This is a genomic window from Mucilaginibacter lacusdianchii, assembly GCF_009770985.1.
In the GTDB taxonomy this organism is placed as follows: Bacteria; Bacteroidota; Bacteroidia; order Sphingobacteriales; family Sphingobacteriaceae; genus Mucilaginibacter; species Mucilaginibacter lacusdianchii.
This window is the reverse complement of the sequence record NZ_WSRW01000001.1, coordinates 1-230,686: the sequence shown is the minus strand read 5'-3', so window position 1 is coordinate 230,686 and position 230,686 is coordinate 1. Positions and strand designations below refer to the sequence as shown.

Sequence of the window (230,686 nt, the reverse complement as noted above, 5' to 3'; positions counted from 1 at the left end):
GATCGAATTCCGTATTCAAATTCTCGCGGATAGCCGGATCGACCTGTGGTAAATCATCAAACCCCTCACAAATTGCTTTAATGTAAAGGCCCGAACCGCCAGCCATCACTGCTATATCATGAGTAGTGAAAAGTTTCTCCAGTAAATTAATGCCTTGACGTTCAAAGTCGCCAACACTAAATGGCTCGGTTACTGAGTGTGAGTCAATAAAATGATGCTTTACAGTAGCCAGTTCTTCGGGAGATGGTTTGGCAGTACCGATAGACATTTCACGAAAAAACTGCCGTGAATCGGCCGAAATAATTTCGGTTTGATAATGCTGTGCCAACACAATGGCAGCTGCAGTTTTGCCAATGGCGGTAGGGCCGGCTACTACAATTAAATGCTTCATTTTACAAATAAAAAGTGGTTCATGATTTTAGAACGGTTGTATTACCGCCGCTAAAATTCATGAACCACTAAATTTAATTTATAGGTTGATTAATAATCCTCATCACGGCCACCGCTACGGCGACCAGATTCTTCCTCATCAAAACCTTCGTTGTCCGAAAATTCATTGCCAAATTCATCTTCTTCCTCATGGCTTTCCTCATCGTCATGAGCGGCAGCACCCGAGCCGGGTACCTCTTCAAAATCTTCAGTATCTTCCGGTGTATATTCCATTTCGTTCAGGAAGTCAAAATCTTCATTGGTTGGTGGAATTACAGTTGGATTATACACATTACCAAACTGTTTGGGCGCTTCGCCTACGCTTCTTGATGTAGTTGGGTAGGTAACACCTGGCGCATCGTCTAATATCTTCACCAGTTCTACGTGGAAATCAAACGGGCGGTCAAAGTTGGATGTATAGTAAAACTTTTGATGTGGATCATCAATGAAGTTGCTCAGTTTTGAGTTTTCCATCAGGGCCACGCCACGGTCAATTTTACGCTGACTAGGCTTGAACGCTATTTCTTCGCCTTTTATCCATTGATCGGTGCTGATGTAAAAAGATGATGAATAGTCAGGGTTATAGCCTATGGATTGATGAATAGCCTGATGTAAATCCGCGAAGGTTTGAGTTGATTTAATATCAACTTCGCGCATTACATCGTCATAATCCTCAAAAGTAACTCTGAACCTGTAGATTGCCATTTGTATAGGTTGATTTTATAATGTTAAAAATACTGTTTAAAATTTAATTTGTGTTTGCCACAACTTTTAAGCCAATTTCTTGGCCTTTGGCTATAGTGTATTGTAAAGCGGCTTCGTAAGTGTTCGGAATTTCACCTTCCAATATCGCTTCGCGGATCTGGTTCTTGATAATACCTACTTCCCGGCCTTCTTTTAGCCCAAAAAGCTGCATAATATCGTTTCCAGTGATAGGAGGTTGCCAGTTACGCACGCGATCACGCTCTTCAACATCTTTTAATTTTTGCTGAACCAGCTCAAAATTCTGGCGGTATTTTTTAATCTTGTATTCATTTTTGGTGGTGATGTCTGCTTTGCATAACAACATCAGGCTCTCAATATCATCACCTGCCTCAAATAACAGACGGCGCACAGCCGAGTCGGTCACAATCTCTTGCGTTAGCACAATAGGGCGCATGTGCAGAAATACCAGCTTTTGCACAAATTTCATATGCTCATTGAGCGGCAGTTTTAACTGTGCGAAAATTTTAGGCACCATGCGTGCGCCTCGGTCTTCATGGCCATGAAAAGTCCAGCCGTGGCCGGGTTCATAACGCTTGGTAGCCGGTTTGGCAATATCGTGCAATATAGCAGCCCAGCGCAGCCATAAGTCATGGGTTGTAGTGCTAATGTTATCCAGCACCTGCAGGGTATGGTAAAAATTGTCTTTATGTCCACGGCCGTTCACATAGTCTATACCATACAGGGCCGACATTTGTGGAAATATCAATTGCAGCAGACCGGTATCAAACAGGTACTTAAACCCAATGGAGGGTAGGGGCGATAAGATGATTTTGTTCAACTCATCGGCAATCCGCTCCGTAGATACAATGCGGATACGTTCCTTATTGGTTTTGATGGCCTGAATGGCCGCCTCATCAATTACAAAGTTAAGTTGCGATGCAAAACGAATGGCTCGCATCATGCGCAACGGATCGTCCGAAAAAGTTTCTTCAGGGTTCAATGGCGTGCGAATGAGTTTCTGCTCCATATCCTCCATGCCGTTAAACGGATCAATCAGCTGCCCGTATTGGTTGGGATGCAGCGCAATAGCCAACGCGTTAATGGTAAAATCGCGGCGTTTTTGGTCGTCCTCTAAGGTGCCATTTTCAACAATGGGCTTGCGCGATTCAGATCGGTATGATTCTTTTCGGGCACCCACAAACTCAATCTCGGCATCTTTGTAGCGCAGCATGGCGGTACCAAAGTTTTTAAATACCGATACTTTAACTTTAAGCTTTTTAGCAACCGCTTCGGCAAAGTCAATGCCATTGCCTACCACCACAATATCAATATCCTTAGATGGGCGCTTCAAAAAAATATCGCGCACAAAACCGCCTATAGCAAATGCCTGTAAATTTAACTCGGCTGCCAGTTTAGATACAACCGGAAATATGGGGTGTTGCAGGTGGTTTTCCATTGATTATTACTTCAAACTGTAAGCAGGTTGAATTTTTGCGCAAAGGTAGCTATTATGCCATGATTAACGGCGTAGAAATTCAAAACGTCCGTCGGGCTCCAATCGCATAATAGTGGAAGGCTTTTTTACTGATAAATCGTGTTGGTCAATATCCACTACATAATCCACACCATCCATAATTTCGGGTGATATTTGTGAAAAGTTTTGTGGCGATGGCTGTCCGCTGATATTGGCCGAAGTAGATACCAAAGGCTTGCGCAGGCGCTGTACCAGCTGCTGGCAAAAAGGATGTTTGCTTACCCTTATGCCTATGCTGCCATCCGGCCCAATTAAGGCAGATGAAAGGTTTTTAGCTTTGGGCATTACCAGAGTTAATGGATTTTCGGCAAATTCAATTAAATCAAAAGCAATGGCCGGAACGTCTTGCACATAGCTTTCCAGCTTGTTTTCGGTATCCAGCAAAATAATCATGCTTTTGGCTTCGTCGCGTTGTTTAAGCTGATATATCTTTTTGATAGCTTCGGTATTGGTGGCATCGCAACCAATACCCCAAATGGTATCGGTAGGGTACAAAATAATGCCGCCTTCTTGTATTACTTTCAGCGCTTTGTTTACTTCGTCTTTAAGCATTTGTCAATAGGTTTTGATATAGACTGTTGAGTTGGTTAGCCAGCTTTTCATCATCAAAATTATGGCCATATTCGAAGCCGTTGATAATCATTTTTTGTCTGAGCGATGGACTGTTCCAAACCTGATTTATTTTTTGTGCCAGATCCAACTCATTATCCGGCTTAAAATACAAGCTATCGGGCCCGCCGGCCTCTTCCAGGCAAGAACCACTGGCCGCAATTACCGGCACTCCTGATTTAATAGCCTCGAGCACCGGGATGCCAAAGCCTTCATAACTTGATGGATAAACGAATACTGTAGCCAGTTGGTATAATGCTGGTAACTCCTGAAAGCTTACATCGTGTAAAAAAGTAACCCGAGCGCTTAATTGGTTGCCATCTATAAACGCCCGCACCTGGTTAAGATAAGGAGTTGGTTTGCCAACCACAATAAGCGGCATATTCATGCGGGTATGCAGTAAAGCTTTAACCAGCACTAGCAGATTTTTGCGCTCTTCAATAGTACCTACGCACAGCAGGAATTTTTTAGGCAAATCATATTTTTTGGCTACCGCTTTTTTATAATCAGCAGTTAACTGTAAACTGAAAGCCGGATCGCATCCCTGGTAAATAACTTCAATTTTTTGCGGATCAACTTGCAATAGCTCTACCAAATCATCTTTGGTTTTTTGGCTGATAGCAATGATTCGATTGGCGGCTTTACAGGCGTAATTAATCTTGGCTTTATAGATATTCCGGCTTATCCAGCCGTAATATTGGGGGAAGCGCATAAAAATTAAATCGTGTACGGTAAGTACCGATTTAATACCGCTTTGTGCAATGCCCAACGGAAGTTCATGGCTTAAACCGTGGTATAACTCAATGCCGTCGCGCTTTAAATCGGCCACAATGCCTTTGGTGCGCCACCACGAACTAAATAATTTGCCACTTGGCGTAATTGTTTTAAGGTTGGGCAAGCGGGATAGAAAATCTAACCGGTTATTGGGTTTGACTTTAGGCGTGTACAGAAAATAGCTTCCTTGCGGATGATACGTGGCTACCACTTTAATTAACCACCGGCTGTAATTACCCAACCCGGTGTTGTTTAAAAAAGCACGTTTTGCATCGTAGCCTATTTTCATGTTTGGCGATTCCCTACACGTTTAAAATATAAATGTCATTGCGAGGGGTGATAACGACGTGGCAATCTCTTCGTTTACAAAGTATGACGACGGGATTGCCACGCTATCGCTCACAATGACAAATTGAAAATTATTTAATAATCAACTTACACCGCAACGTTATTTTCGCGCAGGGCGTTGTTTAATGAAGTCTTTTTGTCGGTTGATTCTTTACGTTTACCGATAATTAATGCACAAGGAACCTGGTACTCGCCAGCAGGGAACTTTTTAGTGTAAGAACCCGGAATTACTACCGAACGGGCAGGTACGCGGCCTTTGTACTCAACCGGGGTTTCGCCGGTTACGTCTATAATTTTGGTTGATGCTGTTAATACTACGTTGGCACCTAATACGGCTTCCTGCTCAACATGCACACCTTCAACTACAATAGCGCGTGAACCTAAAAAGCAGTTGTCTTCAATAATTACAGGTGCAGCTTGTACGGGTTCCAATACGCCGCCAATACCTACACCGCCGCTTAAGTGGCAATGTTTACCAATTTGTGCGCATGAGCCTACTGTAGCCCAGGTATCTACCATGGTACCTTCGTCTACATAAGCACCAATGTTTACGTATGAAGGCATCATGATTACGCCTTTAGCCAGGTAAGCACCATAACGGGCAATACCGTGAGGTACTACACGAACGCCGGCTTTACGGTAATCGGTTTTCAGCTTCATTTTATCATGAAATACAAACGGACCAACTTTGATCTCTTCCATTTGCATGATAGGGAAGTACAGGATTACTGCTTTTTTAATCCAGTCATTTACGTGCCAGCGGTTAGCAATTATTTCGGCAACACGCATTTCGCCTTTGTCCAGGCGTTCAATTACTGTTTCTATAGCAGTAATGTAATCATTACTGTTTAACAGATCCCGGTCATCCCAGGCATCTTCAATCATTTTTTTTAGAGTAGCGGGCATTAGTTCAAACTTTTCGCAAATTAAGGGATTTTTAAGGAGATTTGCAGAAAGCACTGCGCTAACTAACCAATCCTTTATTTGTTAGTAAAATATTTAAGTGGAATTACAGCGTTATTGAGCTTTATTAAGTTATGCCAGAAAAAGAAAAATTACGAATAGATAAATACTTGTGGGCCATCCGCATTTTTAAAACCCGCACAATGGCGGCCGATGCTTGTAAAGCCGGCCGTGTAAAGCTAAACGGCCAGAATATAAAAGCATCACACGAGGTTAAAATTGGCGAGGTTTATCATGTGTCTAAGGGGTTAGAACGTAAGGTGGTGAAAGTAACCGGCTTGCTAGAGAATAGGGTGGATGCCAAAACCGCCGTAAATTTTTATGAAGACCAAACACCGGTAGAGCAAACCACTTCATTTAAGTCGATGTTTCATGCACCGATATTGCGGCGCGACCGTGGTACGGGACGCCCCACCAAGCGCGACCGCCGCGAGATCGACGATTTGCAGGAAGGATATTTTGTTCCACCAACTAATCAAGAAGAAGACGAATGAAGCCTACCGTCAGTATAGAATATTGCCCCAAGTGTGGCTGGATGCTGCGTGCCGCCTACATGGCACAGGAACTGCTTATCACCTTTACTGATGATGTGCATGGTGTGCTGCTGCAGCCCAGCGAGATAAGCGGCAGCTACATTGTTCGTATTAATGAGCAGGAAATTTTTAATCGTAAAGTGGCAGGGCGCTTTCCGGAAGTTAAGGAGTTGAAACGATTGGTGCGCGATGTGGTAAATCCCGGCAAAAGTTTGGGACACTCAGATAGGTAGCGCGCGAGCAGTACTTATTAAAGCCGTATAAATACTTAATTTGAAACTGCCGGGTGTAACTCTCTCCTTTTAATGCGCTCGGCAGCTCCTTTTACCTCAAACTGTTCAAAACCATCCAATTTACTTATAGCTTTCAATTCATCGCTATAGCCTTGTGAGCGTAATTTGGCTAAAACGGCTTCATCATCCATCTGCATGTCCGCGGGCTCTAACAATCCCTTGCTTAATGCTGTTTTTATTAATTCGGCCATCCGTTGGTTGGCGTATAAATATTCTGGTTTTTTTAAATACGCTTCGTTCAGTTTTTTAAACTGCATGCTTAGCCACCGTGCAGACGCCTCATCTGCCGGGGTTAAACATCCACTGCCAACTGTTAAGTTTAGCATGAAGTGCTGTATTTCGGTAAGGCTTATTAGCCCCGCATGGTAAAGGTCGCGCAGGGTATAATCTATACGGTCGGCACAAAGTTCAGGTAAAGGTCTTTCCAGTAGTGTATATTGGTCAAAATGCTTCAATACTTGGTCGTAACCATATTTAGCTAAAATCATGGGGATTTCTGACCTTTCAATCACGTCTGCAAAAATGTGCTCATGGTAATCTTCATCGGGATGGTTAAATACTTGATCGCCAACGTGTGAAAAAGCAGTATGCGAAACATCATGCAGTAGGGCTGCTATCTGCTCCTCCACACTACCGCCAAAGTGGCGCACCAAGCACAATACACCTATAGAATGTTCATAACGTGTATGTTGCTGCGAAGAATCAACTAAAAAGATTGCGCCGCCCTGATGAATTCCTTTAAGCCTTTGAACAGGGGATGATGAGACGAGTTCTTCTAAAATACCGTCCACCTCAAAGTTGCCGTAAATGTTATCCTCCAATACCAGCATACTCTAATTTGATTAAAAAGACAATTGATGCAAAAGCCGCTTTAAGTCAATTTTTTAAAGCGGCTTTATTGCAATTATTCGTTCAATAATTGTGCCCGGATGGGGCATTGAAATCTAAATTAATAATGAGTTTTTGATGTTGAATCGGTCCATGCTTTAAAGGCGCCTAACGCTTCATTGCGCAGTAACTGTACTACCGGTAGTTTGCGTTCTGCTACAGGCCGGTCCAGTTCTTCGTAAATAAAATGGTCGTCAAAGCCAATAGCGGCGGCATCTACTTTGGTATTGGCATAGTATATTTTATCTATGCGTGCCCAGTAAATAGCGGCCAGGCACATGGGGCAAGGCTCACAACTGGTATAAATCACACAGCCTTCCAAACTAAATGTGTTTAGTTTTTGACAAGCCAAACGAATGGCCGATACCTCGGCATGGGCGGTAGGGTCATTGTTAGGGACTACTTTGTTGCCGCTACCCGCTATTACCTCTCCGTCTTTTACAATCACCGCACCGAAAGGGCCGCCCAAGCCTTGAGCTACATTTTGTTCAGACAGCGCAATGGCCATCCGCATAAATTCATCGTGTTGCGTGTTTTTCATAAATCAAATTCCATAAAAAAACCTCAACTGTTGGGTTGAGGTTTTTGTCCGTTTAACAGTTTGTTATTTTTTATCTTTAGTGTAAGCGTCATTCAAGCGTTTCACTACCTCTCCAGTAACGTCTAATGATGGGTCGCCATACAGCATAGTAGCGTTGCCTTTTTGGTAGGTCAAAATCATTTTATAACCTTTTTCTTTGGCATAGGCTTTCATAAAGTCTGATATCTTTTCGTACAGCTTTACCTGCTCGCTACCTTGTTCGTTTTGTACCTGGGCACCGGCGTTTTGACTGTATTGCTGAAACTCCTGGCTTTTGCGTTGTAAACGTTGCTCGGTAGCGGCGCGCTGATCGGCACTCATGGTATTGGCATTACGCTGATACTCGGCCACCTCGCGCTGAATGGCTTGCTGGCGGGCACCTACATCATTTTGTGCGGCACGGCCTTTGGTTTCCAAACGGGCAGTCATATCTTTTACATACTGATATTGTGATAAAAGAGTATCCTGATTTACGAAAACGATCTCGGCTTTATCGTCAACAGGTGCAGCGGTGCTGGCAGCAGGCGCGGTAGTTTCTTTCTTATCTTCGGTTTTGTTAGAATTACAGGCTGCTAAGGTACCTGCTACTAATAAGCTTAAAGTAATTTTCGTAAAAATCGAAACAGGGGTTTTCATTATGCTAACTTAAAAAAATTTCACAAATATAAAACTTAACTACAAGTATCCTAATGTTTTTAATTACAGTGTAATGGCAGGCATAGTTATCCACAGTAGCGTCAATCTGCTGTAATTTTCGTATATTTGTTAGTTATTTATTCAAATAAATATGAGCGAAGAAAATCAGGACAGATCCAATTATTCAGCAGATAATATACAGGTTTTAGAAGGCCTGGAGGCAGTGCGCAAGCGGCCATCCATGTACATTGGCGATACCGGCGTTAAAGGTTTGCACCACTTGGTATACGAGGTGGTAGATAACTCAATTGACGAGGCGCTGGCTGGTCATTGCGATGATATTAAAGTTTTCATTAAACCTGATAATTCTATTGAAGTGCGGGATAACGGCCGGGGTATTCCTACCGCCATGCACACCAAAGAAAAACGTTCGGCACTAGAAGTTGTAATGACGGTATTACACGCCGGTGGTAAATTTGATAAGGATACTTACAAAGTATCGGGTGGTTTGCACGGTGTGGGGGTAAGTTGTGTTAATGCCTTATCTACCCATTTGCAGGCTATCGTTCGTCGTGAAGGAAAAATATTTACCCAAGAGTATGAAAAGGGTAAACCAATGTATGATGTAAAAGTAATAGGCGAGGCTGATGTTACCGGTACAACAGTAATATTTACACCCGACCCTGAAATCTTTACCGTAACTACCGAGTATAAGTACGATACTTTGGCTGCCCGTTTACGCGAATTAGCATTTTTGAACAAAGGCATCCGCTTATCATTAACAGATGAGCGTGTTACCGAAGACAACGGTGAGCATCCTTACGAAGAATTTTACTCAGAAGGCGGCTTAAAAGAATTTGTGAAGTTTTTAGATGGTACGCGTGTACCTATTATTCCTGAGCCTATATATGTAGAAGGTACCAAACAAGGTATTCCGGTTGAACTGGCTTTGCAGTATAATGATACTTACTCTGAAAATGTGCATTCGTACGTTAACAACATTAATACTGTTGAAGGCGGTACGCACGTGGCCGGTTTCCGTATGGGGTTAACCCGTACGCTAAAAAACTATGCCGATAAAGAAGGGTTGTTAAAAAACCTGAAAGTTGATATTTCGGGTGATGACTTCCGCGAAGGCTTAACCGCTATTATTTCGGTTAAAGTAGCTGAGCCGCAGTTTGAGGGCCAAACTAAAACCAAGTTGGGTAACAACGAGGTAAGCGGTGCTGTGAACGTAGCCGTAGGCGAAATTCTGAGCGTTTACCTGGAAGAAAATCCGAAAGAAGCACGCATGATCATTAATAAGGTGATTTTGGCAGCAACAGCCCGTGCAGCAGCTCGTAAAGCCCGCGAGATGGTACAACGTAAAAGCGTAATGAGCGGCTCGGGTTTGCCTGGTAAACTGGCCGATTGTGCAAACAGTGATCCGGAAAAATGTGAGATATACCTTGTCGAAGGTGACTCGGCAGGTGGTACTGCCAAACAGGGCCGTGCACGCGAGTTTCAGGCCATTTTGCCGTTAAGGGGTAAAATACTGAACGTAGAAAAAGCCATGGAGCACAAAATCTACGAGAACGAGGAGATCAAGAACATGTTTACGGCCCTGGGTGTAAGCATTGGTACTCCCGAAGATAATAAGGCACTGAACATTACCAAACTGCGTTATCATAAGATTATCATCATGACGGATGCTGACGTGGATGGTTCGCACATTACGACTCTGATCCTGACCTTCTTCTACCGTTATATGAAAGAACTGGTAGAAAACGGTTATGTATACATTGCCACACCGCCGCTCTACCTGGTTAAAAAAGGTAAAGAGTTTGAATATTGCTGGAATGATGAACAACGCAACACCGCTATACAGCGCTTAAAAGGTGCCGGTAAAGAGGATAGCGTACACGTACAGCGTTACAAAGGTTTGGGCGAGATGAACGCTGAACAGTTATGGGAAACCACTATGAATCCAGATACCCGTACCTTGCGTCAGGCCAGCATTGAAAACGCTGCCGAATGTGATCATACTTTCTCTATGCTGATGGGTGACGAGGTAGCACCGCGTCGTGAGTTTATCGAGAAAAATGCCAAGTATGCTCGTATTGATGCATAATTGATCAAATATTGTAATTAGTGAAGCCCGGCAATTTGCCGGGCTTTTTTGTTATTCTGGTGCTTCAAACAGTCGTAACTTTACTTGCAATTCAACATTTTTGGTGATGAACCGTTATGATAAGTATGTTTAGAAGTCGCTTTTATAATAACATTTTAACTGTATCTGCTTTTCTGGTATCTGGTTTGGCAGCATGCCAAAGCCCGGAAAGTAAAACATCATCTGCCCTGAATGGGCAAGACAGCACACATGCCGTTGCTGAAAGTTACACGCCTGCCAATGGTAATTATTGCTACCAACTGGCAAGTGGTTCGCAAGGTAAAGACACACTTGATATTACACTCCAAATTAGTGATGGACATGTTTCGGGCGATATGTCTAACCGCATATTTGAAAAAGATGCCAGGAAGGGCGCTTTAGAAGGGAGTATTAAAGGGCAGGATATCTCTGCTATCTGGACTTACTCGCAGGAAGGCACTAAAGACACCATGAAAGTGCTGTTTAAAATCAACAAGGATGACCTTTGGCAGCGCTCCATAAAATACAACGCGCAAACGCAACGCGAACAGACCGATCAGAATGGCGAATGGATAAAAGTTCCGGCAACAAATTGTGAGCTTAACACCACAGGTAAGCGCATTGAAGTTGTAGGCGAGGTGGTGAACACAGAGCCGCAAGAACATGGTTATATCGCCATTGTAAAAGGCAACGATGGTAAAACCTACCGGGCAAACATCAGCAACATTCGGTTGGAAAGAAACTTTAAACGATATAACAAAGGTGATAAGATAAAGGTGGCTGGTGATACGGTGAGCGTTCAAAGGCAGATGCAGGTACAAGTGCAAGAAATTCGTCAGTAGACTTAGCTGTAAAACTTAAATTACAAATCGGTCTTACTCTTTTTTCGTACATGCTCAATTGAGATCAGGAAGGCATTTTTAACCAAAAAAGTATACATAAGTATTTTAGGTATATAGTTTTGTTATATATTTGTCTTCATGAGTACTAACCCTTTATTAAAAGGCACTTTGCAAACCATCATCCTCAAATTACTAGAGGATAATGAAAAGATGTATGGTTACGAAATTACCCAAAAGGTAAAAGAGCTTACCGTGGGCGAATTGAAGCTCACAGAAGGTGCATTGTACCCAGCTCTACACAAATTGGAGGCCGATGGGTTGCTGGAAACATTTACCGATGTAGTAGATAACCGTGTACGTAAGTACTACCGCCTTACTCAACAAGGTAGCCAGGAAGTAACTAATAAGCTGCAAGAAGCGCAAGCATTTATTGAGCATTTGCAACTGCTGTTAAACCTTAAACCTCATACATCATGAACATTACGCCCGCACAGCAGGACAGTATCCGTGAGGTACTTTGGCATAATACCAAATACCGCGAAACCTTTGAGGAAATATATGATCATATCATCACCAGCATTGAACATGAGCCCGAAGGTACGCGTGAACCGCATGAAGTTGCTCAAGATATCATTTCAAACGAATTTGGTGGCTGGGAAAAGTTAAAGGAGCTGGAAAAGCTGCGGCAAACCGAAGTTAGTTCGCATATAAGGGCCAAGCAGTGGCAATACTTTAAAGAGTATTTCAAGGCGCCGCTTATTGTTTTTACATTACTTTCGGCTGCAGTAGTTTACTATATGGCCAGCCACGTAACGCGCAAACCGCTTTTTATAATTATTTATATTATGGCTATGGCGCCCGTTGGTTTGTGGGTAAAAGTAGCGCCATTTAACCCTTTCAGTAAAAAGCATAAACCGTCTGTTAAGCAGGGGATAGCCCAAAGCTTGTGTACCATAGGCATGAGTATATTTAACTGTCTTGTGTTTTTGCCATCGGTAATGATGAATGATGATCAATATAAGTTTTTTAATCAAATGCACATTTCGGTGCTTACCGTTATTGCCGTATTATACATCGTGCTCGGCCTGAGTATCGTCAAGGTGTTCAAAGAAGATTTAAAAATACTCTATACAGCATGACGTTATCCGCATCCGACATCCAACAAATTCGGACCTTTATTTCAAAACGGGGCTTTACTGAGCTAGATCTGCAACTGGAAATTATTGATCATGTGGCCTGCCGGGTAGAAGAGTACATGAACACTCAACCCAATTTGAAGTTACGCGAAGCCATACAGCTTACACATGCCGAATTTGGTGTAATGGGGTTTAGTGTTTTTGAGGATGCCATGCGCAGTACATTGCAACAGCGGTATTTGCAACTGTTTAAAAATACATTTATTTCATGCTTTAATTGGCGGCTGCTGCCGGCCATAGCGGCTTTTGTATATGTATTGGCACTAATTTGCAGTAGTACAACACATGCCGAAATGTTATATAACTATACAGGGGTAGCTTTATTGATTGTTTTGGTTTTAAATGGTTTGGTTAATTATAGCCGTTACAAGGCTTACCGCCACATGCTCACCTTTAAAACCGGAAATGCCTTTTTAATAATCAGTTTAGTGTTGGTTCAGGTATATAATTATGGCTTTATCCAGTTTCGCTTATATCAGTTTCTGACACCAACTGGAGCCGGGTATGTATATGGTATCGTAATATTGCTGCTGATGGTAACACTGTATTCGGTCAACAAAATGCAGCAACACGCTATACAGCATTGTAAAACTTTGCAGGAAAAATATCTTTTGGCAGCAGCTTAATGCAAACGGTTATAGATTTATGATATTGCCAAACATTAAATCTGCATCGGCCCGAAATTTGCATATAATTAGTACTTTGCAATGCCAAACGGAGCTACACTAACCAATTATAGCTTCTCAAAACTGAGTATAATAGTTTATATCCGCCCGGCTGCTGTATTAAATCTATTTTAGCGTGAACGATTACTTGTTGTTTGTAGATACGGAAACCTCGGGGTTGCCCGTAAACTGGACACTGCCATATTCAGCCGAAGGCAACTGGCCATCGGCAGTACAGGTAAGCTGGATTATTTATACAAAAGAAGGTACGGAAGTAAAGCGGGAAGACCACTACATCCGTAACGATGATTTTTTTATCACCCCCAAAGCCATGGAAATACATGGCATTAACCCCGGTTTTTTAGCCATTAAAGGCGAGCAACGGCAAAAAATAATGACCTTGCTGGCAGCTGACTTAAACCAATACAAGCCATTAGTAGTAGGCCATTTTGTACAGCTGGATTACCATGTGCTCAACGCCGATTTTTACCGGGCTGGCATTCAAAGTCCACTGCCGGGTTTGCCCTTGTTTTGCACCATGACCGCTACCACACGTTTGGTATGGAACCCTATGCCCAAAAGTATGCTGCTGGGCGATTTGTATAATTATTTGTTTTACAAGCCGCTTCAAAATCAGCACAATGCTGCCGCTGATGCGCAGGCTACCGCCGAATGTTTTTTTGAACTGTTGAAACGTCAGGAAATCAACCAAAAAAGTATTGACGAGCAGCAGAAGGTTGGTATAAAAGAAAAGAATTCATCGGCACTCAAAATACTTGGGTTTACTATTCCGTTTTTAATTCTGATACTAGTTTTTTTATTGACTTAGCAGGCATGAACGAACGTGTAAACTATTTGCAGCAAGTAACTCCATTTAACTTATTGCCTCTTGATGTGTTGGAAAGTGTGGCCCAGCAGTTACAGGAGGTAAGATATTCGAAAGATAAAATCATCTACCATCAGGAATTAACCAAGCTTAAAGGTGTGGATATTATTGTAAAAGGCGAATACGAGTCGTTTTTTTACGATAGCATGCAAAATAAGCGTTTGTTGGAACTTCATGGTCCGGGGTTTTGCTATGGTGGGGTATCGGTGTTGTTAAATCGCCGTCAGTCATTACGCACAGTGGTAGCTAAAAAGGGTACGGTGGTTTATTTTTTGCACCGCCGGGACTTTAGAGTGTTGTGCAAAGCGTACGAAGATTTCTTTACCTACTTTACGGCCGAGTTTGGCAAACGGATGCAGAACGAAGAGTTTGTGCATTTCTTTAAACAGCCGGCTCCATATGAAGAGAGCTACCTGGCGGCCGATCAGCTATACTCTCGTAAAATAGAAAGTATTGAATACCGGCCCATTGTATCATGCAATGGCAATACGCCCATTTTTGAAGCCGCTCGTATAATGGCCCTCAATAAGGTAAGCTGTTTGTTTGTAAGGGATGATGCCAATAACATTGTTGGTTATGCAACTGATATTACCTTGCGCGATAACGTAATAACCCAGTGCCGCGATGCCCGCGATACTGTACAAACCGTTATGGCTAACCCTATTGTAGCTATTGACCTGGATGCCTATGTGTACGAAGCGGTGCTGATGATGTTCAGTACCAAAACGCGGTATCTGTTGGTAAAAAAAGGGGATGATTATATTGGTTTTCTAAGTCGTAATAAGTTACTGAGCGAGCAGGCGCAATCACCGCTGGTATTTATCCAGTCGGTTAAGTCGGCGGTGTCTGATGATGAATTGAAACGCAAATGGGAATCAGTTCCGCAATTTGTCAACCAATTGCTGGAACGTGGCGTGAATGCCGAGATAGCTAACCAAGTAGTTACAACCATTGCCGATACCATCGCCCAAAAGGTAATTGAAAATGTAATTGACAGCGTAGGGCAACCACCGGCCAAGTTTGTGTTTATGGTACTAGGAAGTGAAGGCCGTAAAGAACAAACCTTCAAAACTGATCAGGATAACGCCATTGTATATGAAGACAAGGCCAATGAACACCGTGAAGAAGTGCGGGCTTACTTTTTAGAACTTGCCCAGCAGGTGTCAGACCGGTTAAACCACATTGGCTTTGTATACTGCACCGGCGGCTACATGGCGCAAAACCCTAAGTGGACACATTCGCTCTCACACTGGAAACGCAATTATACCGCCTGGATGGCTGATGCCTTACCCGAAACAGCCATCAACTTCTCTACCTTTTTTGATTGCCGCCTGGTATATGGCGACGCTGCCATCTTTGACGAGTTGAAAGCCTTTTTGGATGAAGAATTAAAGCAGCCGATGGGGAAATTGTTTTTTAGCATGGCTAAAAATGCTTTACAGTACGAGCCACCACTTACTTTCTTCAACAACATCCGCACGTTTACCAAAGGCACGAGGGAGGTGTTCGACATTAAAAAGGCTATGACGCCTATTGTAGACCTAATGCGCGTATATGCACTTAAGCACCGCGTGTTTGAAGTAAATACAGGTGAGCGTCTTCGAGCCTTACGTAAGCTGGAAGTGTTTTCCGAAACAGAGTTTCATGAACTGTCGCAATCGTATTACTTTTTGATGAGCATGCGTTTGAAAAAGCAAGCCGTGCAAATTATCCGTGATAAAACACAGCCCGATAACTACATTGATATTTCAGGTCTTTCTAAAATTGAGCGAGTTACGTTGAAAGAGATTTTTAAAATCATCGGTAATTTTCAGGCCCGTATACGTATAGAATTCACTAATAACGTGTTGGGATAAGCTTCATTATACCTTAAATGATATTTGTTAAATTATCGTATAACAGTTTAAATTTATTACAATAGGTTAACTTATTTTAGATAAATCACGTAATAGTTTAATATATTGGCTAGCCCTAATATTTAATAAACTATTGCTTGCATGAAAAAAGCTGCTGTATTGCTGCTACTTGTTGCCTTTTTTGCCAGTTGTAAAAAAGACGAATCTACAACACCTTCAACAGATAATACTGATCTGGCTCCCTCAACAGCCGTGCTGCAAACGGTTGCCCAGCAAATGCCATCGGTATTACCTAAACATGTTGCCTTTGGTACCGAAGGTGATATTACTTATGCCAATAATTTCATTAAAGAGTCCGACTATCAATACCAATATTTGGCCGGTGACATTTTTAGCAGTGGCTGGACTACTTGGAATTTGCCTTATGGTTCATTCGTAACCAATTACCTGAACAAGGTAGGTTCTATGGGTAAAATTCCGGTATTTACTTATTACAATATTGTGCCTGCTAAAAACAGGTTTGAAGATCCCGGCTTTACCAACCTGCATGATGCCGAGGTGATGAATGCCTATTTTAACGACTTTAAACTGGTGCTTCAGCTATGCAAAAAATATAACAAACCGGTTATTATCCATTACGAGCCCGATTTAATGGGCTACATGGAAATGTTTAAAAAGGACGCCACAAAAACAGCTGTTAAAGTAAGCGATAGTGGTAACTCCGAGGCACAGGGCTTTAGTAATGATGCCAAAGGGCTGTTTCAAACCATTGTTAACATGCGCAACAAGTATGCACCCAATGTGCTGTTGGGCTGGCATGCTTCGCAATGGGCCACCGGGTATGATGTGATTAAAGACAAGCACAACCCCGAGCAAATTGCTTCCGAAACGGTTACTTATTACAAATCGCTGAATGCCAAGTTCGACCTGATTTTTTCTGAGTTTTCTGACCGTGATGCTTGGTACGATAAATTGGTGCGTGGTAAAGCCAACGCCGAATGGTCAACTCAACCCACAGCCGCCAACGGTAACCTAAGCGATTACGACCGTTTTCAACGCTTTTTGGCAACGCTTAACCGTACCACCGGGCAAAAAATTATATTGTGGCAAATTCCTATAGGCAATCATCAAACTAAAACCTGTAACAATACCCTTGGACATTACCAAGATAATAAAGCCGAATACTTTTTACAGCAAGTGTTGGACAATGGCAGCCAGGAAAAAATTAAACAATACGGCCAAGCGGGTGTAATTGCCTTTTTGTTTGGCAAAGGCCATGCCGATTGTACCAGCTTTATGGATACCCGCAAAGATGGCATAACCGGTGCTAACGAAACTGCCGATGACGATGGTGGCTACCTGCGTAAAGGTATTAAGGCTTATTATCAAAAAGGGGCAGTAGCAGTGCAGTAAAATATTGATAGTTAGTAGTTGCTTAGTGCTTCATATGTTTGTTTGTGCGTTTTGAACTTCCTTCAGTGCTATTAAACTCACTTCGTCTGCTCATTGCCGCAGGGTCTACTTACTCTGTCATAGCCACAAAGTAAGCAAAAGGCCTAGTCCTCTCCAATGCTTCTTTTGCCACATGGCCCAGTGCTGCAAAGCCGGGCTGCACCACGGCTGTTTATCTTTTGCCCTTGTTAGCCGCACATGGACTGCGCTTCAGCAAAAGCTAAAATGCCCGTGCCTTTGCGCACATGCCCAACATGTGCTGCCCTGCTTTCGCCCAGAAGCTAGGAGATGACGAACAGTCAGAGAGAGTAAGAAGCTTTGATCTCATCTTGTCATTGCGAGGAACGAAGCAATCCCGTCAAAGGACAAGCTATAAACTTCACAAAGAACGAGGTGGCCACGCTAGCGCTCGCCATGACAAAGCTGGATAAAAAGTTGAAAGAGAATGAAGTTCTTTCAATTCCTTAATTCTAATAATTCCGGTTCAGACAAAAAGAGCGCAGAGGCCCGCTATCGCGCCCTGGCCCGCGTAGGGTATGTGAGCAGACAGGGGATCGCGAGAGCTAGGCCTTTTTCTTTTGTGGCTATGACAAAAGAAATAGCCTCTGCGGCAATGAGCAGACTGCATAAAGTGAATAATCACTGAAGGAAGTTCAAAATACACTAACTAAACAATAATAGCACAACCCAACGCACTGCAAATAAACCCTATTCATCACTTAGCACCTTAAACTCTGTACGACGGTTTTGACGGCGACCGGCAGGATTATCCGTGCCATCCGGGAAACTGTTAGGTACCCGCGGGCGTGATTCGCCATAACCTTTGGCCGTGATACGGGACGGATCGATGCCTTTAGACAGTATATAATCCACACAAGCCTGAGCCCGTTGTTGCGACAAGCGGTTGTTAGACCAATCAGGACCAAAAGAGTCGGTATGGGAGCTGAGCTCTACTTTGATTTTAGGGTTATCTGTCAGGATAATTACCAGCTCATCCAGTACTGATTTAGCCTGTGGCTTTAGGATAGCTTTGTTGAAATCGTACAAGATATTGTTGATCACTACCGGTTTGTCAATCTCATATTGCTGCTGGCAAATTGCCGGGTTAAATAAGGTGTCTTTTTTTAAGCCGCTGGCTTTAGGTACGGTCAGCACTTTGGTAAAATAGCCTGGCTTCTCTATCCGCAACACGAAAGACTGATCGGCCGGGTAGCTGAATTCGTATTTGCCATTTACCGAAGTATTTACGGCATCAAAAGTTTTTTTGGTTTTGGCGTCTACCAGAACAACAACCGCATTGGGCAGAGGTGTATTGGTGGCGCAATCTAACACCAAGCCTGCCAGTACTATGCCAGGTACGGGTGGTGTATATTTAACCTTAAATAAGCTTAAGCAACATTCCGATTCACGGTCTGAACTGATGTAAACTAGATTTTCCTCTTTATCATCAGGGTAATAATACAAATCGGCTTTGGTAGAATTGTAAGGGAAGCCCAAGTTTTTAGGAGCACTCCACAGGGCACCGGTATTTTCGCTTTCAAACAAATCAAAATCGCCCATACCAACAAAGCCTTTTGAGCTGTAATACAATTTATGTGTACGCTCGTTGTAGTAAGGCGATTGCTCATCCTCAGTCGAATTAACAATATTTCCCAAATTAACAGTGTTGGTCGGGTTGCCTTCAATATCCAAATCACTCATCCATATATCGGTACCGCCATAACTGCCTGGCCTATCAGATACAAAATATAAACGCTTGCCATCGGCTGTAACATGGGGTTGCATAGCGTTATAGCGGTCGGCATTCACAAAGCTGTTCAACTTCTGCGGAATGGTCCAGCGGTTGCTGACAAAGCGGCTCAGATAAATAGCGCTTACAACTTTACCATTTTCCATGTACCAGATTGTGAGGTAAACCCTTTTGCCGGACGCTTCCAGCGATGGTGTGCCGTAGTGATACGCCAATTTATACATCAGCTTTAAGTCAACAGCCGTTGCCGAAGCGGATGCAACACCGGAGCTATCCTTAACGGTGATATAAATATCATTCAATCGCTTTTCATTCCCTTCGCCCGTACGCGACGATGTAAACCAGAATCTGCCATTGTTAATAGTCAGTGCAAAGTCGGCGGCATCTGCGTTTAACGTGCTAGCCATTTTGAGGGCTTTGGCATGAGCCGGTTTTTTCAACTGATCTTTAGCAAACAAACAGTTATTCAGTTCTTTTTTGCCTAAATCAGCATTGATTTTATTATTCTGATTCGCTGTTAAAAACAGTTGTAATTGGTTAATGGCATCATCCAGGTGATTATTAGCCCGCAAGCATACAGCATACCACAGCCGGGCGAGGGGATAAGCAGTGTCGTTTTTATCAACCACCTTACGATAATGGTCCTCAGCTGCAATAAAGTTTTGATACAGGCGGTACGATTCGGCTAGTTTGTAGTCAATTTCTGTAACCAATGTTTGTTTAGGGCGCTTACTGTTGCGTACCGAAAAATAAGGAACCGTACCTTCTTTAGTAGTGGTATTATTTTGCAGTGCTTTTTCGTAATAGTAAGCGGCCGTTACATAATCCTTACTAATAAACGCTTTATCGGCCCGTTCCTTAAAAGCTTTGTTTTGGGCTAAAGCTGCTGTGGCGATGAAAAAAGTAAGAATGCAAAAGAGTTTTTTCATACAATAACATTAAAGCCTGGGGCAAACCGGTTCGCGGCTGGATAAACGATGTTTGAAAATGTAACTCACCGAAAGTTCATACACGCCCTGCTGATTGACAATGGTTTTAAGTGGTGATGTACTGTAATCGTAACTTACACCAATCAAAAAGTTTCTAAGGTGAAAGCCTGCATTGCCTACGGCAGCATCGTTTAAACGATACATGCCACCCAAAATAAGGCTGTATTCCTGTTGTAGCTTAAACTCCAAGTTCATACCTGCAGCACGGATCTGGTTTCGGCTTTGGCGAATATAAACTGCATGTGGCGTAACGTCTAAAAAGTCGGCTGCACGGATACGTAAACCGGCGTGTGCCGTTAGCCTGACAGGGATACGGCTGTTCAAGCCATCTGTAGCGAACGGATCTTTAGCCGGCGCTAAGTGGGCCGCACTGGCACCAGCAAACACGTTTACGGTGTTGGAAGGTGTACCATCGTAATAAAATACACCGGCACTGGCATCAAAAACCGTGGCGCTGGTGCTCGAAAAAGTCTCGAAGCTAGGCATGGTAGGGTCATAGCCCACTCCCGGATTGTATTGATTGTCAAACTGCAACTGGTTGGCACTAAAGCTGCGGTTAATTACACCTGCCTGTAATCCAAAATTTAGCCGGTGATATCCGCTGCTGGATAAAGCGATTTGATAGCCGAATGAACCATAAGCGGCGAAATAATTATAACCTGCTGTGCCGGCTGCCTGGTTAATGGCGTTAAAGCCCAGTGCTAATTTATCGGTAGTCCTAAAATCGCCCGAAACGGCTGCCGTGCGGTATCCTTTGCCCACGCCTGTCCATTGATCTTTAAAGTTTCCGGTTAGTCTAAAATCACCGTCAACAATACCGGTGAGGGCCGGGTTAAGCCATAGCGGATAAGCATAATACTGGGAAAAGTGAGGGTCAATTTGTGCATTTACCCGGCTTACACAAACCAGCATCAGCAATAAAATTTGGATCGATACTAATTTTTTCAACGCAATAAAGTAATGGTTCCTTTTTTGTTCACTTCGTGCCCATTATTCATCACCGCCTTCAAGTAATAAATATATACGCCTACCGGTTCTTTAATACCTTTGTAACTGCCATCCCAACCAGTATTAGGGTTGGTTGAGGTAAACAGTAATTCGCCCCACTGGCTGTATACATAAAAAGTCATGCTTTTAATGCTTGGGCTGTGTACTTGTATAATGTCGTTTTTACCGTCGCCGTTAGGGGTGAAGGCGTTGGCTATATAAATCTCGTCGGTTTGGCTGATGGCTTGTGCAGTTGCCGAACCGCTGTTGCTCTGCTCGCAAGCGGTTGTGCCCAGCGCTCTCACTAATATGGTTGCCGTTTGATTTTCTGTTAAGCCGGTAATGGTATGAGTTAATCCGTTGCTGCCCGAACTAGGGTCTGTATAAGTCTGGCCATTGTTAATACTTACCAGGTAGCCTGTTGCGCCGCTTATAACATCCCATTTAAACGTTATACTATTGCTGGTAGTAGCAGCTACCGATACAAACGGCGTAGCCAGAGGCTGTATTAATTGTACTTGTACGGTTTGCCTTGACGTTGATACGCAACTAGTTGCGTTATTAATCACTTCTATATAATAAATTTTGACAGCATTTAACGCTGATGTGGTAAACGTAGCGCCGGTAGCCAGCGGGCTGCCGCCTGTTGCTGCAGCATACCAGTTGATAGTAGCATTAGGTATATTAGCGGTTGCCTGTAAAGTGGCACTATTACCCGGACAAATTAACGTACCCTGTACGGTAACTTGTGGCAATGGTACCACTGTTACGTTAACAGATGTTCGGGCTGCCGATGTACAGCCGCCGGCATTGGCTGCTTCAACATAGTAGGTAGTATTTGATGTAAGTGCTGGCGTGTTAAAAGTTATGCCGGTTCCTAAGGCAGGGCCTCCGGTGGCGCTTCCATACCAAGTATAAATAAGTCCAGTTTGCGGATTAGATACGGTTAACACAGCGCTGGTTGAACTGCAGGTTGTAGCCTCATTTGTCAACACCGCTGGTGCCGATGGTGGCGGTGTTATATTCACTTGTATAGCGGCGGTAACTGTACTGCTACATGTGCCGTTCGAGCTTTCTACATAAAACACGCGGCTGGCAGTGATAGGTGATGTGACATATGTACTACCGGTGTAAAGCAAAGTGGTGCGTGCTGGCGAGTCGTACCAGTTATAAGTTAAACCTGTTTGTGCCTGAACGGATAGTGTTGCGGCATTGCCCGAGCAAACCGATACCGCAGATTGTGTGGGTACTGGTGTAGCAGTTAAGGCAGATATAGTAATGGTAACCACATTACTCACTAATGGTATGCTGCATTGCCCTGATGTTACCGTGCGGCGGTAGTATGTAGTAACTGCGGCAACTGGTGGGTCATAATCTTTTGCCGTAGCGCTGGCAATATCGGTAAATGTACTATTGTTGGTTGAACGTTGCCACTGGTAAGCATAAGTATTGTTGCCACCTGTTGGCGTGTTACCTATCAAAACGGCGGCATCACCGTTAACGCAAAACGTAGTTGTAGCCGGAGCATTGATGCTGTTATTAGCGATTGTATTTAGCACCGTAAACATTATGGCATTGCTTATCAGTGGTGTAGTGCAACTACCCGACGTTACCATTCGGCGATAGTAAGTGTTGGTGCTGATAACCGGCGGGTCATAGCTTTCGGTGGAAGCTCCTGCAATATTTGTAAAATTCGTATTGTCGGTTGAGATTTGCCATTGATAACTGTAATTGCCACTACCACCAGTAGGGGGACTACCGGTGATAGCGTCCGGATCACCACTTAAGCAAAATGTTGTAATGGCAGGTGCCGTAAGGGTATTGTTGGCTAGTGCTGATTGTATTACAATGGCTACAGCGTTACTGGGTGCCGGCGTTACGCAACTGCCGGCTGTTACCACACGGCGGTAATAGGTTGTAGTACTTAATGCAGGTACAGCAAAATCACGATTAGTAGCACCAGTAATGTTGTTGAACATTGCGTTATCGGTTGAGCTTTGCCATTGATAACTGTAATTACCACTGCCACCGGTTGGCGTGCTGCCCGTAATAGTTGTTGCGGTACCGGTTGAACAAAAGCTGTTTACCGCCGGTGGTGTAAGCACATTGTTAAAAATGGGCGATGATGCTTGTACTGTTACATCATAATACGAGTCATAGCCAGATACAGCCCCATTGGTTATTTTACGACGGATGTTGTAAATAACATCTGTACTGGTGTTATTAATTAACAATGATGGCTGATAATCGGCATTAGTGTTGATACCAGGTGCATTAACCCAGGTGTTGCCTTGCAGCATTTCCCAAGAGTAACTGTCTGGCGGAATGGTTTGCGCGTCACCCTGTATAAGAATTGAAGCACCGGAACAAATTGTAATAGGTTGTGCTGCAATAGATAAACGCGTTGGCGTAGTGAAAAGTAAATTGTTTAGATTACTAAGAAAACTTGGTTTGTAATGAGATAATACTGAGTGTTGTAAAGTGTAATAACCGACACGCTTTCGCTGGACGTTTACCTTAACCGTATTGGATAACGCAGGTAATGGCGAACCCCAATAGGCAAACAAGAGTAAAAGACAAGGTACAAGTTTCTTATACATATTAAAATCGTGACGGCTTGTGGCAGGATAGTAATCAATCAGAATCTTAGCACCATATCATGTACGCAGATACAGACCGAAATCAGAAACCCTGTCAAAACTGAGCTCATGGTTATATGCCGGCGAGCTGCTGTTGAAATTTTTTAAATCACTTTAAAGCCGTTTTACGAAGCTTGTAAACTAATAGTTATACTTAAAATTTGCGCTAGTATGTTTTTTGAAGATTAGATAGAAAAGTTACTCGGCTTTTATAAGTTGTAACTTGCGTTTGCCATAATGAATTATAGCCTCATATTGCATTAAGATATCGCCACCCAAAACGCCCAATACTTGCGGGTGGTTTAATTGAGCATATGCATCATTAATGGTTGATAGATCTAATACGGCAACTTCAAAATGGGGAAGTTTAAGTTTGCCGATTTTTAATTCCGGGATAATAGCCGTATAAGATTGCATGGTAGTGGTACCCAGCCCGGCCGATAATTTTTCGGTAGATTGAATATCGATCTCATCATTAGCCTGTAGCAACATGTGCTGGTCAAATACCGTTTTGGAAGCACCGGTATCTAATACCACTTTGTATGTTTTTTTGCCAACTTTAACATCCACCAAAAGGTGAAAGCCATCGTCGTGCAGATCAATAATTTGTAGTGGTATGTTGATTTTCATGCTATGCCGGTAAAGGTAGCAAAACAGCATCGAATCCTTTAGAAGGAAAAATGATTGTAAACAAAAAGCCCTCTTGATGAAAGAGGGCTTTTTATTAGAAAGGATAACCTATGGCTAAGTTAAACACCATTTTGTCGTAATTGACATTTGAATTGATTGGTTTAAATGGCTTTAGAACAGGGAAACCAAAATCGGTACGTAACACCAGCACACTGGCATCAAAACGTAAACCAAAACCTACGTCGGCCGCCAACTGGCTTAAAAAGTTAGGACCGAAAGTGCCGCCGGGCTGATGACCCTTGGCATTCCAGATGTTACCAGCATCGGCAAACAAAGCACCATATACAATGCTGAACAGGTGCGGACGGTATTCCAAACTGGCTTCCAACTTAATATCACCTGACTGGTCGGCAATAAAACCACCTTCGGTGTTAATGTACTGCGATGGATCTACAACACCCGGACCGATAGACCTTGCTCTGAAACCTCTTAAACTATTTGCACCGCCAATAAAGAATTGCTGGCTATAAGGTAAAATACTGGAGTTACCGTATGGCAAACCTGCGCTGGCAATCAGCTTGGCTGCAATTTGGCTTTTAAGGCCAACTTTATGAAAAAAGCGTATTTCGTTTTCCAGCTTCACATACTGATTAAAATAAGATCCGAACAGCTTTTTAGGATTGCCACCCAAAGTATCGGCACCCATTAATAAACCGGTTAATGTGCCAGATAAACTAACCCGGCCATTGTAATAAAAGGTATTGGTACGATACGTTTCGGTAGTATTGGTATATGTGTAGCCGTAGCTTGGGCCAATGGTAAATTGCGGATCAATTACGTGTTTTAACGTAGGGTTACGGGTTACAATAATGTTGTTGGTGTAAGCAGTGTCTACACTTGCCGGTTTAACATAAGTTACGTTAATCAAGTTCAGCTCGTGCGATTTATGTACGCTTTGTTTCCACTGATAACCGAATGAACCGTTGAATGAATTCAAATTGTACAAACCACTACGGTTTACAATAGAATAGCCAACCGACAGATTAGTGCGCGGAATGTATGCGTTATCAGCCTTAAAGTTGAACGGACTAATAAACCTTGGCCATGACAGCGTGGTTTGAATACCCACTTGCGATAGGGCATGACCGCCACCAAACTGGCCTGATATCTGGCCATCGGTGCTACCAAATAAAGTAATCGTTAACGCCTCGGCACCTTTAAAGGCATTCCGGTTACGCCAGTTTATGTTTAGCTGGGTACCGTTATAATTGGCCGAGGTGGTGCGGGCAAGTACGTCAAATGATAATGATTTGCGTGGATATTGTGTTAAAAAGTAAAAGGCATTTAATTTGGCCGAATCTGTTGTAGATACATCATCAAAACGGTTTCTGACAAACTTAAACGGACCTAATTCAACAAAGCGGTTTAATGAATAGTTATGGTCGGTACGATTATAAACTTCGCCGGGGTGCAACAGTATGGTGTTTTTAAACACAAACGGACGTACTGTGCGGCGCGGGTCAATCACGTTATACCAACGGTAACGTTCAGCAGAATCCAGTTTCAAAGCTGTATCACGCAACGAGTAGCGCGGGTAAACGTAAATTTGATTGATGGTGTAAACACGGCGGGCACGTTCACTCACGTCATCTTTAACTTTTACATAAGCATCTACCTGATGACCAGCAATGGTACTATCTATTCTTACTATAATGTTTTCGGGTGCAAAGTAATAAAACCCTTTTTCCTTTAAGCGGGCATCAATACGGATGCGCTCGTTCTTGATCGCATCTAAATTATACTGATCTCCTTTTTTAAGAATAGACTCCGAGGCTGTTGCGGCAATAGCGGTATCTAGTACCTGCTTATCCGTAGGAAAAATGATATTACGGTATTTATACGAGGGGCCTGTAGTAACGGTATAAACTGCTTTAGCTATCTTTTTTTTACCTACCGTGTCACCCGCCACCTGCGCTTGGAAATAACTGCGGTTTTGCAATCGGTTTTGCAAAATTGTGCTGTTTTGGGTTAGGTCAACAGCACTCACTAATACTGGCGGTTCGCCAAACTTAGTGTTTAGCCAGTGTTTTAATCCTTTGGTTTTGGTGGTCCGTGTTTTTTGATATACCCATAATTTAAATCTGAATGGCCCGATTTTGCCGTTAGGTTCAGGTCTTAATAAAGCCTGCATGTCAGCTTTCAGCAGGCTCTTTTCGCGTTTGGATAGGTCTTTATCAGTAATATTTACTTCTCCACCGGTGTACAACTTTTGCCCTGGTGGCAAATCTTTAGTAGTACTACAAGCAGAAAGCAGGGTAGCAGTAAATAATAAATAAGCTAAATTTTTAGTCATTGGTTTGGTTTGTAGAGGTTGTTTGTTTAGGCTCCTCAGCCGGTTGTTCTTTGTCTTTTTGTTCTTGTTGCTGCTTTTTTTCTTTTTCCTCTTGTTTTCGCTGTCTCAGCAATGCTTTATCCTCTCGGCTGTTTTTCGAGAATATCTCTTTAAAGCGGTTATAATCTACATTCAATGAAAAACCGACGCCGGTTTCAACAACCTGTCCTTGTATTACAATGTATTGGTCACGACGGTAAGCACGCAGCATATAGCGGCCGTCTTTAGTAAGGCGATAGTTTACGTTTACGTTGCCTGCAATTGTGCTTGAGCTTTGTCCCGGTTGCTGTTTGCCTTCTAACTGGAAGTTATTGCCTACGGTAACAGTCAATCGGTCGTTCAGGAAGCGTTTTGACAAACCGACGTTCAAATCAGTTCGGTTTTGCTCGGTACCGGTCGAGTAATCCTGACCCGATTGCAAGTCGAAACTCAAATCAACACCGCCAATAAAGCTGCCTGCAAGCTTATTCAACTGGTCTGACAGTAAACTGCTCACGCTATTACGCACCGCACCTTCTACACCGGCGCTTCCACCCTGGCTTTGTAGTGGGTTATCACCAATAAAGTGGCCCAGTACCAACACGCCCAATACCTGCTTGTTCAACTCGTTAGGGTCTCGTTTAATCTGGTCTAAACGGGTGTTTACATTGTTTACCACATCTTGCGGTACAGTGTAATTGCTATCTGGCAATACAATGTCAAAACTGATTTTTGGTGTTAACAGCTGATCGGTTAAGTTCAGATTGATATTGAATGGTAGCTTTTGTTTATACACCGTGCGCTGTGCATCAGTACCGCCCAACTGATCGTCTACCAAGTCAATAGGAGGTACATTGGCCACATAAATGGCAGTCAGGTTAATATTGGCACTGGTTGGATCACCTGTCCAAACAATAGTACTGCCAGGTTTAAATATAAAGCGGCGATTAACAGGGCCGTATGATAGCTGATAAGAACCTTCGGCTACCGTATAAGTACCGGTAAGCGATATTTTACCGCTTGGATCAATACCTGCGTTCAATTGTGCATCACCTTTAATGTGAACCACGTCGCCGTTGCGTTCGTCAATCACAATATTAAAGTTGGCCGCTTTGCTTACCCGTAAGGTAGCATTCACATCCAAGCCATTGATGTCTGATTTGCGCAGCGAATCCAGTTGCTTGGCCAGCAGTATCGAATCCAGCTTAGGAGCATCGGCATCAATAAATTCAACCACACCTTTCCGGTCTTCCACACTTGGGTCTGTGGTAGGCAACACAAAGGTCATGTCGGTTTTATCGTTTACGGTAAGGGTAGCATCTACTACGGGCTTGTTCATGTCGCCGCGTATCTTAATGCGGCTGTCGATATAAAGCTGACCATAAAACAACTTGTTATCAGCTTGGGTGGAATTCACTGCACGGAAATTATCGGTGCGGATGTCCAATCCAAACTTAAAATCGGTAAAGGTTTTGGTATATACGCCTCCTGTGATGATAGCTTTGTTGCCAGTAGAGTCAACCAAAGTAAAGTCGTTAAATATCACGCCTTCGTTATTAAAAGTAATGCGCTCATCGGGCATGGTAAAGTATGAGTTCAGCATCGATACGTTGAAACCTACTTTGTTGAAGTTAACATCGCCGCGTACCTGTGGTGCAGAGGTAGTGCCGCCAATTTTAATTTGGCCGGTAATGTTACCACTGGCATTACGGATGTTGCCAAAACTGAAACCTTCAATGCTTTTCATGTTTAGGGTAACAATGTCCAGCGTCATATCCATACGGCCAGCTGGCGTACCGGTGTAGTATAAGCCGCCTAAGTTAACTTGGTTACCATAACCTGTAACGCGTACGTCGGCCGCATAGGCGTTAGCAGTTTGGTTATTTACCTTAATGGCAATATTACCTACAGTGTCACCTTTGAAGTTAAAGTCGCCAACATTCATATCGGCCACAAAAACAGGTGAAGTTTGCAGATTGCTTACGTTGGCTCGGCCGTTAATGGTACCACCAACCAATAACGAATCTTGCTGCGCCAGGCGGGTTAAGGTTTCAATATGGAAGTTGTTGAACTGAACAGTTAACGGTGCGTTAGGCTGCAGCGGCGAACTGCTTACGCTTAGCACCTGGTTGTTGTTGGTGATGGCAAAATCGCGCGCCAAAACACCTCGGCTTCCAAATTGCAGGGCATTGTTCGGGTTAACCGTCCAGGCCATATAATCCAGCAACAAGCCGTTTTGTAAAAAGCTGAATTGATAAGCGCCCGGCAATACGTCAAACACACCGGCTATGCGGTAACGTTCTTTGCGTGAGGCATCGCGTATTTGCAGACTCAAATTCAGATGGTCGTTTTGTGCGTTACCTGTAATGCTAGGGTAAAGCAGTTTTAAGCTGCTTCCTGCTTGTATCTGGTCAAAAGTTAAGCCGTAATTGAGGGCATTATTTTGGGTGTTGATATTCAGCTTGCCATTGCTTACCACATTGGTGCCATACACAATGCGTGGCATGGTGCCATTAACCAATAACTCGCCGGTTTGGCTGTTAAAGCGGCCATTAATTAACACAGGGTCCAACTGTTTTAAATCGGGTGCAAACTGGGTAACCAGTGCCGTTTTAACAATGCGTAAGTCAAAGTTAAACTGTTGTGGCGGATAGGTGGTTTTTGCAGTGGTGGTTCGAGCTGTACGTGCAGCAGGGGCACCACTGGCTAAAGCTGTATTGAAATATTTATTGATGTTATCCTGCAAAGCGGTACCAATTTGCGTTAACTGGTATTTACCACCTAAGTGTGCGTTCAGGAAAGGTGTATGCAAACGAAGGCTGCTGCTATCAGCATTGGCAGTAGATACCACGCTTACGGTATCTAATTGTATGCGCTGGCCTTTGTTTACCAAAATCATATCCGTTAGCAGTACACTACCGTTCAAAAAATCAGGGTCGGCAGTTGGTAAATCGGCTACTACTTTGCCATGAAAGCGCATATCATCTTTTACAAAGCCTAGGCGCTGCAGGTTCACGCTATCCACCAAAACATTGGCTTTAACCGACGGGTACTTTTTGTTCATGTTAGCCGTTGCATCCAAACTAAAATTAATGTTTGGATCGCGTATGCGGGCAGTGGCTACATAAGCGCCATTACGGGCAGAACCACGGGCTATTAAATTGCGATAAGTATAACCCTGTACTTGTGCACTGGCTACATCAGCCGCAAATTTCACGTTCAAATGTTTAGGATCGGCACCAGCACCTTGTATGTTAGCAGTTAAAGTTAAGCGGCCAACAGTTTTAGGTTGCTTGGTTAAAGCGCCTACATTCAGGTTATTTGCTTTTGCTTTTACATTATAAGCAATGCGTTTCATATCCATGGCATTGCGCACGTTGGCCGTTACATCGGCCGCGCCATAGCTGGAGCGCAGGTTTAGGCGGGTATCAAAGGTTTGCATGCTACCTTTGAAGTTGCCTTTCAAATCTATGTTCTCTGGAATGCTTACTGTATTAGGTATGGTGCCACGAGGGGCCAAACTATAAATATCACGGCGAGTAGTGCGGAAGTCGGCAATATCTACATCAAAGTAAGCCTTATTCACATCGGGCAAGCCTTTAAGAGTAGCCGATGTTTTAACATAGGTGTTGGATAAACCAATCAGTTCAAAATTATTGATGCGCAGATTGTTTACCTGCCCGTTAACCCGGCCGTTAATGCGTAGTACAGAGTTTGGTGAGCTACGGAACGGCTCCATAGAAGCCATAGTTGGCATCAGCAGCAATACATCACGCAAGCCTAATCGGCTACCGTCTAAATTAGCGTTGATGCTCAGGCTGCCGATGTTTTTACTTAGTGCATCAATAGAAGGGTAGGCTACTTCCAGGTTCCGCTGTATAATGGTTTGTGGGGTAGCTACATATAAATCTTTCAGGTAAGCGCTTTTAGGGCCGTAAAAGAATGCCGTGCGGAACTCTTTAAGGTTAAAACCGCTTTTATCGCTAAAGGCAAACTGGTTTACTTTACCTGATGTGCTATCAGTGCTGTAACGCAAATCCTGAATATCGGCAGTCAGTCCTTTGATGTTCATGTGGCCAAAATCTAAGCCATGGCGTAGCGGTGCCTGTGCGTTGTTGTCAAAGCGGATATCGTTGTTAGCCAGACTAAGCTTGCCTAAGTTAACATACCAGCCCTTTTTATTGCCGGCAGCAGCGGTTACCAAAGTGTCAATTTTCTTAGCTGTTTTTTCTACCGCCTTTTGTACGGTTTCAGGCTTGGCTAAAGTAAGTCCTGCTTTGGTGTCATTTAGCTCAATGCTTTTAATGCCAATGCGCTGATTTTTAAGGTCGATGTTATCCATCTCCACCAAAAACTTACCTAGGTTTACCTTGCTCTGCATTTCGCGGGTGCGGTAATCTACATTGATTTTTGAAACGTCGATGGTACCTAAATCCAAGCTCAAATTCATTGGCTGGGTGGCGGTATCAACAGTAGCAGCCTGGCCTATGGATGAGCCAGCCGGGGTTTGGATAATACGGGCGTTTACATCCGATAAGGTAATTTTAGGGATAGAAAACTTCATCTTATCCATATCAAAATCTTTAATACGGGTATCAAAATGGCCCAGCAAAAATTTAACGTCATTGCCGGTGGTTACATCTTTATAAGAGATATTGATACGGTCCAGATTTATTTTGTCCAGCGAGAACTTCATGGTCGAGGTGGTATCCTCGGGTTTCGGTTCTTTCTTCTGTTCGCCGGCAAAGGCTTTGATAATATAATCGAAGTTAAAAGTGCTATCGGCGCCGCGGTTTATTTTGGCGGTAATGCCTTGCAGGTTTATTTCGTTTACCTCTACTTTATGATCCAGCAGTTTCAGCAGACTGATATCAACTTTTAGTTTGTCGCCGGCAATTAAGGTGTCTCGTTTTTGATCTTCAAAGTAAACGTCTTCCAAAACCAGCAGTTTGGGCAGACCGAGAGTAATGTGGCCAATTTCAACCTTAGTATGAATTTTGCCTTCTAAAAAGTTAACAGCTTTGTTCTTGGCAAACTGTTGCACGGCCGGTACTTGTATCAAAACGAATACAAGAAGCACCAGAAAAATGACACTCGCAACTATCCAAAGAATCGTTTTTAAAGCTATACGTCCAAATTTTTCCAATTTATGTAAGTTTTCGCAGGGTGAAGAAGAATGTGGTTTGACTAGAGCAAACCGTGTGCCTTTTAGCACTATTAGCGCTAAAAAGCGCAATGTTTTAAGGTAAAACTTATAAACACCTAGAAAGTTTTTTATGTGGAAAACCCGTTTAAAAAGGTAGTAATCATCATATAAATTGATAAATGCCTGACTGTAAGCTGACGCCGAATGAAAGCAAGCAAAATGACATAAATAACAGCTCTTAGTTCCTGTTTCTTGTCTCTCGGCTCTTTTCTTTTTCGTAAATTTGTAATTGTTGACCCGGATAAGTTATGCCTGATTTTTCTCACTTACACGTACATACCCAATTCTCTTTACTGGACGGTGCCGCCGATATTTCAAAACTGTATAAAAAGGCAGCTGCGGATGGCATGAAGGCCCTGGCCATCACAGACCATGGTAACATGTTTGGTGTATTTAAATTTGTGGCCGAAGCCGCTAAGCACAATGTAAAGCCCATCGTAGGTTGTGAATTTTACGTAGTAGAAGACCGTCATAAAAAGCAGTTTACCAAAGAGAAAAAAGACGTTCGGCATCACCAGTTGTTTTTAGCCAAAAACGCGGAGGGCTATCGTAACCTCATCAAGCTATGCTCATACGGGTACATGGAGGGTTTATATAGCAAATGGCCTCGTATTGATAAAGAACTTATTTTAAAACACCATAAAGGCTTAATTGCTACCTCGTGCTGTATCGGTGCATCAGTGCCGCAGGCTATCCTGAAAAAGAGTGAAGAAGAGGCCGAACAGGAGTTTAAATGGTGGCTTGATCTATTTGGTGAGGATTACTATATCGAGCTGCAACGCCACGAAATTCCGGAGCAAGAAATTATTAATAATACGCTGCTTAAGTTCTCTAAAAAGCATAACGTTAAAGTTATCTGTTCTAACGACTCGCATTATGTGGATCAGCAGGATGCCAACGCGCACGATATTTTGCTTTGTGTTAACACCGGCGATATGCAGAGCACACCTATAGCAACCGACGAAGAGGGAGGCAAAGGTTATCGTTTTGGTTTTCCGAATGATCAGTTCTATTTTAAAACACAGGCCGAAATGGGCCAGCTGTTTCATGACCTCCCCGAATCATTAGATAACACCAACGAGATTGTAGATAAGGTAGACGTGCTGAAGCTGAAACGCGATATCATGCTGCCTAACTTTCCGATACCTCAGGAATTTAAGATCCACCAAGGCCCGGAATCGGACAACCTGAATCAGTGGGAGTACCTGAAGCACTTAACTTTTACCGGTGCTAAAGAACGGTATAAAGATATTACGCCCGATGTGCAGGAACGCCTCGACTTTGAGTTGTTCACTATCAAAACTATGGGTTTTGCGGGTTACTTCCTTATCGTGTCCGACTTTATTAAGGCCGGGCGAGATATCGGCGTATTCATCGGGCCGGGCCGTGGTTCGGCAGCCGGATCGGCGGTGGCTTACTGCATTGGTATCACCAACATCGATCCTATTAAATATAACCTACTGTTCGAGAGGTTCTTGAACCCCGACCGTAAATCGATGCCCGATATTGATACCGACTTTGATGATGCGGGTAGGCAGCGGGTTATTGATTACGTGGTAGATAAATACGGCAAAAACCAGGTAGCGCAAATTATTACATACGGTTCTATGGCGGCCCGTACCAGTATCCAGGACGTAGGCCGGGTGTTGGATATGCCTTTATCTGAGGTAAACGCCATGAAGAAGCTGGTACCCGATACCTTGGGTATTACCTTAAAGCAGGCTATTGAGCAAGTACCCGAATTACAGGAAATTAAAAAAGGTAGTGATTTACGCGGTACCGTATTGCGTGAGGCCGAAAAGCTAGAAGGCTCAGTACGGAATACAGGTGTACACGCTGCGGGTTTGATTATTGCGCCCGACGACTTAACCAACATTGTACCGGTAGCAACGGCTAAAGACTCCGACCTGCTGGTGACCCAGTACGACGGTAGGGTAATTGAAGATGCCGGTGTAATCAAAATGGACTTTTTGGGTCTGAAAACCTTGACCATCATCAAGGATGCCCTGCGCATGATTAAGCAGAATCACGGCGTTGAAATAGACATAGATTATATACCGCTTACCGATCAAAAAACTTACGAACTATACCAGCGTGGCGATACCAACGGTACATTCCAGTTTGAGAGCGACGGTATGCAAATGTACCTGCGCGAGCTAAAACCCGATAGGTTTGAGGATTTAATTGCCATGAACGCGCTGTACCGCCCAGGGCCAATTGAGTATATACCAAACTTTATTAAACGTAAACATGGTTTAGAACCCGTTACTTTTGACCTTCCGGATATGGAAGAGTACCTAGGCGAAACCTATGGTATTACCGTATACCAGGAACAGGTGATGCTTTTATCACAAAAGCTGGCCGGCTTTAGCAAAGGTGATGCCGACGTATTGCGTAAGGCGATGGGTAAAAAGCAGATTGAGGTACTCAACAAAATGGAGTCTCAGTTTGTGGAGGGAGCTACGGCCAAAGGTCATCCAAAAGATAAGCTAACCAAAATATGGAACGACTGGAAAGCGTTTGCGCAGTACGCGTTCAATAAATCGCACTCTACCTGTTATGCGTTTGTAGCCTATCAAACAGCTTATCTGAAAGCGCATTACCCGTCAGAGTACATGGCTGCGGTTTTAAATAACCAAAACAGTATCGAAAAAATATCTTTCTTTATGGAAGAAACCCGGCGCATGGGCATTAACGTGCTGGGGCCGGATGTGAACGAATCGGATATGGCTTTTGCCGTAAATAAGAAAGGTGATGTTCGTTTTGGCCTAACCGGTGTAAAAGGGGTGGGCGAAAAGGCCATTGAAAGTATTATAGAAGAGCGTAGAGAGCGTGGTCCATACCAATCGGTTTTTGATTTTGCCCAGCGCAGCAATCCACGTAACGTTAATAAAAAAGCTTACGAAAACCTTGTTTACAGTGGTGCATTTGATAGCTACGGCTTAAAGCGTGCACAGTTTTTTGCCAAGACAGAAAACAGTCAGTTCACCGGTATCGAGCGTTTAATAAAGTATTCTAACGACTATCAAAATTCGCAAAATTCATCTCAAGCCTCACTGTTTGGCAGCTCGGGCATGTCGGCGTATATTCCCGAACCGGCTATGCCTGAGGTGGAAGAGTGGCCGCTGATTGAAAAGCTGAAGTACGAGAAAGACGTGATTGGCATCTACCTGACCGGTCACCCACTGGACAACTACAAGCTGGAACTGGAAAAATACTGCCAGTGTAAGGTATCAGACTTGAAAGTGCTGGTGGCTATGCGTAGCGGAGAAGCAAAGGAGGATATGGTGGAGCGTTTTAATCAACTGCGCCGTATGGGTGAATTGAGCATTGGTGGTTTAATGGCCAATGTGCAGCATAAAATGACGAAAACGGGTAAGCCATTTGGTACGTTTATACTGGAAGATTATAACGATTCGTACGAATTTGCGCTGTTTGGCGATGACTACATCAAGTTCCGCAACCTGCTGGGAGATGGATACTTTGTACAGCTTAAAGGAAATGTCGAAGAAAAGTATCGCCAGAAAGATAATTGGGATTTGCGCCTGTCGGCCATCAACCTTTTGTCAGAAATGCGCGATAAGTTTACCAAATCGCTCACGGTATGTTTGCATTTGCACAACCTGAACGAGCAGCTGCTGACCAGTCTGGAGCAAGCGGTAAACAAAAACAACGATAAGTACCAAAACCGTAATTGTGCCTTGCGTTTCATGGTTAAAGACAGTGAAGATACCTTATTTATCGATCTTCCGTCTAAAACCTGCAAGGTAAATCCAAGCGATGATTTGCTGGAGGAAATTCTTAATTTAACGAATGTGCCGCCTATATTAAAGTAATGTGTAATATAGCATCATAATGCAAGTGCTTAGTTGAACATAAGCTGCTTGCATTATGATGTTATGCACTGGATTTATGTAACTCATACTGGTTTTCTACAACGTCATTTATTGGGGTAAACTTCTTAACAGATGATCGCTGTATATCTATCCCAAAAAATGTATTTTTAGACAAAAGAAAGCTGGTTATCAACCAATAAAAAGCCATTACGGGTATATACAAGATAGCGCCATCCGAAAAAGATAAGATCAAGTATAACAACAAACCCTGAAACAAAGCCGTTTTGAATCTTGACTTTTTGTATCTGGTGATACCGAGAATATAAATTATCAGGGGAGCCAACATAGAGAGCAAAAAAAAGATTAGCCCTAAAATACCAAAGCCGTCTAGCACCGAGATGTAAATAATTTCTGCAATCAAAGAAAACTTTTTGCTGGTAATGAACTCAATTTCTTTGAGTTTTTCTAATTGTTTGGCACGACCGCCTAAATTTTTATCAAATAGAAAAGTAAGGTCATAATTCATAAAGCTAAGCATATAGCCTATACTTATACCAATTACCACAAATGAAATGATAACGAATATGATGTTTTTTATCCCGGCCTTTTTATTGAAAATTTTGAATACCTGAAACAGCATAATACCTATCCAAACCGTACGGGATAGTGTTAATACCAGCGAAAGATAAACGGCCAGCTTTTTTAATGAACTTTTTTCAAGCTGGTTATAAAGTGGCAAGAACATCAATACAGATACCCCAAAAATGTTACCGTTATTATAGGTTGATATGAGTTTGAATAACGAACCGCGGTTGATGAACTTATTTTCAAGTTGGCCAAAGTCGTCGGCGTTAACAGTGAGGTAAGGTATTTCTAAAAATTTCTTCGTAACTACTTTGTAGATAAAAAGGGCAATACCATATACTGCAATAAAAAAGATGGCGCGTTTTATTTGTTTAAAAGTATAATGCAGATCTATGCGGTCTATATAGTAGCCCGTTATAATCAAAAAGAAGAACGGAAGAAATATAAAACTAGTGAGCAGTGATATGTAGAAGCCTGTACTGGCCACCCCATTCACTGCAAAAACCATTATACAATATAGTTGAAAAGGTATTGATACCGCAAATGCCAGCAACCGGTTTACGGTTATGCTAAACTGGTTGGTAATAATTATTTTAGCAACAATTAATAAAAAAGTAAAAGCCAGTAACAGGTACCCCCAAGTAATAGGAACATTTCCAACCTTGAATCCACCTTTTGGAAACGCAATTAGAAATAGAACCAGCAAGCTGATATATGCTTTTTTACCAATACTCACAGTTAGACGAATAGGGTTGCTTTATAAAACATTTTCTGTTTATAAGCCAACCAATGTTGCACTGTAAGAATAATTTCTCACAGTCATGAAATTACTTTGCTTTTTAGATAACAACGTTAAATCTTATATTCAGTATATAAGCATTCAAAAATCTAGGTGAATGAAGCTTCAAAAGTATATGGATATAAGTCACCTTACAACGCAACACATCTGTATGTGTTTGAATTGATTAGGTTTTATTTATTCTATGGTTAATAGTGAGAAGCTTTGTGATTTATTATCCTATTTGTTCACAAATCGGTAATTTGACATACTTAATTTATAAGCAGATAGCGTTTCGTTAATAAAGGTGGTAATGATATAATGTTATGTTACAGATATTTTAACCAACTAGGGAGTATGTCATGTATGGGGTTAAAAATCATCTGCCCGTAATAAAATTGTCACAATGTCATACTGGTACTTGTGGCAAGCTATTTGATTATCATATATTTGTTAATACAAATTTAAAACTAAAAAATCATGGCTTTAGAAATTACCGATGCTAACTTTGAAGAGTTGGTATTAAAAGCAGATAAACCCGTATTGGTTGACTTTTGGGCTGAATGGTGCGGTCCGTGTCGTATGGTTGGCCCAGTGGTTGAAGAAATTGCAAAAGACTACGAAGGTCAGGCTTTAGTGGGTAAAGTAAATGTGGATAACAATCCTGGCATTTCAATGAAATTTGGTATCCGCAATATCCCTGCTTTATTGTTCTTTAAAGATGGTCAGATTGTTGACAAACAAATTGGTGCTGTGCCAAAATCAGTGTTAGCTGATAAACTAGCTAAACAATTAGCGTAAGCATCATCCTAAAATATATCGAAAAGCGTTACTCATTACAGTAACGCTTTTTTTGTTTACCTTGTAATCGATGGCTGATTTAAATACCAATCAGGAAATACGGCATCTGGCCAACCTCGAGCTACTGGCCCGGCAGGTGGTGGAAGGCTTTATAACTGGCTTGCACCAAAGTCCGTTTCATGGCTTTTCTGTAGAGTTTGCCGAACACCGGTTGTACAACAGCGGCGAATCAGTAAAAAATATTGATTGGAAACTGTTTGCTAAAACAGATAAACTATTTGTAAAGCAGTTTGAAGAAGAAACCAATCTGCGTTGTTATTTACTGCTGGATACGTCATCTTCCATGAACTATCCGCAAAAGGGTAAAAATAAACTCGAGTTCTCGGTACATGCTGTCGCCTCGTTGATGTACTTGTTCAAGAAGCAGCGTGATGCATTTGGGCTGTGCCTGTTCTCCGATAAAATTGACTGGCTAAGCGCGGCACGTTCAACTACAACGCATCTGTTTTATTTATTTGCTGAGTTGGAAAAGGCGTATAGTCAACCAAGAACCAATACGCAAACTCGCCTTACGGATGTCATCCATCATGTGGCAGAAGAAGTACACCAACGTTCGATGATTATTATTTTTAGCGATATGTTGGAGAACAGCCTAAACGCCGAAAAGACACAAGCCTTATTTTCCGCTCTTCAACATCTGAAGTATAACAAGCACGAGGTAATTATTTTTAATGTGAATGATCGCCGCCACGAACTGGATTTTAATTTTGATAACCGTCCGCACCATTTTGTGGATATAGAAAGCGGCGAGGAAATTAAAGTACATCCCGGCCGTGTACGTGATAGTTATCGTAATGCCATTGAACAATACCGCCATGACCTAGCACTCAAATGCGCCCAGTACGGTGTAGATTTGGTGGATACTAACATTCATGAAGGCTATAACGCTTTGCTGAAGGCTTATTTGGTAAAAAGGAATAAGGTGATATAGTGTTTTATGGTTAATGGTAAGTGCTGTAATTGCAATTGGTCCAAAATGACGTTTTTAATAATCAACTTAAAGTAATAGCAAAGCACTAACTCTGCTATCGTACATAGTAACCAATCGCCTCTAAAATCACCTCACAAGCATCGCGAATTTGCTGCTCGGTAATGATAAGGGGAGGGGCAATGCGCATAGAATTGCTGCAATGTAAAAACCAGTCGGTGATGATGCCGTTTTCAATGCAACGGTCTATAATCTTTTTATTCAGATCAAAGCTTTCCAATTCAACAGCCAGCATCAAACCTTTGCCACGTATTTGTTTAACAGCCGGATGGTTAAGTAGCTGTTTAAAAAGTAGTTCTTTATCGGCAACTTGTTCAATCAGGTTGTTTTGAGTAAGCACTTCCAAAGAAGCCAAGCCTGAAGCACAGCATACCGGATGACCACCAAAGGTTGTGATATGGCCTAAAATAGGGTTGTTCTTTAAAGCACCCATTACATCAGTTGACGCTATAAAAGCGCCTAAAGGCATGCCACCACCCAACGCTTTACCTAGTACTAAAATATCGGGCTCTATGTCAAAATGTTCAAAGGCAAACAACTTGCCGGTACGGCCAAATGCTGTTTGGTTTTCATCCAGTATCAGAAATGTGCCAGTTTCATTGCAACGCTCGCGCAGGGCTTGCATGTAAGCGGCGTTGGGTACACGAATGCCAGCTTCGCCTTGTATAGTTTCCAGTATTACACAGGCTGTTTCCTTAGTAATGAATTGTAGATCGTCTGGGTTGTTAAACTCAATAAATTGTACACCTGGTAGCAACGGACGGTAAGCTTGTTTAAATTCTTCATTGCCCATTACACTTAATGCACCATGTGTACTGCCATGATATGAATTTTTGCAGGCGATTATTTGGTGCCGACCAGTATAACGCTTAGCTAGTTTCAAAGCCCCTTCAATAGCCTCTGCACCTGAATTGGTAAAGTAAACCGACTGCAAACTATCAGGTAAATAGCTTACCAGCTTTTCGGCGAAACGTACCTGCGGAGTTTGCACATATTCACCATACACCATCAGGTGCATATACTTATCCAATTGCTGTTTAATGGCTTCAATCACCTGAGGGTTTCCATGACCAATATTACTTACTCCAATGCCCGAAATTAAATCTAAGCTGGCTTTGCCCTCGGCATCATACATATAAACACCCTCGGCTCGTTCAAATTCCAGCATTAATGGAAAATCAGTGGTTTGGGCATTGTTGGCTAAAAAAAGCTGGCGAAGTGTAAGCATGGTGCAAAAATAAAAAAGGCTTACCATTGTGGGGTAAGCCTTTGCTTATAATATTGTAAAATTACTCGGGCCTGCCGCGGCGTTCGCCCAGTTGTCTGATCAATTCTTTAGTAAACTCGTTTTCGCTTTTAAAGATTTGACTAACCTTTTGGGGTGGCAGAATTTTTAAGAACTCATCCGTATAGCGTCTTTTAATTTCTACCAGCTTTTCATCATAGTACATTTCTTTACGTACCTGATCGCTGCCATTAGGATTAGACATGTTTAAGCGTTTCTGACGTCTAACGTCTACCATTTCATTGTGATACTGCCGGTAAACAGGCCAAAATCTAGACGCCTCATCATCTGTGAGGTCAAGCTTATCTTTAATGTAATTTTCCTTAACCGCATCAATTCTTAATGCCGGTCCGGTGTGGCTATCTCTAAAGGCGGGTGGTTGCCTGAACTGACTAAAGCCCTTGAAACCCGTACAGACACAAGCAATAACTAATATATATTTAACTAACTTATTCATTTTTTAATTACTCCTCATCCAGGTCATCCTGTAGGGCGGCCTTTAAACTGTTAATATCAAGTTGTGTGCTTTCGGTTACAACGGTATGTTCAGAATCTGAGGCGTCGGTTTGTTGTTCTAAATAACTTTCAATAGCACTTGCCGGTATCTCAGAAAGCTCTTTATGCAAAACAGAATTTTTGTGCTGTGCTTCAGGGCTTGCGCCTTGTTTAACATATATAGCTACACCCACTATCAAAGCAAAACAGGCGGCACTGGCATATTTCAATGCGGCAGATGAAACCAGTTTACGGATAATGCTACGCCTTGCAGGCTGCATAATTACCACTTTAGCTTCCTGCTTTTCGCTGGTTTGACTTAAAATGCTCTCGGTGAGTTGGCTAAAATAACCTTCCGGAACGGTAAATGCATTATCAGCGTTTACCGATTCTTCTAATTGAATGCGACCGGTAATTTGCTCGTGCAACTGGTCAAAGTAGCCTTCAGGTATAACGTAGCCTGCTTCATTAGGTTGGCCAGCCATATCTTCAATAGCTATGCGGCTCATCAGGTTGCTGCTTAGTTCGTCAAAATAACCTTGTGGTACTGTAAAGCCATCATCTTCTGCGTTCACCATTTCATCAATGGCAATGCGGCTTTGGATGTTATTACTTAACTCGTCAAAGTAACCTTCGGGCACTTTAAAGCCAGCATCTTCTGCTGATGTTATCTCTTCAATAGCTATGCGGCTTTGTATGTTGCTGCTTAGTTCGTCAAAGTAATTCTCCGGTACAGTTAAACCCAGCGTATCTTTGGGTAAAGCCTCTTCAATAGCTATACGGCTTTGAATCTGGCTGCTTAAATCGTCAAAGTAATTCTCCGGAACGGTAAAGCCATAGGCAGGCTCGTCCTGTTTCAGGTCGTCTAAATGTACATACGATTGTAATCGCTGGCTTAAATCGTCAAAGTAACCGTCAGGCACAGTGAACGGGCTTCCTTTCGGAAACATCCTTAACACCGCATCCTCGTCCGGCCATTGCATATTTTCCATATCGATTTCCATATCCCCTGTTAGATTAAATTACCACCAAAAGGTTTAATCAAAAAAGAAATTAATCTTTTGATGTCAAATAATGTTCTATCTTCTTGACTGCCAGGTGAAAAGATGCCTTTAATGCACCCACGCTGGTACCCAAAACTTCAGAAATTTCTTCATACTTCATGTCATCAAAGTATTTCATATTAAAAACCAGCCGCTGTTTTTCGGGCAGCGTAAGCAGCGCCTGCTGCAATTTCATCTGCACTTTATCACCGTTAAAATAAGTCGAATCGGCTAATGATTCGGCCAGTTCGTACGATACGTCATCCAGCGGTATATTGTTCTTCTGTTTCTTTTTGTTCAGAAAAGTGATACACTCGTTGGTAGCTATGCGGTACATCCAGGTGTACAGCTGTGCGTCGTTACGGAAGCCCGGCAGGTTTTTCCAAACCTTCACAAACACATCCTGCACTAAGTCATCCGCATCGTCATGATTTACTACCATGCGCCTAACGTGCCAGTAAATTTTTTGCTGATACTTTTTCAGCAGCAAGTTAAAAGCTTCGTTCCGTGTCCTTTCGTTCTGGAACTTTTCCAATATTTCGGTATCACTAACCTGTAATGACATTTATGTTTCTTATATATAAGATGAATTTTGAGCTATTAAGTTTAATCGGATAATAACAAAAATGTTACTTACGCCCTAAACTTGGCTAAAATACTGATTATTTTTTAATCTAGTATTCTTAGGCCTGTAGCAGATCTAACACCTGCTGTGATGAATTTTTAGTGTCTACCTTGCTGATGATATTACGTATAATGCCGTCTTCGCCAATAATAAACGTAGTACGGGCCGTACCCATATAGGTTTTACCATACATGTTTTTTTCTACCCAAACGCCGTAGGCATTAACAATTTCTTGTTCCTCATCGGCAATCAGCGTAAAAGGCAGATTATACTTGGTTACAAACTTTTTGTGCGATTTCTCATCGTCTGTACTTACCCCAATCACCTCATAACCTTGTGCGGCTAATGACTGATAATTGTCGCGAAAATCACACGCCTCGGCAGTGCAGCCCGGCGTATCATCTTTTGGATAAAAGTATAGGATGATGGTTTTGCCTAAGTAGTTGCTTAACGAAACTGTATTGCCGTTTTGGTCTTTTGCGGTAAAATCTGGAGCTTTGTCGCCTGCTTTTAAAGTTGCCATGGTGTTATCGGTTAAATTCGGCAGTATACCGGCTCACGTTATCTTTTTGATCGGTTACTACAAATTCGAGCGTGTGCCTGCCGGGTTGTATGGTATTATCAAATATATATTTTAATATGCGAGTTCGGTAATCTTGCTGCAGCAATATCCACTGCCCGTCAATAGTAGCGCGGTAGCTTTTTATGCCCGATAGATTATCGTGAGCTTTAAAACTGATGCTGCTTACACCCGCCAGGTTACTGCCATCACGGATATTTAATGGTGTTATGACCGGCGGTATGGTATCTACCTTAATATAAAAATCACCAAAAGCCGCTGGTTTAGCTTTTACATAACCATCCTGGTAAATGCCACCTACCGAACCGGCAAGCGCATTTACAATAACAGCCTTGTTAGCCAATGCACCAATGTTGGCATCGGGCTTTATCCACAAATCAAAATTTTCGTGAATTGGGGTAAGCCGGCTGTGGATACGATGCGTTGCCGAATAGGCGCCCGGCATTTGCGGCAGCACCGCATAAGTAAAGTCCAGATCATCGTATAAGTTACCGGGTGGTATAGTTACTTTAACCGGACCATTACTGTACTCGTTACGCTGGTTGTATTTAAACAGTGTGCCCGTAACGGTGTTAACGGGACGGTCTTTCGGAATACTGGCCTGTACTTTTAAGTTTAGTGTAGAGGTGTTGCCTGCCACATCTTTTACTACATATTGTACAGTATGCAACAGTGAATCTTTAAAACTGATAATGCCCCGGTTCTCTGACTGCGGATACAGCGTGATCTGACTGCCTGGTAAAATAAAGCACTTTTGTATCCAACGGCGTGAGAGTACAAACTGTGGATAATCGATATACGCATTAATAGCATGCGTTTTGTCGAACGCAAACCGTTCAACAGAAAAAGTGTATACCGTGCGGTCGTCTACCTTTAATTCAAGCGAGTAAATGCCGTTACGATTTACTGAGGTGCTGTTTTGATCGATGGCCGAAATGCCAAAACCGATATCGCCACTTAAAGACAGTGTTTGCGGATTACTAAGATGATAATTGCCGTTAGCGCCTGCTACACCCAGATACTGCCTTGGCGTATGCTCGCTGAACGGGTGCCCATTAAGTTGATAAATAGTAATGCCGCTGATGCTTGGCGGAACACGGTCTGGAATGGATAAGCCAAAGAGCTGCGGGTTGATAGTTTCTTCAGTAGTAGAGTCGCGTATTTCAAAATGCAGGTGCGGCCCGCCCGAAGCGCCCGTATTACCCGACCAGGCAATTACCTGTCCTTTGGTTACCGGGAATTCAAAGGGTTGCAATTTAAAATCAACTTCGAAGCTTTGATGATCCTGCTGGTATTTACGAACAGTAGCGGCCAGTTCGGGCGATAAATGATCGAGGTGAGCGTAAACGGTGGTGTAACCGTTGGGATGCGTAAGATATACCGCGTTGCCAAACCCGCCCAATTGCACCCGCAGGCGCGATACATAACCGTATAAAGCAGCATGCACGGGGTAACCGGTGCGCTGGTTGGTTTTAAAATCTAACCCGGAATGGAAGTGCATGGCCCTAAGCTCGCCAAAAGAGCCAGCTGTACTAGGGGGTAAATCTAGCGGATATCTAAAATCGGTAGTAGGGTAGGATCTGCTTTGTATTCTATCTTGCGCAAGGGTGCTCAGCACAAGGCATACGCATCCCAGCAAAATAGCGCCGGCTTTCTTAATCATGCTATTTTACGTAAAAGTCCAAAAGTTTTTGTCCTTCCAAGTAACCCTCTAAATGGTCTCCGGTTTGCACAGCTGCCACACCTTCGGGTGTTCCAGTAAAAATTAAATCGCCTTTTTTTAAGGTAATGTACTGAGATACAAAGGCTAGAATTCGCTCAAAAGAAAATAATAAATCTTTGGTATTGCCATCCTGGCGGGTTTGTCCGTTTACATCCAGCTTCAAGTTCAGGTTGTACAAATCGGCAAACTGGCTTTTGGGTAAAAAGTTGCTGATAGGGGCTGAGCCGTCAAAGCCTTTAGCCAGTTCCCATGGCAAGCCTTTTTCTTTATGGCGGCTTTGGATGTCGCGGGCGGTAAAATCGATGCCTAATCCAACTTCGTCAAAATAATCGGCAGCAAATTTTTCGCTGATGTGTTTACCTTCTTTCCTGATTTTAAGCACCAGTTCAATCTCGTGGTGAACATCCTGCGAAAAATCGGGATGGTAAAATGGTTTGTTATCTTTTAATAAAGCAGTATCTGGCTTCATAAAAATAACAGGAGTGGTTGGTATCGGATTATTTAATTCTTTGGCGTGCTCGGCGTAATTGCGTCCAATAGCAATAATTTTCATAGCAATAGTTATGGTAAAACACCAAAACTAAAAATATTTTGCCCTATGAAGGCAATGTGCTGGTAAAAATTGAGTTATAAAACGGTTATACGCCTAATAACCGACTCGGTGCCTGCCATTACACGCACAAAATAAAAGCCGCTGGTAAGCCGGTTGCTTATATAATGTGTAAACTTTTGTTCGCCCGGATCAACTCGTTGCGAGAAAGTAGCCACGTTGTTGCCCAGCACATCCATCAGTTTGATGGTAACATTGCTGTTGCGCGATACGGTATAACGTAAATTGATCTGGTCGGTAACTGGATTAGGAAAAACCTGTACGTTGGTTAAAAGCTTGTCATCCAGCTGTTTGTCGACCGCTGGCTTAGCTGTGTAAGATACTGGTTTGAATGTGGGAAGCGTGCCGGTTAGAAAACTGTTCTTGAAATAAGTCTTCTTAACATTTTTGCTGCGGAACAGAAAACTGCTATCAGATTTGGCCAATTTGACCAACTCTCCGGAAAAGGCAAAGTTTATGGATATCGCTATTGCAATTATTGTTATCCATAAATATTTAAAAGTATATCTTTGCCCCATAGTTCCTGATTACCTGCAAAGGTAAAAATAATGCTATTACCCAATGTAGAATTGTTTTTAATTAGAGTTTTTTTAACAATTTTTAACAAAAAAGGATTTAACAGGTTATCCAAATAGCCTGCCGGTTAAAAAGACATTTTACAATCGGCTAGATTGATTATCAAAAAGTTCCAAATTATTGATATTTTTTATTAACTAAAGTGTCATCACATCACAAAGACCTACAAAAACTAACAGCCGCAGGGCTGCTTATTAGTTTAGGAATTATTTACGGCGATATTGGTACGTCGCCCCTGTATGTATTCAAAGCCATTGTTGGTGGCAGCCGTATAAATGAAGCCCTCGTGTTAGGCGGCGTATCGTGTATATTTTGGACGCTTACTTTGCAAACCACCATCAAGTATGTGGTAATTACCCTTCAGGCCGATAACAAAGGCGAGGGTGGGATTTTCTCTTTGTTTTCATTAGTTCGCCGGCGCGCTAAGTGGCTCATTATCCCGGCTGTTTTAGGCGGTTGCGCGCTGCTGGCCGACGGTATTATTACTCCGCCTATCACTATTTCTTCGGCTATTGAAGGATTGCATACCTATTATCCGGGTATGGAAACGCGCACCGTAATGACTATTGTAATTGCCATTATTACCTTCCTGTTTTTTATACAGCAGTTTGGTACATCACTGGTGGGTAAAGCGTTTGGCCCTATAATGTTTATCTGGTTTACCATGATGGGCGTATTGGGCATATCTTATATCATACAAATGCCAACGGTTATTAAGGCTTTAAACCCTTACTATGCTTACCATTTGCTTACTAGCGATATTATGGGCAACCCATCTGCTTTAGGCATTTTGGGTGCGGTATTTTTGTGTACTACCGGTGCCGAAGCTTTGTATTCAGATTTGGGCCACTGCGGCCGGAGCAACATCCGTGTGAGCTGGATTTATGTAAAAACCTGTTTAATTCTTAACTACCTAGGTCAGGCCGTATGGCTGTTGCATCATAATGGTGAGGCGTTAGATTTAAACTTACTTAACCCGTTTTACCAAATTATGCCGCAATGGTTCCTGATATTTGGTATTGGTATTGCAACGGTAGCGGCGGTTATTGCCAGCCAGGCCCTGATTTCCGGCTCTTACACGCTGATTGCCGAAGCGGTACGATTAAACCTGTGGCCTAAAGTAAAAATCAATTATCCGTCTTTACAAAAAGGACAATTATATGTACCCAGCATCAACTGGATTTTGTGTGCAGGTTGTATTGGCGTGGTTTTGTTATTTGAGCGTTCTGAACGGATGGAGGCTGCTTACGGTTTAAGTATCACCATTGCCATGCTCATGACTACCATTTTGGTATCTAAATTCTTAAAACGCCGCAAGGTGCCTGGTTATATCATCAACCTGTTTTTGATTGTGTACTTTTTGGTTGAGGGCATCTTTTTATGGGGTAACCTAGGTAAGTTTGTTGAAGGTGGCTGGTTTACCTTGAGCATCGGCGCCATACTGTTTGGCGTAATGTGGACCTGGCACACGGCCCGCAGAATCCGCAACCGCTATGTGAAATTTGTGGAGATTGAGGATTACTACGATATTCTAAAAGAACTGAGTGATGACGACACCGTACCTAAGTATGCATCGCAGCTGGTTTACTTAACCAGTGCAAACTTTAATTCAGAAGTTGAATCCAAAATTATTTACTCCATATTACAAAAGCAGCCCAAACGTGCCGATGTATACTGGCTGGTGCACGTTGATGTAATGGACGAACCTTATACCCGCGATTATGAGGTTGACGTACTGGTGCCCAATAAACTGATCCGCATTGATTTTAAGCTTGGCTTTAGGGTAGGGCAGCAAATCAATTTGTTGTTTCGAAAAGTGGTGGAAGACCTGGTTAAAAACGGCGAGGTGGATATTACCAGTAAGTACAAATCATTAAACAAGCACAACATTGTGGGTGATTTCCGTTTTGTGGTTATCGAAAAAGTGTTGTCCCGCTCGCATAATCTGTCGTTTTATGAACGCATGGTAATGGCTGGTTATACACAACTTAAAAAGGTAAGTATATCTGAAGAGCGGGGTTTTGGCTTAGACTTAAGCTTTGTAACTATCGAAAAAGTGCCACTGATGCTGGCCGATCCGGAATCGGTACAAATCAGAAGGGTTATTTAATTTCTTCAAATAATTTAACTAATTATGGCATCAAAAAGCTGATTTTTGATGCCATAGTTATTTATAGACATCAATTAATGTTATATGGACACCAACATTTTTCATTATTTTAAAGATATACCGGTTAAAGAAATAGCGCCGGGCTATATGGCCAAAATGATTCATACTGATGTAAATACGCTTAACTTCATCGAGGTGAAAGCGGGTGCAGTATCTGCCATCCATCAGCATATTCATCATCAATGCGCTTTTGTGCTGGAAGGCCAGTTTGAAATGACGGTAAACGGCGAGTCGCAGATATTGGATCAGGGCATGTATGTAATTATTCCACCAAATGTACCACATGGCGGTAAAGCCATTACCGATTGTAAGTTACTTGACGTTTTTAATCCCATACGCGAAGATTATCAAGCATTGTAATTGTTTGATATTCTGATTTTTGCAATATTAAATTTGGTTTGTGTCGAAGTTTGTGAAAATAAGTTTTGTTGGTTAAGTTAACTTTTAGAAAAGAATTTCTTAACTTGAGTTTACCTAATTAATTAAACGAAGATGGAACAAAACAACAGCGGGTTAACTAACCTGGGTTTTTACAGCGCCGACGGATATTTTCAAAACATCACTACCTTAACCACTAATACGCTCGAGTTTGTAAGCAAGTCTCGGCTGGAACTGGAAGCAATGTTGCAGGAAAACGTTGAACTGGAGCGTTATGAAAAGTGCGCTATCATCAGGGATGAACTCATCAAACGCACTGGTAAGAAGTAAATTACCTATAGTGTTAGGTTAAAATTAGACGCTATCACTATTAAGAATCAGCATAAAAGCAGAATTTGTAATTTGTTGAAAACAAATGGCATAGTTGTGGTTTATTAATTTGTAGTTAATAAACTAAAACTTAAAATTATGTCAAGCACACAAAAATATGCGCTGATTACTGGTGCAACATCAGGTATCGGCTTTGAATTGGCCAAAATATTTGCCAAAGAAAAATATAATCTGATTTTGGTAGCACGTAATGAGCAAGAGCTAAACAACTGTTCAAACGAGCTGAAACAAAGCGGAATTGATGTGATAACCATATCAAAAGATTTGTTTAAACGCGAAGAAGCTTTTGCCGTTTACGATGAAGTAAAATCTCGTGGTTTACAAGTGGATGTATTGGTAAATGATGCCGGGCAAGGTTACTATGGTCAGTTTAAAGATACTGATATAGAGCGCGAATTAGATATGGTTCAATTGAACATTGGTTCGTTGATCATATTAACCAAATGCTTTTTGAAAGATATGGTGGCCCGCAACGAGGGTAAAATTTTACAATTGGGTTCCATTGCCAGTCAAACACCAGGTCCATGGCAGTCAGTTTACCACGGTACCAAAGCGTTTGTGTTGTCATTCTCTGAAGCCATCCGCGAAGAGTTGAAAGGTACCAACGTCACCGTTACCGTATTGCAGCCAGGCGCTACTGATACCGACTTCTTTAACAAAGCCGAAATGCAGGATAGCAAAATAGTACAGGATAAAAGTTCTTTGTCTGATGCTGCCGAAGTAGCACAAGACGGTTTTGATGCCCTGATGGCCGGTGATGACAAGGTAATTTCGGGCTTTAAAAATAAAGCCATGATTGCCATGAGTAATGTTACCCCCGAAAGCACCGTTGCACATATGATGAACGAGATGCAAAAACCGGTAGATAAGAAAGACGAATAATCAATATTGATTTTTATTAAAAACATCCTGAATTGGCTTATGCCGGTTCAGGATGTTTTGTTTTCAGCCGCGTTGAAAGCTTATAGGTAACAAGGTTTGTGAATTATTGAAAACTATAGTACGTTTGCACCCCGTTTAAACAAACCGTTATGCCCATAACACGCGCACAAGTTGCAGATGTAACCGAAATAGTAGCCTTGGTAAACAGCGCTTACCGTGGCGAAACCTCTAAACAAGGCTGGACCAGCGAAAGTCATTTGCTGGAAGGTATTCGCATTGATGAAGTCGAATTAACCGGTTATTTTGATAAGCCTGAGGTTGCCATATTGAAGTACACCAATGAGGGTAACGAAATTATTGGCTCTGTATACCTCGAGCAAACGAAAAGTAATAAGCTATACCTGGGTATGCTCACTGTAAAGCCAACCTTGCAGGCCGGAGGCATCGGTAGAAAATTGTTAGCTGCTGCTGATGATTATGCCAGGGAATTGGGAATTACAACCATTAAAATATCTGTGATTACATCCCGACGTGAACTGATTGCTTGGTACGAGCGCCGAGGCTTCGTGGCCACCGGTGAAACTATGCCGTTGGTTACCGCTACCAGTGTTGCTAAAGAGCCGGTAGAGTTGATGATTATGGAGAAGGTGGTTTAGTTAGTTAGTTAGTTAGTTAGTTAGTTAGTTAGTTAGTTAGTTAGTGCTTTGACTTCCATTAGTGTTTCATGAGGATAGGGATGTTCTTATACCACGGCCTGTGGATGTTACTTTTTCTTTTGCCGGAAAAGAAAAGGTAACCAAAAAGAAACCTCTCGGCCAGAGATTTTTACTATTTAAGATAGTGCTTATACTTAGGGCTGTAGCTACCGCAAAAATCTAATGCCGATTCTTTTTGTTGACTCGTTCCGTCGTTGCTTAACGTTGAATGAAAATAGAAAAAGAAAAAAAGCGCAGAGGCCCGCTATCGCGCCCGGGCCAGCGTTGGGCTTGGTGGGCAGACAGGGGATCGCGAGAGCTAGGCCTTTTTGTTTCTTTTGTGGCTATGACAAAAGAAATAGCCCCTGCGGCAATGAGCAGACTGCAAGATGTAAATAACCACTACCGGAAGTTAAACTAACAGCACAAGCACAAGCTAGCAGCAAAACCTAAGGCAATGCAAAAACTTGTAGATTGCTTTGACAGCTGACTTCACAACCTGCCTCTGTTGCACAATGATATATTGTATTTTATAATATTTCCTACACCATTCTTCCCTGCAACGCCTCGTAAATCTCGGCTGTAAGCAAGCCGCTGCCACCGCCATAATGCTGTACGATGATAACACTCGGGCGATGATCGGTAAAGTAAGCACGCAAATTTTGTTCCGACTCGGGTTCTATACCGCTACTGAGCAAAATCAGGTCAAATACTTCGTGGCTAAACAACTGAATGGCGTCTTTATCAGTTAAAGCGCCTACACTATGCCATTCAGGGTTGTTGTTGATAAGCCGCACTACAGTTTGTAAAATTTGTTCGTGCCGGCCTACCACCAATATGTTTACTTTATTCATTATGTTAAAACTTCATCGGAACTTCCATCAGTAAAAACTCGGCATCACTTTCGGCAGTAATGCTTAGTTTATCTGTATCCCAAACACCAAAACCGTCGCGTGTGTTTAACAACTGACCATTTATATTTACTTGGCCATTCAAAATAAACGCGTATACGCCACTGTTAGCGCCGCCTTTTAAGGCATATTCGGTACTAATACCTTTATTAAACTTACCTATATGAAACCACGCTTGTTGATAAATCCAGATGCCGTCGTCATCTTTATTGGGCGATAAAACCTGTTGTAGTTTATTATGGCGGTCATCCATACTTAAAGTCAATTGGTCATACCGTGGGGTTACGTTTTTTTGATCAGGATAAATCCAAATTTGTAAGAATTTAACTTTCTCGTTGGGGTTCTTATTTTTCTCGCTGTGGTAAATGCCAGTGCCGGCACTCATGGCCTGTATATCGCCTTTGCGGATAACGGCGACATTGCCCATGCTGTCTTGATGCTCCAGGTCGCCCTCTAGTGGGATGGAGATAATTTCCATATTATCATGCGGGTGTTTGCCAAAGCCCATGCCGCCGCTTACGGTGTCATCATTCAAAACGCGCAGTGCGCCAAAGTTCATACGGTCGGCATTATAATAACCGGCGAAGCTAAAAGTATGATAACTTTCCAGCCAGCCATGGTTAGCATGACCACGGGTACCGGCTTGGTGTAAAACAGATTGTGCCATAGTAATTGTGTTTTTGTTGATACAAAGTTACAGTACCGGGTCAACCGCAAAGTTAATGTAGGTTAAGAAATGAATTTGGTTAATTAAGTAGTTGATTTCTTTCACTGATTAATCAAAGTTGCTAAATCTGAGCTTAAAACAGCATCGCAAAAGATGTAGCCAGACCTGCTTAATAAACATAATTAGTCGGCCACTGCTTTACCATAAACGGCTAAGCCGCCGTACACGGTTCCTAACCACTTGCGGTCGTCGTTGTCGGTAGCTATACACTGAATGGGAGAATCTGTATCCGGAATGCTTAATAACTTCGAATCTTTATGGCCAAATTCTGATAAATGGATGCCGCCTACCCATATTTTGTTTCCTTCCAGCGCAATAGTTTTCAACCCACGTACATTTTCAGGCTTTGTAATTTCCTTCCAGCTTTGGCCGTCAAAACATATAACCGATTTGGCTACTGTGCCGCCCAGCACTGCATAAATTTGATTAGCCGAGTTTATTACTAATCCGTAAGGAAAGGCAGATGTGTACCCCATTTGATCCAGCCGGTAAGATGTCCACTGACCATTATGATATTTTTTAATGATGCCGATAAAAGCAAAGCTGTTAAACGTTCCTATCCAAAGCGCTCCATCATGGTCAACCGCCATAGATAATATAACATCCGGTCCATCCAGGTGTTCCCACTGGTTGGTGCCAGTCACTTTTACAAAGCCATCGTCTGTGCCTATCCAGGTAATTTGGCGATTAGCATCATGGGCAATGCATTTGATATTGTTGTTGGTAAATACACTATTGGCCGAATTGTAAACCTGCCAATGTGTACCGTCAAATTTCGCAATTCCTTTATCCGTACCTACCCAAAGGCTGCCGTTCGCTTCTGTAGCCAAAGCTTGTATATTGGCAGAAGGTAATTGTGAGTTGGCAGGGGTAAACGTAGTCCATTTGCCACCATTCAAACGGTACAAGCCGTTAGCAGTACCTATCCATTTAACATCATTTTTATCAATAGCTATAGCATTAACCTGATTGCTGTTTAGCGGCGAATTACTGATGTTAAATGTAGTCCAACGGGTGGTTTGTGTATGGGTGGTATCGGATGGTATTTTTACATCTTCGTCCGGAGCGTCAGTGGGCTGGTTCTTTTCCTTGGTACATCCCGCAGCTAACAGGGTGATTAATGTTAATATTAAAAATGGATGTTTCACGTCGTGGTAAGTTTAAGGCTACTGCCATGACGGAAAGTGGATACTAAATGTTACAGATAATGAAAATTATAAGCAATGCTTGTGATGTAACTATGCCTCGCTTTTCATTTCAAAAAACGAGAACGATGAGTGCCCATACCGGCGCTGCTCGGTAAAGTTAGGATGGTTACTAAGGTTTTGTAATGATTGATGCTCGATGATAAGCAAGCCACCCGGTAACAACAGATTTTTGTCAAAAACAATTTTAGGCAATTCCGGAATGCGGCTTAAATCATAAGGCGGATCGGCAAATATTAAATTATACTGCTCGGTTTCCAGTTCCAGGTATTTAAACACATCAGCCTTAAAAGTGGTAATTTGTGTTAAGCCATGCTGGCGGGCTGTATCTTTCAAATAATTTACGCAATGTATGCTTCGGTCAACCGCTGTAACACTTTTGGCAAAGCGCGAGGCAAATTCCAGTGCCAGGTTACCGGTGCCGCTAAAAAGGTCCAGCACTTTAATATCTTCCAGTTCTACCTGGTTTTGCAGGATATTGAACAGTGCTTCCTTAGCTAGGTCAGTAGTGGGCCTAACCGGCAGGTTTTTAGGCGGGTTAAGCCGCAAGCCTTTTAAACGTCCGCCAATGATGCGCATAGGGTCAAAGCACTTAAAGTTAGCAACTCCTGTTTAGGCAAGTGCTCTGGCATATCGAGCAATTGCACAGTGCTGAGGGCTGCCAATTTAAAAAAGTTAGAAAGGCGGTTATGGTAAGCGTTGCCTTCTGAAATAAGTCCGTTTACTATCACATTCGTATCGGCGGGCGTTAGTTTCAACTGCTCTGCCACAAAGAGTGCGTAATATGCTAATTCATCAGCATTAGTGCACTCAAAGGTGTTAAAAAGCAGTAATTTGCCATGCCTGAAATAGACTAAATCGGCCTGATTTTCGTTTATATTTATATATAAATCATATCCAGAAGGCTGGGTATCGGCAATGGCTTTTATCCAGCCCGAAGCTGCAAAAATTGTTTTAGACAGATCAAACCGGGCGGCAGCCAAAGTAGCAGTTTGGTTAAGTTTAAACACAATGCGGTTGTCGGCATCCAGTGGCTGTGCAAACACCGTATCTTGCGATTGTACGTCAAGGTAACGGGCAATGGATGCCACATCGGCTTCCTGATACAGGGCGTCGGGTATGAGGGTGAAATCGGATGAGGTAACGCCCGAAATAATGTTTTGGTAATTGAAGTTCAGTACTTCCTGCACTTCGCCGGGTTGGTTAAGTTCGCTTAATAAGCCGGGTTTACGCCAAACCATTAATTTGTGCTGATGTACTACCGCTAACGAAAATTGAGTAGGGTTAATGAGCACCAGCAAAGTGTAATTGTGCACTTCAAGGTGACTAAAGCCGGGGTCAATGTAATGATATAAGGTATCGTCCATCAGTTGCGAACAAAAGTAAATATTTTTTCATTGTTTTGTTAGCGCCTAAAGGCCAATTTATACATGCCCCAACAAGAACAGATTAGTAAACAATTTAAACACCAGCCAACCGAACAGCAATTACAGCTGTTTGATCGGCTTCACAAATTTTTGCTTAACGATAACGGTTACGACTGCTTTTTGCTGAAAGGTTATGCAGGTACCGGTAAAACCACCGTGGTAAGTGCACTGGTAAAAGCATTGCGGGCTTACGGGTTAAAAGCAGTATTGCTGGCCCCCACAGGCCGTGCAGCTAAAGTAATTACTGCATACTCGGGCCGTAAGGCGTTTACTATACATAAGCGCATCTATCGTAAAAAGTCGGCCATGAATATTGACGAGGCCTTTACGCTGGCCGTAAATACAGCCGAGAATACCATTTTTATTGTGGATGAATCGTCGATGATATCTGACGATGCCGGCGGTAGCAACTATGAAACGCTGCTGAAAGATCTGATAGATTACGTTTACAATTTTAAAAACTGCAAGCTGATGCTGGTGGGTGATACCGCACAGCTGCCACCTGTAGGCTCGGTTTATAGTCCGGCTTTAGACCCCAAAGTGTTGACCGATAACTTCGGATTGGATGTGTCCAGCTATGAAATGACTGAGGTTTTGCGTCAGCAAAAGGACTCTGGCATTTTGTACAACGTAACCGGCGTACGCGATATCATTCGTAAAGAAGAAGAAAACTATCCGCAGATTGTAACTAAGGGCTACAAGGATGTTTATCGCATGACCGGCGAACGCCTGGAAGAGGGCCTTAACTACGCTTATAATAAATATGGCAACGAAAATACCTTAGTGATATGCCGGTCCAACAAAAATGCCAACCTGTATAACCGCCAGATACGTAACCGCATATTAATGCGAGAGGAAGAACTAACCGGTGGCGACCAGATTATGGTGGTGCGCAATAATTACTTTTGGATGCAGGTGCACGAAGAAGACAGCACTGGTTTTATTGCTAACGGCGATATAGCCCGCATTAAGAAAGTGCGCCGGTTTGAAGAAGTGTATGGTTTCCGTTTTGCTGATGTGCAGCTGGAATTTATAGACTATGCCGAAGATCCGGTGATTGAATGTAAGGTACTGTTGGACGCTTTATATTCCGACTCGCCAGCCTTGCAGCCTACCGATCAAAAGCGCTTCTTTTTGGAAGTGATGAAGGATTATGATTACATAGCCAGCAGGCGAGCCAAGTTAAAAGAGCTGAAGCTAAACCCTTACTATAACGCGCTGCAAATTAAGTTTGCCTACGCTGTAACCTGCCATAAAGCTCAGGGGGGCCAGTGGGATGCAGTGTTTGTAGACCAGGGCTATATTACAGACGAAATGGTAAATACTGACTTTTTACGCTGGTTTTACACCGCCTGCACCCGTGCTACCACCGAACTATTTTTGGTAAACTTTAATGAAAAATTTTACAAAGCCGGTAGCGACGAGGCGTTGACATATTAAGTGTTGACTAGTAATACTTTTGCAAACTGATATTAGTTAATGGAATTTTCTTTTGGTCTTTTTATTAGAAGATATAGCGAAGCTGTGAAGGTAATGATATAAACAACGGCTAGCTTGGGCTTTTCAAACTTTAAGTTTTCAAAGTCAAAATGTTTAAATAACGTCACCCCTAAAATGATGACGATAATAAAAAGGATAAAGTTTAGGTTTTTTTTCATCTCCATATAGCGATAGGTTTTACTGCGAAATTAATTGACGTTGTGACGAGTAGGGTTTAAACCCTTTGCTGTGTGTTTTTTGAAGTTTTATCCGGCTAAAAACACATTTTTAATTCCATTTTTTTTCATGGGAATGGTAATTAGGTATTTAAAAAGGAATCGGCTACTAACCCTAAAAGCACAGCTGCTATAATTGTAGAAGTTACCGGTTAATATATTGCTACATGTTCCGCACTGAATTACTGTATCCGTTGCAGGGTATTGAAGAACTGGCTCTTGCATTTGTATAATTAAATCAGCGTTGATACTTGAACCAAAGCTCAGCATTAAATCAATTTTGGTTGCTACACTTGAGTGTAGATTTGTAAATTGGCAGTGCACAAAGCCTATGGATAGTAAAAACTTTTCAAGCCTCCTCACAAAAAATAAGCTGGAACCTACCTTGAATGATCAACGCATTCAACAAGCCAGTTATCTTGATGTGGTCCGATCCTTTTCCAGGCTTACCTATGAAAGTGTATACATCATTGATTATGAAAGGATGGGGTTTGAATATGTGTCCGAAAATCCTTTGTTCTTGTGCGGTTATAGTGTTGAGGAAGTATTGTTAATGGGGTACGATTTCTATTTTAAAAACGTCCCCGAAACTGACCTGCAGCTACTTACCACTATCAATAACGCAGGATTTGATTTTTACGACAAGCTGCCGCCTGCTGACCGGATGCTGTATAGTATTACTTATGATTTTCATTTGAATAGCAAAGACGGCAGGCAATTATTAATTAATCATAAACTGACACCGCTATCTCTCAACGCAAACCACAAGATGCAAAAGGCCATGTGTGTAGTGTCCTTATCCCATCGAAAAAATGCGGGTAATGTTCATATTTATAAGCATGGTAGCGAGGATAGATGGGAACTGGATACAGTAACGAGTGTTTGGCACAAATCACTTAAACCGCAACTTAGCAGCAGAGAACTGGAAATACTGCGTTTTCATGCTCGTGGATTTTCCATAAACGAGATAGCTGAAAAGATCTTTGTTGTTCCGGATACCGTTAAATATTACAGAAGGCGGATTTTTGATAAATTTGATGTGAACAATATGGCCGAGGCCCTGCACTATGCTATCGATAGTAAAATAATCTAAATCGCAACTAATTAATTTACATCGCCTTCCGCATTTTACTAAAAAACTCGGGCGTTACGCCAATGTAGGCGGCAATTTGTTTTTGAGGCAAATGGTAAATTAGAGTAGGGTAGCGTTTACAGAAGCGGGCGTAGCGTTCGGCTGCGGTTAAACTTAAGTTATCAATCAGGCGTTGTTGCGAGGCTACTAAAGCATTCTCAGTAAGGATGCGAAAAAAGCGCTCAAACTTGGGAACCTGCGTGTAAAGTTTTTCCTGACTGGCTTTAGACAGCATCAGCATTTCGGTGTCTTCTAAAGCCTCAATGTTTAAAATGCCTGGCAGTTGGGTAATCAGGCTGTAAATATCAGCCATCCACCAGCCTTGCGGAGCAAAGCTCAGCACGTGTTCAAAGCCATTTACATCCAGTGTATACCCACGCAGGCAGCCCGATGTTACAAAAGCAGAATGTTTACAAACGTCGCCTTCGGCAATTAGATGCTTTTTTCGCTTTATTTGTTTCGGAACCAACAATGAAGTAAATAACTGCTTTTCATCATCGCTAAGATTAATATGCTTACCGATATTATTTAAGATTAGGTCGAACTGCAATTCCATCGCGCTAAAGATAGCAAATAGGAACTTTTGTATGATAAAGCAATCAGTGTGTCTGCATCATGTACAACTTTTCAGCGTAAATGATATTAGCTGGGTTTAAGTAAACTTATACTTATGATAAATTATCTGTAAGTGAACTCTGTAAAATCTAATAGTTGAAAAATTTATAAAAATTAATTCATGGTTAACTCGTGGCACCAACTTTGTAAATGTGGCTTACAGATACATTAGCCATGAAAAGTAAAATACTTGTAGTAGACGACAATAAATTTATCCTCGACCTGATATCATACGTGCTGGATAATGAAGGATATAACGTGGAAGTATCTAATAAAGCCGAAGGTTTATTAAATAAAATTGAGGCGGCACATCCTAGTTTAATTATACTGGACGTTTCACTGCCAGACGGTGACGGCCGCGACCTGTGCCGGCAAATCAAAGAAACGCAAACCTTTAAAAAAATCCCTGTAGTAATGTGCTCAGGCAGGTCTGATATTGGCGACGTAGTTCATCAACAGGGGGCACCCGATGGCGTGTTACGCAAACCTTTTGACATGAACCAACTGCTGCGCATGGTAGAAGACAAACTGTCGCTGGCTGCCTAAATTACCTGAAGGTAGTTATGGTTTGCCAATGTATCCTATATTTGCGTAAACTACCTACCTATGGAATATCTGATTTATATCAGTACAGCCAGCAGAAACATTACGCAAGATGATTTACTGGATATACTGACTGTTAGCCGGAACAACAATACCAAAAATAATTTAACTGGCATGTTGCTTTACGGCGAAGGTGCTTTTATACAAGTATTGGAGGGTGAAACCGAAGCACTTAAGCAAAGTTATCAGGTAATTCAATCTGATCCGCGCCACTACAACCTCATTAAAATGGCCTCTGGCGAATTAGAGCAAAGAAACTTTCCTGAATGGGCAATGGGTTTTAAAGCAGCTAATGCTGATGAATTAGCCGAATTTAATGGTTATATCAATCCGGCTGGTAAGTCTTTTTTGCAAGAAGCCGATGCCAATGCCGTTATTAGCATGTTGCAGGTTTTTGCAGATACCAACCGGATGTAAGCCGGTTCAATTAAGTATTCTGAAATAGCTCTGCGGTTTTTTGCATCACGTAATCAAATCCCGGCTCCTGTAGCCAGTTGATGGTGTAATGACGTTGCTGATTAATGGGTCCCCAACGCTCGGGCTCGCCATCCATGCTAATCACAATACTTGGTGTTTGAAACGCCGACGCAATGTGCGATACACCGGTACAGTTGGATATCAACGCCCGTGCATTCTTTATCAACATGCCAACCGCACCTAAGGTGGTAATACCTGCGGTATCTATAGCCGGATGTTTCATGTGCCCAATTACTTCGTTTATAATAGACGCTTCTTCTTTAGTACCGGTAATTACTACTTTATATCCTTGTTCGGCACAGTAATCGGCTACAGCCGCAAAGTGCTCGGTAGGCCACTGCCGCCATGAACCGCGCGAGCCAGGGTGCACACAAACATAGCGGCCCGGTTCAATCGGTAATTGTAGTTTATCGTAATCGGCCTGATCTTTTTCCGTAATTGGAAATTCCAGTTCGTTGCCATGATCCGGAATGCCCAAATGCTTCATCAGCAAAACATGTCGCTCCGGCTCGGGGCCATAATCGGGGTATTCCACAAAATACTCCAAATTGGCGGCAAAATCACCTCTGGTATAAAAACCGCCAGTGTAGCTGGCGCCAAATAATTCCATCATCGGGTTAATGACGGTGCCATTGCCCTGCATTTGCAACAGCAAATCGAACTTGCCTTGTATGCCAGCTAAGAATTCAACCGTTTCTCTACTGTTAAAAGGTTGCTCCGGCAAGCCGGGAAATCCTGGAAAGTGAATAAACTCGTCAAAATAGCTGCTAAAGCGCTCGGTAAAACTTTTGCCCCAGGGCAGGCCTAATAAAGTAATATGAGCACTGGGATAGGCGTAACGCAAAGCCCGCATGGCGGGGATGATACACAGCATATCGCCCAATTGCAGAGCCCGGAAAATGGCTATCTTCTTAATCTGATGATCAGGTAGTTTCATTTATGATAAAGGAGGTAAAAAGCAACCGCCGAGGGTAAACGGCGGTTGCGCTCAGTTATTCTTTGTTATCTAAACCGCGACCTGTTTTGTGCTGCAGTTCGTCGATGCGTTTAGAGGCGTCGGCTTTGCTTAAGGTTTCATCAAAAGGCTCGCCTGCTTCGTCTGATAAAGTTTTTAGATATGACTGTTGGGCGCCGGTCATGGGTTCATCGCCGGTGGTCCACTCATCAGGGTCTTTTACAGTGTTAGATCCTTTCGATGTATCGTCGTTAGTCGTATTGTTATCGCCACCATCTTCAAACAGGTCGCCGTCTTGCTCTGGGATATTTACGTTTGACATAATTTTGTTTTGATTAGGTTGATGTAACCCGTAGCCAGCCCTATTTGTTTGTATTGTGGAAAAGTAGGGGTGATATTTTAACGTGGTTAAAAATAGAGTCAGGAGCCAAGAAACAAGAGGCAAGGGGAGACCTATATTAGACGGTAGATAAGGATAGAATACATCAAAGGCTGAGCCTGTAGTCGTAAATACTTTCTGTTTGACTCAAAAGCACAGGCCTTGGACTTCATACCTTCATTCATCATTTCATGACATACACATTGTCTTTCTTATTCGCATCGGCATCATAAGTAGTGCCCAACACCAGTTTGGTTACGGGTTTGGCCGAAGTAAATTTAAGAATGCATGTTTTTTGGCCGTTTTGCCACGCCGCTATGCTTTGGTGTAAAAGCTCATTACTACCATCGGCATAATTAACCCTTAAGTGTACAGGTACTGGCTTGCCGCCTATGCGGGTGATGGTTACCGTGTAATTGTTTTGCTGTTTAGCTACTTGGGTAATACCTAAATCGGGCACACCACTGTCAAAAAACCAGGCTTTCCAAAACCAGTTAAGGTTGATGCCTGAACCGGTATTTATGCAGTTAAAAAAATCATAAGGCATGGGGTGTTTGCCATGCCATTGGTTTATATAATGGTGCAGCGCTTTGGTAAACAATTCATCGCCCAGCATATCTTTTACATACAAGTAACCCATGGCCGGTTTTGGATAACTGTCGGTAAAAGTAGATACACCAATAAGAGATGGTGTCAGGCTCATAATCGGCATATCTTCTTCGGTGCCGGCGCTATGGTTGTAGGCATCCATGCCGTAGTTGTCATCAATTTTAGGGTCGATGGCTGTACTCACAATCCATTCGCCAATAGTGGCCCAGCCTTCGTCCATCCAGGCATATTTGGTTTCGTTAATGCCCATATAAAACGGAAACATGGTATGGAATATCTCGTGGTCAGTTAGCGTAATCTCGTCAGTAACTGTTGGCGTTGGATTATCGTTCACCATCATAGGGTATTCCATTTGGTCTAATCCATCAAATACGGTTTCGTGCGGATAGGGATAAGGCCATTTGGGAAACTGATAGCTCATTACCTCTACCGTTTTACGGGCATGTTCAACAACTGGCAGGTAATCTTTATGCGCAGTATTATAAACAGCGTCAACTCGGGTACGACGGCCGGTTTTAGAATCAACCACCAAACTGCTGGCCTTCCATACATAATGGTTGCTGGTGGCAAACGCAAAATCAGTCACGCTGTCTGCTTCAAACTTCCAGGTATGCGTTTTTCCAGGCGTTGTGATATTACCGGCTTTAAAATCGTCGGTTGTAATTACGTCTGTTATGGCATCGTTTCGGCCTGCTGCGGCTACGCGTTCTGCTATGCGGGGTGTATAAACTTCTGCTGTGTTTTTGAGGTTGCCTGTTGCCCAAACCTGGTAGTTACCGGGTACGGTAACCTCGGCATTAAAATGACAAAAATCGTTGTAAAATTCTTCCGACCCTCGGTAAGGATATTTGTTCCAGCCATCAATATCGTCATAAACCGCAATGCGCGGAAAAAAGTAGGCTATGAAAAATGCACCGCTATCTACCTGTCCCGTGCGGATGTGCGAGCCTTTGTTAAGTACATACGAGTAACTGATGGTAAAATGTGCTTTTTGCGATGGTAAAATGGCCGGTATGTTAACCGTCATGTTGGTGCCGTTGATACGCCATTGGCTTGCTTCCTGCTTTTGCTCATTCATAATCAGGCTTTGGATTTGTACACCATCAGTCATGTCTTCTGGCCGTACAACCGAGTTGCGTATGGTGTTTTTAGCGTATAAATTAGGGTACAATTTAAAGTAAATATTGATTAGCGTATCAAGGCTGTTGTTGGTGTAATCAATATCCACCGTGCCTTTAATGACACGAGTTTGCGGATCAAAATTCACTTTAATATTATAATCGGCCCAATTTTGCCAGTAGTTTTTGCCGGGGGCGCCGTTAATAGTTCGGGTGCCTTTTGTATAAGTGCGCTGCAAATTTACCGGAACAGGCAGTATAGTTTGCGCAAAACTATGGAGCGTGCAAAACAACAGGGTTGCCAAAAGCAGCTTTCTGAGTATGGTCATGTTAGTGGGGGTGTAATATTCTGGTTAAATATAAAAATTAGTGAGCAAAGCTTTGAATGATGGCTCTTGATTTCAGGATAGACAGGTGTTTCAGAACCTGATCCTTATCATTTCCAGCCAAACACATCCAAAACTTATCCCCGCAAATTCACTATCTTTGAGGCCGATGAGTAAAACTGTAACGCCGTATCAAAATCAGCAGGCAACCAAAAAGGAACAGGTGGCCGATATGTTCAACAACATATCTAAAACGTACGATTTTTTGAACCATTTTATGTCGTTGGGAATTGATATCATCTGGCGTAAAATTGCCATTAATGAATTAAAGGAAGCGCAGCCCAAGCGCATACTGGATGTGGCCACCGGTACCGGCGACTTTGCTTTCGAGGCGTTGTCTATCTTAAAACCCGAAAAGATTATCGGTGTCGATATTTCTCAGGGCATGCTCGACATCGCCAAGCAAAAAATCAATAAACGTAACCTTTCGCCCCAATTTGAAGTAAAACTGGGAGACTCGGAAAAGCTTCCGTTTGATAGTGATGAATTCGACGCGATAACGGTAGCTTACGGGGTACGCAATTTCGAGAATCTGGAAAAAGGTTTGGCCGACATGCTGCGGGTACTTAAACCCGGTGGCAAAGCGGTAGTGCTGGAGTTTTCTAAGCCCAAAGTTTTTCCGGTGAAGCAGTTGTATAACTTTTATTTTAAAAACATTACACCAGGTATCGGCAAGTTATTTTCAAAAGATGCACGAGCCTACTCATACCTGCCCGAGTCGGTAGCGGCTTTTCCGGACGGAAAAGATTTTACCGGCTTGATGGATAAGGTAGGATTTAAGCAAACCAAAAGCCGCCCATTGGCATTTGGTATCTGCTCAATTTATACGGGTATAAAATAAGCTATGGTTAAAAAAGTACTGTTGGTGTTGGCCTTGTGTGTGTGGATGGGAAAGGCAGGATATGCGCAGGTGCAGGCCTGGGGTGGCGGTGCCGACCAGAATGACCTGAGCTTTGGCTTCAGCTTTCAGTACATCAAGCAGGATTATAAAATTATCAAAAAGCCTGATTGGCGTACGCCCTTTGTTGACCCGGAAACCAACAGGAATGTAACCACCCCTTTAACCGGTATCAGTTCCAAAAGCGTACCTGGCTTTTCGGTAGGGTTTATTACCCGCTACCGGCTTACTGAACATCTGGAAGCACGCGTTACCCCATCACTGGTATTTGCCGACCGCCAGTTGGATTATGCTTTTGAAGATCCGAAAGAAAATATCAGTAAAGTAATATCCAGCACACAGGTAGATATGCCGTTGCTGCTTAAACTCAAGTCAGACCGTATTCGCGATTTCAGGGCATACCTAATAGGAGGTATAAAGTATTCAACCGCTATCGGCTCTAAAGGGCAAAGTGATGCCAACGAAGCGCTTATGCAAAAAAGAGTTAAAAACGTTCGCGGTTTTGCATCATACGAAGCGGGTATAGGTTGTGATATATACTTCGAGTTCTTTAAACTCTCGCCCGAAATAAAGCTAGCTAACTCATTTGGCAATGTGCTGGTTCCCGAAAATCATCCCTTCTCATCACCTATTGATAAGTTGTTTTTGCATAGCTTGATATTTAGCTTACATTTTGAATAGTTAATGCGATGAAGCCTTGTGGCTCCATCACGCAATCTCAATTCTTCAATCCAATATAAAAAACATAATTTCGCTGCCATTAGTTAATCATCTATGGCTAAAATTGCTTTGATAACAGGAGCCACTGCCGGTATTGGCGAGGCCTGTGCTTATTTATTTGCCCGTAACGGCTATGATTTGATACTGACCGGCCGCCGGCAAGATCGCTTGGACGCACTGGCGCAGCAGTTAAACAATGATTTTAATGTGCGTATTGCTGTTGCCGCGTTTGACGTACGCATTAAAGAACAGGTAATTCATCACCTGGAAAGCCTGCCTGATGATTGGAAGAATGTAGACGTGCTAATTAACAACGCCGGCTTAAGCCAGGGCTTAGACCCAATACAAAAAGGAAGCTATGATGATTGGGACACCATGATAGATACAAACATTAAAGGTTTATTATACGTAAGCAAGGTGGTATCTAACTGGATGGTAAACAACGGCTTCGGTCATATTGTAAACTTGGGGTCTATTGCAGGTAAAGATGTATATGCCAATGGTAACGTATACTGTGCTACTAAAGCCGCTGTAGATGCGTTGAGTAAAGGCATGCGTATTGATTTGCTGCAGCATGGTATCAAGGTAACCGCCATACACCCAGGTGCCGTAGAAACTGAGTTTTCGGAAGTGCGTTTTAAAGGTGATAAGGACAGAGCTAAGAAAGTGTACAATGGCTTTACCCCGTTAACAGCGGTGGATGTAGCCGAAACCATTTGGTTTGTAGTAACACGCCCGGCGCACGTTAATATTAACGATTTGTTGCTAATGCCAACCGCACAAGCCACGGCTACGTTAATAGATAGAAAGAATAATTAAGTAGTAGGGGGATGTTGATTAGTTGAATTGTTGAGTAGTTAAATTTGAAATAAAAACGGTCAACCAATCAATAATACAACTAATCGACTGTCCAACAATCAACATATAAACCAACCAAAATGTCATTAATACAAAAAATTGATCAGGATATTAAGCAGGCCATGCTAGGTAAGCAAGAGGCTAAACTGCGCGGTTTACGTGCTATCAAATCGGCCTTGTTGCTGGCCCGTACAGAAAAAGGGGCATCGGAAGAATTGAGTGAGGATGCCGAGGTTAAAGTATTACAAAAGCTGGTAAAACAGCGTAAAGAGTCGGCTGATATTTACCAGGCGCAAAACCGTCCGGACTTGTATCAGATTGAGATAGAAGAACAGGAAGTAATTGAAGCTTACTTGCCTAAACAAATGGACCGTGCCGAAATTGAAACTTATTTGAAAGATTTAATTAGCCGGGTAGGGGCAACATCCGTAAAAGATATGGGTAAGGTAATGGGAGCTGCAAATAAAGAGTTGGCCGGCAAAGCCGACGGTAAAACTATATCGGAAGTGGTGAAACAACTACTGGCATAATTAATTTGCTTAACTATTGCAACTCTGCTTCAAAAACCTAACTTTATCCCGAAAATATGGGCATTTTTAAACCAAATTTAATTTTGGTATAAGGTGCTGGTAATAAAGAAAAACTGTATTACAACTTATGAACTTTGCGCTTAAAGAAGAAAAAGGGTTTATTTATATTGATGAAGGCGAAGGCGAAGTATTATTGCTGCTACATGGCCTGATGGGTGCTTTAAGCAACTGGGAAAAAGTAATTGAAGAATTTAAAAGTGAGTACCGGGTAATTATACCTATACTGCCTATATATGATTTGCCGTTACTAACTACCGGCGTTAAAACGCTTACCAAATACGTACATAAGTTTGTTAAAGAAAAGAACTTAAAAGATATTACCTTGTTAGGTAATTCATTGGGTGGGCACGTAGGGTTGATATATACCCTGTCGCACCCCGAATATGTAAAGACACTGGTATTAACCGGCAGTTCAGGTTTGTATGAAAACGCCTTTGGCGGCTCTTTTCCGAAAAGGGAGAGCTACGATTTTGTAAAAGAAAAGGTAGAGTATACTTTTTACGATCCTAAAACGGCTACTAAAGATCTGGTTGATGAAGTGTTTATCACTATCAATGATCGTTCAAAAGTAGTGCGTATATTGGCTATGGCCAAATCGGCCATCAGGCATAATATGGGTAAGGATCTGCACAAAATAAAAATACCAGTTGGGCTGATATGGGGTAAAAACGATAAGATTACGCCGCCCGAAGTGGCAGTTGAATTTAACCAGTTGCTGCCCAAATCAGAACTGCATTGGATTGATCAGTGCGGCCATGCGCCAATGATGGAACAACCTGAAGAATTTAACAGGCTGTTGCGAAAGTTTTTAGAAAATGTTAAACTAAAAGTATAAAACATGCTTGCAATTGAGTTAGCTGCCGATATTATTCCACCGGTTACCACCGGTGATACCTTGCAAAAGGCTATTGACCGCATGGTGGAGTTCCGTATCAGGCATCTGCCAATTGTAAATGAGCAACAGTTTTTGGGCTTGCTATCTGAAAACGATATTACCGACCCGGATCACAATTTGTTGGTGAGCTCTCTTTCACAGTTGCTGGTAAATAGTTTTGTGTACCAGGACCAGCATGTGTATGATGTGCTGCGAATGTTTTATGAACATAAGCTTACCGTAGTGCCCGTGCTGGACGCTGCTAAAAATTATGCCGGATTAATAACCCTGAGCGGAATGAGCAACGGTATAGCCGAAATTACATCGGCAACTGAACCGGGCGGCATAATAGTGCTCGAAATCAATACCAAAGATAATTCCATGTCGCAAATGGCTCAGATTGTAGAGTCGGACAATGCCCAAATATTAAGTTCGCATGTACGGACTTTTCCGCACTCTACCCGGATGGAAGTAACACTTAAATTAAATAAACCAGATATTTCTGCCATTAACGCCGCATTTTTGCGGTATGGTTATGATGTAAAAGCCATCTTTAACCAAAGTGATGACGACGACGATTCTATGGACCGTTATGATTCGTTTATGAACTACCTCAATATGTAATTGCACCAACGAATGAGAATAGCGGTTTACGGCAGACCTTTTAACGATACAGTATTGCCTTACGTACAGCAGGTATTTGATGCTTTGGCCCTGCATGACGTTGATGTGTATGTGCATCAGCAACTCTACACCTTTTTAGATGCCAAAATCATCAACCCACGGTATAAGGTTTTAGATGCTAACTGCCAATTGTGTAATGTAATTGATTTACTGATTACCTTAGGCGGCGATGGTACTTTGTTAGATATTGTAGCCATGGTGCGAGATACTGGAGTGCCGGTTATCGGTATCAATTTTGGCCGGTTAGGCTTTTTAGCCAGTGTAAATAAAAGCGACATTGCTGCTGCTATCATGGCTGTAGTAAACCGCCAATTTACTTTAGATCCGCGTGAGTTGATTGCCATTGATTCTGAAGCGGAAGTTTTTGGTAATGATAATTTTGCACTGAACGACATCACCATCCATAAGCGCGATGATGCAGCCATGATTACCATGCATGCCTACCTTAACGACGAATTTTTAAATTCTTACTGGGGTGATGGTATCATCATATCTACTTCTACTGGTTCAACAGCCTACTCGCTTAGTTGCGGCGGGCCAATCATTTTCCCGCAATCCAACACCATTGTAGTAACGCCGGTATCACCGCATAACCTTAATGTACGGCCTATTGTATTGCCCGATGATAGCGTGCTTACTTTTGAAGTAGAAACCCGCAGCGCCAATTACCTTGTTTCGTGCGACTCGCGCACGGCCGTAATTGATAAAAGTATGAAGTTTCAGGTGCGTAAGGCCGGCTTTAAACTTAATTTGGTGCGGTTAAACAACCAAAGCTATTTGTCGACCTTAAGAAATAAATTACTTTGGGGATTAGATGCGCGTAACTATTAAGGTTGTTTTTAACAGTGCGGTTATAAAAATGGTAAGCGTTGTAAAACATCGTATCACAGGTTTCGTAAACATGGAGAATTGTTGGTTTGAAGAAGCTAACTAAGCAATTGAATATGTGGCGTTATGGTTTGACCCATCCCTAAAGCAATAGGAAATAAAGTTAATTTAGAAGAGGTTGTGATTGGTAAAAAACTCCTATTAATAAAGTTTGTATTATTTGTAATTCTATCATCGGCATCGGTTTGCTACGCCCAAACGTGGGAATTGGGTGTTACTGCTGGTGCTGCCGGTTACATGGGCGATTTGAATCAGCGAAATGTTGTTAAGCCAAGCGGATTTGCCCTCGGCGGATTTGTAAAACGCAATATCAATGGTTACCTGTCGGCCAAAGTACAATATATGCTTGGGCAAATACAGGGAGCAGACAGCACATCCAAGTATGAGCAATTCCGCAACCGAAATTTAAGCTTTGTTACCCGTCTTCAGGAAGTAAGCCTGATAGGGGAGTTCAACTTTATGGAATACCAGCCCGAAAACGGAAAAAATATTTTTACCCCTTTCATTTATGCCGGTATTGGAACCGTAAAGTATACGCCACGTGCCATGTATCAGGGAGAGATGTATGATCTGCGCCCGCTGACTACCGAAGGACAAAGCAAGCCTTACAAAAACACTGCGTTTTCCATACCATATGGTGTAGGCATTAAATATAACTTCTCGGGCAAACTCAATTTAATTGCCGATATCGGCTACCGTAATCCCAGAACCGACTATTTAGACGATGTAGCTGGCTACTATGCACCCAAAGCCGGCGTCAATAATCCGGTGGCGCTGGCATTATCTGACCGGTCGGGCGAACGTTTACCTACCAACATCGGCACAGCCGGTACTCAGCGTGGCGATTTGCGCAATCGCGATACTTATTGGTTTTTTGGTCTTACTATCTCTTACACTTTTGTAACCCAGAATTGTTACTTTTAGTGGTTTTAAGCAATAATTTAACTAATAATTATTGTAATTTTAATTAAGAAAATAATCATTTTAAATTCCCTTGTTAATTTTGATAGCTTTGTCAGGCTATCACCCCCTCATCTACATAAATGAATTTTATAACTGTTGATTATGTTATTTTTTTAACAATTAGCTTTTTTATCTACTGGGCGCTAAACAAACACTTAAAAGCACAAAATGCGTTTATCTTGATTGCTAATTATGTGTTTTATGGTTGGTGGGATTATCGCTTTCTGTTGTTGATATTTGTTTGTGCAACTCTTGATTACTTTATCGGAATTCGAATGCATAAAGCAGATAAAGTGTGGAAGCGACGGTACCTGAATCTAAGTTTATTATTAAATATAGGCGTACTTTTCGTATTTAAATACTTTAACTTCTTTATTGATTCTTTTCATAACACATTATCAAGTATCGGCATTAATGATAGTTTGCATACGTTAAATATCATTTTGCCGGTTGGTCTTAGCTTCTTTACTTTTCAAACGCTTAGCTATTCACTCGATATTTATAAAGGCAAAATTGAACCAACAACCAATTATGTGATATTTTTAAGCTTCACCAGCTTTTTTCCGCAATTGCTTGCCGGCCCTATAGAAAGAGCTGCACAGCTAGTGCCACAGTTGGCTAGTGCCCGGCATTTTAATTATTATCAGGCCGTAGATGGTATGCGGCAAATTACCTATGGGATTTTTAAAAAAGTAATCATTGCCGATCATTTAGCTTTACGGGTAAATACCATATTTTTTAATTATGAGCATGCCACCAGTGGCGAGCTTTTTAAAGGAATGATATTTTTTGTTATTCAGTTATATACTGATTTTTCGGGCTATTCAGATATCGCCATTGGTACCGGCAAGTTGTTTGGATTTAAACTGGTAACAAACTTCAAAACACCCTTTTTTGCCAAAACCATTCCAGAGGCGTGGACGCGCTGGCATATATCTTTAACAACCTGTTTTAGAGATTATGTTTACCTGCCACTTGTGCGTAAAAATAAAAAGAGTTTGTTATGGCGGCTATATTGCACGGTTATACTTTTTGTATTAATAGGTTTATGGCATGGAGCAAACTTTACTTTTATAGTTTTTGGTATACTGCATGGGCTATACTACATTCCTAACATTGTTTCAAAGAAATCAAAAGCGGTAAAAAATGTAATCAACTATTTAAAAGAAAACCCTTTCTTTTCGCGAGTATCAATGGTGTTTACGTTTTTACTGGTTGCATTAACAACTGTTTTGTTCAGGGCACCTAACGTGCACGTTGCGTTTACTTACTATCAGCGCTTGTTTATGTTACAAGGTTTAAGCATACCCGATATAGATACGCTTAAATGGACGGCTATATTGGTGTTGTTTTTTGCATTCGAATGGGTGCAGCAAGATAAAGCTCATCAGTTCGAAATTAGTAAGATAAATCGTCCGTTCAGGATAGCTATCGAGTTCTGTATCACTTTTTTAATACTGTACTGTGGTTTTTTTGGACAGGCAGATTTCTACTACTTTAAATTTTAGTAATGAAAAGATTTCTACTCCGTTTATTAATCTTTGTTATTCCTGTTGCTTTGTTCATTATAGTAGGAGAGGCATTGCTGTATCGATATAAAGAAACTGTTCCAATAAATACAGTGATGCAGAAACAGTTGTCTGGTAAAGATGAAATCTACTTTGGTAGAACGTTGTTCAACAATCCAGAAACGCCACTTAAAATGGCGATGATGAAGGTGAAAAAGCCAGATATCATCACGCTGGGCATATCGGTAGTGTTACAATATCGCGATTTTTATTTCCACCCTTATGAGAGTCGTTTTTACAATGGCGGATTTATGTTGAGAAATGTGTATGATCTTCATACCTATGTGAGTATGATACGCAAAAACGTTGTACACAAACCTAAACTTATTATATTCGGTTTTGATCCTTCATGGATAAAAAAAAGTTATGTTTTTGACACCAAAAACAACATCACAAATCCCGATAAGGATGGTGTAAATAATTTAAACAATCATATAGGCGCTATACAAAGTATCTGGCATCAAGTTATTATTAATGATTTAAATGATAGTAGCTGTTTGTACAAGGGGTATGGAAAGGCCGGTATGCAAGGCAATGGTTACCGTAGGGATGGCAGTATGCACAACTGGAATCAAATTAAAAACTACTTAAGTAACAAGCACTATTCGGATGTATATGGTTACAAAAAGCATCTCCAGGCTAACACGTTAATGTATAACAAGCCAATGAAGGTTGACTTACACAAGGTGAACTTACTTTTAAATAGCTTATCTGCTATTAAGCAAATGGGCATTGACCTTATTGTCTATTGTCCTCCAATGTCTGATGACTTTTACAGTTATGCAGTTACTAACAAAGGCTTTCAACAAATTTTTCCAACTTATTTAAGTCTTCAAAATAAATTAATCAAAAATAAATATCATGTTATTCCCTTTTGCACGCCCAAGCAAATAGGTCTTACAGATGATTATATGTTAGATGGTATACATGCAGGTGAGGTAATGGTGAGTAGATTGTTTTATAATTATATTATTTCCAATCATATCAAATTTAAAAGTTTGCCTAACTGGGACTTAAACTATTTAAAGGGCATTATTGATAAAAAGCCCTTGTGTCCGTTAGCATTTGATGATAAATAGCGTAGCTATTATATCATTATTTCAATAATTAAGCAATCCATAACAAACCACTGACTTTAAGCGTTTAAACAAGTAATAAACCAATTATTTTAACCTTAAATCTTTACTGTTATGGCCGAACTGAATGCTGCCTCTGCCAACACTAATGGCAAGCCCCTGCGCAAAACCCAAAGCACACGTGTTGATCTGACTGCCATGGTTGACTTAGCGTTTTTACTGGTTACTTTTTTTATGCTCACCACTACTTTATCTAAGCCCAAGGCTATGGATTTGGCAATGCCGGATAAAACCAATGAAACCGGCGGAGAGGTGTCAGACAAGCGAACTTTAACGGTTTGCCTTGGTAAAAACAATAAAGTGCTACTGTACGCTGGCTTAACAAAAAATGCCAAGCCACAAGTGGTTGATTATAGCAAAGCAGGTTTGCGCCAGGCGTTGCTCAACAACCAAAAAGCCATTCATGATGCTACTGGTAAAGATATGATTGTATTAGTAAAGCCCAGTGCACACTCCATTTACAGCGATTTAGTGAATGCGCTTGACGAATTACACATTACTAAAAACGATCGTTTTGCCATTGTAGATATTACGCCAGCTGATATAACCTTGCTTAAACAAAAAGCAATGTATTAATAAAGGGCGTGTATGTAGATACCTAGCGTACTGACATTCCCTTTGCCATATTAAAAGGCTTTACTTAATAGTAAAGCCTTTTTCATTTGTTGGTTATATTGATTGATTAAAAAACAAGCATTTAATAAGTTACATATATTCTTTTTGCGTTGTATAATAAAAAAACCAAAGTATAGTTTTACCTTTGTACCCTGAAAATTTTGAGTTTTAGTGGGGTAAATGCCTGTTTAAACAATATGAATTTTTACGGTGATTAACTCATTACAAACACTAACACAGGCAGAGCCGGTAAAAACTGTAGGCATTGCTGTTTTTTTACATACTGCTTATAAGCTGTATTGATTAACAACATGGGGTATAAAGATCAGATTGACTTATTAAAACTGCCTGAGCATATTGCCATTATTATGGACGGTAATGGCAGATGGGCAAAAGGTAAAGGTAAGTTAAGGGTGTTTGGGCACCACAATGGCGTATTATCTGTACGCGATGTAGTGGAGGGTGCCGGCGAACTGGGCGTAAAATATCTGACATTATATACCTTTTCGGCCGAGAACTGGAATCGTCCTAGTTTTGAGGTTACCGCAATTATGGAATTACTGGTAAGTACCATCAACAAGGAAATAAAAAAGCTGATGCAAAACAACGTAAGGTTAAATGCTATTGGCGATTTGAACATGCTGCCGGGTAAATGCCACAAAGAACTTTTAGGTGCCATCGAAAAAACATCTGGTAATACCGGATTGGTACTTACATTGGCCTTAAGCTATAGCTCGCGCCGCGAAATTATGCAGGCTGCTAAAAATATTGCACTGCAAGTAGAGCGTGGCGAGTTAAAATCAGAAGATATAAATGAAGATGTATTTGCGCAAAACTTGTACACCCATAATATTCCTGACCCGGAGTTGCTGATCAGAACCAGCGGCGAGTACCGTATCAGTAATTACTTGCTGTGGCAAATTGCATATGCAGAATTGTATTTTACCGAAAAATTATGGCCCGATTTCCGCAGGGAAGATTTGTTTGAAGCCATACTGGATTATCAGAAAAGAGAGCGCCGCTTTGGCAAAATCAGCGAGCAGGTGAACTAATTTTTCTTTTAACAATTTTTAACAACTGTAACTTTTATTTTTAGCGCACAAAATATTTGAATGAATAAATTATTTTTTGCTATTCTGTTTTCTTTGATAAGCACGATAGCGCTGGCCCAGGTAAATAACGGACAGGGTAAGCCGTCGCTGTTTAAATCTGCTACGCCTGCTGATAGTATCAATTACCTTAATCCAAAAGATTATACTATTGGCGGTATTGATGTGACCGGTACCAAAAATCTGGATAAAGATGTATTGATACAAATGGCCAAAATTAGCAAAGGCGACAGGATAACATTACCTGGTGAAGCCTCTGCCAATATATTAAAGAACATGTGGTCGCCCGGTTTGTTTGATGATGTTCAGTTATATATAACTAAAATTAATTTAGATACCGTATATCTGGAAATCGCAGTTGTTGAGCGCCCGCGTTTGTCGCGCCTGCACCTTACCGGTATTCGTAAAGGCGAGATTGAGGATATACAGAAAAAGCTGAGTGACAAGACCGGCAAAATTGTAAACGAAAACTTGCTGACAACTACTACCGCTATCATCAAAAAGCACTTTTACGAAAAAGGGTACTTAAACACAGCTGTTGATATAAAACAGCGTAAAGACCCAGCCGATGAAAACAGCGTAATTTTAGATGTTGCTATTGATAAAAAGAAAAAGGTGAAAATTAACGACGTTATATTTGAAGGCAACCAGGCTTTCAGCGATAGCAGGCTGCGCAAATTTTTACCTAAAACACGTAAGCGTAAATTTTACAACATATTTGGTTCCAAAAAATTCAAACAAACCCAATATGACGAAGATAAACAAACACTGATAGAGAAAATGCAAGCCAAAGGCTATCGTGATGCCGAGATTTTATCTGATTCGGTATGGCGTCATGATGACCAGAGTGTAAACGTGAAAATTAAGCTTTACGAAGGTCATAAGTACTATTTTGGCAATGTTACATGGGCTGGTAACGCCCGCTATCCAACAAGCGTTCTTGAAAAAGTATTAGCTATCAAAAAAGGTGATGTATTCAGCGAAGAGGAGCTAAGCAAAAGGCTTAACGGTGGTTCGCCCGATGGTAACGACGTGAACTCACTTTACTTAGACGACGGATATTTGACCTTCAGTTCGGAAGCTGTACAAACCCGCATTTACAATGATACCGTAGATTTGAACATCCGTATTTACGAAGGTGCACAGTATACCATTAACCGTATCATTTTAAAAGGTAACGAGGTTACAAATGATAAAGTAGTATTGCGTGAACTGGCTACCAAACCTGGTCAAAAGTTTTCAAAAAGCTTAATTGTACGCAGTACGCGTCAAATAACCCAGTTGGGTAACTTTGATGAAACCAAGATTGAGCCGAAGCCAACCAATATCAATACCCAGGATGGTACAGTGGATATTGTTTACAACGTGGTTGAAAAACCATCAGACCAAATTGAGCTTTCAGGCGGTTTTGGTGGCGGTCAGCTGGTAGGTACGCTGGGCTTAACGTTCAACAACTTCTCCATCAAAAACATTTTTAACGGAAAAGCTTACCGCCCGTTGCCTAAAGGTGATGGTCAGAAATTGAGCTTACGCGGACAAGCTAACGGTAAAAACTACCAGAACTTCTCGTTTACTTTTTCTGAACCATGGTTGGGTGGTAAAAAGCCTATCTATTTCAGTTTGTCGGCTTACACACAGTTAAGTTCAACCGGGCAGTTTTATGCTAAAAGCAACCCGCTATACAATTATTTGCGCATCAATGGTGTGGGTGTTACCTTAGGTAGACGCTTAAACTGGCCTGATAATTACTTCCAGTTAAACTATTCATTAAACTTTGACCACTATACGCTGGATAACTTTTCGGGTTACCTATTCTCGAACGGTACCTCTTATAACATTAAGTTAACGCAGGAATTGAGCCGTAACTCGGTAGATGCGCCTATTTATCCAACTGCCGGATCAAACATTCGTTTCACCATACAAGCTACGCCGCCATACTCACTGTTCAACAGTACCAACTATCGTATTGCCACACCCGAGGAGCGTTACAAGTTTGTGGAGTATCATAAATGGAAATTTGATGCACAATGGTTTACCCGCATTGCCGGCAAACTGGTGCTGATGTCGCAAACCCGCTTTGGTTTCCTGGGTTCGTATAATAAACTGGTTGGCCAGTCGCCGTTTGAGCGCTTTAAATTGGGTGGTGATGGTATGGCTACTTACCAGTTCTTACAAGGTAGTGATATCATTGGTTTACGTGGTTACCAAAACTTCTCTATCGTTCCGGTAGGTACAAACTACAATGCAAACACCAACCCTGGTAGTGCCATTTACAACAAGTTTACTATGGAATTGCGCTATCCGGTTATTCAATCACAGTCGGCAACTATATTTTTATTAACTTTCGCCGAAGGTGGTAACGCCTGGAATAATTTTAGCGATTATAATCCGTTTAACATCAGACGTTCAGCTGGTGTTGGTGCAAGAATATTTTTACCGATATTTGGTTTACTGGGTTTGGATTATGGTTACGGTTTCGACAAAATTCCGGGTATACCTGACGCCAACAAAGGCCAGTTCCACTTCTCAATTGCACAAAGCTTGAACGGTGGTTTTAATTAATAAATATTTTATGAAAAAAATACTGATAACCCTTTCATTAACGTTAATAAGCGTAGTATCAGCCTGGGCACAACGGTTTGCCTATGTTGATTCTGATTATATTTTGAAACACGTACCAGAATACGCTTCATCACAAAAGCAATTAGCTGCTTTGTCAGAACAGTTTCAGAGAGAAGTTGACGGTCGTTTTCAGGAAATAGACCGTTTATACAAAGCTTATCAGGCCGACCAGGTGCTGATGACTGGCGACATGAAAAAGCGCCGTGAAGCAGAAATTGTGGATAAAGAAAAAGCGGCCAAAGATTTTCAGCGTTCCAAATTTGGTCCTGACGGAGAATTGGCACAACGCAGCACCTCTTTAGTCAAACCTATTCAAGACCGTATAGCCAAAGCTGTACAAGCGGTGGCCGAAGACGAAAGTTTGGATATGATTTTTGATAAAAACAGCGAAGTGATGATGCTGTATGCAAACCCGAGGTATGATAAAAGCGCATTAGTAATTACGCGCTTAGGTCTTAAACCGGGCGTACTTGCAAAATAAAAAATTTTAATATAAAATAGCACCCATAAAACACAGAACAAGAAAGAAGAACAAATGAAAAAATTATTTAGAGTTGCTTTAGTTGCAGGTTGTATGTTACTGGCGGGAAGTTTTGCTAAAGCACAAAGCAAAATCGGCTATATCGCATTCGAAGAACTGGTTTCACAAATGCCTAAAGCCAAAACCGTAAATACTTCACTGCAAACTTACCAAAAGCAGTTTACCGATCAGTTGCAAGCTATGTACACCGAAATACAAACCAAAGCTGCTGATTACGATAAAACTAAAGGTACTATGACAGATGCCGTTCGTTTAACTAAAGAAACAGAATTGCAAGACATGCAAAAACGTTTCCAAGACAATCAGAACAAATTTGCTCAGGAAGTTGAAACTAAGAAAAACGAGCTGGTAAAACCTTTGGTTGACGAAGCCCGCACTGCTATCAGTGCCGTAGCTAAAGAAAAAGGTTATACTTACGTAATCGATTCTGGAACTACTAACTTGATTGTATCGCCAGCTGGTGATGACCTAATGGCTGCTGCTAAATTAAAATTAGGTATCAAATAAAGATTATTAACCCGATAATTTAAACTAAACAGAAAAGCGGATGCATTAGCATTCGCTTTTTCTATTTTTGCTGGTATGGAAAGCAGTCGCCCCATTGGTGTTTTTGATTCGGGTATAGGTGGATTAACCGTATACCGGTCTATTGCAAAACAATTACCGCAATATGATTACATCTATTTGGGCGATAACGGCAGGGCTCCTTACGGTAACCGCTCTTTTAAAACCATACATGAATATACATGGGAGTGCGTACAATGGATGTTTAACCAAGGGTGTCCGTTGGTTATTTTGGCTTGCAATACAGCATCGGCCAAAGCCCTGCGCACCATACAACAACAAGACTTACCTAATTCGCCCTACACACACAAACGAGTGCTGGGTGTTATCAGGCCTACGGCCGAGGTGATAGGTGAGTATACAAATAGTAACCAAATAGGGGTGTTGGGTACTAAAGGCACTATACAGTCCAATTCTTATCTCATAGAAATTGAAAAGTTTTTTCCAGACGTTAAGGTATACCAGCAAGCCTGCCCACTTTGGGTGCCCCTGATAGAAAACGGTGAGTATAATAAACCTGGCGCAGACTATTATGTGCAGCAGTATCTGGACGAAATTATGTCACAGTCGGCTCATATCGATACGCTGCTACTTGCCTGTACGCATTATCCTTTACTGCAAGATAAAATTAAAACTCATTTGCCAGCTGACGTCAATGTGGTTGCTCAGGGCGATATTGTAGCCGTCAGCTTGGCTGATTACCTGCAGCGCCATCCCGATATAGAAGAAAAGTTAACCCGTAATCAGGATCGCCGCTTTTTTACCACAACTGATGACACCGAGGATTTTGACAAGCATGCTTCGCTGTTTACTGACGATGAAGTAAAATCTACCTACGTGTCGATGAAGCAGTAATGTTAGTCTACATCCTTCTGTCAAAAAGCGGCTTTATAAAAACGACTAGTTCAGTAGATTAATTCTAAATAATGGCGATGCTATATGAACAGAATTAGCTAAGTTTGCATCGTAACTGTAAACTTACATTGGCTTTTTATATCATATATATACTGGTTGCCGTTGGCGTATTTGCCTTTGTGGCGGTATTTACACTATTTGGTGTATATGCTGAACGCAAGGTGTCAGCTTTTATTCAAGACCGCCTTGGTCCAACTGAAACCGGAAAATTCGGTACCCTGCAAACGCTGGCTGATATTGTGAAGCTGCTGCAAAAGGAACTGATTATACCTGCAGCGGCCGACAAGTGGCTGTTCATCCTAGCGCCTATCATCATTTTTGTAGCGGTATACATGGGTTTTGCTGCGCTGCCTTGGGCACCGGGCTTAGTGCCATCCAATACTAATATTGGCTTATATTACACGTTCGCAATTATCTCTATAGAAACACTAGGCATCCTGATGGCAGGGTGGGGGTCTAACAATAAGTTCTCCATACTGGGGGCCATGCGTTCGGCTGCACAAATTATCAGCTATGAAATTCCGGCCGGTTTTGCGTTGATATCCGTGGTGATGATTAGTCAAACGCTCGATTTGCAGGGAGTAGCCATTCAACAAGGCATCTTATCTGCCGAAAAAATTAAGTTTCTTGGTGTGTGGGATGTAAGCCATATTGGTGGCTTATTAGCGTGGAACATATTTCAGGCGCCACACTTAATTGTTGCTTTTGTAATTTACTTTATTGCCTCACTGGCCGAAAGTAACCGCGCGCCCTTCGATATCCCGGAGGCTGAATCAGAACTGGTATCAGGCTTTCATACCGAGTATACCGGTTTGCGTTTTGCTTTTGTGTTTTTAGCCGAGTACTCGATGATGTTCCTGGTATCTATGATAGCCGTTATACTATTTTTAGGTGCATGGAACACACCATTACCCAACATTGGCGTTGTAAAATTAGCCGACTGGACAACGAATGCTGCCTGGGGGATAGTTTGGACACTGCTTAAAACTTTGGGTTTGATTGGTGTACAAATGTGGATCCGGTGGACACTGCCCCGTTTGCGCATCGACCATCTGCTCAACTTATGTTGGAAAGTGCTTACGCCATTAGCCTTTGCCTGTATGATTATATCGGGTATCTGGCGTTTGTGGGTGATGTAGAAAGCGGTAAATAATTTTGTTGAAAGTTGCGGTATTATTTCATAAAGGAAAATTTAAACGACTAGAAGATTGATTTTCAATAAAACATATAGTGGATTTAAAACGGCTTGGGAGGGGTTAAACCTTACCTTGAAACACCTGTTTGGCCCTAATAGCAAACGGGAGGTTAAGCCCATACAATCCGAAAATTATTTTACACAGCTGGAAAAGGGGACTAATACCATTCAGTATCCCAAACAGCAAATTCCCATTCCCGAGGTGGGGCGCTACCAATTGGATGTAGAAATAGACGATTGCATAGTGTGTGATTTATGTGCCAAAGCTTGCCCGGTTGATTGCATAGATATTGAATCTATCAAAGCAACGGAAGCCATCGGACAGACGTCTGATGGTAGCACCAAACGTTTATATGCAGCCAAGTTTAACATTGATATGGCTAAGTGCATGTACTGTGGCCTGTGCACCGTAGTGTGCCCAACTGAGTGCATCACCATGACTAACCTGTACGACCGTACCACCCGCGACCTGGACGAACTTACCTATAAGTTTTCGACCATGACGCCACAGGAAGCTGAAGAAAAGCGTGCCGCTTTTGATAAGCAGCAGGCCGAAAAGCTGGCTGCCAAACAAGCCGCCATGAAAAAGAAGGAGGGCGACCAGTCATGAACATGGTGCAGGTGATGTTTTACCTGATGGCAGCTATTGCGCTGGGCTCTGCTTTATATGTGGCCGCCAGTAAAAATTTGGTGCGTTCGGTGTTTATGTTTTTCATTACCCTGTTTGCGCTGGCGGGTTTGTATGTATTGTCGCTCGCCGATTTTGTGGCGGTTACGCAAGTAGTGGTATATGTTGGGGGAATATTGGTGCTCATCCTGTTCGCCTTTATGCTATCGGGCCGCGAATCGCTGGCCGGTTTACAGCAGCGGCAGAATCATATCCTGTCGGTACACAATCTTCCGGCCTTTTTGCTGGCAACGTTGTTTTTGGTAGTACTGGTTAATATTATACTTATGGCTAAGGTTGATAATTTGCCTTGGTTAAAGCAAGCAGCCGAACAGCGTAACATCATTCAGCCTACCGATGGCACTATTCAAAACTTGGGCATCAACCTCATGACTAACTACCTGCTGCCATTCGAGGCTATTTCCATATTACTATTGATGGCACTAGTGGGCGCGGCACATCTGTCCCGGAAGGAGGAAGCCCTGTGATTACGTTAACACATTATTTAATAGTTAGTGCAGGCCTGTTTTGTATAGGCTTATATGTGATACTAGCCAAACAAAACGCAGTACAAATACTAATTGGTATTGAGTTGATGCTGAATGCTGCTATTTTAAATTTAGTAGCCTTTAGCAAGTTTGATAAGTTGAACAACAGCGGTCAAACTTTTGCACTGTTCACTATCGTGCTGGCAGCTGCTTCAACAGCGGTAGCCCTGGCCATTGTACTAAACGTGTATCGCCGGTACAGAACTATCGATCCGGGAAAAGTAAACCAGTTAAAAGATTAACCATTGCATACACCTTTACCAAATACTGATTTACAAACTACATACTACGCACTAGCTGCGGTGGTACTGCCTTTTGTTGCTTTTCTGATCAACTTTATGGTGTCAAGCAAAAGTAGCAAAATGTCGGGCTGGATATCAACCGGTGCTGTGTTAATGAGCGCAGTTTTGGCGGCTATGGTATTTGCTCGTATATGGAACATGCAGCAGATACACGGGCAGCAGTTGTGGTTTAGCATAGGCGAAACGCCTGTTTATGCTGGCGTATGGTTAAATAACTTGTCGGTTTTAATGCTGCTGTTGGTTACGGTAGTTGCGGTGCCTGTTCATATTTACTCAACCGCTTACATCAAAACGCACGAGAATAACCGCTACTTTACTTACCTCAGCTTGTTCTGTTTTAGTATGCTGGCGTTGGTGGTGGTTGATAGCATGGTATTGTTATATGCCTTTTGGGAGTTAGTCGGCTTTTCATCCTACCTGCTCATCGGCTTTTGGTTTACACGCGATAGCGCCGTTCAAGCCAACAAAAAAGCTTTCATCATGAACCGTATAGGCGATATCGGATTGCTAACAGCTATCATTATCCTGTTTGCACAGTACCATACATTTGATTTAGTTCAGCTGTTTGGTGAAAAAGGGTTGCTTTATACATCTACTATAAAAGATGGCTTATGGTTGCCATCTTCCAGTATAGTACCCCCGCATAATGGCTGGGTTATTTATGGTTCTGAGGGAATATCATCTGTATGGCAATATGTGGCCTTTACTGGTATTGTATTAGCAGTTGCTGCAAAATCAGCCCAGTTCCCATTACACACTTGGCTGCCCGATGCCATGGAAGGGCCAACATCCGTATCAGCTTTAATCCATGCCGCTACGATGGTGGCCGCCGGTGTGTTTTTGTTGGGTAGGGTATATCCAATGTTCAATACTACCGAGTTAGATATACTGGCGGTTATTGGTTGCTTTACCGCTTTCATGGCAGCAACCATCGCCCTTACGCAAAATGATTTAAAGCGTATTTTGGCATATTCTACCATATCGCAATTAGGCTACATGATTATGGCTATGGGCATCAATGCTTATTCTTCATCATTGTTCCACTTGGCTACACACGCCTTTTTTAAATGTTTGCTGTTCCTGTGTGCCGGTGTCATCATCCACGAAATGCAGCACATTAAAGAGGAAAATGAGCTGGATATCGATCCGCAAAATATTTTATATATGGGCGGACTGCGCAAAAAGTTGCCGGTTACTTTCGTGGCTTGCGTAGTTGGCTGCCTGGCGTTGGTTGGCTTTCCGCTCACTTCCGGTTATCTGTCTAAAGACGGTATCCTGATTCAATCTTTTGAATGGGCTGATGGTCGCAGTGCTATGTTTAGATTGGTGCCTTACGGTATTATGCTTACCAGTTGCCTTACGGCTTTCTATGTGGCGCGTTTGATATTTAAAGTGTTTTTTGGTGAGTTTCGGTTAAAAGAAATATTACCCAATGTACACCTGCATGTTAGCGACGGTGGTTGGCAGTACACGTTACCGCTTCTTTTTTTATCGCTTTGCAGCTTGTTTCCGCTGTTCTCTATCAATCCTGTAGCTTATGAGCATGCTTGGTTGTATCAAGGTTTTGCGCCAAGCAATTATCTGGCACGCGAGAGCGCATATCATATGCTTGTTCCTATCGGTATTAACATAGCCAGCGTTTTTGTAGCTTACTGGGCTTATGCGGTATATATTCAAGAGCGCAAACTGGTGTTTCCGCAAACCAGCTTTTGGTTCCGCTTGTCATACCACCAATGGTATATCGATATTTTTTACCGTAATGTAATTGCCAATGCCGTAGTGCAGTTGGGTAAAGCCTTGTTTTGGGTTGACCGCTCGGTGGTTGACGGCTTGATAGAATTGCTTACTAAAATTACCGAAATGCTGGCAGCATTGTCGGCCTGGACGGACCGGTATATTGTAGATGGCACCCTGCATTTAATTGCTGCTACCACCAGTGCCATTGGCAACTTTTTCCGCGGCTTTCAAAGCGGTAAAATTCAATATTACCTGTTTAGCATGCTGGCCGTTATACTTGCTGTGTTTATCATTAAATTATTGATCTGAACCTGATGAATATATTAACTCTACTCATTTTTACCCCTGCACTGTTCGGACTGATTATTCTGGCCTTACCATCATCATTCAGGGCAAGCTTTAAATACATTACCCTGCTGGCTACCTTATTACAGGTGGGAATGAGTGCATTCATGTACTTAAATTTCAAAACTGGCGCAGCTTTTGGCGGTATAAATCAGGAAAGTCAGTACCAGTTTGTACATAAACTGCCATGGATTAGCTTGAATTTAGGCACTGTTGGTAAAATGCAGATTGATTATTTTGTAGGGGCCGATGGTATGTCAATTATGCTATTGGTAATGAGTGCTATTGTGATGGTGATTGCAACGCTGGCCTCGTGGGAAATTAAAAGCAACCTAAAAGGCTACTTCGTATTATTTCTGCTGTTGGATATGGCTGTAATGGGTGTATTCAGTGCGCTTGATTTCTTTTTGTTTTACTTGTTTTACGAGCTGATGCTGCTGCCGCTGTACTTTTTAATTGGTATGTGGGGTGGTGTACGGCGCGAGTATGCTGCCATTAAGTTCTTTTTATATACACTGTTTGGTTCGGTGTTTATGTTATTGGTAATGGTAGGCCTGTACCTTTCGGTTACTGACCCGGCCACAGGCAATCATACGTTCAATATTGTACAGATGATGAACCCAGCTAATTTTCAAAAATATTCGGTATTCGGATTGGCTGTGCCGCAAACCATTTTCGGTATATCGGCCAGGGTAGTGGGCTTTGTGGTACTGTTTGTGGCATTTGCTATTAAAGTGCCGGTTGTGCCATTGCATACCTGGCTGCCCGATGCACACGTGGAAGCGCCTACGCCGGTATCTATCATTTTAGCCGGGGTACTGCTTAAAATAGGCGGATATGGTATTATCCGTATCTGTATGGGTATTTTTCCTGAGGTAGCCGCATCTTGCGCTTTCTGGCTAGGCTTATTAGGTGTTGTTTCCATTTTGTACGGTGCATTAAATGCCTTAGCTCAGCGTGATTTGAAACGCCTGATTGCCTATTCATCTGTGTCGCATATGGGATTTGTATTGTTAGGCGTTGCCTCGCAAACTGCCGAAGGTGTAAGCGGTGCTATGATGCAAATGATTAGTCACGGATTTTTATCATCAATGCTATTCTTCCTGGTAGGGGTAATCTACAACCGCGTACACGACCGGGATATTTATAATTTCCGCGGATTAGCTACTTTAATGCCCGAGTACGCCACTTATGTTATGATTGCCTTTTTCGCCTCATTAGGCTTACCCGGCTTTTCGGCATTTGTGGCCGAGGCTTTCTCGCTAGCTGGCGCTTTTAAGTCAACGCTTATCCCGCACTGGATGGCGGTTTGCGGTTCGGTGGGTATATTGTTAAGTGCCGCCTACTTTTTGTGGACGCTGCAGCGGATGTTTTTTGGCAAAGAATTGCTGAAAGGCGGCGAAATATGGAGAACGGCTTTAACCAAATTAGATGTACGTGAAAAAGCAGCCCTGCTGCCATTGGCCTTACTAGCCCTGATATTGGGTATTATGCCTTCTTTGGCGCTGGATAAAATCAATGATTCGGTGCTGGCATTTGTGCAGTTTTTACAGCATAAATAAAAAATGAGCAAAACGGGTAAAATAATTTATGGAATAGTACCTGTTGCTGCATCTTATATATGTTCGGCATCTGCTGTAAGGCAGTTGCCGGTTCAACAAACAACATGTATAACCTTGAGCAACTCAATCATGATCCAAAAATTATTATTATCCGCTGGTTTGTTCTTCGTCGCTGTAATAGGCAAAGCCGATACCGGCCCTAAAATTCCATCAAAAGCACAAAAAGTAGTGTTATTTTTAAGCGGCGCGCAGGTTACCCGTACAGCAACGGCCAATATACCGGCCGGCAATTCTACCCTAACGTTCGAAGGATTGGCCGCCGATATGGATGTGCAAAGTTTGCAGGTTAAAGCTGGTGGCGATTTTACGATACTATCCGTTAAGCGCGAACTGGATTATCTGAACGAACAGTCTAAACAAAAACGGGTGCAGGAATTACAAGATCAGCAGCACCTTATTCGTAACAGGCTTGAACTGCAAAACAGCGCCTTCAACATTTACAAAGAAGAAGAAAATATGCTGCTGAAAAATCAGGTAATTAGTGGTGCTAACACCAGTTTGGATGTGTTGAAGCTTAAACAAGCGCTCGATTTCCAAACGGCCCGCTTAACCGAGGTAAAAAGAAAGCAGCAAGCAGTAAATGAATTGATTACTCAATTAAATGCCGATTTGCAAAAGTATGATCGCCAGATAGTTGAAGTGAGCCGAAGCGACAGCAAAGCAACCAGCACTATACAAGTTACGGTATCATCCAAAGCGGCGCTGCAATCACAGTTTACATTTACTTACTTGGTAAACCGTGCCGGTTGGTATCCAACCTATGATATTCGTGCTAAAAACGTAAACAGTCCTATTACTATCACTTACAAAGCCAACGTGAACCAGCAAAGCGGCGAGGAGTGGAATAATATTAAGTTGACACTATCAACAGGCAACCCATCAGTAAGTGGTAGTAAACCGGAACTTAATCCATATTACTTAAACTTAGGAATGGTTTATACAAACCAAGTAGCGCATATCACGCGAGTTACCGGGAGGGTAGTGGGGCAGGATGATGGGCAGCCTCTTGCTGGTGTTGCTGTAAAAGTGAAAGGTACTTCAATAGGTGCCAATACCGACGCTGAAGGCAATTACAGCATCCAGATACCGCAGGGTAATCAAACCTTAGTGTATAGTTTTGTTGGCTTCGAAGTGCAGGAAAGATCTGCAACAGTGGAAACTATCAATGTAGCGTTACCAACATCTACACAGCGGTTAAACGAAGTTGTAACGGTTGGTTATAGTGCATTGCAGGGAAGGGTTGCCGGGGTAGCTGTAGATAAAGCATATGCTAAAGTTGCAATTACCGGTGCTTCGTCTTATGAAAGCAACCCCATTGTTGTTCAACAAAATGAAAATCAAAACAATGTTGAATTTAACATTGATAATCCATACAGTATTCCAAGCGATGGCAAGCAATATCTGGTAGAAATTAACCAGGTAAGCGTACCTGCAGCATTTGAATACTACGTCGCTCCCAAATTAAGCACCGATGTTTTTTTAACCGCAAAGCTTACCAACTGGAATCAGTACAGCTTTTTATCGGGCGAGGCTAATTTATTTTTCGAGGGAACGTTTATCGGCAAATCGTTGATAGATACTAGGTCTGTGAATGATACACTAAACTTATCGTTAGGTGCTGATAAAAGCATTGTTGTTACCCGTACGCTGCAAAAAGACCTGACCGAAAAACAGAGTTTACTGGGTTCCAATAAAAAAGAAACCCGCGATTGGTTGATTACTGTTAGAAATCGTAAATCTCAACCTGTAAATTTGCTGGTGCAAGATCAGGTGCCTGTTTCGCAAAACTCGGCCATTGAGGTTGAAACGCAGGAGCAATCTGGCGGTAAAACTGATGCGGTAAACGGTATAGTATCATGGACTATGAATCTGAGCCCGCAAGCCGAAAAGAAACTGAGATTGAAATATCAGGTACATTACCCCAAAAATCAATCTGTTATTGTACAATAAGAACTAATGAACGAACTGCAGCCCTACATACACAACCTGTTAAATGATACACTTACCAGTCTGCCGCTGTTTAAGCCCGAGCTGTATATAAGTATATTGTTTTTACTGGTACTGGTAACCGATCTGATATTTGGCAAGCAATCTGATTGGGTGTGCCGCATATTAGCGTGTGCGGGGCTGCTATTTATTTTAACGGCCGATTTGGTACAATATGCCACCTTTCGCACGCAAGCACCGTTGTTGTTATTTAATAATAATTTACTGCTTCATCATACTGCCACCATACAAAAACTGATATTAGACGGACTAGCGTTTTTACTGTTGCTGTATTTGCCTTGGGATGAAAACCTGAAAGCGCATCCTAAAGGATTGGGTGATGTATATACCATCATCATTGCATCCCTGTTGGGTATGCACCTTATGGTGATGTCGGCCACGTGGTTAACCATATTCTTGTCAGTTGAGATGGTATCAATCGCTTCTTATCTGCTGGTAGCTTACCGGTCTGAGAATGCGTTTAGTGCCGAGGCCAGTTTAAAGTATGTCCTGTTCGGCTTAGCATCGTCAGCAGTAATGCTGTATGGGATATCACTCATATATGGATTTACAGGAACAATTGAATTGTTTGATCCGCTGTTTGTACGTAACCTGTTGCAGGTAAATCCGCTTAGCGTTGGTTTTGCGTTGGTGCTTATTCTGGCTGGTTTAGGCTTTAAATTGTCATTTGTGCCTTTACATTTTTGGGTACCCGATGTATATCAGGGCGCCGCAACACCGGTTACAGCCTACTTATCCACTTTGCCTAAAATAGCCGCCTTCGGGTTGCTGATTAATTTCCTGACACCGTTCATTTCCTCTACAGACTGGAATGTATTGGATTTTAGGCTGGCCATATCTGCCGTTGCTATTGTAACGCTTATTGCCGGTAATTTTGCGGCCATTTGGCAGCAAAACATTAAGCGTATGCTGGCGTATTCCAGCATCGGGCATACAGGTTTTGCCTTAATGGCTATTGTTACCTTTAGTGCACAGGGTGTTACCGCTTTAAATTTTTATCTGTTGGTGTATGCAATTGCTAACCTTGGAGCTTTGGCTTTGGTAAGCTTTTTTGCTAACGCCGTACAGGCCCACACTTTGCATGATTATCGCGGATTAGGCATAAAATATCCGGTTGCTTCTGTAAGTTTTGTTATTTTATTAATATCCTTAACTGGTTTGCCGGTTTCAGCGGGGTTTAATGGTAAATTACTAGTGTTTTCGGCAGTTTACGCCGTGTATCAGCAAAATCATAGTATTATTTTAATGCTTTTATTGGTTACTGGTGCGGTTACTACAGTAGTTTCTTTGTTTTACTACCTTAAAATTCCGCTCAATTTGTTTTTGAAAAAGCCGGAAGATCATCAGGAGGGAACCATTATCAATAAAAGCTTGGTGACATTTTGCATAGTAGCAGCGTTTGTGGTATTGTTGCTTGGGATTTTTCCAGATTATCTCGGTAAATTCTTATAAATCCAAGAAATTTTGTCTTTTTATTTAAAAAGTTGAGATTTATTTAAGCTTTTTCTGATTAAATTTATATTTTCAGGCCGATATAAATTCAAAAATCTTAAAATAATGAAGCGGTTCCTACCATTCACAATTATTGTTCTAATTCTCATTCTTACTTTCCTGTTCCCTTCTATTGAAGTACATCCGCAAAGCGGAACCAAGTATGATACTGGTGACGTAGCCTGGATGTTGGTATCGACAGCATTAGTATTAATCATGACACCTGGGCTGGCTTTCTTCTACGGAGGTATGGTCAACAAAAAGAACGTTATTTCTACCATGCTGCAAAGCTTAATCTGTATGGTTATTGTAACAGTTACTTGGGTGGTGTTTGGATTTAGTTTGGCCTTTGGTAAATCCATCGGTGGTGTTATTGGCGATCCATCAACCTACTTTATGATGAGAGGGATGTTGGATGGTGCTGTTTGGCCTGGTGCAACTACCATTCCGCTGGTACTGTTTGCCATGTACCAGTTAAAGTTTGCCATCATCACCCCGGCACTTATAACTGGTGCTTTTGCCGAACGTATCCGCTTCAACTCTTACCTGGTTTTCTTATTCCTGTTTTTTATATTTATTTACGCACCATTAGCGCATTGCACCTGGCATCCCGACGGCTTTTTAGCTAAACTAGGCGTGCTCGATTTTGCGGGAGGAACAGTAGTGCATATGTCGGCCGGATGGGCGGCACTGGCGTCGGCCATTTACTTGAAGCGCCGTAACGAGGCCAGCCATTCGCCGGCACGTATCACTTATGTTATTATCGGTACCGGTTTGCTTTGGTTTGGTTGGTTTGGTTTCAATGCTGGATCAGCATTGGGGGCTACCTCGTTAGCAGCAACAGCATTGGCAACCACTACAACAGCAGCATCAGCCGCCGGTTTAACATGGGTGTTTTTTGATATGCTGCGCGGCCGTAAGCCATCGGCTATGGGTACCTGTATTGGTGCTGTAGTCGGGTTAGTGGCTATTACTCCAGCTGCTGGTTTTGTTTCTGTTCCGCACTCATTGTCAATCGGTATTATTTCTGCATTGATAAGTAATTTAGTAGTAGAATGGCGTACCCGTACCAGTATTGATGATACGCTTGATGTATTTCCTTGCCATGGTGTAGGCGGTATGGTTGGGATGTTGCTTACTGGTGTATTTGCTCATCAAAATGTTAATCCCATTGTAAAGAACGTAGGCAACGGTTTGTTTTTTGGCGAAACGCATCTGTTCATTGTGCAAACCAGTGCCTTAATAGGCGTGTCTGTTTTTGCCTTTGCCGGTTCTATGCTGCTGCTTAAAGTAACCGACTTAATTACACCATTACGTGTGAGTATTGAAGAAGAAACGGTTGGTTTGGACATCAGTCAGCACGGCGAAAAGTTATAAGTCTTTAACCCTCTATTTATGTTATATCGCAAAGCCCATCCTTAATAAGGTTGGGCTTTTTTATTGAAATTTGGCCGTTTTAATGCTTTTGTATGACAAATTGCAGTCCATATATCAAATAAAAAAATTGTACTTTCGTGGCTTCATTTTCAGACATGAGCGATCAGATCAAGCATGAATGCGGTGTTGCCTTTATCCGCCTGTTAAAGCCACTATCCTATTATCAAAAAAAATATGGTACTGCCATGTACGGCCTTAATAAGCTGTACCTGCTGATGGAAAAGCAGCACAACCGTGGACAAGACGGTGCCGGTGTGGCCACCATTAAATTAGATGTTGAACCCGGTAAACGCTACATCAGCCGCCACCGTTCTATGGCATCTAACGCAGTAGCCGACATTTTTGAATACATCCAAAAAAAGTTTGCGGATGTAGAGAAAGAGCAGCCTGATAAAATTAAAGATGCCGAATGGCTGAAGGAAAACATCAGCTTTACCGGCGAAGTTTTGCTGGGGCACTTGCGTTACGGTACACACGGCAAAAACAGCATTGAAAGCTGCCATCCGTTTTTACGCCAAAACAACTGGATGACCCGTAACTTGGTTATTGCCGGCAACTTTAACATGACGAATGTTGATGAATTGCTGCAGCAATTGTACGAGTTAGGCCAGCACCCGAAAGAGAAAGCCGATACAGTAACCGTGCTCGAGAAAATCGGTCACTTTTTGGATACCGAGGTGCAAGGCTTATTCGATCAGTTTAAGCGCGAGGGTAATGACGATAACATCGAGATCAGTAAAATGATTGGCGATAATATGGACGTAGCCAAAATTCTGAAGAAATCGGCCAAAAACTGGGATGGTGGTTATACCATTGCAGGTATACTGGGCCATGGCGATGCCTTTATTATGCGCGACCCTTCTGGCATTCGTCCGGCGTTTTATTATGCTGATGATGAAATTGTGGTAGCAGCCTCCGAGCGCCCTGCAATACAAACGGCTTTTAATATTCCGCTTGAGAAGATTAAAGAGATTAACCCGGGTCATGCACTGATCATCAAAAAAAGCGGCCATGTGGCCGAAGAGCAGTTTAGCGAGCCTAAAGAAAAAAAATCGTGCTCGTTTGAGCGTATCTACTTTTCACGTGGTAGTGATGCTGCTATCTATCGTGAGCGTAAACAATTAGGTCGTTTATTGTGCCCGCAAATATTGGAAGCGGTTAACCACGATATTAAAAACACTGTATTCTCTTACATTCCTAACACTGCCGAAACTGCTTTTTACGGCATGGTTGAAGGGGTGAACAAATACATTAAACAATACCAGCGCGACCGCCTGCTAAACCGTGCAGACAAAATTACTGATGAGGAATTGAGCGAGGTATTAGCCATGGCACCGCGTGTAGAGAAGCTGGCTATTAAAGACGTAAAGCTGCGTACTTTCATCACGCAGGATGCTGATCGCGGTGAAATGGTGGCCCATGTTTATGACACTACTTACGGATTGGTGAACAACGGTACCGATACATTGGTGTTGCTGGACGATTCGATTGTGCGTGGTACAACGCTAAAGCAAAGCATCCTGAAAATTATGGATCGCTTAGGTCCTAAAAAGATTATTATTGTTTCATCAGCTCCGCAAATCCGTTACCCGGATTGTTACGGTATTGATATGTCGCGCATGGGCGAGTTTGTGGCCTTTGAGGCGGCTGTTAGTTTGCTGAAAGAAACCGGTCAGGAAGAGATAATTCTGGATGCTTATCAAAAAGCTAAAGCCAGTATGTCATTACCTAAAGAACAGGTAGAAAATTATGTAAAGGCTATATATGCGCCATTTACCGATCAGCAAATATCTGACCGCATTGCGCAAATCATCACCCCTAAGAATTTAAATGCTGAAGTACACGTAATTTACCAAACACTGAATAATTTACATATTGCCTGTCCAAATCACCTGGGCGACTGGTATTTTTCGGGTGATTATCCAACCCCTGGTGGAAACAAGGTAGTTAACCGCGCCTTTGCCAACTGGATGGAAGGCAAAAATCAACGCGCTTATATGTAGAATAATAAGTGGCTAATAGAAGTTAGTGAAGATCTTATATATGCCCTGGCTGTAAAGCTGGGGCTTTTTTGTGATATTAATTCAACGTGTTATTTCGAGTGCTAACGAAGATTTCTATACGTTAGCTAAGTTGCTATTAGAAATATTTCACTAGCATTTGAAATAACAAAAGAAGAGACGTTTAGAAACGAGTTCTTTTATCAGAGAAGAAATTCTTATTATGCCTGCATAGGCGAGAATACAAAATGAGTAACCAACCTATCCATAATAATTAGCGAAGCAATAATAAGAGCGGCGCCTGCTACATAATTAAGTCGGTGCACCAATTGTACGGATATGCGGTCACGCAGTTTATTGGCATAAAATGCTTTGGTGACATCCATCCCAAATTGTACCACCAGTATTGTAAGAAACATAATACCGAGTTTAAGCTGGCGCTGTGGTATACCTTCGTGATACACAGTACTGGCTGTGCCTATAACCGTAATCCAATGAAAAAGCAGGGTAGGGTTAAAAATACACATTAAAAAGCCTTTAAAAAAGTAACCTGCCCGATTAACCTTAGCAGGTGTGTGACTATTATAGTCAACCTCCGGCTTCTTTAAAAGGTAATAAACACCGATGATCGCCAAAATAACACTTCCGATAACCCCGGCCCATATTTTTACTTTGGGCGGTACTTCAACAAATTGCGAGCCGAACAGGATAGCACCTACAAAAACAACATCGCTGGTAACTACGCCAAGCGCCAATGCCGACCCTGCGTGGAAGCCTTTTTCGATACTGGTTTTAATCAGTGCAAAAAAGACGGGGCCGGTTAAAAACGTGAGCACCAAGCCAATACCAATACCCGAAAATATAGCTTCTATCATGTATACAGGCTAAATTTAACCTCTGCGAATATGCAACTTATCTGTTAAACAAAAAAAGTGAATAATGTTGACGAATAAGTTGAAAAGAATAGCGGTTTTTTACGGAATTAGGGGTATGTTAGTAGCTTTAAAACAATACCGTTTCAATAAAGTATATTTATGGACCAATCTACTTCTAAAAATAATGCGTCGGCATTCTTTACGCTAACCATTGTTTTTTTCTTCTGGGGTTTTGTTGCTGCAAGTAACGATATTCTGATCCCTGTATTTAAAGAAAAACTAAATCTTGAGCAATGGCAATCGCAAATGATATCGTTTGCTTTTTATGTAGCCTATACAGTGGGCGCAATTATTTATTTTGCAATTTCTAAAATAACCGGTGGTGATATTTTAAATCGCCTTGGATATAAGAATGGTATAGCATTGGGTTTAGTGATTTCTACATTAGGTGCTTTGCTATTTTATCCTGCCGCACAAACTGCATCATTTGCGCTGCTTATTACTGGTTTGTTTATTATTGGATTAGGCTACTCACTGCAACAAACTGCAGCTAACCCTCTTGCTATTATCATGGGTGATCCTAAAAGCGGTTCGCAAAGGCTGAGTTTAGCTGGTGGTGTAAATAACTTGGGTACAACCATTGGACCTGTAATTGTTGGTTTGGCAATTTTTGGTTCAGTAGCCGAAAAAGCTCCTGTAGCCAGCGTTGAGGCTGTTAAAACGCCTTATCTTATTTTGGGCGTTCTATTTTTAGTAGTTGCATTAATATTTAAGTTTTCATCATTACCTAATAAGATTGATAGTAGTGAAAGTGCGGATGTTGAGATTGCTACTGAATTAGTAAGTACGCATGGTAAAAACGCCAAAAGCGCTTTGGGATATCCACAGTTGGTATTGGGTATGATTGCAATATTTTTATACGTAGGTGTTGAAGTATCAACCGCAAGCAATTTGCCTGAATTTATGAAAGAAAAGTTGAATATCGCTACATCGGGCGCTGCTCCTTTTGTGTCTCTATATTGGGCAAGTTTAATGATTGGACGTTGGACAAGCTCAGTTGGTGCTTTTAATATGAGCGATGGCGCGAAAAAAATAATGCGTTTTGTAATGCCATATATAGCTTTTGCAATTTTCTTAGTGGTGAATAAATTAGCTAGCCATGATATCACACCATTTTATTTATATGCATTCATTATTGTTATAATGATTATTGGCGATTGGTTGAGCAAAGGTAACCCAGCTAGGCAGCTTTTAATATTCTCATTGATGGGTATCACTGCTTTAGTTATAGGTATGTTGGCCAGCGGGATGGTAAGTGTTTATGCATTCATCAGTGTAGGATTATTTTGTTCTACTTTATGGCCATGTATATATACTTTAGCTGTATCTGGTTTAGGGAAACACACTAATGAGGGTTCAAGCTTTTTAATTATGATGATTATGGGTGGTGGCGTAATCAGCTTGCTGCAAGGTTACGTTTCTGCACCTAATTTGTTAGGCATCCAGTGGTCGTACATTGTGGGTGTTGCTTGTTTTGTTTATTTGGCTTTTTATGCTATCAAAGCACAGAACGTGTTAAAGTCGCAAGGTATTGACTTTGATGCTCTCGAGATGAAAGGCGGACACTAATTGTCACAATGAGTAAACTGAGTTTCGAACAAATATTTATGAATTTGGCTACCGACCTGGCCAAGCGCTCACACTGCGTAAAGGCACAGGTTGGTGCTGTTTTAACTAAAGATACCCGTATCATATCGGTAGGCTATAATGGCCCACCGGCAAGTACGCACAACTGCGACGAGGAGTGGCCCGAAACCGGCTGCCCACGCGACGCCCGGGGTAGCTGCTCGCTTGCCTTGCATGCCGAAGAGAATACCATACTGTATGCCGTTAAAAACGGGGCTAAATTGGAAGGGGCAACCATGTATACTACGCTGTCGCCTTGTTTAGCCTGTGCCCGGTTGATTTATTCGGCGGGTATCACTAAAGTGTACTATCGACATTCGTATGCAGCTTATAAGGGCTTTCCGAATGATGAAGGAGTAGACTTTTTGAATTGTTTTGGCGTAGTCACACGTAAGTTCGAAGAACAGCCAGTAGTATCAGCATAGTTTGATCGTTCTGTGAGGTTATATAATAAAAAAGGGAGCAGATATGATATCTGCTCCCTTTTTTATTATCTTATTCAAAGCCTATTTCTTTAAAAAAGGCTCTACCTTTTCCAATGCAAACTGCAATTGCTGCTCGGGGGTAATGTTAGTATTGTCTAAAATGATAGCATCTTCTGCACGTACCAGTGGGCTTTCTTTACGAGTAGTATCCGAATAATCGCGGTGGGCAATGTTTTCAAATACTTCTTCAAGGGTAATATCCGGATTGGTGGGTAAAAGTTCTTTGTAACGGCGTTCGGCACGTACTTTTGGGTCGGCCGTCATAAACAGCTTTATCTGTGCATTCGGGAACACGGCAGTACCGATATCGCGGCCATCCATCACGATGTTTTTAGAACGACCCATGCGCTGCTGTTGAGCCACCATCTCTTTGCGCACTTCGCGTATGGCAGATACCGGACTTACATTTTGCGACACCGGCATCAAGCGGATTTCCTGCGATACTTCTTCATCGTTTAAAGTAATATGCGTTTCGTAATCGCGCGAATGAAAATTAAGATGAATATTTTTTAACGCTTCAGCAACCTGTTCATGGTTATTAAGGTCGACGTTATTACGTAAAAAGTAAAGGGTAACAGCGCGGTACATGGCCCCGCTATCTACATAAATAAAGTGAAGTTTTTTGGCTAACGCTTTGGCTAAGGTACTTTTTCCGCATGATGAATATCCATCAATGGCTACCACAATGTTCTTGCTCATCGGGGGACTAAGGTACGAATTATGCTATAATTTTAGATGCTGACCATTTAAACTTAGTTTTGAACAATGAACATTATCAAAGCCGATTTGCAAAAAGAAGTAACCTACAAAGCCTATCGTAGTGGCGGCAAAGGCGGGCAAAACGTTAATAAGGTTTCTACTAAAGTAGAGTTGCTGTTTGATATAGAAAAGTCGGCCTTATTTACTGCCGAACAAAAAGAGCTACTGAAAGCCAGGCTGCAAAGCCGTTTAAACAGAGACGGCTATCTGCAAGTAATCAGCGAAGAGGAGCGGAGCCAATTGTTAAACAAAGAGCGTGCAGTAGATAAAATGCACTTGCTGATTAGCAAAGCCCTTGAAGTGCGCAAAGCACGCAAGCCTACCAAAATAAGTAAGGCCGCTAAAGCGGCCCGATTAGAGAGTAAGCGCATACAATCTGTTAAAAAACAACTGCGCCGTAACGATTTCTAATTGAAGCGGTACAAGGCCGTAACAGATCCCCACTGGTGCGAATAAAACATGCTGTTGATTTGTTTGCCGCTAATTACCACCGAACCATCCAGTACCCAGCGCTTACCGGCGTAAGCTACACCAATTTGGTGCGTAAATAATGTGCGATTTGGTGTAAATGTAATCTGGTCACTATGGTTTTGAGACAAGCCGCCTTGTATAGTTGCATCATAACCTACGTAGTTAAACGTGGGTTTGTAGTAAGCAAAAAGCTCGTATGAATGCAATAAGTTATTGTTGCTGTTGCGGATGGCAGTGCTTTGTGTACTAACCGAGTTGAATAACTGATTAAAATTACCTGCACGTACTATTGCGCCAAGGCCGGCACCGTTAAAACCGGTACCCAGGTTGGCATAGCTACTACCGGTTAAATCAATCCATGATGCCCGTGCCAGCAATTTGTTGTATTGCGCCGATAGATTTAGCTGAACGCTGTTGTGTATCTGTGTATCCCAACCAGCCAAGGTGTAAAAGCCAAAAGTATCATGAATGACATTTTGTACTTCTTCGCCTAAAGCGGCCGGACCAATTACCCCAGCTTGTAAGCCAATTTTTAGATTACTTTCGTTTTTATATAACAAATTTAAGTTAGCCCCAGCATATAAATAGCCTGCAAATGGACGGTCAACCAGAGCTGGATTGGGCACATAGCCAGAGTAGGGGTTGAATATCTTTTGACCCACTTCAAAGCCAAGTACTTTGTTGGCTAGTTTGCTACTATCCAAATTTTTATTGGTTAGGCCTTGGCGGTAAAACAGATAAATGCCATTGGTATAATACCTGTCTGTACCTTGCCCTAAAAAGGAATCATTGTCACTTTGTAAGCCAATTTCGTGCGCATGGCTTTGTGCAAATGCCGGGGTAATACCCACGCTTAGCAAGGCAGCAGTAATAAGGGTTTTGAGTTTCATTTAGCGGAAATAATCTTTGCTAAAATATGAAAGCCAGCCGTTAATCCGGCTATCGGTTTAAATAAGTTTACGATTAAAAGGTGTATCCGAAGCCTACACTGCCAAAATAAGGTATAAAGTTAGATTTGTTGAAAAGCGGCGTAAGGCCTGCCCGGTAATGGAAGCCGCCGTCTTCAGGTTGGTAACGGTAGCCAAAGGTCATATTACCCAATACGCTCGAGGCATCGTCAAATGATAAAAAGCTATCTTCATTCCCTCTCAGTTTAACGAAGGTAGCGCCCAAGCCCAGCTCAAAGTACTTTCCATTTTTACCTAGCAGGTAATTGATTTGCAGTGGCACGGTTAATAAGGAGTTCTTATCAATTGATAAATAACCCACGCCGACTCGCCCACCCACGCCGTCATGCCGATTCAGAAACCGGGTATCGTAATTGAGCGACAGTAGCAGGCCTGGGCCACCCAGTTCTACAAATATATTTTGAGCGCGATTGGGTACGATGGGATCGATAATTCGTGAATATGATTGCGCTACCGCAAGCTTTATCAAAAATAAGCTTACCCACAAACTAAAAAATGCAATTTTAAAAGTTTGGGCTACCTTCATCATACTTTATTGTACATGAAGATAGCCCTTAAAAACTTAAAATCGCAAATTATATTTTATTCCCAAACGGGTTTCAAATCTTCTTTGATGGTTAAATCAAGCGCTTCGCTTACTTGCTCATTTAACAAGGCTAGGTCAATTACCTCACGCATGGTTTTTACGTAATGGAACTGTAATGATTTAATGTAGTCTTCCTTGATTTCCAGGATGTCTTTGCGGTTGTTTTCGCACAGGATGATTTCTTTAATATTGGCACGTTTTGCCGCCAGTATCTTTTCTTTGATACCACCCACAGGCAATACTCTGCCACGTAGGGTAATCTCGCCGGTCATTGCTAAATTAGGTTTAACCTTACGCTGTGTGAATGCCGATGTTAAAGCGGTAAGCATGGTGATACCTGCTGATGGACCATCCTTAGGTGTAGCTCCTGCCGGTACGTGTACGTGCACATCCCACTGGTCAAATAGCTTAGGGTTAATGTTAAAGTAACCAGCATGCGCTCGCAAGTAGGCAAGGGCTATAGTGGCCGATTCTTTCATTACATCGCCCAAATTACCGGTTAAGGTTAAGCGGCCTTTACCTGGACTTAAGCTGGCTTCAATAAACAGAATATCGCCACCAACCTGCGTCCAGGCTAAACCGGTTACTACACCGGCTACGTCGTTGCCCTCGTAAAGGTCTTTATCAAACAACGGTGCACCTAATATTTTCTCAACGTCTTTTTTGCTGACGGTTGAATTATATTCTTCCTCAAGCGCAATGCTTTTGGCCACACCGCGCACAATGGAGCCTACTTGTTTATCTAAACTACGTACGCCCGACTCGCGGGTATAGCCCTCAATCACCGATTCCATGACATCATTTTTAATGGTCACGTCTTTGGTTTTTACACCATGGGCTTCACGTTGTTTTGGCAACAGGTGCTGGCGGGCAATCTCAATTTTTTCTTCAATAGTATAACCGTTTACCTCGATGATCTCCATACGGTCAAGCAATGCCGGTTGTATGGTGCTCAAGGAGTTGGCGGTAGCGATGAACATCACGTTAGATAAATCAAAGTCGAGTTCAACATAATGGTCGTAAAAGGTGCTGTTTTGTTCAGGGTCCAACACCTCTAATAAGGCAGAAGATGGATCGCCCCGGAAATCGTTACCTACTTTATCAATCTCATCTAAAATGAACACCGGGTTGGCTGCACCGGCTTTTTTGATAGACTGGATAATACGGCCCGGCATGGCACCAATATAAGTTTTACGGTGACCACGAATTTCCGCTTCATCACGTACGCCGCCCAAGGCCATACGTACATATTTACGGCCCAATGCCTTAGCTATAGATTTACCCAGAGAGGTCTTACCAACACCCGGAGGGCCAACCAAACACAAAATAGGAGCCTTCATGTTGTGCTTCAACTTCAGCACGGCAAGATATTCGATGATACGTTGTTTTACTTTATCAAGGCCAAAGTGGTCTTTGTCCAGTACCTTCTGGGCACGTTTCAGGTCAAAGTTATCTTTGGTGAATTCGTTCCATGGCAAATCCAGCAACAATTCCAGATAATTGATTTGTACCGAGTAGTCGGCTGCGGCAGGATTAATGCGCTGCAGTTTTTCCAGTTCTTTATTAAAGTGGTCGCTTACTTCTTTGGCCCATTTCTTTTTAACAGCCCTGTTACGTAGGTTCTCAATCTCCAGGTCGGGTGAGTTACCACCTAATTCTTCCTGGATGGTTTTAAGCTGCTGGTTTAAAAAATAATCACGTTGCTGTTTATCCAAATCAGTACGCACTTTGGTTTGTATCTGATTTTTCAGTTCCAGCATTTGCAAATCGGTAGTTAGGTGTTCCAACACAATACGGGCACGGTCGCGCAGGCTAGGGGTTTCCAGCAGGCGTTGTTTGGCTATCATATCCGCATTCATGTTTGAGGATATGAAATTGATCAGGAACGATGTGCTCTCGATATTACGTATAGCTATGCCTGCCTCACTAGGGATGTTGGGCGATAGCTGAATGATGCTCATGGCCATGTCTTTGATAGACGATACCATGGCTTTAAATTCTTTATCTTCTTTAAATGCTGTTTCTTTAAATGGCTCAATAGCTGCTTTTAAATAAGGCTCGCTTTGCAGCTCTTCTTTTAGCACAAAGCGTTTTTTACCTTGTAAAATTACGGTAGTGTTGCCGTCGGGCATCTGCAGCATTTTAATAATCAATGCTGTGGTACCTACCTGGTGCAGTTGGTCAAAGGTTGGGTCCTCAACGCTTACATCCTGCTGGGCAACAACGCCAACCAGACGGTCGCCTTTGTTGGCATCGCGTATCAGTTTGATAGATTTATCGCGGCCAACCGTAATTGGTATAACTACACCCGGAAACAAAACGGTATTACGCAACGGCAATATAGGCAGTGCATCTGGTACCTGTTCATTATTCATTTCCTCTTCATCCTCTGTAGACATCAGCGGAAAAAACTCGGAATCTTCATTAATTACCGGTAAAGCACTCTTAAAATCAAACGGATCAAAACTCATTAAATACCCTTTCTATATGGTAAGTTAACGTCATGTTGTCAGCCTGTTTGGCAACAAGGCAACGATTATAACGCAAAAGTACTGTTTTATATTTTAACGGTTATTAGTTCAATACATATGCCAACGTGTATCAATGTGACAAGTTATCATTAATATAAACTTAACCTACTATAAGTTAGACCTTTAAATATGCGATAGGTTTAAACCAAAAAGTACTGGCTAAGTCTATTGTGGAAAAAAAGTCAGCTAATGTGTTGCATCAAAACCTCGTGCGGAGTTGTTAGCTAAAAAGTTTTGTATTAATATTACGCCTGATATAATAAAATTAACTGCTGATAGTTAATGTATTATTAGCGTTGTTGAACATAATAAACTGGTGATGAGGTTCTCCGTCATATTGTCTTTTTTACTTGTTTCATCTCTTGAAGGCTTGGCCCAAAATGCTTATGTGAAATTAGGCTACCAGGCAATGATGAATAAAGACTTTAAAAGTGCGGTAAGGCAACTGGAACGTGCCTGCGAGGTAGATTCCAACAGTACGCATGCCTTGTGGATGCTGGGCTATTCTTATTACCACAGTGAAAATTACAAAAAGTCGGTATCTGCATATTCACGTGTAATTGTTTTAAACCCCACCGACGAATCGGCTTATTATTTCCGTTCCAAAGCGCAAAGCAACATGGCTAAGGATGTGCAACTAAATACTTACGAAAAAGAAAAGTATTTATTGAATGCCATTAAAGATTTAACCCGCGCCCTGGTTATAAAGCCTGGCGAAGATCGTTTTTACCAAAACCGGGGCATTGCCTACCGCGATTATGCTGCTTTTAAATTAGATGCTGGTAGCCGTTCTGCATACGATAAAAATAGGGGAGTAAGTGCCTTAAAAGCTGCTATAGCGGATTTTGAGAAAGTACTGAACGGCAATCCTGGTCGCACCGATATTTCTACATTGCTTGATGTAGCCAAAGAAAAGATGGCTACAGTTTTAGGACATCATTAAGTTTGTCTTCTATCGCGACTGTTGAATTCTTAAAAATATTTTTCTACTTCTTTTAACTTATGGTTGTGCCCTGTTAGGATAGGGATGTTCTTTAACCACCGCCTGTGGATGTTACTTTTTCTTTTACCGCAAAAGAAAAAGTAACCAAAAAGAAAGCTCTCGGCCGCACCTTCTTTCTACTCTGGGTTGTACCAGTACTTAAGACAGTAGCTACCGAAAGAAGCTGAATGCCGATTCTTTTTTGTGGGCTTGTTCTGCCAGTGCTTTATGCTGTTGAATTTAAAACTTGCAAAATAGATAAAAAAGAAGCGCAAAGGCCCGCTATCGCGCCCGGGCCGGCGGCTGCCTGCGGTGTGGGGTAGGGATCGCGAGAGCTAGGCCTTTTTGGATACTTTTGTGGCTATGACAAAAGTATCTAGCCCCTGCGGCAATGAGCAGACGAAGTAAGTTAAATAGCACCAAAGAACGTTAAATTAACAGCACTAAAGTGGTATCAGTAGCAGAACCCGAGTCACTAAACAAAAACTCCGAGATTGCTTCGACGGCCACACAACTGTCTCGCAATGACGATAGCAAGAGTGAAAATCTTACTTACTAATTACCCCTTTAATCAAATACCTATTATCACCTAACAGCTTCACCTGTTGCAGCTTATCAATTAAGTATAATGAATCAGGATAATACACCAATTTCTCTGAACTTTGGTAGAGGATGTTGCTGGTGGCGTTTTGAATAGTAATTTTTTTTACAGTGTTACCCGATTGTTGGATCATTAATCGGCGGGTAAACAGTTTGGGGTCTTTAGCAGTATAAACTACCGAATCGCCTTGCCGCTGTATACTGTAGCTTTCGCGCCAGGCTGGTTTGTTGATATCGGATGCCGCAAATAAATCTAATTCGCGGCCCCAGTTGGTAATACGCAATTTGCGGGTTTGGGCCGATTCCTGGTTATGCGAAACCATTTTGGTAACCCATACCTGTTGTTTGGATAAACGAGCCGAATCAGTATGGATAAATTTTTTGAGATCAAAGTATTTCAATGCAGCGCCCGTTTCACGAATATCCGGCTTGCACGAATACAAGCCGGATAACGTGATGAGCATTGCGCTGCAAAAAGCAGTATATTTTATAGCAGGTTTATACCAGTACATCTCCGGTCATTGCCTTAGGTATTTCAACACCTAGCAAATTTAAAACAGTAGGGGCAATGTCGCCCAGTTTGCCGTCTTTTACGGCGGTTACATCTTTATCAATAACAATACAAGGCACCAGGTTGGTACTGTGTGCTGTATTCGGCGAGCCGTCTTCATTCACCATGTAATCGGCGTTACCATGGTCGGCAATAATGATGAATGAGTAGCCATTTTGTACACCGGTTTCAACCAGTGTTTGCACGCAGCTATCTACTGTTTCGGCAGCTTTTACTACCGCTTCAAATACGCCGGTGTGGCCTACCATATCGGTGTTGGCAAAGTTAAGGCAGATGAAATCGGCCCAGCCGCTTTGCAGTTCCGGTAAAATAGCATCCCGGATACCTTCGGCACTCATTTCGGGCTGTAAATCATATGTAGCCACTTTAGGCGACGGAATCATGATGCGTTTTTCGTTATCAAATTCCTTTTCACGGCCGCCCGAGAAAAAGAAAGTAACATGCGGATACTTTTCTGTTTCGGCAATGCGGATTTGGTTTTTACCGGCATCCTGCAAAATTTCGCCCAAGGTTTGGGTTAAATCTTCTTTATTAAATATCACCTGCACATTTTTAAACGTCTCGTCATAAGGCGTCATGGTGATGTAGCGCAGGTTAAGCGGGTGCATGTTTTGCTCAGGAAAAGCCTTTTGCGTTAATGCTGTGCTAATTTCGCGGCCACGATCAGTACGGAAGTTGATGCAGATAACCACATCATCTTCTTTAATGGTAGCAATAGGCTGGCCATTAACGTCTGTGCGTACAATTGGCAATACAAATTCGTCAGTAACACCTTCGGCGTACGATTCTTTGATGGCCTCAATCATATTCATGGCCGGTTTGCCTTCGCCGTTTACCAGCAGGTCATAAGCCAGTTTTACACGCTCCCAACGGTTGTCGCGGTCCATCGCGTAATAACGACCAATAGCCGAAGCCAATTTAACCGGCATTTGGCTGATGTATAGTTCCAGGTCGGTAATGTAAACAATACCCGAGTTCGGATCAGTGTCGCGGCCATCTAAAAAAGCATGTATAAATACATTTTCCAGGTTGTATTCCATGGCAGCATCGCACAAACCTTTCAGGTGATTAATGTGTGAATGGACACCGCCATCAGACACCAAACCAATAAAATGCACATTTTTATTATTGGCTTTAGCATATTCAAAAGCATCTTTCAGTACCGGATTGCTGGGCAATTCGTGGTCATCAACGGCTTTATGGATGCGGCCAAGCTCTTGATAAACAATACGGCCGGCGCCCAGGTTCATGTGCCCAACTTCTGAATTGCCCATTTGCCCTTCAGGTAAACCCACGGCAGTACCGGAAGCTACCAGTTTAGAATTAGGATACTTTTCGAGCATCGAATCAAAAAATGGCGTATTAGCCGAATAGATGGCATTCGAACTATCATGGCGGCCGTAACCCCAGCCGTCCAGTATGAATAAAGCTACTTTTTTATTTTGTTCCACAATGCAAATATAGTTTTTCTGTTGATTGGATGAGTGGTTGAATGGTTGGATAGTTGTTTTCGGCTTTAATTATGGCTTGAGATAAACTATAGTATACTCAAACATTAGATGTCAAGATCGAATTGTCCTTAACTCATAACTCATAACTCATAACTCATAACTCATAACTCATAACTCATAACTCATAACTCATAACTCATAACTCATAACTCACAACTAATCAACCGTCACACAGATGTTATTTATCAAAAACTAAATAATCGCTAATTGTTTTTACTTTTGAACCGCTAAAAAGAAATATGTTGGATACAGAACTTGTACATCAATTTATAAAAGATACTTTGGCAGAGGACGTAGGCGATGGCGACCATACCTCCTTAGCCACTATACCCCAAGGCACAACCGGTAAAGCTCGATTGTTGGTGAAAGATACCGGCATACTGGCTGGGGTTGAACTGGCTGTTGAGATTTTTAAAATCATCGATCCTCTGTTAAAGCTGGACATCTTTTTGCAGGATGGTGCCAGTGTAAAGCCTCAGGACGTTGCTTTTGAAGTAGAAGGCAGTACGCATAGTATACTAAAAGCCGAGCGTTTGGTGCTAAACTGCATGCAGCGTATGTCGGGCATTGCCACACGCACGCACAGTATTGTAGAGATGCTGGAAGGTACCGGCACGCGCGTACTAGACACACGTAAAACTACACCGGGGTTCCGCTACTTTGAAAAATGGGCTGTGAAAATTGGTGGCGGCGTTAACCATCGCTTTGGTTTATATGATATGATTTTAATTAAGGATAATCATGTAGACTACTCAGGCGGCATCAAACAAGCTATTCAAAACACCCAGGCTTACTTGCAAGCAAACAACAAGCAATTAAAGGTTGAAATAGAGGTACGCAATTTTGACGAATTACAAGAAGCCATGGAAACCGGTGGTATCGATCGTATCATGCTCGATAATTTTAGTGTACCCGATTTGAAAAAAGCAATTGAAATGATTGGTGGTAAATTCGCTACCGAAGCATCTGGCGGTATTACAGCCGATACCATTAGGGCTTATGCCGAAACGGGGGTGGATTATATATCGGTTGGAGCGCTTACACATTCAGTAAAAAGTTTGGATTTGAGCTTAAAAGCGGTTAAGTAATCAAAACAAATCAATTACCATAACCATTTAGTATTATTGTGCTGAAATGATTTCAATCTACTCTGTTCTTGTTCTGATATTGGCTTACTTATTTGGCTCTATTCCAACTGCAGTTTGGATTGGACAGGCCTTTTACGGAATAGATGTTCGTGAATATGGCAGTGGTAACGCCGGCGCTACCAACACCTTTAGGGTATTAGGCAAAAAAGCAGGTATACCCGTAATGCTGATTGATATTTTAAAAGGCTGGACGGCCACTAACCTGGCTTACCTGATAGGGGTTTCTACAACTGGTAACCATCACTCGGCTGCGTTCATTAATTATGAACTGGCTTTGGGCGTTACTGCCGTAATGGGGCATTTGTTTCCGGTATTTGCAGGTTTTAGGGGCGGTAAAGGTATAGCTAGTTTGTTTGGAATGGTTTTGGCTGTAAACTTGCAGGCAGCATTGCTTTGTGTGCTGGTGTTTGTAGTTGTTTTATTGATAACCAGATATGTGTCGCTAAGTTCTATTGTCGCCGGTTTTATGTATCCAATCGGCGTAACGTTTATATTTCCGGTATATATTAAATCGGTAATTATATACGGAATGTGTATTTGTGTGCTGATACTGGTAACGCATCAAAAAAACATTGAGCGGTTGTTAAAAGGCAAAGAATCAAAAGTGAACTTGTTTAAAAGTAAGGCTGCTGCTTAAATATTTACACAACCTATTATTTATGAAAGCATCAAAACTATTACTGGCTCTAGTAGCCGCATTTGTATTTTTTTCGTGTAACACTGTACCGTTAACTGGTCGTAAGCAATTTTTAGCGGTTAGCGATGCACAAGTAAACCAGTCGGCTGCACAAAGCTACCGGCAGTTATTAACAGATCCTAAAACCACAGTTATAGCCAATACTACTGATGCCGCACGGGTAAAGCGTGTAGGTAATCAACTGGCGGCTGCTATACAGCGTTATTTAAGCCAAAATGGTTATGGCGATCAGTACAACTTCCAGTGGGAATTTAACCTGATACAGAGTAAAGAAGTAAACGCTTGGTGTATGCCAGGTGGTAAAGTGGCAGTATACAGTGGTATTTTGCCTATTACAAAAGATGACGCTGGCCTAGCTACGGTAATGGGGCACGAAATTGGCCACGCTATTGCCCGTCACTCAGCAGAACGTATTTCACAAGAATATGTAGCCCAAGGCTTAGGCACAGCCGTTGGTGTAGCCGCTAACAATGCTACATCGCCACTGGTTAAACTGACTAGTCAGCTTTACGGTACTGGCAGCCAATTGGCGCTATTGCATTATGGCCGTAGTCAGGAATCGGAGGCCGACCGTTTAGGATTAACTTTTATGGCAATGGCAGGTTATGACCCGCATGCCGCAGTATCTTTTTGGCAGCGCATGGCGGCGCAAAGCAATGGTCAGTCTCAACCCGAATTTTTGAGTACTCACCCGTCTGACGAACGACGCATTGCCGATATACAGGCACGTTTGCCCGAGGCTATGAAGTTTTACAAAAGATAACTAAATTTCCCGCCCTTAAAAGCGGGATTTTTTTATGGCAAAAATTAAGTTTCTGGAAGCCAAATGGCACGACCTCATTATGCTTAACTATGAGGTTGACCCTGAGATACTAAAGCCTTACCTGCCAGCGGCAACCGAGCTTGACTTATGGCAAGGCAAAGCGCTGGTAAGCATGGTTGGCTTTATGTTCTTGGATACGCGGGTGCTAGGCGTTCGCTGGCCATGGCATGCTGACTTTGAAGAGGTAAACCTGCGCTTTTATGTAAAACATTTTGACGGCAAGGAGTGGAAGCGGGGAGCTGTGTTTATTAGCGAACTTGTGCCTAAGTTTATTATTCCAATCATTGCCAACAATTTGTACAACGAGCATTATAAAGCATTACCTATGCGGCATTCTGTGGTGCCCGATGCAAATGGGCATACCCAATATTTGTATGAATGGAAATTAAACGGCCAGTGGAACAAATTAGGCGCTACCATTAGCAATGAGTTTGTGGATATTGACCCAGCCAGCCCCGAGGAGTTTATATTTGAACATTACTGGGGATATAATCAGATTAACGCCAACACCACTTTAGAATACGCAGTAGAACATATAGCCTGGCAGGTATCGCCCGTAATAGGTTCTGTGTTTGAGGCAGACGTGGCAAGCTTGTATGGTAAGCAGTTTGAGCCCTTTCTAAAGCAACCATACTCGGCTTTTTTTGCCAAAGGATCTGACGTGGTGGTTAGGGTGGCACGAAAGTTTAAAGCGTAGCACCCAATACTTGTAAAATAGCCTTGGCTTTTAACAAACATTCCTGGTACTCTTGCTCGGCAACAGCATCATGGGTTATGGCGCTGCCTACCTGAAATGATAGGTATTTATCAGATGCGTTGTAGAATATGCTGCGTATAACTACATTAAAATCGAAGTCGTTAGTTGGGCTAAAATAACCAATCGCACCTGAGTAAACACCACGGCGGCTACGCTCATAATGTTCCATCAGCTGCATGGCGCGTAGCTTAGGGGCGCCCGTCATGCTACCCATGGGGAAGGTATTTTTGATAGCGCTAACGGCATCTATCTCTTCATCCAGCTGGCAGGTTACGGTCGATATCATTTGATGTACTTGCTTAAAGCTGTAAATGCCAAACAGCTCATCGGTTTGTACGGTACCTGGTTTGGCCGATTTCGTTAAATCGTTACGTACCAAATCTACAATCATCACATTTTCCTGCTGTTCTTTGGTGTTGTACCGAAGTTGGTGTTTGATGGTTTCGTCTTCCTCTGGCGTATGTCCGCGTTTTGCTGTGCCTTTTATAGGCTGTGATATAAGCTGATTACCACGTTTGGCCAAAAAGCGCTCGGGTGAGGCACATAAAATGTATTGATTGTAGTGTTTAAAAAAACAGGAGAAAGGGTTGGGTGATACTTGGTTCAGCGCAGAAAATATTTGTACCGGGTTAATGTCTGCATCCTCAGCAAAAAACTCCTGGCAAAAGTTTGTTACATAGATATCGCCGCGAAGGATGTGTTGCTTAATTTGCTCAAACGTTTCTATATAATCTGTCTGCTTAAAACAGGAATGTAATCGGATATTTTGAACGGTTGATGAGCTAACAGGCGGTTGTTGTTCAATATAGCTACGTACTTCATCGGCCTGCTCAGAAATGATTTCTACTTGCTGACCTTTAATTACAATAAGGTGAAGCGGTGCAAAAAAATATAAGTCTGGAAAATGCAGGTGGTCGGCATTGGTTGACCATAACTGTTCAACTTCGTTTTTTAAGTCATATCCCAAAAAGCCTGTAATCCAACCCGGATTACGTTGCCTGAATTTATGCAGGAGTGAAAATGCATCACCCGCATTTGCTGTTACTTCATCCCTGACACCAACGGCAATCAACGCGTCAAATTGCGAGTATTTATCCTTAAAATGATTCGAATCCAAGCAACAGGCCACTTCAAACGTAGCGGCCCATTGCAGGGCTTGCTGTTTAAATTGGGCAGTATCCTGTATCTCAAAAATCATGGGGTAAAAATAGTGCTTTAAAGCAAAAGGCCGGATGTTTCCGGCCTTTTGTAGATTTATATCATGTTGTCATTACGAGGCGTGATAACGCTGTGGTAATCTCGTTGTGTTATTTATAAGCAACGGGATTGCCACGCTAACACTTGCCATGACAAAGATTATTGATGTAACGTTAAAGTCTGCTTTCTGTCCGGACCAACTGACAGGTATTTTACCGGTACACCAATTTCCTGCTCCAGGTAATCAATGTATGATTGCAACTTGGCCGGTATTTGTGATATTTCGGTAATGCCAGTTAAATCTTCATGCCAGCCTTCAATCTCTTTTAATACCGGTTCTGGTTTTACCGTGCAGATGTCATATGGCATATAATCGATAGTTTCGCCTTGATAGTTGTAATGTGTACAAACATAAATTTTGTCGAAACCACTTAAAACATCGGCTTTGGTCATTACCAATTGGGTAACACCGTTCAGCATAATAGCATATTTCAGTGCAGGCAAATCAACCCAGCCGGTACGGCGTGGGCGACCGGTAGTAGCACCAAACTCATGGCCTAACTGGCGTAGTTCTTCGCCTAACTCGTTGTCCAGCTCGGTAGGGAAGGGGCCACCACCTACACGGGTACAGTATGCTTTGAAAATACCAATCACCTCGCCAATTTCACGTGGCGCAATACCTAAACCGGTACAGGCACCAGCAGTTGTAGTGTTAGATGAAGTAACAAACGGGTATGAACCAAAATCAATATCCAGCATAGCGCCTTGTGCGCCTTCGGCCAGTACCTTTTTACCTTGTTTCAGGTAATCGTTCACCAAATGCTCAGAGTCAACCAGTTGAAATTGTTTGATTAGCTCAATAGCTTCAAAAAACGCCTGCTCGCGTTCGCTAAAATCTACTACTTCTCCGTAAAGAGCTTGCAGCATGGAAGTATGTTTGCCAACCAGTTTTTCGTAACGCTCTTTAAAATCAGGCAGCGTAATATCGCCTATACGCAAACCATTACGGCCTGTTTTGTCCATGTAAGTAGGGCCAATGCCTTTTAAAGTAGAACCAATTTTACCTTCGCCCATTTTTTTCTCATTGGCAGCATCCAGCAGTTGGTGAGTAGGTAAAATAAGGTGTGCTTTTTTGGCAATCATCAGGTTGCCTTTAGCCAATAAATCATGACCGGCATCTTTCAGCTTGTCCAGTTCCTTTTTCAGGGTAATAGGGTCAATTACTACACCATTGCCAATCAGGTTCATGGTGTTTTCAAAGAAAATACCGGATGGGATAGTGTTCAGTACGAATTTTTTACCGTCAAACTCTAAAGTGTGTCCGGCATTCGGACCGCCCTGAAAGCGGGCAATTAAATCATAACCAGCGCTTAGTACGTCAACAATTTTTCCTTTGCCTTCGTCGCCCCACTGGAGGCCTAATAAAACATCAACAGCCATGTATATAAATTTTTACGTCATTGCCAGGAACGAAGCAATTCCTGCGGAGACTTGAGTACGTCAAGGCAAAGTTCAGAGATTGCTTCGTTCCTCGCAATGACGGTGTTAGGATTAAATTTTTAAGCTGCAAAAGTATAATTATAAAATAAACAATCCTTATCTATTCCAAAGTTTCTGCTTTTGAAATAGATAAGGATTTACAACTTAGCAATGCTTATATCTTTCTGTCGCAATGCCCTTCTCTTAATTTGGTGCAATTGCCATATAAATTGAGCGAATGGTGTTTGATATCGAACTTTAACAAATCACCCATCATACTTTGAATCTGCTGAATGCGCGGATCACAAAACTCTACCACCTTGCCGCAATCAATACAAATAATATGATCGTGCTGTTTGTAGCCGTATGATTTTTCGAACTGGGCCATGTTTTTGCCAAACTGGTGCTTGGTTACCAAATCGCACGATACTAGCAATTCGAGGGTGTTGTAAACTGTAGCCCGGCTTACCCGGTACTTTTTGTTTTTCATGTGGATATACAATGATTCCACATCAAAGTGATCGCTACGCGAGTATATTTCCTCGAGAATCGCAAAACGCTCAGGAGTTTTTCTTAGACTTTTATTTTCGAGATACGCCTCGAAAATTTTTTTAACCATATCAATGGTTTCTTGTTGAGGCATAGTACAATACTTAAAGCATCAAAGTTAGTAATTATCGCCATAATAAAGAAGCAACAGTCAAGAGCCACGAGCCAAGATGATGCTTATATGATATTAATATCTTGTTTCTTGGCTCTTGGTTCTAGTATCTATATCACGATGCCTTTTCAAATGCGGCCGAGGCGGAGTCAAAGCGGGTTACGGAAGTGATGCCTTTTACCTGTTTCAGCCTTTTAATGAGGTTATCCAGGTGTTCGGTGTCGTTCACATAAACCATAATGGTTCCTTCAAAAATACCATTGTCGCTATCTACGGTGATGGAGCGCATATTTACTTTAAAGTCGTTGGATATAACAGTGGTTAGCTTATTAATTAAACCCACATCATCAATACCCTTAATGCGCAAGCCGGTTAAAAAGGCTAGTTCATGCTGGGTAGTCCAGCGGGCTTTCACAATGCGGTAACCATAGTTAGCCATTAGCTTGGCAGCGTTAGGGCAGTTGGTACGGTGTATCTTGATACCCTCGCTCACGGTGATAAACCCAAACACATCATCACCCGGAATAGGGTTACAGCACGAAGCCAGCTTGTAGTCTATCTTTTGCATATCCTCGCCAATCAGCAAAATATCGCTGTCTTTGGCTTTGATGTTGCGCAGCAGGCTTTGTACTTGTTCTTGCTCAATCTTATCCTGCGGCTTGTTTTCAACAACTTTTTCGGAAGCCTGGTATTCTTTCAGGTCTTTCAGGTCGAGGATGCCCTTGGCTACATTGTAGAACAGATCCTGCGAAGTAGGCAGCCTGAAGTACAAAGTCAGTTTCTGAATATTATCAGAGTTGTAAGTAATCTTCAGAGATTTTAGCTTGCGCTCGAGAATCTCCTTACCATCCTCGGCAATGCGGCGTTTCTCTTCTTTTAAGGAAGATTTAATTTTGGCTTTGGCCTTAGCCGTTACTACGAAGTTAAGCCAGTCTTCCTTAGGCGTTTGCTTGCTCGAGGTAATGATCTCTACCTGATCGCCGTTTTGCAGGTTATAGCTTAGCGGCACCAATTTATGGTTTACCTTGGCTCCAATACAGGTAGCACCAACATCAGAGTGAATTTCGAAGGCGAAATCGAGCGCCGTAGCATTTGATGGCAGCTGGATTAATGCACCTTTGGGCGTAAAAATGAAAATCTCATCCGAGAAAAGGTTCATCTTAAAATCGTCCAAGAAGTCGAGCGCATTGCTGTCAGGGTTACGAAGCAGTTCACGTACCTTATGTATCCACTGGTCTAAACCGCTGTCGCTTGATGACTCTTTGTATTTCCAGTGTGCGGCAAAACCTTTCTCGGCAATCTCATTCATTCGCTTGGTACGGATCTGCACTTCCACCCATTGTCCACGCGGACCCATCACAGTAGTGTGCAATGACTCGTAGCCATTAGCCTTCGGCGATGAAATCCAATCGCGCAAACGGTCGGGATTGGGCCGGTATAGGTCGGTTACGATAGAATAAGCTTTCCAGCAATCCGATTTTTCAGTCTCGGGCGTACTGTCCAGTATAATACGTATTGCAAATAAATCATACACCTCTTCAAAAGGAATAGCCTTTTTCTTCATCTTGTTCCAGATGGAGTGTATAGATTTAGGTCGCCCAAATAAATCGGAATGCAATCCTTGTCCTTCCAGGGTTTTTTTCACAGGTTGAATGAAGTCGGCAATAAACTTTTCTCGTTCTGCTTTCTTCTCATTCAGCTTCTTTTTAATAAACTGGTAAGTTTCGCGTTCCATGTACTTCATGGATAAATCTTCCAGTTCTGACTTTATGGCATACAACCCCAGCCGGTGGGCAAGCGGCGCATACAAGTACACTGTTTCGGATGATAGCTTTAGCTGCTTATCACGCGGCATGAACTCCATGGTGCGCATGTTATGCAGGCGGTCGGCCAGTTTAATCAATATCACTCGCACATCGTCTGCCAGCGTAAGCAGCATTTTGCGAAAATTCTCGGCTTGCAGCGAGCTGTTGGTATCAAAAACGCCTGATATTTTAGTAAGGCCGTCAATAATTTTAGCTACCTTTTTACCAAACTCTCTTTCAATATCCTCCAGAGTAACATCAGTATCTTCAACCACATCATGCAACAGGGCGCACACTATAGAAGTGGTGCCTAAACCAATTTCTTCGGCGGCAATTTGCGCTACCGCGATAGGATGGTATATGTAAGGCTCGCCCGATTTACGGCGCATGTCTTTATGGCTTTCAACGGCTATTTCGAAGGCCTTTCTAATCATGCGTTTATCGCCTTTTTGCAAGGTTGATTTGGATGCGCGCAGCAAAGCCCGGTACCTTTTCAGTATCTCGTTTTTTTCTGCTTCCAGATCAATCACTAAATCTTTCATTTATAAGTATTTGTTAACAAATTATCATAATCCTACAACAAATGATTTTTCTTGTGGGTTATATTAAAAACACCAAAAAATAGCGTTAATTTTGTGTTACAGTAAATATATGAAAATTTATACGCTTTTGCTATTCCTTTGCTGTATTGCGGGGCACGCTGTTTGCCAGAGCAAGTTGCCTCATCCAAAGATGGGCAAAAATGATACCATTAAAACATACTTGACAGATTACGAGGGGGAATTGATTCCGTGGATTGTAGGGCAGGATGTGAAGATAGTAGATACCCGCATTTTTGCCAGTGAAGACGACCGCCGGAATTACAACCGTTTAAAATATAACGTGTATAAAGTAATACCTTACGCACGTATGGCCGGTGATAAATACCGCCAGTTGCAGCGTAACCTGGCTACCACATCTGACAAAGACAAGCAAAAGGAAATGATTAAGGCTTGCGAAAAGGATGTAAAAGAATTATTTAATCGTGAAGTTAAAAACCTGACCATCACACAAGGCGAAATATTGATTAAATTGATTGACCGTGAAACCGGAACCACCAGCTATGAATTGGCTAAACAATTAAAAGGTGGTTTTCATGCTTTTATGTTTCAATCTGTAGCTCGTATATTTGGCCACAATTTGAAGGAGACATATGACCCGGACCAGGAACGTGATATCGAGGCGATATTACAGCAGGCCGGTTATTATGCGAACAGATATTAGTGTATTACATGGACGAAAACAGTATTTACCGTTTTAACGTGCAAAAGTTAAACGGTGAAGAAATTAACTTAAGCAATTACCGGGATAAAGTTCTGCTAATTGTTAACACCGCTTCGCAATGCGGATTTACCCCACAGCTAAAGCAGCTGGAAGAGTTGAGGAACGAATTTGAAGGGCAGGACTTTGAGATACTTGCTTTCCCATCAAACGATTTTGGTAAACAGGAGCCTTTAGATGGATCATCTATTGGCAAGTTTTGTAAAATCAACTTCGGTGCTCATTTCCCGGTTTTTAGTAAGGTAAAAGTAAAAGGAGAGGGTGCACACCCGTTATTCAAATTTTTAGGAAGTAAAAAAGAGAATGGCAAAGTGCAATCGGCTCCGTTATGGAACTTTCATAAATACTTGGTTAACCGTAACGGCGAGGTGATCGATTTCTTTTATCCGTTTACCAAGCCAACTGCCGGTCGTTTAAAAAGACGCATTGCCCAGTTGCTGGCCGAGCCTTTAATTCAAACCCAAACATGTTAAAACTTGACATTTTAGTTTTGGCAGTACACCCTGATGACGCCGAACTGGGGTGTGCCGGAACATTATTAAAGCACAATGCCATGGGTAAAAAAACAGGCATTGTTGATTTAACTCGCGGTGAATTAGGCACACGTGGTACACCCGAAATAAGGGCGCAGGAAGCACAAAAAGCTGGCGAAATACTCGGACTGGCGGTAAGAGATAACCTGGGTATACCCGACGGCTTTTTTCAAAACACGCCCGAGTACCAGATGAAGGTAATTGAGGTGATACGGCGTTACCAGCCCGAAATCGTAATCACCAATGCCTACTATGACCGTCACCCCGATCATGGCCGGTCAAGCGAACTGGTAGAGGCTTCGTGCTTTTTAGCTGGTTTGCGTAAAATCGAGACTTTTAATAATGGTAAACTGCAGGAAGCCTGGCGACCTAAGCAACTACTGCATTTTATTCAGGATACTTACATTAAGCCCGATTTGGTAGTAGATATCACCGAATTTATGGATACGAAGATTGAGAGCATCAAAGCTTACGGTTCTCAGTTTTATAATCCGGAATGGAAAGATGAACCTGCCACTTATATTTCAAACCCCGATTTTATTTTAGGTATTGAAGCACGTAACCGGGAGTTTGGCAAACCCATACAAGCCAAGTATGCCGAAGGATTTTTATCGCGAAAAGCTTTAGGCGTAAATAGCCTATTTGATTTGATATAAAGTACAATAAACATAAAACCCTGACTTTCAGGGTTTTATGTTTAAGTTTTTACATATTCGTAACGGTTATTTTCATGACTGCGCTCTCTGCGTAGCTTGTTATCGTTAGAAAGTTTTAGTAAGATACCCGACAATTCTGAAGTCTTGAACTCGGAACCATACTCGTCTTTGCAGTAGCTGGCTATGTCGGCTATAGAATGTGGTTCGTCAAAATAGTTGGTATTAAGTAGCTGATTTAAAACTTTAGTAGCGCCGGGTTTTCTTGCCCCTTGATCTGCATCGCGATGGTTTTGTAATCCGCGGGTTCTTTTGCTTATAGTATCATCACCGTCTTTGTCACCATCTAAAATAGTGTCCAGTAACCTGTCGATAATCTTTACTTGTACCGCCTCGGATTGAAACACATTAATGACATCAGAAAGTTCGAGAAGCTGTTTTTTCAATTTCTCAGTTTGTTTACTCATTTTATTTAGTAGAATTTTGCTTTTAAATTTAATCAATCAGCAATTATTACGCCGCATATTAACGTTTAAGTAATATGTTGTAATAAAACATCAATATTATATAACATTAGTTAAGCAAGTATAGTATCTTCTAACTAAAAAAAGACTTTTTTATCGAAAAATAATTTCTGATATATTATTGTAAGCTATATAGTTTGTAATATTTTTTTCATAATACTTATTCCCTCATCTATATGTTTAGCCTGCATAGTTAATGCTGGCCTAAAACGAATAGTTTTTTGTGCACATCCTAAAAACATGGTATTGTGTGCTAACCCTTTGTTGATAAATGCATCACGAATTGCTTTGTCAGGAAAGTCAAACGCGGTTAATAACCCTTTGCCTCGTATGTTGCAAATGATAGGGTGCTCTGCTGCTAGCTTCAACAGTTCGCTTTGGAGATACTGTCCTGTACGGGCAGCATGATTGCACAAATCTTCTTGCTCAATTACCTCCAGTATTTTGGTGATGCGTACCATATCTACCAAGCTGCCACCCCAAGTGGAGTTGATGCGTGATGACACGTTGAATACATTTTGCTCGTTTTCATCTACTCGTTTGCTAGCCAGTATACCGCATACCTGCATCTTTTTTCCAAAAGCAACAATGTCGGGCTGTGCCTTTTCGCCAAAATGTTCATAACACCAAAATTTACCGCTCAGGCTCACGCCGGTTTGTACTTCGTCGTAAATTAGCATAGCTTCATTCTCATCAGCCAGCAGGCGTAGCTGTTCCATAAATTCGGTGCGTACATGGTTGTCGCCACCCTCGGCTTGTACAGGTTCGATGATAATGGCGCAGATGTCGTCTTTATTATCAACAAAAGCTTGTTTAATTTGAGTAATTGATTCGGCTTCCCGGCGTAACAGGTCATCCATGTTTTCATCCGTTAACGGAAACCGGACGGAGGGATGTGATACGCGCGGCCAGTCAAATTTGGCAAACCATTTAGTTTTAACAGGCAAGGTATTGGTTAGGCTTAACGTGTAGCCTAGTCGGCCATGAAAAGCATGCTCAAAATGTAATACCTTAAAACCTTTTTCGTACGTGTAGCCCTTAGCAAAATTTTTCTGCACCTTCCAGTCCATAGCGGTTTTGAGGGCATTTTCAATGGCCGGTCCGCCGCCAGCTACAAAAAATGCATGTGGTAAATAATGCGGAATGCCTACGCGACTAAAGGTTTGCACAAAGCGAGCGTATTGGGTAGTGTATATATCTGAATTGGATGGATTGGTTAATGCGGCCAGCAGCAAATCTTTCTTGAAATCTTCATCTTCCAACAGAGCAGGGTGATTATAGCCCAGCGGAACAGACGCAAAGCAGGTGAAAAAATCAAGCAGTGTGCGATTATGTTTGGAATCATAGATGTACACACCTTTGCTTTTTTCCATATCAAACGTCAGGTCAAAGCCATCGGCAATCAAATGTTTTTGCAATACAGATTGCACGTTCTCCGGTTTGATCGGCAAAGTATTCATAGGTTTTAAATTTGGTTAAATATATAAAAAGGCTCAATTCGCAACCGAAAAGGCGTTTTATAAAATGATGAAGTTAATGCTATAAATATATAAACGAAATTATCGCCCTTTTAGCTTGACCGTTAGCGATGTGAATAGCTTTATTTTATAGTCGTAAATCGATCTTTCATCCCCAATAACCCCATCATGCCTCCGCTATGTACGGCCAAAATGTTGCTGCCTGATGCAAAATGATTTCGTTGGGCCCTATCAAACAAAGCATACAACATTTTGCCGGTATAAACGGGTTCAATGAGTATGCCAGTTGTGGCAATAAAGTTCTGGACAAATTGCAGCAGTTCGGGCGTGGTTTTGGCGTAGCCACCAAAATGATAGTCGGTATGTAATTGGTAGGAGAAAGGAATGGTTAAATAGCGGTTAATCTCATCCCGCATAAATTCGCCGTTTTTTAAAACAGGTACGGCATGAAATTGAGTAAATAGCTGGTGCTGCTGTAAACCGGTGATAATACCCGCTGCGGTAGTGCCAGTGCCGCAGGCGCAAAAAAGGTGTTCGTATACCCTGGGTAGTTCGTTCACCAGTTCACTGCACCCTTGCACTGCTTCGGCCGATGCGCCACCTTCGTCAATAAAATATGCCTGCTCATCGCTGCCAAAATACTCTTCAAAAAGTGCCGGTTTGTTGCGATAAGCATCACGGCTTACAAATATAAGTTGCATGCTATGCAAACGGCACAAAAACAGCGTATCGTTTTGCACTTCTTCGCCACGTACTATGCCGGTGGCTTTAAAGCCAAATTGTGCGGCTGCAGCCGCTGTAGCCAGCAGGTGATTGGAATAGGCACCGCCAAAAGTTACCAGATGATTTTTGTCCTCGGCCTGCGCTTTTAACAATGCATATTTAAGCTTGCGCCATTTGTTGCCCGATATAAGCGGATGAATCAGGTCGTCGCGTTTAATGAAAACGTTCAGCCCTTTTTCTGTAAACAACGGATGCTGCCAGCGGTGTATCGGGCTAAATATGTCGAGCGTAATGGGCATGCGCAAATTTAATAGCCGCTACCTTAGTTTGAGTACCTAATGATATTAAATGATGCATGTTAATCTCATAATTAAATCAAGAAAAGCAGTTACCGCTTAAAAAGCTCTATTTTTGCTGTAATGATACCCGACCAAGTACTAAACGAGCAAGACGAGCAGGACCTTTATGAGCATATGCGCATAGTGGTAGACAAAGGCCAGTCTTTGTTGCGTATAGATAAATTTTTGATGCACCGTACCGAAAATGCCTCGCGCAATCGCATACAAAATGCTATTGAACTGGGTAACGTACTGGTGAATGATAAGACAATTAAGTCGAGCTATAAGGTAAAGCCACAGGATGTGATATCAGTAGTATTACCACATCCGCCCCGCGATACGGAGGTGTACCCCGAAAATATTCCGCTGAACATCACTTATGAAGATGATGATGTACTGATCGTAAACAAACCTCCTGGTTTGGTAGTGCATCCGGGCTATAATAATTATACCGGTACATTGGTAAATGGCTTGGTCTACCACTTTCAGCAACTGCCTACCTTGCCCGGTAATGATGGCCGGCCTGGTTTGGTACACCGCATAGATAAAGACACGTCGGGCTTGTTACTCATCAGTAAAAACGAGCGTGCTATGGCCTGGCTGGCACGGCAATTTTTTGAACATACTATTACCCGAAAATATATAGCCTTGGCCTGGGGCGATTTAGAGCAGGATGGTACCGTAACCGGATACATTGGCCGCAGCGTGGCCGACCGCCGTGTAATGTCTATTTACGATGATCCGGAAAAAGGTAAATGGTCGGTTACGCATTACAAAGTATTGGAACGCTTTGGTTATGTAACGCTGATTGAATGCCAGTTAGAAACCGGGCGTACCCACCAAATAAGGGCGCATATGAAGCATATCGGTCATCCGTTATTTAGCGATGCTACTTATGGTGGCGACCGCATTATAAAAGGAACCACTTTTAGCAAATACAAGCAATTCATTGAAAACTGCTTTGAACTGATGCCAAGGCAGGCCCTGCATGCACAAAGTTTGGGCTTTGTGCACCCCACCACTCGGAAATATATTTATTTTGAAGCACCTTTACCTGCTGATTTTGAAGCTGTGTTACACAAATGGCGAAAATATATTAGCACAAACACAGAGCAAAACGCCTGATTTATTGTTTACACTATCGCATGATGCCTTCTTTTATAAATTTTAATGGTGAAGTATTGCCGGCCGACAGTGCCATGTTACCTATCAGTAACCGGGCGTTTAAGTATGGCGATGGTCTTTTTGAAAGTATGCGACTGACTAATGGGCAGCTTAAGTTTGCTGATTTGCATGCCAGTCGCTTGCAGCATGGAATGATGGACCTGAAAATGGAAGGTTACTCAAACCTGGATGCTTGGTTTCTGAAAGAAAAGGCAGAAGAGTTGGCTATTTGGAACAAAGTAAAGCACGGTCGCTTGCGTTTAACTGTATACCGCGATGCCGGCGGCCTGTATACACCCAATGATAACCGTGCCGGATGGTGCATTGAACTACAGCCTGAAGAGAGGCCGGATTTTCAACTGAATAGTAAGGGCGTTATCATGAACGTATATTCCGAGCTGCTTAAACCCGTCAATTACCTGTCAAGGCATAAAACTTGTAATTCGCTAATTTACATAATGGCTGGCATATACAAAACGCAGCACCGGTTAGATGATGTGTTCATTTTAAATCAGAATGGCTATTTGTGTGAGGCGTTAAGTTCTAACGTATTTGTTTGGTATGATAACCACTTGTATACCCCTGCACTAAGCGAAGGTTGTGTGGCTGGTGTAATGCGAGACGTAATTATCAAGCTGGCTTTGGACAACGATATTCCGGTTACCGAAGCGCAAATCAATCCAGATATCTTAAATGAAGCAGATGAGGTGTTTTTAACCAATGCTACCCGTGGTATTCAGTGGGTAATGGGGTATGGTGTTAAACGCTATTTTAACAGGTTGAGCAAAGAATTGATGGATGAGTTGAATGATATGTAAGTAGGGAGTTTTTATCTAATTTTAGTGCTAGATATTTAACTTCCTTTAGTGGGTTCTGACTTAAGCTAGTCTGCTCATTGCCGCAGGGGCTAGATACTTTTGTCATAGCCACAAAAGTATCCAAAAAGGCCTAGCTCTCGCGATCCCCTGTCTGCCCACATCACCCAGCGCTGGCCCGGGCGCGATAGCAGGCCACTGCGCTTCTTTTTGTCTGAACCGGAATTTATGGAATTAAAGAATTGATAGAACAAGCCCTTAAAAAAGATTCGGCATTCAGCTTTTCAGGCTGCCACTTTCTTAAGTATAAGTACAGACAAAATATAGGAGAAGGTGCAGCCAAGAGGTTTTTCACTTTGTTGCCTGCTTTTTGATGGTGTTCATGAGATCGCTACGCTTATTTCCTTTTGGTCACTGTTCTTTTTTACCGCAAAAAAGAACAGCGAAGCCCTCTTGAGTGCCTATAAAAACAATTAAACAATACGAAAAACAGTAACTTCCACCGGCTGTGGTTCAAGAATATCCCTATCCTAATGAACATTAAAAGAAGTCAAAGCACAAACAAAGTACTTAAGCCACTTCTTTAGCTTCAATTACCTCCAAAATACCATCCCACAATGCAATACGCGCTTGCAACGCGGCTTCAACGGCTTGGGTAGCTTGTGCCCATTTGATTTCGTCGTCGGCGCATAGTTCGGCGGTCATTTCGTAAGCCAGGTGAGAGTGGTGATCGCCGTCTACTTCAATGTGGCGTTCCAGGTAATACAATAGCAGGTCGACTTTGCCCGGAAACTGGCGGTTAATTTCGCGCACCATACTGATAAACATATCGGGTATCAAATCTTCGCGGCCAAAAGTAAATACGGCTGCTTGCAGATAGGCCTGATTGGTATCAATTACATCAAAAGTATGACGGGTAAATCGGCAGGCCGCCTCGGGTATGTCGGCAATGATTAACGCCTCGTCTATATTTTTACCGCCACGTAATTCATCAAACAAAGCACTTATGGCTTTACCTCCGCTGCCTGATTGCTGCATGGCGCGCAGATACAATTCAAAATGGCTGGTACGGTTGCCTTGCTCGTCAATATCGCTTTCTTCACCAGTTACAATTTCATTGATCAGATAGCGCGTATTAGCGCTGCCTACCGGCATCCAAGGCACTTGTGTACAGGTAAGTTTTTGCTGCAAGGCTTTGAGTAACGACATAAAATCCCATACCGCAAAAGCATGATGCTCCATGAAGATATTCAAATCATTTAAACTTTGAATACGTGAATACAGCGGATGGTTTACTAATTGCTGTCTTAAAGGGTTAATCTGCTGTTTTAAGCGGTTAATGCGGGGATTTGAATTTGCCATGTTATGCCTCCAAAATTAAAAGGCATTAACGAATAAACGCTTACAACAGATTTTTATGACGTAAATTTGATAGGATGAGTTAAGCAGGCTCTACATAAAGCCTGCTTAAGCAATTATTTATAATTTAACGCCACGAAGAAATTCTTCGATTCCCATACGTTTTTTACCTTCTAACTGCACATCAGTAAGGCTAATGTAACCGTTATCGCAGACAAACTTGAGGAACGTTTTATTGTCAGTCACAAAAGTGCCTGTTTCTGCTTCGGGCGATGCGTATTCTTTTTCGGCTTTAAAAACTTTTAACACTTTGCCGTTTAGCTCGGTGAAAGCAGTAGGATAGGGGCTTAAGCCACGAATTAAATTATACACCTTATCAATAGGCTGATTCCAGTTAATCTTGCAATCATCTTTAAAGATTTTAGGCGCATGCTTTAGTTCCTGTCCTTCAATCAGCTGTTCCTGTGGTTGTTCGGTGTAGCGGCCGCTTTCAATGGCTTTTACAGTTTTTACCAGTAAACCTGCGCCTTTAGCCATCAGGCGGTCGTGATACTCGCCAGCGGTCACATCATCGGCTATGCTTACTTTTTCTACAAACAAAATGTCGCCGGTGTCAATCTCATGTTTCAGAAAAAAAGTAGTAACTCCGCTTTCGGGCTCACCGTTGATAATAGCCCAGTTAATAGGCGCAGCACCACGGTATTGAGGCAATAAAGACGCATGTAGATTGATAGTGCCTTTTGACGGCATGTTCCAAACCGCTTCGGGCAGCATTCTAAAAGCTACCACCACTTGTAAATCGGCATTTAAGGCTTTAAGCTGTTCTAAAAATTCGGGACTTTTAAGCTTTTCGGGTTGTAATACCGGCAAACCTTGCGATACGGCGTATTGCTTTACGGCCGATTCGGTCAGCTTTTGTCCACGACCTGCTGGTTTATCGGGTGCCGTTACCACACCCACCACATCGCTTCCGGCTTCCAGCAATGCTTCAAGCGAAGCAACAGCAAACTCCGGCGTACCCATAAAAACTATTCTCATAGTAGTTGTATAATTTTTTTTGATAGATATTTAGTTCATAGGTGATTGTTCATGGTCCATATACGACTGAACTTTCAACTGTCAGGCAACACTTATGAACCAATGACGCTGAACCATTGTTTCGCAAGGTACAACAATTACACTTTACTGATAAATCAGGTATTTTTTTCGCATGGTTTTAAAGCGGCTCAGCGCTGGTTCCCAACTGGCCCGGATGGCTTTTTCGCTTGAACCGGCCTCAATTTGTTTACGTAATTTGTCGGCACCGGCCAGCTTGGTAAAATAAGCGTTAAAAAAGTGGCTCTTGTCCGGAAAGGTTTTGTACAGGTTTAACAACCAAGTCAAGTTTAAGTGTTTGCTTTTGCGTAGCTGATTAGTATCGTACTGGCGTAAATCAATACCATAACAAACCTGATTTTTTTGCGGCGGATCTTCGCTCATACCCGGAATACTTACTGGTGTAAATGAAAACGAATATTTTCCTTTTAGTGCCGGATGCCCAACCATTTGAAAAGGAAACATAGTGCCACGGCCCAAACTCAACGTAGTGCCCTCAAAAAGGCATATGCCCGGATACAGCAGAATGGATTGTGCTGTATTTAAATTAGGCGATGGGTTAACCGGTAATACATATGGAATATCGTGTTGGTAGTTAGCCATTTTAACGATTTTAAGTTTGCATTGCACCTTGTTTTTAAGCCAATTCTCGCCGTTAATCATCTGGGCATATTCGGCAATGGTCATGCCGTGTACAATGGGTATGGGGTGCATGCCCACAAATGATTTAAAAGCACTATCCAGCACCGGGCCGTCTACAAAAAAGCCGTTGGGGTTAGGGCGATCGAGGATCATCAGCTCTACGTTGTTTTCGGCACATGCCTCCATTACATAATGCAATGTAGATATATATGTATAAAAGCGGGTGCCTACATCCTGTATATCAAAAATCATCAGGTCCAGGTCCTTCAAATCTTCAACTGCAGGTTTGTAAGTTTTACCGTATAAAGATACCACCGGTATACCGGTTTTGGCATCAACACTACTACTTACAGTAGCGCCGTTACTGGCATCGCCCCTAAAGCCATGCTCGGGCCCAAATATCTTTTTAATGCTGATGCCGGCCCTCACCATGCTATCCACCAAAGGCATTTTTGTGGAACTGATGATAGAAGTTGGATTCACCACCATGCCAACCCGGCGGCCTTTCAGGTAATTAAAGTAGAGTGTGGTTTGGTCGGCACCGGTTCGGATACCTTGATCTCCTTTTTTTACCAGCGGTATGGAGCGTATAGCGCCTACCGGGCGACTGGGTTGGGTTTGCCCCTGGCACGCAGTGTGCAGTAGTACGGAAAGTGCTGTTATAGCAGTATAAAAACTTAACTTCATGGCAGGTATCAATAAAAAACAATTTGGCTTGCCGTTGGGTTTAACAGCAAATCCGCATATTTGCGAAAGTACAAAAAAACTATCTGCATTGAATTTTTCATCGTTCATCGCCTCGCGAATTACCTTTCAGTCTAAGCGTACTTTCTCTAAGCTGATTGTGCGTATTGCCATTGTGGGCATTATGCTGGGCTTAGGCGTGATGATTTTATCGGTAGCTATTGTAAAAGGATTTAAGCGCGAAATACAGCAAAAGGTTCGTGGCTTTGCCGGCGATTTGCAGATCACCAAGTTCGATAACAATTTTTCGTACGAAAATACGCCTTTTAAAATAGATCCGGGGTTTGAGCACCTGGTAAAAGGCGACGCCCAAATTACCCGTTTAATGCCATATGCCACCAAGCCGGGCATCATCAAAGCCAATGATGAAATTGAAGGGGTAATACTAAAAGGCGTAGATAAAAATTATAACTGGACCACTTTTAGAAAAACTTTAATGGCCGGCACGGTGATTAACATGGCCGACTCAGTAGCTGCGCAAAAGCAGATCATGATATCCAGCTATACGGCAGCACGCTTAAAGCTTAAAGTGGGTGATGATTTTTTGATGTACTTTATTCAGGAAACATCGCGCAAACGCAAATTTACCATTGTGGGTATTTATGAAGTAGGGGTAGAAGATGTGGACAAAACGTTTGTAATCGGTAACCTTTCTATCATACAGCGACTTAACGATTGGTCGGCCAATGAGGTTGGAGGGTATGAGCTACAAGTGGCTAATTTTGGTGAGCGTGCGCAGGCCTATGATAGTTTGAATGCCATATTACCAACCTATTTGCACGCCTATACCATCGATGAAACTTATCCTACCATTTTTGAATGGCTCAAGCTGCTTGATGTAAATGCGCAGGTGATGCTGATATTGATGGTAGTAGTGGCCGTCATCAACATGATATCAGCCCTGTTGATTATGATTTTAGAACGTACGGCCATGATTGGCATGTTGAAAGCCATGGGGGCGGATAATTGGCGTATCCAAAAAATATTTTTGTATAACGCCGCCTATCTTATTGGATTGGGATTGCTGCTGGGTAATCTGTTGGGCGTAGGCTTAGGCGTTATCCAAAACAATACGCATTTTTTGAAACTGGATAAAGCATCTTATTATATGACCTTTGTACCAATAGAGCTGGAAGCACTTGATGTAATGCTGCTCAACCTTGGTACTTTAGTTGTCTGTTTGCTGGTACTGATGATACCGTCAACCCTAGTAAGCAAGATATCGCCTGTCAGGGCCATCCGGTTCAAATAACTTTACTTTTTAGGTTTCTGAAACTTTAGTTTAAGGTTTACGCCGCCCGCACCAAAGCGTATTTGCTGCGATCCTAAACCATCAAGCGGATATTTTAAAAACGGTTCGATAACCAGTCGGTTGCTGCTACCCAATTGTACGCCCATACCTAAAGCAACGTTCAGTGTGCGGGCAAAATCCAACCTGTTGAAACCAGTGCGGCTGCTGGCATCCGGAATATTTTCGGTGGATGATGCGCTTAAAGCATTGCCCACATTGTTATCATATTGGTAACGGTAAGTTTCATTAATAAACGTGCTCGAGCTTAATCCGGCCGCAATATACGTGTCGGTTTTGCGTGGGTTGAACTCATATTTCAGGTTAATAGGCAAGTCTAATCCGGTTAAGCTTACGTTATAGCTTCTTACTACCACGGCGGGGCCTGTTACACGTGCAGCAAAACCAAGTGGTATGGCCGATGCAATAGGAGCGTTTTGTACGGATGATGATACACTGCTTGCTCTAACAGCATCCAGCATAATACTAGGCTGTGTAGGTTCACCGCTATAGTTAAGTTTATTTTGGGCAATAGATAAACCAGTGGACAGCTTTAAATTACCAGCGAGCTTAATATCCGAAGTAAATCCTGCGCCAACATTGGGCTGGGTGCTGCTGCCTTTAGCGTAGTTAACGTAGGTTGCCGCATATACACTGTAAATAACCCGTTTGTCGCTTTCCTGCTTTTTATTGTTATTGAATTTTGGCGACCGTTCTTGCTGGTCTCTAGCCAATAGTTCAATCATCGACGGTTTTTTAGTAAAGGTTTTTGCAGAATCTTTTGCGCCGGTAGCAGTTAGAGGTTTCTGTTGTGCTAAGATAGTTTTGGAAGCATTCGCCGCACTGTCGGTAAAAGTATTGTTTTGAGGTAATGTTATGCTGTTTTTATCAATAACTACCTTATCAACAGTAACAGAAGTAATGGTGATTGATGGTTGTCCAGGAGCATAGATATTTGCCGGGCTTTGCTTTTGTGGTAGTGTTGGCTTTAATAATTCAGACGAATTTTTAGATGAAGGTGATTTGCGCTGCGCGTACACTTCACGAGTTGAAGGCACAGAAGTGTTAGGTATGGTGCTGCCATTGTTCTGATTATCAGAACGTTCATGACTTTGGTTAGATGAAGCTGCATTTCCGGTTTGCTGCGGGTTATCTTTGCCGCTAAGTTTCTCATTAATGCGGGATGATGGTGACTGTGCATGTGCTTTGCTACGATTACGGGTACCGGCCAACTGATCGGTTTGCGGGCGGCGTTGTTGCAGCCACAAACCGGCAAGGCATAGCAATAATAGTACCGCCGCTACCATACCCCGCCAAAACCATACGCCTACTATCGGGCGCTTGGCTTTTTCAGGATATTTTTCACGCAGTAACAACCAGCCTTCGTCAGCCGCCAGGTCATCCTCCTGGTAGTTGTCGAAAACGTTGCTGATACGCTTTCTTATATCGTCATCCAACTGTTCACTCATGGTTCTGAGATTCTGTGGTTAATGCTTTTCTTAATTTTTCTTTGGCCCGGCTCAGGTACACTCTTGATGAACTGGCAGGTATGGATAAGATATCCGCTATTTCATCGTGGTTGTAACCATCAATTTCGTACATGTTAAATATAGTACGCTGTATGGCCGGCAACATGTTCATCATCTTTAATATATCTTCGGCGTTTAAAAGCTCAACGGCAGTAGTGTTATGCCCAATGTGAACGGCATCATCAATGTCTGTATGTAACTGGAATTTTAAGTCCTTGCGCCGGCGGTCTATCGAGGTGTTAATAACAATGCGCCGTAACCAAGCTTTAAATGGCCGGTCGGTATTATAGGTGTTGATGGTGTTAAATACTTTTATAAAGGCGTCGTTAACTACTTCCTGTGCATCATCCCGGTTGGTGCTATAGCGCAAACCTATACCCATAGCATAGCCATAGAACCGCTTATACAGCAATTCCTGGTATTTTAAGCTACCATCTTTACACTGCTGAATAAGCTCAATTTCAGCAATGCTGTTATGTGCACGCATTCAGGATAAGTCGATCAGGCTATAAACAGTAAGTTAACGCAAATATTATTTTTTCAAATCGTAAAAATAAACCAATGTATCATTCCACGCTTTTAATCGAAATATGCTGCCATCATATTGATAAGGGTAGGTACCAGCCAGGTGAATTTTAGGTAATGCTGTTAAAGGTTTGGTATTACCAGCAGGAATAGTATTATCTTGAAATTCTATATAGGCACTGTTGTAACCAAATAACCCTTTACTGCCTGCATGTAGCGTAGTGTCGCCGGTTACTGCAAAATTATTGCCGCTTAATTGTAAACTTAAGTTAATCTTGGTAGTATCCCATATTTGCTTAGCGTTTACATAACGGGGATTACGCAACTTATAAAAAATACCTGTAAATGTACCCTGCGGTTGTACAATAGGTGTTTCATTACTTTTTAAGCAGCCGGTTGCCAATGCTGCTATTAATGCTAAAGCCCCGCCTAAACGTATTCTCATCATCAATCAAAATCATTTAATTAATGGCAATACGTAAGGCAGAGCTTAAGTGTAACAAGTGTTAATGAAAATATTATAAGCTTTTAGCCTCGTTCCAATACACGTCCATTTCGGCAAGGGTCATATCTTGTAATTGCTTGCCTTGCTCACGTGCCCGGTTTTCCAGGTGTTGGAAGCGCTTGATGAATTTGCGGTTTGTTTTTTCCAATGCATCCTCGGGGTTGATGTTGATGAAACGGGCGTAGTTAATCAGCGAAAACAGCAGGTCGCCAAATTCGCCTTCGGCTTTGTCATGATCAATAACCTCATTGCTTTCGGTATTAAATTCGTTTTTAAACTCCTGCATTTCTTCTTCTACCTTTTCCCAAACCTGGCTTTTATCTTCCCAGTCAAACCCTACACCACGTACTTTTTCCTGAATGCGGGATGCCTTTACCAATGCCGGTAATGAAGCCGGTACGCCAACCAGTACAGATTTGTTGCCTTCTTTAAGCTTAATTTGTTCCCAATTGCGTTTTACGTCGTCTTCGTTATTTACATCAACATCAGCATAAATATGAGGATGGCGGTTTATCAGTTTATCGCAAATGCCGTTCAATACATCAATAATGGTAAACTGGTTAGTTTCAGAAGCAATGCGGGCGTAAAATACCAAGTGCAGCATAATGTCGCCCAATTCTTTGCGTATTTCGTCCATGTCGCCGTCCAGTATGGCGTCTGATAGTTCGTAGGTTTCTTCTATGGTAAGATGGCGCAGGCTTTCCAGGGTTTGCTTTTTATCCCAAGGGCAGTTCTCGCGCAAATCGTTCATTATGGTCAGCAGGCGTTCAAAGGCTGCTGATGAGTTGTTAGCCGTTACAGGCGCTGTTAATGGCATAAGTATATGTTTTAGATTAGCAAAAGTACGTATTGCAAACTTAGCCCAAACTGTTTTTTATACAGCTTGTTGCATTCCAAACAAGAATATTATGCAAGCAATTGGAAAAAAAATATGGGTAATTGCCGATGGTTATATACCGGCTTACGGAACCGGGCCTGAGCCGGAGTTTACCAGCCATGAGGCCGCTTGCATACTTAATGCCGGTGATATGGATGCAAAGGTTGAAATTACCCTTTATTTTGAAGACAAAGAACCTATTGGCCCCTATAAGGTAGACGTGCCCGCGCGTCGAACCGTGCACCAGCGTTTTAACAATATGCATGATCCGGCACCTGTACCGCGTGGCATTGGCTATTCTGCGGTTATTACCAGTAACATGCCGGTGGTAGTGCAGCATACACGGCTGGACTCGCGCCAGGCCGAAAACGCTTTAACCACTACTATGGCATTCCCGGTAGATTAAGCTGGCTTTACGGCACGCAGCATTTCGCGCTTACCCGGTGCGCCTGGTGCTTTTTCTACTTTTAAGCCTAAAGCTTTAATTTGGCGTTTCAGGTTGCCGGTAATGGCATAGGTAACAAACACGCCGCCGGGCTTTAAAAACTGTAGCGTATGATCTATTGCCGCCTCATTCCACATATCCGGTTGATGAATGGCGGCAAAGGCGTCGAAGTAAATGACATCATATTGCTGACTTGCCGAAAAGTTCAGCAGCTGGCAGTGTGCCGTTTGAAACACACAATATTCATTTAATGTAACTGGCTGCTGTAGTGATTGGGTATAATGCTGCAAAAAACTTTGCCACATTTGGCTGGAAATGTATTGCTCATATCCGGTGTTGCTTAGCATTTCAATATTTAATGGAAAAGCTTCAATACCGGTATAATTTAATTGTATTTGCTTGGCTGTGCAAAAATCAGCCGTTAATAAAAAATTTAGACCTGTGCCCAAACCTACTTCCAACACCGAAACGGTGTTGGCATCGCTACCGGCCAAAAAATAGCGTAAACCCGAGTTTAAAAATACATGCTGACTTTCTTGCAAAGCGCCATGCCGCGAATGATAATTTTCGCCAACCTGTGCGTTGAATATTGTTTTAGAACCGTCGGCTGTAGTGACTATGGATAGGTGGTCGGTATTCATTAGTTTGCAGGTTCGTTTACAAATTCAACTACCACCTCGCCCAAATCATAAACCGCAACGTTTTTAATTTTTGCGGCGAGGATGCTCCGGCCGGCGGCAGAACGGTAACCGGCAGCGCAGTGCACTACAATAGGTTTATCGGTAGGTACCTCATTTAACCGGTCGCGCAGTTCGGGCAGTGGAATAGTCATGCAATTTTCGAATACCAGCTTTTGGTTGATTTCATTCCAATTACGGGCGTCAATGATGGTATAGGCTTCGGGCTGCGCCTTAAAATCTTCCAATTGTAATTCGGCCGATTGCTCGGTTGCATTAGCAGGCGTTATGGAAGCGCCTTTTATCTGTGCTTCGTAACCAATTTTAGCCGCCCGTTTAATAGCTGTATGCAGCGTTTCTTCATCTCCTGCTATCAGGTAAAACGGTTCATTGGGGTAAACTATGGCACCCAGCCAAGTCTCAAATTTTCCTTGCAGTTGTAAATTGATAGTGCCTTGCACGTGTCCGGCATTGAAAGCGGCTTTCGGGCGAACGTCAATAATAATAGTATCGGCCTCTAAAACCGCATCACTGGCTAATTGTGGAACGCTGCTTATACTTCGCTGATAAGATGGTGCACCTTGTTTATTCAATTCCACATCAAAACCAAAATAACGTGGCATAAAGGGCTGATCGGTAATCAGTGTTTGTATAAACTCTTGTTCGTTTTGCACTTGAAGGGCGTAGTTTTGGCGTAGCTCGCGGCCAATGGTGCTCTGCAAATCCGAGCTCATGCTTTTACCACAAAGCGAACCTGGACCGTGGGCCGGATACACTACCACATCTTCAGGCAGCTTTGCCAGTTTTTGTTGGATAGACTGATACATCTGCCTTGCCAAATCTTCCTTTTTAGCGGTAATGTTGCCCACATCTTCACGTAAATCGGGGCGGCCTACATCACCAACAAACAGCGTGTCGCCAGTGAAAATGGCTACGTCTACACCATTTTCGTCTTCTACCAAAACACAAATAGAATCCGGCGAGTGGCCCGGTGTATTGATTGCTTTTAGTTTGATATCGGCCAGCTCAATCACATCGCCCTCATCAAAAGTTTGATGCGGGTAGGTGGCGCCTAACAAATTGCTCACATAAATGGTAGCATCGGTTGTTTCGTGCATTTCCAAATGTGAACTCACAAAGTCAGCATGCGGGTGTGTTTCAATCACGCCCACTAAATCGGCTTCGTGTAAAGCTGCAAAATCATAATAGGGTTGCGGGTCGCGTGCCGGGTCAATTACTATTATTCGGCCTGCCCGTAATATGGCGTACGAGGCATGTGCCAAATCGGTATCATAAAACTGATGTATCAACATGATGGTGGCAAAGATAGGGATTGCCCGTGAGATAGATTGTTGGCGTTATGTTATATTGTTAGGGGAATGATAATGTTAAGGTTTGTGCCTTTGTTTAACTTTTTTTAGTGCTTCTAAAGCTCTTGTAGGCTAGAAACGAACGGGTGAATTAAGTTGTTAGCTGTTGGAGGAAATTAAATAAAAGCATAAACCTCAAAAAGGGAAAATGTATAAGGACGTATTATCGTTATTCTCCTGGATGGTAGCTCCGCTCTACATGCTTCAATACATCCTCTTTATAAAACAGCACATCTTTGAATTTGCCATCCAGGTACATCTGTGCCTGGTCGGTAAAATGCCGGGAGGCCGGGTCGAAACTTTGGCCGCCGGTGATAACCGTTTTGGCTTTAACACGCGGACCAAACTCTACTGCTGCAATAAAGCTGTTTCCCGAATATCCATAACGGCGTTTAGTGTCGGGTGTTAACCGGCTTACAAATGATGGAAGCTGTCCAAAAACGGATGCCACTGAAGATGCGGCTAGGCTAGGCTGATTATCGTCAAATGTTTTACCGTCGGCCGGGCGCTGGTAACGGTTGATGTAGCCCCATTGCACTTGCCAGGTGCCGTATCGGTTACGTAAATCATTCAGCGTTTCTAAAAAGGCAGACAATTGCTGCTCGGAGGTTAATGTTTTTTCGAGCTGCTCTATACGTTTGGTTTGATACGTGCCTTCCTCGGATGATGATGGGCGAGGGAGGCTGCCCATAATGCGGGTACCCCATTCAACGGCCAGTGTTGTGGCTATCGAGTTTACGGCCGAGTTACGATCCCATTGTTGCAAAATTTGGATTGGCGGCGTAAGTACATGTTTCAAAGCCGTATCAGTTACCTGCTCGTAAGCTTTAAACAACGGTGGCAGCAATACATCGAAGGCAGCCAGGTAATGGTCGTAGCCTTTGGTAATTAAAGCGTCTAATGTAAGTTTCTCTTTGTTGTCAAATAACCGTACTGCGTTTACACCTCGATAATTTTGCCCATCGGGTGCCATATAGGCCGGATACTTACTGGCATCCGGGCTTTCGGCACCGGCCGAGGCATAGGGAGTAGCATTGCAGTTTTGTATCCACCCACTTTTCGGATTATGTACCTGCACTAGCTCGCTTAACGCGTGTAACCCCTGCCATTCGGTAGCCGAAGTAGTGCCATCAACCGGTTGTGTCCAATCCAGCTTAGAGTTGCGCTTAGGCACAAAATTGCCATACCAAAAAGCCGTGTTACCCTTGTCATCGGCATAAACGGTATTATTGGTAGCGTTGGATAGTAAATCCATTGCTATTTGATACTGCGCATAGGTGTTGGCTTTGGTAACCAGCCATGATTCGAGCAAAGCGTTGTACGAACGGTTATTGGCCTTCAGGCTCATCCATTGCCCGTTACGGCTACCCAAAATAGGACCATGATGCGTATAGAAACCAGTAATTTTTACGGGTGCTACTTCGTTGCCTTTTTTGCAATTAATGGTTAGTTGACGTTGCATAACCGGCATTTGCTTGCCGTTGTACTCGTAGAACCATTCATTGCCCTTTTTGGTTACCTTTTCCAGATACACATCGCCCACATCTGCATTACTGGAGGTATGCATCCAACCGCAATGTTGGTTAAATCCCTGATAGATAAAAAACTGACCCCAGGTAACCGCACCGTAGGCATTTAGCCCTTCCTCGCTTACCAAATGCACTTCTGACCGGAAGTAAAACGGCACGTGCGGATTGATATATAACATAGCGTTACCCGAAGCCGATTTGTTAGGCCCAATGGCAAAGCCATTCGAGCCAATCTCGCGATCAAATACGCGGTCTTCCAAACTTAGTGTTGGTTTTTGCAGTGCACCTATCTTTGCCTCGGGCGCATTACTATAGAATTGCCGGGTTTCATTCAAATTGATGCCGCCGGTAACTGTGGCGTTAACGCTGCCATCCGTAAACATCAAGGCGTACCAAGGCTCAAAATGAGTAAGTACCTGTGGTTTTGTTTCGGGATGTTTGTATAGGTAATAATTAACGCCGTCGGCAAAGGCATCCATTAGCTTTTTAAACCAAAGGGCACTGCTTTTGTATTCTTTAATGGCATCGGCACTGTCGGCAATCAGCTGCAGTTGAACGTCTGTGTACAGGTTGCTCTCTCCATCTATATGTGCTTGCTTGCCTAGCTGGTACAGGTAATTACGCTCGATGCCCTTAAAATTTTCTTCGCATTGGGCGTACAGCAGGCCAAACACCACATCGGCATCAGTTTTAGCGTAAATATGCGGTACACCCCAATTGTCGCGAATGATAGTTACCTGTTTGGCTTGCGCCTGGTAACGGGCAATTTCTTGCGGGGTAAACTTTTGAGCAAAAACCAGTGCCGGCAGGCAGCATAAAAGAGCGAGTAGCAGTTTTTTCATTCAGATGAAGTCAGAAATTTGTCGATTGAAAAGTAGGGATTTTTGAAGGTTTTTGTGTGAAGGAGGCAGTTTAATATTGTAATAATGTTATGATGAACAGTTTTAGAAACTATATCCCCCGACATCAGCTTGAAAACATTTTATCATCTTTACCCTTTACAAGCTATTCTATGGTTCGCCTTATTCTGCTCATTATTATCTTTCTGGCATCGCTGCTTGTGGTGTTTAAAGCCCCAACTTATCACTTGTGGCTGTTGGCTATTATGGTAACCGAGTATTCCGTTATCTTCATCGCCATAACTATTTTGCTTTTGCTAACCGGATGGTGGGCTGGCAAATATCAAATAGCCGGAACATTAATTGGCATTGCAGCACTGTATTTTTTTACATGGCCCATTATCAGTGCCTATCGTATAGGCAAAAGCTTGCCTGCCGACATGGCTAAGGCACTAGATATGTGCGGTAGCTTGCCTAATGAAAGTTTGATTAAAAGGTCACCATTTACCTTAAGCAATCTTTTTAAAGGTGCTGATGTGCAGCCTTACAAAACATTTACTTATGCTAACTGTCAGGATACCAATTTAACCCTTGATTATTATGCTGCACCCACCAAAGGCAAGCGCCCTTGTGTAGTAGTCATTCACGGCGGTTCATGGAGCAGTGGCGACAGCAAACAACTGCCCGAATTAAATACCTATCTAGCCAGAGCCGGTTACCAGGTGGCCAGCATCAATTATCGGTTGGCCCCAAGATGGAAAAGTCCTGCACCGGTGCAGGATGTAGCCGAAGCACTTAACTATTTGCATCGCCATGCTGATGAATTGAAAATTGATACCAGCCAGTTTGTATTATTAGGTAGGTCGGCCGGGGCACAGGTAGCCTTATTGGCGGCCTATACCTTACCCAATAGGGGCATAAAAGCAGTGATAGATTTTTACGGTCCGGCTGATATGGTTTGGGGATATTCGGTACCTGCCAGTAAACTGGTGATGGATTCGCGCAGGGTAATGGCTAATTATCTGGGCGGATATTATCCGCAAGTACCACATAACTATGCGGCCAGTTCACCTATTGCGTTTGTAAACCGGCAAAGTGTGCCTGCTCTTATTATACACGGCGGTAACGATGTGCTGGTGGCCTATGAGCACAGTAGTCGACTGGATAACAAATTACAGCAAAATGCAATCCCGCACTATTGGTTACGCTTGCCTTGGGCTACACATGGATTTGACTATCACTTGAACGGTCCAGGTGGGCAATTATCTACTTATGCCGTACACCGTTTTTTGCAGGCGGTAGTAAATTAACCACACAACTTATTTAAAACATTTTGGTGCCTGGGTTGATTGTTTAACTATAAACCAACCAAGCTGATCATTATTATGAAATATGCATTCATTTTTGGCACAAGCGTTTTTTTAAGCGAACAGCCAACCGTTAGTTATGCCGATGCCAGCCGCCGTATAGATTTTTTGCGGATACTATCACACTACAGACACATAAACGGCGGCACCGATAAGGTGCTTACCATTGATGCACACATTACATCAAGTGATGATTTACCTGTTGAAATTCTCGGCAACCGGGCGCAGGAAGGCACTAGTATCGTTACCAAAACTGACGATTACCGTATTGGCTTTTACCGCGATGCCAACAGCCATCACCCCATACTGGAAGTACACCAGTTCACAGAAAATGAAATTGCCGGTTTATCCAGCCATATTGTGAATGAGATAGAGGCCCAACGCCCAGACGTTGTTTTGGGTATAAAAGGCGATTTTAGGGTAGAGGATCATCGCATCTTGATTGAAAACGAAAAGTTTTTTGTAGATGGAGATGATTATGCCAATGGTGTAACCAACGCGCATAACGGCGTTTTACTTACACCGTACGGTGTAATTTCCTAAAACACCGGCAAAACCTTTTTGGTGATTTTTTATTGTTTACCGTATTTGCAACGATGGGATATCGTTGCAAATACGGTTTTTTATTTTTTATGAGTTACCTTTTTGACAATATAATTATCTTTAGCCAGTTAAAAGCTAATAAGTTATAACATCAGAATGGCAAAGAAAAAGAGTTTCCGGTGGTCGGATGAGAGCGAACCACACAAGCAGCGTACCAAAACCATCATCAAACAGCATCCCGAAATACGACAATTGATTGGTCGTAACCCTTACACCTTTTTAGTGATAACTTTTTGTGTTGTGCTACAAACCACTATGGCATGGGCGCTTAAAGATGTGGCGTGGTATTGGATAGCACTGGCCGCTTATGGCGTTGGAGCTTTTGCCTGTCATACACTGTTCGTATCTATTCACGAATGTTCACACAACCTGGTATTTAAAAACAAAACGTTAAATACCTGGGCCGGTATATTTGCTAATCTTCCATTAATGCTGCCTAGTTCAGTATCCTTCCAAAAGTATCACTTAAAGCACCATACTTATCAAGGTGTTGAAGCTATGGATGCTGATATGCCTTTCCGTTGGGAAGCTAAACTGATTAATAACTCCACTTTCGGCAAGGCTATGTGGCTGTTGTTTTACCCAATATTTCAGGCCCTTCGTCCGTTCCGCTTAAAAGAAATCAAATTGTTTGACGCCTGGACCTTGGTGAACTGGTTGGTAGAAATAGCCTTTGTTGGCGCTGTAATTTACTTTTTAGGTGCTAAAGCTGTATTGTACCTGATGTTAAGTTTCTTCTTCTCGGTGGGGTTACACCCGCTGGGTGCGCGCTGGGTGCAAGAGCACTTCCTTACCCATGGCGAGCAGGAAACCAAAAGCTACTATGGCCGCTTGAACGTTTTTAATCTTAACGTTGGTTACCACAATGAGCACCACGATTTTCCGTCAGTGCCATGGAATAACCTACCTAAATTGAAAGCAATGGCTAATGGGCATTATGATAGCCTAGGTCACCATACCTCATACACACGTTTGCTGTTCGAGTTTTTGTTCGATAGAGAGCTTTCGGTATTTTCGCGTACTGCACGTGATAACCGTGGTGGTAAAATAGGCACACCTAAGTATAAAGATGTACCTGCCCAAACAGACGTCACTACTGTTTAATAATATAAATAAAATAACAAAGGCCGGAATAATGAATATTCCGGCCTTTGTTGCTTATATAGCTGTTTAATTAATCACAATTACCATCCAAATCGCAGGTTGGGCCTTCAATTATCTGCAAACCATTAGGCTGTTGCTGGTGCCATTCGCTATAGGCGGTTACCAAAGTGTTAAAGAACACCTCGGAAGCCTGTGCACCCGATACGGCATATTTATCATTCATTACAAAAAACGGTACACCGCGAATACCAAGTGTTTCTGCTTCGCGGACGTCCTGTCGTACATCATCTGCAAAAGCATCACTCTCAAGCGTTTCTTTTAGGGCTTGTACATCCAGCCCTATTTGTGTGCCTATCTCTATTAGTGTATCGTTGTCGTCGATGTTTTTGCCGGTGGTAAAGTAGGCTTTAAATAAAGCTTCTTCGGCGGCATCACCCAAGCCCTGCTGCTTAGCCAGATGACTAAAGCGGTGAGCTTTAAAACTGTTGGCTACTACAGCAATATCAAAATTATAGTTCAGACCTACCTGTTCGGCCATTTCACTTACCTGGCTGTTTAATTGCCGGGCATAATCTGGTGTCCAGCCTTTTATATCGGCCAGATACTGATGTACGCTAACAGATGGATTGGTTTGCAGTGTTGGGTTCAGCTGAAAGCTTTTCCATTCTATTTCAATCTGGTCTTTAAATGGCGAAGCTTCTAAAGCCTGCTCAAAGCGCCGCTTGCCGATGTAACAGAACGGGCACATCACATCCGACCATATTTTAACTTTCATCTTTTTATTGTTTAAAGTATTAAGGCAAAAGTAGCGGATGTGTTAAGTGCATGCAACGGCAGCTGTGTTATGTTGCGATGGAGTGACAAAGACGCAGCTCTATTAAAAAGTCATCCCGAAAGTGTTCAAAAAAGCTACGGTATCCAGTAATGATAAATGGGCGATTTTGCCTTTTCACTAACTGTATAATAACTTTTGCCATCAGGGGCAAAGCCTATGGCTTCGCCTTGATATTCCTGTTCATAAGGTAATATAACCGGTTTGCGTTGCATGGTTTGCCATACAGGTTCGCCCGGGTTTCGTTTCCAGTAAAACACCTTTGAATAGCTTTTTAGCAAAATCTGCTGACCGTCTTTCGAAATGTCGCCGGCTACAATCCACTTCAGCGGTTGAATGCCCTTAAAATGCAATTGGCAACGGCTGGTCATGGTTACGGTGTCTTTAGTCTTGTAATCTAATGGTGTGGTATAAACCGTAACCGAACTTCGTCTTTTAGATACAATATAAATTAACTTTTCTACCGGATCCACCATCATGGTTTCAGCATCTTTTGGGCCGTCAGGATATTTTACATAAAGTGGTGTAGCCTGTACATGTTGTGCCGTATCGGCAAGGGTGGGTTCTGGCACACGGTAAACGGTAATATGCTTGCGGTTAGCACTATTATCGCCAATATCACCAATATACACATAGCTTTTGCCCGATGCAGGCCCAGGGCCGATGGCAATATCTTCACAGTCGGTTACATTAAAACGGTTGTTCTTTTTTGGCTCACCCTGATAATAAAATGTGCCCTTTAATTGCCCCGACGGTGTAATGGCAAAAAAACGGCTTGTATCGCCACTGTCGTTATGCACATAGTACACGTTGGGATGGATGTCAGAAGCGACAATACCCGATGTCTCGTCCATTTCTTTTGATTGCAGATGACCCGCAATCAGATTTTTATCATCGTCCTTTTTTTGGGCGTAGGCTGCCAGCTCCAGTACAAAAATAAGAGCAGGCAGCAGTAATCTTTTTCGGCGAAGTTTGTTTAGCCACATCATTACCTAACGGTAAAAGAGTTATTTTAATATATTTTTATTATCAAATTTAATACTTTACTATGTAAATTATAATATAAATGAGGGTTTGTTAAAAAGTTGATACATCTCATTTCGTTTCTCAAATATCGGCCGTTAAACTAAGAAGACGAAAGCACGAAAGCTTTTTTGCACATATCAGTAACTGAAGTTATTTTGCCGGATGATTTTATCAAACCCACCAAAACACCTCGTTAAACGGCGATTGCTTTTGGTAGCCGGGCTCGGGGTGCTTTTATTGATGATGGCCACCGCAGCCAACTTCCCCAATTTTATTGAGCATTATTACTCCAGAGGAATTTATCCGGTGGTGGTCTATGTATTGCATGCAATTTTCAATGCGCTGCCCATTAGTATAGGGGATGTGTTTTACTTGGTGTTGATAGGTGGGTTGTTATATACTTTGGCAAAACTAATAAAGCTGGGTATACGCAAAAACTTTAGGCTGATGGGGTATTTTGCTTTGAAGATAGTAATGACTGTTCAAATTTTAATTGCTGTTTTTTACTTGTTTTGGGGACTAAATTATTTTAGACCGCCTATAGCACAATCCGTTGGTTTGCAAGACACCACCTATACCCTAACAGATGTAAAAACAATTACTAGGTTACTGATAGATAGTGCTAATAGCTACGCCGTGCAGGTAACCCCAGCCAATCGTAATCAACCCAATAAATTGATTTACCTACAAGCCAAAAAAGCAATAATACAACTGGCCAAAAATGAGCCGGCCTACCGTAACGACAAGCCGGCTGTGAAGCCATCGCTGTTTACGCCTTTGCTAAATTACATGAATACGTTGGGGTACTACAACCCCTTTACCGGCGAGGCACAGATGAACTACCAGATGCCTGTTATCAACAAGCCGGTTACCTGTGCGCACGAGATGGGGCATCAAATGGGATATGGCCGTGAAGACGAAGCCAACTTTATTGGTTTCGCGGCCGGTGTGCAATCATCGAACCGTTTGTTTAAATATTCGGCTTACTATATGGCCATGCTTGAATTTATGCATTACCTGCGCCGACGCGATACAATAGCCCATCACGAATTACGGCGACGCTTGTCTGTAACTGTACGCCAAGAGGTTAAAATAGACAGTGCTTATTGGACAGGGTATGAAAGTCGTATAGGCGTTATCAGCAGTTTGTTTTACGATCAGTTTTTGAAGGCCAATAATCAGCCCGCAGGCTTGTTTACTTACAACCGCATGATACGTCTTACTATGGCCTATTACAAAAGCCGGCAACCTGTCTTATTTCAAAAGTCTGCAAAAAAAGCAGGTAACAGCCTTTAGCTGTTTTTAACCAAAATGCTTTCTACTACGTAAGCCACGTGTTCAAATTTATCTGTGGTTCTTTCCAAAGCTGCATAAATTTCGCCGTATTTTATCAGCTGAAAAATATCTGTTTCTTCGGCATTCAGGGCTGCAACAGCTTTCCCGTGCACGGTATCTGCATAATGTTCAAGCTGTTTTATTTGGTTACAACTTTCGGTAATCGGTTCAGGGTGGCGAATGTTACTTAATGCATGTACGCACTTTTCCAGTTGTACGCTTGCTTGTACAATCAGGCTGCAAAGCTCTTTAATGGGTGCTGTAATCACATCAATAGTATACAGGTTAATGCGCCGGGCAGATATGTCAATGTAATCGGCCACGTTTACCAATGCTGTTACCAATGCATACATATCGTTGCGCTCAAATGGTGAAATCAACGCTTTGCCCGATACTGCATACACCTGCCGCTTCAATTCAGTCGCTTCGATTTTTAAACGGCTTATCTGGCCAAAATGTGTGGTTTGCCCATGTATGGCATTTTGGCTTACCGCCTCATAAAGCAACTTAGCCATGTTTGCGCTGATAGCGCTTGCCCGGTTAAATAAACCGTAAAATACATGGTTGTTGTCGGGCAGCATCTGGCCAAAGAAAGAAGTTTTCATGAACTAATGTTTTTACAGGGTCAGTATAAGAGCAAATATAATTTTTTATCAATAAAATGTTAAATAACCTAAATTGTGTTAACATAATGTTAATACAGCATTATAAATAAGTTAAGCTAATTTTGCCGCATGCCCAAAGACGACTTACCTACTTACGCTATTGTAGAATTGCTGATCCGTTTATCTGAATTTAACAGTCATATAGGCAATTATAAAGACCACAGCACTTACCAGGATGGGGTAGTGGTAATAACCAGTGGCGGCCACATCAATATGCCGCGCAGTATGGTGATACAGCAATTTAATAATCCCGAAAACATTACTAAAGGAGAACTTTTATCCATAGCAGACACTTTTAAGAAAGTATCTTAACACAAACAAAACAAGTTGCGGGTAGAGGCCCATAGCCTGCCGCAACTTACTGTTCATTCACCAACTACGCCGAAATATCTTGTATCCGAATTCGTGTTAAATTACTAATGCCCGATGCATTCGTTATAAACATGTGCAGTTTGACACTGTCAGGTAAAACTAAATCACTGTTTTTGCATTAATGATATTTGCAGGTAGGCAAGCCGCCGCACTAGACCAACAACTTTTGGGCATAGTGTGTTATCTTGCATAATTACTACCTTAGTGCAAAACCTATTTACGTTTACCATGAATTACCAAGAAATGCTGGAGCAGGTAAAACAGCATGTTTTATCATTTTATGCCGGTCACAACGCTGATAAATTAAAATATCATAATCTTAAGCATATACAGGACGTGGTAAAATCAGCCACACAAATCAGCAATCATTATCAGTTGAATGATAAAGACTTTTTTGTGGTAATGACAGCCGCCTGGTTTCATGACACCGGCTATTTTACCAATATGCAACAGCATGAGGAAGAAAGCGCCCGCATTGCCGAAGCCTATTTAAAAGCCCAACAGTTGGATAATGACCTTATTGGACAAGTTAAAGGCTGTATTATGGCTACCAAAGTACCGCAAGCACCAACCGGATTGCTTCAGGAAATTCTTTGTGATGCTGACCTATTCCACTTAGGCTCTGATGACTTTGCGGAAAAGAACAAAATGATGCGTCGGGAGTACAACGATATTTTTGAAATTGAAAAGAGCAAACACGAGTGGCGCGAAAAAACCATTCGCTTTTTGCAGATGCATCATTACCATACCGATTACGCTCGTTTGCTTTTAGATACCGGTAAGCAAAAAAACTTGCAGTCTTTAAAAGATAAAGAAGCCGAATGGCAAGCCCAACAACAGGCAGAAGCCGCTCCTGAAAAGCCTAAAGCTGCCGAGCCGCAACCGTTACCAGCTGCACCTGCGCCAACCGGCGTTTATCAGGAAAAAAAGGTTGATAAGAAAGAACGGCCCGAAAAAGGTGTAGAAACCATGTTTAGGGTAAGTTCCAGCAACCACCAGCGCCTGAGTGATATGGCGGATAATAAGGCACATATCATGATTACCGTAAATTCCATTATTCTATCAGCCATCATCAGTTTATTGCTGCGCCGTTTGGAAGATTATAGTTATCTGATTATTCCCACCTTTATTATTTTAATGGTTAGTTTAACCACCATGATTTTTGCCATACTGGCTACCCGCCCATCGTTGCCGCCGGGTACCTTTACCAAACAAGATGTAGACGACAAAAAGGTGAACCTGCTGTTTTTTGGTAATTTTTACCGCATGAGCTTGCAAGATTATGTGGCTGGTATGCGCGAAGTAATGGCCGACCGTGAATATCTGTACGGCAGCTTAATTGTGGATGTGTACTCGCAGGGTGTTGTGTTAGGTCGTAAATACCGGTTGCTGCGGGCTTCATACAATATCTTTATGTTTGGGCTAATAGCCTCTGTATTGGCGTTCATTATTGCATCAGCTATTAACGGAAGTGGTCATTAATTTATGGTAACAACCTACTTTAATCGCGATTTAAGCTGGCTAACCTTTAACGGCCGTGTGTTGCAGGAAGCAGCCCGTGGACCGGTACCGTTGTTAGACCGGATTACCTTCCTGTCTATATTTTCATCCAACCTGGATGAGTTTTACAGGGTACGGATGCCAGTATTAAGGGCCTTGCAAAAATTGCAGGAGCGCAATCATAAAGCCTTGGATGTAGAGGTACTTCCTGATGAGTTTCTGCAAGCCCAGCAGATGATACAGGCCCAGCAGGAGCAATATGGTCGTATCCTAACGCAGGATATTTTGCCGCAATTGCAGGCTAACCATATACAGCTGCTTTATAATTTACCCTTCCCAGCAGCCATCAAGCAACAAACAACCGATTATTTTTTTGGTGAAGTGCTGGCCTTTTTGCAGCCGGTTGAATTAACGGAAAACACAACGTTTTTTCCGGAGAATAACAAGCTGTACTTTCTGGTAGTGCTGGAAGAGGAGGGCATTGAAACATTGATGGTGGTCAACATCCCATCAGACGAGTTGCCCCGCTTTTTTACCGTAACAGCAGACGGCGAAACGTACATTGCTTTTCTGGATGATATAGTGCGCTATAACCTTGATAAAGTTTTTTCTACTAAAATTACGGGTTGCTATAGCTTTAAAGTAACCCGCGATGCGGAGTTCGATATCAAAGACGAGTTTAATGTTGACTTGGCCACAGCGGTAGAAAAGCAGTTAGGCAAGCGCGACTTTGGTTTGGCTACCCGCTTTTTATACCAGCCCGGTTTACCGTTACGTTCCTTAAGCATCATTAGCCATGTGCTGAATTTGCAGGAAGGTAGCGCTGTTGCCGGTGGTGTTTACCATAACTTGCGCGATTTGGCCAGCTTTCCGGTCAAAAATTCAGCTTTAACAGCGCCCAAATGGCCGGCCTTGCGGCATAATACGCTGGCCGAGGCAGATTCTATACTAGATAGCATCGGTCAGCAAGATTACGTTTTGCATCCGCCGTATCAGGACTATCATGCGGTGTTGCGCTTTTTCAACGAGGCAGCCATCCGGCCCGATGTGCAGGAAATTTATGTAACGTTATATCGTGTAGCCAGCGATTCGAAAATTGTGAATGCACTCATCAGCGCTGCTAAAAACGGCAAGCAGGTGTATGTAATGATTGAGCTAAAAGCCCGGTTTGATGAAGCCAACAACATCAAGTGGGCTAAAAAGCTAAGTGCGGCTGGGGCCCGACTGATATACAGCGTTACTGCATTAAAGGTGCATGCCAAAATCGCACTGGTAAAGCTGTCAAATGGTTACCGTACCATGTACCGCGGCTTGCTGGCTACCGGTAATTTTAATGAAAATACGGCACGTTTTTATACTGACCACATTCTGTTTACGGCCAATCATCACCTGCTGCGCGAAATGGAGCTGCTGTTTTTGTTTTTGGCCCGCCGCGAAAAGCCCACTTCACCTGATTTGATTCCGTTTCAGCATTTGCTAGTGGCACAGTTTAATTTGCAAAGCCGTTTTTTGGAACTGATAGATGAAGAGATTGCCTTGGCCCGTCAAGGTTTGCCGGCTTATATCCATATCAAACTGAATAATCTGGAAGAGGAGGTGCTGATTAATAAGCTTTACGAAGCCTCCCAGGCCGGTGTGCAGATTAAAATGATTGTACGCAGTATATGCCGATTGATACCGGGCGTGCCGGGCATGAGCGAAAATATTACGGTTACCCGCATTGTAGATCGCTACCTGGAGCATGGCCGTATCTTTGTTTTCGGTAACCAAGGCAACCCCAAATTGTTCATGGGTTCGGCCGACTGGATGAACCGTAACATTTATCATCGTATCGAGGTTTGCTTCCCGGTAGTTGACGAGCAAGTAAAGGGCGAAATATTGCAGATGCTGGACCTGCAACTGCGTGATAACACACAAGCTGTACGAATTGACGAACAACTTAACAATATTCCTGTTGAAAGTAATGATGCGCCGGTACGGTCGCAGCAGTTAATTTATGAAATGCTGCAAAATCGTACGGCAAATGCATAATTGCTAATACAATTAATAACAATGAAAAAAGCTGTTGTACTATTATATATATTATTAGGCGTGGTAACCTTTTCGTGCGGGCAAAAAGAAAATCAAACCGCTTATAAAAGCCCCAAAGGTTATAATTTCCGGGAGCCCGAAAAGCATAATATGCCTGAAGATTTGCTGGAAATATCGGGTATCGCCTTTAATAACTTTGACACCAAAACAGTTTACGCTATTCAGGATGAAGAGGGTCGTCTGTTTTATGGTCGCATAACAGCACCTAAATTTCAGAAAACAAAGTTTGGCAAGCACGGTGATTATGAAGATATAGCCATTTGCAATGATCAGGTTATTGTGCTGAAAAGTAATGGAAAGCTATATATGTTTCCGCTAAGCGGCATTCACGAATCAGAAGCTGCAGATGTACATGAACTGGCCGATTTATTGCCAATGGGCGAATATGAAAGCTTGTTTGCTAATGCGTCTACTAAAAAAGTATACGTGCTTTGTAAAAACTGTGCCGACGAAAAAACAACTCAAAGCAGTACGGGCTACGTTTTTGATATGCAAACAGATGGGTCATTAAAGCCGGCCGGTAACTTCAAAATTGAGGTTTCACAGATACATCAGTTTGTAGATGATAAGAAAATTAAGTTCCGTCCGTCTGCTATGGCTTATAATCCGCGTACTAAAGAGTGGTATATCGTTTCATCTGTCAACAAATTACTGGTAGTTGCCGATGATAGTTTTAAAGTAACAGCAGTTTATCCATTAAACCCGAGAACCTTCCGCCAGCCCGAGGGTATTGCTTTTGATCAAAAAGGCACGCTTTTTATCTCAAACGAGGGAGATGAGTTTAGTAGAGGTAATATTTTAGAGTTTAAGTACCTTTCAAGCCAGAAATAACAGACTTGGTTTTAAATTTGCAGCTTGTTTTAATCAATTTTTAATAATTGATTAATATTGCCACAGAGCATTATATGCAAACTACTTCATTTTACATCAATAAGAGCTTGTCTGGTTTAAACTTGGTTGAAACAACGTTGTCTTTCAAGCCATTTATTGACCATGTAGAAGAACGTCTGACGACTGAGGATACGGTTAAAGGCAGATTTTACCGCTTTATACTCGATCATTTTAATGATGGCGTGCAACCTGGGCACGAGCCAGAAACCAACCAGATAAAAAAAGATGAATACGCACTTGAATTGATTTATAGTGCACTATCACCCGCACTATTAAGTGAAAAGGCTTATTTGTGGGGTCTTAGCACACCAGTACCTAATAAAATACTATACAGTACTGATGCTTTTTATGAGTTTATCACCAGTCAGGATATTAACAACACCTGGCCATCTATCATTACTAACGATGATGCTTTTTATAAACAGCAACTGGAATACATTTACCGGCTTATACTTAAAAGGCTATATGATTTTACGTCGGTTTTAAGTAACCATGTATACTACTCTTATTCTAATGCCAATACCGGTTTAACCCGCTATTACCGTATCCATATTGATACCAGTTTTATTGATATCAAAGTAAAAGGCGAACTGCCTGAACTGGAATTTGAAACTATCGAAAATTACCTGCATGATGACGCCGGTGTAGAAATATTGCAGGATATTTTACCATTAAGCTTGTTTAAGTTAGAGGGGTTTTCGGTGATAACGATGGAAGATGTAACGCCCCGTCGATCTATTGACAACATCCGTGAAGCCATTAATAATTTTGTAGATGACGAGCAAGAACTATATAAGCAAGTTATCAACTCGCTAAAAACGCTTACTGAGAACAACGATGTAAGTTTTGGCCTGTTGCCATTTTTGAAGTTGAACGGCGAACCGGTGTTTGATATGACATCGTGCTCACAGAGTATACTTATTCAATCGGCCCACAAATACGGCTTGGCCGAAGAGACTTTTTGTGCTTTAGTTGAACGTTATGAGGCCCAGCCTAAAGCAGTTTTTTTTAGCTCGATATCAGAGTCAAAGCAACAAAAATACTCCTTTTTAAGAACCTTAAGGCAGGCGGGTATTAAATCGTATGCGCTTATTCCGGTATATTACCACAAGCACATTGCAGGTGTGATGGAGGTGTATTCTGAAAAAGAACTGGTGTTTTATGAAAACCTGCTGTCGCGTTTGGAATTTGCCTTGCCACTTATTGCACAACTGCTGCAAAATAGCATTGAACATTTTAACGAACGTATTGATGCAGTAATAAAAGATAAGTTTACATCCCTGCAACCCTCTGTGCAATGGAAGTTTAACGAAACAGCCTGGAAATGGTTGCGCATCCCGAAAAACAAGGGCAATAAAATTAAGATAGGTAGTATTGTTTTTAAAGATGTTTATCCCTTATACGGCGCTATTGATATTCGAAATTCAACAGTTGAGCGTAATTTAGCCTTACAGCAAGATTTAAAAAGAGTTCTTAAATTACTGGTGAAAACTCTGCAAACTGTACAGGCGCAGCATCCCGATGAACAATGGGCTGATCTAATTAATAAGGCAAAACACTGGCAGCAAGTAGTGGAAAGCTTTATTACTACCAGCGATGAGATGTTGATTGAACAGTTTTTAGAAAGTGAAGCCGGCTTAAGTTTAACCCATTACAAACAACAACATCCGGATGCTGCCGATACTGTAGACGCTTACCTGGATATGATTGCGCTGGATTGTGAAGGCCCAGCCTTTACGCATCGCAACCGCCTGGAAATGGCGATGCAAATGATTAACGGTGCAGTGAATAACTACTTTGAGCAAGCCGAGAAACAATTGCAGGCGTTATACCCATGCTACTTTGAAAAAATAAGGACAGATGGGGTAGAATACGACATCTACGTGGGGCAGGCCATTACACCAAAGATACCCTTTACACAAGATTATTTGCGAAAGATGCGTATCTGGCAGTTAACCTCTATGGTTGAAGTATCCCGTTTAACGCACCGTCTGATGGATCAAATGCCGGCTGCATTGCAAACTACGCAATTGATATTTATCCACAGCATGCCTATTGATATCAGTTTCCGGAACGACGAACGCCGGTTTGACGTAGAAGGGGCTTACAACATCCGTTATGAAGTAATCAAAAAGCGGATAGACAAAGTAATGCTGGCCGATGGAAGTGAACGACTCACACAACCCGGTAAGATAGCGCTGGTTTATTTCACGGATGCCGAGGCAGAAGAGCAGATAAGCTATATTAAACAACTACAAACACAAAATTTGCTGCTCCCGACTATAGAACGCCTGGAATTGGAAGAACTTCAGGGTGTAGCTGGCTTGAAAGCGTTACGTGTAAGTGTGAATTTTGAGGAGTAACTGTTTGTAGAAGCACAATAACGAGATTATTGCACGGTACATTCTATTACAAAAGGTCACCCACTTAAAACAGGTGACCTTTTGTAACAATTATATTATTAATCACTAGCTAGCGTATCCGCTTTAGATAGCAGTATTGGATTGTACAACGGTGCTTGACTTTCTCTTGCCAACGCCGCTTCCCGATTGGCTTTATGGCGGTACATTATTTTTTGAAGTTTAAAGGTAAGGTATGATGAGCCAACGCCTAAAATCATACCACCTAAAACATCGCTAGGGTAGTGAGCACCCCTGTACATGCGGGAATAAGCGGTGGCAGCTGCAAACGTATAAGCAGGTGCTATCACATACCATTTAGGTACTGATAAACTTAATGATGTAGCAATGTTAAAGACGGTTGATGTATGCCCAGATGGAAAAGAATAACCCGCCGCTGCCTGCCCTTGCGGAACAATCTGGTTAGACCAGGTTACAAACGGACGTGGGCGTTGTATAATATCTTTCATACTAAAAGTAAGTATGGTATTGCCCAGTAATGCCGCTCCGGTGGTTAACGCATTATGTTTTAACCTTTCGTCATGATTAAGCATGCCGATGGCATACATGGTAAACGGTGCAGCTGCCGATATGGCCATTGCATTGTTAGAAAGCGTACGCCAAGCCTTGTTTTCGGAAGTGGAATTAGGATTCAACTTATTAAGTAAGCTAACATCCCAATTTTGCGCGTGTGCAAAAGACACCTGTAGCAGCAGAAAAAATACAATAAGTTTAAACTTCATTTATTAGGGTAACATTGGTTAATGTGTAATACGTTAAACCGAATAACTTGACTTTTAACGTCGGATTAGTAAAGTAAGTTACACAAAACTAACTAAAACTTAACTATAAGTTTAAATATATCTTTAAATTATACCGATATGACAGTGACGGTAATAATCAAAGAATTTTGCACTTCTCTTCTCACAAATCAGCCAATTGGATGTTGTAATTGGCAGCAATCAATTTGAGGTTATATTGGTTGTTATAACGTTAGATACAGCCATATATTATTCATCCAACACATGTTTATAAATATACCCGGAATTAAATATTATTTTCTGTTACTTATGTTAGGCCTTGTATTTGAGGCCCCACTTACCTATGCACAAAAAAACGATGGCACCATTACTTTATCTATAGAGCCTGAGTATAATAAAGTAAGCGGCATACATAGAGTGTTGTTAGGAGAAAACTATCGCAAGCTTTGGGCCTTGCCTGTACAGTTGCGTGTTATACACTTAGGCACCGAGAAAGGTGGTTTAACCGTAATTCAAAAAGGAGGCGGGTTGCAAACCCGTTCCTTGCGCCTTAAAGACAAAAACGGACAGGAGTGGGTTTTGCGTTCGGTGCAAAAGTACCCAGAGCGTGCCTTGCCGGCTAATTTGAGGCCAACCATTGCCAAAGCTATTCTGCAGGATCAGATTTCAACTTCAAACCCTTTTGCGGCGCTTACCGTACCAACTTTAGCTGATGCCCTAAATGTACCGCATTCAAACCCCGAGATTGTGTATGTGGGCGATGACCCGGCTTTGGGCGAGTTTCGTAAGGATTACAAAAACAGTATTTACCTGTTTGAAGAACGCGAGCCACTGGATTCAGAGAATACCGACAATACCAAAAAGGTACAAAAGAAGCTGCGCGACGATAACGACGTTAGCGTAGAACAGAAAATGGTGCTGCGTGCACGTTTGCTGGATATGATTATAGGCGACTGGGACCGCCATGACGACCAGTGGCGCTGGGATAAAGACAAAACCAAGAAACAAACCATATATACACCTATACCGCGCGACCGCGACCAGGTTTATTACAAAACATCGGGTGTGTTACCTTGGATAGTAGCCCACCAATGGCTAAAAACCAAGTTTCAACCTTATTCGGCTGAGATTCGGGATATCAAAACTTGGAACTTCAATGCCCGTTACTTTGACCGGTATTTTCTAAACGATTTGGATGAAAAGGATTGGCAGGAACAGATTGCCTATGTGCAAAACCATCTTACTGATGATGTAATAGACAAGGCTCTGCACAAAATGCCAGCTAATGCATACGCGATAACAGGCGAAGAAACCAAACGTATTATGATAGCCCGCCGAAATAATATTGGCAAGCAGGCTATTGAATATTATCACTTTCTGTCACGATTGGTAGATGTACCGGCCTCTTCTAAACGCGAACGTGTAGACGTTGATGAACAGGCTGATGGAAAAGTGAATGTCACTATCCATAAAGTGAAAAAAGACAGTACTGAAGCTCAAGTGGTTTATCACCGTAGCTTTGACCCGGCTTACACCAAAGAGGTACGCATTTATGGCTTTGGCGGTAATGATGCGTTTAACGTAAGTGGCACGGGTAAATCACCTATTAAAGTACGCATGATTGGTGGTGAAGATGTAGATACCTTTAAGGTAGATAAGCAGGTGGATAACAAAAGTAAACTGCACGTATATGACCGGTCAGACCAACAAAACGTTTTTCCTGAAAAGTCAAGGGCACATATACACACTGGCGAAGACACGGTGGTGAACTACTTTGATCGGAAAAACTTTTTGTACGATCGTTTTCAGCCCATTGTATATGCACGGTACAATAATGACTATGGCGTAATATTAACCGGTGGTTTTGCTTATACTAAAAATGGCTTCAGAAAAACACCTTACGAAATGCGCCAGGAGTTGTTGGTTAGTTATGCCTTCAACCGCGAGTCTTTCCGCATTAATTACCGTGGCGATTGGATTAAACTGATTGGTAACAACGATTTGAACATACACTTTACCTCAAGAGGGCCGCATAATATGAGCAACTTTTTTGGGGTGGGTAATGAAACCAGTTACAGCGATAAAAACAACAACATCGTATTTTATCGTACCCGCTACGATCATGTTTATGGAGATGCACGGTTAAGCCATCAGTATGACAACTGGCGTTTGAGTGGAGGTGTATCTGGTCAGTTTTATTACAGCGGCGAGCAGCCTAACGATAATAAGTTTTTACGCGGTTATGCAGCGCAAAATCAGGCTCGGGATATATTCTCAACCAAAACTTACGCAGGTTTAGTTGTTGGTGCCGAGTTAGATACCCGGAACAATCCGTTAACTCCATCAAAGGGCGTTTACTGGAATTCTACATTAAACGGCGTACAGCAGTTAAACCAAAATAACATGCGGTATGCACAGCTGGAGTCTGAATTTAGTTTTTATATCAATCCTGATAAAGATTCGGTATTGGTGCTGGCTGCGCGTTTTGGTGGCGGTACTACCTTTGGTGATGCCGAATATTTCCAGCAGCTGAAATTGGGTGGTTCTGATAATTTACGCGGTTACCGTACGTGGCGTTTCACTGGTAAAAGCATGGTTTACAACAATCTGGAGATGCGTTTAAAACTGTTTGATTTTAACTCATACCTTTTTCCCGGCAGTGTAGGCATGACATTGTTTAACGATATTGGTAGGGTATGGGTGCCTAACGAATCGTCAAGTCGCTGGCACGATGGTTATGGTGGAGGTTTGTATTTTGTACCTGCCGAATTGGTATTAATCCAGGGAACTTTTGCCCGATCAACAGAAGGGCATATGGTTTATGTAAATATTGGTTACCGGTTTTAATATGGCCGGTAACTAAATATAATGAAAGAAGTTTCGCTTAAAAACGTAACGAAGTTGGGGCGGCTAATTAATTAGCTAATAAACACTGGTTGATGGTATCAATAAAATCGTTTAAATCAAACGGTTTGGCAATAATGGCATCACAACCAAAGCTATACAGGTCTACATCCTGCTGCAAGTAGGCCGAAAAGATAATTACCGGAACGGAGTGCATAATGGAATGTGATTTAAAGGTACGGCAAATTTCACCACCGGTGATATCCATCAGCTTATAATCCAGAATGATTAAATCGGGCTTGTAAGCTTCGGCAATAGCAACAATATTTTTACTATCAGAAGTACTTTTTACTTCAAACTTTTCATAGCTCAAAATTTCATGAACAATCTCTAAAATGTCCATGTTATCATCCAGTACCAAAATTCGTTTTAGCATTACATTTAATTAATAGTAAAAATTATCACAACTCTGATAGATGAAGTTGAAGCATATTAAATGCGAGTAAACGAACGTGTTGGGCTTAAAACGAGTTGGTAAATTAATTATTACTAAACAAACATAATAAAATAAAAACTAAAATAAATATATAATTAGGAAAACTTACCCACATAATATAGGCGGTTTACACAAAAAATATATTAAGGATTGAATAGAAATTATCTAAATGTGAACAATTTCTCAGTTAGGCAACTTTGAGTACAAGTGAGTATTTAAGGTAAAAAATATATGAGTTACACAGAGATATAATTGCACTAAGTATCTTTAGGCTACTGTTTCAGAACCGGATACAATATAAATGTAGTAAGTGCTAAATACTCTGAGTATGGCACTTAAATATTAAATATTAGGCTGATGCAGCTGCCGGATAACCAGCACCAGTAAAGCTGGCTTTTGAAGATAGCATTTCAATTTTTGAAATCAGCTCATCCATATCAAAAGGCTTGGCAATAAAATCATCTGCACCCGAATCCATGGCCGATTGTTTAATATCCTTGCTGGCCGATATCATGAGTACCGGTATAAAGCGGGTTTCATCTTTGGCTTTAAGTTCGCGGCAAATGTCGCGGCCGTCGCAACCCGACATCCAAATATCCAATAATAACACATCGGGGTGATTGCCATTTAGGGATAGCACATCTGTACCATTGTAAGTAGATGATACGTCATAACCGTGGAAATCCAAAATCATCTCTACTGCATCTACAATTCCCGGATCGTCGTCTGCTATTAATATTCGCTTTGGCATGTTATAAATAGGTAACTGCAAACTTAAATAATTGTAAAAATAAAATGCAAAAAAAAATAAACTTTTAGTTAGGTAATTATCTGAGCAGAAGCAGTATCGGAAAGTTATTTTAAGGGTAAGGCAAAGCAGAAAGTTGATCCCTGGCCCTCTGCACTGCTTACCCATATACGGCCCCCTTCGCGTTTAATAATTTCTGAAGATATGTAAAGGCCCAATCCCAAACCCGGAAAGGTATGTTGCTGGTCGCCACTTACGCGATAAAACTGTTCAAACACGCGATCTTGCTTGTCCGCACTAATGCCTATACCAAAATCTTGTACGCAAAGGTTTATCTCGTTGTTCACCAAGCTCGTGCTTACAATAATTTTATTGGCATTGGGTGAATACTTGATGGCATTGGTTACCAGGTTAGTGATAACTTGTCCGATACGGTCTTTGTCGGCAAATACTAATCCGGTATGACCTAGTTGTAGCACAATTTCATGCCGTGTGGTGGTACGTTGTAAATCTTCAATCAGTTCTACAACTAGTTGGTTGAAATCAAAATCATCATCATTAAACTGTAGGCGGCCTGATTGAATTTTAGTTACATCCAATAAATCACCAATCAGGCTGGTTAAGCGGTCAAGCTGGCTGTTCATTTTACCTAGCATAGCAGCCTTTTTTGAGTCGCCATCCCGGGTAAACATAGCTTCCAGTACCTGGGTATAAGCCTTGATACTGGTTACAGGTGTTTTAAGTTCATGGCTGGCAACGCCTATAAACTCGTCTTTTTGCTGCTGCATTTGTTTTTGCTCGGTCATATCCACGCAAGCGCCAATGTAGCCGGCAAACGTGCCATCATCTTGGTATTGCGGGTTGCCGGTGCAAACCACCCAGCGTGTGCTGCCATCGCTATGCTTAATCCTGAAAAAGCTTTCATGAAATTTACGATCAGTAAAATCGCTTAAAAACTTTTCGGCCACTTGCTGTAAATCTTTCGGGTGTACCGAGTCCAGCCAACCTTCACCTAAATGTTCTTCTAAATTGCGGCCTGTCCAGTTTATCCATATCTGGTTAACGTAAGTAATGCTGCCCTTATCGTCAGACATCCACAATGCCGCCGGTGATGCTGTAGTAATGCCTCTAAACAAAGCCTCACTGTCACGTAGTGCCTTCTGTGCAGCCAATTCTGGCCGCAAATCACGCACAACGGTAGCCCTTCCCAAAGGCTGACCGGTAGTGGTGTCTTTAAACAGCAGGGTAGTTGCGTAGGCTGGGATGCGCTCGCCAGTTTTAAAATTCTGATAAATGATGTGCCCTTTCCAGCGACCATCTTTTAATAACGCCGGATTAACTTCGTTTTTAATACGGTCGGCCTCTTCGGGCAATACATATTCTGTATTTTGCCGTAAAGCCTCTTCCATGCTATCAAAGCCCATCATCTGCCGTCCGGTTTTGTTCAGGTAAGTGAGCTTCCCGTTCCAGTCAGATAAGCTGATAAAGTCGTTACTATTGTCAATTAGCCAAAGCAGTTTGCGTTGCTCTTCGCGGGCTTCCTCTTCGGCTGTAATATCATAAGCTAAACCTATAAATTTAATAGGCTTATTAAGTTCATCAAACAGGTATTTACCTTTAGTACGTGCCCAATGTATTGAGCCATCATGCCAAATAAATCTGGCCTCGTAAAGCAAATTTCCCGTTTTAGCCGCAATGTTATACGCATGTTGCCGTTTCAGGCGGTCGTCCGGATGTATTTGATTGACGAAGTCAGCCCTTATGAAATCCGTTCTTTCTAAACCAGTAAATACTTTAGCAAATAGTGGGGTATAAGTCATATCATCGTTGGTTAAATCGATGATAAAGCTGCCAGCACCGATGGTTTCAACCGCCAATTGTGCCAATTGCTCGGCCGAGTTGATTTTGGCATCGGCCTGCACAATATCGCTAATATCTTGTGCTATACCCGAAAAACGGTAAGGTTGGTTATTTTCATCAAAATATGCTTTGCCCAAACAATGCAGCCATCGCAGTTTTTGGTCGTCAGCACCTATGGTTCTAAACTTAATATCATAAGTGCCACCCGATTTAAAATCGATTGCGTGGCCAACAGCCGTTTCAACAGCAGGGCGATCTTCGGGATGTATGTATTTTAAGACCTGGTCATAAGCAACTTTGTCGTCTTTAGAAAATCCGTAAAGCTGCTTGGTTCGGTTATCCCAAGTTACCTTGTTGTTAGTGATGTCTAAGTTCCAGGTGCCCACGTTGGCCGCCTGTAAAGCATATTCCAAATGCTCTTCGGCTTCATCGGCTCTGCGACGTGCAAGTACCAAAGCGGTAACATCAGTAGCCGTATTTAATATTCCCCAAACCTGTCCATCGGTGCCTTTAAGTGGTTTGTATGTGAAGTTGTAGTAAAAATCCTGCAAAACACCGTCAACCACAATTTTCACCAAGTCTTCAGTAGCCTCATAGGCAACGCCGGTTGTATATACATCATGTAGCAGCTGATGAAACGGTTGCCCCTCCAATTCGGGCAAAGCTTCACGAACCGTTTTGCCTATTACCAATTCGCTTTTACCCCAAGTATTTTTATACATGGCTTTATTAGCCATATATATTCGCATTTCGAGGCCTGTATACAAACCCATAGGAGTGGGCGATTCTTCTATAAGGGCACGAAGCACCCCTGCATCCGTATCTAAATATTTTTCCATTAAGGATTTCCGGCAGTAAATTAGTTATTTAAGGTTGACGCTTATATAGCTGAGTACAGCTACGAAGATAATCTTAAATAACTGCTTTTGCATACGCAATAACAACTCAGTACAGCTATGGATATTGAATTGTTTTTGATGAATAACGGATGCTGGTATATTAAAATAAGGAAAACTGTACATCAGGCTGCATATTGCCTAAACCGGCAAGTTGGTTTTGGCCTCCTGAATTTTGGATGTGATACACCGGCGTTTCTTCATATCTGGATGCAACGATAATTTGTGTGCCGCCAGCGTGAGCATTAAACAGCTCGCTTGCCAGGTTAGGGCAATTGTTGTCTTTCGATAAGTGAGATAACAGCAAATGGCTCATAAATAATGGCTTGTGCGTTTTAAACAACTCAAGCGCCTGCCGGTTGCTTAAATGTCCATGGCCGCCGCTGATGCGCCTTTTCAAGTGGTAGGGGTAGTGCCCGGTTGCCAGCATCTGCTCATCATAATTGGCTTCTAAAAATGCCGCGTGGCATTGTTTAAAGTGGCGTATAAGGTGCTCGCATGGTGCGCCTATATCGGTAAAAATACCAACTTTTACATCCTTGCAGGATACTAAAAAGCTATGAGGCTCAGCAGCGTCATGAAATTTAGGAAAGGCTGTCACCAGTATATCACCAATCGTTATTTCTTCATAACCTTTTAAAGACTGTACTAGATGATATTCCAGCAGTAAGCTGCAGTTTTTAAGGGTATTTGTGGTGATGTAAACCGGTAATTGGTATTTTTTAGACAATACAGCTATGCCACGGATATGATCGGAATGTTCGTGCGATACAAAAATGGCTTTAACCTTGCGGATGTTTAGGCCCAAGCGCAGCATCCGTTTTTCTACCTCACGGCAGGATATGCCTACGTCAATCAATACCGCTTCGCGGTGGTTGCCTACGTAATAACAGTTGCCGTTGCTGCCCGAATTGAGTGAGGTAATAAAAAGTGCCATTGCAGTATACAAAGTAACCTGTTTTTGGTCACTTTATTACCCCTTAATTAAATTTATTTACTTTTTAAAGATGAACGTTACACTTCAATGCTTTCGCCAATATCATCTACAATATGGAATTGAATGCCTTTGTTATTAAAGTGCTGCTGATAGTTTTGATAGCGTTGTTTCACAAAAAATGGTTTGGCAAAACCATCGTGTACCGGTAAAATTCGTTTGGGTTGCAGGGCGTCGGCAAAGTTGGCAATTTGTATTTCAGTAGTAAACGGTGCCATTACCGGTAATAGTACCAGTTCAATACCTTTGTGTTGTAATAACTTGTCTTCAAAAGAATCAACAGGATGTAAAACCTTGCCATTAATTATAAAGGCGGTCATTTGCGGTATGGGACTGTCCAATAAAGGCTCGTGTACTACCTCAAATGTTTCCAGCTCAAACGGGCCAATGCGGTTGGTGCCATTTTGCAGCAATTCGTAACTTAAATTCTCGGCTTCCAGCAATTCGCCAACATCGGCGTTGGTGTAAATAGTGGCGTTACTTAGTGCAGTAATTTGTTTTAGTACGTTGATGTCCAAATGATCGGGATGTTTATGCGTTACGATGATGGCATCCACGTTGGCAAACTGCTGTTCATGAACCAAATCTTCGGTAAATGAGAACATGCCAGGGTCGATGAGTAATTGGTAATTTTCCTGCTCAAACAATAAACACGAGTGCAAATATTTGGAAATCTTCATAGCTCAAAAGTTTACTTTGAAACCCAATAGGGGTTAAAAGGTTTTAAGTTATCATGGATGATAGCACAAAGTAAACACTAAACAAATATCTAATACTGGCTGTTAATCTATTACTATGAACAGAGCCGACCAGGATTTTAACGAACAATTTAAACCGGTAGCACCACCGGAATCATACCAGCCAGATGCAAGCGAGCAGGATAAAGTATTGTATGCTTTATCGCAAATAGGCGAAGGCAATGCAGCCGATGTAGCCGCTAAACTGACCGAGTATGATACTGAAACCCCACCGCAAGAATTGCACCGCCAGGCAGAGCAGGTACTAACCGGCCTATATGAAAAGGGACTGATTAAAGGCAACCAGCAGGATTCCGAAATCAGTTTTAATCTGAGTAAAATTACCGCACCTAATACCGGCGGCACTGATCCCGATCTGCTGTAGTTATTGCAACTTTTGCAGGCACCACGTAGTCATGCAGCGCAGGTTTTGTACGTTGGTGGTTTTAATGGGCTCGTGCAGGTAGCCGTTGAGTTGTTTGGTGTAGTATAACAATTGCGCCTCGTTTACCAGGTAGCGTTCAGAACCGTCGGGAAGTAGATAACGGCCGTTACCTAAAGGTTGTAACAAATTTTCGATACCTATATCTGAGGCCAGGCGCGCAAACAAATAGCCGCCTGGCTTTAGTGCACGCCACGTAGCATACAGCATAGCTTCAAAGTGTTGTTTGCTTTGGGCAAAATGTAGTACGGCACTGCTGATAATCAAATCGAAGCTGCTGTCGTTAAAAGGCATATCTTCGGTTGTGCTTATCATAAAGTTTTCGAGGCGGATTGGTAGTAGCCAGCTGTGCCGATAGTTCCTTTACAGCCTCAATTGCCTGCGGATTAGGATCAACCCCGTACACTTCATATCCATTTTGCAGAAAATAGACTAAATTGCGGCCACCTCCGCAACCTGCATCCAGTATTTTTCGGCTATTGGCATAAGTGCCTTTCAGTAGCTGATCAAACAAATAAATATCAATATTGCCGAAAATATGCTGAAGCTGGTTATTCATCATGCGAAAGTAGCAACGCGAGCCGTGATATGCCTACTCAATTGTTAAAAAGTGTGAAACTAAAATTTTAAAGCTATCAGTGTTGTTTATTTACGCCTTTAAAACCATTATGAAGCGAAAAATAACATTACTGATTTTGTTTTTTACTGGCGCCGTTTTAATGCAAAGTTGTAAAAAGAAAGATGACGACGACTCGACGACCACTACGCCAACTTTACAAGCCTATATCAACGGTCCAGAATGGACGCCCGATACCTTAAGTGCTTCTGTTGTTTATAACACAACAGCTAAAATCAAAGTGCTTACTATCACCGGCACCATGGCGCAAAAAAGGGCGACTGTTGTTGTAACAATGGGCAACGCATCTAATGATAATACATTTAGTGCCGATACTTACAGGGTTGATGGCTCCGGCAGTGTAGTGATGACCTACTACACACAGCAAAAAGCAGCTGATGGCAGTTATGTATTTGTGCAGCACGGCACCGTGCAGTCGGGTAGTGGAAGTGTAGTTGTGACTTCTGCTGATGCTACTGCCAAAACGCTTACAGGTACCTTCAGTTTTATATCTACCAACAAAACTTATGATAGCCAGGGCAACATCATTTCAGTTGATGTAGCTAATATTTTGTCCGGCCAGTTTAATGGCTTGCCGTATACTTATACCATTAGCAATTAATTACTGACTATTGAGCGGCAGCAACAGTTCGGCGTAATTGTTACGGGCTACGTTTACTTCTTTGCTTACGCGATACCGGTCCATTTCATCATCTGGGTAAGCATCCAGCAACTGGGTTAGATCTTTCATGGGCACATCGTTGCTTAGCCATAGGCTTTCCTCTTCCTTGCTCAGGATAACAGGCATACGGTCATGTAGCTTGCCCACCGTTTTGTTGGGTGTGGTAGTGATGATGGTAAAGCTGAGATAGCCCTCTTCCGTTTTTTTATCTTTCCAGTAACTATATAATCCGGCAAAGGCAAATACGCCTCTGTCGGGCAAACTAAAACGGTAGGGAAATTTTTCCTTGCCGGCTTTTTCCCACTCGTAAAAGCCATCGGCCAGTACCAGGCAGCGGCGGTTCTTTTCCATCAGGGGTTTAAAGCTGGTGAGTTCCAAAACGGTTTCAGCGCGGGCGTTAAACATTTTTAAGCCTATCTTGGTGTCCTGTGCCCAAAAGGGTACCAGTCCAAAATGATATTGCTGTATGGTATCAGGGTGTTGCGCAGTGATAACGGCCGCATTCATGGTGGGCGCCGTGTTGTACGACGGTGCAAAAGGGTCAATCACCTTGACGGTGTACTCCCTCGCTACCTGCTCGCTATCCTTACTAAGTGAAAATCGTGCACACATATGCTCTTTTTAATTATAACCTGTAAACCCTAAAGTTGTTGGCAACCGGCATCAAGGCGTATCCGTGGTAGCTTTGTTAACCAACGCCTGACCGGTAGGGCATACATCAAGCAGCACACAACGGCGGCAATCGGGTTTGTAATGGAAACACACCTTTTGCCCGTGGCGCATCATTACCTGATGATGGTCGTACATTTCTTGTGCCGTAAAATCGGGCGGCAGCATGTTTTCGAGCACATGGTGGGCTTTGGCTTCACCTATTTTGGCGTCGATGATACCCAAACGGGTGGCTACCCTAAAGTGGTGCGAATCTACCGGCAGGGCCTTACCGCGCATGTTGCTGAAAGATATTACCGCCGCGCTGCTTTTGGGGCCTACGCCGGGTAGTTCTTCCAGCCAGCGGCGGGCGTCGGCCACGTCCATCTGGGTTAAGAATTCTAATGATAAGCCACCGCACTTTTCGGTGATGAGGCGTAATACTTGTTGTATGCGCGGTGCTTTCTGCTCGGGCCAGGTACAGGGCTTAATAGCTGCTTGTACTTCATCGGTAGGGGCATCACGCACGGCTTCCCAACTGCCGAATAATTCTTTAAGATTACGGAAAGCCTGACCTGAGTTGTGGTTGGTAGTGCGGTGCGACAACAGGGCCGACATCAGTTCGCTCAGTGGATCGAGGTCGTGAAAATATTTGATGTCGCGGCCGTATACGTCGCTCAGGCGGTGATGAATTTCCAGTACAAACGCTTCTTTATCGGTGATGGTGGCTATCATGGCTTGGCAAATTTTAAGCCGCAAGTGATAGGGGGAGCGCTTACCGGCAAAGTTATCTTCCAAATTGCATGCCGTATTCTTGATTGGGGTGAGAATGTTTGTGCTGTTGCGGCCAAGAAGCGGCAACGACGGAGCTACGTTATTCAGTTTAAGCGTTCGTTCGTCTGTAAACAGAAAAGCCGCCTTTATGAGGCGGCTTTTGTTTTAGGTAGATGTAGAGTATAGTATTGTTGAATTTTAGAAAGTAAAACGGAAACCTAAACCGAAACGGCCGGCTTCAAAGTTGTTGCCATAATCGCCGATGTACCAAGATGGACGCCAGTCGAAAGTTAAGCTGATAGGCACATCAGGCGTGAATTTGTAATCTAAACCAGCCATCGGGCGAATGTAAAATGCAGTTTCGCCATCGCCGAAGCCTAATTGCGGACCACCACCTAAATACCATTTAAGGCCCGGCGCGCCGCTGATAGGGGCATGGTACTGGTAGTAAGCGCCCAAGTAGGTTGCACCGCCACCAAAAAGTAAATCGGCCTGACCGGCATTGTTGCCGTCAAAAAAGTGTTTAACGCTTGGGCCCACCAGGGTAGCGCCGTTGCCAAAATCAATACCCAAACCTAATCCGGTACCATAAGATGAGCCGGTGTTTGAACGGCCTCTTCTTTGGGCGTAGGTTGCCGTGGCGGTAAGCACAAAGGCCAGCGCTAAAAGAAAGAAAGATTTTTTCATGATAATGAGTGATTAAAATTTACAAAACGCTTACCAACTTTAGTACCAATTATGTGTTTGGAGCTGATTTTTGGTTAAAAAGTAGGTGTATGGTAAAATAAAATTCTTAAGTGAAAAAATAATTAATTGATGTGAAAGTGAGAGGTTTGGCGTAGGGATGTATGGGATTGAGGTGTTGGGTTTTGTGAACTGTTAGGTGTTTAGGGTGATGAAGGCTTCTTCAGTTGTGGAAACTTGTTCTTTTCCGGCACTCCGGAGAATATAAACATATTTGACCGAAGCCTTGAGACTTCGGTCAGCGTAGAGATAAGATTCTTCACTCGCTGAATCCTTTTAATTGTTTGTAGTTTAAAACGTTGACCAGCAAAAGAGAATTTTAGTAGCAGACGGGGGAATAGACGATATATAATTGTATTATTATATTTATATATTAGGTCGCTAATTATCAAAATGGATATACAAAACCAGTTAACAGATCAAAAAAGGAAAGTTGATTTCAATACATATGATATCAGCGTTAAAGAATTAATTTCAATGGTTGCAGATGGTATTATTGATATTGCTCCCGATTACCAAAGGCAATTCCGGTGGAAAGAAGATAGACAATCCACTTTGGTAGAATCTGTATTCTTAGGCATTCCAGTTCCAAGTTTGTACATGGCTGCAAACGGCGACGGTTCTTGGGAACTTATAGATGGAGTACAGCGGCTAAGTAGCATTATATCGTTTGCTGGCAGTACTGAGGCTAGAGAAAAAACAGGTCTTTCAAATATTTTAAAACTAATCTCTTTAGAAAAGCTCACAACTTTCAATAATCTAACTAATGCTCAACTTCCGAAAACTATTCAGCTAGAGTTTCTTTTAAAACCATTAAAGATTACAACGTTAAGCGACAAAAGTGATTTACTTGTTAGATTCGACCTTTTTGAAAGATTGAACACAGGTGGGGTAGCTTTGTCGAATCAAGAGATTAGAGGATGTGTTTATCGTGGGAAATTTAATAATTTTTTAAAGGATTTGTCTTTAAATGAGAGTTTTAAAAATGTAGTTAAGCTAACAAAAGGTCAAGAGGCAGATGCTACTAGAGAAGAATTTGTGTTAAGATTTTTTGCATTCCTCTACAAATATCAATCATTTGATCATAGTGTGGTTGAGTTTCTAAATACTTATATGGCAGATGCATCGAAAAATTTCAATTACAAAGAGGGACTGAAAATTTTTGAAACTACTTTTTCTCAGTTGTGCGCGTTGCCAAACGGTATAACTTATAATAGAACCACTACACCAACTAATTTATTTGAGGGCGTTGCTGTTGGAGCAGCTCTTGCTATAATGAAGAAAAAGCAAATCAATACACAGGATTTAAGTTGGTTAAATGATGAGGAATTTAGAAAGTCTACGACTGGTGCAACAAATACTAAGAAAAAAGTAGCGTACAGGATTGAGTATAGCAGAGATAAGTTCTTGTTAAATAATAAGTAATGTTTGACGATATCGAAGCACAATGCACTCAGCGCATTACAGAGATTCGAGAATATATTGATTTTATTAGCCCCTTAATTCCAGCTCCACCTGTTGCTCCCCCTAGGTATTTAAATACCTCAAAAGGTTTAGTGTTTGTGCAATTATATGGTTTGATTGAATTCACAGTACTCAAAACAATTGAAAAAACAATTGCATGCATCAATTCAGAAAATCTAACAGTGAAACAAATAAAACCTGTACTATTAGGATTAGCATTAAATTCAAGTCTGGATTCGTTAATCGATGCAAACCGTAGTAAATGGGATAAAAGGCATGACTTGTTTGACAAAATTGATAGAGATGTTACTGTTGTAATTGAAAGTCATCTTTTACCTACGGATGGAAAAAATATCCAACTAAAACAACTTGAATCTATAAAAAATATTTTTTGCATTTCTCAACCTATATTTCATGATATAAGGTTTACTAGTAGAATAAGAGAGATCGTACAAAATAGAATCAACGTTGCTCATGGAAATAGTTCTGCATCAGACGTCGGGGCCTCATATACAACAACAGATTTACTTAACAGATTAACGGAGGTATCTGCATTTTGCTCATATTTTATTAGCGTGTTTGATGATTACATTGAATCAGAAGCATATTTAGTTTAAAAGTTATAGCAACTCTCATCTTATTGGAGCCAGTATGTAGTATAGAAATGGGTGTAGGCCACTTATGTCTATCGGAATAGTATCAATTCAATAAATCACCGTGGAAAACCTCAACAGAAAAGATATCAAATACTGGAAGTGGGGGATGTTTTATTACAACCCCGATGATGGTGCCGTATGGGTTGAAAAGCGCAACAATATGGGGTGGACGTTGAACTTTGCACACAAAGCGGCTTACCTCTGGTTGCTGCTTTTAGTGGTTGTTCCTGTTTTAATAGCTATCTATTGCAAAGAAATCCTATAAAAATGTTGTTCATAATCTTTCAAAATACCGAACAACATCCCTAGCAGACATTAATTCATTCAATCCCTCCTCAATCTTCTGGCCTTTCCCTTGCATCCGCTCTGTGTATAATGCGCCGCATAAATTTTAGCCAGTACAAAGTTGGTAGTCAACTAAAATGATACTGTGTAAAAAGCCGGCCATCAGCATCAAAAAAAGGTAAATAGTACAGGTGGATAGCAAGTCAGGTCATTAACAGGTTGCGCTAACGGCCTGCCATAAACACGAACAGCCTTTCTGTAGCAGAAAGGCTGTTCGTGTTTATAACAATACTATAATAATTACTGGCTGTACTGCTCTTTTAAAACAGGAATCATTTGAATGGCCTGTGCGCGCCAGTTGGCTTTTTTAACCTCGCTGTTGCTGTATGACCAATATCTGCTAAAATCTAACCGAGCCGATCCTGCTTTAAACGGACCCGCAATGCCGATGTAATCGGGCTGATTATCTTCCATATCCTCATTCCGGTATCCAAAGGCATAATAAACTTTGCCCTGCTGCATAACGCTGCCCAGCAGATAGAGCTTGTTGGGATAGGCATCTTCATATTCGCCCAGATATTCGTACATACATAAGCGGGCAAATTCGGCCTGGGTTTTATATTTGCCAGACACTTTACCCAACTGGTTTTCCTGACTGAAAGCTTCCATCAACATGTATCTGGAGTTGATATCGGCCAGTTTTTGGGTAATCATCAATTGGGGTAAAGTCAGTTGATTGTGTATCCGCGCAGCCAAGGCATTGGAATGATAATCTGTTTTTTTGTTTTGCCCAATGAGGCGCGAGGTAAACGCTGCAGTAAGCGGTTGGCCTTTTACTTTGCTCATCAGTGTTAAGTACCGGTATATATAACTCGACCATTCGTTGTAGCTGGTATCACTTTGAGCTAAGCACTGGTTTAAATCGGCCTGCCCATAGGCGGTAAGCGCTTTAAAATGATTTTTAACGAGCGGAAGATAGGTGGATTGATTGTCATCAGTCAGCATACTATTAGCCAAGCTTAACAACTGACTCCGGTATTTGGGATGCTTCATCAAAGGCAGCAGCTGTTCAAAATGAGCAGCAGCATAGGCCAGCGAGTCATGCAAAGGTGCAAACGCATTGTAGGCGCTTTCCAGTTGCAGTTCATCACCTGTGGTGAGCAGGTTAAGATATTGTTTGTAGCCGTCCTGCTGGTCAACCTTGGCCATGGTTTTTAGCGTCAGGGCTTTCAGGTAATCTTTGCCTTGCAGGGTAGGGTATATGGTCAATAACTGCGACAGGGTTTGTGCATCATGGTTGCCAACTAAACCCCTCAACAATTTCTGGCGTGCGCCGGTATCGGTGGTATCATCCGGGTAGCTTTTTTGCAGAGCCTGGTAAATGGCAGGTAAATCCTGCTTTTCAAAATCATAATAGTTAAGGCTGCCCAGTGCATACTTGTAAACGCTGGTATCGGGTGATAGCAGATCGCTCATAATAACACTAGTTTTAGAGCCGCTCAAATCAAACGGCTGGCTGCTTTTGCTAATGTTTAAAGAGTTAAAGTAATTGTTGGCATCTGCACTGTATAATTCATCTGTACCCAATCGGCCCGACATATAATACATTTCGTTGTTGGTAAACAGCACGCGGTGGCGGCGGTTTTGAGTAGAGTCGGCCGTTTGGGTGATATACTCCCGGCCTTTTAAGCCACCCATTGTTACCGTGTCGGTCTTTAAAATTTTGTAACCGTCGGCTAAGCCGTTGATCAAGTTTTTATAAAGCGAGTCGATATGTGGCGTGCGGTAATATTTGCTGATGGTGGCATGCTCAAATGTGTAAACACCGCCCGAGTTAGGGTTAGTGCTATAACAGTCCACATCTGTTTGAAGGTAAGATGTAGCATCGTGGGCTGATCTTACTACTATTTTAGGCGCGGCCGAAAATGTGCTGATGCTGTATTTGTCGCCTTGTGGCTTATAAGTTACCATCTGCGCCGGCCGATGCGGTAACAAGCTGAACGATTTGAAAAAGTCGTCTTTAATTCGGTCGCGCTTATTTTCGAGCATATCCTGCCGCATTAACAGGTACAGGCGGTTGCCACGTACATAAACCTGAATTTCGCAAAATGATTTATCGCTCAGCATAACGGTCATCGCACGGCCTTCGTTACCATCTTTCCAAATCTTTTTAGGCTGACCGATGATACTGCCTTTTTGTTTGAACTCATCTACCATCGAATTAAACACTAAGTTTTTATCGGCCAGGTAATACCCTTCGGGGTAATCATTGTAGCGCAATAAGTAGTTGGCCATGTTGGTTTCGTGGGTAGATACGTACATGTTCATTACGTATGGCGCACCATCTTTTTGATTGGGGTTGGCTATTTGTTTGTTGATGTATTTTGGCTCAACCGGTACTTTTACGCTAAAGCCGCCTTTGGCATCTTTAAAATCAATCCAAGGTGTTACCGGTTTTTCTTGTGGTTGTGTGATTTTAAGCGAACTGAAAAAGCGATTGGCGTAAGGCAATTGCAATACCTCTTTTTTGTTGCCCAGATACAGTGCATACAATAAGTTGTTTTTCAAAACAAACTGCATACGCATGTAATCAACACCGCTTTTTAACATCAGTTCCATACCCTTCATGCCGTTTAGCGTAATTAGCTTTTTGCTGATTATGTTGCTGCCCTTTCGCCATTGGCTAATACGGGTCATGGCATCGGTAAGGCTGGCCGGATGAGCAGCCGTACCCGCCGGCAAGGTTAAAGCCCCAAAAAACACCTCGTTTGACAAGTCGGGCGAGATAACCGTTTTAAAAGTATAAAGATCGGTAACAAACGGCTCTGACGGAAATTCTACGGTATAGCCATGCTCTTTATCTTCATACATGTGCCATTTCATTTTAGCATGGTCTATTACGTAGCTGTTGGCAATACCGGTAAAAGTTGCATTAACAGGTGTAACGGTGTAGCCTGCTTGGCGCAGCAAATCGATAACGCCGCCTTCGCCTGGCAGGTGGGCTACACCAACGGCGGTAAACAAGCTTTGTTTGGTCATGATTTTAAGCATACTGTTCACCATTACGCGGTTTCGGCCAATGATGGTAGCGTTGATGCCTTCCAGATCCAGCAGGTGGTTATAAATAGCCTTCAGGCTGCCGGTAGCGTAAATATCAGTAAGGGTTTCACGCTCTTTGCCGTTGGCTTCATTGCCGCCCAAAAAATCTTCAATACGCTGTTTTAATATTTCGTCCGATTCATTCAAGCTGTTTGCCTGGTCGGATGCTTTTTCTAATCCGTATATGTCTTTTTGCAGTGTGCGGGCAATGCCATATAGGTAGGCATCCACAAAAGTTATTTTATCGTCGGGCTTATCGTTCTGGTCATTCAGCATCGATTCCAACGCAGCCGGGTTCACCGATTTGCTCATCTGGTAGCCGTGTTTGGTTTCAAATCGTTTGGCCAGCTTGGCATATTGCTCATCACTCAGTATTTTGTGCAGGTCGCGTGATGGATCTTGATTTCTCATATCGGTCAGCATGTATTGCACCAGGCTGTCGGGGTGTACCTCCAGCGTAAAGGCATCACATTTTTGAATGCACACCATAACCGAGTCGCTAAAATCAAACACACGCTTGTCTCTGACGTGCATAGTGCCAAACAGGTAGGAGGGCTTGGTTAAATCTTTACCGGTAATTTTCCAAAGCAGCGTATAATCGGGCTTATGCTGCCCACTGGCTAAAGACGTAAAACCCAGTATGAAGATTAAGACAAGTAACTTAGCGCAGTTACTTGCAGCGAAGCTAAAACCGTTGTGTAAACGGCGACGACGTAGAACAGAGAACATAAAGTTTAGGATAATGAACCGTAAAGATAATACTTTATGTATCCTTTTCGATAAAGTAACAAAAAAGCCCGTTGGTTAAGTAACCAACGGGCTTTTAATGTTTTGTAATTATTATGCTTATTTACCAAACGGCGGACGCCCGGTAAGCTGACGGTAAACCGGGAAACGCTCCAGCGGCTGTTTGCTGATGTGGAAGTTTTTGCAGTAATACACCTGCAGGTGCAATTCATCAACACCCTTGCGGTGCACAATTACATCGGGCAGTTGCTTTACACTATCAAAAAACGGTACCACATTAAGCGGAATACTGGCTTGGTGTTCCTGACCAAAAATGATGGCATCATCACCAATCAACGTTTTCGGATCAACCAAAAATGCCAGGTTGCGTGGGTCTTCATCAAACACAATGATAGGCTTTTGACCTTTCAGCGCCCAATCAACCTTACCGGTTAACCACCAACGGGTGCTGCCCGTAAACATATGCGGATTTTGCATCCAGCCTTCTTTTTCAAACCGGGTCTTAATATCGTCGTAATCAATACCCTGCACGGTAGGATCATAAGTGCCACCACCGCGTTGTACTACCCATTTGGGGCCATAGGCCTGCCAAAAGCCGGTAACCATATGCAGGGTAACTACCGTGATGGTGATAACGCTGAACCAAATGGTAAAATTCATCCAGCGTTTGGTTAACCGGTAGTCGCTTGAGGTAATATTACTCAAGCTGTTATCTACTGCATAGCCCAGCGGTATAAACAGCATCATATAACCAGGTGCCTGCCAGTGAAAGTGATATTGCAAATCGCTCCACAGCGTAACCATGGTAAAAAATACCAGCGGAAATACCGATACCCAAAAAATAAAACTGTACGACTGTGACTGGTTGCGCAGCTTAAAACTTTTAACAAACTGTACCAGCATAGGTATCCATATCCAAGGCAGCAGCCAAATGGCCTGCCCTAGTATACTGCGGAAAAACCAATCGAAATGCAGATGAAACTTGCTGTCGCTGGCAGCCGCGCGTGAGCCCTGGAAAACAAAAGATACCCAGTTGTTTTCATAATTCCACCAAATAACGGGGAAGGCCAATATCAACGAAACCAGTACCGCCAGGTACGGGCCGGGGTGGGTAAGCCAGTGGCGTTGGCTTTTATTAGTGCTGATGAAAAGAAATACCCCAAAGAATAGGAATATCACATGGTACTTGCTCAGGATAGCCAAACCCATGCTTATGCCGATAAGCAGCCATTGCAGGTAAATTTTGCTGCTGTGCCAGTTCACCGTTTCGGTGGTGTTTTGCTGTAGCAGTAGTAAGCGCAGAATAAAATAAGTGCTCACCATCCAAAAAAACATCAGTGGCGCATCGGGCTGAAACCAAACGGCAATAGGTATGGTAAACACGGCACTAAGGTTAATAAGCACCACGGCCCAAAAGCCAGCCCGACTGTTAAACAACATTCGGGTTACCAAAAACAAAAACCAGGTAGTGCCGGCAAACAATAATACCGACGGAAAGCGCAGGCCCAGCGTAGTTAGTCCGAAAAGCTTAATGCTTAATCCGCCCAGCCAAAAGAACAAGGGCGGCTGGTCAAAATAGCTCAAGTCAAGGTGCATGGCTCCGCGAAAGTAGTACGACTCGCCGATGCCCAGTCCGGTAAAAGCGGCCACATACAAGCGCAAAAAAAATGTGATAATGATAAGCAGTACGCTGTAGTTGTAGGCCCTGCTGTCTGTAAGTTGTTTCATTAGTTGTTTGGAAGTGTGTTTGATTTTACCAGCCAGTTGCCAAGGCTGTTAAAAACCGAATGCAAATATACAATGCAACCCAACGTTTTTATGGAGAATATTTAGGATGAGTAAGGTTGAGATATAAAAGTGAAAAATAGTTAAAGCAAAAAAGACATCTCTGAAGTCAGAAATGTCTTTTTTATGGATGGCTAATAGCGATTAGCTGTTATCGTCGCCGGTGCTGGAGCCCGAGCGGCGCTTGTCTTTATCGTCCAGATCCATGTCCATTTGCTCGTCGTGCCCGTCGTAACCAATCATAGTATCTTCGGGTGCAATGCGGTAGCTGTCTTTGTGCTGGCGGTCTTCGCTTACCGCATTAGTAGTGCCGTCAAAGCCGGTATCGTTTTGTATTTCCGGATCGGGCGTATTGGTTGGAACACCGCCAATTGAATCGTCCTTGTTATCACGGTCCGAAAAGTTCTGCTGATTTTCTTGTTGGGTTGCCATAGTATGCCTTCCAATGGTTGGCGAGAAAGTGATTGAGCTTTTTGCCATGTATGAAAAGTTGGGTTTGGAGTCGCCGTTGGTGGGCAGCCGCAAGCTTTAAACCTATTACTAAGCTTTTCTATCTAGGTACGAATGCAGAATATGCAAGCTTTTGGATGACAGTGATTACCTGATTCTTATTTGTTTTAATGCTTTGCCAGCCAAGCTGGTAAAGCATCTGTGAAAATTGATGATGGACCGTAAGGGAAGAAGGGCATCGGCTTCAAGATTGAGTATGCTATGGCACTTTTACACTTCAATTTTGCCAAGTGTTAGTGCTGCTGGCGCTGATTGAAATTCATCAAGAATAACTAGCATATATTCTTGATTACTATTTAGTTATTCAACTTTCTAGCCATTAGCCAAGGTTTTTGTTTTCAAAATTCTTCTCAGTACCTTTCACCGTTAAAACTAGTTACATTTTACTACTTATTACGATGGGTGCCATTTTTTAAATTATCAAAAAGCTGAATGCCACAGGAGATAGATTTCTGATTTACACTGGAAATGTCATAAATCAATAGTAGGAAATTCCAATTTTAATACATTTCATGAATTTAAATCTATAACGGTTTCTTATTTACAGCCACAACTCTATGAAACTAAGGAAGAGTTTATATCAAGATTTGTTCTTTAAAATATAAGTCCTTATCCTATATCACCATTTTTAACAATCAATTATGTCGTATCTAATTGAACCTGCAAAATTTTTTACTTATAGTTATCAAGGAGATAAGTATATTGATTCGGGCACCCTTTTCGGGTCCCAAAGTCATTTCCTTGCTGCATTTACTGCTATACAAAAGAAATATCACCCTGCATCCGATTTCGAGTTGAAGATCGGTACGTTCAAAGAAGGAAGTTTTGAAGTACCTTACTTTGTAGAGGTTGTTTCTAATACGTCCATTTTTCAATCACTTTTAACAAAAGAAAATATTGATATTTTATATAAGTCATTAGCAGCGTTGGTGTCGATGATAACAATTGCTAAAGCTTTAAAAGGAAGTAAGCCAGCTGAGGAAGTAAAAGGAGAAGATAATAAGACTGAATTGAAGTTTGAGAAAAGAGAAAGTATTCGAGTTGAATCATCTAATTATCAAGTTTATAAAGATAATCCAAGTATAGCAAATAGTATTTCTAAGAGTTTTGAAGCGCTTAGTCAAGATGATAACGTAAATGGAATCAAGTTATATAGGGACAAAGGAAAAGATATTATCCATTTAAACAAAGATGATATTAGGGCGATTGCTCAACCAAGTCCATTTTTAGACAGAACAGAAAAAGAATCTCTCGCTACGCGTGTGAGTGTTTTTGTAAAAAAAGTAAATTTCTATCGAGACAAAAAAAAGCCTTGGGAATGGGAGTTTATATTTAATGCAGTACCTATCAAGGCGGTAATAACAGACAAGACATTTGAGGAGACTGTTACTAATGGTAGGCAATTTCATAGAGGAAGCAGGTTGATTGTTGATCTAAAGAAAATTTCAAAATGGAACCCTCGTATACGGCAGTATATTGTAAATAAATATGAAATTATAAGAATTTATGATGATAACCTACCCGGAGGATTTGGCTTCCAACAAGACATGTTTATGTGAATATGATTTCAAAATGCATGAAAAAATATAATTGTTGAGATAACTGTGACTAATTATGATTGAAAAAGAGAGATTTGCAGGATTTAAGGAAGCTAATAATCCAACATTGGGATTGGCAATGATATTTGATGTTTCTGGGTTTACAAACTTCTTTAATAAACCTGATTTACAATATTACATTACAGATTATATAAATCATGTAATTGAGTGTGTTGAGATTACTATATATGGTGGAATCGATTATTGGACCACTTATCCTGAGAAGCTGAAGTCACTTCAGAAGCCCTCTTTAAGGAAGTTTTTAGGTGATGGACTACTTTATATTTGGGAGGAAAACGACACTGCCTATTTGAAAAATTCCAAGTTTAAAATTGATTTAATTAACAGAGTCTGGAATTTGCAAACTTATTTTAAAGAAGTTAATAAAAAGCTACATGAAATAATTCCAATTGCTGACCTTCCAAAATCAATTAAATTCGGTCTAGCGCAAGGGACTGTATATAAGCTTTCCGAGGCAGATGGAGGTCAGGATTATATTGGACCATGCATTAATTTAGCGTCTAGATTGGTTAAATATTGCCCTGAGATTAATTTCATATGTTCAGCAAGATTGAACTTGCCGCTACAAGATATTTCTAACAATGGCTATATGAAAATTATCGCGAATGAAATTAGAAGTTTTGAATATGAAATAGTGATCATTGATCAAGATGATTATTTGTCGTTGAAAGAAGAAGATAAAGCTAGATTATTTAAAGAGTTAGAGAAATAATTTGCAAATCAAAATCAATTTCGTGTCCTTTTATTAAACGTTACACAGTGTACTCTGTTGTTTTATGCTCAATGCCATTAATTTAGGGATACAAGGCAGATGCAATTACCTGCAAGGCGTCGACTTATGTTATCAATACGGAACTGACGCTTACTTAAAGCGCATTTTTAAAAAGGTCGAATCGTACTTCAATCGAAAAAAAGCTAAGCGAAGAGCTTGTCAAACTCCGTGGCCAGTATAAGCCGGATGGGCCACAACTCGTTCAACCAACACATGTCGAACCCTAGTCGTTATGGTGCAAAAAAATTAATTGATGCGAATTAGTTGTATTCACTTTTGTGAATATCTATGGTGGTGCGAAACATTACGAAACCATTGCCGTTGTTTCGCAAAGAAGGGTAGGTTTTTTGCAAAGTAGCCCTTTGAGTAGACCATACAAAAAAGAAGCCTTTCCAAAAGGAAAGGCTTCTAAACTTTAAGTGATCCCGCTGGGACTCGAACCCAGGACCCCAACATTAAAAGTGTTATGCTCTACCGGCTGAGCTACGGAATCAAATTTTATCGGCGCATATCATCAGTCACCGGTGACTGATACACATCTGATAAGCAGTTTAAAGTTTTCAAAATTTAAAGCCTTCCTTCGCGGAAGGCTTGGAGTGATCCCGCTGGGACTCGAACCCAGGACCCCAACATTAAAAGTGTTATGCTCTACCGGCTGAGCTACGGAATCAAATTTTATCGGCGCATATCATCAGTCACCGGTGACTGATACACATCTGATAAGCAGTTTAAAGTTTTCAAAATTTAAAGCCTTCCTTCGCGGAAGGCTTGGAGTGATCCCGCTGGGACTCGAACCCAGGACCCCAACATTAAAAGTGTTATGCTCTACCGGCTGAGCTACGGAATCAAATTTTATCGGCGCATATCATCAGTCACCGGTGACTGATACACATCTGATAAGCAGTTTAAAGTTTTCAAAATTTAAAGCCTTCCTTCGCGGAAGGCTTGGAGTGATCCCGCTGGGACTCGAACCCAGGACCCCAACATTAAAAGTGTTATGCTCTACCGGCTGAGCTACGGAATCAAATTTTATCGGCGCATATCATCAGTCACCGGTGACTGATACACATCTGATAAGCAGTTTAAAGTTTTCAAAATTTAAAGCCTTCCTTCGCGGAAGGCTTGGAGTGATCCCGCTGGGACTCGAACCCAGGACCCCAACATTAAAAGTGTTATGCTCTACCGGCTGAGCTACGGAATCATCACTTCGGTATTAGAAACGTTTAACCGTTTCCGTTAAAGTGGTGCAAATATAGAGTTATTTACAATTGTGTGCAAGCGTTAATTTGAAATATTTTTAACGATTGTACTAACAACTTTATTGTCAGGCTACTGTTTTTTAAAAAATGCAATTTTGCCGTTATCACCTGCTAATAATACGAGGTTGCCATGCTTGGCTTTTTGGCAAACATTATAACTTCCTTTATCTACCTGCTTCCAATGCTGGCCTCTGTTAGTTGATATATTAGTGCCCGATGTTCCGGTAGACAGGAACGTATGTTCCTTTATCAACGCCACACAAGATTGATAGCCAGCAGGCTGATTATAGGATAATTGAGCACCAGAAATACCATCATCCATCAGAACTGCATTACAAGCCACAGAATCGGAACGATTAGCAACTTGGTAATCTCCGCCAACCGCAACTTTAAACACTCTATCAAATGAAGCTATTGAAAACGCACCCTGGCTGTCTTTGCCATGCACTATCGGAAGTTGTTCTATTAACCACTCGCCGTTTCCTGGTTTGCCAATGAATGACGAAAGCAGGCGACTGGCTTTGCCACCGGTAACAATGTGAATTCTAGAATCATCAGCTATTTTAAGGCAGGTACCGCTTGCTGCAAAAGCAGCTTCGCCAGGTAAAGCTTCTGGAGCATTGGCTGCCGACTTCCAGCTAGTGCCTTGATCGGTGGTTTCCAGCAACAGAAATTTTCCGTTAATCGGGTCACCCATTACATACCCACGTTTGCCATCAAATATAAAATCCATAGCATCTAAAAAGTATGCCTTGTCATTATTACGGTAGCAAACTTTCCAGCTCGTGCCGCCATCAGTTGTTTTTAAAATAAGCGCCGGCGTACCCGAACTCATGATGATGGCCTCCCTGTCTGAAAAAGCTTCAATATCCCGAAAATCCGACTGCTCAAATCCTTTTACCTGCTGCCATTTCCAGGTAGTACCACCATCCACACTCAGGGCCACATGGCCTTTACTGCCGCTTACCCAGGCAACCTTATCGTCTACTACAGATAATCCTCTAATACTGCAAGGCTGCCCTTGTTGAATTGAAGTAATAGATTGTGCCTGGCAAACAGCAGTAACCAATAATAAGCCAAGTAATGTGAAAAAATATTTCATGTTTGGGTTACTTAACGCGAGACCACACTTCAGTACGACCCAATAAGGATATGCCTATATAACCCCGTATTTTAAGCTTGCTGCCATTCAAGGTCATTTTACAGCTGTAGGTTTTACCGCTTTTAGGATCGTAAATGGTTCCGTTTTCGTAGGTATCGTCGCCATCAAAGGTAAAGTCTTTTAAAAGCTCGAGCCCGAGTATTGGGCGTAACTGCAGGCTAGGGTTAGGATTTTTAACATCGGTTTTAGGTTTGCCTGTCGTTTCATCATTAGGTACTTTGATCCAGGCCAGCTTACCAAAATATTGATTTCCCTTTTTGTAAATTTGAATTTGCCCTTCGCCACTAGGATTTATCCACTTACCCACAATAGCATCGGCTTGTTGTGCAAATGCTTTGGTGATAGTTAAAATACTGCATAATAATACCACCAGACTAATTTTTCTGCTCATAATTAAAATATAAACTTCTAAAGTATCAGGTATTGAGCAGGATACCAAACGGAGTGGAAAAAATTGTATTTTATTTTAGGTGAATTGCTGCAAAAAACTATATTTGCAGCCTCAATACTGACAACGGGTTGTTGGAGCTGAAAGCAGCAATGCATAAGCTAAAATAAATCGTGTTAAAGTCAGCCCAGGTGGCGAAATTGGTAAACGTTGCGGTCTCAGAAGCCGTTGAGAATTGTCTCTTGAGAGTTCGAGTCTCTCCCTGGGCACACCAAAATCAAGTCAAAAGTCTTGAGTTTTATAAAGAGACAAAAAAATAGCACTTCCTTAAAAGTGCTATTTTAGTTTAATGCCAAGGCAATTGGCTGGTATAATGAAGCCCAGGTGGCGAAATTGGTAGACGCACCATCTTGAGGGGGTGGCATTCGTAAGGATGTACGAGTTCGAATCTCGTTCTGGGCACAAAAAAAGGTGGATTGTTAATTACAGTCCGCCTTTTTTATTTAAGTAATTTATTAATTATGCCGATTGGCCGTAGGAGGGATGCCTTACAATTTGTGCTGCAATGCCCAATAACTCATCGCCCGAAAATGCGCCGGCTCCGTCAAAAGTAAAATCGCGTTCGCCTTTAATGTTGATGGTGCCTAGCAGGCCGTCGGCGGGTATGTCTACAGAACGGGCCTGTTCGTGGTCAACCCAATCTTGGTAAGTATCTACAGCAAATATTTTAAAAGTGTTGCCGCCTGTTTGCGGTTCAATTCGTAACAGCCGCTGGCTTGGTCCTACTGGTATTTCAAAAGTTTCCATACGTACGTTAGGTTTGTCGTTTTGTAAGTGACAGATAACAGGATGAAAATGTTTGAGCAATTGGCAACAGGGCCTGTTAAACGGTAAAACTATCTTAAGCGATATTGGTAATTAGTAAAGCACAATTTGTAATATAGCCCCATTATACCCTGTTTGATATGATAAAAGCCTATCGACTATACACTGGGCCCGACGGCCATGCTTATTTTAAAACTGGCAATGTATCAGAAGCCGTAATTACCCAAGCCGAATCCATCCGCTTTCAGGAATCGCCCCCCGGATCGGTATATGATTGGCACCCTGCACCAACGGTGCAATTTGTAATTAACCTGAAGGGTACACTTGAATTTACAACTTACCTAGGCGAAACGTTTATTCTAAAACCCGGAGAAGTACTCATAGCCATGGATACCACCGGCTCCGGCCACAAATGGCGACTACTAGGCGACGATCCCTGGCAACGTGCCTACGTGGTATTTAACCAAGATACTGGGATTAACTTTGTGGCTGAAGAGCGGGTGGGGGATGTGTGAAGGGGGAAGTATTAATAAATAAAAAAGTTATAACTGAAAACGACGCTTTAAATATTTTTGTGATGGTATTTCAATAAAATTATAAAAAAGATTAGCTAAAGTCACTATAGTCACAATAAACATGATATTAAAAGCTAACAATTTGTTTGTTTGATTTAAGTGAGTATGTCCTAATATATTTAATGCATTTCCTTTAAACCTCAACACAAATTGATGTATTAAATAAAGTGAATAAGAAATTAGTCCCAAGAAGTAAACTATTTTGGAGCTAAGAAAGCGGCTAACTACCCCAGTATCTAAATACAACAGGCCTATAAATATTGGAAATAGCAATGAAAAAAAAGCATGTGGTACATTACAAAATAATAATACAATTATACCAATGGCCGTTATTGAAGTAAGTATTTTAATGGGTTGCTTATTAATGGCTTTGCTAGTGACCATTTGATAAGCATATATACCTAGAATGTAATTCCCCAAACAACGCATTATAGGTTGTAACCCATTAAATGGATGGTAGCTTAAATCTAAAATATTTAAATCAAATCTGAATAAGATTAAGATTACAACGCCAGCCAAAGCTGTAATAATATTTCTTGATCCACTGCAATATTTGTTTAAAGCTAGCGCAATAAAGGGGAATATGAGATATATCACCCATTCAGCACTCAATGACCATACAGCCGGTATAATGTGCCCTTTGTTGAATACTGCTGACATTAAAGGAAGGCTTACAAAATAAGTTTTTAACGGGCTGAACCTTTGATAAAAAAATACAATTGTGATAATAACGAGATAAACTGGATATACACGTGCAAAGCGTTTTAGCATAAAAGTTAAGTAAGATTTGCTGTTAACACTGTCGGTGAAATATTTGGCAGATGAAAGCATCATAACGAAGCCGCTAAGCGAGAAAAATAGATCAACTGCTAAATAACCCTTAGAAATGAACTCAAAGCCAAAGGATGACAACATGTTTTATCCTCTAAAAGAGAGTGATGTAATGCGACGTATAATGCTGCAATTCCTCTTATACCGGTTAAGCCTTTAATTTCTTTGTTGTTCATCTTAATAGTTAAATTCTGGTCGATGAAAGTAGCTATAATTTCATTTTATTGAATAAACTAAGTGAGAAATGCTCTATTAAATTGAAAAAAATACTAAGGGGCTGCTTTATATTGTTTCTGATAATACCACTCCAATATGGTTGCACCATCTTTCCATGTAAGTTTACCGTCGGCGGCTACTTGTGCAAGAAGAATGGATAAATTGTGCAAAAAGGCACTTTTGATATTACCATTTAAATTTTGCAACTGATTGATAGCGCATTGGGTTACAGCTGTTGAATCGGTAAGATTTGCGCAATTTTCGGCCAATTTTAATTGTATCAAAAGTTCCGGCAATGCTTTCCTTAAAGCTAATTTTAACCTATCATCTAAATCGCCTGGAATGATAGTTGTCAGTACATCTGTTATGGGCGAATCGACAAAACTTTTAACATTTTCGGTAATGATAACGCCAATGCTTACGGCTTCTTTTAGCTCGTTAGGCATTCTTTCAAATAAGTTTTTTAACGCTTTCCATAAGTCAGCTAAAAATGATTTTAAACTCATATTAATAAGGGATTGAAATAAACGTTATTAACTAGTGCCACTTTTGTTGTAGGCGGTACTCGACCCAGTGGCTCCTGATACCTCGTTTTGCCGCTGTTTCCTGTCAGCAATAATTTCTTTTCTAAAGCTGTATATACCCCGCAAAAGGGCAAGTAATGCGACAAAGAAGCCGATAACGGTTGCCGCCTGTCCTATATGTTCAATCACGGTGTTGATGTTTAAATGGCTTATTCCTGCACCTACCAAACTTATTCCTGCACCTGCTCCGCCAACTTTAATCTCGCGGTTTTGGTAAACGGCATCTGTGATATGGCCGCTAAGTTTATAAAGCATTATCGTATTTTTTAAGTTGGTAAGTGTTAATAACTTTTATAAGGTGGTTAGGATAATTGGGATCTGTAGCATATCCAGCTTCTAATAAGCAAGTGGCTTGCTCTTCGGGCGAATTGCAACTAAATAGGCCATGTCGTTTATACCGTGGGTTACTTTGCAAAAAGTGAATTCGATCGGCAAAGCAAGCCTCAATGGTAGGGTACGATCGAAATGAAGTGTCAATCTTATATGATTGCCCATTTTGGTATTCTGTAGTTTTATAAAGCACTTTTTTGCCTTGCCATGCTACATTGGCCTTTATGCCAAAATAGTTGTTATGTTTGGCTGCAAGTACTGATTTGCCCCAACCGCTTTCCCAAATACACTGGCCAATCATCAGAGACGGAAATAATCCTGTACCTTGGCATACTTTGATAGCTTCATCTTTGATACTATCTATAAAGTGGAGTTGAGAGTTCATTATTAATTTTTGTGTTGAGTTATTGTTTGAGCGCCAGTGAAAAAGTTTTTAATGAGATAAGCCAATGCGGCGCTGGTTGCAGTTATGGCTATGCTTTGCCAGTTAAAATTTAGAGAGTTTGCATCAAGAACTTGTTTAATACCGGTTAATGCAGCACTTAATGCAGCTACTATTAAACCTTTTACAAGATCCCGATAATTAAGCTTTCCAAAGTCAGATGTTTTCATACAATTTTTATTAAAAGCCAATTATGAATATAAGATGTTGTTGATCAGATGCTGGTAGCTTAAAAAGCAAAGTACTGAGTACCATTAGATCTAAATGTTTTACTGATGTAAGCCTCCGTTAAAGAGAAAATAGTAGAAGCATTAATATTTACAGACCCGCCCGAAATAACTACAGCATTTGCACTGCTGTCTGTTTTTATAACATTAAGTACACAGGTTTTACTGCTGCTACCCATAGCTATGGCAGATGGTAGTGTAATAGTTATAGCTCCTGCTGATGCATCTGCATACAATGTTAATCTGCCTAGCACAAAATCATTAAGTAATACTGTATAGTTTGCAGTTTTTGTGAGCGTAGTTTCCTGTTGGCTATTAAATGTGTAGGTTTGAACAATGCCACTACTGTCAACAACCTGTAATGCGTTGCCATTCCACTTATGTACTCCGGTATATGTGGTTAAGGCGGGTAGGCCCGTAGTATCGGCTCGTAACGAAAATTGTCCTCTACTTGCCGTTCCCGGCCCAAAATCAAGCCAGCTTGTGGAATTGAACGATTTATTTATATCGCGGTCTGTGTTGTTGTAGTTACCTATTACAATACCCCCATCTAATCCCATTCTAAAGGGATACTTGCTGCCTGTCTGAAAAATAATTGCCTGGCCTATAAGTTTTGCCTGAGCATTGTCTTCACCTAAATATGCAATTCCTCTATCTCCACCGTCAAAACCATCCATAGATCCAATCCAGGCAGTAGGGTATATGCTACCTGCAGCATAAATCTTACCTGACTGATTCCATGCTGGTACGCCCACAAGCGTTAAGTTATAATCCGGATTGTAATAATCTGTAGCTGTTGAGCCTATGCCATCGTCAAATTCCCAACGTCGGGTGAGGTTAGCTGTAGGTGGAGAAGGTGTCCCTGAACCTTTGTTGTAAATATTCGCTATGTCTGTGGACGATATGTTAACGCTGTAAAATAGAACTTGATCAATGGTGCCATTGAATGGTAAGTAATTAGTCGTTGTACTTGACCCGTCGCCGCCAATTTTTGTAATTGGATTGTTGGTTAATTGGGCATTATGAGATACATATGCAGTAGATGTTAGAGGTATACCATCAACATAGATAGTTCCATTGATTGTACCACTAAAAATGAATACAACATTATGGTATTGCCCATCATTATATCCAGATCCCCATACCGTTGGATTAGGGCTATTTCCTCTAAAACGGAACCCGCCATTTTCCATCATCAACGCCATTGCAGTTGCTACTTGTGTATTGGCGGCAGCTATTCCCCATCTAAATAGTGTCATTGTAGCGCTGCTTGTGGTTTTAATCCACATACTTACTGAAAACCTTTGTCCTACAGATGAGAGACCTGTAAAGTTTGTATTGTTGTAGGCAAACTGAGTGCTACCGTTAAGGTCTAATGCTTTGCCTTGTGCACCAGGTTGTAATACTTTATTAGTTGCATAAAGATTGTTATATAAACTTGTTTTTTCCCATGAACTGGAAGTGCCTAAAGCTAGTTTTGGATTAGGTCCGGTAATGGTCAGTGTGTCGGCAAACGTTTTATTAGTTAATTCCTGCAAGCTATTCAAATCTACCTTCGTCGGATCATCACCCATAATCGTAACACTATAAACATTAGCCGCCTGCTTTACAATTTCCAGGTAGGAATAAGTACGAGATAACACTAAACCTTGTGGCGCATTTAAGGTAATGTCTGGTCCAGCAGCCAAAGTAACGCCCCCGGTACCACTCATTCGGATGGTAATTTTATCGCCAATGGCAAATTGGTTGCTATCATTTAATGTGGCTGTGATGTTGCCGGTTGCATTACAACGAACGGTAGTGCCAGCCATGGCATTAACCAAATTAAAATTGCTGGTTTGTGTAGTATAAAAAGTGGTTTTCAAGTACTCATCTGCACTATGGCCTGCGCTCGCAGTAAACGGACTCAGTACGCCGTAATCCAACCAGATATCTACCAACGTTGGATACGGTTGTACGGTATCACGAGCGATATCAATGCGTGCTTCGTAATTATAGCCCTTTCTCGCTGTAAAATTGAGAACCGTAGCAAGCCATATTGTTGAATCAGCACTAAAATCAGAATACTTAACCACCTTTGAAGCGATGGTTCCTCTAGGGGCAGTGCCACCTGTTTCGTTAATGTCTACATATAGCAGACTGCCTGGTTTTGTATTATCAGAAATACGATTGTAAACAGTCCAGTTATAATTTCCATTTTCCAGCGCTACATAAGGGCCATACCATGGGCGAACACCTGGATCCGTACTACCGGCTGGGAGCTTTAAGCTAACGCCATATTCAGATAACGTGTCAGCTACAGCTACCACCTTTGAGTTATAGCTCAGTTTTGGATTGCGGTTTTGATCGTAGTTCACTATGATGCCGTAAGGATACTTGCTTTGTACTGCGCCATTAACCGTAATCTCGGTGTCGAACTTGTTGGTGATTGACTTTTTTGTTAAGTTAACGCCATCCGCCCACCAGTACTCAACGGCCAAGCCGTTCTCTAAAATTTTTACGGTTCGGCCTTTGAACCTTACATTAATAGGTACGCCGATTAGAGCAGCGTTAACCGATTCCCAAGGTCCTTCGTATTTATCAAGCGGCTTAGGGGCTTTTGCTTCTATATTATCGTTTAGTATAATTGACATTTTTAGCTGATTGTGATTGCGCCCATGGGGGTTGTATAGTTAGAAACGTAAAGTAGGAAACTTTGAGTCCAGCCGGCAAAGTTTGCTGATGCCGGTGCAGTAACCGTTACTTTAACTGGTGAGGCAAACAAACTGTCTGCACTGCCAATTTTGCCTTTATTGAGCTCGTCCACTTTCCAGTCGGTTTTTGGCGGTACAGATGCGTCATGTGCAAACCATAAATAGGTATCTCCGGCAGTGGTATTGAAATCAATATTAAGAGCCCCACTTGAAGACTTAACCACCTTGTTGCCCTGATATATATCAAAGCCACTGTTAGCTACATTTTTACCCCAAAACCAAGGGTACAAAAAGGTGTAAGTTAATGAGTTGCTCGGTAAGGTACTGCCGGCTTGAATTTGCCCAATCGGATCATTCAGATTAAGGTTGTTTGGCTTCAGTGCGCCTTGCTGGTAACTGTACACAGCAGTATAAGCAATAGTGGTTGGGCCACTGTTAACATAGGGGTCTTTAAATGGGGCAGTGTTTCCAACCTGTATTCCATTGCTGCGTATACTTATCGAAGTAGCTGCACCGCCATCGTTTTGAATAAACGCCGGTGTAAGTGTGATATCAAAAGACTTGAAAACTTCATAAATCCCGGGTGAAGGTTCGGCAGACAATAACGCTGTTGGAGCTGTATATTTAGGATGCACAACTTCGGTAGCTAATAATTGGAAAACCTGCAAAGGCGTTTTGTCTTTTGAGGGAATGATGTCACCGTCTTTAAAGGGACCCAAATATCTGCCGGTTGGTAATTTTACTGGTATGTCTTCTGTAAATTTGGTTTCACCCAATTCATCCTTTATGCTATTAATAGCAGTAACCAAGCTGCCTTTCTCGGTTGTCTTTAAGTAGGCTAGTTCACCTATGCTCTGAACTAACTGGTTGATGGTATCAATATTGTCAACAATGGGAATTCCACTACCCCAATCGCCGTTGGTTTTAGGCCCGAATAAAGTATAGTATGTGGTATTGATGTAGAAGTCCCCGTCGCTACCTACAGTTTGGTTAGAGGGGTTATTTCCACCATGCAAAATAGTTTTACCATCAGCGCCAGTTGCGCCAGTATCACCTTTTGGCCCAGGGCCACCAGCCGGCCCGTTTAACATTGAGAACACCTCTGTCCAGCCAGAATCCGTTTTTTTGTAAAATATACCATTGGACGTGCTGATATAAGTATCGTTTAAATTACCCGTGCTGATACCAGGTTTACTCGATCCATATAATACTGATCCGCCAGTAGATGAATTGTTGGTTGTTGTTGGAATTTGATATCGTTGAACCCAAGTATTGCTTGTTTTCTGATAAAATGTCTGGTTAACTGTGTTTATGACAACGTCGCCGTTTTTACCGATGTTGTTTTGAGGTATTTCGGTGGCAAAACTTACAAGATTGCCTAAGCTGCCAGTCGGGAAACTGCTTATCACAAACTGTAATAGTTTGTCTAAAGTAAATTGGTAATCTTTATTATTACTAACCAAAATACCTACCTCATCACCGGTCAGGTTGGGTGCCAACGGGAGCTCGGTTATTTTTAAATCGGTTGGCATGTGTTAAAAGTTGTTTAGAGTGAAAAAGTAATCTTCAAGCGGCATTTGCGTACCGTAGTTAAAATCTGTTTTGTCTACGCCTCTTATACGAGGCCCTGCCTGCCTGGCCGATTTATTTTTGCTGTTATAAAACCATAGCGGATAGTCAGCCTGGTTATCCTGAAGAAACTTTTCTACGTTATTGGCATAAGCATTAGCAACGCTTCGCTGTTGCTGCACCAACTTTACAATATCCTCCGAACGCACTGCTTGTGCGTTATCGTATTGTTTAATTACCGGTCCGGTTGTGGTATAAAAAACAGAGCTACTTTCAATAAAACGTGCAAAAGTAAAGTATACCAGCATGGGTATTAAGCCCTCATAAGCAATAATGTGGCCCCAAGTGTCGGTATATTCGCAGCCGTTAAAAAGTTTTTGATAATGTTCTGGAGCATCTTCTTTCATTTGACCATCTGCCTCAAAACATTTCGTTAATTCGTAATAAAATGCCTGGCTTAGGAATGGTTTTAAATCAAGGTCCTGCGCCTTTTTGATAAAAGCTTTGAGACGCTCAGGTTTAATATTAGGAGATATGTCTTCAAATTGCTGAAAAGCAGTGTTGTCTATTAATAAGGTAGTCATAGAAAAGTTCTTCGGGAGACAGGTGAATAATTGTAGTTAGATGATAGGAGGGAACTATACAGCAGGTGCAGACTCGATAGTCATGGCTTCGGCTTCTGCTTGTTTAAATCCATAAGCATGTACCAGAATGGCAATTTTGTTGAGCGGAGAAATATCAGCCAAAAGTATCTGATTGATGTTGTTGCCTGCTGTCATACCGGCGCTATCATCAGCAACGTTTCCAGGCACGGGCAGAATATTCCAATTGCCACTAGGATTAAGGTCTTTAAAGAAATTGCTAAAGAGTTCAGAAAGAATTTCACTTAACTCCAGCCGATCAGGTGCTGTATTGTCATTAAATTCCCGAATAGCTTCTTTTTTCTCTCCACCATTGCTTAGTCCGGATAATTTTTCAGAATTGACGAGCTCTTTAGGAATAGAAAAACCTTTAATGATCCGGGTTTCTACAGATTTTTCTGTTGTCTCGAAAAGCTTGTCGTTGTTCTGAATAGAATAAGGCTGAAACTCCGGTTTAGCACTTGGGTCTTCGTACTCAATAACAATGATTTTTTGGGAACTCTTGGCTCCTTGGAAAGAACCTAAGTCCATTTCTAGTTGTGAAGGAGTATTGCTGCCAGCTGCTGTACGATCCGGACCACTATTATCGGCTTCTTCACGGCGTGCCTGCATAAACAGCATGGTAGATGGCAAAAAGCCGGTTGTTACCTCTCGGCTATTAAAAGTTTTAATACCGGCTTCTGTCTCAAAGTCTTCCCAAACGCTATCAGCCTCAATCAATGGGTAATCATCAACTTCGGGATTGAAATAGTATAGTTGCCCTTTGTATTTATCCCATCCACCTGCAGCCATTACTTGCTGGTTAATTACAGCCGGGTCGGGGTTGTATTCATCCAAAAAGGCAATCTTAGAACGCATGATGCTTTTCCAGGTTTTTCGCCCCCAATCCGAATAGATGGCATACTTGCCTGCTGTTTCTGCAATGTCTGTATTGCCTAGGCGTATGTCCTCGAACTTTACGTAATTGACTGAGGATATTTGATAGTTGGCGTTGTAATTCAGATGAATTCCGAATCCGCAAAAAAGCGCTTTATCGGTGGCTACAGCCTTAAGTAGCTTTGCCAACGTAAGGCCTTTTGTATTGATGAGCTGTTTGCCCAGATCTTTTTCTTCAAAACCGTTGCCTGCTATAAATTTAGCTCGTTTATTCCAACAATCTTTAGCGGTGGGCGAGCCTGCTACTAGTTCGAGCATACGCTGTGGGTAAGCATTATCAATATCGTAGTTCAGTATACCAAAAGTTTGATTAGGCCTTACTTTAATACGACGTTCAATTTGAGGCAGGTAAGTTTTCATTAATATTAAAAGTTAGATGCGTTTTAGATACCAAGCAGGTGTATCGGGTATCAGGAAGAGAGTGGTAGATTGTAGAGTAGAATAAAGTTGTGTACGGTGAAGGTTTGTATCCCAACTCCGATACAAAACCTACTTGGTAAATGGTTAGGCAGCCATTTCTTCCAACGCCGCTAATGTGCTGGCATAAGTAGCTGCTCCCGAGTCGGATGCAATGGAAACTGCACGTGGTGGATATGGTTCCCGTAATTTATCAGGATTAGTAAGCTTTAATTTATAACCACCTTCTAAAGTTTCATCCGCGGCGTTGCGTTCAGCTTCAGTTAAAATCAAACCGTTAACGGCACCAAATAACTCAATTGACGAATTGCTGTCTTTATAGTTGTTAATCACTATAGCCTTTACACGGCCGTAACCCATAGCACGTAGTTGCGCTTTAATTTCCACTGATAGACCGGCAATATTAAAATCAATTTCTTCATTGTAACGTGGGCCAACTTGTGTTTTAGCCAATTTAGACATAGCATTGAAACTATTGTTGGTGCCCTCAAATTTGTAAACTTTCGCACCGGTTTCAGCTTTTAAGCCGCTAATTATTAGCGGATTACTTGTATCGTAAGTGATAGAAATGTCCTCGTCATTGAAGATGTAAATTACATCTTCAATCCCAGAGGTAACAGGCAAGCCGGCGCTTAAGCTAAAGCCTGCATTAATTTTGTTGTAAATAGACATTTTTTTTAAGTTGTTAGTGAATGTAGGAGTGGAATAAGTTAGAGGTCAGCTTTGTTAAGGTGTTGGATTTAAATAGCTGACAGATAAAACAGTTCGTTCGCAAATTTAAAGTTAACTGCGGCTTTCATCCGGGCTTTCATGCGTACCACATTGTCGTTGGTATAAGGCTTCATGTACACGGTAGATAGTTCAGAAGCATCGCCCAATAAATCGACACCTAAAAACAGATTTGATGAACGGGCACCTAAAATAGTGTTGGCCTGCCAGTGGTTCATCAGTTGTAATGGAATGCCCAGGTAATCCATTTTCTTTTTGTCGGTAAAGGCGTTTAATACGTTGGTTGCTTTATCCGCTTGGGCTTGCGCATAAGCATAAGCTACGTGTAACGGTATTTGCAGGTTGAAGTCCTCTTGGCTGCGATCGGCAGGATCTAGTTGTGAAAATACGTTGCTTAATACGCCCAGTACGTTGCTGGCATTAATAAAGCAAACACTGGCTGCTGATGATGTACCTGTGAATGTTGCAGCTTTACGGGTATTAATTTCATTGTAATTGCGTACCAGTTTAAAAGTAGTTGCGCTTAAAATTTTGATGAAGTAAGACTGACCTGCTATATCAATGCCCGTCGTACCGTTGGTGGTATCCTTGCTGGTGCCTGTTGCAGCTACAATAGTTATCACGTCACCATCGGCTAAAGATGCAGTGCTGGCTACGGTAACTACACCGTTGACATCAATACTTGTGGCCGACATAGCCGTAGCTGATTTAGACAAGCCAACTTTGTAAACGCCCGAGGCGGCTGCAATGCTAGGTAGTAAACCGGTGAACGGCGCAGTAAAGGCGGCTTCTTTGGTGGCCGATTTGCCCAGCCAGTACAAACGCTCGTTAGCAATTTGTATTTTGGTAAGATAGCGCTGAACCATAAAGTCAGATAAGTCTACTACGCCTTCATAATCACCGAACGCACCTGGTGTTAAACTTTGGGCTTCCCATGATTGCACCAGGTTGTCCCATTGTTCCTGCTTCATAAATTCGTAAGTCACCGGATCCAGGTACGTTTCATCTTGTTTGGCCGTGGTGCCCTGGTCGTTAAACATGCCCGAAGGGTCTTGTAGCTTAACATCGTCATCTACGCCAAGCAAAATTTTTCTTGATTTTACATCGTTTACAACGGTTAATAATGCGCGTTTTACGGAATCAGCCTCAAGCAGGGTGCTGGCCATAAATCCGGCCAGCGCTTCGCCGGCATAGGTGTTGTTGGTAAAGGTAAATTGAGCCATTTTTAATAACTCCCGCTCCCTAAAGAGAGAGTTTTTGATTAGTAAGGTTTTCCTTGTGTAGGGATAAGGATTGCCTGATTATAGGCAAGGGGTGATACAGTGAAATTGGTTAGGTTGTGATAGCTTTAAGCATTTTTTACGGCTTGCTTAACAGCGTTTTTAGCCAGCGTGGATTGTGGTGCGAAGAACGGTTGAGATTCGCCTTTTGCTTTGCTGCTTCGCTTAGAGCCTTCGGGGGTGTAGGTAGATTGAATTTCGTTGCGGATATCGTATCGGGTTTTTTGTAAACTAGCCTGAGCGTTTTGTAAAGCAGAACGGGCTTCCGTTAACAACGCGTTTTGTGCGTACAATTTTGCTCTCAGCGAAGCAATCTGATTATGTACCTCGGTTGGTTTCAACTTACTTTTTAATTTGCTGGTTGGCAAATCATCTTCCTCGTCTTCTGCATCGGCAGGGCAGGGAGCAACTTTCTTTACTTTGCCGCTTTGGGTGGTCAATTGTTGTCCATCAGCGGTGGTGTATACATCGTCTACTGCCGGACTGGTCATGTCTTCGTCCTGGTAAACGTCTGTGTCGGGTTCCAGTTCGCCGGTGTGGTGTAAAGGGCCTTTGTCGGTCATGATCTGTTTGTTCATCACTTTCTTGAAAAAGTTCATCATCTTGTTTAAAACCGAATTGGTTTTTTCGATGAGATCGGTGTTTTGCATGTTCATTGCGTTACGGGGTGATTGATTATGATTTGTTAGAATTTTGCTAATGCAGCGCTGATATATGGCCGGTGCAGTGCCGGTGCATTTTTTTATAATAAGGCTGTTGGTAATTTGAGGCTGATAATCCTCAATCTGATCTATAAAGCCGAGCGAGAGGGCTTGGTCGGCCGTCATCCAGGTAACGGCGTTGATGAGGCTGTGGATGCTTGTTTCATCTAACCCAGTTTTGTCTATATAAATTTGTGCCAGACGTTCTTGTACGGTGTTGAGCATTTGTACATCTTTCAGCAGTTCATCGGCATTGCCACCGCTGCCGGCCATGGGTTTGTGAATCATGAGCAGGGCATATTTACTCATCACGATGGTTTGGCCGCCCATAGCTACGATGGAAGCTGCTGAGGCGGCTAATGCGTCTATATAGGTAGTAACGCAGCCTGGATATTTTTTCAGCAGATCATAGATGGCGATGGCATCAAAGGCCGAGCCGCCGGCCGAGCTGATGTGCAGCTCCACATCCTGACCGGCTGCGGTTTGCAGTTGTTGCTGCAGGTAGGCGGAGGAGAGCGTACCGGAGCCGATACCGTCTTGATCGGTATCATACAGGTAGATTTTGTAGGGCATTGAGGTGAATATTGAGTGAGTTTATAATTGCAGATGTGCGGGTATGCAGATGTGCGGATTGGTTCTGGAAACAGAATAGTGCTTTAAAACTTGTAAGCAGGAACAGCAAAAGAACTTTGCCGACTATTGGTTTTTAACTCCTGCTTTCGTTTGATTTGATAAGTCAAATATCAAAAACTTTTGGCTGTTTGTTGGTGACACAAGTGTGTCAGTATTTAACTTTTTAGTCTTTTGATAACTATGCTGATTGGCATAAAACAAAGGTGCTGAAAATTTATTTAAGGATTGGTGACTCTTGTATGTCAGCGGTTGAAAAACTATTGAGCGCACGCCATATAGTGCGTTCGTCCTTTTGGAATTTGCCTTGTGCTTCAAATACGGCTTTGTTTTTAGTAAGGCCATGGGCTTGCATTTGAGCATGTACCCACAAGTATATTTCGCGATATGCAAATATCTTGTCTGTGATAAAGCCTGCTTTAAACATTGCAGTTAAAGCGCCGTCGTTATAAAGTGTATTGGCTAATTGAATGTCCATAATATTAGATATTAATCTTTGTGTACGACTGAGGAATAATCAGGATGTCTTGTGATATCTTAACTCCTGATCATCTATTTTAACTTCAACTACAAGTTCACCCGGTTTACCGTTTGTGCCAAGATGTTTTGTTGGTTGTTTACGTCCTTTACATCCACATAAATAGGAGGGAAGTTATTAATCATTTGATAAGCCAAGGTATTAGCCAAATCTTTTTGATCGTTTACAGGCTGGCTATAATACCGGTTAGCATTGCCACCATCGGTAAATATACCACCTATGGCATAACCACGACTTAAATTAGGTATCGAAAAATCACGACCGCCATGTGCTACATTAATAGCGCTTACTAAATTACGTGCCCAAGGGTTGCGCATAGCTTCAGAAACCACTACTGCCTCGCCCGAACGCAGGTAGGCATTAGTATTATCGGTACGACTATAGCCAGGCAGCAGAGCGCCCCTGCCATCGGATATATATTGACCGCCTTGTGCAAAGCCAGGCTTTTGTTTGACGATTTCAGCAATTGAGGTTGCGCCTTGTGCTGCCATAAAGGCGGCTTGAGCTATACCTAACGCCTGTCCAATAAAAGGAATGCCGGAGTAAGCTGACAATGATTCCATTATGGATTTCTTTGTACTCATGATAACATCAGCTATAGAAGTAGCCTTTTTAGCCATAAAAGCTGCTTTATAGATAGCCGAATCTTTTTTTGTGTTTTTCAGTACAGCATCAATGTATTTATCGCCTGCGTGAATTTTAGATGTAGCGAGCTTATCTTCAATCTCCGCTTTCTTTTTGGCGTAATCTTGATCAATTTTAGTTGTAGCTTCGCCTCTTTCTTTTGCCGCCTTTACAGCAAAGTCATGCTGCATATTGAGCAGCGCTAACTCTTTTTTTAACGCTGCCGATTCATGTCCACCTTCGCGTGATTGGTTAATCCCTTCTTGAAGTTTATTTTCAGCTTTATCTTCATCCTCACGATCAAATTTTTGTTTATTGTCTTTGGTATCGGCAGTATGCTTGTCGCTAATTTGTTTAAATACTTGCTGTGCATCATCAGCAATAGCTTGAGCTTCTTTTCGCTTTTTATCCAGTTCGGCTAGTTGTTTATCTATTGATGCAAGTTGTACCTTATTAGTAGTGTTGCGCTTTTGCTCATTTAAGTCAATAATTTTTGAATCAATATCATAAGCAACTTGCTGATTATCTTTTTGTATTTTGCCAACATCTTCAGCTTGTTTTTGGTAATCCTCATCAAGTTGCGTTTGTGCTAATTGCCGGGCACTTTTACCAATTTGGTTGAGCTGCTTGTGGTATTCATCAAGCTTTTTAATGTCTTCATCCTGAAACTTTTTAGTTATAGATGATAGCGTTACCTGATGCTCCAGTTCCAACTGTTCTACCGCTTTGTTCACGGCCATGTATTCTTTTTGATGCGTCGCTTTTTGGTTGGCTGACATTTTACTGTAGTCGTCCAAAAATTTTGTGTATTTGGATTTCATTTCCGTAAAATGAGCGTCGGCATCAGCTATTTCTTTGGCATAACCATCTAACGTCATTTTTGCCATTCGCGCAATTGATGCCAGTCTTTCGTCTTCGGCTTGTTTAGTGAGATCAACTACTTCTTTTAATTGTTTTTTATGCTCTTGGTGTCGGATAGTTCTTTTTTGATGAATTATATGGGATTGATTATCTGTTTTATTTTCCTCCTTTCCAGCTTCATGAAAGGCCTCAACAGCTTTTGTATAAACATTTTTAACTCCTGTACCAAGTTGTAAAACGCCGTTAGCTACTTTTTTAAAGTCCAGGTTTACAATGCCTTCGTATATAACTGCAAAACCTTTTACTCGATTGATGATATTCTCTTCAATCATTTTACCGAGCTTTTTCAAGCTTTCAACAGGATGATCAAATGCACCGATGATAAGTCTGCCCATTGATGAAAATCCGTTTTTAACGGTATCTACAACGACTTTTAGGCCAGCTAATATTTGCTTCAATTTTTTTGTGCCATCGGTTGTTTGCGTAAAATATTCGACAACGGATTGCAGCACCATTACCAACAAACCAAATCCGGTAGCCTTTATAGCGCCGCCAACACCTTGAAAGCCCGTTTTAATTACCGAAAGGCCATCTTTCATTACATTAAAGCCATTTGCAACAGACTTTAGTTCAGGAGCAAACTCTCCTGCATTTTCTTTAATATCGTTAAAAGAGCCTTTTAATGCGTCTACACTTCCTTTATGAAAATCAAATACTTTGCGGCTCTCTTCAAGTTTGGCCTTCTGACCTTCTATTGTAGAACTGAGATTGCCGATTAAATTGTTAAGCTTTTTTGCTTCCTCAGCGTCATTTCCTTTTGCTTGGGCAACTCTGTTGTATTGGTTAGTCAGTGATTCAAGAAAAGCTTCGTTCTGTTCCAAAGACCCATTGTTCAACTTAAGTGCTTTCGTATTTAAGTCTAGCTGCTCACTTTCAGCTTCTAATGTTTGCTGTGCAACCCTAATTTTTGAAGCGAGGGTTTGATATACCTTTCCACTATCTTTTCCACTTTCCTGTAATTGTTTTTGTTTCGCCAAAAGCTTTTCCAACTCTTTATCGAGCTTGTCAAGATCACCTCTTAAATCGCTCGAATCAGCTTTGATACTTTTTATCAGCTTTTCATTAAAGTTATTAATATTATCCATTTTTATGTTTATTGTGCCATTGGGCATAATTCAATAATTGACAAGCCATACAAGTAACATTGTTTACTCATTTGACTTGTTAGTATTCTATTTTAATTTGTAGTTTACTTTTTGTGTTTGAATAAAAGAGGCTCGGCTAATGATACGTGATATGCCTCAATGTAGTAGAAGCTATCAGCAAAGACATAGCCAGCAGGCATATTCATTTGATAATTAGTGCGGCAAAGCTTATAATTAGGTTTGATAGCATACCACTTTTCTGAGGATGGTAAAGAGTCATTCTCTGGTTTTTCTGCAGTAATGCTATCCCGCTTTACACAACTACCAAGATAGGCAGTGCCTTTTTTAAACATATCATCTTGCAAGAAAACAACGTTGCTGGATATCATTACCGGGCGGTTATGTTCTTTTGATGTATCTAGCCTGGAGATCAGCTTAAGCTTTTTCCACTTAAGAATTGGCATTCGGGAAATATCATCTTTATTGATGGGACGTACGCGCCTGTAGGTTTCTATCTGCGCATACACCGAGTCTGATACACTTGCGCTATCAGCAAAAAGTTTGTTTCCTTTTTCTACTTTATCCCATGTGGCATGTAATTCTTGATCTTTTATATTAGCCAGCACAGCAATTATCGCTATCAATGATATAAACGCAGCAGCCGCTGCAAATCGTCTGCTGCGCCATGTACTGTACCAAGGTATAGAACCAGTGTAATGTCCTACATCATCAAGTGTATCCCAAAGTTTTTGACGACTAAATAATCCCATGAATTTTTTGAAAAATATAGTTATTTAGATGCGTTGAGAAATCTTTAAGCAAAGTTGTATCTGGTTATTAATCAACTGCTGATAAAGTCTTCGCTGTTGTATTTCGTACCTGCTCTATATATAGTGGTTAATTAAGAGTGCGTTTTTTTCTTATGTTTTCTTCCCAGCTTATGCTTATGAGATTTTAGTTTATCAGTTGAGCGAGTAGTGTCATTTTGGATAGTTGTTGACAATTTATTCTTGAATGCAGCAGGTTCTGTTAGCCGAACATCTAGTGGATCTACATAATAGTACTCATCGGCAAAAACAAAATTTGCAGGCATCTCAAACTCACCCTTCTTGACGAGGTTAAAATTTACCTTTATTGCATACCAGTCATCTGATGAACCACTGCCGTCAGCATAATATTTTATAGTTGTGCTATCTTTTTTAATATAAGAGCCAATGTATGCAGTTTTGTGTTTAAACATGGAGTCTTGGCTGATACCAAAACCCGCATATTTCATTGCTGGTTGGTTGTGATCGGCACTAGTGTCTAACTGGCTGATTAGTTGTGATTTTTTCCATTCTTGGATATCCATTTTCTTAATATCCTCGGCATTTATAGGTCTAATGCGTCTGTATAGGGTTACAGCATAATGTTTACTGTCCTTTTTTAAAGCACTACTATCAGCAAACAGTTGATCGCCAGTTTTTAGTTTGCCCCATGTTAAATTGAGGTCTTGCCTGTATATAAAGCCGATAAATATACCAGCAACTAAAAAGCATATCCAAAACATCACAGCTCCACGCTGTCTGCTGCGCCATGTACTGTACCAAGGTATTGAGCCATTGTAATGACCAATATCATCGAGTGTGTCCCACAGTTGCTCACGCTTAAATAATCCCATAAGTGTTTAGATTGCTGAAATTATTGGTAAATATATAATTTTATATGTATGTGCAATATAACTGTTAAAATAAATATCAAATGTTTGCCAACAAAAGTTTAGTATATGCTTCTTGATGCACTGTATCTAAGTATCATAATGTACCTATAAGTTTATTAAAAGATTCATCGCATCACGCAAATTGTCAAATCCATTTTTGTATTGAGGTAGCTGTTGTAAAGCATCAGAGTTGATATCAATATCAATGTTAATTTTTTGATCAGGCATTATATATTGTTTATGTTTTTAATTCTAAATGGCATACTTCAAGAAGAGATAAATCAAATATTTATCTCTTCTTGAAGTATTTGGAGTTATTCATTTGCAAAGAGACTAGGATGACCATAATAAACATTACTTGCATAAGTATAACCTTCAGGAAGCTTGTACCTATCAAAAGTAAAATCTGGAATTTCTAACGCTGCTTTGATTGGTTTTACAGCAAATACGTTGATTAAAACCAATTCATGTTTATCTGTCATCACATTCAAAATTTCATGTGACTGGTAGATTGCTACAGCATCCTTTGTGCTTTTTGCTGTTACATTGTCCATTACATGATATAAATACGGTTCCATTGAGGGATCACGCTTCAATTTTAAATCTGCTTTTTCTTCATCAGATATGTACATTTCATCAATCTCTGTATCTGTCATTGGCCTTATCAGCTTCATAAGGTTATAGCCCACATTGCTTCTCTCCACATACAATTTATCGTTAGTATTAAGATGTGGCATTTCAAAAACATAATAATAAGCCAGATAAGCTTTGTTCAGATTAAAATAAATAAGAGCCGACAGCAATAGCAAGCAGGAAATGGTGATAATTAAGCCTTTGTATATTCGCGGCTTGCTTTTTGGTTCAGTAAAAGTTTGCATTTTTATCTCAGTTAAATAAGTATTCAGTTAGTTTTGTACAACAGTTAATTTTCCGTTCTCAAAGTAACAATGTTCATTAACGCCATAATGTGTAGTAGTTGTGGTAATGGTAATGGGTTTTCCTTTCAACACTATAACAGCAGCGCTTGGTATTCTTAAATAGTCTGGCCTTTTTCGATAATTTTCCATATTGCGACAGAAAGATGACACTGCTATCTCGAATTGTCATTAAAACACATCCAAGTTCATAAACGCCAATTTTTCTTAAAGTTTCTCAAATTGCCTTTGAAGTGTTATTTGTTAAGAGGAGTAGCCAAAAAGGAAGTAGCGGGAAGATAATAGATGTTATTTGCATAGGTATATCCTTTTGGAAGATAAGGGTTTGCTAGTTCATAGCTATCATGGTTTAGCGAACCTTCTGCAGGCTTTATAGTAAAAGCATTAGTCAGAGCTAATTTCTTATCCATATCCATCATGTACATAATATCATGAGATATGAAAGTAGCTGCGTAATGATTTTTTGCGTCAGTAGTAAGATAGTCATTTGTAAGGATAAGACAAGGCTTCAAATAGGGATCAATTTGTGCTTTGAGTAGGGCTTTGTCTTCGTCGGATGCTTGCATTTTGTCAACATCAGTTTCTGTTAGAGGTCTTACTAATCGCATCAAAGTGAAACCACGCTTAGGGTAAACGAGGTATAACTTATCACCTGGTTTAAAGTGTTCAATCTTAAATAAATAATTATATGTAACCCATAGCCTATGAAAATTGAAATAAACGATTCCGGAAAGTAGAATGATACACGTCAGTGCTAGCAGCCATCTCTTATTTTTTCGCGGCTTACCTTTTGGTTCAGTAAAAGTTTGCATTTGTTATTTTAGCTAAATAAGTATTCAATTAATTTTGTACAACAGTCAATTTTCCGTTCTCAAAGTAATAATATTCATTATTGCCGTATACCCATTGTTCATGAATTCCATAATAGGTGGTAGTTGTATTAATGGTATTAGGTTCCCCTTTCAACACTCTTACGGCAGCGCTTGGAATCCCTAGATAAATCTGGCCTTTTTCAATAATTTTCCACATAGCCGGAGAGAGATGATATTGCAATCTAGGGTTATCAGTATAAAATACTTCTTTGAACGTCCGATTTTGAACTATCTCCAAATCACTGCCAGCGTTATTAGTATTGGTGCCGCTGATATCAACATCAAAAGTTCCTGTTTCACCTTTTACTGTTTTTAAAGTCAAACGAACAGGGGTGTAGCTTTCTTCCGATGCTATAACATTCACTACTTTGACCGGTTCATAAACCCCAATTTTTCTTACTAACTTTCCAGAGTGAACCTTAAAAAGTCGTTTTTTTGCCCAAATAATTTTATTTAAATAGGCTAATTTAGCTGCCTCAATTTCATATAAAGGAATAAGTCCAGGTGCAATATTATCTGACAGCTGCTTAAGATATTCAACTCCTTCAGAATCCTTAAATCTTGCCTCCATACCTAAAGAAGTAACGGAGGATGGAGTTATAGAAACCAATGTTAGTATTTTTCTAGCGATATCCTTATTATATAACTTCACATCAAGTTTTTCTGCATAATTGAAGCCCCAGTAAACATCTTTGCTGTTTTCTAATGGTAACACTAAATATTTTTCCCCAATAGTTTGGATTAGTGGTCGATAGCGTATACTAATGTGTGATTTAGGCGTGTTAATTTCTGCTATGAAAGCAACAGGAAATCTAGGGCTTGATTGATCGACCTTATTTTCAAGTTTTGGCTTATGCTGACTACAGGCAATTGAAGCATACAACGATAGTGCCGTGATAAAGAAGGTTGATTTCATTTTGCTAAAAATATTGGTAAATATAAATATGGTGACATATCAAAACAATAGTGTGGAAAAATAAAAATCTAATAAAAGTTTAGAACTATCCCAACTTAATCAACTCCACTTTAGTAGCTTGCCCTTTCCGCCAACTGTCTATTTTGTTAATATAATAGTATGCGCCATCCTGTTGCAGGTATACGGGAATAAGTAAATCAAGTTCCAAAATATCGCGTGGCGTAAGTAAAAAATAGCGTACTACTTTTTTGGTTTGTTTAAGGATATGTTCCAGTTCGTTATAGTAAATGCTTTTCAGTCCTTTGATATTCTCTGATCCTGTGGCAGGCATGTCGCCCCAGCATAAATTATATTCACCATCGGGTTTGTAAAAATAAGGTACTGATAAGGTGTCGTTCACATTAGTTCTTCTACCGTCGTCATCCACAAACGTTACCATCTTGCCGTCGACCATCAGAGACAGTTTTTGGTCAACCAACAGGCGTGGTTGGGTGCTGATGCTAAATTCGTTTTCATCAGTCTCAATATCCACTTTTTTGATGATAGCCACCGAGCCGTGAATAAATGGTCTATTTAATGTAGGGGCAAACTGACTTTCAAATAAATCGGTGCTGGCCGGTAGCGTTTTATCTTCAACCAAAATTTGTGACTGCCCGAAGATTTTCGGCGTCACGCCGTCATCTTCCTTATATTTTAAATAATTTGTTTGCGCGTAATTACCTAACTGGAAACTAATGCTTTTGCCTTGGTTCAAACATTTACTGGTCCAATCGAGAGAATGGGGGATATTGCCGATGATATCACGGAATGAAGCAAAATTTACTTCCCGCGTTTCATTATTGGTTTGACAAATAATACCGAAACGTTGTAACGTATCTTTTAGTAAATCTTTTTGATTAATGTGGGGAAATATGCGTTCACATTGTACCAATTGCCCATATAGTATATCTTTAGTTTTGCTGGTAACTGATAAAGTGGCGCCTGGGTTGATGTATACAGTTGTTTTACTGCTATTGTTAACGTTATATTCAATAAACAATGTTTGATCTTTGATCAACTCTGTGTCGAATGTAAGTTTTTGGTTTTTACGCTCTTCGGTATATTGCTGGTGCCCATCTATAGCCTTGTCAGTAAGACTAGTTGTTAAAGTAGTAAGTACGTTTATTGCTCCATTCTTAGGATTTCTGGATTTTAAACGGATTTCTATCCCACCGCCTTTACTTGGCTTTTCTTTGCTATCTATATAAGCATCATAAATAAATGATATGGACACATTGCAATTTTGTAAAGCAACATACATATTACTGCCCGGTTTAAAGGGTGCATTTGGTTCAAGGTTACTATGTATCGGATAAGGATTAACCGTGTTGAGCGGGAAAGTGCCGGCATACCCCAGATTTCGTCCGGCTTTAAATTGTGTGGCATTGCTTATGCTTATTGAGTTGTAATCCCGCAAGCTTTGCTGATCGGCACCGTGCTCAAAGCTATCGTTGGCAAATTGTACAATCAGTTTGTTATATAACTTGTCTTTTAACAACGAGCCTGTAGGTTTAAAACCGGCGTTTTTGCAAATGATTTCGATGGCGGTTTTTAAGAAAAAACCCGGGCGCAAATTTTTAACGTTAATTTCGGGTGTCGCCCGTTCATCATACTTTAAGTTGCCGTAGTCAATAACGGGCCAGATCCAGCCTTCTGTTTTGTTTTGGGAAAGCACAACGTTATTTAAACTCCATTCGTGGTCGTATGCAGACCATAGTTTGCTAGTACCCCACTTGGTTGTGCTATCGCCCATATCATACATTTTCCCATCTATGGCATCAAAAAAATCAACATTGCCAGATAGTACAGTTATTGCCGCTGTGTCCTGTTCCACCGCGTTCAGCTCGGCTATTCCGTAAGGAACAATTTCCATTCCGTCTTGCACTATCTTAGCCCTGTATTGTTCGTAAGGATAATTGGTAGTAAATGCTACATCATCCGGAAATCCCAAAATACGGCGGTTGCGTTGTGTAAGCGGAAGCTTGAACTGATTACTAGTATTGCCTTGCTGATTTTTAACTTCGGCAAGATTATTGATTTGGAACGTGAGAGCAATCGGACTATCATCCGTCAGGTCAACTAACGTATCGTTAAGATAAAGCTGTATTTGGTTCATGGAATATTTAAGAAGGTGAATGCAATGTCAGGCAGCGGCAGTTATTGCTGAATAGGTATTACTGCGTTTGAATATTAAGTGCCGGAAGGTTGAACGTAACGCTAAAAGGCGCCTGTCCGTTTCGGGTTTCATACTCGGCAAAAGTAGCTGTATTGAGTACCACAGTTTGCCAACGCACTGGGTTTTTACTAACCAGCATTTGTACTTTGGGAGAGTATTTTATGGATTGTAAACCTTTAATATCAGAAACGCTCAGATCTTCGGCCATAACCTTCATTTTTTGCCCTGCGCTTTTGCTGATTACGTCTTCAATACCTTGCTGTGTTGCCCAATCCTGTACATAGTTTTTTACGATAACCGCATTTTGCACATCCAACGAAATTTCCTGGTTGTAAACAAAACGATAATAGTTCCAAGAACCGGTAAGGCCAATCCAACGCAAATATACCGATTGGTCGTCTACGGCATCGTCTATGCGTACGGTTTGAGGTTTGGTTATGGTATGGGTGCCAGTGTCGTCGGCATATTTAAGCGTTAAGTTAAAGTATCTCACTTCATCATTAAACGGCATATTGATATTTAAACGATTTAGACCTATATGTTGCGCCAGGGCTTGGGTGATGGGCTTGTTTGATACAGTTTGTTTGGCAATAACCAATCGGCTGCTGTCTTGGTTCAACAAAAATGAACTGTCTTCATTCAACAGATAAGTAGTATACACACCATCTGGTAGGGGCGACCGGTTAATGTCTAGCGGTGTAATTTCACAATACACATTTAATCCCGCAATATCGTCGCTATAAATAAAACCGATGTCGAAGGGGTAACCCGCGCTGTAAGCAGGTTCTGCAAAATCGGTAATCCATTTAGCCCTTTTGCTTGGAGATACGGTTTGCTTAAAAGGGACATATTCTAGCAAGTTGCCGCCATTGGCTTCCCCTAACTGTTTGGCTGAGTAAATTACATAATAAGGCGTACTGATATTGATAAAAACGGGTTCATGCCCATCCCAAGCTTCAGCATAACTTATTGTATAACTGGCACTCAGATTGTCATCGCGAAAATTAACCAGCGTGTAATCGCTGTCATCTTGTGTGCTGAGTAAACTCTGTAAAAAGCTAGATAAATCTGCCTGCACTATGCCTTTGTTGTTGGGCCGGTGCTTGGCTGTTATTGTTTCTGTACGGCCGCTTAGCTTGTTTTGATAGCTTAAGTTTGTTTGAATGTGATAATAAGGCCTTAGCTTATCAGCGTTGAGATAACCTATAACGTTACCAGGATTTGAATAATCTGTATTAAGTACTACTGTGTTTTGATTTACTGATTTAACTTCATAGACGCCTTGATACGCGTACTGATTATTTACAAAACCTGCTTGTGCATAAATCAAATCCTTTTCCTTCAAACCCGTCAGATTTTGATTTACAGTTATGCACAGTTTATTAGTACCGACTTCTGGAAACATGTTGGCTATGCCAAAATCTTTGCGTTGGTAAGTGAATGTAACCGGATTAAACGCAGCACTCCACCTACTTGTATTGCCATCTTTTGAAGTAGCCGATGAGTCTGCAACCAATAAACTTTCAATAGTTGGTACATTAAAATATGATTCGCGCTGGCTGTAGGGAATAGCATCTTTTACATAAGCGGTGTACCCGCCGCCGCTCAATCCGGTAAATGTGGCTTTGGATTGGAAAGAGCTGCCGTCGAGGCTGTATAGCAGCGGCCCATAAGTAGTGGTGGCGTTAATTGTAATTTGCCCATCATGAGCACCCGCAGCACTCTCTTTTTTATCTATAGTGACGTTTTGAATAATTAAGTCTGACGCGCCTGGAGGTATATAATTATCTCCATTTTCTACAACTTTACCTACAATTTGTGCAGTATAAGAATAGTAGGTGGCAGGATTGGTATCACTTATCTTCTTATTGTAAGCAATCATAAAAAACTGACCAGGTATGCTTACCGTTACTGGCGGTTGAGTCGTGCCGTTTATAACTTCCTGATAAGTAACTGATGCATAGTTGCCATTAACAGCATTCCCGTCAACGTCGGTAAGCACAATACGTACATCTGAATAAGTTTGCATGCCTTGGATACTGTCGTCATCAATCCAACCGATAGGGGCGATGTTTAAATTATTGTCAAGTATTTTAGGTACTACTTGGTGCGAGCTAGGTAGGTATGTTTGATTAGGGTAATCTATTGTTGCTAATATAGTCATGGCGTTTTAGAATTTATGTTTATTACTTTGAGACGGAGGTAGACTAAATCAGTTCATCAAATTGCATGGTTTCTAACACTACGGTCAAGCTTACCCCTGTTGTATTGACATCATACTTATTATACACCGGCAGGCATTTCGCTTTCGTACTCGCTTTGATTTTAAAAAACCTGCTTACAGACGTGGTGGACCGGTACTGGGCGGCTTTAATCATAAACTCGTTGGCCAGGGCTAAAGCTTTACTTACATAAATTTCATTATCGGCCGTGTATTGGTCAAAGTCTGTTTTAAATAAAAATTCAAGGTAAACCGTAAAGGTATTATCTACTGAACCGTTAATGGCAGCTGACAGTTCTATAGCCGGAAGAGGATAAAGAAAAACACAAGGAAATTCCAGGTCATCGGCTATCTGATTTAATTCGTTAACTGTTCCGTGAGCAAAGGATGGACTATTGGTAAGCGAACTTACCACTGCTTGAATATGGTTGCGTATTGGCATATGGAAAATGTTGAGTTATGATATCACAGGTAGTTGTAAGGCTGCTTAGCTGATATCATGTCTGTTTGGGAAAAAGCCGCCTTAATTGCCGGACTGCAATAACTCGCTATAGCGCTTTTGAAAAGTGGCCTCTGTCTTATTAAGTAAAAGTTTGGTTAAAACGCGGTTGTAAGGCAGTTGCATTACCTCTGCCCACTTAGTTATATCTCCGCCAGCTAAAGCATTAATAGTGTTGATGAATTTAAACTTCTCAAATTCCTGAATCCCGGCGCGTTGTTCCAACGCCGTTGCAGGCGATGCCAAAAGTTGGTTTTCGGTTTCGATAAGTTTGGATAGCGCAAAAAAAAATGCTTGGCAATGGGCAGTGCTTCAACAACCGGTAACTCGTTTATCACATCAGTAAACAATGAAGCCTGATATTCATCATAAGACTTTTTAGTAGCGGGGCAATATAGGTACTGCGCTAAAATTTGGCTGCACGCCTGTAATGATGGATTGAATTTTTTTTGCCAGTCTGGTTCACCATAACGCTCAATGTGTAACTTAATCTCGTCGGCAATTATATCCCGCGCAACCATAAAAGCGCCAACCGGTTCGATGGAAAGGTTGTTGACGACTTTAACGGTTACCGGTTTTTCCTTAATTTTTAACTGTATATCACTTGGTATAGTATCACTGTTGTATAAAGCCTTAATCTCCTCAGACAAAGAAAAAATTGAATTGCTTAAACTTTGTATTTCGCCAACATCGGTAATTTGCTTCAAGTCAATTAAGGGTACGCCTGATAAGATGTGAATGGCATCTAAATCTGTCAAATTGGCTTTTTGCTGCAAGCCAATAAGTTGTTTTAAAGTAAGCTCTTTAAGCTGGGTAGGTATAGTAACGCGGAGCTTGCCCGTTGTTGTGCGAAAGGTTTGGGTAATCATAAAAAAATAAAAAGGCGCTGGTAAATAAAAAAGTTAAAGTAATAAATGATCGGTATACAAAACCTGCTTTTGCCAGGGAAGCTTAGAACGTATGTGTTTTGAAGAATTAATTTGCAGTTTGTTTAAAGCTACATAACGTAGGGGATCAATTAGGTGATTCCAGGAATCAATCGGTTCATTCAAACTATGCCCGGTGGTATCTGTTTTCCACTGATAACGGTCCAGTTCCCGCCGAAGGTTTGTGCTGCCTCGGGTCACATTGATTTTGTAGCGTTTTAAAATATCTATCGAATTCTTAATACTGTCTGGGCCTTTTTGTGCAGGGGTAATATGCCATCCCAACCTGCGTAATTCTTCAATTGATTTAGGTTCAGCACAGTCGGCAATAATTTCGGCGCTTTTACTGATACCTGCTTTTTGCATTCTGGCAGCAATGTCCGGATTGGTTAAATGGGTTTCATAAAGCAATTCATTTACCCATAGTTCGCCGTTTTGCAGGTACACCTCAATTAATCCCGTCTGGTCGTTGGTGAAACCGAAGTCAAGGCCATATGCTACTCTTTTGGCTCCAGGTGGAATAGTTTCGCACAATAGCCAATTGTTTAATACCAAACCTGTTACCTTGCCTGTTAAGCCGCGTGCATATACCCGCCATTGTTCCTCGTCTTGATCTTTTAAACTTTCGATCTTATCTCGGGTTAGCTGATCCAAAAACGGATTGTGCCGATGGTCTGAAATGATGAGTTGTACGCCGGGTTTACCGATGAGTAGGTCATGTACCCAAAAGGCAGTATTAGGGTTATAATCCAGATAAATCCGTTTGCGGGTGCGTAGTGCCAGTTCGGTATAAATATCATATTTGATGCCGTTGGCTTCGTTAATGAACAGAATATCGCGTTTGCCCGATTTAGCATCCTGCGCATTATCATAACTCTTAAATTCTAATATCGATCCGTTAACCAGCTCAAAAAAACGGTCGGTTTTGTTGAAAGATTTAACCATCGCTTTTAAGGGTTGCGATGCTTGGTAGATATTTAAGGCGTCGCGAACGGCACCTGCTTTCAGATTGGGTATATCCTGACCAACAATAGTAACAATTTGCTTTTCTTCGGCACAAGCCAGTGCAAACAACACCTGCATAATAGCATAGGTTTTACCCGAACTTGTGCCGCCCTGATTAATTGTTATATGGGCCTTCGTTTTGTAATTGCAGGTGAAAATTCGGCTTGCTTGCATGGGTTTGGAGGTTGATGTGTCATGTAGTTTAGTTTGATTTTTAATAGAAAAATGTTCAGTATCCGGAGATGCTAGCTTTAATTAAAGATCGAGTTAAAATGCAGATAAGCCAAAAGAAGTTATAAAGCTTGGTGCCGTATTATAGTTTTACTTCCTGTTCAGCACCAGCTAGGTGTGGACCATTTTCGATAATTTCAATTTTAAGAATCCAGTCTGCAGGCAATATTTCTCCGCTTTTAGTTTCGCTTTTATCTGTCCATCCTAAGCTTTTTAATGCAAAAATGGCACCAGTTGATGACTGGTAATGCAATTTCTTTTCGTATTCCGATTCAATACGCAGTCTGGCTCTTTTTAAATGTGAGGCATATCTGCCGGTGTTTTCATACTTTTCAAAGGCTTGTCTGCTGGCAAAACCTAAGTATAGGGCCAGGCCGGTTAGCGTAGGGGGCTGTGGTTCGCAATCCCATACTTTGATCTCTGTTTTCTCAGGAGCTGTTGATTTGGAAGATTGTTTTACTTCGACTTGTTCCAGATGATATTCTCCTTCAATCCACTTAAAGTATTCCTCAATGCGCAGTGCTAAATCCTCGGCAGAAGTGTAAAGAAAAGTTTTGTTCTTCATTTATGATAAGGTTGCCTTTTGGCATAATTGATAGTGTAAAGATAAGTTTAATTTCTGTAAAATGCAAATATTTTTAGCAATTTGTGTAAGGCTTTACCAATGTTTTTGTAAATTATAACAACAAATATTGAATATAATGATAACAAATCCTCAACTTTGCAGGCATGAGACCCGGAGATAAAGTAATTTGCATTAACGATAAGATTGACCCGGATAAAATAGAAGAAATACGCCGGGACTTTGAGATTTGGATCACCAAAGACAAAGAGTATACTATTCGCGAGATACTGGATAATGATGGTATTGCTACCGGTATATTGTTGGAAGAAGTGCATAATTTTCCTAAATTTTTCAAGCTCATTAACCGTTATCAGGAACCGGCCTTTGCTATCTGGCGTTTCCGTAAGCTTAATTATGCCAGCCAGCAACAGGAAGAAGAGGTAAGTGAGGAGCTGGTTGAAATAGGCCGTGGCAACAAAGAGCAAGACCAAAAAGAAAGGGCTTGATAAGCGTATGTTGACTGAAGTCATTTGGTTTATCAAAAAGTTGTAAAGTTGATAAGGTTAAAATATTGTCGAATGAAATTTGGTGGTAACCGGAACTGAAACGTTGTGTATACTTGCAGCCCAAACAATAAATAACGCTATGAACATACGCCTGGCTACGTTAGAAGATATTGAACCCATTATGCAGCTCATCCGTGATGTTGTGCCGTTGATGCAAGCTACCGGTAATCAGCAGTGGGATGCTACTTATCCAAACCCAGATATTTTTTCTCAGGACATAGAGGCCAGTCAACTTTGGGTGGCCGATTTAGACAATAGTATTGTTGGCGTTATTGCCATAACCAATAGCCAAGAGGGTGAGTATGCGCAGGTACCAGGTTGGGATATCACCGAACCGGCGATTGTAGCGCACAGGTTGGCAGTAAGTCCACACCATCAAGGCAAGGGCATTGCTGCGGCCTTACTGCATCAATGCGAGGTTGTGGCCCAAGTGCAAGGCGTTACTTTGCTGCGCTTAGACACCAATACATTAAACCGCCCGATGCAAAATCTTTTTATGAAAATTGGGTATCATTTGGCTGGAGAAATTGCATTAAACAATCGACCGAACCAGCGCTTCCTTGCTTTTGAGAAGCGTTTATCAGCAGCGCAATAATCGTTACTAACGGTATCTTGTTATTCAATCATTAGCTGATTGTTTATCTTGTTTGGATGTAAGCTATTTAATGCCGGTAGTAATTGCTTGATGTCTTGTTGTTTAATTTTGCCTGTAAGCGCTATAGTATTTTGATCTACATCAGCCTGTACTGCGGGATAGTCTTTTAATATACTGTCTACTGACTGCTTCAATGGTAGATCAGCGGTGATAACAACAGGAGCTATTAAAATTTGATTGTTGACGCCTTTAATAATGTTAATGCTTTTAACAATTTGCTCAGCTTCGGATTTTGATTTTTTTGAGGCACAGTTGCCACTAAGCGTTACTACGCCTTTATCAACTGTATAATTAACGCCTGCAAAGTTTAAGTCAGTTTTTGTTTTGGTGGCAATATCCGCTTTAATTTCTTTATCTCTGCTTTCCTGACTACAGCTATTTATTCCTGCAAATGCTAAAAGCACTATTACATACCTGAACAATCTACCAATAACAAGTCTAATACTGGAGATCCTGTTTCCTTTTATAAACATATTCCCGTTGCCCATATCTCTTCCGTTCAATATTTCAAGAGACTAACAATTCAATATAACTCTAAGTTTCTACAAAGAAAATTTATTACTTATGTTTGCAATGATATTTGGCATAGTTTAGTGGGAATTAAGTACACTATTATGTGTTTCTGATTCAACAAGTTGGGTTAATATGTTTTTTAACAATGCATCCCTGGTCCAAAATTGTTCGATGGGGCTGGCGTCTTTTAAATACCATTGCAATGGCTCATTAATTGGAATTTGAGCCTGATACAGATATTTCTTTTTAGGATGCATACGCATGCCTTCATAACAATGCAAATTGCCGGCCCTGATAAATTTGGCAAATTGTTTTAGTTGAATATCCAACCGCAAGCATTCGTCGAGCGTATTTTTAAAATCGTGTTTATCTTCCAGCCACAAAGTTAGCCATTGTCCGTTTATCTCGTGTTCGGCTACGGCAATGCGGCTGTAAGTATAATCTACCGAAATAATGAGCCACCACAGCTCATTCCTGATTTTTTGACTAAGAGTTATCATTGTAATAAGTAAAATGTATAGTAAGTTGTATTTGCTGCATAAGTATGGCAGTACACATCAATTAATTATCTGAATTTAGGTTCCCAGTCGGGGATGTACTGTTGAATAGCCGCAATTTCTTGCTGGTACTTGTGGCATGCTGCTTTGTACCCTTTATACCGTAATTTTTTGATGTGTTTTGATTTAGCATGCTGTATGCTGGCAGTTACAGGTTTATTTTCGGAAGTTGGTCTTAGGGCCGAGTAAGCAACGTGCATAAGTAAAAGGTAATTGAATGGTGATTGTAAGATTAATTAGTGATGTTTAAGTTTTAAAGCTCAATAATACAAGTAGGTCTTGATAACAAAATTTGTATAATTCATAAACTTTGTATTTCTTTGTATTATTACAGAACAAATATAAAGAAATTTCTGTGTAATAATCAAGAAAAGTTATCCACATATTTTTTGCCATGCAAAGTCATCCTAAAGCCACTAAAATTAAAACCGTTCGTCCTGAAACATTGGAGTTTATTATATTGTATAACCAATTAAAAGGGAAGGCATTTTATGGAAATGCAGAGCTGGCTGATGTGCTGGGCTTTAATTCGCCAAGTTCTATTACAGAAATTATAAAAAGCAGGCAGAATATAGATACAGAAAAGCTACGGGTTTTTAAAGAAAAGTATCAAGATTTTCTTGATGGTAAAATAGCTGCGGTTCCTGCTCAAGCATCCCGTATTTACCAAGGTATCCCAATGTACGAGGTTAGCGCAACAGCATCCGGTGTTGAGGTGTATAATGATATCAATGATACACAACCGGTTGGATACATGTATTTTCCGGGAATAGAAGAGTGTGATTTTGCCCTGCCGGTATGGGGGCACTCTATGTATCCTTATCTGGAAAACGGTTGCTGGGTAGCACTTAAAATTATCCATGACAAAAAGATATTGCCAGGAGAGGTGTATTATATAGAATGGGGCGATTACCGCATGTACAAGCGCCTGCTAGCGGGAGATAAAGACGACGAGGTAATAGCCACCTCGGATAATGCCGCCGAAATGGTTGCAGGTAAGCCTAAATACGCTCCCTTTGTTATTAAAAGATCGGAAATAAAGAAGCTTTGCTTAGTCAAAGATATTCACAAAAAACATAATCATTAATTGATTTGTACTAAGATTAAGATGATGCTTTGTTTTTAAAAAGTTTAACGGTGAATTGTTTTGGTATGTACTTTGCCTTAATACAGGCATTACATAATTTTTATAAATACACAGCCGTACAACCATGTTACCTGAGGCAATTTTTGATCACTACTTATTATACGCTACAGAAAGTGACCGTATTCTTAAATCGTACAGTTCTTTGGTAAGTCAGCTGGATAGTAAGTATTTAAAACTGGAGTTAGTTTATCTTCATAAAAATATTTGCTTCATTTTCAAAAAGTTAGTTTCAGTGCTGTGCAATGAAAAGCTTTGGAGCAATGTTACTGATAACTGCCTTAGAATAGATTATCAGCCTTCTGATGAGTTGCGAGTTAAAGAAGAGGTTGCATTTTTGAAACGATATAAAGTACAGATTATAGAACAGCTTAAATGTATTCATAACACTACAGTGTTTGAAACAGATGTACTTTTTTTAGAAAAATGTTTTAACATGTTAAACGCTGCTTACAAAAAGGTTGAATTGCGTTACGGACATGTTGTTTCAAGGCCACAACTTTATCTGATAGCCAGCTAAATTTATAATGCTATATGATAGGCAAGGTGAAGTGAAACGTAGAGCCTTTGCCTTCTACACTTTGTACGCCTATTCGGCCTTTATGTCGGTTTATAATTTCACGGCAAATATATAATCCCATACCACTGCCTGTGATAGCCGAATAGTTGTTAACACGATATGACTTGTTGAAAAGTTTATCCAAGTTAATTTGTGCTATACCCATACCGTAATCGGTTATACATACTGTGGCATTTTTAGTATCCATTTGCAAATCTACATGCACGGCGTCATGGTCTGGCGAGTATTTAATAGCGTTTGTCAATAAATTGCTCAATACCTGTCCTAAATCTTGCCTGTCGCCATGTACCCATACTTCAGGCATATTTCTGATAATAATTTGATGTGTGCTTGCAATGGTTTGAATGTTGTCGGCTATCTCTTTTATAAGTTCATCCAGGCGAAAATCGTGTAAACGGTCAAGTCTTTCCGGGGTTGAGCTTTTATAATGGCTAAAATAATCACTCAAAATGTTTTCTAACCGTTCGGATGATTTAATAGCCCGCTCAATTACCTGGCTGGCTTTTGTGTTATCGGATGCAGATAACATGCGTTCAAGTAATTGCAGGTAACCCTTTATGCCGGTAAGTGGTGTATTAATTTCATGGGTCACAATACTTAGTAATTCTTCTTTACGCAAATCACTGAGTTTGCGATCGGTGATATCTTGTATTGTTCCTGCCAATCTTGCAAGTTTGTTATCGTCCAATATTATCCAGCCGTCGGCCTTAATCCAGCGCATAGTGCCGTTGGATTGTTCAATGCGGTATTCTGTATTATAATTGTCAGTTTGATGTGCAATAACGTTGTTAATTTGCTGCTGCATAAGCGGCAAATCGTCATCATGTATCAGTGATAGTAACTTTTCATAAGTAAATTCGTCTGTTTCCGCTAGCCCAAAAATAGTTTTACAAGGGGCGGTACAAATCATTTTGCGGCTTTGTAAATCCAGCTCCCAATAGCCTATCTGTAAATGGTTCATGGCTAAATGCTGATTAGGCAAATGCGCAGTTATTGTGTCAGAAGATAGTTGCTTAGGGGACGACATTGTGAAAGCCGGTTAAATACCCTAAAAATAAAAGATTGTTTAAACTTAGAATCAATCGAGTTGTAAAATGGGTATTTTTCTGGTTATTTGTGTGAAATTATATTGTTTCTCTTCTTCCGTTATTATCTAAACTTCGGTATATAGCGTCAATTACTTTCATGTCTTTAAATCCTTCGTCGCCGGCTACACGTGTAAGTTTGTTTAAAGCTACGCATTGGGCAAAGTCGTCCATTTGAGCAGCCTGCTGGTTGATGGGCGGAAAGGGCATAGGCTTTTGATTTACTTTGCCCTGCAGGCCGTCGTAACCATAGGCGGGCGCTAATTCAAAAGTGCCACGCTCTGCCGTAGCTTTCATGCTACTCCAGTTGTTATTATAGCTACTTTTGCAGTGAGCGATTACACCGCCCGGAAACTCCAAATCAAAATATACCGTTTCATCTACTTCACTGAAAATAGCCGGACGGGTTTTTTCCTGACGGGCTGTTACTGCTATAGGTTCTTTGCCGAAGGTGTAACGTGCTGCTTGTATCGTATAAACGCCCATGTCCATTAAGCTGCCGCCGCCAGCTAATGCTTTTTTTAACCGCCAGGTGGTATTATTACCCCAGGTAAAACCATTGGCCGCCTCAAAGGCAGTAAGTTTGCCTAACTCCTCTTTTTGTCCTAAACGCATCACTTCCTGATGGCGGGGATCGAAATGCAGACGGTAGCCTATAGAAAGCATTTTGTTAGCTTTTTTACAAGCGTCTATCATCTCCTGGCAATCGTGTGCATTAAGTGCCATAGGCTTTTCGCAAATTACATGCTTGCTGGCCTGTGCTGCCCTTATAGTGTATTCTTTATGCATGGCAACCGGGAGTACCACATACACAATATCTATATCCGGGTTGTTTTTAATCTCATCAAAGTTCTGATAGTTGTAGATGTTTTTTTCGGGAACGTTGTATTGTTTAGCCCAATCTTTTGCTTTTTGGGGCGAACCGCTTACCAAGCCTGCCAGGTAGCAATGTTCGGTTTGCTGCAGGGCAGGGGCAAGTTGCCCTTTGCTATATCCACCCAAGCCCACTAAAGCAATTCCCAACTTATTACCCGGCTTTTGTGAGCAAGCTGCTAGTGCCGATATTGAAGGTCCCCATGCTAAAGCACCGGCAACGGTTGATATTGTGCGGATAAACTTGCGGCGGGAGAAGAGATGTAATGGATTCATATACAATCGGTTTTATCAAATTTAACTAATTAATTCTCATATTGCCAATTGTTTATGCCAAGCATTCAAATCGAGTAACAGCATATACAAGCCTTAAAAATACAAAACCCCATAGCCTTACGGTATGGGGTTTGTGCTATAGGCAGTAAGTGATTACTTGCTTTCGGCAGTTTTCTTTTTGTTAAAATCGCCTGCCTTGATGATATTTATTTTGTTAACATCATAGTATTTTTTAATGGCGGCATTAATTTGCTGCGGCGTTAATTTAGCAACAGCGTCATTCATTTTTTGCCAGAATGCAATTGGCTCGCCATAGTAAGTATACGTGTTTAGCGTACCGGCCAATACATTGTCTTGAGCTAACTCTACCTGGCGTGATTGCAAAAATCCCTTTTTGGCCTCTGCAACTTCTTGCTCTGTGAAGCCTTCGTTAACTGCTTTATTTATCTCTTCTTTAAAAGCGGTTTCCAAACGGGGCGCATTTTCAGGTGCATAAATAGCATAGTACACAGCTTGGCCACTATTCTGATCAAAGTAGCCGGCATTCAAGCCAGAACCAACACCATAGCTGATACCTTCTTTTTGACGAATGCGTGTAGCTAAGCGCGAATTCAGGAAGCCGCCACCAATTATATAGTCGGCCATTACCAGCGCCGGATAATCAGGATCTTTCATGCTTAGCTTAATTGGCTGGATGGCAAAAAAGAATGCATTAGCTTTATCAGGGGTTTCGATATTTTTATTTAAAGGGGTAACATCCTTCACTACGTTTTCCGGACGAACAAATGGTTGTGGGCTTTTCCAGCTGCCATATTCTTCGGTAAGTAATGATTTTACCTGATTGGCATCAAAGTCACCTACTACAGTTATGGTAGCGTTAGAAGCGCCGTAAAAATCTTTATAGTAGCTTTTTACATCACCTTCGCTTACAGCCTTGGTCATTTCTATTGATTCATCAATAGTGCCCTGATATCGTGGGTCAGTTTTGGCATAAGGATTAAGGTAACGCTGTAATTCGAGTACAGCAATGTTGGTGGGTTCACTGCGTTGCTGCTCTAAACCGGCAATGCGTTGTTGTTTTAATTTATCCAGTTCATCTCCAGGGAAGGTGGCTTCCTTCAAAATTTCATCTACTAACTTTAATACGGCCGGGAAATTGGCTTTAGTAGTTTCAATATTAACATTTAAAGTATTGGCTGCGCCGCCAAAACCTACACGGGCTTTCAGGCGGTCAAGCTCATCCTGTATTTGCTGGCGGGTTTTGTTTTTGGTGCCTTTGTTGAGCATAGCAGCTGTTAAGCCAGCAACAGTGCCTTTGTTTTGCAAGGATTGAATGCTGCCAAAGCGGAATGCCATCGAAGCCACTACAGCTTCACCTCGGGTTTGCTTAGTTAACAAATTCATTTTAACACCACCAGTTTGTGCGGTTACCAAACGTTTTTGAATATTGGCTGCACTAGCGTCAAATGCTTCGCCCTGCGCAATGGTTTGCGAACCGGTGTAGCCTTTTAGCATAGCTGCCAGATCGGGTGTTTTAGGTACCTCGGCACGGTCTGGTTTTTCGGTCGGAATAAAAACACCTAGTGTACGGTTAGATGGCTTAAAATATTTATCAGCAACGCGTACCACATCGCCCGGCGTTACATTTTTTAGCTGGTCGCGCTGGTAAAATAACAATCTCCAATCTCCTTGCGCTATATATTCGCTCAGGCTTAAGCCTACATCTTCAGATGAGTTTAGCTGCAGTTCGATATTTTTCAGCTGCTTGTTCCGGATTCGTTCAACTTCTTGCGCAGTTGGTTTTTCGGTGCTAAAACTTTCAACGGTGTTAACCAATATGTCTTTGGCTTCGTCAAGGTTTTTATCTTTAGGTACTTCTATGCCAAAAAATGCCATACCTGGATCTGCTGTTTCATAATCGTAGCCAAACACACTGGTCGCCTTTTTAGCTTCAATTAGTTTTTTATACAAACGGCCTGACGGCTGATCGGTTAATAAACCAATTAAAACATTTAACGGTTGGGTATCAGGATGCGGGCCGGATGGTACGTGATAGCCGGTTTCTGCTACTTGTACATCGCCCACGCGGCGTAAAGTAACGGTGCGTTCACCATCCTGAGTGGGCTCAACTGTATAGACAGCCGGCAGTACACGAGCAGGGCGGGGGATAGTACCAAATTTTTGATTAATTAAAGTAAGCGTTTTGGCCGGATCAAATTTACCCGCTACTGTTAGCACCGCATTATCGGGCTGATAATACTTGCGGTAAAATGCTTGCAGGCGGTCAATAGGCACATTCTCCACATCGGCACGGTTACCAATGGTCGATTTGCCGTAATTGTGCCACAAGAACATGGTAGATTGTATACGCTCATTCAGCACGCGCTGCGGACTATTTTCGCCCGATTCCATTTCATTACGTACCACGCTAAACTCTTTATCTAGCTCGGTTTTTGCAATAAATGAATTAACCATACGGTCGGCCTCCAGGTCAAGCGCCCAGGTTAGGTTCTCGTCGGTTGCAGCAAAGGTTTCAAAATAATTGGTACGATCTAACCAGGTAGTACCGTTAGGGTTGGCACCATGTGCACTCAACTCTTGCGGAATGTTGCGGTGTTTAGGCGTGCCTTTAAATACCATGTGTTCCAGTAAGTGAGCCATACCGGTTTCGCCATAATTTTCAAATTTTGAGCCTACTAGGTAAGTAATATTTACAGTTGCCGTTTGCTTTGTTTGGTCTGGAAAAAGCAATACGCGCATTCCGTTACCTAAACGGTATTCGGTGATACCTTCAACCATAGTGATTTTTACTGGAGCAGGGGTTGCTTTGGCTGCAGTAGCCTTTTTTTGCGCACTTACCGGAAAGGCCAAAGCTGCCGATAAAGCACAAGCCAACATGGTTTTTCTTATAGTTACCATTAATGTTTGTGATTAAAGTTTTTGTATTCTAATATAAATTGATTTGTTGAAACTAAATAGTTCGTTTGGAAAAAAATTCAAAAAGTAGCAATAATTAATGGTTACAGCCAATATCAGGTTTTACACTAATAGCAGATCCAGTAGTTTAGATCTAATAATACTATGTGTATCGTTATAAAAGAGAAGAACCGAATTTGGCATATATCATTACAGGTTTAGTGCCTGCTTTATTGGTTAGATGCTCGGGCCGATTGTTTGTTACAGAATAATGAAAAGAATGTTAAATAAAAAAGCCCTTCAACTTTCGCTAAAGGGCTAGTACAACACATTTATATAACAATTACCATCTGCGGTACATACGATGGCCGTAAGCGTGGCCTCGGCCGTGTCCTCTATAATAACCACGATCTACCACTACCACATGGCGGGGTTCATAATATCCGCGGCGTACAATAACCGGGCGGCCATAATAAGCAGGGCGATGATGTACAACTACAACACGCTCTGGTGCATAGTAAACCGGAGGAGGGGCAGGTTCATAATAAGCCGGAGAACCTACGTTTAAGCCAACATGCAAACCAACTTGTGCTTTGGCTGAATTAAGTGAAAATAAAGAAACTAATAATACTGCTAAAAAAGATATACGTTTCATAGTAGTTCGTTTTAAGTTTTAGGATGCATCTGCATCGTTGTTGTATGGGTATGACAACGCTTCTTTTTGAAAGTTTAATTGAAAAGGTAAAAATCTTACAACTTCAGTTTTTAAACTTGGGATTAGTAGTAAAGGGATAATGTTAGTGCATGAAAAAAAATGATGATGAGCAGTGCCTGATCTTTTGGTAGTGTTGATGATTAAAGGAGAATAGTTGATTTAAACTTAGTGTTGCAAACACTGTGTTCAATTAGCAGATGAAGGATGAGTATCCAAGTCTATTGGTGAAAAACCATAGAATGAATTGCAAATTCATATAAAAGCAAAACGCCGGATATATTATATCCGGCGTTTTGAAAAAAGATTTATGTTAAACCGTTATTAGTTCCAACGGCCACCACCTCTGTTGTTGTCTCTTTGGTAACCACCGCCACCGCCGCCGCGGTTGCCGCCACCAAAACCACCGCCACCACGGTTGCCGCCGCCGCCGAAGCCACCGCTTCTGCCGCCACCGCCGCTAGGCTTTCTGTCTTCAGCTTGGCTTACAGCAATGCTTCTGCCGCTTACTTCAACACCATTTAAGCCTGAAATGGCTTTTTGTGCTGCTTCGTCGTCTGGCATTTCAACAAAACCAAAACCTTTGCTTCTGCCGGTTTCACGGTCAATAATTAATTTCACTGAGTTTACCTCTCCGTATGCTTCAAAGAGTTCTTTTAAATCTGCTTCCTGCAAGCGATAAGGAAGGCTTCCTACAAAAATGTTCATCAATTTAAATATTACACGTCAAGCGTTCTCGCTTGATAGCGCAATTAACGTATAAAAATCTATTTAATCAAAATAATTTATAATACTTTTTTAATTTTTTTTTGAAACAATTTTTAACAAATCAAAAGCTTTGATATTTAAGCTGAAAAGCTGAATAATAACTATATTAAAGATGCGGTTAAAGCTGTAAACCAGAGCTTTACTTAAACATCAAAATATATACGATATAATTGTAGCCGAGTATAATCCGGGTTATTTTCAGGAACTGACTTTATTAATAGGAGTGCTTTTCTTCATATCTTTCTTGTGGTCATTTGATGAGAGTTCATGGCATAGCATCAGCATGAAACAAGTAAATGTTATTGTGCTATTTAACATTGTTCCGTTTGTGATGATGTAGTTTATTGAGTTGGCTAAATAATTTTGTAGCAAGTTCTAAAAAATATTGAAATTTGCTTCGGCATGTTACTAGTATACAAGAAAGGCGCTGCCAATGCAACGCCTTTCTTGTATACACAATATTATACTAATATCTGCGGTAAACACGGTGGTGACGGTAGGCTCTGTGGTTGTAATGCCTTACTGCCGGGCCACGGCGAAAACCTGGACGGGCATAATAACCCGGGCGGCCATAATTACGACGCACATAACGGCGGCGTACTACCCGGCGGCGCACAGGATGACGGGGGCCAGTTCTGACAATAACACGTTGTTGAGGTTCTAACTTAGTAACAGGCGCTGCATTGGTTTCAGCACTGTACAATGATAGCGCTGCTAAAAAGCCTATCACTAAAAATTTAAATTTTTTCATAGTATCAGTAAGTTATTCACATCTTAAACTTACATATGTTGATAAAGTTTAATGAGCTAACAAAACTGTTACAAATCAATTAAATGCTTTAGTACATTATATTGGACAAGTATGTACTAAGGATCGCTTCTGAAAAACTGGCAGAAGCGCTTCTGACAAGTATAAAACGGCTTTGGTGTTATAATTGTTGATGTGTGCCAGAACACTACATTACTTATGGCACAATCGCGACTAAAAATTTTTACGTGGCACATTCACGGCAGCTATTTATTTTATCTATCACAGGGTAACTATGACGTTTATATACCTACCAAACCCGAAAAAACGGAAGGTTACTACGGTAGGGGCGAAACTTTTCCGTTTGGGCCAAATGTAATCGAAGTGCCAGCTGAGGAGGTAAAGAATCATGAATTTGATGTAATTGTTTATCAAACCAATCAAAATTACCTATACGATCAGTATGAAATTTTATCTGCTGAACAACAAGCATTGCCTAAGGTATATATAGAGCATGATCCGCCAAGGCAACATCCTACGGATACCAAGCACGCGGTAAACGACAAAGATGTTACACTGGTGCACGTTACGCATTTTAATAAGTTGATGTGGGATTGCGGCGAAACACCTGCTACCGTTATAGAACATGGTGTGATAAATCCTAATGCGCCTTATACCGGCGAAAAGCCACGTGGTATTGTTGTTATCAATAATTTGCCTACCCGTGGTCGTTTACTAGGATTGGATATCTTTATGAAAGTGCGCGAGCATGTGCCGCTTGACTTGGTAGGCATGGGTACCGGTGATTTGGGGTTAGGCGAAGTATTGCATCCGCAATTGCCAGAGTTTGTATCTAAATACCGTTTCTTCTTCAACCCCATCCGTTATACCAGCTTAGGTTTAGCCGTTTGCGAGGCTTTAATGCAAGGTATACCAGTAGTGGGTTTGGCTACCACCGAACTTTCAGCCGTAATAGATAATGAGCACTCGGGCTTTATTCATACCGATGTTAATTATTTGATTGATAAAATGAATTTGTTGATTGAAGATGCCGACCTTGCCCGCCGTATTGGTGCCGGAGGACGAGAACTGGCACAAACCCGTTTTAGTATTGAAAGATTTACACGCGACTGGGAGCAGCTGTTTAACAAAGTAACAGCGCAAAACACCAGCCCCATATACATAGCCTAATCCTTAACCATACCATATCACTTATACTATATCTATCCGTGAAAAATATGAAGTCAAGTCAGCCAAAAATTGCGTTTATAAGTGAGCACGCTTCGCCTTTGGCCATGTTAGGCGGGGTGGACACCGGCGGCCAAAACGTGTATGTAGCCCAGGTAGCTCAATTTTTGGCAAAAAAAGGTTATGCGGTTGATGTGTTTACCCGTTGGGAAAACGAAGCCATGCCACAGGTGGTTAACTGGCAGCCCGGTGTTCGGGTTATACATGTCAAAGCTGGCCCGGTAAGTATTATTCCTAAAGAAGAGATTCTCGACTTTATGCCTGAGTTTACCCAAAGTATGCTCAATTTTATGCATGCCGAAAATATTTCGTACGATTTATGCCATGCTAACTTCTTTATGTCGGGTTTGGTAGCTGCCAACCTGAAAAGCATTTTAGGATTACCCTTTGTAATCACTTTCCACGCACTGGGCCATGTACGACGCATACATCAGGGCGATAGCGACAAGTTTCCGGCCGAGCGCTTGCAAATAGAGGAGAATGTGGTTCAACAAGCTGACTATATTATTGCAGAGTGCCCTCAGGATAGAGACGATTTGATTAACTATTATAAAGCACCTTCATATAAAATAACGATTGTTCCATGTGGTTTTAGCGACCAGGAGTTTTATCCGATTGAGAAAGCTACCGCACGGCGGATATTAAAAATCAATACAGATAAGCACATTATTTTACAATTGGGCCGTATGGTGCCACGCAAAGGAGTTGATAATGTGATCCGTTCGTTAAGCAAGCTAAAAGATAAACAGTCGGTTTTGCTTTTAGTAGTTGGGGGCGATTGTGACGAGCCCGATCCTGTTCTGTGTCCGGAGATTGGCCGTTTGCAGCAAATAGCTGCTGAACTTGGTGTTGAAGCATCCGTTCAGTTTACAGGCCGTAAAACCCGTGAGCAATTAAAGTTTTATTATGCTGCAGCAGATATTTTTATCAGCACCCCTTGGTATGAGCCGTTTGGTATTACCCCGCTGGAAGCGATGGCCTGTGGCACACCGGTTATCGGCTCAAATGTTGGTGGTATAAAATATACCGTTGTAGATGGTGAAACCGGTAGCTTAGTGGCGCCAGAACAGCCTCAGCAACTAGCCGAAAAAATTGAAGAACTGGTTGGTCAGCCAGCATTGCTAACGCAAATGGGCGCAAACGCTATTAAACGGGTAAATAACTATTTTACTTGGGCGCACGTTGCCGACAAGATAGGGCAACTGTATACTAAAATGTTAGGCGTTGACGAAAAGGCCGGTTTGCAGCAGCAAATTCTTAAAGCTAAACAGAAAGCAGCCTGAATTGAATGATATGAATAAGGCTATCTTTTTAGATAAAGACGGCACCGTGATCGATGACGTTCCTTATAATGTAAACCCCAATTTAATAACGCTTAAACCTGGTGCAATTGAAGGTTTGCAGTTGTTACATGCCCAAGGGTATATGCTTATTATGGTTACTAACCAGTCGGGCGTTGCCAAAGGGTATTTTACCGAGGTTGAATTACCGGCTGTTGAGCAGCGGTTGCAGGAGCTATTTGCTCAGCATCAGCTTCAGTTAGATGGATTTTATTATTGCCCTAATCACCCCGAAGGGACTGTTGAGCCTTATAACGTAAGCTGTAACTTCAGGAAGCCTATGCCGGGTATGCTTTTGCAGGCTGCCCAAGAACATCAAATAGACTTGAAACAATCCTGGATGATAGGCGATATTTTACATGATGTGGAAGCCGGCAACCGTGCAGGTTGCCGGACCATATTAATAGATAACGGTGGCGAAACAGAATGGATAAAGGATAACGAGTTTCGCGAACCGGAGTTTACTTGTGAAGATTTATTAGTAGCTGCAAAATATATCTTAAATGCAGCCCCCGGCCATCTCCATGATCAACTACTTAATTAAATGAAGTATTTCACTAATGGGTTGGTCGCTGTTAATTAAAATACCGGTTACACCGGCAGCTTCGCCTGCCTCAACGTCGCGCTCGCGGTCGCCAATAAAGTAAGACTGCGCCGGATCAATATTGTATTGTTCTATCCCTCTTAATAATAAGCCTGGCTTGGGTTTACGGCAGTCGCATTCGCCGGTAAAGTTGGGGTGGTGTGGGCAGTAATATATATCGGTAAAAGTAACACCATGCTGGGCATATAAATCTTTTAAGTGCTGATGCATGCTTGCTAGTTGCTCTTCCGTGTACCATCCTTTAGCTAAACCACCTTGGTTAGTGGCCACTATTAATAGGTAGCCTCTGTCTTGAAGTTCTTTCAAGGGTTCAAAATTATGCTCCAGTACGGTAAAATCCTCTATGCGGCATACATAGTCACCTAATTCTTTATTTAATACGCCGTCGCGGTCTAAAAAAACGGCTTTGTTCTTTGTCATGTTGAGTTGTAAAGTATTTGAGTGTACAAAGGTACGGAAAGCGCCAGATAATTCATTTTGTGCTTTTCATAGAGATTTTAGTCATAGGAACGGTTGTTTTATTGTGAAAATCATAAAATTCACGTTTATTTAATATTAATATTTTGTAAATCCGTAAAAAGTTTAACAACTATTTTATGTATTTATCAAATTCAGTATATTCGTAATTACACCTTTGGTGCTAGTTATCTGTTTACACACATGGATCAAACTGAATGCAACCAGCAAGGCCTTTACAGGCCGGAATTTGAACACGATTCTTGCGGAACCGGGTTTATTGCTAATATTGACGGACACAAGTCAAACCAAATTATTGATGATGCACTAACCATGTTGGAAAACATGGAGCACCGTGGCGCTTGCGGTTGCGACCCCGAGTCGGGAGATGGTGCAGGTATTCTTATTCAATTACCACATGAGTTTTTGATGGAAGAATGCTCTAATAATTTGGAAGTAAGCTTACCTATGCCAGGCGAGTATGGCGTAGGTATGTTATTCTTTCCAAAAGATGGGACTTTGAAGAAAGCTTGCCGCACTATTGTGACCAACGCTATTGAAAAGTTGGGTTTAACGCTGCTTGGCTTTCGTAAAGTACCGGTTGATGCATCGGTAATTGGTGAAACTGCCCGCACCGCCGAGCCAGATGTGGAACAAGTATTTGTGCTGCGCCCATCCAATATTAACAACACCGAAGATTTTGAACGCAAGCTGTATGTGTTGCGCCGTTACATCAATAAAACGGTGAACGAAACGGTGCCTAACGCCGGCGAGTTTTTTTACTTCACATCATTTTCGTGTAAAACCATTGTGTACAAAGGTCAGGTAACCACCTACCAATTGCGCAAATATTATACAGATTTGTCTGATTTGCGCATTGCATCCGGCTTTGCCATGATTCACTCGCGTTTTTCTACCAATACGTTCCCATCATGGAAACTGGCGCAGCCTTTCAGGCTGATTGCCCACAACGGTGAAATCAATACCCTTACAGGTAACTTAAACTGGTTCTACTCTGGTGTTAAATCACTGGCATCATCATACTTCACCAGCGAAGAGATGGAGATGCTGTTACCGGTAATTGATAATAACCAGTCTGATTCTGCTTGTTTGGACAATATTGTCGAAATTCTGCTGCATTCAGGCCGTTCATTACCGCATGTAATGATGATGCTGATTCCGGAGGCATGGGATGGTAACGAGCAGATGGATCCTATCAAGAGAGCATTTTATGAGTATCATGCGTCGTTAATGGAACCATGGGATGGTCCGGCCGCCATTACCTTTACCGATGGTAAGCTGGTAGGCGCCTTGCTTGACCGTAATGGTTTGCGCCCGTTGCGTTATGCCGTTACCAATGATGGTCGTGTAATTGCCGCCTCAGAAGCTGGTGTGTTAACCATTGATGAAAGCACTGTTATTACCAAAGGCCGTTTACAGCCGGGTAAAATGCTTTTGATTGATACAGTTCAAGGCAAGATTATTACCGACGAAGAAATTAAAATGCAGATAGCCAGTCGTCAACCATACGGCCGCTGGCTCGAAAATTATAAAATTCAGTTAGGGGAACTGGCCGAACCGCGTTTAGCCTTTGCCAGCCTTACACCCGATTCGGTATTTCGTTACCAGCAGGTGTTTGGTTATACCCGCGAGGATATCGATACCATCATCAAGCCAATGGCCCTTGATGGAAAAGAGCCGATAGGCTCAATGGGGACAGATGTGCCGTTGGCTATCTTATCTGATAAGCCTCAGCACATATCCAGCTATTTTAAACAATTCTTTGCACAGGTTACCAATCCACCTATCGATCCTATCCGCGAACGTTTGGTGATGAGCTTAGCTACTTTCATTGGTAACAACGGTAACCTGTTGGATGAGGATAAAATGCATTGCCACGGTGTAATGCTTAAGCATCCAATATTAAAAAGTCATCAGTTAGAACGGCTACGTAGTATTGACACTGGCTTGTTCCATGCCAAAACGCTGCAAACTTATTTTAAAGCCGATGGTCAGCCAGGTTCACTAGAAAAAGGTATAGCCCGTTTATGCCGTTATGCTGAAGATGCCGTGGACGATGGTTTTGAAGTGTTGATTTTGTCCGATCGTGCGTTGGATTCCGAGCATACACCTATTCCATCGCTGCTGGCGGTATCGGCAGTGCATCACCACCTGATTAAAAAAGGGTGCCGTGGTTCGGTAGGCTTGGTGGTAGAAGCTGGCGACGTTTGGGAAGTTCATCATTTTGCCTGTTTGCTGGCTTTTGGCGCAACGGCTATCAACCCTTACCTGGCGTTGTCAACTATTGAAACTGTTAAAAATGACGGCAGCCTGGAAACCGAGTTGGATAACAAAAAGTTGCTCAAAAACTACGTTAAGGCAGTTTGTGATGGCTTGTTGAAGATTTTTTCTAAGATGGGTATTTCTACCCTGCAGTCATATCATGGTTCGCAGGTATTTGAAATATTGGGTATTAATCAAGAAGTAGTTAACCGCTATTTCACCGGCGCGGTAACCCGCATAGGTGGTTTAGGGTTGGATGAACTGGCCCGTGAAGCTTTAACCAAGCACAAAATTGGTTTCGGCAGTTCAAACAACGAGGTGCGTTTATTACCCGATGGTGGTATATATCAGTGGAAGCGACGTGGTGAACAGCATTTGTTTAATCCGCAAACGGTGCACCTGTTGCAACACGCTACCCGTACCAACGATTACGAGGTTTATAAAACTTATGCCCGTTTAATAAACGAGCAAATGGAAAAACACTTCACCATCCGTGGCTTATTGGATTTTACACACCACCGTGAAGCTATATCTATAAGTGAGGTTGAGCCCGTAGAAAGCATCATGAAGCGTTTTGCTACCGGTGCCATGTCGTTCGGTTCTATTTCGCACGAAGCTCATAGTACGTTGGCCATTGCCATGAACCGCATAGGCGGTAAAAGTAATACCGGTGAAGGTGGCGAGGATGAAATGCGTTACGAGAAATTGCCAAACGGCGATTCTATGCGGTCGGCCATTAAACAAATTGCCTCGGCGCGCTTTGGGGTGACCATTAATTACCTGACCAATGCTGATGAGCTACAGATTAAGATGGCCCAGGGCGCTAAGCCCGGTGAGGGTGGACAATTGCCTGGCCATAAGGTAGACGAGTGGATTGCCAAAACACGTCACTCGACACCAGGTGTAGGTCTAATCTCGCCGCCACCACACCACGATATTTATTCCATCGAGGATTTAGCGCAGCTGATTTTTGATTTAAAGAATGCTAATCGTGCGGCCCGTATCAATGTTAAGCTGGTTTCAAAAGCCGGTGTGGGTACTATTGCTGCCGGTGTAGCCAAAGCACATGCCGACGTAATATTAATTGCTGGTTATGATGGTGGTACCGGTGCATCGCCAATCAGCTCTATAAAACATGCTGGTTTGCCTTGGGAATTAGGTTTAGCCGAAGCGCACCAAACACTGGTACGTAATAAACTGCGCAGCCGTGTAATCTTACAGGCTGATGGTCAGATGAAAACTGGTCGCGACCTGGTAGTGGCTGCCTTAATGGGCGCCGAGGAATGGGGTGTAGCTACTGCCGCACTGGTGGCCGGTGGCTGTATCATGATGCGCAAGTGCCATTTGAATACCTGTCCGGTAGGGGTGGCTACACAAGATCCTGAACTGCGTAAGCTGTTTAGCGGCGAGCCGGAACATATTGTAAATCTGTTCCGCTTCCTGGCCGAAGATATGCGTGAAATTATGGCCGAGCTGGGCTTCCGTACCGTTAATGAAATGGTGGGCCGCGTTCAATTTCTGCGTGTTCGTGATAATATCAAAAGCTGGAAAGCCAAAAAGGTAGACCTGTCTGGCATATTGCACCCGGTAACTAACGCTAAAGGTGCTACGCTGTATAACAGCGAAAAGCAAGATCATGGTATGGACAATATCATCGATTGGAAGCTGTTAGAAGCTGCTCAGCCAGCATTGGAAGACCGTACACCGGTGTTCGCATCATTTGAATTAAAAAATATCGACCGTACTGTAGGTACATTGCTGTCGAACGAAATATCTAAAAAGTATGGTTCAGCCGGTTTGCCTGATAACACCATTAACTTTAAATTTAAAGGATCTGCCGGCCAAAGTTTTGGTGCTTTTGCCGCCAAAGGCATTGCCTTTGAACTGGAAGGCGAAGCCAACGATTATGTAGGTAAAGGCTTGTCGGGTGCGCAACTGGCCATTTATCCGGCCGCTGTGGCAACCTTTAAATCTGAGGATAATATTATCATCGGTAACGTGGCTATGTACGGCGCTACATCAGGTGAGCTTTTTGTGCGCGGTATGGCAGGCGAACGCTTTGCAGTACGTAACTCTGGCGCAACCGCTGTGGTAGAAGGTATAGGTGACCATGGATGCGAGTATATGACCGGCGGGCGTGCCCTTATTTTGGGTAAAACAGGCCGCAACTTTGCCGCTGGTATGAGCGGTGGTATTGCCTGGGTTTACGATCCAAGTAAAACCTTCGCTTCAAACTGCAATACCGAAATGGTTGATTTGGATCCACTATCTACAGAGGATGAGGAGCATATAGTTGCTTTATTGAAAAAGCACTACAACCTTACTCAAAGTAAGGTAGCACAAAATCTGCTGGCTAACTGGCCGCAGGCAGCTACCCAATTTGTTAAAGTATTCCCTAAAGAATATAAAAGAGTTTTACAGCAAAATAAGTATCAAACCGTTAGCCACTAATATATAATATGGGAAACCCTCATGGATTTCAGGAGTTCGGCAGAGAGCTTCCAGGTAAAAAGGCACCTGCAGAACGGGTGAAAAATTACAACGAGTTTGTAAGTTTATATAGCGATGAAAAGCTAAACCAGCAATCATCTCGCTGCATGAACTGTGGTATCCCGTTTTGCCATTCGGGTTGTCCGCTGGGCAACATCATACCCGAGTTTAACGAAGCGGTATATCAAAAAAACTGGTTGCTGGCCTACGAAATATTATCATCCACCAATAACTTTCCGGAGTTTACGGGCAGAATTTGCCCTGCCCCTTGTGAATCGGCCTGTGTGTTGAGCATTAACAAGCCGGCGGTTGTTATTGAAGAAATAGAAAAGCATATCATCGAAATCGCTTTCGAGAAAAACCTGGTTAAGCCATATACACCGTTAATTAAAACCGGTAAAAAGATAGCCGTAGTAGGTTCAGGTCCGGCAGGTTTAGCGGCGGCAGCACAGTTAAGCAAAGCAGGCCATATGGTTACCGTATATGAGCGTGACGATCAACCCGGTGGCTTATTGCGTTACGGTATTCCAGATTTTAAGCTGGAAAAATGGGTGATAGACCGTCGCATCAAATTGCTGGAAGAAAGTGATGTGACGTTTGTTTGCAATACCGAGATTGGAAAAGATATTGCTGCTGATGATTTAGTACGTAACTTTGACGCCGTAATATTAGCAACCGGATCAACCGTTCCGCGCGATTTGCCTATTGAAGGGCGCGAACTAAACGGCGTTCATTTTGCCATGGATTACCTAACCCAACAAAACAAACGCAATAGCAATACAACTATCAACACTGCCGAACTGGTAGCTACCGGTAAAAATGTAATTGTAATTGGTAGCGGCGATACTGGTTCCGATTGTATAGGTACTGCTAACCGCCAGGGGGCTGCATCAGTTAAACAATTTGGTTTAATGGCTCAACCACCTGCACAGCGTACCACTAATATGCCTTGGCCAAGCTATCCTATTATTATGCAAAACAGCAGCTCGCATGAAGAAGGATGTGAGCGGATTTGGGGTATCAGCACTAAAGCTTTCTTGGGCGATGAACAAGGCAACCTGCGGGCATTAAAAGTAACCGACATCAGCTGGGAACTGGATGAAATGGGCCGCCGTACCAAGTTTATTGAAGTAGAAGACTCTGAACGTGAAATGCCTTGCGAGTTGGCCTTATTAGCCATTGGTTTTGCACATCCGCAGTATAATGGCTTACTAGAGCAGTTAAATGTTGTGGTTGACCAACGTAATAACATCCATGCGCAAGAAGGCGTTTACCGCACTAATGTAAGCAAGGTGTTTGCCTGTGGCGATGCACGCAGAGGGCAATCACTGGTGGTATGGGCTATATCTGAGGGTCGCGAAACTGCGCGTAAGGTAGACCAGTTTTTAATGGGACATTCTGTGTTGGAAACTAAAGATGCTTTAGCTGCATTTGAGTACTAATTTTAAGAGCAAACTAACCAATAGTAACTATGAGTCGTCTGTGCCATGCGCAGGCGACTTTTTTGTTTATTTTAGCTGTAAATGAACGAAGGTTTTTCAAAACAAAAAGTTAAAAGCCGATTTTCTTGGGCGCAAAGCCGGTTTGAACTTAACAGACGCTTGATTGTATTTTGTTGTGTTGCTGTTTTGGTTGAAACAGTAATGTTTTCTGTAATTAATCAACCTGACGACGATGACTTTAATACACCGTTATATATTTTTGCAACCCTTTTTGTAGAGCACTTAATTTGGTTTCTGACGGCAAATGTAATTTTTAGTATATGCTCATGGTTCCAAAAGATGTCCGAAAAAAAACGGCGTAAGCCATTAGTAAATTGCTACGATTCAATGCTGATTTGGATAGGTTTTAGTATTCCAGCAATGCTTTTTATAATGACTGTAGGAGGATGTTTACATCATTTCTTTAGCAAATAACTGTATAGCTATCTTAGCTTAATCCCCTTCAGGATACTTTCTGAAAATACTGTTGATCTTCATTTGTATCACCCCAAAAAAAGCCTCCCGAAAAATACCGGTCGACATTTTAGAAGTGCCCTCGGTGCGGTCTGTAAAAATGATAGGTATTTCTACTACTTTGAAGCCATGCTTAATGGTAGTATACTTCATTTCAATTTGAAAAGCATAGCCCACAAATTTGATTTTGTTAAGGCGGATAGTTTCCAGTACGCGGCGCTTATAGCACACAAAACCTGCGGTGGCATCGTGTACATCAATGCCGGTAATAAAACGAACGTATACCGAAGCATAATAGCTCATTAATACACGGCTCATGGGCCAGTTTACCACGTTTACACCTTTCACATAACGCGAGCCTATAGCCATATCAGCGCCTTCGGCACAGGCCTGGCGCAGTTTAAGTAAATCACTTGGGTTGTGCGAAAAGTCGGCATCCATTTCAAATATAAAGTCGTACTTGTGCTGTATAGACCATTTAAAGCCATGAATGTAGGCAGTTCCTAAACCCAGTTTTCCTTTACGTTCTTCAATAAATAAGCGTTCCGGAAACTCTATTTGCAAACTTTTTACAATAGCTGCAGTGCCGTCTGGTGATCCATCGTCAATAATCAGAATATGAAAATCATGAGGCAAAGAGAATACTTTGCGCACCATACGCTCAATATTTTCTTTTTCGTTGTAAGTAGGGATAATGACAATGCTATCTGGCACCGGAGTAAACTTTTATGAGCTGCATAAAATGCAAGACGACAAAAGTAAGCAATTCACCTTTAAAAACGCAAAAGCAGGATAGGTTGTGCCTATCCTGCTTTGTTAAAATAAGTTAAAATGTTTGTTACAAATTGTTGGTGTCGGCTATAATCTGACCTTCTTCTGCATCGTCTACAATATAACTTCTCTCTTTAATACGAGGTGAAACAAAAATAAATACTACTAGAAACACAGCAATTAATCCAACAAAAAACCAATAGTAATTAGCGCCTTCAAATTGTGAGAAGAAGCCTTTATTGGCTATACTGTTATTTACAGCAACATCAAATAGATTGCCGGCAGCTACAGTAAGCAACCACAGTGCCGACATAGTACTTTTCATTGATTTTGGTGCTTGTGTATAAGCATATTCCAACCCTGTAATAGAAACCAATACTTCACCAGCAGACAATACCATATAGGCTAATATTTGCCACCAAACAGATGGATGCTGACCTGCTTCTATTTGACTTTGTAATAGCGCAATAATTACAAAGGATAAGCCTGTTAAAAATAAACCAGTACCTAACCGGCGTAATGGAGTAGTTTTAATACCTATCTTATCTAAAAATGGATAAATTCCGTAGTTGAAGATAGGAATAAATGATAGTAAGAATACTGGATTAGCGGTTTGAACCTGCTCAGGTAATACATTGTATCCAAACATATTTAAGTTTAGCTTAGTAGCTTGTAATACCCATTCTGATAAGCTTTGATCCCACATTGCCCAGAATATAGGCGCAAACGCAAATACAGCCATTACACGGTATACGGCTTTCATACCTTCAACTTTTTCAGGATCAAATTGGGTTTTAGCTACGTCGAGCCATGATTCACCTTTTTGTTTCTTACCCAAGTTCATCAAAGCATACCAAGATATAAATAAGAAATTGTTCCGGTTTATACCCGAGGGCGGAATTTTCACGTACTGTTTACGACCAGAAAAGAAAATGATTGTAGCCAAAGCCATTAATATACCCGGAATGCCAAAAGCCCATTGCGCACCATATGCTTTATAAATAGCTGGAATGGCTAATGTAGAGAGCACTGAACCGGCATTAATACTAAAATAAAACCATCCGTACACTTTTGATAACAGGCGCTGGTTGCTTTTATCGAACTGATCGCCTACATTGGCCGACACGCACGATTTTATACCGCCTGCACCTATAGCAATCAAAATCAGGCCATACCTAAATCCTTCCAAATTGGTGTCAAATAAGGCTAAGCATAAGTGGCCCAGGCAGTATACAATAGATACGTATAGGATCACCTTGTATTTGCCAAAAAACCAGTCGGCAGCAATAGCACCTACAAAGGGTAAAGCATAAGCCAGCGACACAAAAAAGTGGGTGCTCTCATTAGCTTTTGCTTCGGCAACAGTTTGTAAGGCCGGGTTTAAAGTTGGATTAAAAAATTGTGCAACCAAAAAGGTAGCAAGAATAGACCGCATGCCATAAAAGCTAAACCGTTCAGCAGCTTCGTTTCCAATAATATAAGGAATACTTTTTGGATATTTGGGTTCTGCGTGCTCTTCTTTTACAGTTAATGTATCTTGAACCATATTATGAATTAAAAAATTTTTCTAAAATACTATTATTCCAAACAAAAGGTGGGTGGTGTGTGTATTTTGCGTGCAAAAGTATAGTAGTTACTGACTTTTGCGTAACGGCACACTAGCGCGGTCTCGTAGTGCCTGCTTTTTAGGATCTTCAATATCTACATCCTGTGGCGAAGGTATATTGCGCATATCAAGGTTTTCTTTCAGTTGCCATTTTCCATTCAATAACTTGTATCCGTCGTAAGTCAAGTCGGGGCCGTACATGTCCGGCTGCATTTTCATTCGATCATCTGGAGGGGCCAGGTGGTCAAATACAATTAAATTTTGTTCGGGTACAAAGCGCAGCAGCATAGAGGCTTGCCGGTTATATTCAAACACAGCCCGTTGGCGGGTTTTGGTTTTGCTTTGCAGCACTGGCATACCAAACGTAGGCTTACCATTTTTGAAAGACAGAACTTCTATTACTTTTTTAGTAGATTTTACAGTGTTACCTTTCCAGCCTAGCAGCAGGTAATAGGGAGTGTTACCGCTTACCGGAATAATTTTGTAGTACTCGGCACCGTACCATTTATGATTGTCAACCACAGAATCTTCAGGATTTTTCAGCAATGGCGAGTAATCTTCCAGTGGGTGCAGGGTGAGCGTTGGTGTATTCATTTGTAAAGCGCCATAAAAACGGTAGCTACCATCTTCATTCATCACAAACCAACTAAAAATTCGAAACTTGTTATCAGGCGATTTGAGGATGCTGACAGTTTTTAATGAATCGAAATTGTAAGCAAAGGAATTGTTGGTTTTTAAAGCGCTGACTAAAGTACGAATAAAGCCATAGTTAGCATTTTTACGCTCGACATCATTTTCGTTATTTATAATTTGTTTGCTCAATTTAATCAAGCTGTCTTCATAGGCTTTTATACCTTTATCCGGAGTTACGGCTAGCCGGTTTTGTGCTCGTAAAAGTTTAGCTAAACCAAAACATACTAGAAAAATTAATAAAATTTTTTTCATGCTGATATATAAGTTGGCCATTACTATAAGTATGACAGCCTTTGAATTGTTATAGCAAATTTAATAACTGATTAAGATAAAGAAGGTTGTTGAAGTGTATGGCTTAAAAACGTAATAAAATGCCTCACATTGCCTATGTAATGTTAAACAATTTACATTTACTTTTGACATCGGGCTATATTTGATAGTTTAAACACATTCATGGCAAAATTTTCGGTTTCGCGCCAACGGGCTTTATTACGTAAATACGCTGCAGGGGTTAAGTTTTTAATGATATTATTCAGCGTTTTGTTGATAGTAGCATGCCTGCCCCGGCAAACGAAGTTTAGGTATGAATTTGAAAAAGGGCGCATCTGGACACAAAAGGATCTGGTAGCACCTTATAATTTTGCCATTCAAAAAAATGCGCAACAGTTAGAGGCAGATCAGGAAGAAGCATTAAAAAGTGTTTTTCCTATATATCAACTCGATGAAAATATACAGCAGCAGCAAATCGAAGGTTTCAAGAACGATTTTAACATTAAATGGCCCAATGCGGGCATTAATGATAAACTTAAAGCCATTCATTTGAAAGTAGGGGAGGCCTTACTAACTCATGTTTACCAAACCGGCCTGTTAACACTCAATCAAAAATATTTGCGCCAGGGCGAAAACTACAGTATTACCATTGCCAGCCATAATACAGCTGTTGAAAAAAATACCACTGGATTATATACCAAAGAAAAAGCTTTAAATTACTGTAGTGCCGAATTAAGCAAATATCCGCAGCTAAACAAAGCCTTTATGCTCGATTTGCTGCAAAACCGTTTGCAGAATAATTTAAACTATGATGACAAGCTTACGCAACGTTTAGAAAAGGATGTGGTAAGTGGCTTGTCAACCACCCGGGGCATAGTTCAAAAAGGAGAGGTGATTGTAACCAAAGGAGCTGTAATTAATGAGGAGATATACCAAAAACTGCAATCGTATAAACAATCGTTTGAAGACAATGCCCAAGTTAATGGTAATCGTCTTTTGATACTATTAGGTCAATTTATCTTGGTATCGGTTGCAGTGGGCTTGCTCATTATCTTCTTGCAACTTTTTCGTAAGGATATCTATCAGGATAATCGTTTGGTGGGTTTAATACTGCTGGTTATCACGGCCATGTTGGCCACACTATCTTGGGCTATATATGTGCAGATACCAAACTTGTACTATATACCCTATTGTATTGTGCCTATCATCATCCGCATATTGTTTGACACACGCCTAGCATTGAACATTCACTTGCTGGTCGTACTTATTGCCGGTTTCTTTGTACCTAATAGTTTCGAATTTGCCTATTATGAAATCACGGCAGGTATGGTATCCATCTACAGCATCAAAAACCTGTTGCGCCGCGGTCAGTTTTTGACATCTGCTTTGATTATTACCCTGAATTATTTTTTGGCCTTTGTAGGAATTTCGCTTATACGCGAAGGTAATATTTACAGCATTGAATGGGCCGAGTTTTTACCATTTGTGGTAAGTGTGATGCTTACATTGCTTGCCTATCCGCTCATTTATGCGTTTGAAAAGGTATTCCGTATTACTTCTGATTTAACGTTGATTGAATTAACCAATACCAACGCCGCTTTGCTGCGCGAAATGGCCTTCAAGGCACCAGGTACGTTTCAGCACTCTTTGCAGGTGGCAAATTTGGCTGAGAATGCTATTTACAGCATTGGCGGTAACGCTTTGTTGGTTAGGGCAGGGGCTCTGTATCATGACATAGGTAAAATGGAAAATCCGCTTTACTTTATCGAGAACCAAAGCTCGGGCTTTAACCCGCATGATAAGCTTTCCTATGAAGAGAGTGCTCAAATTATCATCCGACATGTACGCAATGGTATTGATATGGCCCGCAAAGCAAATCTGCCAGAAACTATTATCAATTTTATTCGCACACATCACGGCAACACCCGGGTCGATTATTTTTACCAGTCGTTTTTAAAAAATTTTCCTGAAAAATTTGTAGACGAAAATACTTTCCGCTATCCCGGACCCATTCCATTTTCTAAAGAAACCGGTGTTTTAATGCTGGCCGACTCTGTTGAAGCCGCATCACGGGCCCTGCGTGAACCCGACGCAAAATCTATCAACGATTTAGTGGACCGCATTGTAAACTATAAGCTAAATCAGAACCAGCTGAAAGACAGTGACATCACTTTAAAAGATATAGAAACCATTAAAACGATATTCAAGCGTATGCTGATGAGTATTTATCACGTTCGAATTGATTATTGAAAATTCTCAAAAAAGTTTTGACAGTTTAACTGATTTCCTATATTTGCAGTCCCCAAACGAGGGGTTTATATTTGAAAGGTGAGGTGCCTGAGAGGCCGAAAGGATCAGTTTGCTAAACTGACGTACGGGAAACTGTACCGAGGGTTCGAATCCCTCCCTCACCGCTGA

The 230,686-nt window shown here is 41.8% G+C and carries 210 protein-coding genes and 8 tRNA genes (1 of these 218 cut by a window edge); 96 read left to right on the top strand and 122 right to left on the bottom strand.

The genetic code is table 11. The annotated features are described in order from the left end of the window. The 6 genes from miaA to GPM24_RS01055 all read right to left on the bottom strand — a co-directional run. Positions 1-391, bottom strand: partial view of a tRNA (adenosine(37)-N6)-dimethylallyltransferase MiaA gene (miaA, locus tag GPM24_RS01080; RefSeq protein ID WP_158824896.1) — the start only. Its footprint begins 524 nt before the window's first position; the window shows 391 of its 915 coding nt (coding positions 1-391); its start codon is at positions 389-391; its stop codon lies beyond the left edge, outside the window. 89 nt (positions 392-480) lie between these two features. Next, a complete protein-coding gene (locus GPM24_RS01075; RefSeq protein WP_158824895.1) occupies positions 481-1,134 on the bottom strand; it encodes an IS1096 element passenger TnpR family protein in 654 nt (217 codons plus the stop codon). Between the two features lie 43 nt (positions 1,135-1,177). Beyond that, the gene (locus GPM24_RS01070) at positions 1,178-2,590 is read right to left on the bottom strand and encodes a CCA tRNA nucleotidyltransferase (RefSeq protein ID WP_158824894.1); all 1,413 of its coding nucleotides are present in this window, start codon (positions 2,588-2,590) and stop codon (positions 1,178-1,180) included. Positions 2,591-2,653: 63 nt separating this feature from the next. Next, positions 2,654-3,220 carry an L-threonylcarbamoyladenylate synthase gene (locus GPM24_RS01065; RefSeq protein ID WP_158824893.1) on the bottom strand — a complete coding sequence of 189 codons (567 nt, stop codon included), beginning with the start codon at positions 3,218-3,220 and terminating at the stop codon, positions 2,654-2,656. After that, positions 3,213-4,340: a glycosyltransferase family 4 protein gene (locus tag GPM24_RS01060; RefSeq protein WP_158824892.1), complete on the bottom strand. Its 1,128-nt coding sequence runs from the start codon at positions 4,338-4,340 to the stop codon at positions 3,213-3,215. The genes GPM24_RS01065 and GPM24_RS01060 overlap by 8 nt, the downstream gene beginning before the upstream one ends. Positions 4,341-4,486: 146 nt before the next feature. Beyond that, positions 4,487-5,305, bottom strand: coding sequence for a 2,3,4,5-tetrahydropyridine-2,6-dicarboxylate N-succinyltransferase (locus GPM24_RS01055; RefSeq protein WP_158824891.1), 819 nt, complete (start codon positions 5,303-5,305; stop codon positions 4,487-4,489). A 131-nt stretch (positions 5,306-5,436) separates the two neighbouring features. Here GPM24_RS01055 and GPM24_RS01050 point away from each other — a divergent pair, with 131 nt between their 5' ends. Beyond that, on the top strand, positions 5,437-5,856 hold the full coding sequence (locus GPM24_RS01050) for an RNA-binding S4 domain-containing protein (RefSeq protein ID WP_158824890.1): 420 nt from the start codon (positions 5,437-5,439) through the stop codon (positions 5,854-5,856). Next, complete coding sequence (locus GPM24_RS01045; protein WP_158824889.1) at positions 5,853-6,128, top strand: Rdx family protein; 276 nt, start codon at positions 5,853-5,855, stop codon at positions 6,126-6,128. The genes GPM24_RS01050 and GPM24_RS01045 overlap by 4 nt, the downstream gene beginning before the upstream one ends. Positions 6,129-6,163: 35 nt before the next feature. On the opposite strand, the gene GPM24_RS01040 is transcribed toward GPM24_RS01045, so the two are convergent. From GPM24_RS01040 to GPM24_RS01030, 3 genes are all read right to left on the bottom strand, one after another. Then, entirely contained in the window at positions 6,164-7,018 is an 855-nt protein-coding gene (locus GPM24_RS01040) for an HD domain-containing protein (RefSeq protein WP_158824888.1), read from the bottom strand. Between the two features lie 119 nt (positions 7,019-7,137). Then, a complete protein-coding gene (locus GPM24_RS01035) occupies positions 7,138-7,617 on the bottom strand; it encodes a nucleoside deaminase (protein ID WP_158824887.1) in 480 nt (159 codons plus the stop codon). A 63-nt stretch (positions 7,618-7,680) separates the two neighbouring features. Next, positions 7,681-8,292 (bottom strand): OmpH/Skp family outer membrane protein, encoded by a 612-nt coding sequence (locus GPM24_RS01030; protein ID WP_158824886.1) that lies wholly within the window; start codon positions 8,290-8,292, stop codon positions 7,681-7,683. 151 nt (positions 8,293-8,443) lie between these two features. On the opposite strand from GPM24_RS01030, the gene gyrB reads away from it, so the two are divergent. The 8 genes from gyrB (at position 8,444) to GPM24_RS00990 (ending at position 17,278) form a co-directional block, all read left to right on the top strand. Continuing rightward, entirely contained in the window at positions 8,444-10,402 is a 1,959-nt protein-coding gene (gene gyrB / locus GPM24_RS01025) for a DNA topoisomerase (ATP-hydrolyzing) subunit B (RefSeq protein ID WP_158824885.1), read from the top strand. Between the two features lie 125 nt (positions 10,403-10,527). Beyond that, positions 10,528-11,262 (top strand): hypothetical protein, encoded by a 735-nt coding sequence (locus GPM24_RS01020; protein ID WP_158824884.1) that lies wholly within the window; start codon positions 10,528-10,530, stop codon positions 11,260-11,262. Positions 11,263-11,400: 138 nt separating this feature from the next. Then, positions 11,401-11,739 carry a PadR family transcriptional regulator gene (locus GPM24_RS01015; protein ID WP_158824883.1) on the top strand — a complete coding sequence of 113 codons (339 nt, stop codon included), beginning with the start codon at positions 11,401-11,403 and terminating at the stop codon, positions 11,737-11,739. Next, positions 11,736-12,401 (top strand): hypothetical protein, encoded by a 666-nt coding sequence (locus GPM24_RS01010; protein ID WP_158824882.1) that lies wholly within the window; start codon positions 11,736-11,738, stop codon positions 12,399-12,401. Before GPM24_RS01015 ends, GPM24_RS01010 begins: the two co-directional genes overlap by 4 nt. Continuing rightward, positions 12,398-13,084, top strand: coding sequence for a hypothetical protein (locus tag GPM24_RS01005; protein WP_158824881.1), 687 nt, complete (start codon positions 12,398-12,400; stop codon positions 13,082-13,084). The genes GPM24_RS01010 and GPM24_RS01005 overlap by 4 nt, the downstream gene beginning before the upstream one ends. A gap of 175 nt (positions 13,085-13,259) precedes the next feature. After that, positions 13,260-13,952, top strand: a complete 693-nt coding sequence (locus GPM24_RS01000; protein ID WP_158824880.1) for a 3'-5' exonuclease — start codon at positions 13,260-13,262, stop codon at positions 13,950-13,952. 5 nt (positions 13,953-13,957) lie between these two features. Continuing rightward, positions 13,958-15,865, top strand: coding sequence for a DUF294 nucleotidyltransferase-like domain-containing protein (locus GPM24_RS00995; RefSeq protein ID WP_158824879.1), 1,908 nt, complete (start codon positions 13,958-13,960; stop codon positions 15,863-15,865). Between the two features lie 141 nt (positions 15,866-16,006). After that, positions 16,007-17,278 (top strand): hypothetical protein, encoded by a 1,272-nt coding sequence (locus tag GPM24_RS00990; RefSeq protein ID WP_158824878.1) that lies wholly within the window; start codon positions 16,007-16,009, stop codon positions 17,276-17,278. Between the two features lie 747 nt (positions 17,279-18,025). Here the strand turns inward: GPM24_RS00990 and GPM24_RS00985 are convergent. The 6 genes from GPM24_RS00985 to GPM24_RS00960 all read right to left on the bottom strand — a co-directional run bounded on the left by GPM24_RS00985 (position 18,026) and on the right by GPM24_RS00960 (position 31,829). Next, the gene (locus GPM24_RS00985; RefSeq protein WP_158824877.1) at positions 18,026-19,996 is read right to left on the bottom strand and encodes an OmpA family protein; all 1,971 of its coding nucleotides are present in this window, start codon (positions 19,994-19,996) and stop codon (positions 18,026-18,028) included. Positions 19,997-20,005: 9 nt separating this feature from the next. Beyond that, positions 20,006-21,004, bottom strand: a complete 999-nt coding sequence (locus GPM24_RS00980) for a PorP/SprF family type IX secretion system membrane protein (RefSeq protein WP_158824876.1) — start codon at positions 21,002-21,004, stop codon at positions 20,006-20,008. Beyond that, positions 21,001-23,643 (bottom strand): DUF8696 domain-containing protein, encoded by a 2,643-nt coding sequence (locus tag GPM24_RS00975; RefSeq protein ID WP_158824875.1) that lies wholly within the window; start codon positions 23,641-23,643, stop codon positions 21,001-21,003. The genes GPM24_RS00980 and GPM24_RS00975 overlap by 4 nt, the downstream gene beginning before the upstream one ends. 237 nt (positions 23,644-23,880) lie before the next feature. Then, positions 23,881-24,312 carry a retropepsin-like aspartic protease gene (locus GPM24_RS00970; RefSeq protein WP_158824874.1) on the bottom strand — a complete coding sequence of 144 codons (432 nt, stop codon included), beginning with the start codon at positions 24,310-24,312 and terminating at the stop codon, positions 23,881-23,883. Positions 24,313-24,406: 94 nt separating this feature from the next. Further along, on the bottom strand, positions 24,407-26,665 hold the full coding sequence (gene tamL, locus GPM24_RS00965) for a translocation and assembly module lipoprotein TamL (protein ID WP_158824873.1): 2,259 nt from the start codon (positions 26,663-26,665) through the stop codon (positions 24,407-24,409). Next, the gene (locus GPM24_RS00960) at positions 26,658-31,829 is read right to left on the bottom strand and encodes a translocation/assembly module TamB domain-containing protein (RefSeq protein WP_158824872.1); all 5,172 of its coding nucleotides are present in this window, start codon (positions 31,827-31,829) and stop codon (positions 26,658-26,660) included. The genes tamL and GPM24_RS00960 overlap by 8 nt, the downstream gene beginning before the upstream one ends. A gap of 308 nt (positions 31,830-32,137) precedes the next feature. Here GPM24_RS00960 and dnaE point away from each other — a divergent pair, with 308 nt between their 5' ends. Further along, complete coding sequence (dnaE, locus tag GPM24_RS00955) at positions 32,138-35,725, top strand: DNA polymerase III subunit alpha (protein ID WP_158824871.1); 3,588 nt, start codon at positions 32,138-32,140, stop codon at positions 35,723-35,725. 61 nt (positions 35,726-35,786) lie between these two features. On the opposite strand, the gene GPM24_RS00950 is transcribed toward dnaE, so the two are convergent. Next, complete coding sequence (locus GPM24_RS00950; RefSeq protein WP_158824870.1) at positions 35,787-37,046, bottom strand: O-antigen ligase family protein; 1,260 nt, start codon at positions 37,044-37,046, stop codon at positions 35,787-35,789. Between the two features lie 522 nt (positions 37,047-37,568). Here GPM24_RS00950 and trxA point away from each other — a divergent pair. Then, entirely contained in the window at positions 37,569-37,889 is a 321-nt protein-coding gene (gene trxA / locus GPM24_RS00945; protein ID WP_158824869.1) for a thioredoxin, read from the top strand. Positions 37,890-37,959: 70 nt separating this feature from the next. Next, positions 37,960-38,880, top strand: a complete 921-nt coding sequence (locus GPM24_RS00940) for a DUF58 domain-containing protein (protein WP_158824868.1) — start codon at positions 37,960-37,962, stop codon at positions 38,878-38,880. Between the two features lie 94 nt (positions 38,881-38,974). Here GPM24_RS00940 and GPM24_RS00935 read toward each other — a convergent pair whose 3' ends face one another. The 8 genes from GPM24_RS00935 to GPM24_RS00900 all read right to left on the bottom strand — a co-directional run bounded on the left by GPM24_RS00935 (position 38,975) and on the right by GPM24_RS00900 (position 45,816). Continuing rightward, positions 38,975-40,165 carry an aspartate aminotransferase family protein gene (locus tag GPM24_RS00935; protein WP_158824867.1) on the bottom strand — a complete coding sequence of 397 codons (1,191 nt, stop codon included), beginning with the start codon at positions 40,163-40,165 and terminating at the stop codon, positions 38,975-38,977. Between the two features lie 61 nt (positions 40,166-40,226). Then, positions 40,227-40,679 carry a hypothetical protein gene (locus tag GPM24_RS00930; protein WP_158824866.1) on the bottom strand — a complete coding sequence of 151 codons (453 nt, stop codon included), beginning with the start codon at positions 40,677-40,679 and terminating at the stop codon, positions 40,227-40,229. 7 nt (positions 40,680-40,686) lie between these two features. Next, complete coding sequence (locus GPM24_RS00925) at positions 40,687-41,721, bottom strand: hypothetical protein (protein WP_158824865.1); 1,035 nt, start codon at positions 41,719-41,721, stop codon at positions 40,687-40,689. A gap of 49 nt (positions 41,722-41,770) precedes the next feature. Beyond that, the gene (locus tag GPM24_RS00920; RefSeq protein ID WP_158824864.1) at positions 41,771-42,325 is read right to left on the bottom strand and encodes an RNA polymerase sigma factor; all 555 of its coding nucleotides are present in this window, start codon (positions 42,323-42,325) and stop codon (positions 41,771-41,773) included. A gap of 118 nt (positions 42,326-42,443) precedes the next feature. Then, the gene (gene bcp, locus GPM24_RS00915) at positions 42,444-42,908 is read right to left on the bottom strand and encodes a thioredoxin-dependent thiol peroxidase (protein ID WP_158824863.1); all 465 of its coding nucleotides are present in this window, start codon (positions 42,906-42,908) and stop codon (positions 42,444-42,446) included. Between the two features lie 4 nt (positions 42,909-42,912). Continuing rightward, entirely contained in the window at positions 42,913-44,628 is a 1,716-nt protein-coding gene (locus GPM24_RS00910) for a M23 family metallopeptidase (RefSeq protein WP_158824862.1), read from the bottom strand. A gap of 1 nt (position 44,629) precedes the next feature. Continuing rightward, positions 44,630-45,241 (bottom strand): fumarylacetoacetate hydrolase family protein, encoded by a 612-nt coding sequence (locus tag GPM24_RS00905; RefSeq protein ID WP_158824861.1) that lies wholly within the window; start codon positions 45,239-45,241, stop codon positions 44,630-44,632. 74 nt (positions 45,242-45,315) lie between these two features. Further along, the gene (locus GPM24_RS00900) at positions 45,316-45,816 is read right to left on the bottom strand and encodes a T9SS type A sorting domain-containing protein (protein WP_158824860.1); all 501 of its coding nucleotides are present in this window, start codon (positions 45,814-45,816) and stop codon (positions 45,316-45,318) included. A 200-nt stretch (positions 45,817-46,016) separates the two neighbouring features. On the opposite strand from GPM24_RS00900, the gene GPM24_RS00895 reads away from it, so the two are divergent. From GPM24_RS00895 to GPM24_RS00870, 6 genes are all read left to right on the top strand, one after another. Then, positions 46,017-47,984 (top strand): KUP/HAK/KT family potassium transporter, encoded by a 1,968-nt coding sequence (locus tag GPM24_RS00895; RefSeq protein ID WP_158824859.1) that lies wholly within the window; start codon positions 46,017-46,019, stop codon positions 47,982-47,984. 84 nt (positions 47,985-48,068) lie between these two features. Continuing rightward, a complete protein-coding gene (locus GPM24_RS00890; protein ID WP_158824858.1) occupies positions 48,069-48,404 on the top strand; it encodes a cupin domain-containing protein in 336 nt (111 codons plus the stop codon). 132 nt (positions 48,405-48,536) lie between these two features. Next, the gene (locus GPM24_RS00885) at positions 48,537-48,752 is read left to right on the top strand and encodes a hypothetical protein (RefSeq protein ID WP_158824857.1); all 216 of its coding nucleotides are present in this window, start codon (positions 48,537-48,539) and stop codon (positions 48,750-48,752) included. 138 nt (positions 48,753-48,890) lie between these two features. Then, on the top strand, positions 48,891-49,694 hold the full coding sequence (locus GPM24_RS00880; RefSeq protein WP_158824856.1) for an SDR family NAD(P)-dependent oxidoreductase: 804 nt from the start codon (positions 48,891-48,893) through the stop codon (positions 49,692-49,694). Positions 49,695-49,843: 149 nt separating this feature from the next. Beyond that, complete coding sequence (locus GPM24_RS00875; RefSeq protein ID WP_158824855.1) at positions 49,844-50,350, top strand: GNAT family N-acetyltransferase; 507 nt, start codon at positions 49,844-49,846, stop codon at positions 50,348-50,350. A 268-nt stretch (positions 50,351-50,618) separates the two neighbouring features. Then, the gene (locus GPM24_RS00870) at positions 50,619-50,810 is read left to right on the top strand and encodes a hypothetical protein (RefSeq protein WP_158824854.1); all 192 of its coding nucleotides are present in this window, start codon (positions 50,619-50,621) and stop codon (positions 50,808-50,810) included. A gap of 121 nt (positions 50,811-50,931) precedes the next feature. On the opposite strand, the gene GPM24_RS00865 is transcribed toward GPM24_RS00870, so the two are convergent. The 5 genes from GPM24_RS00865 to GPM24_RS00845 form a co-directional block, all read right to left on the bottom strand. Further along, positions 50,932-51,243: a response regulator gene (locus GPM24_RS00865; protein WP_158824853.1), complete on the bottom strand. Its 312-nt coding sequence runs from the start codon at positions 51,241-51,243 to the stop codon at positions 50,932-50,934. Between the two features lie 4 nt (positions 51,244-51,247). Then, complete coding sequence (locus GPM24_RS00860; protein WP_158824852.1) at positions 51,248-51,967, bottom strand: pirin family protein; 720 nt, start codon at positions 51,965-51,967, stop codon at positions 51,248-51,250. A 182-nt stretch (positions 51,968-52,149) separates the two neighbouring features. Beyond that, positions 52,150-53,175: a ligand-binding sensor domain-containing protein gene (locus tag GPM24_RS00855; protein ID WP_158824851.1), complete on the bottom strand. Its 1,026-nt coding sequence runs from the start codon at positions 53,173-53,175 to the stop codon at positions 52,150-52,152. A gap of 90 nt (positions 53,176-53,265) precedes the next feature. Continuing rightward, the gene (locus GPM24_RS00850; protein WP_158824850.1) at positions 53,266-53,811 is read right to left on the bottom strand and encodes an RsmD family RNA methyltransferase; all 546 of its coding nucleotides are present in this window, start codon (positions 53,809-53,811) and stop codon (positions 53,266-53,268) included. Then, complete coding sequence (locus GPM24_RS00845) at positions 53,787-54,599, bottom strand: DUF3822 family protein (protein ID WP_158824849.1); 813 nt, start codon at positions 54,597-54,599, stop codon at positions 53,787-53,789. Before GPM24_RS00845 ends, GPM24_RS00850 begins: the two co-directional genes overlap by 25 nt. Before the next feature lie 63 nt (positions 54,600-54,662). Here GPM24_RS00845 and GPM24_RS00840 point away from each other — a divergent pair, with 63 nt between their 5' ends. Continuing rightward, complete coding sequence (locus GPM24_RS00840; RefSeq protein ID WP_158824848.1) at positions 54,663-56,099, top strand: ATP-dependent DNA helicase; 1,437 nt, start codon at positions 54,663-54,665, stop codon at positions 56,097-56,099. A gap of 606 nt (positions 56,100-56,705) precedes the next feature. Next, on the top strand, positions 56,706-57,467 hold the full coding sequence (locus tag GPM24_RS00835; protein ID WP_158824847.1) for a response regulator transcription factor: 762 nt from the start codon (positions 56,706-56,708) through the stop codon (positions 57,465-57,467). 16 nt (positions 57,468-57,483) lie between these two features. Here GPM24_RS00835 and GPM24_RS00830 read toward each other — a convergent pair whose 3' ends face one another. Further along, a complete protein-coding gene (locus tag GPM24_RS00830) occupies positions 57,484-58,062 on the bottom strand; it encodes a Crp/Fnr family transcriptional regulator (RefSeq protein ID WP_158824846.1) in 579 nt (192 codons plus the stop codon). A 233-nt stretch (positions 58,063-58,295) separates the two neighbouring features. On the opposite strand from GPM24_RS00830, the gene GPM24_RS00825 reads away from it, so the two are divergent. Continuing rightward, complete coding sequence (locus GPM24_RS00825) at positions 58,296-58,667, top strand: response regulator (RefSeq protein ID WP_158824845.1); 372 nt, start codon at positions 58,296-58,298, stop codon at positions 58,665-58,667. A 60-nt stretch (positions 58,668-58,727) separates the two neighbouring features. Further along, positions 58,728-59,141, top strand: coding sequence for a BLUF domain-containing protein (locus tag GPM24_RS00820; protein ID WP_158824844.1), 414 nt, complete (start codon positions 58,728-58,730; stop codon positions 59,139-59,141). Between the two features lie 10 nt (positions 59,142-59,151). On the opposite strand, the gene GPM24_RS00815 is transcribed toward GPM24_RS00820, so the two are convergent. From GPM24_RS00815 to GPM24_RS00805, 3 genes are all read right to left on the bottom strand, one after another. Further along, positions 59,152-60,138, bottom strand: a complete 987-nt coding sequence (locus GPM24_RS00815; protein WP_158824843.1) for a glycosyltransferase family 9 protein — start codon at positions 60,136-60,138, stop codon at positions 59,152-59,154. Positions 60,139-60,193: 55 nt separating this feature from the next. Further along, entirely contained in the window at positions 60,194-60,478 is a 285-nt protein-coding gene (locus GPM24_RS00810) for a DUF3072 domain-containing protein (protein ID WP_233268700.1), read from the bottom strand. 241 nt (positions 60,479-60,719) lie between these two features. Continuing rightward, a complete protein-coding gene (locus GPM24_RS00805; RefSeq protein ID WP_158824842.1) occupies positions 60,720-62,591 on the bottom strand; it encodes a M1 family metallopeptidase in 1,872 nt (623 codons plus the stop codon). Between the two features lie 166 nt (positions 62,592-62,757). On the opposite strand from GPM24_RS00805, the gene ubiE reads away from it, so the two are divergent. The 26 genes from ubiE (at position 62,758) to GPM24_RS00675 (ending at position 91,547) form a co-directional block, all read left to right on the top strand. After that, a complete protein-coding gene (gene ubiE / locus GPM24_RS00800) occupies positions 62,758-63,489 on the top strand; it encodes a bifunctional demethylmenaquinone methyltransferase/2-methoxy-6-polyprenyl-1,4-benzoquinol methylase UbiE (RefSeq protein ID WP_199269675.1) in 732 nt (243 codons plus the stop codon). A gap of 3 nt (positions 63,490-63,492) precedes the next feature. Further along, positions 63,493-64,227 (top strand): type IX secretion/gliding motility protein PorT/SprT, encoded by a 735-nt coding sequence (gene porT, locus GPM24_RS00795; RefSeq protein WP_158824840.1) that lies wholly within the window; start codon positions 63,493-63,495, stop codon positions 64,225-64,227. Positions 64,228-64,320: 93 nt separating this feature from the next. Continuing rightward, a complete protein-coding gene (locus GPM24_RS00790; protein ID WP_158824839.1) occupies positions 64,321-65,085 on the top strand; it encodes an SDR family NAD(P)-dependent oxidoreductase in 765 nt (254 codons plus the stop codon). A gap of 119 nt (positions 65,086-65,204) precedes the next feature. Further along, positions 65,205-65,654 carry a GatB/YqeY domain-containing protein gene (locus GPM24_RS00785; protein WP_158824838.1) on the top strand — a complete coding sequence of 150 codons (450 nt, stop codon included), beginning with the start codon at positions 65,205-65,207 and terminating at the stop codon, positions 65,652-65,654. Between the two features lie 127 nt (positions 65,655-65,781). After that, on the top strand, positions 65,782-66,549 hold the full coding sequence (locus tag GPM24_RS00780; RefSeq protein WP_158824837.1) for an alpha/beta fold hydrolase: 768 nt from the start codon (positions 65,782-65,784) through the stop codon (positions 66,547-66,549). Between the two features lie 3 nt (positions 66,550-66,552). Further along, entirely contained in the window at positions 66,553-67,212 is a 660-nt protein-coding gene (locus tag GPM24_RS00775; protein ID WP_158824836.1) for a CBS domain-containing protein, read from the top strand. Between the two features lie 12 nt (positions 67,213-67,224). Continuing rightward, positions 67,225-68,103: an NAD kinase gene (locus GPM24_RS00770; RefSeq protein ID WP_158824835.1), complete on the top strand. Its 879-nt coding sequence runs from the start codon at positions 67,225-67,227 to the stop codon at positions 68,101-68,103. Positions 68,104-68,280: 177 nt separating this feature from the next. Then, a complete protein-coding gene (porG, locus tag GPM24_RS00765; RefSeq protein WP_158824834.1) occupies positions 68,281-69,084 on the top strand; it encodes a type IX secretion system protein PorG in 804 nt (267 codons plus the stop codon). Positions 69,085-69,203: 119 nt separating this feature from the next. Then, on the top strand, positions 69,204-70,631 hold the full coding sequence (locus GPM24_RS00760; protein WP_158824833.1) for an MBOAT family O-acyltransferase: 1,428 nt from the start codon (positions 69,204-69,206) through the stop codon (positions 70,629-70,631). A gap of 2 nt (positions 70,632-70,633) precedes the next feature. Continuing rightward, positions 70,634-71,770, top strand: a complete 1,137-nt coding sequence (locus GPM24_RS00755; protein ID WP_158824832.1) for a hypothetical protein — start codon at positions 70,634-70,636, stop codon at positions 71,768-71,770. Between the two features lie 111 nt (positions 71,771-71,881). Then, positions 71,882-72,403: an ExbD/TolR family protein gene (locus GPM24_RS00750; RefSeq protein WP_158824831.1), complete on the top strand. Its 522-nt coding sequence runs from the start codon at positions 71,882-71,884 to the stop codon at positions 72,401-72,403. Positions 72,404-72,753: 350 nt separating this feature from the next. Then, positions 72,754-73,494 (top strand): undecaprenyl pyrophosphate synthase, encoded by a 741-nt coding sequence (gene uppS, locus GPM24_RS00745; protein ID WP_158824830.1) that lies wholly within the window; start codon positions 72,754-72,756, stop codon positions 73,492-73,494. Positions 73,495-73,554: 60 nt separating this feature from the next. Beyond that, a complete protein-coding gene (gene bamA / locus GPM24_RS00740; protein ID WP_158824829.1) occupies positions 73,555-76,113 on the top strand; it encodes an outer membrane protein assembly factor BamA in 2,559 nt (852 codons plus the stop codon). A 10-nt stretch (positions 76,114-76,123) separates the two neighbouring features. Further along, the gene (locus GPM24_RS00735; RefSeq protein ID WP_158824828.1) at positions 76,124-76,654 is read left to right on the top strand and encodes an OmpH/Skp family outer membrane protein; all 531 of its coding nucleotides are present in this window, start codon (positions 76,124-76,126) and stop codon (positions 76,652-76,654) included. Between the two features lie 54 nt (positions 76,655-76,708). Beyond that, positions 76,709-77,221 carry an OmpH/Skp family outer membrane protein gene (locus tag GPM24_RS00730; protein ID WP_158824827.1) on the top strand — a complete coding sequence of 171 codons (513 nt, stop codon included), beginning with the start codon at positions 76,709-76,711 and terminating at the stop codon, positions 77,219-77,221. Between the two features lie 75 nt (positions 77,222-77,296). Beyond that, the gene (gene murI / locus GPM24_RS00725; RefSeq protein WP_158824826.1) at positions 77,297-78,133 is read left to right on the top strand and encodes a glutamate racemase; all 837 of its coding nucleotides are present in this window, start codon (positions 77,297-77,299) and stop codon (positions 78,131-78,133) included. Positions 78,134-78,261: 128 nt separating this feature from the next. Beyond that, positions 78,262-79,332, top strand: a complete 1,071-nt coding sequence (nuoH, locus tag GPM24_RS00720; RefSeq protein WP_158824825.1) for an NADH-quinone oxidoreductase subunit NuoH — start codon at positions 78,262-78,264, stop codon at positions 79,330-79,332. A gap of 69 nt (positions 79,333-79,401) precedes the next feature. Then, on the top strand, positions 79,402-79,998 hold the full coding sequence (locus GPM24_RS00715) for a 4Fe-4S binding protein (protein ID WP_199269674.1): 597 nt from the start codon (positions 79,402-79,404) through the stop codon (positions 79,996-79,998). Continuing rightward, positions 79,995-80,543: an NADH-quinone oxidoreductase subunit J family protein gene (locus GPM24_RS00710; protein ID WP_158824824.1), complete on the top strand. Its 549-nt coding sequence runs from the start codon at positions 79,995-79,997 to the stop codon at positions 80,541-80,543. Before GPM24_RS00715 ends, GPM24_RS00710 begins: the two co-directional genes overlap by 4 nt. Then, positions 80,540-80,845 carry an NADH-quinone oxidoreductase subunit NuoK gene (gene nuoK / locus GPM24_RS00705; RefSeq protein WP_158824823.1) on the top strand — a complete coding sequence of 102 codons (306 nt, stop codon included), beginning with the start codon at positions 80,540-80,542 and terminating at the stop codon, positions 80,843-80,845. The genes GPM24_RS00710 and nuoK overlap by 4 nt, the downstream gene beginning before the upstream one ends. A gap of 3 nt (positions 80,846-80,848) precedes the next feature. Next, positions 80,849-82,951 carry an NADH-quinone oxidoreductase subunit 5 family protein gene (locus GPM24_RS00700; RefSeq protein ID WP_233268699.1) on the top strand — a complete coding sequence of 701 codons (2,103 nt, stop codon included), beginning with the start codon at positions 80,849-80,851 and terminating at the stop codon, positions 82,949-82,951. Positions 82,952-82,956: 5 nt separating this feature from the next. After that, positions 82,957-84,549, top strand: a complete 1,593-nt coding sequence (locus tag GPM24_RS00695) for a complex I subunit 4 family protein (RefSeq protein WP_158824822.1) — start codon at positions 82,957-82,959, stop codon at positions 84,547-84,549. A gap of 129 nt (positions 84,550-84,678) precedes the next feature. Continuing rightward, positions 84,679-86,559 carry a DUF4139 domain-containing protein gene (locus GPM24_RS00690; protein WP_158824821.1) on the top strand — a complete coding sequence of 627 codons (1,881 nt, stop codon included), beginning with the start codon at positions 84,679-84,681 and terminating at the stop codon, positions 86,557-86,559. 6 nt (positions 86,560-86,565) lie between these two features. Beyond that, positions 86,566-88,068, top strand: a complete 1,503-nt coding sequence (locus tag GPM24_RS00685) for an NADH-quinone oxidoreductase subunit N (RefSeq protein ID WP_158824820.1) — start codon at positions 86,566-86,568, stop codon at positions 88,066-88,068. Positions 88,069-88,173: 105 nt separating this feature from the next. Then, positions 88,174-89,484, top strand: coding sequence for an ammonium transporter (locus GPM24_RS00680; protein ID WP_158824819.1), 1,311 nt, complete (start codon positions 88,174-88,176; stop codon positions 89,482-89,484). Between the two features lie 155 nt (positions 89,485-89,639). Beyond that, positions 89,640-91,547 (top strand): amidophosphoribosyltransferase, encoded by a 1,908-nt coding sequence (locus GPM24_RS00675; protein ID WP_158824818.1) that lies wholly within the window; start codon positions 89,640-89,642, stop codon positions 91,545-91,547. Positions 91,548-91,765: 218 nt separating this feature from the next. Here the strand turns inward: GPM24_RS00675 and GPM24_RS00670 are convergent, their stop codons facing one another. Then, entirely contained in the window at positions 91,766-92,419 is a 654-nt protein-coding gene (locus tag GPM24_RS00670) for a LysE family translocator (RefSeq protein WP_158824817.1), read from the bottom strand. 159 nt (positions 92,420-92,578) lie between these two features. Between GPM24_RS00670 and GPM24_RS00665 the strand changes: the two genes are divergently transcribed. Both GPM24_RS00665 and GPM24_RS00660 read left to right on the top strand, forming a co-directional pair. Next, complete coding sequence (locus GPM24_RS00665; RefSeq protein WP_158824816.1) at positions 92,579-94,048, top strand: MFS transporter; 1,470 nt, start codon at positions 92,579-92,581, stop codon at positions 94,046-94,048. A gap of 8 nt (positions 94,049-94,056) precedes the next feature. Continuing rightward, on the top strand, positions 94,057-94,530 hold the full coding sequence (locus tag GPM24_RS00660; RefSeq protein WP_158824815.1) for a deoxycytidylate deaminase: 474 nt from the start codon (positions 94,057-94,059) through the stop codon (positions 94,528-94,530). Positions 94,531-94,611: 81 nt separating this feature from the next. Here the strand turns inward: GPM24_RS00660 and cmk are convergent, their stop codons facing one another. After that, complete coding sequence (gene cmk, locus GPM24_RS00655; protein WP_158824814.1) at positions 94,612-95,289, bottom strand: (d)CMP kinase; 678 nt, start codon at positions 95,287-95,289, stop codon at positions 94,612-94,614. 66 nt (positions 95,290-95,355) lie between these two features. Between cmk and arfB the strand changes: the two genes are divergently transcribed. Continuing rightward, a complete protein-coding gene (arfB, locus tag GPM24_RS00650; RefSeq protein ID WP_158824813.1) occupies positions 95,356-95,760 on the top strand; it encodes an alternative ribosome rescue aminoacyl-tRNA hydrolase ArfB in 405 nt (134 codons plus the stop codon). Here the strand turns inward: arfB and GPM24_RS00645 are convergent. The 3 genes from GPM24_RS00645 to lon all read right to left on the bottom strand — a co-directional run bounded on the left by GPM24_RS00645 (position 95,757) and on the right by lon (position 99,845). Then, a complete protein-coding gene (locus tag GPM24_RS00645; RefSeq protein WP_158824812.1) occupies positions 95,757-96,710 on the bottom strand; it encodes a lipid A deacylase LpxR family protein in 954 nt (317 codons plus the stop codon). The two genes, arfB and GPM24_RS00645, sit on opposite strands and share 4 nt — an antisense overlap. A 73-nt stretch (positions 96,711-96,783) precedes the next feature. Then, the gene (locus GPM24_RS00640; RefSeq protein WP_158824811.1) at positions 96,784-97,317 is read right to left on the bottom strand and encodes a hypothetical protein; all 534 of its coding nucleotides are present in this window, start codon (positions 97,315-97,317) and stop codon (positions 96,784-96,786) included. A gap of 53 nt (positions 97,318-97,370) precedes the next feature. Continuing rightward, positions 97,371-99,845: an endopeptidase La gene (gene lon / locus GPM24_RS00635; RefSeq protein WP_158824810.1), complete on the bottom strand. Its 2,475-nt coding sequence runs from the start codon at positions 99,843-99,845 to the stop codon at positions 97,371-97,373. A 376-nt stretch (positions 99,846-100,221) separates the two neighbouring features. Here lon and GPM24_RS00630 point away from each other — a divergent pair, with 376 nt between their 5' ends. Then, positions 100,222-100,848, top strand: a complete 627-nt coding sequence (locus GPM24_RS00630; protein WP_158824809.1) for a tetratricopeptide repeat protein — start codon at positions 100,222-100,224, stop codon at positions 100,846-100,848. A 587-nt stretch (positions 100,849-101,435) separates the two neighbouring features. Here GPM24_RS00630 and GPM24_RS00625 read toward each other — a convergent pair. Both GPM24_RS00625 and gpmI read right to left on the bottom strand, forming a co-directional pair. Further along, positions 101,436-101,951, bottom strand: a complete 516-nt coding sequence (locus tag GPM24_RS00625; RefSeq protein WP_158824808.1) for a hypothetical protein — start codon at positions 101,949-101,951, stop codon at positions 101,436-101,438. Between the two features lie 34 nt (positions 101,952-101,985). Then, positions 101,986-103,512: a 2,3-bisphosphoglycerate-independent phosphoglycerate mutase gene (gene gpmI / locus GPM24_RS00620; RefSeq protein ID WP_158826012.1), complete on the bottom strand. Its 1,527-nt coding sequence runs from the start codon at positions 103,510-103,512 to the stop codon at positions 101,986-101,988. 299 nt (positions 103,513-103,811) lie between these two features. Between gpmI and nadC the strand changes: the two genes are divergently transcribed. Genes nadC through GPM24_RS00600 form a run of 4 tightly spaced genes read left to right on the top strand, consistent with a single transcriptional unit; the run spans position 103,812 to position 106,934 of the window. Continuing rightward, positions 103,812-104,657, top strand: a complete 846-nt coding sequence (nadC, locus tag GPM24_RS00615) for a carboxylating nicotinate-nucleotide diphosphorylase (protein ID WP_158826011.1) — start codon at positions 103,812-103,814, stop codon at positions 104,655-104,657. A 46-nt stretch (positions 104,658-104,703) separates the two neighbouring features. Beyond that, a complete protein-coding gene (gene plsY, locus GPM24_RS00610) occupies positions 104,704-105,354 on the top strand; it encodes a glycerol-3-phosphate 1-O-acyltransferase PlsY (protein ID WP_158824807.1) in 651 nt (216 codons plus the stop codon). A gap of 22 nt (positions 105,355-105,376) precedes the next feature. Further along, the gene (locus GPM24_RS00605; protein ID WP_158824806.1) at positions 105,377-106,177 is read left to right on the top strand and encodes a M48 family metallopeptidase; all 801 of its coding nucleotides are present in this window, start codon (positions 105,377-105,379) and stop codon (positions 106,175-106,177) included. Positions 106,178-106,211: 34 nt separating this feature from the next. Next, positions 106,212-106,934 carry a YqjF family protein gene (locus GPM24_RS00600; RefSeq protein ID WP_158824805.1) on the top strand — a complete coding sequence of 241 codons (723 nt, stop codon included), beginning with the start codon at positions 106,212-106,214 and terminating at the stop codon, positions 106,932-106,934. Here the strand turns inward: GPM24_RS00600 and GPM24_RS00595 are convergent. From GPM24_RS00595 to GPM24_RS00580, 4 genes are all read right to left on the bottom strand, one after another. Further along, a complete protein-coding gene (locus GPM24_RS00595) occupies positions 106,924-108,192 on the bottom strand; it encodes an anthranilate synthase component I family protein (protein ID WP_158824804.1) in 1,269 nt (422 codons plus the stop codon). The genes GPM24_RS00600 and GPM24_RS00595 overlap by 11 nt on opposite strands. 158 nt (positions 108,193-108,350) lie before the next feature. Continuing rightward, positions 108,351-109,631, bottom strand: a complete 1,281-nt coding sequence (locus GPM24_RS00590) for an adenylosuccinate synthase (RefSeq protein ID WP_158824803.1) — start codon at positions 109,629-109,631, stop codon at positions 108,351-108,353. A 214-nt stretch (positions 109,632-109,845) separates the two neighbouring features. Further along, complete coding sequence (locus GPM24_RS00585) at positions 109,846-110,313, bottom strand: Fur family transcriptional regulator (RefSeq protein ID WP_158824802.1); 468 nt, start codon at positions 110,311-110,313, stop codon at positions 109,846-109,848. A gap of 133 nt (positions 110,314-110,446) precedes the next feature. After that, positions 110,447-112,678, bottom strand: a complete 2,232-nt coding sequence (locus GPM24_RS00580) for a RelA/SpoT family protein (RefSeq protein ID WP_158824801.1) — start codon at positions 112,676-112,678, stop codon at positions 110,447-110,449. 109 nt (positions 112,679-112,787) lie between these two features. Between GPM24_RS00580 and GPM24_RS00575 the strand changes: the two genes are divergently transcribed. From GPM24_RS00575 to bshB1, 3 genes are read left to right on the top strand one after another with little or no spacing between them, the layout of a single operon-like run. Beyond that, positions 112,788-113,399, top strand: coding sequence for a DUF4294 domain-containing protein (locus tag GPM24_RS00575; protein WP_158824800.1), 612 nt, complete (start codon positions 112,788-112,790; stop codon positions 113,397-113,399). An 8-nt stretch (positions 113,400-113,407) separates the two neighbouring features. Next, positions 113,408-113,929, top strand: a complete 522-nt coding sequence (locus tag GPM24_RS00570) for a glutathione peroxidase (RefSeq protein WP_158824799.1) — start codon at positions 113,408-113,410, stop codon at positions 113,927-113,929. Continuing rightward, complete coding sequence (gene bshB1, locus GPM24_RS00565) at positions 113,923-114,645, top strand: bacillithiol biosynthesis deacetylase BshB1 (protein WP_158824798.1); 723 nt, start codon at positions 113,923-113,925, stop codon at positions 114,643-114,645. Before GPM24_RS00570 ends, bshB1 begins: the two co-directional genes overlap by 7 nt. A 41-nt stretch (positions 114,646-114,686) precedes the next feature. On the opposite strand, the gene GPM24_RS00560 is transcribed toward bshB1, so the two are convergent. The 3 genes from GPM24_RS00560 to GPM24_RS00550 all read right to left on the bottom strand — a co-directional run bounded on the left by GPM24_RS00560 (position 114,687) and on the right by GPM24_RS00550 (position 117,666). Further along, positions 114,687-115,109: a hypothetical protein gene (locus GPM24_RS00560; protein ID WP_158824797.1), complete on the bottom strand. Its 423-nt coding sequence runs from the start codon at positions 115,107-115,109 to the stop codon at positions 114,687-114,689. A gap of 185 nt (positions 115,110-115,294) precedes the next feature. Continuing rightward, positions 115,295-116,626, bottom strand: a complete 1,332-nt coding sequence (lat, locus tag GPM24_RS00555; RefSeq protein ID WP_158824796.1) for an L-lysine 6-transaminase — start codon at positions 116,624-116,626, stop codon at positions 115,295-115,297. A 140-nt stretch (positions 116,627-116,766) separates the two neighbouring features. Continuing rightward, positions 116,767-117,666 (bottom strand): 1-aminocyclopropane-1-carboxylate deaminase/D-cysteine desulfhydrase, encoded by a 900-nt coding sequence (locus tag GPM24_RS00550; RefSeq protein ID WP_158824795.1) that lies wholly within the window; start codon positions 117,664-117,666, stop codon positions 116,767-116,769. 120 nt (positions 117,667-117,786) lie between these two features. On the opposite strand from GPM24_RS00550, the gene GPM24_RS00545 reads away from it, so the two are divergent. Beyond that, positions 117,787-118,830: an RluA family pseudouridine synthase gene (locus tag GPM24_RS00545; protein WP_158824794.1), complete on the top strand. Its 1,044-nt coding sequence runs from the start codon at positions 117,787-117,789 to the stop codon at positions 118,828-118,830. Between the two features lie 20 nt (positions 118,831-118,850). Further along, on the top strand, positions 118,851-119,687 hold the full coding sequence (locus tag GPM24_RS00540; RefSeq protein WP_158824793.1) for an aminotransferase class IV: 837 nt from the start codon (positions 118,851-118,853) through the stop codon (positions 119,685-119,687). A 567-nt stretch (positions 119,688-120,254) separates the two neighbouring features. Here the strand turns inward: GPM24_RS00540 and GPM24_RS00535 are convergent. From GPM24_RS00535 to GPM24_RS00525, 3 genes are all read right to left on the bottom strand, one after another. Then, entirely contained in the window at positions 120,255-121,046 is a 792-nt protein-coding gene (locus GPM24_RS00535; RefSeq protein WP_158824792.1) for a DUF3050 domain-containing protein, read from the bottom strand. A 117-nt stretch (positions 121,047-121,163) separates the two neighbouring features. Next, a complete protein-coding gene (gene fmt / locus GPM24_RS00530; protein WP_199269672.1) occupies positions 121,164-122,081 on the bottom strand; it encodes a methionyl-tRNA formyltransferase in 918 nt (305 codons plus the stop codon). A 144-nt stretch (positions 122,082-122,225) separates the two neighbouring features. Next, positions 122,226-123,467, bottom strand: a complete 1,242-nt coding sequence (locus GPM24_RS00525) for an exo-beta-N-acetylmuramidase NamZ family protein (RefSeq protein ID WP_158824791.1) — start codon at positions 123,465-123,467, stop codon at positions 122,226-122,228. Between GPM24_RS00525 and GPM24_RS00520 the strand changes: the two genes are divergently transcribed. Then, on the top strand, positions 123,466-124,776 hold the full coding sequence (locus GPM24_RS00520) for an ABC transporter permease (RefSeq protein WP_369409669.1): 1,311 nt from the start codon (positions 123,466-123,468) through the stop codon (positions 124,774-124,776). The two genes, GPM24_RS00525 and GPM24_RS00520, sit on opposite strands and share 2 nt — an antisense overlap. Before the next feature lie 2 nt (positions 124,777-124,778). Here GPM24_RS00520 and GPM24_RS00515 read toward each other — a convergent pair whose 3' ends face one another. The 4 genes from GPM24_RS00515 to mazG form a co-directional block, all read right to left on the bottom strand. Further along, positions 124,779-126,281 carry an outer membrane beta-barrel protein gene (locus tag GPM24_RS00515; protein ID WP_158824790.1) on the bottom strand — a complete coding sequence of 501 codons (1,503 nt, stop codon included), beginning with the start codon at positions 126,279-126,281 and terminating at the stop codon, positions 124,779-124,781. Further along, positions 126,274-126,828, bottom strand: a complete 555-nt coding sequence (locus GPM24_RS00510; protein ID WP_158824789.1) for an RNA polymerase sigma factor — start codon at positions 126,826-126,828, stop codon at positions 126,274-126,276. Before GPM24_RS00510 ends, GPM24_RS00515 begins: the two co-directional genes overlap by 8 nt. A 45-nt stretch (positions 126,829-126,873) precedes the next feature. Beyond that, complete coding sequence (locus GPM24_RS00505; protein ID WP_158824788.1) at positions 126,874-127,314, bottom strand: hypothetical protein; 441 nt, start codon at positions 127,312-127,314, stop codon at positions 126,874-126,876. 70 nt (positions 127,315-127,384) lie between these two features. Continuing rightward, entirely contained in the window at positions 127,385-128,188 is an 804-nt protein-coding gene (mazG, locus tag GPM24_RS00500) for a nucleoside triphosphate pyrophosphohydrolase (RefSeq protein WP_158824787.1), read from the bottom strand. A gap of 91 nt (positions 128,189-128,279) precedes the next feature. Between mazG and GPM24_RS00495 the strand changes: the two genes are divergently transcribed. Beyond that, positions 128,280-128,654 carry a sensory rhodopsin transducer gene (locus GPM24_RS00495; RefSeq protein WP_158824786.1) on the top strand — a complete coding sequence of 125 codons (375 nt, stop codon included), beginning with the start codon at positions 128,280-128,282 and terminating at the stop codon, positions 128,652-128,654. Here GPM24_RS00495 and mnmC2 read toward each other — a convergent pair. The 3 genes from mnmC2 to GPM24_RS00480 all read right to left on the bottom strand — a co-directional run bounded on the left by mnmC2 (position 128,651) and on the right by GPM24_RS00480 (position 133,111). After that, positions 128,651-129,334, bottom strand: a complete 684-nt coding sequence (gene mnmC2 / locus GPM24_RS00490) for a tRNA (5-methylaminomethyl-2-thiouridine)(34)-methyltransferase MnmC2 (protein WP_158824785.1) — start codon at positions 129,332-129,334, stop codon at positions 128,651-128,653. The genes GPM24_RS00495 and mnmC2 overlap by 4 nt on opposite strands. Beyond that, a complete protein-coding gene (locus GPM24_RS00485; protein ID WP_158824784.1) occupies positions 129,334-130,683 on the bottom strand; it encodes a rhodanese-like domain-containing protein in 1,350 nt (449 codons plus the stop codon). Before GPM24_RS00485 ends, mnmC2 begins: the two co-directional genes overlap by 1 nt. A 226-nt stretch (positions 130,684-130,909) precedes the next feature. Beyond that, positions 130,910-133,111, bottom strand: coding sequence for a penicillin acylase family protein (locus tag GPM24_RS00480; RefSeq protein ID WP_158824783.1), 2,202 nt, complete (start codon positions 133,109-133,111; stop codon positions 130,910-130,912). 89 nt (positions 133,112-133,200) lie between these two features. On the opposite strand from GPM24_RS00480, the gene GPM24_RS00475 reads away from it, so the two are divergent. From GPM24_RS00475 to GPM24_RS00465, 3 genes are all read left to right on the top strand, one after another. Further along, entirely contained in the window at positions 133,201-134,418 is a 1,218-nt protein-coding gene (locus tag GPM24_RS00475) for an alpha/beta hydrolase (RefSeq protein ID WP_233268698.1), read from the top strand. A 75-nt stretch (positions 134,419-134,493) separates the two neighbouring features. After that, positions 134,494-135,018, top strand: coding sequence for a hypothetical protein (locus tag GPM24_RS00470; RefSeq protein ID WP_158824782.1), 525 nt, complete (start codon positions 134,494-134,496; stop codon positions 135,016-135,018). A 156-nt stretch (positions 135,019-135,174) separates the two neighbouring features. Then, the gene (locus GPM24_RS00465) at positions 135,175-136,182 is read left to right on the top strand and encodes a fatty acid desaturase (protein WP_158824781.1); all 1,008 of its coding nucleotides are present in this window, start codon (positions 135,175-135,177) and stop codon (positions 136,180-136,182) included. A 70-nt stretch (positions 136,183-136,252) separates the two neighbouring features. On the opposite strand, the gene GPM24_RS00460 is transcribed toward GPM24_RS00465, so the two are convergent. Further along, positions 136,253-136,957, bottom strand: a complete 705-nt coding sequence (locus GPM24_RS00460; protein ID WP_158824780.1) for a DsbA family oxidoreductase — start codon at positions 136,955-136,957, stop codon at positions 136,253-136,255. A gap of 134 nt (positions 136,958-137,091) precedes the next feature. Beyond that, a complete protein-coding gene (locus GPM24_RS00455) occupies positions 137,092-138,003 on the bottom strand; it encodes a hypothetical protein (RefSeq protein ID WP_158824779.1) in 912 nt (303 codons plus the stop codon). 199 nt (positions 138,004-138,202) lie between these two features. On the opposite strand from GPM24_RS00455, the gene GPM24_RS00450 reads away from it, so the two are divergent. Then, positions 138,203-139,336 carry a DUF3810 domain-containing protein gene (locus GPM24_RS00450; RefSeq protein WP_158824778.1) on the top strand — a complete coding sequence of 378 codons (1,134 nt, stop codon included), beginning with the start codon at positions 138,203-138,205 and terminating at the stop codon, positions 139,334-139,336. Here GPM24_RS00450 and GPM24_RS00445 read toward each other — a convergent pair. After that, on the bottom strand, positions 139,333-139,980 hold the full coding sequence (locus GPM24_RS00445) for a DUF47 domain-containing protein (RefSeq protein ID WP_158824777.1): 648 nt from the start codon (positions 139,978-139,980) through the stop codon (positions 139,333-139,335). The two genes, GPM24_RS00450 and GPM24_RS00445, sit on opposite strands and share 4 nt — an antisense overlap. A gap of 129 nt (positions 139,981-140,109) precedes the next feature. Here GPM24_RS00445 and GPM24_RS00440 point away from each other — a divergent pair, with 129 nt between their 5' ends. The 5 genes from GPM24_RS00440 (at position 140,110) to GPM24_RS00420 (ending at position 147,257) form a co-directional block, all read left to right on the top strand. Next, on the top strand, positions 140,110-140,352 hold the full coding sequence (locus GPM24_RS00440) for a hypothetical protein (RefSeq protein ID WP_158824776.1): 243 nt from the start codon (positions 140,110-140,112) through the stop codon (positions 140,350-140,352). 288 nt (positions 140,353-140,640) lie between these two features. Continuing rightward, positions 140,641-141,894, top strand: a complete 1,254-nt coding sequence (locus tag GPM24_RS00435) for a Pycsar system effector family protein (RefSeq protein WP_158824775.1) — start codon at positions 140,641-140,643, stop codon at positions 141,892-141,894. Between the two features lie 3 nt (positions 141,895-141,897). Continuing rightward, a complete protein-coding gene (gene ppk1 / locus GPM24_RS00430; RefSeq protein WP_158824774.1) occupies positions 141,898-143,943 on the top strand; it encodes a polyphosphate kinase 1 in 2,046 nt (681 codons plus the stop codon). A 21-nt stretch (positions 143,944-143,964) separates the two neighbouring features. Continuing rightward, the gene (locus tag GPM24_RS00425; protein ID WP_158824773.1) at positions 143,965-144,834 is read left to right on the top strand and encodes an SdiA-regulated domain-containing protein; all 870 of its coding nucleotides are present in this window, start codon (positions 143,965-143,967) and stop codon (positions 144,832-144,834) included. Positions 144,835-144,908: 74 nt separating this feature from the next. Then, positions 144,909-147,257 carry a GAF domain-containing protein gene (locus GPM24_RS00420; protein ID WP_158824772.1) on the top strand — a complete coding sequence of 783 codons (2,349 nt, stop codon included), beginning with the start codon at positions 144,909-144,911 and terminating at the stop codon, positions 147,255-147,257. 98 nt (positions 147,258-147,355) lie between these two features. Here GPM24_RS00420 and GPM24_RS00415 read toward each other — a convergent pair whose 3' ends face one another. Beyond that, positions 147,356-148,036, bottom strand: coding sequence for a phosphatase PAP2 family protein (locus GPM24_RS00415; protein ID WP_158824771.1), 681 nt, complete (start codon positions 148,034-148,036; stop codon positions 147,356-147,358). A 327-nt stretch (positions 148,037-148,363) separates the two neighbouring features. Here GPM24_RS00415 and GPM24_RS00410 point away from each other — a divergent pair, with 327 nt between their 5' ends. Continuing rightward, entirely contained in the window at positions 148,364-150,901 is a 2,538-nt protein-coding gene (locus GPM24_RS00410) for a BamA/TamA family outer membrane protein (RefSeq protein ID WP_233268697.1), read from the top strand. A 67-nt stretch (positions 150,902-150,968) separates the two neighbouring features. Here GPM24_RS00410 and GPM24_RS00405 read toward each other — a convergent pair whose 3' ends face one another. The 5 genes from GPM24_RS00405 to GPM24_RS00385 all read right to left on the bottom strand — a co-directional run bounded on the left by GPM24_RS00405 (position 150,969) and on the right by GPM24_RS00385 (position 156,572). Beyond that, on the bottom strand, positions 150,969-151,334 hold the full coding sequence (locus GPM24_RS00405) for a response regulator (protein ID WP_158824769.1): 366 nt from the start codon (positions 151,332-151,334) through the stop codon (positions 150,969-150,971). Between the two features lie 409 nt (positions 151,335-151,743). Then, positions 151,744-152,145 carry a response regulator gene (locus tag GPM24_RS00400; RefSeq protein ID WP_158824768.1) on the bottom strand — a complete coding sequence of 134 codons (402 nt, stop codon included), beginning with the start codon at positions 152,143-152,145 and terminating at the stop codon, positions 151,744-151,746. Between the two features lie 104 nt (positions 152,146-152,249). Further along, positions 152,250-154,841, bottom strand: a complete 2,592-nt coding sequence (locus tag GPM24_RS00395; protein ID WP_158824767.1) for a PAS domain S-box protein — start codon at positions 154,839-154,841, stop codon at positions 152,250-152,252. Between the two features lie 160 nt (positions 154,842-155,001). Further along, positions 155,002-155,835 carry an MBL fold metallo-hydrolase gene (locus tag GPM24_RS00390; RefSeq protein WP_158824766.1) on the bottom strand — a complete coding sequence of 278 codons (834 nt, stop codon included), beginning with the start codon at positions 155,833-155,835 and terminating at the stop codon, positions 155,002-155,004. Between the two features lie 77 nt (positions 155,836-155,912). Next, entirely contained in the window at positions 155,913-156,572 is a 660-nt protein-coding gene (locus tag GPM24_RS00385) for an MBL fold metallo-hydrolase (protein ID WP_158824765.1), read from the bottom strand. Between the two features lie 115 nt (positions 156,573-156,687). On the opposite strand from GPM24_RS00385, the gene GPM24_RS00380 reads away from it, so the two are divergent. Beyond that, positions 156,688-157,014, top strand: coding sequence for a hypothetical protein (locus tag GPM24_RS00380; protein WP_158824764.1), 327 nt, complete (start codon positions 156,688-156,690; stop codon positions 157,012-157,014). Here the strand turns inward: GPM24_RS00380 and GPM24_RS22270 are convergent, their stop codons facing one another. Beyond that, positions 157,015-157,365, bottom strand: coding sequence for a methyltransferase domain-containing protein (locus GPM24_RS22270; protein WP_255459103.1), 351 nt, complete (start codon positions 157,363-157,365; stop codon positions 157,015-157,017). It lies immediately after the preceding gene. Further along, the gene (locus GPM24_RS22265) at positions 157,355-157,633 is read right to left on the bottom strand and encodes a class I SAM-dependent methyltransferase (RefSeq protein ID WP_255459102.1); all 279 of its coding nucleotides are present in this window, start codon (positions 157,631-157,633) and stop codon (positions 157,355-157,357) included. Before GPM24_RS22265 ends, GPM24_RS22270 begins: the two co-directional genes overlap by 11 nt. 106 nt (positions 157,634-157,739) lie before the next feature. Here GPM24_RS22265 and GPM24_RS00370 point away from each other — a divergent pair, with 106 nt between their 5' ends. After that, entirely contained in the window at positions 157,740-158,309 is a 570-nt protein-coding gene (locus GPM24_RS00370; protein ID WP_158824763.1) for a DUF6252 domain-containing protein, read from the top strand. Here GPM24_RS00370 and GPM24_RS00365 read toward each other — a convergent pair whose 3' ends face one another. The 3 genes from GPM24_RS00365 to GPM24_RS00355 all read right to left on the bottom strand — a co-directional run bounded on the left by GPM24_RS00365 (position 158,310) and on the right by GPM24_RS00355 (position 160,478). Then, entirely contained in the window at positions 158,310-158,981 is a 672-nt protein-coding gene (locus GPM24_RS00365; RefSeq protein ID WP_158824762.1) for an SOS response-associated peptidase, read from the bottom strand. Between the two features lie 51 nt (positions 158,982-159,032). Continuing rightward, on the bottom strand, positions 159,033-159,752 hold the full coding sequence (locus tag GPM24_RS00360; RefSeq protein WP_158824761.1) for an endonuclease III domain-containing protein: 720 nt from the start codon (positions 159,750-159,752) through the stop codon (positions 159,033-159,035). Between the two features lie 237 nt (positions 159,753-159,989). Continuing rightward, positions 159,990-160,478: a hypothetical protein gene (locus tag GPM24_RS00355; RefSeq protein ID WP_158824760.1), complete on the bottom strand. Its 489-nt coding sequence runs from the start codon at positions 160,476-160,478 to the stop codon at positions 159,990-159,992. A gap of 450 nt (positions 160,479-160,928) precedes the next feature. On the opposite strand from GPM24_RS00355, the gene GPM24_RS00350 reads away from it, so the two are divergent. The 3 genes from GPM24_RS00350 to GPM24_RS00340 all read left to right on the top strand — a co-directional run bounded on the left by GPM24_RS00350 (position 160,929) and on the right by GPM24_RS00340 (position 162,920). Next, on the top strand, positions 160,929-161,960 hold the full coding sequence (locus GPM24_RS00350) for a DUF262 domain-containing protein (protein WP_158824759.1): 1,032 nt from the start codon (positions 160,929-160,931) through the stop codon (positions 161,958-161,960). Further along, the gene (locus GPM24_RS00345) at positions 161,960-162,616 is read left to right on the top strand and encodes an MAE_28990/MAE_18760 family HEPN-like nuclease (RefSeq protein ID WP_158824758.1); all 657 of its coding nucleotides are present in this window, start codon (positions 161,960-161,962) and stop codon (positions 162,614-162,616) included. Before GPM24_RS00350 ends, GPM24_RS00345 begins: the two co-directional genes overlap by 1 nt. Positions 162,617-162,716: 100 nt before the next feature. Next, positions 162,717-162,920 (top strand): DUF5808 domain-containing protein, encoded by a 204-nt coding sequence (locus tag GPM24_RS00340; RefSeq protein WP_158824757.1) that lies wholly within the window; start codon positions 162,717-162,719, stop codon positions 162,918-162,920. A gap of 320 nt (positions 162,921-163,240) precedes the next feature. Here GPM24_RS00340 and GPM24_RS00335 read toward each other — a convergent pair whose 3' ends face one another. From GPM24_RS00335 to GPM24_RS00325, 3 genes are all read right to left on the bottom strand, one after another. Then, entirely contained in the window at positions 163,241-166,768 is a 3,528-nt protein-coding gene (locus GPM24_RS00335; protein ID WP_158824756.1) for a TraB/GumN family protein, read from the bottom strand. 117 nt (positions 166,769-166,885) lie between these two features. Continuing rightward, the gene (locus GPM24_RS00330) at positions 166,886-168,514 is read right to left on the bottom strand and encodes an ArnT family glycosyltransferase (protein ID WP_158824755.1); all 1,629 of its coding nucleotides are present in this window, start codon (positions 168,512-168,514) and stop codon (positions 166,886-166,888) included. Positions 168,515-168,715: 201 nt separating this feature from the next. Continuing rightward, positions 168,716-169,051 (bottom strand): hypothetical protein, encoded by a 336-nt coding sequence (locus GPM24_RS00325; RefSeq protein WP_158824754.1) that lies wholly within the window; start codon positions 169,049-169,051, stop codon positions 168,716-168,718. 671 nt (positions 169,052-169,722) lie between these two features. Here GPM24_RS00325 and GPM24_RS00320 point away from each other — a divergent pair. Beyond that, positions 169,723-170,640: an LAPAL motif-containing putative phage structural protein gene (locus tag GPM24_RS00320; RefSeq protein ID WP_158824753.1), complete on the top strand. Its 918-nt coding sequence runs from the start codon at positions 169,723-169,725 to the stop codon at positions 170,638-170,640. Positions 170,641-170,695: 55 nt separating this feature from the next. Beyond that, on the top strand, positions 170,696-171,412 hold the full coding sequence (locus GPM24_RS00315; protein ID WP_158824752.1) for a hypothetical protein: 717 nt from the start codon (positions 170,696-170,698) through the stop codon (positions 171,410-171,412). A gap of 480 nt (positions 171,413-171,892) precedes the next feature. Here the strand turns inward: GPM24_RS00315 and GPM24_RS00310 are convergent. The 7 genes from GPM24_RS00310 to GPM24_RS00280 all read right to left on the bottom strand — a co-directional run bounded on the left by GPM24_RS00310 (position 171,893) and on the right by GPM24_RS00280 (position 174,284). Then, positions 171,893-171,965: transfer RNA gene (locus GPM24_RS00310), tRNA-Lys, on the bottom strand. Positions 171,966-172,069: 104 nt separating this feature from the next. Next, positions 172,070-172,142, bottom strand: a tRNA-Lys gene (locus tag GPM24_RS00305). Between the two features lie 104 nt (positions 172,143-172,246). Next, positions 172,247-172,319, bottom strand: a tRNA-Lys gene (locus GPM24_RS00300). 104 nt (positions 172,320-172,423) lie between these two features. Beyond that, a tRNA-Lys gene (locus tag GPM24_RS00295) sits at positions 172,424-172,496 on the bottom strand. Between the two features lie 104 nt (positions 172,497-172,600). Beyond that, positions 172,601-172,673: transfer RNA gene (locus GPM24_RS00290), tRNA-Lys, on the bottom strand. Between the two features lie 128 nt (positions 172,674-172,801). Further along, positions 172,802-173,833 (bottom strand): WD40/YVTN/BNR-like repeat-containing protein, encoded by a 1,032-nt coding sequence (locus tag GPM24_RS00285; RefSeq protein WP_158824751.1) that lies wholly within the window; start codon positions 173,831-173,833, stop codon positions 172,802-172,804. 7 nt (positions 173,834-173,840) lie between these two features. Next, positions 173,841-174,284, bottom strand: coding sequence for a DUF2147 domain-containing protein (locus GPM24_RS00280; protein ID WP_199269671.1), 444 nt, complete (start codon positions 174,282-174,284; stop codon positions 173,841-173,843). 182 nt (positions 174,285-174,466) lie between these two features. On the opposite strand from GPM24_RS00280, the gene GPM24_RS00275 reads away from it, so the two are divergent. Continuing rightward, positions 174,467-174,550 (top strand) — tRNA-Leu (locus GPM24_RS00275). A 109-nt stretch (positions 174,551-174,659) separates the two neighbouring features. Then, a tRNA-Leu gene (locus tag GPM24_RS00270) sits at positions 174,660-174,743 on the top strand. Between the two features lie 57 nt (positions 174,744-174,800). Here GPM24_RS00270 and GPM24_RS00265 read toward each other — a convergent pair. After that, positions 174,801-175,088 carry a hypothetical protein gene (locus GPM24_RS00265; RefSeq protein WP_158824750.1) on the bottom strand — a complete coding sequence of 96 codons (288 nt, stop codon included), beginning with the start codon at positions 175,086-175,088 and terminating at the stop codon, positions 174,801-174,803. Positions 175,089-175,246: 158 nt separating this feature from the next. On the opposite strand from GPM24_RS00265, the gene GPM24_RS00260 reads away from it, so the two are divergent. Next, positions 175,247-175,621 (top strand): cupin domain-containing protein, encoded by a 375-nt coding sequence (locus GPM24_RS00260; RefSeq protein ID WP_158824749.1) that lies wholly within the window; start codon positions 175,247-175,249, stop codon positions 175,619-175,621. A gap of 27 nt (positions 175,622-175,648) precedes the next feature. Here the strand turns inward: GPM24_RS00260 and GPM24_RS00255 are convergent, their stop codons facing one another. The 27 genes from GPM24_RS00255 to GPM24_RS00130 form a co-directional block, all read right to left on the bottom strand. Then, entirely contained in the window at positions 175,649-176,596 is a 948-nt protein-coding gene (locus tag GPM24_RS00255; protein ID WP_158824748.1) for an acyltransferase family protein, read from the bottom strand. Positions 176,597-176,781: 185 nt separating this feature from the next. Beyond that, positions 176,782-177,234: a hypothetical protein gene (locus GPM24_RS00250; protein ID WP_158824747.1), complete on the bottom strand. Its 453-nt coding sequence runs from the start codon at positions 177,232-177,234 to the stop codon at positions 176,782-176,784. 27 nt (positions 177,235-177,261) lie between these two features. Beyond that, a complete protein-coding gene (locus tag GPM24_RS00245; RefSeq protein WP_158824746.1) occupies positions 177,262-177,567 on the bottom strand; it encodes a hypothetical protein in 306 nt (101 codons plus the stop codon). Next, entirely contained in the window at positions 177,557-178,027 is a 471-nt protein-coding gene (locus GPM24_RS00240) for a glycoside hydrolase family 73 protein (RefSeq protein ID WP_158824745.1), read from the bottom strand. Before GPM24_RS00240 ends, GPM24_RS00245 begins: the two co-directional genes overlap by 11 nt. A 2-nt stretch (positions 178,028-178,029) precedes the next feature. After that, on the bottom strand, positions 178,030-178,275 hold the full coding sequence (locus GPM24_RS00235) for a hypothetical protein (protein WP_158824744.1): 246 nt from the start codon (positions 178,273-178,275) through the stop codon (positions 178,030-178,032). Between the two features lie 38 nt (positions 178,276-178,313). Then, entirely contained in the window at positions 178,314-180,944 is a 2,631-nt protein-coding gene (locus GPM24_RS00230) for a LamG domain-containing protein (protein WP_158824743.1), read from the bottom strand. Positions 180,945-180,946: 2 nt separating this feature from the next. Beyond that, the gene (locus GPM24_RS00225) at positions 180,947-182,536 is read right to left on the bottom strand and encodes a hypothetical protein (protein WP_158824742.1); all 1,590 of its coding nucleotides are present in this window, start codon (positions 182,534-182,536) and stop codon (positions 180,947-180,949) included. Between the two features lie 3 nt (positions 182,537-182,539). Further along, positions 182,540-183,157: a DUF6712 family protein gene (locus tag GPM24_RS00220; protein ID WP_158824741.1), complete on the bottom strand. Its 618-nt coding sequence runs from the start codon at positions 183,155-183,157 to the stop codon at positions 182,540-182,542. A 54-nt stretch (positions 183,158-183,211) separates the two neighbouring features. After that, entirely contained in the window at positions 183,212-184,510 is a 1,299-nt protein-coding gene (locus GPM24_RS00215) for a hypothetical protein (RefSeq protein ID WP_158824740.1), read from the bottom strand. Positions 184,511-184,654: 144 nt separating this feature from the next. Beyond that, positions 184,655-185,239 carry a hypothetical protein gene (locus tag GPM24_RS00210; RefSeq protein WP_158824739.1) on the bottom strand — a complete coding sequence of 195 codons (585 nt, stop codon included), beginning with the start codon at positions 185,237-185,239 and terminating at the stop codon, positions 184,655-184,657. Between the two features lie 68 nt (positions 185,240-185,307). Then, positions 185,308-186,519: a hypothetical protein gene (locus tag GPM24_RS00205; protein WP_158824738.1), complete on the bottom strand. Its 1,212-nt coding sequence runs from the start codon at positions 186,517-186,519 to the stop codon at positions 185,308-185,310. Between the two features lie 125 nt (positions 186,520-186,644). Next, positions 186,645-187,850 carry a head maturation protease, ClpP-related gene (locus GPM24_RS00200; protein WP_158824737.1) on the bottom strand — a complete coding sequence of 402 codons (1,206 nt, stop codon included), beginning with the start codon at positions 187,848-187,850 and terminating at the stop codon, positions 186,645-186,647. Positions 187,851-188,124: 274 nt separating this feature from the next. Further along, positions 188,125-188,385, bottom strand: a complete 261-nt coding sequence (locus GPM24_RS00195) for a hypothetical protein (RefSeq protein WP_158824736.1) — start codon at positions 188,383-188,385, stop codon at positions 188,125-188,127. Positions 188,386-188,474: 89 nt separating this feature from the next. Further along, positions 188,475-191,075 (bottom strand): coiled-coil domain-containing protein, encoded by a 2,601-nt coding sequence (locus tag GPM24_RS00190; protein ID WP_158824735.1) that lies wholly within the window; start codon positions 191,073-191,075, stop codon positions 188,475-188,477. Positions 191,076-191,179: 104 nt separating this feature from the next. Further along, entirely contained in the window at positions 191,180-191,845 is a 666-nt protein-coding gene (locus tag GPM24_RS00185; protein ID WP_158824734.1) for a hypothetical protein, read from the bottom strand. Positions 191,846-191,976: 131 nt separating this feature from the next. Beyond that, the gene (locus GPM24_RS00180; RefSeq protein WP_158824733.1) at positions 191,977-192,735 is read right to left on the bottom strand and encodes a hypothetical protein; all 759 of its coding nucleotides are present in this window, start codon (positions 192,733-192,735) and stop codon (positions 191,977-191,979) included. 144 nt (positions 192,736-192,879) lie between these two features. Then, positions 192,880-193,002, bottom strand: a complete 123-nt coding sequence (locus tag GPM24_RS22260) for a hypothetical protein (RefSeq protein WP_255459101.1) — start codon at positions 193,000-193,002, stop codon at positions 192,880-192,882. An 86-nt stretch (positions 193,003-193,088) separates the two neighbouring features. Beyond that, on the bottom strand, positions 193,089-193,652 hold the full coding sequence (locus GPM24_RS00175; RefSeq protein ID WP_158824732.1) for a hypothetical protein: 564 nt from the start codon (positions 193,650-193,652) through the stop codon (positions 193,089-193,091). Between the two features lie 27 nt (positions 193,653-193,679). Further along, positions 193,680-193,841, bottom strand: a complete 162-nt coding sequence (locus tag GPM24_RS00170; protein ID WP_158824731.1) for a hypothetical protein — start codon at positions 193,839-193,841, stop codon at positions 193,680-193,682. Positions 193,842-193,945: 104 nt separating this feature from the next. Further along, positions 193,946-194,521, bottom strand: a complete 576-nt coding sequence (locus tag GPM24_RS00165) for a hypothetical protein (RefSeq protein ID WP_158824730.1) — start codon at positions 194,519-194,521, stop codon at positions 193,946-193,948. A gap of 28 nt (positions 194,522-194,549) precedes the next feature. Next, positions 194,550-195,497 (bottom strand): hypothetical protein, encoded by a 948-nt coding sequence (locus GPM24_RS00160; protein WP_158824729.1) that lies wholly within the window; start codon positions 195,495-195,497, stop codon positions 194,550-194,552. A gap of 85 nt (positions 195,498-195,582) precedes the next feature. Further along, positions 195,583-197,652: a hypothetical protein gene (locus GPM24_RS00155; protein ID WP_158824728.1), complete on the bottom strand. Its 2,070-nt coding sequence runs from the start codon at positions 197,650-197,652 to the stop codon at positions 195,583-195,585. Between the two features lie 58 nt (positions 197,653-197,710). After that, positions 197,711-199,876, bottom strand: a complete 2,166-nt coding sequence (locus GPM24_RS00150) for a hypothetical protein (protein ID WP_158824727.1) — start codon at positions 199,874-199,876, stop codon at positions 197,711-197,713. A 43-nt stretch (positions 199,877-199,919) separates the two neighbouring features. Beyond that, the gene (locus GPM24_RS00145; RefSeq protein ID WP_158824726.1) at positions 199,920-200,375 is read right to left on the bottom strand and encodes a hypothetical protein; all 456 of its coding nucleotides are present in this window, start codon (positions 200,373-200,375) and stop codon (positions 199,920-199,922) included. Between the two features lie 215 nt (positions 200,376-200,590). Next, on the bottom strand, positions 200,591-201,301 hold the full coding sequence (locus GPM24_RS00140) for a hypothetical protein (RefSeq protein WP_158824725.1): 711 nt from the start codon (positions 201,299-201,301) through the stop codon (positions 200,591-200,593). 33 nt (positions 201,302-201,334) lie between these two features. Then, a complete protein-coding gene (locus GPM24_RS00135; protein WP_158824724.1) occupies positions 201,335-202,537 on the bottom strand; it encodes a PBSX family phage terminase large subunit in 1,203 nt (400 codons plus the stop codon). Positions 202,538-202,676: 139 nt separating this feature from the next. After that, a complete protein-coding gene (locus tag GPM24_RS00130; RefSeq protein ID WP_158824723.1) occupies positions 202,677-203,159 on the bottom strand; it encodes a terminase small subunit in 483 nt (160 codons plus the stop codon). A gap of 164 nt (positions 203,160-203,323) precedes the next feature. Between GPM24_RS00130 and GPM24_RS00125 the strand changes: the two genes are divergently transcribed. Beyond that, positions 203,324-203,665: a hypothetical protein gene (locus tag GPM24_RS00125; RefSeq protein ID WP_158824722.1), complete on the top strand. Its 342-nt coding sequence runs from the start codon at positions 203,324-203,326 to the stop codon at positions 203,663-203,665. A 139-nt stretch (positions 203,666-203,804) separates the two neighbouring features. Further along, positions 203,805-204,320, top strand: a complete 516-nt coding sequence (locus tag GPM24_RS00120; RefSeq protein WP_158824721.1) for a GNAT family N-acetyltransferase — start codon at positions 203,805-203,807, stop codon at positions 204,318-204,320. 20 nt (positions 204,321-204,340) lie between these two features. Here GPM24_RS00120 and GPM24_RS00115 read toward each other — a convergent pair whose 3' ends face one another. From GPM24_RS00115 to GPM24_RS00105, 3 genes are all read right to left on the bottom strand, one after another. Then, positions 204,341-204,868, bottom strand: coding sequence for a BON domain-containing protein (locus GPM24_RS00115; protein ID WP_158824720.1), 528 nt, complete (start codon positions 204,866-204,868; stop codon positions 204,341-204,343). Between the two features lie 102 nt (positions 204,869-204,970). Beyond that, positions 204,971-205,393 carry a hypothetical protein gene (locus GPM24_RS00110; RefSeq protein ID WP_158824719.1) on the bottom strand — a complete coding sequence of 141 codons (423 nt, stop codon included), beginning with the start codon at positions 205,391-205,393 and terminating at the stop codon, positions 204,971-204,973. Positions 205,394-205,458: 65 nt separating this feature from the next. Continuing rightward, the gene (locus tag GPM24_RS00105; RefSeq protein ID WP_158824718.1) at positions 205,459-205,650 is read right to left on the bottom strand and encodes a hypothetical protein; all 192 of its coding nucleotides are present in this window, start codon (positions 205,648-205,650) and stop codon (positions 205,459-205,461) included. Between the two features lie 194 nt (positions 205,651-205,844). Between GPM24_RS00105 and GPM24_RS00100 the strand changes: the two genes are divergently transcribed. Both GPM24_RS00100 and GPM24_RS00095 read left to right on the top strand, forming a co-directional pair. Next, positions 205,845-206,537: a S24 family peptidase gene (locus tag GPM24_RS00100; protein ID WP_158824717.1), complete on the top strand. Its 693-nt coding sequence runs from the start codon at positions 205,845-205,847 to the stop codon at positions 206,535-206,537. A gap of 124 nt (positions 206,538-206,661) precedes the next feature. Further along, positions 206,662-207,114 (top strand): hypothetical protein, encoded by a 453-nt coding sequence (locus tag GPM24_RS00095; RefSeq protein ID WP_158824716.1) that lies wholly within the window; start codon positions 206,662-206,664, stop codon positions 207,112-207,114. A 10-nt stretch (positions 207,115-207,124) separates the two neighbouring features. Here the strand turns inward: GPM24_RS00095 and GPM24_RS00090 are convergent, their stop codons facing one another. From GPM24_RS00090 to GPM24_RS00065, 6 genes are all read right to left on the bottom strand, one after another. Then, positions 207,125-208,135: a PAS domain-containing sensor histidine kinase gene (locus tag GPM24_RS00090; protein ID WP_158824715.1), complete on the bottom strand. Its 1,011-nt coding sequence runs from the start codon at positions 208,133-208,135 to the stop codon at positions 207,125-207,127. 163 nt (positions 208,136-208,298) lie between these two features. Next, entirely contained in the window at positions 208,299-209,408 is a 1,110-nt protein-coding gene (locus GPM24_RS00085; protein WP_158824714.1) for a Gfo/Idh/MocA family protein, read from the bottom strand. A gap of 153 nt (positions 209,409-209,561) precedes the next feature. Then, the gene (locus GPM24_RS00080; RefSeq protein WP_199269670.1) at positions 209,562-212,327 is read right to left on the bottom strand and encodes a M16 family metallopeptidase; all 2,766 of its coding nucleotides are present in this window, start codon (positions 212,325-212,327) and stop codon (positions 209,562-209,564) included. Between the two features lie 340 nt (positions 212,328-212,667). Next, entirely contained in the window at positions 212,668-212,979 is a 312-nt protein-coding gene (locus tag GPM24_RS00075; RefSeq protein WP_158824713.1) for a hypothetical protein, read from the bottom strand. Positions 212,980-213,360: 381 nt separating this feature from the next. After that, positions 213,361-213,744, bottom strand: a complete 384-nt coding sequence (gene rbp / locus GPM24_RS00070) for an RNA-binding regulator (RefSeq protein ID WP_158824712.1) — start codon at positions 213,742-213,744, stop codon at positions 213,361-213,363. A 526-nt stretch (positions 213,745-214,270) separates the two neighbouring features. Further along, on the bottom strand, positions 214,271-214,555 hold the full coding sequence (locus GPM24_RS00065; protein WP_158824711.1) for a hypothetical protein: 285 nt from the start codon (positions 214,553-214,555) through the stop codon (positions 214,271-214,273). A gap of 216 nt (positions 214,556-214,771) precedes the next feature. Between GPM24_RS00065 and GPM24_RS00060 the strand changes: the two genes are divergently transcribed. The 3 genes from GPM24_RS00060 to GPM24_RS00050 are packed head-to-tail and all read left to right on the top strand — an operon-like array spanning position 214,772 to position 217,684. Next, positions 214,772-215,743, top strand: a complete 972-nt coding sequence (locus GPM24_RS00060) for a glycosyltransferase family 4 protein (RefSeq protein ID WP_158824710.1) — start codon at positions 214,772-214,774, stop codon at positions 215,741-215,743. Between the two features lie 47 nt (positions 215,744-215,790). After that, positions 215,791-217,083: a glycosyltransferase family 4 protein gene (locus GPM24_RS00055; RefSeq protein ID WP_158824709.1), complete on the top strand. Its 1,293-nt coding sequence runs from the start codon at positions 215,791-215,793 to the stop codon at positions 217,081-217,083. Positions 217,084-217,093: 10 nt separating this feature from the next. Continuing rightward, positions 217,094-217,684, top strand: coding sequence for a D-glycero-alpha-D-manno-heptose-1,7-bisphosphate 7-phosphatase (locus GPM24_RS00050; RefSeq protein ID WP_158824708.1), 591 nt, complete (start codon positions 217,094-217,096; stop codon positions 217,682-217,684). On the opposite strand, the gene GPM24_RS00045 is transcribed toward GPM24_RS00050, so the two are convergent. Then, positions 217,673-218,164, bottom strand: coding sequence for a D-glycero-alpha-D-manno-heptose-1,7-bisphosphate 7-phosphatase (locus tag GPM24_RS00045; protein ID WP_158824707.1), 492 nt, complete (start codon positions 218,162-218,164; stop codon positions 217,673-217,675). The two genes, GPM24_RS00050 and GPM24_RS00045, sit on opposite strands and share 12 nt — an antisense overlap. A gap of 240 nt (positions 218,165-218,404) precedes the next feature. Here GPM24_RS00045 and gltB point away from each other — a divergent pair, with 240 nt between their 5' ends. The 3 genes from gltB to GPM24_RS00030 all read left to right on the top strand — a co-directional run bounded on the left by gltB (position 218,405) and on the right by GPM24_RS00030 (position 224,889). After that, positions 218,405-222,934, top strand: coding sequence for a glutamate synthase large subunit (gltB, locus tag GPM24_RS00040; RefSeq protein ID WP_158824706.1), 4,530 nt, complete (start codon positions 218,405-218,407; stop codon positions 222,932-222,934). 8 nt (positions 222,935-222,942) lie between these two features. Continuing rightward, on the top strand, positions 222,943-224,415 hold the full coding sequence (locus GPM24_RS00035) for a glutamate synthase subunit beta (protein ID WP_158824705.1): 1,473 nt from the start codon (positions 222,943-222,945) through the stop codon (positions 224,413-224,415). An 81-nt stretch (positions 224,416-224,496) separates the two neighbouring features. After that, positions 224,497-224,889 (top strand): hypothetical protein, encoded by a 393-nt coding sequence (locus GPM24_RS00030; RefSeq protein WP_158824704.1) that lies wholly within the window; start codon positions 224,497-224,499, stop codon positions 224,887-224,889. Positions 224,890-224,907: 18 nt separating this feature from the next. Here GPM24_RS00030 and GPM24_RS00025 read toward each other — a convergent pair whose 3' ends face one another. From GPM24_RS00025 to GPM24_RS00015, 3 genes are all read right to left on the bottom strand, one after another. Next, positions 224,908-225,642, bottom strand: coding sequence for a polyprenol monophosphomannose synthase (locus GPM24_RS00025; protein ID WP_158824703.1), 735 nt, complete (start codon positions 225,640-225,642; stop codon positions 224,908-224,910). Between the two features lie 124 nt (positions 225,643-225,766). Continuing rightward, complete coding sequence (locus tag GPM24_RS00020) at positions 225,767-227,245, bottom strand: POT family MFS transporter (RefSeq protein ID WP_158824702.1); 1,479 nt, start codon at positions 227,243-227,245, stop codon at positions 225,767-225,769. An 87-nt stretch (positions 227,246-227,332) separates the two neighbouring features. Next, positions 227,333-228,250, bottom strand: coding sequence for a hypothetical protein (locus GPM24_RS00015; RefSeq protein ID WP_158824701.1), 918 nt, complete (start codon positions 228,248-228,250; stop codon positions 227,333-227,335). Between the two features lie 201 nt (positions 228,251-228,451). Here GPM24_RS00015 and GPM24_RS00010 point away from each other — a divergent pair, with 201 nt between their 5' ends. Both GPM24_RS00010 and GPM24_RS00005 read left to right on the top strand, forming a co-directional pair. After that, positions 228,452-230,518: an HD family phosphohydrolase gene (locus GPM24_RS00010; protein WP_158824700.1), complete on the top strand. Its 2,067-nt coding sequence runs from the start codon at positions 228,452-228,454 to the stop codon at positions 230,516-230,518. 77 nt (positions 230,519-230,595) lie between these two features. After that, positions 230,596-230,682, top strand: a tRNA-Ser gene (locus tag GPM24_RS00005). Positions 230,683-230,686: the final 4 nt, after the last annotated feature.

Coding starts and splice junctions, on each gene's coding strand:
- GPM24_RS01075 (WP_158824895.1), bottom strand. CDS start 1,134: ATGGCAATCTACAGGTTCAGAGTTACTTTTGAGGATTATGACGATGTA.
- GPM24_RS01070 (WP_158824894.1), bottom strand. CDS start 2,590: ATGGAAAACCACCTGCAACACCCCATATTTCCGGTTGTATCTAAACTG.
- GPM24_RS01065 (WP_158824893.1), bottom strand. CDS start 3,220: ATGCTTAAAGACGAAGTAAACAAAGCGCTGAAAGTAATACAAGAAGGC.
- GPM24_RS01060 (WP_158824892.1), bottom strand. CDS start 4,340: ATGAAAATAGGCTACGATGCAAAACGTGCTTTTTTAAACAACACCGGG.
- GPM24_RS01055 (WP_158824891.1), bottom strand. CDS start 5,305: ATGCCCGCTACTCTAAAAAAAATGATTGAAGATGCCTGGGATGACCGG.
- GPM24_RS01050 (WP_158824890.1), top strand. CDS start 5,437: ATGCCAGAAAAAGAAAAATTACGAATAGATAAATACTTGTGGGCCATC.
- GPM24_RS01045 (WP_158824889.1), top strand. CDS start 5,853: ATGAAGCCTACCGTCAGTATAGAATATTGCCCCAAGTGTGGCTGGATG.
- GPM24_RS01040 (WP_158824888.1), bottom strand. CDS start 7,018: ATGCTGGTATTGGAGGATAACATTTACGGCAACTTTGAGGTGGACGGT.
- GPM24_RS01035 (WP_158824887.1), bottom strand. CDS start 7,617: ATGAAAAACACGCAACACGATGAATTTATGCGGATGGCCATTGCGCTG.
- GPM24_RS01030 (WP_158824886.1), bottom strand. CDS start 8,292: ATGAAAACCCCTGTTTCGATTTTTACGAAAATTACTTTAAGCTTATTA.
- gyrB (WP_158824885.1), top strand. CDS start 8,444: ATGAGCGAAGAAAATCAGGACAGATCCAATTATTCAGCAGATAATATA.
- GPM24_RS01020 (WP_158824884.1), top strand. CDS start 10,528: ATGTTTAGAAGTCGCTTTTATAATAACATTTTAACTGTATCTGCTTTT.
- GPM24_RS01015 (WP_158824883.1), top strand. CDS start 11,401: ATGAGTACTAACCCTTTATTAAAAGGCACTTTGCAAACCATCATCCTC.
- GPM24_RS01010 (WP_158824882.1), top strand. CDS start 11,736: ATGAACATTACGCCCGCACAGCAGGACAGTATCCGTGAGGTACTTTGG.
- GPM24_RS01005 (WP_158824881.1), top strand. CDS start 12,398: ATGACGTTATCCGCATCCGACATCCAACAAATTCGGACCTTTATTTCA.
- GPM24_RS00995 (WP_158824879.1), top strand. CDS start 13,958: ATGAACGAACGTGTAAACTATTTGCAGCAAGTAACTCCATTTAACTTA.
- GPM24_RS00990 (WP_158824878.1), top strand. CDS start 16,007: ATGAAAAAAGCTGCTGTATTGCTGCTACTTGTTGCCTTTTTTGCCAGT.
- GPM24_RS00985 (WP_158824877.1), bottom strand. CDS start 19,996: ATGAAAAAACTCTTTTGCATTCTTACTTTTTTCATCGCCACAGCAGCT.
- GPM24_RS00975 (WP_158824875.1), bottom strand. CDS start 23,643: ATGTATAAGAAACTTGTACCTTGTCTTTTACTCTTGTTTGCCTATTGG.
- GPM24_RS00970 (WP_158824874.1), bottom strand. CDS start 24,312: ATGAAAATCAACATACCACTACAAATTATTGATCTGCACGACGATGGC.
- tamL (WP_158824873.1), bottom strand. CDS start 26,665: ATGACTAAAAATTTAGCTTATTTATTATTTACTGCTACCCTGCTTTCT.
- dnaE (WP_158824871.1), top strand. CDS start 32,138: ATGCCTGATTTTTCTCACTTACACGTACATACCCAATTCTCTTTACTG.
- trxA (WP_158824869.1), top strand. CDS start 37,569: ATGGCTTTAGAAATTACCGATGCTAACTTTGAAGAGTTGGTATTAAAA.
- GPM24_RS00940 (WP_158824868.1), top strand. CDS start 37,960: ATGGCTGATTTAAATACCAATCAGGAAATACGGCATCTGGCCAACCTC.
- GPM24_RS00935 (WP_158824867.1), bottom strand. CDS start 40,165: ATGCTTACACTTCGCCAGCTTTTTTTAGCCAACAATGCCCAAACCACT.
- GPM24_RS00930 (WP_158824866.1), bottom strand. CDS start 40,679: ATGAATAAGTTAGTTAAATATATATTAGTTATTGCTTGTGTCTGTACG.
- GPM24_RS00925 (WP_158824865.1), bottom strand. CDS start 41,721: ATGGAAATCGATATGGAAAATATGCAATGGCCGGACGAGGATGCGGTG.
- GPM24_RS00920 (WP_158824864.1), bottom strand. CDS start 42,325: ATGTCATTACAGGTTAGTGATACCGAAATATTGGAAAAGTTCCAGAAC.
- bcp (WP_158824863.1), bottom strand. CDS start 42,908: ATGGCAACTTTAAAAGCAGGCGACAAAGCTCCAGATTTTACCGCAAAA.
- GPM24_RS00910 (WP_158824862.1), bottom strand. CDS start 44,628: ATGATTAAGAAAGCCGGCGCTATTTTGCTGGGATGCGTATGCCTTGTG.
- GPM24_RS00905 (WP_158824861.1), bottom strand. CDS start 45,241: ATGAAAATTATTGCTATTGGACGCAATTACGCCGAGCACGCCAAAGAA.
- GPM24_RS00900 (WP_158824860.1), bottom strand. CDS start 45,816: ATGGGGCAAAGATATACTTTTAAATATTTATGGATAACAATAATTGCA.
- GPM24_RS00890 (WP_158824858.1), top strand. CDS start 48,069: ATGGACACCAACATTTTTCATTATTTTAAAGATATACCGGTTAAAGAA.
- GPM24_RS00885 (WP_158824857.1), top strand. CDS start 48,537: ATGGAACAAAACAACAGCGGGTTAACTAACCTGGGTTTTTACAGCGCC.
- GPM24_RS00880 (WP_158824856.1), top strand. CDS start 48,891: ATGTCAAGCACACAAAAATATGCGCTGATTACTGGTGCAACATCAGGT.
- GPM24_RS00875 (WP_158824855.1), top strand. CDS start 49,844: ATGCCCATAACACGCGCACAAGTTGCAGATGTAACCGAAATAGTAGCC.
- GPM24_RS00870 (WP_158824854.1), top strand. CDS start 50,619: ATGAAAATAGAAAAAGAAAAAAAGCGCAGAGGCCCGCTATCGCGCCCG.
- GPM24_RS00865 (WP_158824853.1), bottom strand. CDS start 51,243: ATGAATAAAGTAAACATATTGGTGGTAGGCCGGCACGAACAAATTTTA.
- GPM24_RS00860 (WP_158824852.1), bottom strand. CDS start 51,967: ATGGCACAATCTGTTTTACACCAAGCCGGTACCCGTGGTCATGCTAAC.
- GPM24_RS00850 (WP_158824850.1), bottom strand. CDS start 53,811: ATGCGCATCATTGGCGGACGTTTAAAAGGCTTGCGGCTTAACCCGCCT.
- GPM24_RS00845 (WP_158824849.1), bottom strand. CDS start 54,599: ATGGACGATACCTTATATCATTACATTGACCCCGGCTTTAGTCACCTT.
- GPM24_RS00840 (WP_158824848.1), top strand. CDS start 54,663: ATGCCCCAACAAGAACAGATTAGTAAACAATTTAAACACCAGCCAACC.
- GPM24_RS00835 (WP_158824847.1), top strand. CDS start 56,706: ATGGATAGTAAAAACTTTTCAAGCCTCCTCACAAAAAATAAGCTGGAA.
- GPM24_RS00830 (WP_158824846.1), bottom strand. CDS start 58,062: ATGGAATTGCAGTTCGACCTAATCTTAAATAATATCGGTAAGCATATT.
- GPM24_RS00825 (WP_158824845.1), top strand. CDS start 58,296: ATGAAAAGTAAAATACTTGTAGTAGACGACAATAAATTTATCCTCGAC.
- GPM24_RS00820 (WP_158824844.1), top strand. CDS start 58,728: ATGGAATATCTGATTTATATCAGTACAGCCAGCAGAAACATTACGCAA.
- GPM24_RS00815 (WP_158824843.1), bottom strand. CDS start 60,138: ATGAAACTACCTGATCATCAGATTAAGAAGATAGCCATTTTCCGGGCT.
- GPM24_RS00810 (WP_233268700.1), bottom strand. CDS start 60,478: ATGTCAAACGTAAATATCCCAGAGCAAGACGGCGACCTGTTTGAAGAT.
- GPM24_RS00805 (WP_158824842.1), bottom strand. CDS start 62,591: ATGACCATACTCAGAAAGCTGCTTTTGGCAACCCTGTTGTTTTGCACG.
- ubiE (WP_199269675.1), top strand. CDS start 62,758: ATGAGTAAAACTGTAACGCCGTATCAAAATCAGCAGGCAACCAAAAAG.
- porT (WP_158824840.1), top strand. CDS start 63,493: ATGGTTAAAAAAGTACTGTTGGTGTTGGCCTTGTGTGTGTGGATGGGA.
- GPM24_RS00790 (WP_158824839.1), top strand. CDS start 64,321: ATGGCTAAAATTGCTTTGATAACAGGAGCCACTGCCGGTATTGGCGAG.
- GPM24_RS00785 (WP_158824838.1), top strand. CDS start 65,205: ATGTCATTAATACAAAAAATTGATCAGGATATTAAGCAGGCCATGCTA.
- GPM24_RS00780 (WP_158824837.1), top strand. CDS start 65,782: ATGAACTTTGCGCTTAAAGAAGAAAAAGGGTTTATTTATATTGATGAA.
- GPM24_RS00775 (WP_158824836.1), top strand. CDS start 66,553: ATGCTTGCAATTGAGTTAGCTGCCGATATTATTCCACCGGTTACCACC.
- GPM24_RS00770 (WP_158824835.1), top strand. CDS start 67,225: ATGAGAATAGCGGTTTACGGCAGACCTTTTAACGATACAGTATTGCCT.
- GPM24_RS00760 (WP_158824833.1), top strand. CDS start 69,204: ATGAATTTTATAACTGTTGATTATGTTATTTTTTTAACAATTAGCTTT.
- GPM24_RS00755 (WP_158824832.1), top strand. CDS start 70,634: ATGAAAAGATTTCTACTCCGTTTATTAATCTTTGTTATTCCTGTTGCT.
- GPM24_RS00750 (WP_158824831.1), top strand. CDS start 71,882: ATGGCCGAACTGAATGCTGCCTCTGCCAACACTAATGGCAAGCCCCTG.
- uppS (WP_158824830.1), top strand. CDS start 72,754: ATGGGGTATAAAGATCAGATTGACTTATTAAAACTGCCTGAGCATATT.
- bamA (WP_158824829.1), top strand. CDS start 73,555: ATGAATAAATTATTTTTTGCTATTCTGTTTTCTTTGATAAGCACGATA.
- GPM24_RS00735 (WP_158824828.1), top strand. CDS start 76,124: ATGAAAAAAATACTGATAACCCTTTCATTAACGTTAATAAGCGTAGTA.
- GPM24_RS00730 (WP_158824827.1), top strand. CDS start 76,709: ATGAAAAAATTATTTAGAGTTGCTTTAGTTGCAGGTTGTATGTTACTG.
- murI (WP_158824826.1), top strand. CDS start 77,297: ATGGAAAGCAGTCGCCCCATTGGTGTTTTTGATTCGGGTATAGGTGGA.
- GPM24_RS00710 (WP_158824824.1), top strand. CDS start 79,995: ATGAACATGGTGCAGGTGATGTTTTACCTGATGGCAGCTATTGCGCTG.
- GPM24_RS00695 (WP_158824822.1), top strand. CDS start 82,957: ATGAATATATTAACTCTACTCATTTTTACCCCTGCACTGTTCGGACTG.
- GPM24_RS00690 (WP_158824821.1), top strand. CDS start 84,679: ATGATCCAAAAATTATTATTATCCGCTGGTTTGTTCTTCGTCGCTGTA.
- GPM24_RS00685 (WP_158824820.1), top strand. CDS start 86,566: ATGAACGAACTGCAGCCCTACATACACAACCTGTTAAATGATACACTT.
- GPM24_RS00680 (WP_158824819.1), top strand. CDS start 88,174: ATGAAGCGGTTCCTACCATTCACAATTATTGTTCTAATTCTCATTCTT.
- GPM24_RS00675 (WP_158824818.1), top strand. CDS start 89,640: ATGAGCGATCAGATCAAGCATGAATGCGGTGTTGCCTTTATCCGCCTG.
- GPM24_RS00670 (WP_158824817.1), bottom strand. CDS start 92,419: ATGATAGAAGCTATATTTTCGGGTATTGGTATTGGCTTGGTGCTCACG.
- GPM24_RS00665 (WP_158824816.1), top strand. CDS start 92,579: ATGGACCAATCTACTTCTAAAAATAATGCGTCGGCATTCTTTACGCTA.
- GPM24_RS00660 (WP_158824815.1), top strand. CDS start 94,057: ATGAGTAAACTGAGTTTCGAACAAATATTTATGAATTTGGCTACCGAC.
- cmk (WP_158824814.1), bottom strand. CDS start 95,289: ATGAGCAAGAACATTGTGGTAGCCATTGATGGATATTCATCATGCGGA.
- arfB (WP_158824813.1), top strand. CDS start 95,356: ATGAACATTATCAAAGCCGATTTGCAAAAAGAAGTAACCTACAAAGCC.
- GPM24_RS00645 (WP_158824812.1), bottom strand. CDS start 96,710: ATGAAACTCAAAACCCTTATTACTGCTGCCTTGCTAAGCGTGGGTATT.
- GPM24_RS00640 (WP_158824811.1), bottom strand. CDS start 97,317: ATGATGAAGGTAGCCCAAACTTTTAAAATTGCATTTTTTAGTTTGTGG.
- lon (WP_158824810.1), bottom strand. CDS start 99,845: ATGAGTTTTGATCCGTTTGATTTTAAGAGTGCTTTACCGGTAATTAAT.
- GPM24_RS00625 (WP_158824808.1), bottom strand. CDS start 101,951: ATGCTCATCACGTTATCCGGCTTGTATTCGTGCAAGCCGGATATTCGT.
- plsY (WP_158824807.1), top strand. CDS start 104,704: ATGATTTCAATCTACTCTGTTCTTGTTCTGATATTGGCTTACTTATTT.
- GPM24_RS00605 (WP_158824806.1), top strand. CDS start 105,377: ATGAAAGCATCAAAACTATTACTGGCTCTAGTAGCCGCATTTGTATTT.
- GPM24_RS00600 (WP_158824805.1), top strand. CDS start 106,212: ATGGCAAAAATTAAGTTTCTGGAAGCCAAATGGCACGACCTCATTATG.
- GPM24_RS00595 (WP_158824804.1), bottom strand. CDS start 108,192: ATGATTTTTGAGATACAGGATACTGCCCAATTTAAACAGCAAGCCCTG.
- GPM24_RS00590 (WP_158824803.1), bottom strand. CDS start 109,631: ATGGCTGTTGATGTTTTATTAGGCCTCCAGTGGGGCGACGAAGGCAAA.
- GPM24_RS00585 (WP_158824802.1), bottom strand. CDS start 110,313: ATGCCTCAACAAGAAACCATTGATATGGTTAAAAAAATTTTCGAGGCG.
- GPM24_RS00580 (WP_158824801.1), bottom strand. CDS start 112,678: ATGAAAGATTTAGTGATTGATCTGGAAGCAGAAAAAAACGAGATACTG.
- GPM24_RS00575 (WP_158824800.1), top strand. CDS start 112,788: ATGAAAATTTATACGCTTTTGCTATTCCTTTGCTGTATTGCGGGGCAC.
- GPM24_RS00570 (WP_158824799.1), top strand. CDS start 113,408: ATGGACGAAAACAGTATTTACCGTTTTAACGTGCAAAAGTTAAACGGT.
- bshB1 (WP_158824798.1), top strand. CDS start 113,923: ATGTTAAAACTTGACATTTTAGTTTTGGCAGTACACCCTGATGACGCC.
- GPM24_RS00560 (WP_158824797.1), bottom strand. CDS start 115,109: ATGAGTAAACAAACTGAGAAATTGAAAAAACAGCTTCTCGAACTTTCT.
- lat (WP_158824796.1), bottom strand. CDS start 116,626: ATGAATACTTTGCCGATCAAACCGGAGAACGTGCAATCTGTATTGCAA.
- GPM24_RS00550 (WP_158824795.1), bottom strand. CDS start 117,666: ATGCCCATTACGCTCGACATATTTAGCCCGATACACCGCTGGCAGCAT.
- GPM24_RS00545 (WP_158824794.1), top strand. CDS start 117,787: ATGATACCCGACCAAGTACTAAACGAGCAAGACGAGCAGGACCTTTAT.
- GPM24_RS00540 (WP_158824793.1), top strand. CDS start 118,851: ATGATGCCTTCTTTTATAAATTTTAATGGTGAAGTATTGCCGGCCGAC.
- GPM24_RS00535 (WP_158824792.1), bottom strand. CDS start 121,046: ATGGCAAATTCAAATCCCCGCATTAACCGCTTAAAACAGCAGATTAAC.
- fmt (WP_199269672.1), bottom strand. CDS start 122,081: ATGAGAATAGTTTTTATGGGTACGCCGGAGTTTGCTGTTGCTTCGCTT.
- GPM24_RS00520 (WP_369409669.1), top strand. CDS start 123,466: ATGGCAGGTATCAATAAAAAACAATTTGGCTTGCCGTTGGGTTTAACA.
- GPM24_RS00525 (WP_158824791.1), bottom strand. CDS start 123,467: ATGAAGTTAAGTTTTTATACTGCTATAACAGCACTTTCCGTACTACTG.
- GPM24_RS00515 (WP_158824790.1), bottom strand. CDS start 126,281: ATGAGTGAACAGTTGGATGACGATATAAGAAAGCGTATCAGCAACGTT.
- GPM24_RS00510 (WP_158824789.1), bottom strand. CDS start 126,828: ATGCGTGCACATAACAGCATTGCTGAAATTGAGCTTATTCAGCAGTGT.
- GPM24_RS00505 (WP_158824788.1), bottom strand. CDS start 127,314: ATGATGAGAATACGTTTAGGCGGGGCTTTAGCATTAATAGCAGCATTG.
- mazG (WP_158824787.1), bottom strand. CDS start 128,188: ATGCCATTAACAGCGCCTGTAACGGCTAACAACTCATCAGCAGCCTTT.
- GPM24_RS00495 (WP_158824786.1), top strand. CDS start 128,280: ATGCAAGCAATTGGAAAAAAAATATGGGTAATTGCCGATGGTTATATA.
- mnmC2 (WP_158824785.1), bottom strand. CDS start 129,334: ATGAATACCGACCACCTATCCATAGTCACTACAGCCGACGGTTCTAAA.
- GPM24_RS00485 (WP_158824784.1), bottom strand. CDS start 130,683: ATGTTGATACATCAGTTTTATGATACCGATTTGGCACATGCCTCGTAC.
- GPM24_RS00480 (WP_158824783.1), bottom strand. CDS start 133,111: ATGAAAAAACTGCTACTCGCTCTTTTATGCTGCCTGCCGGCACTGGTT.
- GPM24_RS00475 (WP_233268698.1), top strand. CDS start 133,201: ATGATGAACAGTTTTAGAAACTATATCCCCCGACATCAGCTTGAAAAC.
- GPM24_RS00470 (WP_158824782.1), top strand. CDS start 134,494: ATGAAATATGCATTCATTTTTGGCACAAGCGTTTTTTTAAGCGAACAG.
- GPM24_RS00465 (WP_158824781.1), top strand. CDS start 135,175: ATGGCAAAGAAAAAGAGTTTCCGGTGGTCGGATGAGAGCGAACCACAC.
- GPM24_RS00460 (WP_158824780.1), bottom strand. CDS start 136,957: ATGAAAGTTAAAATATGGTCGGATGTGATGTGCCCGTTCTGTTACATC.
- GPM24_RS00455 (WP_158824779.1), bottom strand. CDS start 138,003: ATGATGTGGCTAAACAAACTTCGCCGAAAAAGATTACTGCTGCCTGCT.
- GPM24_RS00450 (WP_158824778.1), top strand. CDS start 138,203: ATGATTTTATCAAACCCACCAAAACACCTCGTTAAACGGCGATTGCTT.
- GPM24_RS00445 (WP_158824777.1), bottom strand. CDS start 139,980: ATGAAAACTTCTTTCTTTGGCCAGATGCTGCCCGACAACAACCATGTA.
- GPM24_RS00440 (WP_158824776.1), top strand. CDS start 140,110: ATGCCCAAAGACGACTTACCTACTTACGCTATTGTAGAATTGCTGATC.
- GPM24_RS00435 (WP_158824775.1), top strand. CDS start 140,641: ATGAATTACCAAGAAATGCTGGAGCAGGTAAAACAGCATGTTTTATCA.
- ppk1 (WP_158824774.1), top strand. CDS start 141,898: ATGGTAACAACCTACTTTAATCGCGATTTAAGCTGGCTAACCTTTAAC.
- GPM24_RS00425 (WP_158824773.1), top strand. CDS start 143,965: ATGAAAAAAGCTGTTGTACTATTATATATATTATTAGGCGTGGTAACC.
- GPM24_RS00420 (WP_158824772.1), top strand. CDS start 144,909: ATGCAAACTACTTCATTTTACATCAATAAGAGCTTGTCTGGTTTAAAC.
- GPM24_RS00415 (WP_158824771.1), bottom strand. CDS start 148,036: ATGAAGTTTAAACTTATTGTATTTTTTCTGCTGCTACAGGTGTCTTTT.
- GPM24_RS00410 (WP_233268697.1), top strand. CDS start 148,364: ATGTTAGGCCTTGTATTTGAGGCCCCACTTACCTATGCACAAAAAAAC.
- GPM24_RS00405 (WP_158824769.1), bottom strand. CDS start 151,334: ATGCTAAAACGAATTTTGGTACTGGATGATAACATGGACATTTTAGAG.
- GPM24_RS00400 (WP_158824768.1), bottom strand. CDS start 152,145: ATGCCAAAGCGAATATTAATAGCAGACGACGATCCGGGAATTGTAGAT.
- GPM24_RS00395 (WP_158824767.1), bottom strand. CDS start 154,841: ATGGAAAAATATTTAGATACGGATGCAGGGGTGCTTCGTGCCCTTATA.
- GPM24_RS00390 (WP_158824766.1), bottom strand. CDS start 155,835: ATGGCACTTTTTATTACCTCACTCAATTCGGGCAGCAACGGCAACTGT.
- GPM24_RS00385 (WP_158824765.1), bottom strand. CDS start 156,572: ATGAAGATTTCCAAATATTTGCACTCGTGTTTATTGTTTGAGCAGGAA.
- GPM24_RS00380 (WP_158824764.1), top strand. CDS start 156,688: ATGAACAGAGCCGACCAGGATTTTAACGAACAATTTAAACCGGTAGCA.
- GPM24_RS22270 (WP_255459103.1), bottom strand. CDS start 157,365: ATGCCTTTTAACGACAGCAGCTTCGATTTGATTATCAGCAGTGCCGTA.
- GPM24_RS22265 (WP_255459102.1), bottom strand. CDS start 157,633: ATGATGAATAACCAGCTTCAGCATATTTTCGGCAATATTGATATTTAT.
- GPM24_RS00370 (WP_158824763.1), top strand. CDS start 157,740: ATGAAGCGAAAAATAACATTACTGATTTTGTTTTTTACTGGCGCCGTT.
- GPM24_RS00365 (WP_158824762.1), bottom strand. CDS start 158,981: ATGTGTGCACGATTTTCACTTAGTAAGGATAGCGAGCAGGTAGCGAGG.
- GPM24_RS00360 (WP_158824761.1), bottom strand. CDS start 159,752: ATGATAGCCACCATCACCGATAAAGAAGCGTTTGTACTGGAAATTCAT.
- GPM24_RS00355 (WP_158824760.1), bottom strand. CDS start 160,478: ATGAAAAAATCTTTCTTTCTTTTAGCGCTGGCCTTTGTGCTTACCGCC.
- GPM24_RS00350 (WP_158824759.1), top strand. CDS start 160,929: ATGGATATACAAAACCAGTTAACAGATCAAAAAAGGAAAGTTGATTTC.
- GPM24_RS00345 (WP_158824758.1), top strand. CDS start 161,960: ATGTTTGACGATATCGAAGCACAATGCACTCAGCGCATTACAGAGATT.
- GPM24_RS00335 (WP_158824756.1), bottom strand. CDS start 166,768: ATGTTCTCTGTTCTACGTCGTCGCCGTTTACACAACGGTTTTAGCTTC.
- GPM24_RS00330 (WP_158824755.1), bottom strand. CDS start 168,514: ATGAAACAACTTACAGACAGCAGGGCCTACAACTACAGCGTACTGCTT.
- GPM24_RS00325 (WP_158824754.1), bottom strand. CDS start 169,051: ATGGCAAAAAGCTCAATCACTTTCTCGCCAACCATTGGAAGGCATACT.
- GPM24_RS00320 (WP_158824753.1), top strand. CDS start 169,723: ATGTCGTATCTAATTGAACCTGCAAAATTTTTTACTTATAGTTATCAA.
- GPM24_RS00315 (WP_158824752.1), top strand. CDS start 170,696: ATGATTGAAAAAGAGAGATTTGCAGGATTTAAGGAAGCTAATAATCCA.
- GPM24_RS00285 (WP_158824751.1), bottom strand. CDS start 173,833: ATGAAATATTTTTTCACATTACTTGGCTTATTATTGGTTACTGCTGTT.
- GPM24_RS00280 (WP_199269671.1), bottom strand. CDS start 174,284: ATGAGCAGAAAAATTAGTCTGGTGGTATTATTATGCAGTATTTTAACT.
- GPM24_RS00265 (WP_158824750.1), bottom strand. CDS start 175,088: ATGGAAACTTTTGAAATACCAGTAGGACCAAGCCAGCGGCTGTTACGA.
- GPM24_RS00260 (WP_158824749.1), top strand. CDS start 175,247: ATGATAAAAGCCTATCGACTATACACTGGGCCCGACGGCCATGCTTAT.
- GPM24_RS00255 (WP_158824748.1), bottom strand. CDS start 176,596: ATGTTGTCATCCTTTGGCTTTGAGTTCATTTCTAAGGGTTATTTAGCA.
- GPM24_RS00250 (WP_158824747.1), bottom strand. CDS start 177,234: ATGAGTTTAAAATCATTTTTAGCTGACTTATGGAAAGCGTTAAAAAAC.
- GPM24_RS00245 (WP_158824746.1), bottom strand. CDS start 177,567: ATGCTTTATAAACTTAGCGGCCATATCACAGATGCCGTTTACCAAAAC.
- GPM24_RS00240 (WP_158824745.1), bottom strand. CDS start 178,027: ATGAACTCTCAACTCCACTTTATAGATAGTATCAAAGATGAAGCTATC.
- GPM24_RS00230 (WP_158824743.1), bottom strand. CDS start 180,944: ATGTCAATTATACTAAACGATAATATAGAAGCAAAAGCCCCTAAGCCG.
- GPM24_RS00225 (WP_158824742.1), bottom strand. CDS start 182,536: ATGCCAACCGATTTAAAAATAACCGAGCTCCCGTTGGCACCCAACCTG.
- GPM24_RS00220 (WP_158824741.1), bottom strand. CDS start 183,157: ATGACTACCTTATTAATAGACAACACTGCTTTTCAGCAATTTGAAGAC.
- GPM24_RS00215 (WP_158824740.1), bottom strand. CDS start 184,510: ATGAAAACTTACCTGCCTCAAATTGAACGTCGTATTAAAGTAAGGCCT.
- GPM24_RS00210 (WP_158824739.1), bottom strand. CDS start 185,239: ATGTCTATTTACAACAAAATTAATGCAGGCTTTAGCTTAAGCGCCGGC.
- GPM24_RS00205 (WP_158824738.1), bottom strand. CDS start 186,519: ATGGCTCAATTTACCTTTACCAACAACACCTATGCCGGCGAAGCGCTG.
- GPM24_RS00200 (WP_158824737.1), bottom strand. CDS start 187,850: ATGCCCTACAAAATCTACCTGTATGATACCGATCAAGACGGTATCGGC.
- GPM24_RS00195 (WP_158824736.1), bottom strand. CDS start 188,385: ATGGACATTCAATTAGCCAATACACTTTATAACGACGGCGCTTTAACT.
- GPM24_RS00190 (WP_158824735.1), bottom strand. CDS start 191,075: ATGGATAATATTAATAACTTTAATGAAAAGCTGATAAAAAGTATCAAA.
- GPM24_RS00185 (WP_158824734.1), bottom strand. CDS start 191,845: ATGGGATTATTTAGTCGTCAAAAACTTTGGGATACACTTGATGATGTA.
- GPM24_RS00180 (WP_158824733.1), bottom strand. CDS start 192,735: ATGGGATTATTTAAGCGTGAGCAACTGTGGGACACACTCGATGATATT.
- GPM24_RS22260 (WP_255459101.1), bottom strand. CDS start 193,002: ATGCCTGATCAAAAAATTAACATTGATATTGATATCAACTCTGATGCT.
- GPM24_RS00175 (WP_158824732.1), bottom strand. CDS start 193,652: ATGCAAACTTTTACTGAACCAAAAAGCAAGCCGCGAATATACAAAGGC.
- GPM24_RS00170 (WP_158824731.1), bottom strand. CDS start 193,841: ATGGAAAATTATCGAAAAAGGCCAGACTATTTAAGAATACCAAGCGCT.
- GPM24_RS00165 (WP_158824730.1), bottom strand. CDS start 194,521: ATGCAAACTTTTACTGAACCAAAAGGTAAGCCGCGAAAAAATAAGAGA.
- GPM24_RS00160 (WP_158824729.1), bottom strand. CDS start 195,497: ATGAAATCAACCTTCTTTATCACGGCACTATCGTTGTATGCTTCAATT.
- GPM24_RS00155 (WP_158824728.1), bottom strand. CDS start 197,652: ATGAACCAAATACAGCTTTATCTTAACGATACGTTAGTTGACCTGACG.
- GPM24_RS00150 (WP_158824727.1), bottom strand. CDS start 199,876: ATGACTATATTAGCAACAATAGATTACCCTAATCAAACATACCTACCT.
- GPM24_RS00145 (WP_158824726.1), bottom strand. CDS start 200,375: ATGCCAATACGCAACCATATTCAAGCAGTGGTAAGTTCGCTTACCAAT.
- GPM24_RS00140 (WP_158824725.1), bottom strand. CDS start 201,301: ATGATTACCCAAACCTTTCGCACAACAACGGGCAAGCTCCGCGTTACT.
- GPM24_RS00135 (WP_158824724.1), bottom strand. CDS start 202,537: ATGCAAGCAAGCCGAATTTTCACCTGCAATTACAAAACGAAGGCCCAT.
- GPM24_RS00130 (WP_158824723.1), bottom strand. CDS start 203,159: ATGAAGAACAAAACTTTTCTTTACACTTCTGCCGAGGATTTAGCACTG.
- GPM24_RS00125 (WP_158824722.1), top strand. CDS start 203,324: ATGAGACCCGGAGATAAAGTAATTTGCATTAACGATAAGATTGACCCG.
- GPM24_RS00120 (WP_158824721.1), top strand. CDS start 203,805: ATGAACATACGCCTGGCTACGTTAGAAGATATTGAACCCATTATGCAG.
- GPM24_RS00115 (WP_158824720.1), bottom strand. CDS start 204,868: ATGGGCAACGGGAATATGTTTATAAAAGGAAACAGGATCTCCAGTATT.
- GPM24_RS00110 (WP_158824719.1), bottom strand. CDS start 205,393: ATGATAACTCTTAGTCAAAAAATCAGGAATGAGCTGTGGTGGCTCATT.
- GPM24_RS00105 (WP_158824718.1), bottom strand. CDS start 205,650: ATGCACGTTGCTTACTCGGCCCTAAGACCAACTTCCGAAAATAAACCT.
- GPM24_RS00100 (WP_158824717.1), top strand. CDS start 205,845: ATGCAAAGTCATCCTAAAGCCACTAAAATTAAAACCGTTCGTCCTGAA.
- GPM24_RS00095 (WP_158824716.1), top strand. CDS start 206,662: ATGTTACCTGAGGCAATTTTTGATCACTACTTATTATACGCTACAGAA.
- GPM24_RS00090 (WP_158824715.1), bottom strand. CDS start 208,135: ATGAACCATTTACAGATAGGCTATTGGGAGCTGGATTTACAAAGCCGC.
- GPM24_RS00085 (WP_158824714.1), bottom strand. CDS start 209,408: ATGAATCCATTACATCTCTTCTCCCGCCGCAAGTTTATCCGCACAATA.
- GPM24_RS00080 (WP_199269670.1), bottom strand. CDS start 212,327: ATGGTAACTATAAGAAAAACCATGTTGGCTTGTGCTTTATCGGCAGCT.
- GPM24_RS00075 (WP_158824713.1), bottom strand. CDS start 212,979: ATGAAACGTATATCTTTTTTAGCAGTATTATTAGTTTCTTTATTTTCA.
- rbp (WP_158824712.1), bottom strand. CDS start 213,744: ATGAACATTTTTGTAGGAAGCCTTCCTTATCGCTTGCAGGAAGCAGAT.
- GPM24_RS00065 (WP_158824711.1), bottom strand. CDS start 214,555: ATGAAAAAATTTAAATTTTTAGTGATAGGCTTTTTAGCAGCGCTATCA.
- GPM24_RS00060 (WP_158824710.1), top strand. CDS start 214,772: ATGGCACAATCGCGACTAAAAATTTTTACGTGGCACATTCACGGCAGC.
- GPM24_RS00055 (WP_158824709.1), top strand. CDS start 215,791: ATGAAGTCAAGTCAGCCAAAAATTGCGTTTATAAGTGAGCACGCTTCG.
- GPM24_RS00050 (WP_158824708.1), top strand. CDS start 217,094: ATGAATAAGGCTATCTTTTTAGATAAAGACGGCACCGTGATCGATGAC.
- GPM24_RS00045 (WP_158824707.1), bottom strand. CDS start 218,164: ATGACAAAGAACAAAGCCGTTTTTTTAGACCGCGACGGCGTATTAAAT.
- gltB (WP_158824706.1), top strand. CDS start 218,405: ATGGATCAAACTGAATGCAACCAGCAAGGCCTTTACAGGCCGGAATTT.
- GPM24_RS00035 (WP_158824705.1), top strand. CDS start 222,943: ATGGGAAACCCTCATGGATTTCAGGAGTTCGGCAGAGAGCTTCCAGGT.
- GPM24_RS00030 (WP_158824704.1), top strand. CDS start 224,497: ATGAACGAAGGTTTTTCAAAACAAAAAGTTAAAAGCCGATTTTCTTGG.
- GPM24_RS00020 (WP_158824702.1), bottom strand. CDS start 227,245: ATGGTTCAAGATACATTAACTGTAAAAGAAGAGCACGCAGAACCCAAA.
- GPM24_RS00015 (WP_158824701.1), bottom strand. CDS start 228,250: ATGAAAAAAATTTTATTAATTTTTCTAGTATGTTTTGGTTTAGCTAAA.
- GPM24_RS00010 (WP_158824700.1), top strand. CDS start 228,452: ATGGCAAAATTTTCGGTTTCGCGCCAACGGGCTTTATTACGTAAATAC.